The sequence below is a fragment of the Stenotrophomonas sp. YJH_SMC_27 genome (assembly GCF_059369815.1).
Genome location: NZ_JCAFTA010000007.1, coordinates 56,295 through 251,847 on the forward strand (window position 1 = coordinate 56,295; position 195,553 = coordinate 251,847).

Annotated in this window: 189 protein-coding genes, 1 tRNA gene and 1 pseudogene (1 of these 191 running past the window's edge); 124 read left to right on the forward strand and 67 right to left on the reverse strand. The window is 65.0% G+C overall.

The genetic code is table 11. From position 1 onward, the window contains the following. Positions 1 to 2,381, forward strand: partial view of an efflux RND transporter permease subunit gene (locus tag AC5P7R_RS11845; RefSeq protein ID WP_134730487.1) — the 3' portion only. Its footprint begins 706 nt before the window's first position; 2,381 of the gene's 3,087 nt are visible here — the last part of the coding sequence; its start codon lies beyond the left edge, outside the window; it ends in the stop codon at positions 2,379 to 2,381. Between the two features lie 72 nt (positions 2,382 to 2,453). Here AC5P7R_RS11845 and AC5P7R_RS11850 read toward each other — a convergent pair whose 3' ends face one another. The 7 genes from AC5P7R_RS11850 to ykgO form a co-directional block, all read right to left on the reverse strand. Next, positions 2,454 to 3,299, reverse strand: coding sequence for a phytanoyl-CoA dioxygenase family protein (locus AC5P7R_RS11850; RefSeq protein ID WP_021204154.1), 846 nt, complete (start codon positions 3,297 to 3,299; stop codon positions 2,454 to 2,456). Between the two features lie 49 nt (positions 3,300 to 3,348). Continuing rightward, complete coding sequence (locus tag AC5P7R_RS11855) at positions 3,349 to 4,569, reverse strand: TraB/GumN family protein (RefSeq protein ID WP_111104631.1); 1,221 nt, start codon at positions 4,567 to 4,569, stop codon at positions 3,349 to 3,351. Between the two features lie 4 nt (positions 4,570 to 4,573). Continuing rightward, on the reverse strand, positions 4,574 to 5,104 hold the full coding sequence (locus AC5P7R_RS11860; protein WP_021204152.1) for a GNAT family N-acetyltransferase: 531 nt from the start codon (positions 5,102 to 5,104) through the stop codon (positions 4,574 to 4,576). Positions 5,105 to 5,117: 13 nt separating this feature from the next. Continuing rightward, on the reverse strand, positions 5,118 to 6,005 hold the full coding sequence (locus AC5P7R_RS11865) for a carbon-nitrogen hydrolase (protein WP_005409280.1): 888 nt from the start codon (positions 6,003 to 6,005) through the stop codon (positions 5,118 to 5,120). A 164-nt stretch (positions 6,006 to 6,169) separates the two neighbouring features. Then, positions 6,170 to 7,207, reverse strand: a complete 1,038-nt coding sequence (locus tag AC5P7R_RS11870; protein WP_019661297.1) for an agmatine deiminase family protein — start codon at positions 7,205 to 7,207, stop codon at positions 6,170 to 6,172. Between the two features lie 39 nt (positions 7,208 to 7,246). Further along, positions 7,247 to 7,546, reverse strand: a complete 300-nt coding sequence (locus AC5P7R_RS11875) for a hypothetical protein (protein WP_227837998.1) — start codon at positions 7,544 to 7,546, stop codon at positions 7,247 to 7,249. Positions 7,547 to 7,721: 175 nt separating this feature from the next. Then, positions 7,722 to 7,847 (reverse strand): type B 50S ribosomal protein L36, encoded by a 126-nt coding sequence (gene ykgO / locus AC5P7R_RS11880; protein ID WP_005409283.1) that lies wholly within the window; start codon positions 7,845 to 7,847, stop codon positions 7,722 to 7,724. Positions 7,848 to 8,044: 197 nt separating this feature from the next. Between ykgO and cmk the strand changes: the two genes are divergently transcribed. The 8 genes from cmk (at position 8,045) to galU (ending at position 16,331) form a co-directional block, all read left to right on the forward strand. Next, positions 8,045 to 8,722, forward strand: coding sequence for a (d)CMP kinase (gene cmk, locus AC5P7R_RS11885; RefSeq protein WP_019661298.1), 678 nt, complete (start codon positions 8,045 to 8,047; stop codon positions 8,720 to 8,722). Between the two features lie 198 nt (positions 8,723 to 8,920). Continuing rightward, positions 8,921 to 10,606, forward strand: coding sequence for a 30S ribosomal protein S1 (gene rpsA, locus AC5P7R_RS11890; protein ID WP_005416230.1), 1,686 nt, complete (start codon positions 8,921 to 8,923; stop codon positions 10,604 to 10,606). Between the two features lie 87 nt (positions 10,607 to 10,693). After that, positions 10,694 to 10,999 (forward strand): integration host factor subunit beta, encoded by a 306-nt coding sequence (locus AC5P7R_RS11895; RefSeq protein ID WP_005409286.1) that lies wholly within the window; start codon positions 10,694 to 10,696, stop codon positions 10,997 to 10,999. A 77-nt stretch (positions 11,000 to 11,076) separates the two neighbouring features. Beyond that, complete coding sequence (locus tag AC5P7R_RS11900; protein ID WP_019661299.1) at positions 11,077 to 11,361, forward strand: LapA family protein; 285 nt, start codon at positions 11,077 to 11,079, stop codon at positions 11,359 to 11,361. Between the two features lie 6 nt (positions 11,362 to 11,367). Then, positions 11,368 to 12,546, forward strand: a complete 1,179-nt coding sequence (gene lapB, locus AC5P7R_RS11905; protein WP_019661300.1) for a lipopolysaccharide assembly protein LapB — start codon at positions 11,368 to 11,370, stop codon at positions 12,544 to 12,546. Positions 12,547 to 12,549: 3 nt separating this feature from the next. Continuing rightward, positions 12,550 to 13,539, forward strand: coding sequence for an MraY family glycosyltransferase (locus AC5P7R_RS11910; protein ID WP_021204149.1), 990 nt, complete (start codon positions 12,550 to 12,552; stop codon positions 13,537 to 13,539). Positions 13,540 to 13,542: 3 nt separating this feature from the next. Next, positions 13,543 to 15,456 carry a polysaccharide biosynthesis protein gene (locus tag AC5P7R_RS11915; RefSeq protein ID WP_019661302.1) on the forward strand — a complete coding sequence of 638 codons (1,914 nt, stop codon included), beginning with the start codon at positions 13,543 to 13,545 and terminating at the stop codon, positions 15,454 to 15,456. Next, complete coding sequence (gene galU, locus AC5P7R_RS11920; protein ID WP_021204148.1) at positions 15,453 to 16,331, forward strand: UTP--glucose-1-phosphate uridylyltransferase GalU; 879 nt, start codon at positions 15,453 to 15,455, stop codon at positions 16,329 to 16,331. Before AC5P7R_RS11915 ends, galU begins: the two co-directional genes overlap by 4 nt. A gap of 495 nt (positions 16,332 to 16,826) precedes the next feature. On the opposite strand, the gene AC5P7R_RS11925 is transcribed toward galU, so the two are convergent. The 3 genes from AC5P7R_RS11925 to AC5P7R_RS11935 form a co-directional block, all read right to left on the reverse strand. Continuing rightward, complete coding sequence (locus AC5P7R_RS11925) at positions 16,827 to 18,035, reverse strand: acetyl-CoA C-acyltransferase (protein ID WP_005409292.1); 1,209 nt, start codon at positions 18,033 to 18,035, stop codon at positions 16,827 to 16,829. A gap of 74 nt (positions 18,036 to 18,109) precedes the next feature. Next, complete coding sequence (locus tag AC5P7R_RS11930) at positions 18,110 to 20,482, reverse strand: 3-hydroxyacyl-CoA dehydrogenase/enoyl-CoA hydratase family protein (RefSeq protein ID WP_478428172.1); 2,373 nt, start codon at positions 20,480 to 20,482, stop codon at positions 18,110 to 18,112. 39 nt (positions 20,483 to 20,521) lie between these two features. Further along, a complete protein-coding gene (locus tag AC5P7R_RS11935; protein ID WP_134732327.1) occupies positions 20,522 to 21,175 on the reverse strand; it encodes a TetR/AcrR family transcriptional regulator in 654 nt (217 codons plus the stop codon). A 347-nt stretch (positions 21,176 to 21,522) separates the two neighbouring features. Between AC5P7R_RS11935 and ndk the strand changes: the two genes are divergently transcribed. The 13 genes from ndk (at position 21,523) to AC5P7R_RS12000 (ending at position 37,296) form a co-directional block, all read left to right on the forward strand. Beyond that, on the forward strand, positions 21,523 to 21,948 hold the full coding sequence (gene ndk, locus AC5P7R_RS11940; RefSeq protein WP_005409295.1) for a nucleoside-diphosphate kinase: 426 nt from the start codon (positions 21,523 to 21,525) through the stop codon (positions 21,946 to 21,948). A 10-nt stretch (positions 21,949 to 21,958) separates the two neighbouring features. After that, positions 21,959 to 23,164 (forward strand): dual-specificity RNA methyltransferase RlmN, encoded by a 1,206-nt coding sequence (rlmN, locus tag AC5P7R_RS11945; protein ID WP_111103165.1) that lies wholly within the window; start codon positions 21,959 to 21,961, stop codon positions 23,162 to 23,164. Beyond that, entirely contained in the window at positions 23,151 to 23,936 is a 786-nt protein-coding gene (gene pilW / locus AC5P7R_RS11950; protein WP_227854302.1) for a type IV pilus biogenesis/stability protein PilW, read from the forward strand. The genes rlmN and pilW overlap by 14 nt, the downstream gene beginning before the upstream one ends. A gap of 18 nt (positions 23,937 to 23,954) precedes the next feature. Further along, entirely contained in the window at positions 23,955 to 24,827 is an 873-nt protein-coding gene (locus AC5P7R_RS11955) for a RodZ domain-containing protein (RefSeq protein WP_021202918.1), read from the forward strand. A 65-nt stretch (positions 24,828 to 24,892) separates the two neighbouring features. After that, a complete protein-coding gene (locus AC5P7R_RS11960) occupies positions 24,893 to 25,531 on the forward strand; it encodes a YfgM family protein (protein WP_019661310.1) in 639 nt (212 codons plus the stop codon). Continuing rightward, positions 25,531 to 26,739, forward strand: a complete 1,209-nt coding sequence (gene bamB / locus AC5P7R_RS11965; RefSeq protein WP_019661311.1) for an outer membrane protein assembly factor BamB — start codon at positions 25,531 to 25,533, stop codon at positions 26,737 to 26,739. Before AC5P7R_RS11960 ends, bamB begins: the two co-directional genes overlap by 1 nt. Positions 26,740 to 26,754: 15 nt before the next feature. Further along, a complete protein-coding gene (der, locus tag AC5P7R_RS11970; RefSeq protein WP_019661312.1) occupies positions 26,755 to 28,152 on the forward strand; it encodes a ribosome biogenesis GTPase Der in 1,398 nt (465 codons plus the stop codon). A 232-nt stretch (positions 28,153 to 28,384) separates the two neighbouring features. Next, positions 28,385 to 29,521, forward strand: a complete 1,137-nt coding sequence (gene moeB, locus AC5P7R_RS11975; protein WP_495213865.1) for a molybdopterin-synthase adenylyltransferase MoeB — start codon at positions 28,385 to 28,387, stop codon at positions 29,519 to 29,521. Positions 29,522 to 29,827: 306 nt separating this feature from the next. Then, positions 29,828 to 31,660 carry a monovalent cation:proton antiporter-2 (CPA2) family protein gene (locus AC5P7R_RS11980; protein WP_495213867.1) on the forward strand — a complete coding sequence of 611 codons (1,833 nt, stop codon included), beginning with the start codon at positions 29,828 to 29,830 and terminating at the stop codon, positions 31,658 to 31,660. Between the two features lie 168 nt (positions 31,661 to 31,828). After that, positions 31,829 to 32,707, forward strand: coding sequence for a bifunctional methylenetetrahydrofolate dehydrogenase/methenyltetrahydrofolate cyclohydrolase FolD (gene folD / locus AC5P7R_RS11985; RefSeq protein ID WP_069117134.1), 879 nt, complete (start codon positions 31,829 to 31,831; stop codon positions 32,705 to 32,707). A 425-nt stretch (positions 32,708 to 33,132) separates the two neighbouring features. Then, positions 33,133 to 34,590, forward strand: a complete 1,458-nt coding sequence (gene guaB, locus AC5P7R_RS11990) for an IMP dehydrogenase (protein ID WP_005416248.1) — start codon at positions 33,133 to 33,135, stop codon at positions 34,588 to 34,590. Positions 34,591 to 34,693: 103 nt separating this feature from the next. Continuing rightward, positions 34,694 to 36,259, forward strand: coding sequence for a glutamine-hydrolyzing GMP synthase (gene guaA / locus AC5P7R_RS11995; protein WP_019661318.1), 1,566 nt, complete (start codon positions 34,694 to 34,696; stop codon positions 36,257 to 36,259). Positions 36,260 to 36,354: 95 nt separating this feature from the next. Beyond that, the gene (locus tag AC5P7R_RS12000) at positions 36,355 to 37,296 is read left to right on the forward strand and encodes a DUF5655 domain-containing protein (RefSeq protein WP_495213868.1); all 942 of its coding nucleotides are present in this window, start codon (positions 36,355 to 36,357) and stop codon (positions 37,294 to 37,296) included. 166 nt (positions 37,297 to 37,462) lie between these two features. Here AC5P7R_RS12000 and AC5P7R_RS12005 read toward each other — a convergent pair whose 3' ends face one another. Beyond that, positions 37,463 to 40,768, reverse strand: a complete 3,306-nt coding sequence (locus tag AC5P7R_RS12005) for a sacsin N-terminal ATP-binding-like domain-containing protein (protein ID WP_495213869.1) — start codon at positions 40,766 to 40,768, stop codon at positions 37,463 to 37,465. Between the two features lie 122 nt (positions 40,769 to 40,890). Between AC5P7R_RS12005 and mads1 the strand changes: the two genes are divergently transcribed. From mads1 to AC5P7R_RS12045, 8 genes are all read left to right on the forward strand, one after another. Beyond that, positions 40,891 to 41,103, forward strand: a complete 213-nt coding sequence (mads1, locus tag AC5P7R_RS12010) for a methylation-associated defense system helix-turn-helix domain-containing protein MAD1 (RefSeq protein WP_495213870.1) — start codon at positions 40,891 to 40,893, stop codon at positions 41,101 to 41,103. Then, a complete protein-coding gene (locus AC5P7R_RS12015; RefSeq protein WP_495213871.1) occupies positions 41,100 to 44,021 on the forward strand; it encodes an ATP-dependent helicase in 2,922 nt (973 codons plus the stop codon). The genes mads1 and AC5P7R_RS12015 overlap by 4 nt, the downstream gene beginning before the upstream one ends. After that, entirely contained in the window at positions 44,021 to 45,949 is a 1,929-nt protein-coding gene (locus AC5P7R_RS12020; protein WP_495213872.1) for a site-specific DNA-methyltransferase, read from the forward strand. The genes AC5P7R_RS12015 and AC5P7R_RS12020 overlap by 1 nt, the downstream gene beginning before the upstream one ends. Continuing rightward, positions 45,939 to 48,623, forward strand: coding sequence for a TnsA endonuclease N-terminal domain-containing protein (locus tag AC5P7R_RS12025; RefSeq protein ID WP_495213873.1), 2,685 nt, complete (start codon positions 45,939 to 45,941; stop codon positions 48,621 to 48,623). Before AC5P7R_RS12020 ends, AC5P7R_RS12025 begins: the two co-directional genes overlap by 11 nt. Positions 48,624 to 48,763: 140 nt before the next feature. Continuing rightward, positions 48,764 to 51,850 carry a TrlF family AAA-like ATPase gene (locus tag AC5P7R_RS12030; protein WP_495213874.1) on the forward strand — a complete coding sequence of 1,029 codons (3,087 nt, stop codon included), beginning with the start codon at positions 48,764 to 48,766 and terminating at the stop codon, positions 51,848 to 51,850. A 67-nt stretch (positions 51,851 to 51,917) separates the two neighbouring features. After that, entirely contained in the window at positions 51,918 to 53,888 is a 1,971-nt protein-coding gene (locus AC5P7R_RS12035; RefSeq protein WP_495213875.1) for an ATP-binding protein, read from the forward strand. Positions 53,889 to 54,647: 759 nt separating this feature from the next. Continuing rightward, positions 54,648 to 55,562 (forward strand): hypothetical protein, encoded by a 915-nt coding sequence (locus AC5P7R_RS12040; RefSeq protein ID WP_495213876.1) that lies wholly within the window; start codon positions 54,648 to 54,650, stop codon positions 55,560 to 55,562. A gap of 82 nt (positions 55,563 to 55,644) precedes the next feature. Beyond that, positions 55,645 to 56,643 (forward strand): hypothetical protein, encoded by a 999-nt coding sequence (locus AC5P7R_RS12045; protein WP_495213878.1) that lies wholly within the window; start codon positions 55,645 to 55,647, stop codon positions 56,641 to 56,643. A 139-nt stretch (positions 56,644 to 56,782) separates the two neighbouring features. Here AC5P7R_RS12045 and AC5P7R_RS12050 read toward each other — a convergent pair whose 3' ends face one another. Together AC5P7R_RS12050 and AC5P7R_RS12055 are read right to left on the reverse strand one after the other, a co-directional pair. Continuing rightward, positions 56,783 to 57,139 (reverse strand): hypothetical protein, encoded by a 357-nt coding sequence (locus AC5P7R_RS12050; protein ID WP_495213879.1) that lies wholly within the window; start codon positions 57,137 to 57,139, stop codon positions 56,783 to 56,785. Between the two features lie 552 nt (positions 57,140 to 57,691). Beyond that, positions 57,692 to 58,615 (reverse strand): LysR family transcriptional regulator, encoded by a 924-nt coding sequence (locus tag AC5P7R_RS12055; RefSeq protein ID WP_495213880.1) that lies wholly within the window; start codon positions 58,613 to 58,615, stop codon positions 57,692 to 57,694. A gap of 96 nt (positions 58,616 to 58,711) precedes the next feature. On the opposite strand from AC5P7R_RS12055, the gene AC5P7R_RS12060 reads away from it, so the two are divergent. The 4 genes from AC5P7R_RS12060 (at position 58,712) to AC5P7R_RS12075 (ending at position 61,822) form a co-directional block, all read left to right on the forward strand. Beyond that, positions 58,712 to 59,551, forward strand: coding sequence for a type 1 glutamine amidotransferase domain-containing protein (locus tag AC5P7R_RS12060; protein WP_495213881.1), 840 nt, complete (start codon positions 58,712 to 58,714; stop codon positions 59,549 to 59,551). Between the two features lie 80 nt (positions 59,552 to 59,631). Beyond that, positions 59,632 to 60,426, forward strand: a complete 795-nt coding sequence (locus AC5P7R_RS12065; RefSeq protein WP_495213883.1) for an SDR family NAD(P)-dependent oxidoreductase — start codon at positions 59,632 to 59,634, stop codon at positions 60,424 to 60,426. 106 nt (positions 60,427 to 60,532) lie between these two features. Then, a complete protein-coding gene (locus AC5P7R_RS12070; protein ID WP_495213884.1) occupies positions 60,533 to 61,264 on the forward strand; it encodes a hypothetical protein in 732 nt (243 codons plus the stop codon). A gap of 78 nt (positions 61,265 to 61,342) precedes the next feature. Beyond that, positions 61,343 to 61,822, forward strand: coding sequence for a hypothetical protein (locus tag AC5P7R_RS12075; protein ID WP_495213885.1), 480 nt, complete (start codon positions 61,343 to 61,345; stop codon positions 61,820 to 61,822). A gap of 89 nt (positions 61,823 to 61,911) precedes the next feature. Here the strand turns inward: AC5P7R_RS12075 and AC5P7R_RS12080 are convergent, their stop codons facing one another. The 3 genes from AC5P7R_RS12080 to AC5P7R_RS12090 all read right to left on the reverse strand — a co-directional run bounded on the left by AC5P7R_RS12080 (position 61,912) and on the right by AC5P7R_RS12090 (position 63,637). Further along, entirely contained in the window at positions 61,912 to 62,400 is a 489-nt protein-coding gene (locus tag AC5P7R_RS12080) for an XVIPCD domain-containing protein (RefSeq protein ID WP_227852189.1), read from the reverse strand. Between the two features lie 79 nt (positions 62,401 to 62,479). After that, positions 62,480 to 62,821, reverse strand: coding sequence for a hypothetical protein (locus AC5P7R_RS12085; RefSeq protein WP_021202901.1), 342 nt, complete (start codon positions 62,819 to 62,821; stop codon positions 62,480 to 62,482). Between the two features lie 468 nt (positions 62,822 to 63,289). Then, positions 63,290 to 63,637 carry a hypothetical protein gene (locus AC5P7R_RS12090; protein ID WP_227852190.1) on the reverse strand — a complete coding sequence of 116 codons (348 nt, stop codon included), beginning with the start codon at positions 63,635 to 63,637 and terminating at the stop codon, positions 63,290 to 63,292. 245 nt (positions 63,638 to 63,882) lie between these two features. Between AC5P7R_RS12090 and AC5P7R_RS12095 the strand changes: the two genes are divergently transcribed. Next, positions 63,883 to 64,665: a 3-hydroxybutyrate dehydrogenase gene (locus AC5P7R_RS12095; RefSeq protein WP_478434629.1), complete on the forward strand. Its 783-nt coding sequence runs from the start codon at positions 63,883 to 63,885 to the stop codon at positions 64,663 to 64,665. On the opposite strand, the gene AC5P7R_RS12100 is transcribed toward AC5P7R_RS12095, so the two are convergent. The 6 genes from AC5P7R_RS12100 to AC5P7R_RS12125 all read right to left on the reverse strand — a co-directional run bounded on the left by AC5P7R_RS12100 (position 64,662) and on the right by AC5P7R_RS12125 (position 67,685). Next, positions 64,662 to 65,033 carry a DUF4180 domain-containing protein gene (locus tag AC5P7R_RS12100; RefSeq protein ID WP_495213886.1) on the reverse strand — a complete coding sequence of 124 codons (372 nt, stop codon included), beginning with the start codon at positions 65,031 to 65,033 and terminating at the stop codon, positions 64,662 to 64,664. The two genes, AC5P7R_RS12095 and AC5P7R_RS12100, sit on opposite strands and share 4 nt — an antisense overlap. Then, positions 65,026 to 65,892, reverse strand: coding sequence for an alpha/beta fold hydrolase (locus AC5P7R_RS12105; RefSeq protein WP_495213887.1), 867 nt, complete (start codon positions 65,890 to 65,892; stop codon positions 65,026 to 65,028). Before AC5P7R_RS12105 ends, AC5P7R_RS12100 begins: the two co-directional genes overlap by 8 nt. Continuing rightward, positions 65,889 to 66,308 carry a helix-turn-helix domain-containing protein gene (locus AC5P7R_RS12110; RefSeq protein ID WP_134732355.1) on the reverse strand — a complete coding sequence of 140 codons (420 nt, stop codon included), beginning with the start codon at positions 66,306 to 66,308 and terminating at the stop codon, positions 65,889 to 65,891. Before AC5P7R_RS12110 ends, AC5P7R_RS12105 begins: the two co-directional genes overlap by 4 nt. A gap of 134 nt (positions 66,309 to 66,442) precedes the next feature. Further along, positions 66,443 to 66,901, reverse strand: a complete 459-nt coding sequence (locus tag AC5P7R_RS12115) for an SRPBCC family protein (RefSeq protein ID WP_191862863.1) — start codon at positions 66,899 to 66,901, stop codon at positions 66,443 to 66,445. A 2-nt stretch (positions 66,902 to 66,903) separates the two neighbouring features. Beyond that, positions 66,904 to 67,218 (reverse strand): ArsR/SmtB family transcription factor, encoded by a 315-nt coding sequence (locus AC5P7R_RS12120; protein ID WP_049410880.1) that lies wholly within the window; start codon positions 67,216 to 67,218, stop codon positions 66,904 to 66,906. Between the two features lie 11 nt (positions 67,219 to 67,229). After that, the gene (locus AC5P7R_RS12125; protein WP_111103105.1) at positions 67,230 to 67,685 is read right to left on the reverse strand and encodes an SRPBCC family protein; all 456 of its coding nucleotides are present in this window, start codon (positions 67,683 to 67,685) and stop codon (positions 67,230 to 67,232) included. 233 nt (positions 67,686 to 67,918) lie between these two features. On the opposite strand from AC5P7R_RS12125, the gene AC5P7R_RS12130 reads away from it, so the two are divergent. Continuing rightward, positions 67,919 to 68,506 carry a TetR/AcrR family transcriptional regulator gene (locus tag AC5P7R_RS12130; RefSeq protein ID WP_164133597.1) on the forward strand — a complete coding sequence of 196 codons (588 nt, stop codon included), beginning with the start codon at positions 67,919 to 67,921 and terminating at the stop codon, positions 68,504 to 68,506. Between the two features lie 92 nt (positions 68,507 to 68,598). After that, positions 68,599 to 69,099, forward strand: coding sequence for a hypothetical protein (locus tag AC5P7R_RS12135; RefSeq protein WP_111103098.1), 501 nt, complete (start codon positions 68,599 to 68,601; stop codon positions 69,097 to 69,099). A gap of 11 nt (positions 69,100 to 69,110) precedes the next feature. Here the strand turns inward: AC5P7R_RS12135 and AC5P7R_RS12140 are convergent, their stop codons facing one another. The 3 genes from AC5P7R_RS12140 to ftrA all read right to left on the reverse strand — a co-directional run bounded on the left by AC5P7R_RS12140 (position 69,111) and on the right by ftrA (position 71,216). Then, on the reverse strand, positions 69,111 to 69,578 hold the full coding sequence (locus tag AC5P7R_RS12140) for a chemotaxis protein CheW (RefSeq protein WP_180832281.1): 468 nt from the start codon (positions 69,576 to 69,578) through the stop codon (positions 69,111 to 69,113). A 97-nt stretch (positions 69,579 to 69,675) separates the two neighbouring features. Continuing rightward, a complete protein-coding gene (locus AC5P7R_RS12145; protein WP_495213888.1) occupies positions 69,676 to 70,119 on the reverse strand; it encodes a BLUF domain-containing protein in 444 nt (147 codons plus the stop codon). 95 nt (positions 70,120 to 70,214) lie between these two features. After that, complete coding sequence (ftrA, locus tag AC5P7R_RS12150) at positions 70,215 to 71,216, reverse strand: transcriptional regulator FtrA (RefSeq protein WP_495213889.1); 1,002 nt, start codon at positions 71,214 to 71,216, stop codon at positions 70,215 to 70,217. A gap of 337 nt (positions 71,217 to 71,553) precedes the next feature. Between ftrA and AC5P7R_RS12155 the strand changes: the two genes are divergently transcribed. The 9 genes from AC5P7R_RS12155 (at position 71,554) to AC5P7R_RS12195 (ending at position 82,211) form a co-directional block, all read left to right on the forward strand. Beyond that, positions 71,554 to 74,130 (forward strand): TonB-dependent receptor plug domain-containing protein, encoded by a 2,577-nt coding sequence (locus AC5P7R_RS12155; RefSeq protein ID WP_494540116.1) that lies wholly within the window; start codon positions 71,554 to 71,556, stop codon positions 74,128 to 74,130. A 116-nt stretch (positions 74,131 to 74,246) separates the two neighbouring features. Then, positions 74,247 to 74,828, forward strand: a complete 582-nt coding sequence (gene msuE / locus AC5P7R_RS12160; protein WP_024956916.1) for an FMN reductase — start codon at positions 74,247 to 74,249, stop codon at positions 74,826 to 74,828. A gap of 157 nt (positions 74,829 to 74,985) precedes the next feature. Further along, positions 74,986 to 75,348 carry a DUF3088 family protein gene (locus AC5P7R_RS12165; protein ID WP_495213891.1) on the forward strand — a complete coding sequence of 121 codons (363 nt, stop codon included), beginning with the start codon at positions 74,986 to 74,988 and terminating at the stop codon, positions 75,346 to 75,348. 14 nt (positions 75,349 to 75,362) lie between these two features. After that, entirely contained in the window at positions 75,363 to 76,340 is a 978-nt protein-coding gene (locus AC5P7R_RS12170; RefSeq protein ID WP_495213892.1) for an MsnO8 family LLM class oxidoreductase, read from the forward strand. Between the two features lie 18 nt (positions 76,341 to 76,358). Then, complete coding sequence (locus AC5P7R_RS12175; RefSeq protein WP_227854321.1) at positions 76,359 to 77,702, forward strand: LLM class flavin-dependent oxidoreductase; 1,344 nt, start codon at positions 76,359 to 76,361, stop codon at positions 77,700 to 77,702. A gap of 4 nt (positions 77,703 to 77,706) precedes the next feature. Then, positions 77,707 to 78,927: a M20 aminoacylase family protein gene (locus AC5P7R_RS12180; RefSeq protein WP_180832271.1), complete on the forward strand. Its 1,221-nt coding sequence runs from the start codon at positions 77,707 to 77,709 to the stop codon at positions 78,925 to 78,927. Next, a complete protein-coding gene (locus AC5P7R_RS12185) occupies positions 78,924 to 79,475 on the forward strand; it encodes a GNAT family N-acetyltransferase (RefSeq protein WP_021202883.1) in 552 nt (183 codons plus the stop codon). The genes AC5P7R_RS12180 and AC5P7R_RS12185 overlap by 4 nt, the downstream gene beginning before the upstream one ends. Then, complete coding sequence (locus tag AC5P7R_RS12190) at positions 79,472 to 81,217, forward strand: amino acid ABC transporter permease/ATP-binding protein (protein ID WP_495213894.1); 1,746 nt, start codon at positions 79,472 to 79,474, stop codon at positions 81,215 to 81,217. Before AC5P7R_RS12185 ends, AC5P7R_RS12190 begins: the two co-directional genes overlap by 4 nt. Positions 81,218 to 81,233: 16 nt before the next feature. Next, positions 81,234 to 82,211, forward strand: coding sequence for an ABC transporter substrate-binding protein (locus tag AC5P7R_RS12195; RefSeq protein ID WP_495213895.1), 978 nt, complete (start codon positions 81,234 to 81,236; stop codon positions 82,209 to 82,211). A 59-nt stretch (positions 82,212 to 82,270) separates the two neighbouring features. On the opposite strand, the gene AC5P7R_RS12200 is transcribed toward AC5P7R_RS12195, so the two are convergent. Next, entirely contained in the window at positions 82,271 to 85,390 is a 3,120-nt protein-coding gene (locus tag AC5P7R_RS12200; protein WP_495213897.1) for a discoidin domain-containing protein, read from the reverse strand. 222 nt (positions 85,391 to 85,612) lie between these two features. Here AC5P7R_RS12200 and AC5P7R_RS12205 point away from each other — a divergent pair, with 222 nt between their 5' ends. Then, on the forward strand, positions 85,613 to 85,912 hold the full coding sequence (locus tag AC5P7R_RS12205; RefSeq protein WP_197576056.1) for a hypothetical protein: 300 nt from the start codon (positions 85,613 to 85,615) through the stop codon (positions 85,910 to 85,912). Between the two features lie 83 nt (positions 85,913 to 85,995). On the opposite strand, the gene AC5P7R_RS12210 is transcribed toward AC5P7R_RS12205, so the two are convergent. Then, positions 85,996 to 87,072, reverse strand: coding sequence for an MBL fold metallo-hydrolase (locus AC5P7R_RS12210; RefSeq protein ID WP_227853998.1), 1,077 nt, complete (start codon positions 87,070 to 87,072; stop codon positions 85,996 to 85,998). A gap of 104 nt (positions 87,073 to 87,176) precedes the next feature. On the opposite strand from AC5P7R_RS12210, the gene AC5P7R_RS12215 reads away from it, so the two are divergent. Next, complete coding sequence (locus tag AC5P7R_RS12215) at positions 87,177 to 87,788, forward strand: TetR/AcrR family transcriptional regulator (RefSeq protein WP_021202877.1); 612 nt, start codon at positions 87,177 to 87,179, stop codon at positions 87,786 to 87,788. Here AC5P7R_RS12215 and AC5P7R_RS12220 read toward each other — a convergent pair. Continuing rightward, complete coding sequence (locus tag AC5P7R_RS12220) at positions 87,785 to 89,731, reverse strand: EAL domain-containing protein (RefSeq protein ID WP_495213899.1); 1,947 nt, start codon at positions 89,729 to 89,731, stop codon at positions 87,785 to 87,787. The two genes, AC5P7R_RS12215 and AC5P7R_RS12220, sit on opposite strands and share 4 nt — an antisense overlap. 96 nt (positions 89,732 to 89,827) lie before the next feature. Further along, positions 89,828 to 90,544, reverse strand: a complete 717-nt coding sequence (locus AC5P7R_RS12225) for an SDR family NAD(P)-dependent oxidoreductase (protein WP_005413133.1) — start codon at positions 90,542 to 90,544, stop codon at positions 89,828 to 89,830. A gap of 90 nt (positions 90,545 to 90,634) precedes the next feature. Here AC5P7R_RS12225 and AC5P7R_RS12230 point away from each other — a divergent pair, with 90 nt between their 5' ends. Beyond that, positions 90,635 to 91,438, forward strand: a complete 804-nt coding sequence (locus AC5P7R_RS12230; protein WP_111103743.1) for an APH(3')-II family aminoglycoside O-phosphotransferase — start codon at positions 90,635 to 90,637, stop codon at positions 91,436 to 91,438. Here AC5P7R_RS12230 and AC5P7R_RS12235 read toward each other — a convergent pair. After that, a complete protein-coding gene (locus tag AC5P7R_RS12235; RefSeq protein ID WP_188249773.1) occupies positions 91,411 to 91,836 on the reverse strand; it encodes a DoxX family protein in 426 nt (141 codons plus the stop codon). The genes AC5P7R_RS12230 and AC5P7R_RS12235 overlap by 28 nt on opposite strands. Before the next feature lie 142 nt (positions 91,837 to 91,978). Here AC5P7R_RS12235 and AC5P7R_RS12240 point away from each other — a divergent pair, with 142 nt between their 5' ends. The 3 genes from AC5P7R_RS12240 (at position 91,979) to AC5P7R_RS12250 (ending at position 94,740) form a co-directional block, all read left to right on the forward strand. After that, positions 91,979 to 92,569, forward strand: a complete 591-nt coding sequence (locus AC5P7R_RS12240; protein ID WP_111103734.1) for a TetR/AcrR family transcriptional regulator — start codon at positions 91,979 to 91,981, stop codon at positions 92,567 to 92,569. Beyond that, positions 92,566 to 93,600 (forward strand): DUF418 domain-containing protein, encoded by a 1,035-nt coding sequence (locus AC5P7R_RS12245; protein ID WP_111103731.1) that lies wholly within the window; start codon positions 92,566 to 92,568, stop codon positions 93,598 to 93,600. The genes AC5P7R_RS12240 and AC5P7R_RS12245 overlap by 4 nt, the downstream gene beginning before the upstream one ends. Positions 93,601 to 93,699: 99 nt before the next feature. Beyond that, a complete protein-coding gene (locus AC5P7R_RS12250) occupies positions 93,700 to 94,740 on the forward strand; it encodes an aminoglycoside phosphotransferase family protein (protein ID WP_180832251.1) in 1,041 nt (346 codons plus the stop codon). Positions 94,741 to 94,872: 132 nt separating this feature from the next. On the opposite strand, the gene AC5P7R_RS12255 is transcribed toward AC5P7R_RS12250, so the two are convergent. The 7 genes from AC5P7R_RS12255 to amaB form a co-directional block, all read right to left on the reverse strand. Further along, positions 94,873 to 95,760 carry a DMT family transporter gene (locus AC5P7R_RS12255; RefSeq protein WP_019661359.1) on the reverse strand — a complete coding sequence of 296 codons (888 nt, stop codon included), beginning with the start codon at positions 95,758 to 95,760 and terminating at the stop codon, positions 94,873 to 94,875. Positions 95,761 to 95,792: 32 nt separating this feature from the next. Further along, the gene (gene murB, locus AC5P7R_RS12260) at positions 95,793 to 96,854 is read right to left on the reverse strand and encodes a UDP-N-acetylmuramate dehydrogenase (RefSeq protein WP_026347177.1); all 1,062 of its coding nucleotides are present in this window, start codon (positions 96,852 to 96,854) and stop codon (positions 95,793 to 95,795) included. Between the two features lie 8 nt (positions 96,855 to 96,862). After that, complete coding sequence (locus AC5P7R_RS12265; RefSeq protein ID WP_478436448.1) at positions 96,863 to 97,918, reverse strand: quinone-dependent dihydroorotate dehydrogenase; 1,056 nt, start codon at positions 97,916 to 97,918, stop codon at positions 96,863 to 96,865. Between the two features lie 8 nt (positions 97,919 to 97,926). Continuing rightward, positions 97,927 to 98,697 carry a class I SAM-dependent methyltransferase gene (locus tag AC5P7R_RS12270; RefSeq protein WP_197575606.1) on the reverse strand — a complete coding sequence of 257 codons (771 nt, stop codon included), beginning with the start codon at positions 98,695 to 98,697 and terminating at the stop codon, positions 97,927 to 97,929. Between the two features lie 5 nt (positions 98,698 to 98,702). Beyond that, a complete protein-coding gene (locus tag AC5P7R_RS12275; protein WP_010484694.1) occupies positions 98,703 to 98,987 on the reverse strand; it encodes a DUF4190 domain-containing protein in 285 nt (94 codons plus the stop codon). A 161-nt stretch (positions 98,988 to 99,148) separates the two neighbouring features. Next, on the reverse strand, positions 99,149 to 99,958 hold the full coding sequence (locus AC5P7R_RS12280) for an SDR family NAD(P)-dependent oxidoreductase (protein WP_111099073.1): 810 nt from the start codon (positions 99,956 to 99,958) through the stop codon (positions 99,149 to 99,151). A 40-nt stretch (positions 99,959 to 99,998) separates the two neighbouring features. After that, entirely contained in the window at positions 99,999 to 101,531 is a 1,533-nt protein-coding gene (amaB, locus tag AC5P7R_RS12285) for an L-piperidine-6-carboxylate dehydrogenase (RefSeq protein WP_478436449.1), read from the reverse strand. Positions 101,532 to 102,057: 526 nt separating this feature from the next. Here amaB and AC5P7R_RS12290 point away from each other — a divergent pair. After that, a complete protein-coding gene (locus AC5P7R_RS12290; protein ID WP_227844668.1) occupies positions 102,058 to 103,410 on the forward strand; it encodes an undecaprenyl-phosphate glucose phosphotransferase in 1,353 nt (450 codons plus the stop codon). A 107-nt stretch (positions 103,411 to 103,517) separates the two neighbouring features. Continuing rightward, complete coding sequence (locus AC5P7R_RS12295; RefSeq protein WP_058982710.1) at positions 103,518 to 103,952, forward strand: low molecular weight protein-tyrosine-phosphatase; 435 nt, start codon at positions 103,518 to 103,520, stop codon at positions 103,950 to 103,952. Between the two features lie 66 nt (positions 103,953 to 104,018). Here AC5P7R_RS12295 and AC5P7R_RS12300 read toward each other — a convergent pair whose 3' ends face one another. The 6 genes from AC5P7R_RS12300 to AC5P7R_RS12325 form a co-directional block, all read right to left on the reverse strand. Further along, the gene (locus AC5P7R_RS12300; protein ID WP_134731492.1) at positions 104,019 to 106,208 is read right to left on the reverse strand and encodes a YjbH domain-containing protein; all 2,190 of its coding nucleotides are present in this window, start codon (positions 106,206 to 106,208) and stop codon (positions 104,019 to 104,021) included. Then, a complete protein-coding gene (locus AC5P7R_RS12305) occupies positions 106,208 to 106,960 on the reverse strand; it encodes a capsule biosynthesis GfcC family protein (RefSeq protein ID WP_134731435.1) in 753 nt (250 codons plus the stop codon). Before AC5P7R_RS12305 ends, AC5P7R_RS12300 begins: the two co-directional genes overlap by 1 nt. Positions 106,961 to 106,963: 3 nt before the next feature. Continuing rightward, positions 106,964 to 107,638, reverse strand: a complete 675-nt coding sequence (locus tag AC5P7R_RS12310) for a YjbF family lipoprotein (RefSeq protein WP_227844622.1) — start codon at positions 107,636 to 107,638, stop codon at positions 106,964 to 106,966. A gap of 1 nt (position 107,639) precedes the next feature. Then, positions 107,640 to 108,749: a polysaccharide biosynthesis/export family protein gene (locus AC5P7R_RS12315; RefSeq protein WP_058982655.1), complete on the reverse strand. Its 1,110-nt coding sequence runs from the start codon at positions 108,747 to 108,749 to the stop codon at positions 107,640 to 107,642. A gap of 80 nt (positions 108,750 to 108,829) precedes the next feature. Next, positions 108,830 to 109,180, reverse strand: coding sequence for a hypothetical protein (locus AC5P7R_RS12320; RefSeq protein WP_167649925.1), 351 nt, complete (start codon positions 109,178 to 109,180; stop codon positions 108,830 to 108,832). A 60-nt stretch (positions 109,181 to 109,240) separates the two neighbouring features. Next, on the reverse strand, positions 109,241 to 109,900 hold the full coding sequence (locus AC5P7R_RS12325) for a phosphatase PAP2 family protein (RefSeq protein WP_111103719.1): 660 nt from the start codon (positions 109,898 to 109,900) through the stop codon (positions 109,241 to 109,243). Between the two features lie 116 nt (positions 109,901 to 110,016). On the opposite strand from AC5P7R_RS12325, the gene AC5P7R_RS12330 reads away from it, so the two are divergent. Both AC5P7R_RS12330 and AC5P7R_RS12335 read left to right on the forward strand, forming a co-directional pair. Next, positions 110,017 to 110,093 (forward strand) — tRNA-Arg (locus AC5P7R_RS12330). 114 nt (positions 110,094 to 110,207) lie between these two features. After that, positions 110,208 to 111,131 carry a DUF2971 domain-containing protein gene (locus tag AC5P7R_RS12335; RefSeq protein WP_495213902.1) on the forward strand — a complete coding sequence of 308 codons (924 nt, stop codon included), beginning with the start codon at positions 110,208 to 110,210 and terminating at the stop codon, positions 111,129 to 111,131. Positions 111,132 to 111,133: 2 nt separating this feature from the next. Here AC5P7R_RS12335 and AC5P7R_RS12340 read toward each other — a convergent pair whose 3' ends face one another. The 13 genes from AC5P7R_RS12340 to AC5P7R_RS12400 all read right to left on the reverse strand — a co-directional run bounded on the left by AC5P7R_RS12340 (position 111,134) and on the right by AC5P7R_RS12400 (position 118,056). Further along, positions 111,134 to 112,123: a tyrosine-type recombinase/integrase gene (locus tag AC5P7R_RS12340; protein WP_495213903.1), complete on the reverse strand. Its 990-nt coding sequence runs from the start codon at positions 112,121 to 112,123 to the stop codon at positions 111,134 to 111,136. 180 nt (positions 112,124 to 112,303) lie between these two features. Next, on the reverse strand, positions 112,304 to 112,621 hold the full coding sequence (locus tag AC5P7R_RS12345; RefSeq protein ID WP_495213904.1) for a hypothetical protein: 318 nt from the start codon (positions 112,619 to 112,621) through the stop codon (positions 112,304 to 112,306). Continuing rightward, positions 112,618 to 113,205, reverse strand: a complete 588-nt coding sequence (locus tag AC5P7R_RS12350) for a hypothetical protein (RefSeq protein ID WP_495213905.1) — start codon at positions 113,203 to 113,205, stop codon at positions 112,618 to 112,620. The genes AC5P7R_RS12345 and AC5P7R_RS12350 overlap by 4 nt, the downstream gene beginning before the upstream one ends. Next, a complete protein-coding gene (locus AC5P7R_RS12355; RefSeq protein ID WP_495213906.1) occupies positions 113,202 to 114,593 on the reverse strand; it encodes a DNA cytosine methyltransferase in 1,392 nt (463 codons plus the stop codon). The genes AC5P7R_RS12350 and AC5P7R_RS12355 overlap by 4 nt, the downstream gene beginning before the upstream one ends. Then, a complete protein-coding gene (locus tag AC5P7R_RS12360) occupies positions 114,590 to 115,318 on the reverse strand; it encodes a hypothetical protein (protein WP_495213907.1) in 729 nt (242 codons plus the stop codon). Before AC5P7R_RS12360 ends, AC5P7R_RS12355 begins: the two co-directional genes overlap by 4 nt. Next, positions 115,315 to 115,524 (reverse strand): hypothetical protein, encoded by a 210-nt coding sequence (locus AC5P7R_RS12365; RefSeq protein ID WP_495213908.1) that lies wholly within the window; start codon positions 115,522 to 115,524, stop codon positions 115,315 to 115,317. The genes AC5P7R_RS12360 and AC5P7R_RS12365 overlap by 4 nt, the downstream gene beginning before the upstream one ends. A 77-nt stretch (positions 115,525 to 115,601) precedes the next feature. Beyond that, on the reverse strand, positions 115,602 to 115,844 hold the full coding sequence (locus tag AC5P7R_RS12370) for a hypothetical protein (RefSeq protein WP_495213909.1): 243 nt from the start codon (positions 115,842 to 115,844) through the stop codon (positions 115,602 to 115,604). Beyond that, positions 115,844 to 116,173, reverse strand: a complete 330-nt coding sequence (locus AC5P7R_RS12375; RefSeq protein ID WP_236509493.1) for a hypothetical protein — start codon at positions 116,171 to 116,173, stop codon at positions 115,844 to 115,846. Before AC5P7R_RS12375 ends, AC5P7R_RS12370 begins: the two co-directional genes overlap by 1 nt. Further along, positions 116,170 to 116,583 carry a hypothetical protein gene (locus AC5P7R_RS12380; RefSeq protein WP_495213910.1) on the reverse strand — a complete coding sequence of 138 codons (414 nt, stop codon included), beginning with the start codon at positions 116,581 to 116,583 and terminating at the stop codon, positions 116,170 to 116,172. Before AC5P7R_RS12380 ends, AC5P7R_RS12375 begins: the two co-directional genes overlap by 4 nt. Further along, positions 116,580 to 116,795 (reverse strand): hypothetical protein, encoded by a 216-nt coding sequence (locus tag AC5P7R_RS12385; RefSeq protein WP_495213911.1) that lies wholly within the window; start codon positions 116,793 to 116,795, stop codon positions 116,580 to 116,582. Before AC5P7R_RS12385 ends, AC5P7R_RS12380 begins: the two co-directional genes overlap by 4 nt. Further along, positions 116,792 to 116,983: a hypothetical protein gene (locus tag AC5P7R_RS12390; RefSeq protein WP_495213912.1), complete on the reverse strand. Its 192-nt coding sequence runs from the start codon at positions 116,981 to 116,983 to the stop codon at positions 116,792 to 116,794. The genes AC5P7R_RS12385 and AC5P7R_RS12390 overlap by 4 nt, the downstream gene beginning before the upstream one ends. A 151-nt stretch (positions 116,984 to 117,134) precedes the next feature. Then, on the reverse strand, positions 117,135 to 117,476 hold the full coding sequence (locus AC5P7R_RS12395; protein ID WP_235649313.1) for a hypothetical protein: 342 nt from the start codon (positions 117,474 to 117,476) through the stop codon (positions 117,135 to 117,137). After that, positions 117,418 to 118,056, reverse strand: a complete 639-nt coding sequence (locus AC5P7R_RS12400; protein WP_495213913.1) for a helix-turn-helix domain-containing protein — start codon at positions 118,054 to 118,056, stop codon at positions 117,418 to 117,420. The genes AC5P7R_RS12395 and AC5P7R_RS12400 overlap by 59 nt, the downstream gene beginning before the upstream one ends. Between AC5P7R_RS12400 and AC5P7R_RS12405 the strand changes: the two genes are divergently transcribed. The 33 genes from AC5P7R_RS12405 (at position 117,997) to AC5P7R_RS12565 (ending at position 146,308) form a co-directional block, all read left to right on the forward strand. Beyond that, positions 117,997 to 118,428 carry a YdaS family helix-turn-helix protein gene (locus AC5P7R_RS12405; RefSeq protein ID WP_188239725.1) on the forward strand — a complete coding sequence of 144 codons (432 nt, stop codon included), beginning with the start codon at positions 117,997 to 117,999 and terminating at the stop codon, positions 118,426 to 118,428. The genes AC5P7R_RS12400 and AC5P7R_RS12405 overlap by 60 nt on opposite strands. 109 nt (positions 118,429 to 118,537) lie before the next feature. After that, positions 118,538 to 119,068, forward strand: a complete 531-nt coding sequence (locus tag AC5P7R_RS12410; RefSeq protein ID WP_495213915.1) for a phage regulatory CII family protein — start codon at positions 118,538 to 118,540, stop codon at positions 119,066 to 119,068. Then, the gene (locus AC5P7R_RS12415; RefSeq protein WP_495213916.1) at positions 119,065 to 119,376 is read left to right on the forward strand and encodes a winged helix-turn-helix domain-containing protein; all 312 of its coding nucleotides are present in this window, start codon (positions 119,065 to 119,067) and stop codon (positions 119,374 to 119,376) included. Before AC5P7R_RS12410 ends, AC5P7R_RS12415 begins: the two co-directional genes overlap by 4 nt. 1 nt (position 119,377) lies before the next feature. Continuing rightward, positions 119,378 to 120,271 (forward strand): helix-turn-helix domain-containing protein, encoded by an 894-nt coding sequence (locus AC5P7R_RS12420; RefSeq protein ID WP_495213917.1) that lies wholly within the window; start codon positions 119,378 to 119,380, stop codon positions 120,269 to 120,271. Beyond that, a complete protein-coding gene (locus tag AC5P7R_RS12425) occupies positions 120,261 to 120,932 on the forward strand; it encodes a hypothetical protein (protein ID WP_188239728.1) in 672 nt (223 codons plus the stop codon). The genes AC5P7R_RS12420 and AC5P7R_RS12425 overlap by 11 nt, the downstream gene beginning before the upstream one ends. Continuing rightward, complete coding sequence (locus AC5P7R_RS12430) at positions 120,929 to 121,123, forward strand: hypothetical protein (RefSeq protein ID WP_188239729.1); 195 nt, start codon at positions 120,929 to 120,931, stop codon at positions 121,121 to 121,123. The genes AC5P7R_RS12425 and AC5P7R_RS12430 overlap by 4 nt, the downstream gene beginning before the upstream one ends. Further along, positions 121,123 to 121,500: a Ref family recombination enhancement nuclease gene (locus AC5P7R_RS12435; RefSeq protein WP_058982027.1), complete on the forward strand. Its 378-nt coding sequence runs from the start codon at positions 121,123 to 121,125 to the stop codon at positions 121,498 to 121,500. The genes AC5P7R_RS12430 and AC5P7R_RS12435 overlap by 1 nt, the downstream gene beginning before the upstream one ends. After that, on the forward strand, positions 121,497 to 121,700 hold the full coding sequence (locus AC5P7R_RS12440; RefSeq protein ID WP_188239730.1) for a hypothetical protein: 204 nt from the start codon (positions 121,497 to 121,499) through the stop codon (positions 121,698 to 121,700). The genes AC5P7R_RS12435 and AC5P7R_RS12440 overlap by 4 nt, the downstream gene beginning before the upstream one ends. Further along, positions 121,697 to 121,918, forward strand: coding sequence for a hypothetical protein (locus AC5P7R_RS12445; protein WP_099494848.1), 222 nt, complete (start codon positions 121,697 to 121,699; stop codon positions 121,916 to 121,918). The genes AC5P7R_RS12440 and AC5P7R_RS12445 overlap by 4 nt, the downstream gene beginning before the upstream one ends. A 103-nt stretch (positions 121,919 to 122,021) precedes the next feature. Next, positions 122,022 to 122,738, forward strand: a complete 717-nt coding sequence (locus AC5P7R_RS12450) for a hypothetical protein (protein ID WP_188239731.1) — start codon at positions 122,022 to 122,024, stop codon at positions 122,736 to 122,738. 190 nt (positions 122,739 to 122,928) lie between these two features. Beyond that, on the forward strand, positions 122,929 to 123,126 hold the full coding sequence (locus AC5P7R_RS12455; RefSeq protein WP_188239732.1) for a hypothetical protein: 198 nt from the start codon (positions 122,929 to 122,931) through the stop codon (positions 123,124 to 123,126). Further along, entirely contained in the window at positions 123,123 to 123,587 is a 465-nt protein-coding gene (locus tag AC5P7R_RS12460; protein WP_099605625.1) for a lysozyme, read from the forward strand. Before AC5P7R_RS12455 ends, AC5P7R_RS12460 begins: the two co-directional genes overlap by 4 nt. Further along, positions 123,584 to 124,060, forward strand: a complete 477-nt coding sequence (locus AC5P7R_RS12465; protein ID WP_188239733.1) for a lysis system i-spanin subunit Rz — start codon at positions 123,584 to 123,586, stop codon at positions 124,058 to 124,060. Before AC5P7R_RS12460 ends, AC5P7R_RS12465 begins: the two co-directional genes overlap by 4 nt. Beyond that, positions 124,057 to 124,401, forward strand: a complete 345-nt coding sequence (locus tag AC5P7R_RS12470; RefSeq protein ID WP_188239734.1) for a DUF1064 domain-containing protein — start codon at positions 124,057 to 124,059, stop codon at positions 124,399 to 124,401. The genes AC5P7R_RS12465 and AC5P7R_RS12470 overlap by 4 nt, the downstream gene beginning before the upstream one ends. Before the next feature lie 162 nt (positions 124,402 to 124,563). Next, complete coding sequence (locus AC5P7R_RS12475) at positions 124,564 to 124,854, forward strand: hypothetical protein (RefSeq protein ID WP_188239735.1); 291 nt, start codon at positions 124,564 to 124,566, stop codon at positions 124,852 to 124,854. Next, positions 124,854 to 125,252, forward strand: coding sequence for an HNH endonuclease (locus AC5P7R_RS12480; protein ID WP_188239736.1), 399 nt, complete (start codon positions 124,854 to 124,856; stop codon positions 125,250 to 125,252). The genes AC5P7R_RS12475 and AC5P7R_RS12480 overlap by 1 nt, the downstream gene beginning before the upstream one ends. 78 nt (positions 125,253 to 125,330) lie before the next feature. Beyond that, a complete protein-coding gene (locus AC5P7R_RS12485; protein ID WP_065179332.1) occupies positions 125,331 to 125,711 on the forward strand; it encodes a hypothetical protein in 381 nt (126 codons plus the stop codon). 3 nt (positions 125,712 to 125,714) lie between these two features. Further along, a complete protein-coding gene (locus tag AC5P7R_RS12490; protein WP_134729615.1) occupies positions 125,715 to 127,385 on the forward strand; it encodes a terminase large subunit in 1,671 nt (556 codons plus the stop codon). After that, a complete protein-coding gene (locus AC5P7R_RS12495; RefSeq protein WP_188239737.1) occupies positions 127,385 to 128,689 on the forward strand; it encodes a phage portal protein in 1,305 nt (434 codons plus the stop codon). The genes AC5P7R_RS12490 and AC5P7R_RS12495 overlap by 1 nt, the downstream gene beginning before the upstream one ends. After that, positions 128,676 to 129,413, forward strand: coding sequence for a head maturation protease, ClpP-related (locus AC5P7R_RS12500; RefSeq protein WP_495213918.1), 738 nt, complete (start codon positions 128,676 to 128,678; stop codon positions 129,411 to 129,413). Before AC5P7R_RS12495 ends, AC5P7R_RS12500 begins: the two co-directional genes overlap by 14 nt. Positions 129,414 to 129,481: 68 nt before the next feature. Then, a complete protein-coding gene (locus AC5P7R_RS12505) occupies positions 129,482 to 130,726 on the forward strand; it encodes a phage major capsid protein (RefSeq protein ID WP_188239739.1) in 1,245 nt (414 codons plus the stop codon). A 57-nt stretch (positions 130,727 to 130,783) separates the two neighbouring features. Then, positions 130,784 to 131,188 carry a hypothetical protein gene (locus AC5P7R_RS12510; protein ID WP_495213920.1) on the forward strand — a complete coding sequence of 135 codons (405 nt, stop codon included), beginning with the start codon at positions 130,784 to 130,786 and terminating at the stop codon, positions 131,186 to 131,188. Positions 131,189 to 131,191: 3 nt separating this feature from the next. Beyond that, positions 131,192 to 131,614, forward strand: coding sequence for a head-tail connector protein (locus AC5P7R_RS12515; RefSeq protein WP_099473319.1), 423 nt, complete (start codon positions 131,192 to 131,194; stop codon positions 131,612 to 131,614). Beyond that, entirely contained in the window at positions 131,611 to 131,943 is a 333-nt protein-coding gene (locus tag AC5P7R_RS12520) for a phage head closure protein (protein ID WP_188239741.1), read from the forward strand. The genes AC5P7R_RS12515 and AC5P7R_RS12520 overlap by 4 nt, the downstream gene beginning before the upstream one ends. Continuing rightward, positions 131,936 to 132,439, forward strand: a complete 504-nt coding sequence (locus AC5P7R_RS12525; RefSeq protein ID WP_188239742.1) for an HK97-gp10 family putative phage morphogenesis protein — start codon at positions 131,936 to 131,938, stop codon at positions 132,437 to 132,439. The genes AC5P7R_RS12520 and AC5P7R_RS12525 overlap by 8 nt, the downstream gene beginning before the upstream one ends. Continuing rightward, complete coding sequence (gp17, locus tag AC5P7R_RS12530) at positions 132,436 to 132,798, forward strand: tail completion protein gp17 (RefSeq protein WP_188239743.1); 363 nt, start codon at positions 132,436 to 132,438, stop codon at positions 132,796 to 132,798. The genes AC5P7R_RS12525 and gp17 overlap by 4 nt, the downstream gene beginning before the upstream one ends. A 78-nt stretch (positions 132,799 to 132,876) precedes the next feature. Continuing rightward, the gene (locus tag AC5P7R_RS12535; protein ID WP_053497212.1) at positions 132,877 to 133,350 is read left to right on the forward strand and encodes a phage tail tube protein; all 474 of its coding nucleotides are present in this window, start codon (positions 132,877 to 132,879) and stop codon (positions 133,348 to 133,350) included. A 125-nt stretch (positions 133,351 to 133,475) separates the two neighbouring features. Then, on the forward strand, positions 133,476 to 133,850 hold the full coding sequence (locus AC5P7R_RS12540) for a hypothetical protein (protein WP_005408966.1): 375 nt from the start codon (positions 133,476 to 133,478) through the stop codon (positions 133,848 to 133,850). Positions 133,851 to 134,145: 295 nt separating this feature from the next. Continuing rightward, entirely contained in the window at positions 134,146 to 136,113 is a 1,968-nt protein-coding gene (locus AC5P7R_RS12545) for a hypothetical protein (RefSeq protein WP_495213921.1), read from the forward strand. Between the two features lie 4 nt (positions 136,114 to 136,117). After that, the gene (locus tag AC5P7R_RS12550) at positions 136,118 to 136,879 is read left to right on the forward strand and encodes a hypothetical protein (protein ID WP_495213922.1); all 762 of its coding nucleotides are present in this window, start codon (positions 136,118 to 136,120) and stop codon (positions 136,877 to 136,879) included. A gap of 289 nt (positions 136,880 to 137,168) precedes the next feature. Beyond that, complete coding sequence (locus tag AC5P7R_RS12555) at positions 137,169 to 140,909, forward strand: phage tail protein (protein WP_495213923.1); 3,741 nt, start codon at positions 137,169 to 137,171, stop codon at positions 140,907 to 140,909. 6 nt (positions 140,910 to 140,915) lie between these two features. Further along, positions 140,916 to 145,271 carry a hypothetical protein gene (locus AC5P7R_RS12560; RefSeq protein WP_188239746.1) on the forward strand — a complete coding sequence of 1,452 codons (4,356 nt, stop codon included), beginning with the start codon at positions 140,916 to 140,918 and terminating at the stop codon, positions 145,269 to 145,271. 353 nt (positions 145,272 to 145,624) lie between these two features. Beyond that, on the forward strand, positions 145,625 to 146,308 hold the full coding sequence (locus AC5P7R_RS12565) for a hypothetical protein (RefSeq protein ID WP_188239747.1): 684 nt from the start codon (positions 145,625 to 145,627) through the stop codon (positions 146,306 to 146,308). 51 nt (positions 146,309 to 146,359) lie between these two features. On the opposite strand, the pseudogene AC5P7R_RS12570 reads toward AC5P7R_RS12565, so the two are convergent. Continuing rightward, positions 146,360 to 147,024, reverse strand: a pseudogene (locus tag AC5P7R_RS12570) (SOS response-associated peptidase). A 442-nt stretch (positions 147,025 to 147,466) separates the two neighbouring features. Between AC5P7R_RS12570 and AC5P7R_RS12575 the strand changes: the two are divergent. After that, positions 147,467 to 147,916: a BLUF domain-containing protein gene (locus tag AC5P7R_RS12575; RefSeq protein ID WP_188239748.1), complete on the forward strand. Its 450-nt coding sequence runs from the start codon at positions 147,467 to 147,469 to the stop codon at positions 147,914 to 147,916. Here AC5P7R_RS12575 and AC5P7R_RS12580 read toward each other — a convergent pair. Beyond that, a complete protein-coding gene (locus tag AC5P7R_RS12580) occupies positions 147,913 to 148,188 on the reverse strand; it encodes a hypothetical protein (protein WP_188239749.1) in 276 nt (91 codons plus the stop codon). The genes AC5P7R_RS12575 and AC5P7R_RS12580 overlap by 4 nt on opposite strands. A 471-nt stretch (positions 148,189 to 148,659) precedes the next feature. On the opposite strand from AC5P7R_RS12580, the gene AC5P7R_RS12585 reads away from it, so the two are divergent. Next, positions 148,660 to 149,163 (forward strand): hypothetical protein, encoded by a 504-nt coding sequence (locus AC5P7R_RS12585; protein WP_495213924.1) that lies wholly within the window; start codon positions 148,660 to 148,662, stop codon positions 149,161 to 149,163. A gap of 70 nt (positions 149,164 to 149,233) precedes the next feature. Further along, the gene (locus AC5P7R_RS12590; protein ID WP_242015450.1) at positions 149,234 to 149,677 is read left to right on the forward strand and encodes a RidA family protein; all 444 of its coding nucleotides are present in this window, start codon (positions 149,234 to 149,236) and stop codon (positions 149,675 to 149,677) included. Between the two features lie 277 nt (positions 149,678 to 149,954). On the opposite strand, the gene AC5P7R_RS12595 is transcribed toward AC5P7R_RS12590, so the two are convergent. Next, positions 149,955 to 150,818 (reverse strand): hypothetical protein, encoded by an 864-nt coding sequence (locus AC5P7R_RS12595; protein ID WP_058982676.1) that lies wholly within the window; start codon positions 150,816 to 150,818, stop codon positions 149,955 to 149,957. 628 nt (positions 150,819 to 151,446) lie between these two features. Between AC5P7R_RS12595 and AC5P7R_RS12600 the strand changes: the two genes are divergently transcribed. After that, positions 151,447 to 151,911: a GNAT family N-acetyltransferase gene (locus AC5P7R_RS12600; RefSeq protein ID WP_111099126.1), complete on the forward strand. Its 465-nt coding sequence runs from the start codon at positions 151,447 to 151,449 to the stop codon at positions 151,909 to 151,911. Between the two features lie 107 nt (positions 151,912 to 152,018). Here the strand turns inward: AC5P7R_RS12600 and AC5P7R_RS12605 are convergent, their stop codons facing one another. After that, entirely contained in the window at positions 152,019 to 152,378 is a 360-nt protein-coding gene (locus AC5P7R_RS12605) for a response regulator (protein WP_021202849.1), read from the reverse strand. After that, entirely contained in the window at positions 152,368 to 153,531 is a 1,164-nt protein-coding gene (locus tag AC5P7R_RS12610) for a two-component system sensor histidine kinase NtrB (protein WP_478436452.1), read from the reverse strand. The genes AC5P7R_RS12605 and AC5P7R_RS12610 overlap by 11 nt, the downstream gene beginning before the upstream one ends. 151 nt (positions 153,532 to 153,682) lie before the next feature. On the opposite strand from AC5P7R_RS12610, the gene AC5P7R_RS12615 reads away from it, so the two are divergent. From AC5P7R_RS12615 to AC5P7R_RS12635, 5 genes are all read left to right on the forward strand, one after another. Further along, positions 153,683 to 156,790 carry a response regulator gene (locus tag AC5P7R_RS12615; RefSeq protein ID WP_478436454.1) on the forward strand — a complete coding sequence of 1,036 codons (3,108 nt, stop codon included), beginning with the start codon at positions 153,683 to 153,685 and terminating at the stop codon, positions 156,788 to 156,790. Next, positions 156,787 to 157,611: a CheR family methyltransferase gene (locus tag AC5P7R_RS12620; protein WP_019661396.1), complete on the forward strand. Its 825-nt coding sequence runs from the start codon at positions 156,787 to 156,789 to the stop codon at positions 157,609 to 157,611. The genes AC5P7R_RS12615 and AC5P7R_RS12620 overlap by 4 nt, the downstream gene beginning before the upstream one ends. Continuing rightward, positions 157,611 to 158,186, forward strand: coding sequence for a chemotaxis protein CheB (locus AC5P7R_RS12625; RefSeq protein ID WP_019661397.1), 576 nt, complete (start codon positions 157,611 to 157,613; stop codon positions 158,184 to 158,186). The genes AC5P7R_RS12620 and AC5P7R_RS12625 overlap by 1 nt, the downstream gene beginning before the upstream one ends. Beyond that, on the forward strand, positions 158,183 to 159,316 hold the full coding sequence (locus AC5P7R_RS12630) for a response regulator (protein ID WP_134735659.1): 1,134 nt from the start codon (positions 158,183 to 158,185) through the stop codon (positions 159,314 to 159,316). Before AC5P7R_RS12625 ends, AC5P7R_RS12630 begins: the two co-directional genes overlap by 4 nt. Before the next feature lie 83 nt (positions 159,317 to 159,399). Further along, positions 159,400 to 159,828 carry a BLUF domain-containing protein gene (locus AC5P7R_RS12635; RefSeq protein ID WP_346483761.1) on the forward strand — a complete coding sequence of 143 codons (429 nt, stop codon included), beginning with the start codon at positions 159,400 to 159,402 and terminating at the stop codon, positions 159,826 to 159,828. 9 nt (positions 159,829 to 159,837) lie between these two features. On the opposite strand, the gene AC5P7R_RS12640 is transcribed toward AC5P7R_RS12635, so the two are convergent. Then, on the reverse strand, positions 159,838 to 160,152 hold the full coding sequence (locus AC5P7R_RS12640) for an ArsR/SmtB family transcription factor (RefSeq protein ID WP_495213928.1): 315 nt from the start codon (positions 160,150 to 160,152) through the stop codon (positions 159,838 to 159,840). 85 nt (positions 160,153 to 160,237) lie between these two features. On the opposite strand from AC5P7R_RS12640, the gene AC5P7R_RS12645 reads away from it, so the two are divergent. The 3 genes from AC5P7R_RS12645 (at position 160,238) to AC5P7R_RS12655 (ending at position 162,204) form a co-directional block, all read left to right on the forward strand. Next, the gene (locus AC5P7R_RS12645; RefSeq protein WP_019661401.1) at positions 160,238 to 160,675 is read left to right on the forward strand and encodes a YeeE/YedE family protein; all 438 of its coding nucleotides are present in this window, start codon (positions 160,238 to 160,240) and stop codon (positions 160,673 to 160,675) included. Beyond that, complete coding sequence (locus AC5P7R_RS12650) at positions 160,672 to 161,085, forward strand: DUF6691 family protein (RefSeq protein WP_019661402.1); 414 nt, start codon at positions 160,672 to 160,674, stop codon at positions 161,083 to 161,085. Before AC5P7R_RS12645 ends, AC5P7R_RS12650 begins: the two co-directional genes overlap by 4 nt. A 66-nt stretch (positions 161,086 to 161,151) precedes the next feature. Further along, entirely contained in the window at positions 161,152 to 162,204 is a 1,053-nt protein-coding gene (locus AC5P7R_RS12655) for a linear amide C-N hydrolase (protein WP_021202845.1), read from the forward strand. Here the strand turns inward: AC5P7R_RS12655 and AC5P7R_RS12660 are convergent. After that, entirely contained in the window at positions 162,201 to 162,980 is a 780-nt protein-coding gene (locus AC5P7R_RS12660; RefSeq protein ID WP_021202844.1) for a DUF6491 family protein, read from the reverse strand. The two genes, AC5P7R_RS12655 and AC5P7R_RS12660, sit on opposite strands and share 4 nt — an antisense overlap. Before the next feature lie 81 nt (positions 162,981 to 163,061). Here AC5P7R_RS12660 and AC5P7R_RS12665 point away from each other — a divergent pair, with 81 nt between their 5' ends. Both AC5P7R_RS12665 and AC5P7R_RS12670 read left to right on the forward strand, forming a co-directional pair. Then, positions 163,062 to 163,757, forward strand: coding sequence for a helix-turn-helix transcriptional regulator (locus tag AC5P7R_RS12665; RefSeq protein ID WP_021202843.1), 696 nt, complete (start codon positions 163,062 to 163,064; stop codon positions 163,755 to 163,757). A 168-nt stretch (positions 163,758 to 163,925) separates the two neighbouring features. Further along, a complete protein-coding gene (locus AC5P7R_RS12670; RefSeq protein WP_423178493.1) occupies positions 163,926 to 164,876 on the forward strand; it encodes a DMT family transporter in 951 nt (316 codons plus the stop codon). Between the two features lie 60 nt (positions 164,877 to 164,936). Here AC5P7R_RS12670 and AC5P7R_RS12675 read toward each other — a convergent pair whose 3' ends face one another. Continuing rightward, positions 164,937 to 165,206: a hypothetical protein gene (locus AC5P7R_RS12675; RefSeq protein ID WP_197575604.1), complete on the reverse strand. Its 270-nt coding sequence runs from the start codon at positions 165,204 to 165,206 to the stop codon at positions 164,937 to 164,939. Positions 165,207 to 165,233: 27 nt separating this feature from the next. Here AC5P7R_RS12675 and thrA point away from each other — a divergent pair, with 27 nt between their 5' ends. Genes thrA through thrC form a run of 3 tightly spaced genes read left to right on the forward strand, consistent with a single transcriptional unit; the run spans position 165,234 to position 169,968 of the window. Beyond that, complete coding sequence (gene thrA, locus AC5P7R_RS12680) at positions 165,234 to 167,738, forward strand: bifunctional aspartate kinase/homoserine dehydrogenase I (protein ID WP_478436458.1); 2,505 nt, start codon at positions 165,234 to 165,236, stop codon at positions 167,736 to 167,738. Beyond that, the gene (locus AC5P7R_RS12685; RefSeq protein WP_478436460.1) at positions 167,735 to 168,649 is read left to right on the forward strand and encodes a homoserine kinase; all 915 of its coding nucleotides are present in this window, start codon (positions 167,735 to 167,737) and stop codon (positions 168,647 to 168,649) included. The genes thrA and AC5P7R_RS12685 overlap by 4 nt, the downstream gene beginning before the upstream one ends. Positions 168,650 to 168,678: 29 nt before the next feature. Beyond that, complete coding sequence (gene thrC / locus AC5P7R_RS12690; RefSeq protein WP_495213931.1) at positions 168,679 to 169,968, forward strand: threonine synthase; 1,290 nt, start codon at positions 168,679 to 168,681, stop codon at positions 169,966 to 169,968. Positions 169,969 to 170,097: 129 nt separating this feature from the next. On the opposite strand, the gene AC5P7R_RS12695 is transcribed toward thrC, so the two are convergent. Next, positions 170,098 to 170,850, reverse strand: coding sequence for a Crp/Fnr family transcriptional regulator (locus tag AC5P7R_RS12695; RefSeq protein ID WP_021202837.1), 753 nt, complete (start codon positions 170,848 to 170,850; stop codon positions 170,098 to 170,100). 126 nt (positions 170,851 to 170,976) lie between these two features. Between AC5P7R_RS12695 and hisS the strand changes: the two genes are divergently transcribed. The 18 genes from hisS (at position 170,977) to cueR (ending at position 191,422) form a co-directional block, all read left to right on the forward strand. Further along, a complete protein-coding gene (hisS, locus tag AC5P7R_RS12700; RefSeq protein ID WP_021202836.1) occupies positions 170,977 to 172,371 on the forward strand; it encodes a histidine--tRNA ligase in 1,395 nt (464 codons plus the stop codon). 259 nt (positions 172,372 to 172,630) lie between these two features. Further along, positions 172,631 to 172,939, forward strand: a complete 309-nt coding sequence (locus tag AC5P7R_RS12705; protein WP_180832226.1) for a YerC/YecD family TrpR-related protein — start codon at positions 172,631 to 172,633, stop codon at positions 172,937 to 172,939. 34 nt (positions 172,940 to 172,973) lie between these two features. Beyond that, positions 172,974 to 173,885 (forward strand): ATP phosphoribosyltransferase, encoded by a 912-nt coding sequence (gene hisG, locus AC5P7R_RS12710; protein ID WP_478436462.1) that lies wholly within the window; start codon positions 172,974 to 172,976, stop codon positions 173,883 to 173,885. Continuing rightward, entirely contained in the window at positions 173,882 to 175,177 is a 1,296-nt protein-coding gene (hisD, locus tag AC5P7R_RS12715) for a histidinol dehydrogenase (RefSeq protein WP_111099133.1), read from the forward strand. Before hisG ends, hisD begins: the two co-directional genes overlap by 4 nt. Then, a complete protein-coding gene (hisC, locus tag AC5P7R_RS12720; RefSeq protein WP_111099134.1) occupies positions 175,174 to 176,268 on the forward strand; it encodes a histidinol-phosphate transaminase in 1,095 nt (364 codons plus the stop codon). Before hisD ends, hisC begins: the two co-directional genes overlap by 4 nt. After that, a complete protein-coding gene (hisB, locus tag AC5P7R_RS12725) occupies positions 176,265 to 177,338 on the forward strand; it encodes a bifunctional histidinol-phosphatase/imidazoleglycerol-phosphate dehydratase HisB (RefSeq protein WP_478436464.1) in 1,074 nt (357 codons plus the stop codon). Before hisC ends, hisB begins: the two co-directional genes overlap by 4 nt. Continuing rightward, complete coding sequence (gene hisH / locus AC5P7R_RS12730) at positions 177,335 to 177,937, forward strand: imidazole glycerol phosphate synthase subunit HisH (protein WP_006436751.1); 603 nt, start codon at positions 177,335 to 177,337, stop codon at positions 177,935 to 177,937. Before hisB ends, hisH begins: the two co-directional genes overlap by 4 nt. Continuing rightward, on the forward strand, positions 177,934 to 178,668 hold the full coding sequence (gene hisA / locus AC5P7R_RS12735; RefSeq protein WP_197575599.1) for a 1-(5-phosphoribosyl)-5-[(5-phosphoribosylamino)methylideneamino]imidazole-4-carboxamide isomerase: 735 nt from the start codon (positions 177,934 to 177,936) through the stop codon (positions 178,666 to 178,668). Before hisH ends, hisA begins: the two co-directional genes overlap by 4 nt. Next, the gene (hisF, locus tag AC5P7R_RS12740; RefSeq protein WP_180832224.1) at positions 178,662 to 179,438 is read left to right on the forward strand and encodes an imidazole glycerol phosphate synthase subunit HisF; all 777 of its coding nucleotides are present in this window, start codon (positions 178,662 to 178,664) and stop codon (positions 179,436 to 179,438) included. The genes hisA and hisF overlap by 7 nt, the downstream gene beginning before the upstream one ends. Next, positions 179,428 to 180,048, forward strand: a complete 621-nt coding sequence (hisIE, locus tag AC5P7R_RS12745) for a bifunctional phosphoribosyl-AMP cyclohydrolase/phosphoribosyl-ATP diphosphatase HisIE (RefSeq protein ID WP_021202827.1) — start codon at positions 179,428 to 179,430, stop codon at positions 180,046 to 180,048. The genes hisF and hisIE overlap by 11 nt, the downstream gene beginning before the upstream one ends. A gap of 82 nt (positions 180,049 to 180,130) precedes the next feature. After that, a complete protein-coding gene (locus AC5P7R_RS12750) occupies positions 180,131 to 181,720 on the forward strand; it encodes a calcineurin-like phosphoesterase C-terminal domain-containing protein (protein WP_478436466.1) in 1,590 nt (529 codons plus the stop codon). 35 nt (positions 181,721 to 181,755) lie between these two features. Further along, complete coding sequence (locus AC5P7R_RS12755) at positions 181,756 to 182,040, forward strand: hypothetical protein (RefSeq protein ID WP_005409434.1); 285 nt, start codon at positions 181,756 to 181,758, stop codon at positions 182,038 to 182,040. A gap of 84 nt (positions 182,041 to 182,124) precedes the next feature. Further along, on the forward strand, positions 182,125 to 183,147 hold the full coding sequence (locus AC5P7R_RS12760) for a glucokinase (protein WP_021202824.1): 1,023 nt from the start codon (positions 182,125 to 182,127) through the stop codon (positions 183,145 to 183,147). A 51-nt stretch (positions 183,148 to 183,198) separates the two neighbouring features. Next, complete coding sequence (locus AC5P7R_RS12765; protein WP_495213933.1) at positions 183,199 to 184,197, forward strand: glycosylasparaginase; 999 nt, start codon at positions 183,199 to 183,201, stop codon at positions 184,195 to 184,197. After that, positions 184,194 to 184,931, forward strand: a complete 738-nt coding sequence (locus AC5P7R_RS12770; protein WP_134731471.1) for a copper homeostasis protein CutC — start codon at positions 184,194 to 184,196, stop codon at positions 184,929 to 184,931. Before AC5P7R_RS12765 ends, AC5P7R_RS12770 begins: the two co-directional genes overlap by 4 nt. Before the next feature lie 404 nt (positions 184,932 to 185,335). Beyond that, positions 185,336 to 188,293 (forward strand): TonB-dependent receptor domain-containing protein, encoded by a 2,958-nt coding sequence (locus AC5P7R_RS12775; RefSeq protein WP_134731473.1) that lies wholly within the window; start codon positions 185,336 to 185,338, stop codon positions 188,291 to 188,293. Between the two features lie 160 nt (positions 188,294 to 188,453). Next, positions 188,454 to 190,955 (forward strand): heavy metal translocating P-type ATPase, encoded by a 2,502-nt coding sequence (locus AC5P7R_RS12780; protein WP_111103025.1) that lies wholly within the window; start codon positions 188,454 to 188,456, stop codon positions 190,953 to 190,955. A gap of 11 nt (positions 190,956 to 190,966) precedes the next feature. After that, a complete protein-coding gene (gene cueR, locus AC5P7R_RS12785) occupies positions 190,967 to 191,422 on the forward strand; it encodes a Cu(I)-responsive transcriptional regulator (RefSeq protein WP_227852208.1) in 456 nt (151 codons plus the stop codon). A 79-nt stretch (positions 191,423 to 191,501) separates the two neighbouring features. On the opposite strand, the gene AC5P7R_RS12790 is transcribed toward cueR, so the two are convergent. Both AC5P7R_RS12790 and AC5P7R_RS12795 read right to left on the reverse strand, forming a co-directional pair. After that, positions 191,502 to 191,696 carry a heavy-metal-associated domain-containing protein gene (locus AC5P7R_RS12790; RefSeq protein ID WP_021204511.1) on the reverse strand — a complete coding sequence of 65 codons (195 nt, stop codon included), beginning with the start codon at positions 191,694 to 191,696 and terminating at the stop codon, positions 191,502 to 191,504. A 200-nt stretch (positions 191,697 to 191,896) separates the two neighbouring features. Next, complete coding sequence (locus AC5P7R_RS12795) at positions 191,897 to 194,974, reverse strand: TonB-dependent receptor (RefSeq protein ID WP_021204510.1); 3,078 nt, start codon at positions 194,972 to 194,974, stop codon at positions 191,897 to 191,899. Positions 194,975 to 195,553: the final 579 nt, after the last annotated feature.

A 195,553-nucleotide genomic window follows, 5' to 3' on the forward strand; every position in this document is an offset into this window, starting at 1 on the left:
ACCTGCAGGAAATGCGCGACCTGGTGATCAACGCCAAGGGCCTGCGCCTGGGCGACATCGCCGACGTGCGCCTGAAGCCGGCGCGGATGAACTACGGGCGCCGCCTGGACGGCAACCCGGCCGTCGGCCTGGACATCTTCAAGGAGCGCAGCGCCAACCTGGTGGAGGTGTCGCGCGCGGCGCTGGCTGAAGTCGAGTCGATCCGTGCCGAAGCATCGATGCGCGACGTGCAGATCAAGGTGATCGACAACCAGGGCAGGGCGGTGACCTCCTCGCTGCTGGAACTGGCCGAGGCCGGTGCGGTCGGCCTGATCCTGTCGATCACGGTGCTGTTCTTCTTCCTGCGCCATTGGCCGTCCACGCTGATGGTGACCCTGGCCATTCCGATCTGCTTCACCATCACCCTGGGTTTCATGTACTTCGTCGGGGTGACGCTGAACATCCTGACCATGATGGGCCTGCTGTTGGCGGTGGGCATGCTGGTCGACAACGCCGTGGTGGTGGTGGAGAGCATCTACCAGGAGCGCGAGCGCATGCCGGGACAGCCGCGCCTGGCCTCGATCATCGGCACCCGCAACGTGGCCATCGCGCTCAGCGCTGGCACCTTGTGCCACTGCATCGTGTTCGTGCCGAACCTGTTCGGCGAGACCAACAACATCAGCATCTTCATGGCGCAGATCGCGATCACCATCTCGGTCTCGCTGCTGGCCTCGTGGCTGGTCGCGGTCAGCCTGATCCCGATGCTGTCCGCGCGCATGGCCACGCCCAAGCTGGTGCACTCGCAGACCGGCCTGATCGCGCGGCTGCAGCGCCGCTACGCCAGGCTGCTGGACTGGTCGCTGCACCATCGCGGCTGGAGCCTGCTCGGCATCGTGCTGGTGGTGCTGGTCAGCCTGGTGCCGATGAAGCTGACCAAGGTCGACATGTTCGGCGGTGATGGCGGCAAGGACATCTTCATCGGCTACATGTGGAAGGGCGCCTATACCTATCGGCAGATGTCCGAGGAGGTGGCGCGCGTGGAGAACTGGATCGACGCCAACCGCGAGCGCCTGCACGTCAAGCAGGTGTACTCCTGGTACAGCGAGCAGGAAGGCAGCTCGACGGTGGTCACCCTGGACGAGAAGTACGCCAAGGACATCAAGGCGCTGCAGGAAGAGCTGCGCAAGGGCCTGCCGAAGTCGGCCCGCACCGACTACTTCGTCGGCAACCAGGGCGGTGATGGCGGCGGTGGCGGCAACCAGGGCGTGCAGGTGCAGCTGGTGGGCGACTCCAGTTCGATGCTGCAGGAGATCGGCCAGGAAGTGGTGCCGCTGCTGGCCCAGCGTGCCGAGCTGCGCGACGTGCGCATCGACAACGGCGAGAAGGGCGGCGAGCTGAAGGTGCGCGTCGACCGCGAGCGTGCCGCCGCATTCGGCTTCAATGCCGAGCAGGTCGCCAGCTTCGTCGGCCTGGCCCTGCGCGGTGCGCCGATGCGCGAGTTCCGCCGCGGCGACAATGAAGTACCGGTATGGGTGCGTTTCGCTGGCGCCGAGCAGAGCAGCCCGGAAGACCTGGCCGGTTTCAGCGTGCGCACCGGCGACGGTCGCAGCGTGCCGCTGCTGAGCCTGGTCACCGTTGACGTCGGCTCTTCGGCCACCCAGATCGGTCGCACCAACCGCCAGACCACGCTGACCATCAAGGCCAACCTGGCCGAGAAGGTCACCGCACCGGATGGCCGCAAGGCGATGGAATCGGTGCTCAAGCCGATGAACTTCCCGGCCGGCTATGGCTTCACCTTCGATGGCGGCGACTACGGCAACGACGACGAAGCGATGCAGCAGATGGTGTTCAACCTGCTGATCGCGCTGGTGATGATCTACGTGGTGATGGCGGCGGTGTTCGAGTCGCTGCTTTTCCCGGCGGCGATCATGAGTGGCGTGCTGTTCTCGATCTTCGGTGTGTTCTGGCTGTTCTGGATCACCGGTACCTCGTTCGGGATCATGTCCTTCATCGGCATCCTGGTGCTGATGGGCGTGGTGGTGAACAACGGCATCGTGATGATCGAGCACATCAACAACCTGCGGCGCGGCGGCATGGGACGCACGCAGGCGCTGGTTGAGGGCTCACGCGAGCGATTGCGCCCGATCATGATGACGATGGGCACGGCGATCCTGGCGATGGTGCCGATCTCGCTGACCAACACGCAGATGTTCGGCAATGGTCCGGAGTACGCGCCGATGGCGCGCGCGATTGCCGGCGGCCTGGCGTTCTCGACCGTAGTCAGCCTCCTGTTCCTGCCGACCATCTATGCAGTGCTGGATGACCTGCGCAGTGCGGTGACGCGGCTGATCCGCCGCGCGCGAGGTGTGGAGAGGGTAGAGCCGGGCGCTGCCCGGCTGTAATGCGCGACAACGTGTTGTGGTGTGGGGGAGGCCGGTCGTAGTGGGGCGGCCTCCCCCTTTTTTTGGCTTGAGTCAGGCTTTGCGCAGGAACCAGGTCCGGCGCGTGTACTCGTGACCGAAATCCACCTGCCCGAATCGCGCGATCTCACGCTGACCACGCCTGTAATAGCGCCAAGGCGCTTTGGCCAGCGGAGGGGTTTGCCCGTAGAAAACATCCATGTGACCCACGGGCATCGACTTCGGGGTCACGTGCATGACCACGCTGCGGCGGGTTCCGGCAGAGGGATGCGGGGCGCCGCCATGGAACAGCTGCGGGTGCCAGACGATCACATCGCCTGGCTGCACGTGCACCGACTGCGGCTTCAGGCCAGCGTCTTCGCACTGGCGCGCCACCGCATCCTGATAGGCGGCCCAGCCCTCCGGCGACATGGCGCTGATCGGGCCGTCGCCGAAGACTTCGCGTCGCAGTGCCTGCACATCGATGGGCGGCAACAGGTGGCTACCCGGAACCACGCGCAGGGGGCCATTGCTTTCGTCAACCGCATCCAGCGCGGTCCATACCCCCATGTAGCGCTCGCCCGGGGACGTGCAGAACACTGGCGTATCGCGATGCAATGACTGCTCCGATCCGCGCTCGTAGTAGAGGCTGGTGTAGAGCGTGGTCGGTTCGCCGAGAAAGCGATCGCAGACGTCGATGGCCGGGTTGTCAGTGAGCAGGCGGGTCATCGCATCCACCGCCAGGTGCAGGTTGACGACCCGATACATGCGCTGGTGGTCGTCCAGGTTGCGCGAGACCGCCTTTGGATTGCGCTGTTTGAAGCGCGAGATGCGCTCGTTGATGTCCCTGACCAGTGCGGGTGCGATGGCCTGTCGCACCACCACGAAGCCATCGCGCATCAGCGCATCGTATGCATCCATTGGACTGTTCCTTCCTTAAATGCGGAGTATAGCTACGTGTGGCGGGACGTTACCCCGCCACCTTGCCCCACACCTTGAACGTGGTCAGCCACAGGCCGAGCATGCTGCCGATGTTGGTCAGCATGAACGTCAGCACCACGCGCGTGACCCGATTGCGGTACCAGCCCTTCAGGCTCTGCGCGTCGTCGCGCAGCTTGAGGAAGTCTTCGTACGCCGGCTTGCGCAGGCGCGCTTCCACCAAGGCCGAGAATGCGCCGGTCGGGATGCTCAGGCGGAACGGCTTGAACGGGGCCACCGCGATCGCGGTGAGGATGCTCAGCGGGTGACCGCCTGCCAGCAGGCAGCCCAGGCCCGCCAAGCCGCCGGTAAACATCGCCCAAGTCGCCAGCAGTTCGGTACCCACGCCCAGCCCGCCGCGGTAGAAGCCCACGCCGATGCCGGTCGCCACGATGGCCAGGATGCCCAGCGTGAACCACGGAATGTTGCGCTTCTTCGGTACCGCCTCCAGCTCGGCGCGCAGCGGTGCCGGTGCCTCGGTGTCGGTTTCCAGGTAACGCGCCAGGCCTGCCAGATGACCCGCACCGACAACCGCCAGCACTTCACGCTGCTGCGGGTCGTGTTCCTCGCGCAGGCGCGTGGCCATGTAGCGGTCGCGCTCGCCGATGATGGTCTCGTACAGTGCCGGGCTCTCGCTGGCGAACTCGCCAAAGCTCGACTCCAGCATGTCGCCCTGCTTGAGCTTCTCGATCTCGTTCTCGCCCACTTCTTCCGACGAGAACAGGCCCGCGCCCAGCCCGGCAACCAGCTTCAGCTTGCCGAAGAAGCCCAGCCGTTGCGACGCACGACGGAAGGTCAGGCCGACCTCGCGGTCGATCAGGTGCACCGGCAGGTTGCGCTCGCGCGCCAGGTCCACCGCGCGCTTCAGCTCGGCACCGGGCTCGATGTCGAGCTGTTCGGCCAAGCGGCGCTGGTAGGCGGACAGGGCCAGGTTGGCGGCGAACAGGGCGACGCGGCCCTTGCGGATCACCTCGACCAGGTCGAGCTTGGCCAGCGTATCCGGGTCGCTCAGCGCCTGCAGGCGCTGCGGGTCCAGTTCAACGGCAACGGCATCGAAGCGGCCGCTGTCGATGGCTTTCTCCACTGCTTCGACGCTGGCGCGCGAAACGTGGGCGGTGCCCAGCAGGGTGTAGCGCACGCCGTCGCGTTCGACGACGCGCACCGGCTGGCCGGCGAACAGATCGTCGCCGGTCTCGGGAAGGGTTTCGGTCATGGGTTCATTCATTGAAAGGTGCGGTTTCGGCGCCATCGCCGAGCGCGCGCTGCATCTGCACGGTGTCCAGCCAGCGGCCATGCTTGCGGCCGAGGCCACGGAACACGCCCACCAGCTCGAAGCCGAAGCGTTCGTGCAGCTTGATCGAGGCGGTGTTGGTCGGTTCGCCGATCACGGCCACCATCTGCCGGTAGCCACGCGCCACGCAGGCATCGATCAGGGCCTGCAGCAGGCTGGTGCCGACGCCCTTGCCCTGGAACGCGGCATCGACGTAGACCGAGTTCTCCACGGTCCACTGGTAGGCAATGCGGGTGCGGTAGGTGTTGGCGTAGGCGTAGCCGGCCACCTGGCCGTCGATTTCGGCGACCAAGTAGGGAAAGCCGCGATCGACAATGTCGCGCATGCGGCGCAGCATCTCGGTCGCGTCCGGAATGTCGTACTCGTAGGTGTTGACGAAGTCGGTCACTTCCACCGCATAGATCGCGGTGATCGCGTCGATGTCGGCCGGGCCGGCATCACGGATGAGGACGGCCATGCGCGGCTCCGGCTCAGTCGATGTAGCGCTTGAGCAGGTCACCGTACGCGTCGATGCGACGGTCGCGCAGGAACGGCCAGATGCGGCGCACGTGCTCGCTGCGCTGCAGGTCGACATCGCACAGCAGCACGGTGGCGTCCGTGCCGGCCTCGGCCAGGAACTCGCCCTGCGGGCCGAGCACGTGGCTGTTGCCCCAGAACTGGATGCCCGAGGCACCCAGCGGCGAGGCTTCGTGGCCGACGCGGTTGCAGCTCAGCACCGGCAGGCCGTTGGCCACGGCATGGCCGCGGTGGCTCAGCACCCAGGCGTCGCGCTGGCGGGTCTTCTCGTCCTGCACGTCGTCCGGGTCCCAGCCGATCGCGGTCGGGTACAGCAGCAGCTCGGCGCCGGCCAGCGCCATCAGGCGTGCCGCTTCCGGGTACCACTGGTCCCAGCACACCAGCACGCCCAGGCGGCCCACCGACGTATCGATCGGCTTGAAGCCGATGTCGCCCGGGGTGAAGTAGAACTTCTCGTAGAAGCCCGGGTCGTCCGGGATGTGCATCTTGCGGTACTTGCCGAGCAGGGTGCCGTCCTTTTCGAACACCACTGCAGTGTTGTGGTACAGGCCGGCGGCGCGGCGCTCGAACAGCGAGCCGACCAGCACCACGCCATGCTTCTTGGCCAGCGCGCCCAGGCGCTCGGTGCTCGGTCCGGGAATCGGCTCGGCCAGGTCGAACTCGTCCACCGACTCGTGCTGGCAGAAGTACGGACCGTTGTGCAGTTCCTGCAGCAGCACCAGCTTGGCACCCTGCGCAGCCGCCTCGGCCACGCGTGCTTCGATCACCGCCAGGTTGGCGGCGGCGTCACCGTGGTTGCGCTCCTGGATCAGGGCGACGGTAAGGGGGCTGCGCGAGTTCATGCGGGGCGTTCCTGCGGGAGAAAACCTGCATGTTAGCGCGGATGGGCGGCCGCAGCGTGTTGCGCGCTGAATGGCGTCCGCACACGGTAGCGCCGGGCCATGCCCGGCGGATTTTCAGGTCGTCGCTGCGCTCGCCGGGCTTGGCCCGGCGCTACCGGTCCGGCTTATGCCTTCAACAGCCCTTCCGGCAGCTGCATGGTGATGCAGTGCAGGCTGCCGTTCTGCCAGATCAGCGAGCGGCAGGGCACCTGCACGATCTCGCGGCCCGGATGGGCCTGGGCCAGCACGTCGCGGGCCAGGTCATCAGCCGGATCGCCGTAGGCCGGCATCAGCACCGCGCCGTTGATGATCAGGTAATTGGCGTACGACGCCGCCAGGCGGCGGCCTTCGTCGATCACCGGCTGTGCCCACGGCAGCGGGAACAGGCGGTACGGCTTCCCATCCTTGGTACGCAGCGCGGCCAGTTCGTTGCCCATCGCCTGCAGTTCGGCGTAGTGCGAGTCGCTCGCGTCGTCGCAGGCCTGGTAGACGATGCTGTCAGGCGAGGCGAAACGGGCCAGGGTGTCGATGTGGGCGTCGGTGTCGTCGCCTTCCAGGTAGCCGTGGTCCAGCCACAGCACGCGGTCCTGCTGCAGCCAGTTGGCCAGGTCGGCGCTCAGGCTTGCACGGTCGCGGTCCGGGTGGCGCTCGTGCAGGCACTTCCAGGTGGTCAACAGGGTGCCTTCGCCATCGGTCTCGATGCCGCCGCCTTCCAGCGCGAACGGGATGCTGCGCACCGGCGCGTCGTTGAACACGCCGGCCTGGTCCAGCACGCCCACCAGCTGGTCATCCAGGGTGGCGTCGAACTTGCCGCCCCAGCCGGTGAAGCGGAAATCCAGCAGCTGGAAACCGCCGTCGGCACGGCGCAGGGTGATCGGGCCGGAGTCACGCAGCCAGGTATCGTCGTAGGCCGCCGTGGTGAAGTGGACCTTGTCCATGTCGATGCGGTTGGAGCGCAGCCGCATCTCGGCGTAGGTCTCCACATCGTCGTCGGCCACGCAGATCAACACCGGCTGGAAGCGGGTGATGGCCGCGACCAGGGCGATGTAGGTCTCTTCCACCTGGCCCAGGCGGTCAGCCCAGTCGGTATCGGCGGTGGGCCAGGCAATCAGGACGCCGCTCTGGGCTTCCCACTCGGCAGGAAAACGAAGGGTCTGGTTCATGGTCTCGCTACACAGGCCCGCCCACGGCGGGTAAGGGGATCAGCGGATCGGCGGTTTCGGGCCGATTTCGTTCGGGTCCGCCTGGTTGGCCACCACGTCGATCACCTTCTGCTTCTCGAAGTAGACGGTGAACTGCGGGTACACCCAGCGGTTGATGGTCGGCCATTGCCGCTTCTGCCCGCCACGCGGCTGCAGCTGCTCGCTCGGCGCGCCGAACTGCGCCTGCACCTGCTGCATGCTCTGGCCGCGCACGGGCAGGGCACCGGCCGGCTTCTCGCGGGCGCGGTCGACAAGCAGGGTATCGGCCAGCGCCGGCGTGGCGGCGGCCAGGGTGGCCATCACGGCCAGGGCGGACAGGTAACGCTTCATCTCGATCTACTCCCCAGTGGTCAAGAAAGGCGATTACAGCAAAAACGGCAGGAAAAAGCCGCATAAACAAAAAACCGCCCGAAGGCGGTTTCTTGCATCGGGTCGGCCCCGCGTAGGGCCAGCCGCAGCCGGAAGGCTGTGAGGCTTAGCGCTGACGCGCCTTGAAACGCGGGTTCGACTTGCAGATGACGAAGATCTTGCCGCGACGACGGACGACCTTGCAGTCGCGGTGACGGGCCTTCGCCGACTTCAGGGAGGACAGGACTTTCATGGCATACCTCGGCGTAAACAGTAGTTGTTCGGGTGGAGCGTGGCCGCGATATGCGAAAGACAATCGGCAGTTGACGCTCGTTCAAGCCCGCCATTCTACCGGGCTTTTCCTCGTGGTTTCAAGTGGTTGCACAAAAGACCCCGCTGGGGGCGTCTGGCAGGGGCTAGAATGACCCCTTCACACGCTCTGGGACCCCCATGAATCCACTCGCTCCCGTCCTGACCATCGACGGCCCATCCGGGGCCGGCAAGGGTACCATCAGCCGCATCATCGCGCGCCGCATGGGCTGGCATTACCTGGATTCGGGTGCGCTGTACCGGGCGGTGGGCGTGGCCGCAAGCTGGGCCGACATCGACACCTCCGACGCCTCGGCGCTGGTGCGCTGCACCTTCGATACCCATGTTCAGTTTGTCGAGCAGGGCGATGCCATGCGGGTCATGGTCAACGGCACCGATGCCACCGACGAGCTGCGCCTGGAGACCACCGGCGCCCTGGCCTCTGCCATCGCCGCCATCCCCGAGGTCCGGGCCGCCCTGAAGGAGCGGCAGCGCGCATTCAGGGAGCTGCCGGGCCTGGTCGCCGACGGCCGCGACATGGGCACGGTGATCTTCCCGGATGCCCCCCACAAGGTCTTCCTGACCGCCAGCGCCGAGGAGCGCGCCGAGCGCCGGCATAAGCAGTTGAAAGACAAGGGGGTTTCTGTTAACTTTGATGACCTCCTGCGCGAGATCATGGCCCGCGACGCCCGTGATGCCCAGCGTACCGTGGCGCCCCTGAAGCCGGCAGACGATGCTGTCCTCATCGACACCACAGGCATCGGCATCGATGATGTCGTTGCCCGAGTGATGGATCTGCTTCCGGTTCCGGCTGCCTGATCCGTTCGCGCGGGAGCACTGCCAGCCGCATCGGCAGTGGTCGCGCAAAGCAGTGCTGTACCCGCTCCGTCGCGCACTGATGCGTGGCGGTTTTCCTACTACACACGACCTGCGTTTCCGGGGTCGACCAACAGGCGGGCGGTCGCCATTCCCCTGAAGGGGACGCCACCGACCCATGTGTCCAACAGAGTAAATCTAATGACCGAATCATTTGCCGAACTGTTTGAAGCCAGCCAGGCCAACCTGGCCAAGCTGAAGCCGGGCGCCATCGTCAGCGGTACCGTTGTTGAAGTCCGCGGCGACGTCGTGGTGATCAACGCTGGCCTGAAGTCCGAAGGCATCGTGCCGATCGAACAGTTCCGTAACGACGCTGGCGAAATCGACGTCGCCGAAGGCGACATCGTCAAGGTCGCCCTCGACTCGATCGAGAACGGCTTCGGCGAAACCGTCCTGTCGCGCGAGAAGGCCAAGCGCGCGATGGTGTGGGACGAGCTGGAAGAAGCGTTGGAAAAGAACGAAACCATCACCGGCCGCATCAGCGGCAAGGTCAAGGGTGGTTTCACCGTGGACATCAAGGATGTCCGCGCCTTCCTGCCGGGTTCCCTGGTCGATGTGCGCCCGGTGCGCGATCCGGCCTACCTGGAAGGCAAGGAGCTCGAGTTCAAGCTCATCAAGCTGGACCGCAAGCGTAACAACGTCGTGGTCTCGCGCCGCGCTGTCGTCGAAAGCGAGCACTCGGAAGAGCGCGAGCAGCTGATGGACAAGCTGCAGGAAGGCGCGATCCTGAAGGGTGTCGTCAAGAACCTGACCGATTACGGCGCGTTCGTGGACCTGGGCGGTATCGACGGCCTGCTGCACATCACCGACATGGCGTGGAAGCGCGTGCGTCACCCGTCGGAAGTCGTGAACGTTGGCGACGAGCTGGACGTTCGCGTGCTGAAGTTCGACCGCGAGCGCAACCGCGTTTCGCTGGGCCTGAAGCAGCTGGGCGAGGATCCGTGGGACAACATCGGCCGTCGTTACCCGGCCAACAGCCGCGTCTTCGGCAAGGTCTCCAACGTCACCGATTACGGTGCGTTCGTTGAGATCGAGCCGGGCGTCGAAGGCCTGGTGCACGTCTCGGAGATGGATTGGACCAACAAGAACGTCAACCCGTCGAAGGTTGTGCAGGTTGGTGATGAAGTCGAAGTGATGGTGCTGGACGTCGATGAAGAGCGTCGCCGCATCTCGCTGGGCATGAAGCAGGTTGCCGCCAACCCGTGGGAAACCTTCGCTGCCACCCACAAGAAGGGTGACAAGGTGTCGGGCCAGATCAAGTCGATCACCGACTTCGGCATCTTCATCGGCCTGGACGGCGGCATCGACGGCCTGGTCCACCTGTCCGACATCAGCTGGAACACCACCGGCGAAGACGTCGTTCGCAACTTCAAGAAGGGCGATACCCTGGACGCCGTCGTCCTGGCTGTCGATCCGGAGCGCGAGCGCATCTCCCTGGGCGTGAAGCAGCTGGAGCAGGATCCGTTCGGCCAGTACATGGCTGCCAATCCGAAGGGCTCCAAGGTCGAAGGCGTGGTGAAGGAAGTCGACGCCAAGGGCGCGATCATCGAGCTGGCTGACGGCATCGAAGGTTACGTCTCGGCCCGCGACATCGCCAACGAGCGCGTTGACGACGCCACCCAGCACCTGAAGGTCGGCGACAAGGTCGAAGCCAAGTTCGTGGGCATGGACCGCAAGGGCCGTACCCTGCAGCTGTCGATCAAGGCCAAGGACGACGCGGAAATGCGCGAAGTGCTGGAGGAATACCAGTCCTCTTCGGCTTCCAGTGGCACCACCCAGCTGGGCGCACTGCTGCGTGCACAGCTGAACGGCAACAAGTCCGAGTAATCGGCCTTAGGCTGTTCGTTGTTTCCTGGACGGCCCGGGCCTTGCCCGGGCCGTTTCAGGCTGAGATACCCCTGATGTGAGCCGGTAATGACCAAATCCGAACTGATCGAAATCCTTGCGCGCCGCCAGGCGCACCTGAAGGCCGATGATGTCGATCTGGCGGTGAAGTCGTTGCTGGAAATGATGGGCGGATCGCTGTCCGCCGGGGATCGCATCGAAATTCGTGGTTTTGGCAGCTTCTCGCTGCACTATCGGCCGCCGCGCCTGGGTCGCAACCCGAAGACCGGCGAGTCGGTTGCCCTGCCGGGCAAGCACGTCCCACATTTCAAGCCGGGCAAGGAACTGCGCGAGCGTGTCAGCAGTGTGCTGCCGCTGGACGCCGATCCGGCCTGAGCCTCCCGTCGCGCCACCGCGTGCGAATCCAGCCGCGAGTCGGATAAGCTACGGACTCCTGCCACTGGAGCTGTCGCATGAAGGTTTTTCGTCTGCTGGTCCTGCTGGCGGTACTCATTGTTGGGTTGATCATCGGTGCCATGAACATGGACGAGATGACCATCAACCTGCTGTTCACCCAGCTCAAGACCTCGGTCGGCGTGGCCATCATTGCCGCGTTGCTGATCGGCGTCATCGTTGGTGCTGGCCTGGTGCTGGTGAGCGTGGTCATTCCGCTCTACAGCCAGCTGCGCCGCGCCAACAAGTCCGCTGCCGCCACGCCGGCACCGGTTGCCTCCCCTCAATCTTTTGATGGACGCTGATCGAAGATGGATTTCGTCACCGAGTGGTTCTGGTTCTTCCTGTTCGTTCCGCTGGCCGCACTGGCCGGGTGGGTGATCGGACGGCGTGGTGGTCAACGCCACGGTGACAACCAGGTCAGCCGCCTGTCCAGCACCTACTTCCGTGGCCTGAACTACCTGCTCAACGAGCAGCCGGACAAGGCCATCGAGCTGTTCCTGCACATCGCCGAGCTGGACAAGGAAACCTTCGAGACCCAGGTCGCGCTGGGCCACCTGTTCCGCCGCCGCGGCGAAGTCGATCGCGCCATCCGCCTGCACCAGGGCCTGGTCAACCGGCACGACCTCAGCGATGCGCAACGCGTGCAGGCGCTGCTGGCGCTGGGCGAGGACTACATGAAGTCCGGCCTGCTGGACCGCGCCGAGACCGTGTTCACCGAACTGGCGCAGCTGGACCAGCGTGCCCCGCAGGCACTCAAGCACCTGATCGGCATCTACCAGGCCGAGCGTGACTGGGAAAAGGCGATCGACAACGCGACCCGTTTCGAGGACGTTACCGGCGAGCCGATGGGCAAGCTGATCGGGCAGTTCGAGTGCGAACTGGCCGAACGCTTCCGCGGTGCCGGCAAGCTGGAAGAGGCGAGGGCGGCGATCGCCCGGGCCTACCAGGCCGATGCGATGTCGGTGCGTGCCGGCATCATCGAAGGGCGCCTGGAAACCGACGCGGGCAATCCGGAAGCGGCCGTACGCGCGTTCGAGCGTGCTGCGCGCAATGATCCGGAGTACCTGCCGGAGCTGCTGCCGGCGCTGATGCAGAACTACCGCAAGGTGGGTGATCTGGCAGGCGCGCGCGCTTTCCTGTCGGAGATGACCGAGCATTACCGTGGCATTGCCCCGGTGCTGGCGCTGACCCGCCTGATGGAAGAGCAGGAGGGCGTGGCCCCGGCCCGTGCCTATCTGGGCCGCCAGCTCAAGGACCGCCCGTCGGTGCGTGGCGAGTCCGCGCTGATCGACCTGACCCTTGCTGAAGGCGCTGATTCCACGGCGACCCTGCACGACCTCAAGCACATCACCGACCAGTTGCTGGTACGCAACCCGGCCTATCGCTGCACCCGCTGTGGTTTCGGGGCGCGCACCCATCACTGGCAGTGCCCGAGCTGCAAGGAGTGGGGTACGGTCAAGCCGCTGTTGAATTACGCGGTGCTCTGATCCATGCCGTGGCTCGTGATGGGCGCGCTGCTGGGCCTGGCCCTGCTGAGTGCGGCACTGACCTGGGCGGCGCGGGGCTATGCGCTGCGCCGGCAACTGTTTGACCAGCCGGGCGAGCGCCGCAGTCACAGCGTAGCGACCCCTCGAGGTGGCGGCATCGCCATCGTCATCAGCCTGCTGGTGACCGCCGGTGTTGCCATGTGGGCCTGGCCCGCAGCGCTTCCGAGCCTGCTCGTGGCCGCCCTTGGCCTGGCGCTGGTGGCGGGTATCGGCTGGTGGGATGACCATCGGCCGCTTCCGGCCATGCGCCGCCTGATGGTGCATTTCATCGCCGCCGCGCTGCTGGCCGCGCTGGTCAGGGTGCATGGTGGCAGCTGGCTGCTGGCCGTGTTGGTCCTGCTGTTCACTGCCTCTCTGATCAACATCTGGAATTTCATGGATGGGATCAACGGCATCGCGGCCAGCCAGGCCGTTGTGGTGGCCCTGGGGCTGGCGCCGTTGCTGCCCTGGCCGTACTCGCTGGCGGCCATCGCGTTGGGCCTGGCGTGCCTGGGCTTCCTGCCGTTCAACTTCCCACGGGCCCGGATCTTCATGGGCGATGTCGGAAGTGGCGCGCTGGGTTATGCGGTTGCGGCGGTGCTGGCACTGGCCAGTGTCAAGACCGACATCAACTGGATACTGCTGCTTGTGTCGGCATCGCCGTTCCTTGTGGACGCGGGCTTCACACTGCTGGCGCGCATCATTTCAGGACAACGCTGGATGGAACCCCATACCCAGCATGTCTACCAGCGCGCGGTGCAGGCAGGAGCCAGTCACGCCCGGGTAACAGGGATGTACTTTGCTTTGGGCCTGTTCAGTATTACAGTGCTTAATGTCTGCTCCAACTTGCAGCCGAGGTGGGAGGCTGCCGTGGCGATCGCGTGGTTCATTGCGCTGAGCGTCCTCTGGCTCCTCCTGCGCAATGGATTGCGCCACCGAAAAGGAAATACCTGACTTATGGCTTCACCCTGGCGGGACAGAATCCTCGGCCTGATGCCGCGTTCGGCCATCGTCTGCCACGACCTGTTCATGGTCTGGGCATGCTGGCAGCTGCTGCACGCAGGGCGGTACTCGATCCTGGCCAACGCCCCCGAGCTCCCTCTCTGGAACGTCGACACCACGCTGGTGCTGCTGCTGCAGGGCCTGGTGTTCTGGCGCGTGGGCCTCTATCGGGGGCTGTGGCGGTTCGCCAGCGTCAGCGACCTGCTGAACATCTTCAAGGCCAGCTTCATCGGCATGGTGGCCATCGTGCTGGTGCTGATGTGGAAGCGCTTCGATGGCGTGCCGATGTCGGTGCTGGTGATCTATCCGTTCGCGCTGTCGGCGCTGCTGGGCGCGCCGCGCCTGCTGTACCGGGCCTGGAAGGACTACCAAGCGCTGCAGTCGGACTCATCCGCGCGTCGCGTGCTGATCCTGGGTGCCGGCCAGGCCGCCGAGACCCTGGTCCGTGACCTGCGCCGTTCAGGCAATTTCGAGCCGGTCGGCCTGCTGGACGATGCGCCGCACCTGCGCGGTGCCAAGCTGCAGGGCCTGCCGATCCTCGGCACCCTGGACGATGCGCCGACCGTGGTCCGTGAGACGGCGGCCAAGCTGCTGGTGATCGCCATCCCCTCGCTGGACGCCGCAGGCATGCAGCGGATCGTGGCCATCTGCGAAAGCACCGGCGTGCCGTTCCGCACCGTGCCCAAGCTCAGCGACATCCTGCAGGGCCAGTCGCTGCCGGGGCAGTTGAAGGAAGTGGCGATCGAGGATCTGCTCGGCCGCAAGCCGATCATGCCGGACTGGAACCTGATCCGTGGCTGGTTGGGCGGGCGTACGGTGATGGTCACCGGCGCTGGCGGTTCGATCGGCTCCGAGCTGTGCCGCCAGTGCGCGCGTCACGGTGCCGGTCGCATCATCCTGCTGGAGATCAGCGAGCTGCTGTTGCTGACCATCGAGGGTGAGCTGCGACGCAGCTTCCCGGACGTCGAGGTTGAAGCAGTGCTGGGCGATTGCGGCGACCCGGCGGTGATCCGCCATGCGCTGTCGCTGCATCCCGTCGACACCGCCTTCCATGCCGCCGCCTACAAGCATGTACCGGTGCTGGAGCGACAGCTGCGCGAGGCGGTGCGCAACAACATCCTGGCCACAGAGAACGTGGCCCGCGCCTGCCTGGAAGCGCGCGTCGAGCACTTCGTGTTCATTTCCACCGACAAGGCCGTCGACCCGGTCAATGCGCTGGGCGCCAGCAAGCGCTATGCGGAAATGATCTGCCAGAGCCTGGACCAGAAGTCCACGCATACCCGTTTCGTCACGGTGCGCTTCGGCAACGTGCTGGCCTCGGCCGGCAGCGTGGTGCCACTGTTCCGCGAACAGATCCTGCGGGGTGGGCCGGTGACCGTCACCGACCCGGAAGTCAGCCGCTACTTCATGACCATCCCGGAGGCCTGCCAGCTGATCCTGCAGGCCGCCGCCTCGGCGTCGCACGGTGCGATCTATACCCTCGACATGGGCGAGCCGGTGCCGATCCGCGTACTGGCCGAGCAGATGATCCGCCTGGCCGGCAAGCAGCCGTACAAGGACATTCCGATCATCTACACCGGGCTGCGTCCGGGCGAGAAGCTGCACGAGACGCTGTTCTATTCGGACGAGGACTATCGTTCCACCGCGCACCCGAAGATTCTCGAGGCCGGTGTGCGCGCGTTCTCACGTGACCTGGTGCTGGGCAATGTTCCGCGCCTGCGCGATGCCGTGGCTGGTTACGACACCACCAGCATCCAGGAGATCCTGTTCGCGACAATGCCGGAGTTCTCGCCAATCGAACAGGATGCTTACATTTCATCCGCTAAAGTCGTGCCCTTTCCGGCACGTGAGGCCAACAGGCACCAATGAGCAAGCGAATTCGCAAGGCAGTTTTTCCAGTGGCAGGGCTCGGGACGCGCTTCTTGCCGGCAACCAAGACGGTTCCGAAGGAAATGTTGCCGATCATTGATCGTCCGCTGATCCAGTACGCGGTCGATGAGGCAATCGAAGCTGGTTGCGACACGCTGGTGTTCATCACCAACCGCTACAAGCATGCCGTGGCCGACTACTTCGACAAGGCTTACGAGCTGGAGCAGAAGCTCGAGCGCGCCGGCAAGCAGGAACAGCTGGAGATGATCCGCCACGTGCTTCCCAACGGCGTGCGTGCGATCTTTGTGACCCAGGCCGAGGCTCTGGGCCTGGGCCATGCGGTGCTGTGTGCAAAGGCCGTGATCGGTGACGAGCCGTTTGCAGTGCTGCTGCCGGACGACCTGATCTGGAACCGCGGCGACGGCGCGCTGAAGCAGATGGCCGATCTGAACGAAGCCAGTGGCGCCAGCGTCATCGCCGTTGAAGATGTGCCGCACGACAAGACCGCCAGCTATGGCATCGTCGCAACCGAGGCCTTCGATGGCCGCAAGGGGCGCATTTCGCAGATCGTGGAGAAGCCGAAGCCGGAGGACGCGCCGAGCGACCTGGCCGTGGTCGGCCGCTACGTGCTGAGCCCGAAGATCTTCGAGCTGCTGGAAAATACCGGCAGCGGCGCCGGCGGTGAGATCCAGCTGACCGACGCGATCGCGCAGCTGCTGAAGACCGAAGAGGTCGATGCCTATCGTTTCGAGGGCACGCGCTTCGACTGCGGCACGCACCTGGGGCTGGTCGAAGCGACGATCCGTTTCGCGCTGGACAACCCGAAGCTGGCCGGCCCGGCGCGGGAGAAGCTGGCGGCGATGCTGGCGGAATAAGGGTTCTATCAAGCGCTCCGTGCAGCGCCTTGATCGATACGTGATGGGCGGGACGGGTGGGCCTTTGCAGGACACGCCGTAAACCCGTCCATGGGGGCTCGGTCGCCGCATTCATGCGGCGAACGGTCGTGCCAAAGGCCCACCCGCCCCGCCTGTCAGGTTTCCTGCGGGCGCGGACGGGAAGGGCGGAATCAAGGGCAAGAGCAAAAGCAAAAAGGCAGCCGATGGCTGCCTTTTTTGTTTCCGCGAGCGTCGAGTCGGGGTCGGATCCCTTTGCGTAGCAAAGGGCTCTGACCCCAGCTCTTGCCCTGCCTTTGCTCACCCCTCCGCCGCGCGGAATGATGGATGGCGCGGGTGGGTGAGGCTGACCGGGACCGTTGGCGCCATGGATGGCGCCATCGAGCCCCCAGGGACGGGTTTACGGCGTGTCCCGGGCAGCCTCACCCACCCGGGCCCCCCAGCAAACCGAAACGTCCGCCGGCAACGCTTTGAACCTTACAGCGCCTCGAAAATACCCGCCGCGCCCATGCCGGTGCCGATGCACATGGTCACCATGCCGTACTTCTGCTGGCGACGACGCAGGCCGTGCAGCAGGGTTGCGGTACGGATCGCGCCGGTTGCACCCAGCGGGTGGCCCAAGGCAATCGCGCCGCCCAGCGGGTTGACCTTGCTCGGGTCCAGGCCGCAATCGCGGATCACCGCCAGCGACTGCGCGGCGAACGCTTCGTTCAGTTCAATCCAGTCCAGCTGGTCCTGGGTCAGGCCCGCCTGCTTCAGTGCCTTCGGGATCGCGGCGATCGGGCCGATGCCCATCACTTCCGGGCGCACCCCGGCCACCGAGAAGCTGACGAAACGGGCCAGCGGGGTCAGGCCGTAGTCCTTGATCGCCTGTTCCGAGGCCAGCAGCACGGCACCGGCGCCATCGCTCATCTGCGACGAGTTACCGGCGGTGACGGTGCCGCCGAACTGGCCGTTGCGGAACACCGGGCGCAGCTTGGCCAGGCCTTCGGCCGAGGAGTCCGGGCGGGGGCCTTCGTCGGTGTCGGCGATCTTGTTGCGGGTGATGATGCGCTGGCCGTCGGCCAGGTCCGGCAGGTGCGAGACGATCTCGTACGGGCTGATCTCGTCCTTGAACTCGCCGTTCTGGATCGCGGCCATGGCCTTCTGGTGCGAGGCGAGGGCGAAGGCGTCCTGGTCTTCACGCGAGACCTTCCACTCTTCGGCGACCTTCTCGGCAGTGATGCCCATGCCGTAGGCGATGGCCACGTGGTCGTTGTCGAACACGCTCGGCGCCATGGCGATCTTGTTGCCCATCATCGGCACCATCGACATCGACTCGGTGCCACCGGCCAGCATCAGGTCGGCGTTGCCCAGGCGGATCGCGTCGGCGGCCTGCGCCACGGCCTGCAGGCCGGAGGAGCAGAAGCGGTTCACGGTCTGCGCGGCGATGGTGTTTGGCAGGCCAGCCAGCAGGACGCCGATGCGCGCCACGTTCATGCCCTGCTCGGCTTCGGGCATGGCGCAGCCGATGATCGCGTCATCGATGCGGTTGACGTCCACGCCCGGGGCCTGCGCGACGACGCTGCGCAGCACGTGCGCAAGCATGTCGTCGGGGCGGGTGTTGCGGAACATGCCCTTGGGCGCCTTGCCAACCGGGGTGCGGGTGGCGGCGACGATGTAGGCGTCCTGGATTTGCTTGGTCATTGCAGTGATCTCTTGAATTTTTTAGCCGGAGTGCCGACCAACGGCCGGCACCCACCGGAAGCAGGGATGGGCGATCAGTTACGCAGCGGCTTGCCGGTCTTCAGCATGTGCGCGATGCGGGCCTGGGTCTTTTCCTGCTGGGCCAGTTCGACGAAGTGCTTGCGCTCCAGGGTCAGCAGCCACTCTTCGTCGACCAGGGTGCCGCGGTCGACCTTGCCGCCGCACAGCACGGTGGCGATGCGCTCGGCGATCTCGTAGTCGTACGGGCTGATGAAGCGGCCTTCCAGCATGTTGACCAGCATCATCTTGAAGGTGGCGATACCCACGTCACCGGCGACCTGGATGCGGCGTGCCGGCAGCGGCGGGCGGTAGCCCGCTTCTGCCAGGGCGCGTGCTTCGGCCTTGGCGATGTGCAGGGCCTCGTAGCTGTTGAACACCACCTTGTCGGTGCTGCGCAGCAGGCCCAGTTCCTTGGCGTTGACCGCCGAGTTGGACACCTTGGCCATCGCCACGGTCTCGAAGGTCTTCTTCAGTTCGGCGAACACGTCGCCGCCCGGGCCCGCGGCCTGCGAGGCACGCACGGCCAGTTCCTTCAGGCCACCACCGGCCGGCAGCAGGCCGACACCGGCTTCGACCAGGCCGATGTAGCTTTCCAGGAAGGCCACGGTCTTGGCGCTGTGCATCTGGAACTCGCAGCCGCCGCCCAGGGCCAGGCCACGCACGGCGGCCACCACCGGCACCAGGGAGTACTTGATGCGCTGGCTGGTGCGCTGGAAGTTGGCGACCATTTCCTCGAACTGGTCGACCTTGCCGGCCTGCAGCAGGCCGAGCGCACCGGCCAGGTCGGCACCGGCGGAGAAGGGTTCCTTCTGCTGCCAGATCACCAGGCCCTGGAAGTCCTTCTCGGCGCGGCTCACGCATTCCTGCAGGCCGTCCAGCACCTGGTCGGAGACGGTGTTCATCTTGGTCTTGAAACTGACCACCGCGATGCCATCGCCGTCGTGCCACATGCGCAGGCCGTCGTTCTCGAACACGGTTTCGCCCGGAGCGAACTGCTCGCCCAGCAGCGGATCCGGGAAGCGCTGGCGCTGGTACACCGGCAGCGACGAACGCGGCAGCTTGGCGTTGCGCGACGGGCTGTAGCTGCCCTCGGCGGCGTGCACGCCGTCGCGGCCATCGAACACCCAATCCGGCAGCGGGGCGCTGCTCATGCTCTTGCCGGCCACGATGTCATCGGCGATCCACTGTGCCACCTGCTTCCAGCCGGCAGCCTGCCAGGTCTCGAACGGGCCCAGCGACCAGCCGTAACCCCAGCGGATGGCCAGATCGACGTCGCGCGCGGTCTCGGCGATGTCGGCCAGGTGGTAGGCGCTGTAGTGGAACAGGTCGCGGAAGGTCGCCCACAGGAACTGCGCCTGCGGGTGCTGGCTCTCGCGCAGCTTGGCGAACTTCTCGGCCGGGTTCTTGATCTTCAGGATCTCGACCACTTCCGGCGCGGCAGCGCGATCGGCCGGGCGGTAGTCCTGCTTCTCCAGATCCAGTACCACGATGTCCTTGCCGACCTTGCGGAAGATGCCGGCGCCGGTCTTCTGGCCCAGCGCGCCCTTGGAAATCAGCGCGTCCAGCCACTTCGGCGACTTGAAGAATTCATGCCACGGGTCATTCGGCAGGGTGTCGCCCATGGTCTTGATGACGTGGGCCATGGTGTCCAGGCCGACCACGTCGGAGGTGCGGTAGGTGGCAGACTTCGGGCGGCCGACCAGCGGACCGGTCAGGCCGTCCACTTCATCGAAGCCCAGGCCGAACTGCTGGGTGTGGTGGATGGTGGACAGGATCGAGAACACGCCGATGCGGTTGCCGATGAAGTTCGGGGTGTCCTTGGCGTACACCACGCCCTTGCCCAGGGTGGTGACCAGGAAGGCTTCCAGGCCTTCCAGCACGGCGGCGTCGGTGGTGGTGGCCGGGATCAGCTCGGCCAGGTGCATGTAGCGCGGCGGGTTGAAGAAGTGCACGCCGCAGAAGCGGTGGCGCAGCTGTTCGGGCAGCACGTCGGCCAGCTTGTTGATGCCCAGGCCCGAGGTGTTGGAGGCCAGCACCGCGTGGTCGGCCACGAACGGCGCAATCTTCTTGTACAGGTCCTGCTTCCAGTCCATGCGCTCGGCGATGGCCTCGATGATCAGGTCGCAGTCCTTCAGCTGCTCCAGGCCGGAGTCGTAATTGGCCGGGGTGATGGCTTCGGCCAGCGACTTGCTGGCCAGCGGCGCCGGGCTCAGCTTGCCCAGGTTGGCGATCGCCTTCAGCACGATGCCATCGGCCGGACCTTCCTTCGCAGGCAGGTCGAACAGCACGGTGTCGACGCCGGCGTTGGTGAGGTGGGCGGCGATCTGGGCACCCATGACGCCGGCACCCAGCACGGCGGCGCGGCGGACTAGCAGGGAATTGGACATGGTGTAGGGCCTTTGTTGGTCAGCAGTTACTGGGTGGAATCAACGGGAAGCGGGCAGGGCGCTGGCACGTGCGGCGGCGCGGAACCCGGCTTCGGCGAAATGGATCAGTTCGTGGGCGGCATGGGCACGATGCGCCGCTTCGGTGACACCGGCGGGACGCTTGATCAGCCCGAAGTCGGCCATGGCATAGGTGAGCGAGCCAGCCAGGAAGTCGAGGCGCCAGTACAGCTCCTCCTTGCTCAGGTCCGGTACGCATTCGCCGATGGCCTTGCCGAACGCACGCAGCACGTGGCCGTAGTGGTCGGACAGGAACTTGCGCAGGTTGTCGTTCTTCTCGGCGTAGGCGCGGGCAATCACGCGCACGAAGGCGCCGCCGTTCTGGCGGTCCTGGGCCAGCGCCAGGGCCGGCTCGACGAAGGCGGCCAGCACCGGGCGCAGTTCGCCGGGGTGTTCGCTGCGGGCCCGCTCCAGCTGCGCCAGGCGCGCGCCGGTCATCTCGTCCATGCGGCGGCGGAAGACCTCATTGACCAGATTTTCCTTGGAACCGAAGTGGTAGTTGACCGCGGCGATGTTGACGTCGGCCTGGCTGGTCACCTGGCGCAGCGAGGTGCCGGCGAAGCCGTGCTGGGCGAACAGCTCCTCGGCCGCGCCGAGGATCCGGTCCTTGGTCGAGAAGTGGGCGGGTTTGGCCATCGGCGGGCAGACCTTAAATCAAACGATTGTTTGATACTAGGACCAGACGGTACCGTATGGCATTTTGCAGTGCAGCAAAATCGGCCGCTCCGGTCAGATTTCACTCAGGTGGGTGAATGGGTGGACCTGAACCTGTAGAGCCGAGCCCGCGCTCGGCTGCTCTTCGGCCCAAAGGCCAGCCGAGCATGGGCTCGGCGCTACAACAGGGCCACATGGCCCTCTACCACCCGGCCACGTTATCTTTTACAATTCGCCTACGTTTATCAGGCTAAGCCCGCGTCCCGACGCGGGTTTTTTTCATGTTACCCTTCGGGCCATCAGCGGCCCGATTCCATTGGAGACATCCCATGGCGCTGGAGCGCACCCTTTCGATCATCAAGCCGGACGCCGTTGCCAAGAACGTCATCGGCGAAATCTACGCCCGCTTCGAGAAGGCCGGCCTGAAGGTCGTGGCCGCCAAGTACAAGCAGCTGTCGCGCCGTGAAGCCGAAGGCTTCTATGCCGTGCACCGCGAGCGTCCGTTCTTCAACGCGCTGGTCGAGTTCATGATCTCCGGCCCGGTGATGATCCAGGCCCTGGAAGGCGAGAACGCCGTCCTGGCCCACCGCGACCTGCTGGGCGCCACCAACCCGAAGGAAGCCGCGCCGGGCACCATCCGCGCCGACTTCGCCGAATCCATCGATGCCAACGCCGCACACGGCTCGGACTCGGTCGAGAATGCCGCGATTGAGATCGCCTACTTCTTCGCCGCCACCGAAGTCGTCTCGCGCTGAGAGTAATGCCGTGAACGAGGTCGTACAGTCCCCCGCCATCCAGCCGCTGCCGAAGTCGGCACCCACGGCTGGCAAGCAGAACCTGCTCGACCTCGATCGCGCGGGCCTGGAGAAGTTTTTCGTCGAGGTTCTCGGCGAGAAGAAGTTCCGTGCCCATCAGGTGATGAAGTGGATCCACCATCGCTACGTCACCGATTTCGATGAAATGACCGACCTCGGCAAGGTCCTGCGCGCCAAGCTGCAGGCCCATGCCGAGGTGCTGGTTCCGAACATCGTGTTCGACAAGCCCTCCGCCGACGGCACCCACAAGTGGCTGCTGGCGATGGGCGTGGATGGCAAGAACGCCATCGAGACCGTGTACATCCCGGACAAGACCCGCGGCACGTTGTGCGTGTCCTCGCAGGTCGGTTGCGGCCTGAACTGCACGTTCTGCTCCACCGCCACCCAGGGCTTCAACCGTAACCTGACCACCGCCGAGATCATCGGCCAGGTGTGGGTTGCCGCACGCCACCTGGGCAACGTGCCGCACCAGATGCGCCGCCTCACCAACGTGGTGATGATGGGCATGGGCGAGCCGCTGATGAATTTCGACAACGTCGTGCGCGCCATGAGCGTGATGCGCGACGACCTGGGCTACGGCCTGGCCAACAAGCGAGTGACCCTGTCGACCTCCGGCCTGGTGCCGCAGATCGACCGCCTGTCTGCCGAAAGCGACGTGTCGCTGGCGGTGTCGCTGCATGCGCCGAACGACGCACTGCGCGAGACGCTGGTGCCGCTCAACAAGAAGTACCCGATCGCCGAGCTGATGGCCTCGTGCGCACGCTACCTGCGCGCCAACAAGCGCCGCGAATCGGTCACCTTTGAATACACCCTGATGAAGGGCGTCAACGACAAGCCCGAGCATGCCCGCGAGCTGGCCCGTCTGATGCGCCAGTTCGACAACGCGGTGCAGGCCAAGGATTCGGGCAAGGTCAACCTGATCCCGTTCAATCCGTTCCCGGGCACCCGCTACGAGCGTTCCGAGGAGGCCAACATCCGCGCCTTCCAGAAGATCCTGCTCGACAGCAACGTGCTGACGATGGTCCGCCGCACCCGTGGCGACGACATCGACGCCGCCTGTGGCCAGCTCAAGGGCCAGGTGATGGACCGCACCCGCCGCCAGGCGGAGTTCAACAAGACGCTGCAGGCGGGGAAGGGGAGCGATGCCGCGGCCTGACCGCCTCTGGCTGGCGCTTCTCACAGGCGTGCTGGCCGTTGCGGTCGGCGGCTGCAAGTCCCAACCCAAGGCCAAGCTGGGCCCCAGCGAAGCGCCGGTCTATTCGGTGCGAGATCCGGACAGCGTGCGGCGCCAGGTGCGCCTGCAGGATCTGCTGGCGCTGGCTGCCCGTGACATGCAGGTCGGCAACCTGGATGCGGCCGAACGCAAGGCGCGCGAGGCGCTGAAGCTGGCGCCCGACTCGCCGGATGCGCTGGTGCTGCTGGCCGGCATCGATGAGCGCCGTGGCCGGAGCCAGCAAGCGGGCGAGAGCTTCCGCAGGGCGGCCGAACAGGCGCCGCAGCGCGGTGACATCCTCAACAATTACGGGGCGTGGCTGTGCCAGCAGGGGCGGCCGGCCGAGTCGCTGGCGTGGTTCGATCGAGCGCTGCAGGCGCCGGGCTACGCCACACCGGCCGAATCCCAGGCCAATGCGGGCAGCTGTGCACTGGACGCTGGTCAACTTGAACGTGCCGAGCGCGACCTGCGCGCGGCGCTGTCGGTGCTGCCGGGAAACCCGGTCGCGCTGGAGGCGATGGCCCAGCTCAGCTTCCGCCAGGGCCGCTTCATGGAGGCGCGGGCCTTCGCCGAACGTAGGATTGCGGCTGCACCCGCAACGCGTTCCGTGTTACAACTTGCGTCTCAAATCGAAGCGCGGCTGGGTGATCGGGCGGCATCTGATCGCTATCTTCAGCGGATTCGACAGGAATTTCCGCAGGAAGCGGGCTCCTAACTCCAGGGTTGATGCATTGTGATTGATGACCAGACTGTGAGCGCTCTCGAGACTGCGGCCGGCTGCGGCACCCGCCTGCGCCAGGCCCGCGAGGCGGCCGGACTGACCCTCGAAGATGTCGGCTCGCGCCTGCGCATGCCGGTCCAGGTGGTCAGGTCGCTGGAAGAAGAACAATGGCAGAAGCTTGGCGCGCCGGTGTTCGTGCGCGGCCAGCTGCGCAGCTACGCGCGGCTTCTGGACGTGGACGTGGGAGAGCTGCTGGAGCAGGCCCAGGTCGGCCCGGTGGTGCCGCCTACCCTGGTCAGCCATACCCATACCCCGCGTGCGCGCCGCATTGCAGAGAATCTCGGCCGTCGCGTGCTGTACGTCGGCATCACCGCGGTGCTGGCAGTGCCGGTGTGGTTCGCCACCCGTGGTCATTTCGATGGCAGTGCGACGCCGTCGCCGAACACCGCCTCGCTGGACGCGATTCCGGCCGCCGTGCCGGTGACCCCCTCTGCCGCCGGCGTCGAGCCGGCCGCGGTGGCGGACGTGGCGAGCGCTCCGGCCAGCAAGCCGGCCGCCACTCCGTACGTGGCCTCGCTGGCCCCAGTGCCGCGTCCAGCCCCGGCACCGGCCGCTGCCGCCAATACGCTGGACATGCAGTTCAGTGGCGACAGCTGGGTCGATATCGGCGGCCCGGACGGCAGCACTGTCGAGAAGGCGCTGATCAAATCCGGCGAGAGCCGCAGCTTCACGCCGGGCCAGGTGACCCGGGTGACCCTGGGCAACGCCTCGGCGGTCCAGGTTCAGCAGAACGGCGCTATCGTCGATCTGACCCCCTACCAGCGAGCCAACGTGGCACGCTTTCAGGTATCCTCTGAAGGCTCCGTAGTCCCGGTTTCGCACTGAGGCGCGGTTTCACCACCTTCGATTAATTCCAATGGTCCCTCCCGATGGGCGGGGCGAGAGTACGCATGGCGATCGACGATCTGCTCGACGAGCACGAACAAAGTGAACGCGTCCGCAGCTGGCTGCGGAAGAATGGCGCCAGCATCCTCGGTGGCGTGGTCATCGCCATCGGTGCCATTGCCGGCTGGCAGTGGTACCAGAAGGATCAGGGCGGCAAGCTGGCCTCGGCCAATGTCGAGTACCAGAAGGCGCTCGTTGGCCTGCAGCAGAACAAGCTCGACGACGCCGCCAAGGCGGTCAAGGCGCTCGAAGCCGGCCCGTCCAGCATCTACGGCGACCTGGCGGCGCTGCAGCTGGCCAAGGCCCAGGTCGATGCCGGCAAGAACGAAGAAGCCCTGGCTACCCTGCGCGGCGTGAAGGTTGAAGGTGACCTGCAGCGCGTGGTCGACCAGCGCGTGGCCCGCCTGCTGGTGGCCACCGGCAAGAGCGACGAGGCGATCAAGCTGCTGGGCAGCGCCACCGACAGCAGCAGCCTGGAAATCCATGGCGATGCGCTGATGGCGCAGGGCAAGCGCGATGAGGCCCGCGCACAGTACGAGAAGGCGCTGAAGACGCTGGACGTGGCAGCGCCGCAGCGGCGCCTGCTGGAAACCAAGGTTATGGACGCCGGCGGCACCGTCGCCGCCCCTGCGGAGTCGGTTTGATGAGTCAGAAGGTCATGATCACCCGCGTCGCCACCGTGCTCCTGATGGGCATGGCCCTGACCGGCTGCAGCACCATGAAGGGCTGGTTCGCCGGCAAGGACGCGGCCGCGAAGAAGGCACAGGAACCGGCTGAGCTGGTCAAGTTCGAGCCGACCCTGAAGGTCAACAAGGCCTGGTCGGTCAACCTCGGCAAGGGCGAGCGCCGCATCGGCGTGCGCCAGGGCCCGGCCGTGGCCAACGGCCACGTGTTCGCTGCGGCGATCACCGGTGGCGTGCACGCCATCGACCTGCAGACCGGCAAGAAGGTCTGGACCTGGGAGCCGCAGAAGGAAAAGAAGAAGGCCAAGCTGCGCCTGTCCGGTGGCCCGGGTGTCGGTGAGAACCTGGTCGTGATCGGCACGCTCGATGGCCAGGTCATCGCGCTGGACATCAACGACGGCAGCGAAAAGTGGCGCGCCCGTGTTCCGGGTGAAGTCATCGCCGCGCCGGCCATCGCCCAGGGCGCGGTCTACGTGCGCAGCAACGACGGCCGTATCACTGCGTTCGATGCCGGCAACGGCACCCAGAAGTGGTTCAACCCGAGCGAGCTGCCGGCGCTGACCGTGCGTGGCAACGCACCGGTGGTGACCGGCCCGGGCGTGCTGTTCATCGGCAAGGACGAGGGCGCGGTTGCCGCCCTGGCCCAGCAGGATGGCCGCACCCTGTGGGAACAGAACGTGGGCAACGGTGAAGGCCGTACCGAGCTGGAGCGCATGGCCGATGTGGACGGCGCGCCGGTGCTGGATGGCAACACCCTGTTCGTGAGCAGCTTCAAGAACCAGACGATGGCCATTGAAGGCCCGACCGGTCGCCCGCTGTGGGCGCGCGACCACGGCGGTGCGGGTGGCGTGGCGGTGTCGTCGGGCAATGTGTTCGTGACCGACAACAAGGGCGGCGTGTTCGGCCTGGACAAGGCCAGCGGCGCAGCCATGTGGTCGCAGACGGCACTGGCCCGTCGCTCGCTGACCGGCCCGGCGCTGCATGGCGACTACGTCGTGGTCGGCGACTACAAGGGATACGTGCACTGGCTGCAGGCCTCCGATGGTGCGATGGCGGCACGGGCAAAGAGTGGCGGTGACGCCCTGCTGGCCCAGCCGGTCGTCGCAGACGGGGTGCTGCTGGTGCAGAACGTGGATGGCAAGCTGACCGCCTTCCGGTTGGCAAATTAATACGGAGTACTCGCGATGCTGCCTTTGGTCGCCCTGGTTGGACGGCCGAATGTCGGCAAGTCGACCATTTTCAATGCGTTGACCCGCACCCGTGACGCCCTGGTCCATGACCAGCCCGGCGTCACCCGTGATCGCAACTACGGCGTCTGCCGCCTCGACGAGGACAATCATTTCCTCGTCGTGGATACCGGCGGTATTGCCGGTGAGGACGAAGGCCTGGCCGGTGCCACCACCCGCCAGGCGCGTGCGGCGGCTGCCGAAGCGGACCTGATCCTGTTCGTCGTCGATGCCCGCGAGGGCACCTCGGCGCTGGACGACGAGATCCTGGCGTGGCTGCGCAAGCTGTCGCGCCCGACGTTGCTGCTGATCAACAAGATCGACGGTACCGACGAGGACAGCGTCCGCTCCGAGTTCGCCCGCTACGGTTTCGGCGAAATGCTGACCGTCTCGGCCGCGCATCGCCAGGGCCTGGACGACCTGCTGGACGAAGTGATCCAGCGCCTGCCGGAAGAAGGTAGCGGCGAAGAGCTGGACAACGATCCGAACCGCATCCGCATCGCCTTCGTCGGCCGCCCGAACGTGGGCAAGTCGACCCTGGTCAACCGCATCCTCGGCGAGGAGCGCATGATCGCCTCCGACGTGCCGGGCACCACCCGCGACTCGATCGCAGTGGACCTGGAGCGCGACGGTCGCGAATACCGCCTGATCGATACCGCCGGCCTGCGCCGTCGCTCGCGCGTGGACGAGGTCGTTGAGAAGTTCTCGGTGGTCAAGACCATGCAGTCGATCGAGCAGTGCCAGGTGGCCGTGCTGATGCTCGACGCCACCGAAGGCGTGACCGACCAGGACGCCACCGTGCTCGGTGCCGTGCTCGACGCCGGCCGCGCGCTGGTGATCGCCATCAACAAGTGGGATGGCCTGACCGAGTACCAGCGCGAACAGGCTGAAACCATGCTGTCGCTGAAGCTGGGCTTCGTGCCCTGGGCCGAATCGGTGCGCATTTCGGCCAAGCACGGCTCGGGCCTGCGCGAGCTGTTCCGTGCGGTGCACCGTGCGCACGAGTCGGCCAACAAGACTTTTACCACCAGCGAAGTGAACAAGGCCTTGGAAGTGGCCTACGAGACCAACCCGCCGCCGACCATCCGCGGCCATGTCTCCAAGCTGCGCTACGTGCATCCGGCCGGTTCCAACCCGCCGACCTTCATTGTGCACGGCACCCGCCTGAAGGAACTGCAGGAGTCGTACAAGCGCTACCTGGAGAACTTCTTCCGCAAGCGCTTCAAGCTGATCGGCACGCCAGTGAGCTTCATCTTCCGCGAGGGTACCAACCCGTACGAGGGCAAGAAGAACGTCCTCACCGAGCGGCAGATCAAGTCCAAGCGGCGCTTGATGAAGCACGTCAAGGGCAAGTGATTCACGGGAAGGCGGCCGCAGGGCCGCCTTTTTCGTTGTTGGGAAATGGGATCTGATCCCGGGCGCGGGGCTGGCGCTACCGTAGGCTTGCGGTGGACCTGTAGAGCCGAGCCTGCGCTCGGCTGCTTTTCGCGCATTGCCGCAGGCGCGCTACGCGCGCCAGTCGAGCATGGGCTCGGCTCTACAGATTCTGGTCAACGCGGCCTGCCGCCACGTGCGTGATAATGCGGCCATGAGCATCCAAGAGCTTTCCCCCGCGCAGGCACGCGAGCGCCTGGCCCACGGCGCCGTGCTGATCGATGTGCGCGAGGCGCATGAACGGGCCGGCGGGATGGCCGAGGGCGCGCGCGGCGTGGCCAAGGGCGAGCTGCAGGCCGACCCGGCCGCACACCTGCCGCGGCACGACCAGGAGATCCTGCTGATCTGCCAGAGCGGCAAGCGCTCGGCCGATGCCGCGCAGTTCCTGCTGCAGGCCGGCTACACCCACGTCGCTTCCGTGACCGGCGGTACCGTGGCCTGGCGCGAGCAGTCGCTGCCCTTGGTGCAGCCGCTGGCCAGCGCCGCCGAACGCGATTTCTTTGATCGCTATTCGCGGCATCTGCTGCTGCCACAGGTGGGCGAGGCCGGCCAGCGCCGGCTGCAGCAGTCGCGCGTGCTGGTGCTGGGCGCGGGTGGGCTGGGCGCACCGGCTGGGTTCTACCTGGCCGCGGCTGGGGTAGGGCACCTGCGTTTCGCCGACCATGACCGGGTGGAACGCAGCAACCTGCACCGGCAGATCGTGCATACCGAAGCCAGCGTGGGCCAGCTCAAGGTCGATTCGGCGCGCGAGCGGTTGCTGGCGCTGAACCCGTCGATCGAGGTCGAAGCGGTGCCCGAGCGGATCACGTCCGAGAACGTGGATGCGCTGCTGGAGGGCGTGGACGTGGTGCTGGATGGGTCGGACAACTTCCCGCTGCGCTACCTGCTCAACGACGCCTGCATCAAGCACGCCAAGCCGCTGGTGTATGCCGCCATCGAGCGCTTCGACGGCCAGGTCAGCGTGTTTGATGCCGGTCGCCAGCGTGGCGTGGCACCGTGCTATCGCTGCCTGTTCCCGGAACCGCCGCCGCCGGAGTTTGCGCCGAACTGTTCCGAGGCCGGTGTGCTGGGCGTGCTGCCTGGCCTGGCCGGCGTGCTGCAGGCCACCGAGGTGCTGAAGCTGCTGCTGGGCATTGGCGAGCCGCTGGTGGGGCGGCTGCTGCGCTTCGATGCGCTGGGCATGCGCTTCCGCGAGACCGGCATCCGGCCGGACCCGCACTGCCCGGTGTGCGCGCCGGGTGTGCCGTTCCCGGGATATATCGATTACGCCGCGTTCTGCCGGGGTGGGTGAGGCTGGCCGGGGATTCATCCACGCATGGCGTGGATCTACCGGGGCGCGGCGGCTGTGCGTCATCCACGCATGGCGTGGATCTACTGTAGAGCCGAGCCCATGCTCGGCTGCTTCTGGCCTCGGCACGAAGAGCAGCCGAGCGTGGGCTCGGCTCTACAGCGACTTGCAACGGTTTCGGGATGATGCCGGGGCGGGCGCCCATCATCGTTCCACCTCCAAGACAATCCGGCGCAACATGCGTGCTATTGCCGTCATCGGCATTGCTCTATTGTTGAACTCGATTCTGGATCTTGGGGAACACACCGCATGGCGGTAGAAGCAGCGACCAGCGAGCTGGTCAAGGTCGTCGCCCTGTTGGGCGCGGCGGTGGTGATGGTGCCTTTGTTCCGCCGGGCCGGCCTGGGTTCGGTGCTGGGCTACTTCGCCGCTGGCCTGGCGATCGGACCGTTCGGGCTGGGCTGGTTCTCCGACCCGCAGGCCATCCTGCATACCGCCGAACTCGGCGTGGTGATGTTCCTGTTCGTGATCGGCCTGGAAATGCGGCCCTCGCACCTGTGGAGCCTGCGCAAGGAGATCTTCGGGCTGGGCACGCTGCAGATCGCCACCTGCGCGCTGGTGCTGACCAGCATCGCCAAGCTGTTCGGCCTGCCGTGGCAGGTGGCCTTCATCGGCGCCACCGGCTTCGTGCTCACCTCCACCGCGGTGGTGATGCAGCTGCTGGCCGAGCGCGGTGACATCGCGCTGCCGTCGGGGCAGAAGATCGTCTCCATCCTGCTGTTCGAAGACCTGCTGATCGTGCCGTTGCTGGCGCTGGTAGCCTGGATGGGCCCCAGTGCGGGCAGTGCCGATGGTGAGGGTTCGCGCTGGCTGTCGGTGGCGATCGGCGTGGGTGCCATCGTCGGCCTGGTGCTGGTCGGCCGCTTCCTGCTCAACCCGTTGTTCCGCGTGCTGGCCGAATCGAAGGCGCGCGAGGTGATGACCGCCGCCGCACTGCTGGTGGTGCTGGGCGCGGCGCTGCTGATGCAGCTGTCCGGCCTGTCGATGGCGATGGGCGCGTTCCTGGCCGGCGTGCTGTTGAGCGAATCGACCTTCCGCCACCAGATTGAAGCGGACATCGAACCGTTCCGCGGCATCCTGCTCGGCCTGTTCTTCCTCAGCGTGGGCATGGCGCTGGACCTGGGCGTGGTGGCTGGCAACTGGCAGCTGATCCTCGGCCTGGTGCTGGCGCTGATGGCAGCCAAGGCGCTGTGCATCTACGTGGTCGCGCGCATCATGGGCAGCGACCACGCGCAGGCGCTGGACCGTGGCGTGCTGATGGCGCAGGGCGGCGAGTTCGCCTTCGTGCTGTTCTCCGCTGCCGCCTCAGCCGGTGTGATCAACCTGGAGATCAATGCCAACTTCACCGCCGTGGTGGTGCTGTCGATGGCGCTGACCCCGCTGGTAGTGCTGGTCTACAAGCGCATCGCACCGAAGCCGACGGTGAACATGGACGGCGTGGACGAGGCCGAGGGCCTGTCCGGCAGCGTGCTGCTGATCGGCTTCGGCCGCTTCGGCCAGGTTGCCAGCCAGTCGCTGCTGGCGCGCGACGTGGACGTGACCATCATCGACAACGATGTGGAGATGATCCAGAGCGCCGCGCGGTTCGGCTTCAAGATCTACTACGGCGACGGCACGCGGTTGGATGTGCTGCATGCTTCGGGCGCGGCCACCGCACGTGCGATTGCGGTGTGCGTGGACAAGGCCGAGGCCGCCGACCGCATTGTTGAACTGGTGGCGCACGAGTTCCCGCAGGCCAAGCTGATGGTGCGCTCGTTCGACCGCGAGCATTCGCTGCGGTTGATCCATGCCGGCGTCGATTTCCAGATCCGCGAGACGTTCGAGTCGGCGGTGTTGTTCGGCCAGGCCGCGCTGGTGGAGCTGGGTGCGGATGAAGACGATGCGGTGGAGATTGCCGAGCAGATCCGTCGCCGCGATGCCGAGCGCTTCGAGCTGGAAATTGCCGGTGGTGGTCTGAATGCCGGCGCGCGGATGATCTACGGCAACAGCCCGCAGGGCGTGCCGACGCCGACGCCGTTCACCGCGCCGAAGCGCGAGAGCAAGACGCTGAACCCGCAGGATGTGCCGGAAGAGGAAGAATGAGGTGCCGCGCACCGCGCTCGCCGGGCGTGGCCCGGCGCTACCGTGGTGCGCACGGGTGGGGTAGCGCCGGGCCATGCCCGGCGAGCGCAGCGGCCGCCCGGATTGGCGGTGGGCGAGGGGGCCTGAATCGGGGACAATAGCGTCCCCGCCGCCCCACGCCTGCCTCCGATGACCGATTCCGCCCCCCAGCATCCTGCCCGCATCCTTGATGGCCGCCGCATCGCCGAGGACCTGCTCGACAGCCTGAAGGTGCGCGTCGACGCCCGCGTGGCCGCCGGCGGCAGCCGCCCGGGCCTGGCCGTGGTGCTGGTGGGTGGCGACCCGGCTTCGACCGTGTACGTGCGCAACAAGCGCCGTGCCGCCGAGAAGGTCGGCATCGAGGCACATGACTACGATCTGCCGGCCGGCACCACCGAAGCCGAGCTGCTCGAGCTGATCGACCAGCTCAACGCCGATCCGAAGATCAACGGCATCCTGATCCAGCTGCCGCTGCCGGGCATCCCCGACGCGCGCCGGCTGATCCAGCGCATCGACCCGCGCAAGGACGTGGACGGCTTCCACCCGGAAAACGTCGGCCACCTGGCCCTGCGCGAGTTCGGCCTGCGCCCGTGCACCCCGCGCGGCATCACCACGCTGCTGGGTCACACCGACCAGCCGGTGCGCGGCCGCAATGCAACCATCGTCGGCGTCAGCAACCACGTCGGCCGCCCGATGGGCCTGGAGCTGCTGATCGCCGGCTGCACCGTGACCAGTTGCCACAAGTTCACCCCCAAGGACGTGCTGGAACAGGCCGTGCGCAACGCCGACATCCTGGTGGTGGCGGTGGGCCGCCCCGGCATCGTGCCGGGTGAGTGGGTGAAGCCGGGCGCGGTGGTGATCGACGTCGGTATCAATCGCCTGGACGACGGCCGCCTGGTGGGCGACGTCGGGTTTGAAGCGGCCGCCCAGCGGGCGAGCTGGATCACCCCGGTGCCGGGCGGCGTGGGACCGATGACCGTGGCCACGTTGATGCAGAACACCCTGGAAGCGGCGGAAGCGCTGAGCTGACCCCAATTGGGGCTGCTCTCAGGTGTCTGAGGGAAAGTCCGCACCCACCTGAAGCGGCTGGATCTGGCCCTTGGGTCTGTTCGCGAGATGTGCTGCTGGTGGGTGCCGACCGTTGGTCGGCACAATGCTGGGGCACAGGTGTCTGAAGGGTAGTGCGGACCAACGGTCCGCACCTATCAAAGATGCCCCAGGGCTGGCCCAGGTGATCCTCTCAAGGTCAAGGTGGGTGCCGACCCTTGGTCGGCACAATGCCGGTGCACAGGTGTATGAAGGTAGTGCGGACCAACGGTCCGCACCCACCGAGGCAGGTTTCACCGCCCCCTGAACCAATCGCCGCCGGCGCGACACTGCGTCGCATCTACCCCCTGCCACGCGGCACGAAAACAGGGTAAAATGTCGCGCTTCCCCACATCTCGGGTATGCCGATGCTGCGCATCCAGGCTGAAGCACTCACTTACGACGACGTCTCGCTCGTCCCCGCCCACTCGACCATCCTGCCCAAGGACGTCAACCTCGAAACGCGGTTGACCCGAGACCTGAAGCTGAAGCTTCCGATCCTGTCCGCCGCGATGGATACCGTCACCGAAGCCCGCCTGGCCATCGCCATGGCCCAGCTCGGCGGCATGGGCATCATCCACAAGAATCTCAGCCTGGAACAGCAGGCCGCGGAAGTGGCCAAGGTCAAGAAGTTCGAGGCCGGTGTCATCCGCGACCCGATCACCGTCGGCCCGGAAACCACCATCCGCGACGTGCTGGCCCTGACCCAGGCGCACAACATCTCCGGCGTGCCGGTGGTGGGCAGCGACGGCCAGCTGGCCGGCATCGTGACCCATCGCGACATGCGCTTCGAGACCGAGCTGGATGATCCGGTCCGCCACATCATGACCAAGAAGGATCGCCTGATCACGGTCAAGGAAGGCGCCGCGTCTGATGAAGTGCTGCAGCTGCTGCACCGCAACCGCATCGAAAAGGTGCTGGTGGTCAATGATTCGTTCGAACTGCGTGGCCTGATCACCGTCAAGGACATCCAGAAGAACACCGACTTCCCGAACGCTGCCAAGGATCTGTCGACCCGCCTGCTGGTCGGCGCTGCCGTCGGCGTGGGTGGCGATACCGATCGCCGCGTGGAAGCGCTGGTCGCCGCCGGCGTGGACGTGATCGTGGTCGATACCGCGCACGGCCACTCGCAGGGCGTGCTGGACCGCGTCAGCTGGGTCAAGAAGAACTTCCCGAACGTGCAGGTCATCGGTGGCAACATCTGCACCGGCGAAGCCGCATTGGCGCTGCTGGACAGCGGCGCGGACGCGGTCAAGGTCGGCATCGGCCCGGGCTCGATCTGCACCACCCGCGTCGTTGCCGGCGTCGGCGTGCCGCAGGTGACCGCCATCGACCTGGTGGCCGAAGCGCTGCAGGACCGCATCCCGCTGATCGCCGACGGTGGCATCCGCTACTCGGGCGACATCGGCAAGGCGCTGGCCGCCGGTGCCTCGACCATCATGGTCGGTGGCCTGCTGGCCGGTACCGAGGAATCGCCGGGCGAGACCGAGCTGTACCAGGGCCGTTCGTACAAGAGCTACCGCGGCATGGGTTCGCTGGCTGCGATGGAGAAGGGGTCGAAGGACCGCTACTTCCAGGACGCCGCCACCGCCGACAAGCTGGTGCCGGAAGGCATCGAAGGCCGCGTGCCGTACCGCGGCCCGGTGGGCGGCATCATCCACCAGCTGATGGGCGGCCTGCGCGCCACCATGGGCTACGTGGGCTGCGCCACCATCGAAGACATGCGCAGCAAGCCCAAGTTCGTGAAGATCAGCGGCGCCGGCCAGCGTGAGAGCCACGTCCACGACGTGACGATCACCAAAGAGCCGCCGAACTACCGCGCCTGACGCGGGCCGAGCAAAGAGGAACGGGGAAGCACTTCCCGTTCCTCTTTCTCCATCTGCCGCCGTAAATCTGATTTCGTTTTCCCTACTGCATTGCCGGGGCGCCATGACCAACATCCATAACGACAAGATCCTCATCCTCGATTTCGGCGCGCAGTACACGCAGCTGATCGCCCGCCGCATCCGCGAGCTGGGCGTCTACTGCGAAATCTGGGCGTGGGACCACAACCCGGCCGAGATCGCCGCGTTTGGCGCCAAGGGCATCATCCTGTCCGGTGGCCCGGAATCGACCACGCTGCCGGGTGCGCCGGCCGCGCCGCAGGAAGTGTTCGACAGCGGTCTGCCGATCTTTGGCATCTGCTACGGCATGCAGACCCTGGCCGCGCAGCTGGGCGGTGCCACCGAAGCCGCCGACCAGCGCGAGTTCGGCCACGCCGAAGTGAACGTGATCAACCCCGATGCACTGTTCAAGGGCCTGAGCGACCACGGCGGCGAGCCGAAGCTGAATGTCTGGATGAGCCACGGCGACCACGTCTCCGTGGCGCCGCCGGGCTTCACCATCACCGCCACCACCGACCGCATTCCGGTGGCCGCCATGGCCAACGAAGAAAAGCGCTGGTACGGCGTGCAGTTCCACCCGGAAGTGACCCACACCCTGCAGGGCCAGGCGCTGCTGCGCCGCTTCGTGGTGGACGTGTGCGGTTGCCAGACCCTGTGGACCGCCGCCAACATCATCGACGACCAGATCGCCCGCGTGCGCGAACAGGTGGGCGATGACGAAGTGATCCTGGGCCTGTCCGGTGGCGTCGATTCGTCCGTGGTGGCCGCGCTGCTGCACAAGGCCATCGGCGAGAAGCTGACCTGCGTGTTCGTGGATACCGGCCTGCTGCGCTGGCAGGAAGGCGACCAGGTGATGGCGATGTTTGCCGAGCACATGGGTGTGAAGGTGGTGCGCGTGAATGCCGCCGACCGTTACTTCGCCGCGCTGGAAGGCGTGAGCGACCCGGAAGCCAAGCGCAAGATCATCGGCAACCTGTTCGTTGAGATCTTCGATGAAGAGTCGAGCAAGCTGAAGAACGCCAAGTGGCTGGCGCAGGGCACCATCTACCCGGACGTGATCGAGTCGGCTGGCAGCAAGACCGGCAAGGCGCATGTGATCAAGAGCCACCACAACGTGGGCGGCCTGCCGGAGCACATGAAGCTGGGCCTGGTGGAGCCGTTGCGCGAGCTGTTCAAGGACGAAGTGCGCCGCCTGGGCGTCGAGCTCGGTCTGCCGCGCACCATGGTCTACCGCCATCCGTTCCCGGGCCCGGGCCTGGGCGTGCGCATTCTGGGCGAAGTGAAGCGCGAATACGCCGAGCTGCTGGCCAAGGCCGATGCCATCTTCATTGATGAGCTGCGCAAGGCCGATCTGTACGACAAGACCAGCCAGGCGTTTGCCGTGTTCCTGCCGGTGAAGTCGGTTGGCGTGGTGGGTGACGCGCGTGCTTATGAGTGGGTGATTGCGCTAAGGGCGGTGGAGACGATTGACTTCATGACCGCGCACTGGGCGCATCTGCCGTATGAGTTCCTGGGGACGGTGAGCAACCGGATCATCAATGAGTTGCGGGGGGTGTCGCGGGTGGTCTATGACATCTCGGGGAAGCCGCCGGCTACTATTGAGTGGGAGTGAGTTAAGAGAACGAGGGCGCCGAGAGGCGCCCTTGTTGTTCGAGGTGAAGCCGTTTACCGGTACGCTAGGCGCAGATTTGAAGGGAATCGGACGGGATGAGTGACATCAAGCTTTTCAGGCTGGTTGATGGCAAAGCGACTGAACTGCAGGGAAGGGCTTCCGATCTGGAAAAGCCGCTTCAGACACTCATTGAAGCCAACTTACTGCCTATGCTGGGTATCCGCTTCGTCGCAACTGAGTACGTGACTGGAAAGACCCATGGTGGTCGCATTGACTCTTTGGGTCTAGACGAAAACAACAGTCCTGTGATTATTGAGTATAAGCGCTCGATTGGTGAGAATGTCATCAATCAAGGGCTCTACTACCTCGATTGGCTTATGGATCATCAGGCCGAATTCAAGCTTCAGGTAATGGACTCGCTCGGTACCGTCGCGGCTTCACAGATTGACTGGAGTTCCCCACGAGTTCTCTGCATAGCGGCCGATTTCACAAAGTTCGATGCGCACGCTGTCCAACAGATCAACAAGAGCGTGGAGCTCATTCGGTACAGGCGCTTTGGAGATGATCTGCTTCTGTTTGAGCAGGTCAATACCGTTAGCTCTGGTCGCGCGAAGGCCAGGGCACGCGAAGTGGTAGCGGACATGCCGCCCACCAGCGCTCCAAGGTCGTCAAGCTCCACAGGCGATAGGACATATTCCGAGTGGATGGCATTGTATGGCCCCGAAATGGCGGGATTGATTGGCTCGTTGGACGATTTCATCGGATCGCTAGGTGATGACGTTCAGCGCAAAGAGCTCAAGTTGTACATGGCATTCAAACGTCTTAAGAACTTCGCAACTGTCGTGCCGCAGAAGAGTCGCTTGCTCCTCTTTTTGCACATCGATCCCGACTCGATTGCCCACTTAGCGCCCAACATGCGCGATGCCCGAACGTTCGGCCATTGGGGCACCGGAGACTTGGAGGTTGCGATCTCGAATCTCGAGGATCTGGAGCGGGCCAAGCCACTTATTGTGGATGCCTATGAGGGGAGGACGTAGTTGTGCAGGATAGGGCTGAACGCCACCGAAGAACGAGGGCGCCTAGAGGTGCCCTCGTTTGCGGTATCGACCGTCGACACCGTTACCTTCAGCCACGCTTACCGTATCAACGGCCGCTGTGAGAGACTGGCAAAACTCGAAGCGTTCGTCATGATTGATTGAGTGTTCAAGCAGAGCTGGGAGGGTGGGGGATCGCCGTCGGTGGCGCAGTCTGAGCGATCTCGCTCCAGCCGTGGTCGAACGTGAACGTTCGGGCGTGGCCGAAGGGATTCTGAATCCTGAGCACGCGGGCTTGTTCTGGATCGGTCGCGTGCTCTACCACATACAGCCAGTACGCCTCACCTTTTTCTCGTGCGTATTCGAATTGCGTGTGTGACAGTCCAACGGGGTGATTTGCCAAGGTGCCCGTCATCGACTTCACTTCGACCCATCGAATCTGCTTGCCACCACTGTCGGCCTCGAAGAGGTCAAAACCCGGGTTTCCTTCCGGAGCGCGGTGCAGTGATGGCTCGAGACCAATGATCAGGTCGATGGCGCGCCCCTCGATCTGCATCCGTGTAGCCTGATCGAGGCCATCGGGATCGGGGCTGTCATCATCGGGGTGCGTTCCGACGTAGGAAATGAATGGCCGCCCGTTTGCGTTGCCGGGTGTTCTCTTGCCCGAGCTGCTGCCTTTGCCACCGCCTTTGTCACCGGAGGTGCCGTGACCGCCCGCACTGCCGTGCGCAACTCCATTACCATGGCCACCACAGCGTGAAGTCCCCGTGCCGGTGCGCCCTTGACCAACAGATCCCGCACCAGTACCCACGCTATCACCACCATCCGGATCAGGGGGGCCGGGCGGAATCTCCGGCATGTCATCGTCGTACAGATCCTTCGCGCCGTCGTACACGTTGCCATCGGATGGCTCGTCGATCTCCGGTTCAGGTGCTGGCGATGGCTCGGGCTCAGGTGTTGGATTCGTGATGCCCAATCGGGAAGTCAGGTCAGCCACGTTGGTGATACCGAGCTTACGCAGCAGATCGAGTGCAGCCGGATCGATACCTGCCTCTTTGGCGAGCTGATCGATGATCGGCGGCTTGAAGGCGATCTTGGTCAGCAGGAATGGGTTGGGCTTCCAGCCAAGCGTGTCGAACACGACGAGCCCCGGCCGCACAAGTTCTCCGTCGGCGTTCGGCACCCACGCGACCTGATTGAGCGTCCGCACGAAGGCGGCGTCGAACCGGGCTGCCTTTGCCTCGTGGAAGTAGCCCCACTTGTAGGAGCCGTAGAAGGCGGCTGTGCCGCGCGTCTCCAGATCAGCCAGCGCCTCCCACAGCACCTTCGCTCTGGCTGCAGCCTCCTCGGAATTCAGCGTCGGCAAGAACTCCAGCAACTGTGTCAGCCCGCGAAGGGTAAAGTCCTCTGTCTGGCTTTCCCAGCTCGCACGCTCAAGGCCTGCTTCTCTGCGAATCTGCGCTTTCTCGGAAGGCCCAAGCCCCGACGGCGTTGCTTGCGGTGTGAGGTAGCGGCTTGCGCCGCATGACACCAATAGGTCACGGATGTCTTCCCCGCGCAGGCAGTCGTATTCGTTGTCCACCATCAAGATGTCGGGCACACCGGCGAAGAGCTGCTGCAGGCGATCGGTGGCGATGTAGACTTCCCCGGGCTTGGCGACATAGCCTTTGCCATCGTTGTCGACCACCGTCACAAAGGTGGTGTCGCGCAGGGCTGATCGGAGCTTATCCTTCTGCGCCGTTGAGTCAGTGTTGAAGGCCGCCCGGATGCGCTCGATATCGGCCGCGTAGGTGTCGTCGTCCACATCCACCTCTTGCTGCCGGTACTTCGGCAGGAGGTTCCAGACGACATCGTCCACAGGATCAGGTTCGGTGATGCCCAGCGAAAGCAGGAACAAACGCACCTCGGGTGTCGCACACACCGCTCGGCGCATCGTCGGGAAGCTGGTGGCGATGGTGCTGGGCAGGAACGCCTTGGCCTTTCCGTTCTCGCGAGCAACGACGTGTGTACCGTCATCGAGGCGGATGAGTGGAACGGTGTCCAGACGACGACGCAGCGCCGTCTCCTGGCCGCTCAGGAATTCGTACAGACGTGACACCCACTCATCGGACTGCGCCTCAAGGAACGACTTGGTCAGGCTCGGCACCAGTTTTGTCGGCGTGATCTCGTCGATGTCGAGTTCGCGCATCAGGTACTGGCGGATCTCGGGAGCCTTGTCCTGAGTGATGTCGCCGGACAGCCAAGCACGCACTTCCGGGCCGAAGAGCGACGCCAGCTGCTCCGGACTAAACAGTTCACGCAAGTCTTGCGTTCGCGCCAGCTTGGCCTGTTGGGCAGTGACATGTCCGTCGTCGAAGGTTGGAAGCAGCTCCTCACCCTGAAACGCCTGACGGACGGCATCGAACATCGGCGCGAACCGCGAATCCTCTGGGAATTTCTCGCGGTCAAGCGGCAGGCAGCGCAGCATCGTGACGTCCAGCATCGCGTTGTCTCGCATCCAGCGCATCGCCTCCACCAGCAGGCCGGACGTTTCCTTGACCAGATGCTGATTCCACGGCTCGCTGGGTGGAATGTTGTCGCGGCTTGGCGTGGTGCGGTACGGCCCCTGCACGAGAAAGCCAAGGTGGCTCTCGACCACCGTCGGGAAGAACACCACCAGCGGTGACTTGGCCAGCGGCTGCACCGCCCAGCGGCCTGGGACGTCCTTCACCGCAAGCAGCGAGAAGGCGACTTCTACTCGCCCGATCATCTGCCCCTCGACAGAAAACACGTCCCGGTGGAACACCAACCAGTTTTGATCGACCTCTGCCTTGCCAGTTTCTTGGCCGATCACAGTGATGCGGTGCACGTTGGGGCCGAGAGACTCAGGCCTGTTGCGCAGGTAGAACCCCGACGCGCCACCTTCGACACTCCAGTTGATCTCTTCGATGTTCCGCAAGAACAGCAGCGCGCCGGGCCCCAAGTGGCGGAACCCCGTCGTGATGTGCTGCGCTGCGCTCGCGTCCTCCGGTTTCAGGGGTAGAACGATCTGCGTCTCGTCCGCCGCGCGCGCCGAACGCGCCATCCGCTTCGGGAAGACGTAGTTCTCGATGGCGAAGTCCTCGTCGCCGGAGTGAATTTCCGGAAGATCGGTGACGGTGTAGACGGACTTGAAGCCGAGGCCGAAGCGTCCGATGGACGACTCGTTCTTGGTGCTCTCGGCGATGTCGCAGACGCTTCGGACATCGGCCTCGTCGAACGGCTTGCCGAAATGCGAAAGCGTCAGGCAGGCCGGGTTCAGGGTGAACTCAACTTTGCGTGATCCGTACCACTCGCCGCGCCGCCCGAGGGCGTCCTCGGCGTTCTGCAGCAGTTCGAAGATGAAGTGCGTGCGGTCGTCGTACAGGCCAGCGGCCAGCTGGCCGGACTTCTGTGCGCCCTTGGTGCCGTAGCTCTCCCGGTTCTCCTCGCAAATTGCCTCGTAGTTCGATCCCACGGCCACCCCCTCTAGGTCAGGCACCGATTTTGGTGCCATGTTTGCTCAAGTCTGCACATTCATGGACTATCATGACAAAATGTATCAGTAAACCAAGCGCCGCAGATGACATGGAAAAACCGATGAGCGACCAGCCGGACGAAATCCTCACGATTGACGAGGTAGCCGCCTATTTGAAGGCAGGCAAGCGCACGGTCTATCGCCTTGCGGCGAGCGGCAGGCTCCCAGCCTTCAAGCTCGGTGGGACGTGGCGCTTCCGTCGCGGCGATCTGGATCAGTGGATCGCCAACCGCATCGGTAAGGCGATGGCGGATGATGACGAGGGAGCGGAATGACCAGCAGCGCCACCGCCCTTCAATCCAAGGCCAACCCGCAGCAGCTCGAAGCCATCCTCGCCACCGATGGCCCGGTACTCATCATCGCGGGCCCCGGCTCCGGCAAGACCTTCACCCTGGTCGAGCGCATCGTCTATCTCATCACGCAGAAAGGCGTCGCGCCGGAGTCGCTGTTCGTCGTCACCTTCACCGACAAGGCCGCGCGTGAGCTGACCACACGCATCTCCAACCGGCTGACCGAATTGGGCATCAAGTTCAACCTGAACGAGATGTACCTCGGCACCTTCCACTCCATCTGCCTGCGGCTGCTGGAGGATTTCCGCGAGTTCACCCGGCTCAAGCGCAGCTTCACGCTGTTCGACCAGTTCGACCAGCAATACTTTCTGTACCAGCGCATTAAGGACTTCCGCGAACTGCCCGACGCCCAACTCGTCATGGGCGACGACCAGTCGGGGCGCTGGGCGCAGTCGGAGAACCTGCTCAAGTGGCTCAACAAGGTCAGCGAGGAAGCCCTCGACGCGGCCACGCTCGCAGCGGCTCCCGAAGTTGAAATCCGCGCGCTGGCCGCGTGCTTTGCCAAGTATCAGGAACTGCTGCACGAGAACAACTCGCTCGACTTCTCCGGCATCCAATACGAGGCACTGCAACTGCTGGAGAAGCGGCCCGAGGTGCTGGCGCAGGTGCGCGAAAAGCTCTCCTACCTGATGGTGGACGAGTACCAGGACACCAACACCATTCAGGAACGCATCCTTCTGCTGCTGGCGGGCGAGAAGAAGAATCTGTGCGTGGTGGGCGACGACGACCAGGGCTTGTACCGCTTTCGCGGCGCGACCATCCGCAACATTCTGGAGTTCCCCGCGCTGTTCGACGAGGGCCAGTGCAAGCAGGTCAAGCTGACCGTCAACTACCGCTCGCATCCGGACATCATCCGCTTCTACAACGAGTGGATGAAGGAACAGGTGTGGGACGACGGCACGCGATCCTTCCGTTTCGACAAGCAAATCCTGCCGCGCGAGGACGACTTCCCCAGCGTGCCCACGGCAGTGCGGCTGGCCGCCAGCGACGACAAGGGCGAAACCACCAACTGGCACGCCGAGGTGCTGGCCTTCCTGCACAGCCTGAAGGCGTCCGGCAAGCTGACGGACTGGAATCAGGTGGCCTTCTTGTTCCGCTCGGTGAAGAACGACAAGGTGGTGGCGCTCGCACGGTTCCTCGAATCCGATGGTGTGCCCGTCTTCTCGCCCCGCTCGAACATGTTCTTCGAGCGCGAGGAAATCCGCCTGATGATCGGCGCACTGATCTTCCTGTTCCCGCAGTTCCCCAAGGTGCGCGCGTGGGCCGAAGGCGTGCATCTGGACATCTGGGACTACTATGACCAGCTCTGCTTCAAGCCCTTCACCGACGAGCTGCGCAAACCGGAAAACAAGCCGCTGCTGGATTGGGCGCGTCCGCTGGCCAAGCGTCACGCCGTGCTCACGCAGAACACCGACTATGCCTTCTCCGGCCTGTTCTACCAACTGCTCCAGTTCCCGCTGTTCTCGCGCTTTCTCACCGAGGAAGCGGCGCTGGGCGTGGACAAGGGGCGCGCGGCGCGCAACCTCGGCACCTTCTCCAAGCTGCTCACCAAGTTCGAGTACCTGCACTACGTCAGCGTGTTGAACCCGGAATGGCTGGAGAAGAACATCCGCGATCTGTTCAACCAGTTCCTGCGCTTCCTCCAGGACGGCGGCATCGGCGAGTACGAGGATGAAGCCGAGTACGCGCCCAAGGGCTGCGTGTCGTTCCTGACCATCCACCAGTCCAAGGGGCTGGAGTTTCCGGTGGTGGTGTGCGGCTCGCTGGAGGCGGTGCCGCGCAAGCAGTACGGTGAACTGGATGTGTTGCTGGAGGACGGCGGCTACCTCTCGAAGGAGCGCTTCGAGCCGCTCGACCACATCAAGAATTTCGACTTCTGGCGGCTGTTCTACACAGCCTTCTCGCGTGCGCAGAACCTGCTGGTGCTGGCGGCGCAAGAGCGCCAAGGCCGAGGCCTCGGCAAGTCGCCGTCCAAGTATTTCGAGCGCCTGTTCTACGATGTGCCGAGCTGGCGCGATGTCGATCTGTCGGCGCTGACCTATGAGGCGGTCAAACAGATCAACCTCAAGCGCGAATACTCGTTCACATCGGACATCACCGTGTTCGAGAACTGCGCCGAGCAGTACCGCTTCTTCAAGGAGCTGGAGTTCGCCGCCATCCGCGAAAGCCCGATGCTGTTCGGTACCTTGGTGCATCAAACCATCGAGGACATCCACAAGACCGTGCTGCGCGGCGAAGAAGGCACCATCACCTTCGACGGCATCAAGAGCTGGTTCGCAGCCAACTACGCCCTGTTGTCGAAGAAGGAGCGCGTGTACCTCGCGCCCAGCTCGCAGCAGGCCGCGCTGCTGCACGTGCTGCGCTACTACGAGCGCGAGAACGGCAACTGGGATCGCATCAAGGAAGCCGAGGTCGAGATTTCGCTGGTCAAGGATCAGTACATCCTCAAAGGCAGCGTTGACCTGATTCGCGGCGAGCACGACACGGTCGAGATCATCGACTTCAAGTCGGAGAAGAAGCCCGACATGGAGAAGGATCGGGAGCGGCTGCGCCAGTACCAGAGCCAGTTGGAGGTGTACGCCCATCTGGTCGAGGAGCGCACCGGCCAGAAGGTCAGCCGGATGCACCTGTACTACACCGGCGAGGACGGCGGGAACCCCTACGTTTCCTTCAGCAAGGACGACCGCGCCATCGGCAAAACCATCGCGCGCTTCGACGACATCGTGGCGCGCATCGAACGGCAGGATTACGGCATTGCGACACGCCCGGCCAAGCTGTGCCTGAGCTGTGACATGCGCGCCTACTGCGACAACAAGAACTGGAAATTCAGGAAGAGCAACTGATGAGCAAGAACACCCCTGCGCAGGACAGCCTGCAACTGGTCACGCCAGATGGCGGCACCACCAACGTCGAGAAGTACGAGTTCGAGCCGATCAAGGGCTACCCGATGCTCAACTGGCGCGGCAAGCGTCCGTTCACCTCGACGCAGTATTACCCGGCGCAGTTGAAGGAAGTCCACGGCGAGGAAGTGAATGGGTGGCGCAACAAGATCTTCTGGGGCGACAACCTTCAGGTGATGAGCCACTTGCTGAAGGAGTTCAGGGGCAAGGTCGATCTCATCTACATCGATCCGCCGTTTGATTCGAAGGCGGATTACAGAAAGCAGGTTTCGCTGAGAGGCAATAAGGCCAAGGGCGACCAAGCGGCTTTCGAAGAGAAGCAATACGGCGACATTTGGACGAACGATGAATATCTCCAGTTCCTGTACGAGAGACTTCTCTTACTCCGAGAGTTGCTGAGCCCATCTGGATCAATATTTCTTCATTGCGATTGGCATAAGAACCATCACATTCGCTGCTTACTTGATGAGGTGTTCGGTCAGAACAATTTCTGCAATGAGATTGCACGAATTAAATCAAATCCAAAGAACTCCGAACTGACTGCGTTCGGGAACATTCACGATACTGTTTTCTTCTACCGCAAGGGAGGAGACGATTATGCGTGGACACCACTCCGCGAGGAAAAGGACTCAGAAGACCTAGCGCGCATCTTCGAGAAGGTAAATGGCGAAGGACGCAGGTACACGACAGTAGCCCTGCATGCCCCCGGAGAACGTACCGGGGAAACGGGGCGACCTTGGCGCAACCTTTCCCCGCCGCGTGGACGGCACTGGGCATATGTTCATTCACAGCTTGATGAGTTTGACACCCAAGGGAAAATCGAATGGTCGTCTTCCGGCAATCCACGACTGATTCGCTACGCGGATGAGGATGAGGGGAATCGGGTGCAGGACGTGTGGACGATGAAAGACCCACAGTACGTTGACTATCCAACCGAAAAAACCGAAACGCTGCTGGAGAGGATTGTATTGGCCTGCTCTAACCCCGGGGACCTTGTTTTCGACTGTTTCATGGGATCAGGGACGACCCAAGCAGTTGCCATGCAGCTTGGCCGTCGCTTTATCGGTGCAGACATTAACCTTGGCTCGATCCAAACGACAACCAAACGACTGATCGGTGTTGCCGATGATTTGCGGCAGAAAAGCATTGATGGAGAAGCAAAACCCTTCACTGGTTTTGAGCTTTACAACGTCAATCACTACGACGTTTTCCGCAATCCCGTTCAAGCCAAGGATCTGCTGATCGAAGCGCTGGAAATCCAGAAGCTGGAATTCAGCACCGTGTTCGACGGCGAGAAGGACGGGCGCATGGTCAAGATCATGCCCGTCAACCGCATTGCCACCCGCGCCGACCTGAACGAGCTGATCGCAGGCTTCGACTACAAGGCGTGGGAGCGCAAGCAGAACGAAAGCCCGAACCGCCCGGTCGAGAAGATCACCCTCGTCTGCATGGGCCACGAGCCGACCTTGCGCGCGGAACTGGAACTGGCCGCCAAGCCCTTCAAGATCGACGTCGAGGTGGTGGACATCCTGCGCGACAAGGCCGATCTGGAGTTCAAGCGCGACTCGCAGGCCAAGGTATCCATCAAGAAGGGCGAGCTGGTCATCGAAAAGTTCTACCCGATGAACCTGCTGCAAAAGCTCTCGCTGCAAAAGGAAGCGGTTGAGGACTGGAAGGAGCTGGCCGAGTCAGTGCTGATTGACTGGAACTACGACGGCGCGGTGCTGCAACCGGCGGTGGTGGACCTCCCCGGCAAGAACGAGATGGTCAAGGGCGCGTACAAAGTACCGGACGATGCGGGCACCATCCGCGTGAAGATCACCGACCTGCTGTCGGAGTCCTGGGAAGGGAGCGTAGCCGATGGCGACTAAGCGCGCAGCCAAGGCGGTCAGCGCGTCGCTCGACTTCGCCTTCTTCCAGTTCCTCTGGCAGTTCCATCAGGCCAACCGGGGCACCATCCGCCAGCACTACAAGGAGCTGACCCGCAAGTTCCTCGACTTCAACAACCCGGATCGCAACCCGAAGGCCTTCTTGCGCCAGCCGCAGTTCGAGGCGCTGGAATCCTACGTCTTCCTCAAGGAGTTCCTCGGCAACGCCAAGGTCGAGGAAATCTTCCAGCAGTGGTTTGAAAAACAAGGCCGCTTTGCCGACCGTGCCGAGGGCGGTGTGGTGTCGGGCAGCGCGGGCCAGGTCGGCCTGTTCGACAAGATCACGCAGGATCAGTACAAGGCAGTGTTCGCGGCCATGCGCAAGAACTCACGCGCCTACCCGAACTACATCTTCGCGCTGACGATGGGCACCGGCAAAACCATCCTGATGGCGACCTGTATCTTCTATGAGTTCCTGCTGGGCAACAAATTCGAGAAGGACGCTCGCTACTGCCACAACGCACTGGTTTTCGCACCCGACAAAACGGTGCTGCAATCGCTCAAAGAGATCGAGGCCTTCGATCTGACGCGCGTGGTGCCGCCGGAGTACGTCAACTTCCTGACCGCGCACCTGCGCTTCCACTACCTCGAAGAAGCGGGCACCTCGCTGGATACGCTGGATCGCTCGCGCTTCAATATCATTGTCTCGAACACGCAGAAGATCATCCTCAAGCGCCAGCACAAGGAAAAAACCTCCGTTGACAAGCTGTTCGGCGCAACCGGCGAAACCCTTTCGGCCACCGGCGTCTATGCCGACGCCGCTGATCTCTACAACTTTGACCAGCCGGAAGAAGAAGGCGAACTGACCACCAACCAGCGCTTCGAGAAGCTGCGCCGCCTGGAGCAGTTGGGCATCTACGTGGACGAGGCCCACCACGCCTTCGGCAAGGCGCTGGCCAAAGACATGGGCGTGGGCGCGAAGGAAACCGACACCAGCCTGCGCACCACCATCGACATCCTCGCCGCCAGCCTGAACGCGGCGGGCACGCGCGTGGTGGCTTGCTACAACTACACCGGCACGCCCTACGTGGGGCGCGAGGTGTTGCCGGAAGTGGTGTACGCCTACGGCCTGAAGGAAGCCATCGACAAGGGCTTCCTCAAAAAGGTGACGCTGCACGGCTACGCCAACACCCGCACCGACGAGTTTGTGGACATCGCCATCGAGAGCTTCCTGAAAGAATCGGGCAACCTGCGCCCGGAAGGAATGCTGCCCAAGCTGGCGTTTTTCGCGGCCACCGTGGAAGAACTGACCGAAGAGTTGAAGCCTGCCGTCGAGCGTGCGCTGCTCAAGCACGGCATCCCCACCTCGCGCATCCTGGTCAACGTGGGCGACAGCAAGATCACCACCAACGACGACATCCGCGAGTTCAACCGCCTCGACACCGAAGGCTCGGAGAAGCAGTTCATCCTGCTGGTCAACAAGGGGCGCGAGGGCTGGAACTGCCGCTCACTGTTCGGCGTGGGCCTGTTCCGCGAGCCGAAGTCCAAGGTGTTTGTGCTGCAAGCCACCATGCGTTGCCTGCGCGCCATCGGCGAGGCCCAACACACCGGCCACGTCTTCCTCTCAGACGACAACCTCAACACCCTGAACGACGAGTTGCAGCAGAACTTCCGCATCAGCGCCGACGAGCTGCAAAAGACCGGCAGCGACAAGGAGCGAGTGGAAGTGCGCGTGGTCGAGCCGCCCGTCAAGATCAAGCTGGTGCGCGTGCGCAAGCAGTACCAGATGCGCGAGAAGCAGCTGGTGCCCGGCCAGTCCTTGGGCCTCGACCGCGCCCACAAGGAAAGCTGGGGGCCGCTGGTCGAGAAGTACCGACTGATCGAAACGCAGCAGGACGGCCTGACCGCCGCTGACGCGGCCCGCGCCTCGAGCAGCCGAACCTTCGACCTGACCGACCGCCGCGAGAAGCGCACCTTCTCGCCGCTGACGCTAGTGGCCGAAGTGTCGCGCTACCTCAATCGCACCCCGCTGGAGATCGAGGAACTGCTCGATGCCACAAAGGAAGGCACCGCCGAGTTGGTCGCCATGACCAACGAGTTCAACGAGCTGCTCTACGACGAGATCATCCCGCGTCTGTTCCGCCAGCTCTACGACCTCGACGAGTCGCAGCAAACCGAGGAGCACGAGGTCGATCTCATCAAGCTACCCCCCAACGGCTACTACGAGGTGTCGGCAGCCAAAGACAAGATCGTCCGAATGGGCAACACGCAAATCAAGGACGACGAGCGCGCCAAGAGTTTTCACCTCGACACCTACTGCTTCGACTCCGGCTCGGAGAACTGGCTGTTCTGGGATCTGCTGCGCGAACAGCGGGTGAAGAAAATCTACTTCACCGGCATGCTGACCCACGGGCAGTCCGACTTCTTCATCCAGTACATCGACCCGGATTCACGCACCGTGCGCAGCTACTACCCCGACTTCATCTTCCAGCGCGAGGAGCCGGACGGCAGCCTGAAGTACGTGATCGTCGAGGTGAAGGCCGACAACCAGATCGAGGACGCCGTGGTGCAGGCCAAGAAGGACTTTGCCCAGCAGATCGCGGTGGCCAGCGGTATGGAGTACCGAATCATGAAGTCCACGGACGCGGACAAGCGGAACTTTCGGATGCTGCTGTAGCTTGCGCGGTCAATGCTCTATGAATAATGGAAGGCAAAGAGCGGGAGGACCTGGGCACAAGCAAGACGAGATGCTGGGAACAGAGACCGACCTATTCTGCTGAACTGGATCTTCGCAAAAAATATCTCGGAGAGAGACATATGCCCCTCGCGCTGACTGGATCGACTTGGAAAAAATGGGACCTGCACGTCCACACGCCCGAGTCCTTCTATCACAACTATCCAGGCACCCGTGAGGAGGCTTGGGAGGCATTTCTGAAGGACATCGAGAACCTGCCAGAAGAGTTCAAGGTCATTGGCATCAATGACTATGTGCTGGTCGATGGCTACGAGAGAGTCTTGAAGGCAAAGCGGGAGCAGGGTAGGTTGCAAAATATCGATTTGATATTGCCGGTGGTGGAACTGCGGTTGGATAAATTCGGTGGAGTGGTCCAGGGAGGCAAGAAAGGGAACGCTCCATCAAGCTGGAGCAGGATCAACATCCACATCATCTTCGATCAGGTTGACGCGGATTTCATCCGCCAGCAGTTCATCTCAGCAGTTGCCCCAAGCTATCGCCTTCTTCCAGGTTCGACCGGCGAAGGCAGATGGAATTCCGTGATCTCAAGGCAAAGCATTGAGGCTTTGGGTGCCGCCATTATCGGGTCAGCCCCCGCCGACAAGCGGGCGGAGTATGGGAGTCCGCTCGTTGAGGGCTTCAATAACCTTAACGTGAGCGCGGATGGCTTGCATAAGGCGCTGGCGAACGATGCCCTCAAGGGTAAGTTCGTTGTGGCGGTTGGCAAGACAGAGTGGGAAAACCTGAAATGGGATGATCACTCAATTGCAGAGAAGAAGACACTCATCAACAGCGCCGATCTTGTTTTCACCGCTGCCGAATCGCCTGAGGACCACGCCAAGGCCAGAGCCAAGCTGCGTGAATCTGGTGTCAACTCCAATTTGCTTGACTGCTCCGATGCCCATTGGTTGAGCGCATCGGCCGATAAAGACCGCATCGGTAACTGTTTCACTTGGATCAAGGCGGATAGCACTTTCAGAGGCTTGTTGCAGTCCATCGAGGAGTTTGAGGATCGCATCTTCGTTGGCGACAACCCACCTAAACGCCAGCATGTCGAACTCAACCGAACGAAGTTCATTCGCTCGGTCAAGGTCGCAAAGAAAGAGGACTCAAAACTCGCAGACACATGGTTCGAAATGGAGCTTCCGCTTAATTCGGACTTGGTCGCCATCATTGGGAATAAGGGGAGCGGCAAGAGTGCGCTCGCTGACATCATTGCGCTGGCTGGCAATACCAAAAACCATCGCAGTTTTTCGTTCTTGAATGAAACACGCTTCCGAGAACCTCGCGCGAAGCTTGCGCAGCATTTCGTGGGTACGTTGGCGTGGCATGACGGTTCAAAAACTCCGCGGGATCTGGATAAGGATCCGGAATCCAGCAGCGTAGAGCGAGTGAAGTATCTTCCGCAGAGCTACCTCGATACGCTGTGCAATGAGCTGGGCGCAGGTGGCTCAGAAACGTTCGACGCAGAGCTTCGCAAGATCATCTACTCCCACGTACCAGTCGAAGATCAGCTCGACCAACCGTCAATGGACGCGCTGCTGAATTTCAAAGTGGCGGAGATCAACAAAGCCATGAAGGCGTTGCGTGATCGAATGTCACTGATCAACGCCGAGATCGTTGGCGCCGACGCCCGGCTCTTTCCCGAGTTCAAGAAGGGCTTGGAGGAACGGCTGGCGGCAAAGAGAGCAGAGCTTGCGTCGCTCGAAGAGTCAAAGCCCAAACAAGTCGAAGACCCGAACGCTTCACCTGAGGCCTTGGAGGAGTCCAAGCAGGCAGCAGCCAAAATTGATGGACTCGAACAGCAACTTCAGGCTGTTGGCAAGGAGGAGTCGGACCTCAGAGAGGCGAAGTCCACCGCGGCAAAGAAGCAAGCAGTCGCGCGGCGCATCGCACAGGCCTTGGCCAACCAGAAGAAGCAATGCAACGCATTCGAAGGCGAGTTGAAGCAGCTATTGGGCGAGCTTGGGGTTGAGATTCCCATTACCGCACTGTTTGAGGTCCGGATCGACGCCAAGCCCGTTGATGAGGTTACCAAGGCGATGCAGGCTGAGATCGAAGCAATCGACGGGAAGCTTCAGAGCACGGAGCCTGGCAGCCTTTTGAAGAAGCGCGAGGAGATATCTGCCTCCATCGCAGATGCCAAAAGCAAGCTTGGTGAGCGTGAACGCCTCTTCGTCCTGTACAAGGAGGCGCTGGTCCAGTGGGAAAAATCGAAGGTCGAGATCATAGGATCGAGCGATAAGCAGGGAACTGTTGCCTGGTTGGAAGCTGAGATTGGATTGCTCGCCTCGCTACCTGATCGGCTGCAAGAGCTTAAGGCGCAACGGGCTCGGCTCTTCAAGGAAATCCATGCATTGATTCGAAGCATGGTTGACGAGTTTCAGCGGCTCTATCAGCCTGTTCAGGCATTTGTAAGGTCGGCCGGCCAGATGGACATGAACCTTCCTCTGGAGTTCCATGTCCGCATTGAGGAGGCTGGCTTCTTGGACCTGTTCCTTGCAAAGCTCAATCGCCAGGTCCGAGGAACGTTCTCCGGCATCGACGAGAGCAACCAGTTGCTTCGGCGCATGCTGCAGGAGGCGAGTTTCGTCGAGCCGGACGACGCTTTCGTCTTTGCCGAAAAGATTGATCAAGCCACGCGGTTCGATCAGCGTGAAGGGCAGGAAGGTCGTGAGACACGTTTGGCCGACCAGCTTCGTAAAGGGGTGGAAGCAACAGAGGTCCTCGACTACATCTTTGGCCTCGAATACCTTTCTCCTCGTTACTCATTGACCTACGATGGCCAGGACATCGGCCAGCTTTCACCCGGCGAGCGGGGGCTCTTGTTGCTGGTCTTCTACCTCTTGGTTGACAAAGATGACATTCCAATCGTGATCGACCAACCGGAAGAAAACCTCGACAACCAAACCATCTACAAGATCTTGGTCAAGTGCATCAAGAAGGCAAAGGAGAGGCGCCAAGTCATCATGGTCACGCACAACCCGAACTTGGCGGTGGTTTGCGACGCTGAGCAAATCATCTACGCCTTCCGCAACACCGAGGGTGTTCGATTTGAGTATGAGGCTGGTGCGATCGAGCAGCCAGAGATCAAGAACAGAGTTGTCGAAATTCTGGAAGGTACCGAGCCTGCATTCAAGAACAGGCAATCGAAGTATCGGCTGCAGTGATCACATTTCATGTAGGCGAAAAGTCGAGGCACGTTGCGCTGGTGAAGGATGAAGATAGGAAGAACTGATGGCAAAGCCAAGAAGAAAGACGGATACCGCGACCGCATCGTTCTTTGAAGAGGACTATTTGGTTCGCACGCTTGGGCGTATCGCGCATGATCCGGAAGTCGCGCTCACGGAACTCGTGGCCAATGCTTGGGATGCCGGTGCCTCTCTGGTGGACCTGACTATCCCACCGTCCCGCGAGTTAGCTTTGACTGTGGAGGACGATGGGCACGGCATGAGTGCCGCGCAGTTCAAGGGCCGCTGGATGAGGCTGGGCTACGACCGCATCAAGCACCAAGGGCCTAACGTGGAATTTCCAGCCGGGCGCAAGGATTGGCGCCGTAGGGCCTATGGCCGCAATGGTGTTGGCCGCCATGGGCTGCTGTGCTTCGCGAGTCAGTATTCGGTGGAGACTTGGCGCGATGGAAAAGGCGCGGGCTTCGAGATCGGAACCCAGAGCCAGGAGACCCCGTTCCGCATCGAGAAGGAGACCGCTTTCTTGCGCCAAGGGCACGGCACTAAGCTATCGGTTGTGGTTGAGCGTCACTTACCTGATCCAGACAAGATTCGCGAAATACTGTCCGCTCGGTTCTTACACGATCCACAGTTTGTGGTGCGCGTCAACGGCCAGTCAGTGTCGTTGGCCAATCAGACCGGACTGATCGAGAGGGCAGTTTTGGCAATTGAGGGTTGCCCTCCCGCTGAGGCCTACGTTGTGGACTCAACGCGCTCGGCCAAGTCAACGCTCTACCAAGGCATTGCCTTCTGGGTAAACGGCCGTCTGGTAGGGGCCCCGGGGTGGATCGTGGGAGCCGATGCAGTGATTGATGGCCGCGCGCGCTTTGCCAAGCGTTACTCAATCGTGGTCAAGACTGACGATGGCTGGATGGCCGAGGTCGAGCCGGACTGGTCCCGTTTCAAGGCAGGCCCCAAAACAAACGCCCTGTTTGAAGCGGTGCGTCAGTACGCACAGCGAGTCTTTTCCTCCCTCTCATCGACATTGGTGGAAGAGAGTTCGGAAGAGGCATTGGTTCGTAACAAGGAGCAGTTCAAGGAACTCTCCCAACTTGGAAGAGCCGAGGTCGCTACCTTTGCCCGCGAGTTGGCGAAATCTATGCCTACGGCATCTCAAGACGTCCTTTCCTCTGCGGTGCAAGCGGTGATCAATCTGGAAAAGGCCAGGGGTGGGGCGGCCTTGCTTGAAAAGCTTACAAAGCTGGATGAGTCGGACATCGAAGGCTTGGATCGCCTGTTGGGCCAATGGACAGTGCGTGATGCTCTTTCTGTTCTTGACGAGATCGACCACCGACTTGCGATAGTTGCTGCAATAGAGAAGCTCTGTGGAGACGAGGCGGCCGACGAGCTTCATACCCTTCATCCATTGGTAACGCAGGCGAGGTGGCTCTTCGGCCCCGAGTTCGACAGCAGCGAATACGCCTCGAACGTGAGTTTGCGGACGGCGGCAGAGAAGGTTTTCAAGAGGCGGGTGTCAAACGATGCCTTTGTCAACTACAAACAACGACCGGACATCATGGGTTTGGCCGACGCGACTTGTTCGATCGTGGGAACCGAAGGCTTCGATTCTGCAGACACTACTCTCACCCGCATTCAGAACGTCCTGATCATCGAACTTAAGAAGGGTAAGTCGGCGATAGGGCGCGACGAGATGAACCAGGCCGACGGCTACGTTCAAGACTTCTTGTCGAGTGGAGCACTGGATGGAACGCCAATGTTCCGCGCATTCGTTGTGGGGCATGAGATCGCACCGAAGACCACAAAGGAGAAGGAACTCCGTGAAGATGGCGTGCTTCGAGGCCGGGTGGTTGCAGCCACCTATGGTCAGCTCACACGGACTGCCCATCAGAGGCTCTTTCGGCTCAAGGAACGGATTCCGGCGCGGTACGAAGACGTGTCTGGCGCGGACTTGTCGGCGAAGGTCATGCAGATTGCAACCCAGGCCCCTCTCGTGCTGCGAGAGCCAAAGCCGGAATGAGCCATGTCATGGGGGCAAGAGATTTATCTTCCCGTCCGGGTCTCCGAATCGGTATCCTTTATCCTGATTGATGATGGTGCCGTTGGCGTCGTTGTCCCACAAATCGTCCCATCTCCCGCGTCAGCAAAAGATGTGCGCTTCTGACGGTAAAAGCGACGGTAAGGCCCCATGTCAATCACAGTCAATCCCTTTAACCACGCGGGTTTGTGAGCCTCGTTGATGATGGAGTGGGAATGAGTTGAAAGAACGAGGGCGCCGAGAGGCGCCCTTGTTGTTTGAGAGGTATTTTGCGATCGTTCAAAACTATGCAGATCGTGTAGCTGGATTCGCCTCGCGTTGCGGTCGACGTTTGCATATGACCGGGCGGGCCTAGCACTCAAGGCCAACCTTCGCCCCGGGTGGACCTCCGAGGTATGCGTCCTCGAATATCAGTGTGCGGTCAGTTGACCTGGCAGCTAACGATCCTGTCTGCCCGAATCGGGAGCTTAGGTGTCGAGGGCGACAGGCGATCTAAAGACGGGCCATGAGCAGTGGGAAGGCGACGCATTCATGTCCAATCCGACTGGGCAAACCGTCGATGCGTTTCCCTTCTCCTGCCATCTGTAGGTCCTGCTACAGCTTGGCTTGTGAGCCCGACCCTGTTGAGCTTAAGATCGAAGAGTATGAGGGGAGTGGCCCACCTACGGTGCGCTACCAAGTTTGTAGACGGGACCAAGGTTCCGGCTATTTGGTGTTAGTTGAACCTTACAGTGGGCGTCAATGGCAGCCAAGATTACCCATCGACTTATTGAACTTACCTACGAAGTTGCACTCAAGTCGTATTGGCGCAAAGAGGCTTTGCGCAAATTTTTGCGGTCATGCTACGTGGCTGAAGGCCACATTGCCACTTGGGCTGAGAGTGAAAGCAAGCGGGATTTCTTGGATAGAACTTTTCAGAAGCTGCAGGCCTCTGATCGTGGCAAGGCGCTCATCTATCAGATGGCTAGAAGCTTGTCAGAGCAGACTACATTCCCGGACCTAAGGAGCTGGGAAGATTCCGCGCGGAAGATCGCAGATGCAAATCAAGCTGTGGCAGAGCTCAGGGCGTACCTGAGGTCACAGGACGAAATGATCCGCGGCGAAAGAGAGCGAGAGCAGGCAAAAGAGAAGGCAAGGGAAGAGAGGGCCCGAATTCAACGCAGCCTAACAGATAGGAGGATCCTTCAAGAGCGACTGGAAGATCTTCATTCTTCGGTTGGCACACAGAAGGGCGGGTATGATTTCCAAGACTGGTTCTACGATCTTCTTGATTATTGTGATATTCATAGCCGCCGACCTTACGTGACTAATGGCCGTCAGATTGATGGCTCTCTGACGATAGACGGCACCACTTATCTGGTGGAGCTGAAGTTCACTTCAGCTCAGGCAGCAGCAACAGATATCGACTCTTTGCGCGCCAAGGTAGATGATAAGGCTGATAACACCATGGGTATCATGGTCTCTATATCAGGTTACTCGAGTGTCGCGATCATGGGGGCGTCCGGTAGGCAGACTAGGCTGATGCTTATGGATGCAATGCACCTCTACATGTTCCTTTCCGGGACAATCGGGTTCTCTGAGATCGTTTCAAGGATAAGACGCCACGCTTCTCAGACCGGAGAGGCCTATCTTCCGTGCGCTGAATTTAATGAGTAAAGGTTTACTGGTGTAAATGGGGGGGTGCCTTCTTGCAGGTGATCTGTAATCTGGGTGTTTGGAGTCACTGGTGGCATCAATCATGGCCAAAAAAAAGCACTACCTTTCGGAGTTCTCTGTCAATCTTTGCACGAGCAATTGGATGCTCATCTCTGCCGACCAATTGACGTCTGGCGGAACTATGGCTCCGGAAGAGATGGCTATCGCAGATCGCTCTCACATTTACGTGGTTTGCCGTCGGCCAAGTCTTCGATTTGATCCTTCCACCTTTGTCTACTCAAAGGGGCAGGCAGTAGGCGATCTTCTCTATTCAGTGGGTGGGGTTGTGCGTCGGCTGCCATTTTCCATAGAGTTTCCACTCTTGGATGGAGCGGTTAGTGTTTCGATTTCACCTTATCCGCATCGTGAGATGAGGACATATGATTCTCAAGGAAGTATAGTCCGTTATCTTCCAGCGAACGCCCTTAGTATTCGCGAGGGTCAGCACGTGGATAGGCCCGAATTGGCAAATCTTGAGGTTCTTTACGTCGGGCAATCCTTTGCAAGTGGGAATCGCTCGGCCTTCACGCGACTCCAGAGCCATTCAACGCTGCAGAAGATTCTTGCAGAGGCCTCATATGAAGATCCAGATGGCGAGATATTTGTTGCCACATTCGTGTATGAGCCTTACAGGATTTTGACGCTTTTTGATGGAAAAGCAAAGTCGGTGATTAGCGATGAGCGAGACAGTAATAGATTTTTTAGTATCCTGGAGCGGCCGTTAAAGAAGTCTCAGCAGATATCATTAGCGGAGGCTGCGCTAATTCGATACTTTCAGCCTAGGTATAATAAGATCTACAAGACAAACTTTCCGTCAACCAAGGTGAAGGTTCTGGCGTCGTGTTATGAATTGGATTTTTCCGGCCTGTCAGTTGAAATTAATACGGATGAATTGAACTTTCAGCTCTTCTCGGATAATGTAAAGCCAGCGATGCACCATATCAGCAACATTGAGTTATTTGCGAACTCTGACCGGGCTGGTTTCTTTTTCTTCACCGATCGAGATGGTGGCGTAAAAAGGGCCGTGCAGACCATTGGCTGAGTGGAGGTAGTCCATCTAATTGAGCCTGATGTCGCGCTCGGCTCGTCTCAATTCTGAGCCTTGTCCATCCTGCTTCCTGCCGGACGTGGACACTGACTTCACCATTTGACATTTATGTGGCCAGGTCGGCTGATAAGCGTCATTCAGGCCTGACCTCGTGGCAGGCCCACTCAACCAGCCCCCTACAAGCCAGAAACAACCCATCCACAACCCCCTCATCCAAATGCCGCTCCGGGTCAGCAGCCACCCGGCAGCGGTCTGCCGCGTGTAGCAGCTCGAGCACCGTCAGCGCGCCCACCATCGCGCGCTCGCTCCTGGCCAGGCTCACGCGGCGGCCAGGCGACACATCGGTTTCTGGCCAAGGATGCCCATCTGCACCCTCGCAGCCGCGCATGCGCTTGAGGATGCCGAGCAGGGAGTTCAGATCGGGCAGGGGAGTGTCGTCGTTGATGGGTTCAACAACGGTGTACGAGGAGAAGGTGTCGGATTCGCTCATGGCGTCGGCTTCCGTGGCTGTGCTTAACAGCGCCACCGTGAAGGGGTGGCGGACGATGCATGGCTGCAAACCGGGATGATGTAGCGTCATAGAACCGGTGGATCCGAAGACCCCCACGCACCGCCCGCCAGAAAGGCCGACGGATTGCCCGCCGGCACCGGTTAAGGACGGTGCCGACGTGCAAGCGCAAACTACAGACGCGTACATCAATGCGGGTTTGCAGACCCGGCCACCCGTTGTCGGTGGCACGTCATGGTGTTTACGCCGCCGCTTCGAATACCAATAGAAATTCGCGAAGGAATCGCGGAATTCGAGAGCGAAGAACTATTGTCGCACGCAGCATTCGTGCAGCACGCGACGCCAGCAGACGCATTCGCGCGGCTGTTCTGCTGATGGCGAATCAAACTGGCGCAATCGCCCACGCCACATGCGAATAGCGCGACGGTCTTCTTTGCAACAGTTCTTAGTCTGCTTCGGCAGGCAGTGGCACCCGACAGACCGCACACCCCGAAAATCGGTTCAAACCCGACACCGCCAGCGAGCATCACAGCCTCAACCAACGCCGTCTTCAACCACCGCCGCATTCCCCACCAGCAACTCAATCATCGCCCGCGCCGCCGCGGACTGCCGCCGATGCGGCGCATAGATCACCGAGAATGGCCGCGATCTCCCCCGCAGTTGAGGCAGCACCTCTACCAACTCCCCACGCAGTAGCCGCTCGCGCACGATGAATTCATAGCTTTGGCAAATGCCGATGCCCTGTTCGGCCAGCGACACCACGCCCAGCACATCGTCGGAGGTCTCGATGGACGAACGCGGCAGCCAGTCCACGTCGCGCCCACCGTCGCGAAACGCCCACGGCGCCAACCGCCCGGTGCGCGGCATCACGAACGGCAGGCACAGGTGCTGCTGCAGATCGTCCAGCGTCTGCGGCGTGCCACGGCGCTGCAGGTAGTCCGGCGCAGCCACCAGCAGCAGTTGCGCGTCTTCCAGCTTCCGCGCCACCAGCCCGCTGTCCGGCAGCTGGCCCAGGCGGATGGCCAGGTCGAAGCCTTCGGCCACCAGGTCCACGTTGCGGTTGGTGATGTTCAGTTCCACCTGCACCTGCGGGTACTGCTGCGCAAAGCGCGCCAGCACGGGCGGCAGCCGGTAGTGGCCATAGGTGGTGGGCACGCTCAGGCGCACGCGGCCGGCCAGCGCACCATCCTGGGCCAGTACGTCGCGCTCGGCGTCGTCCAGCAGGCCGAAGGCGGTGCGTACCTGCTCGAGGTAGAGCCGCCCGGCGTCGGTCAGGCCCACGCGGCGGGTGGTCCGCTGCAGCAGCTGCCGGCCCAGCCTCGCTTCCAGGCGGGTAACCGCCCGGCTCAGCACCGAGGGCGTGGTGGACAGCGCCACCGCGCCGGCGGTGAACGAGCCGTGCTCGACCACTGCCAGGAACACCTCTACATCGCCCAGGTAGTCGAACTTGCGGCTCATTTGGCTCTCCGGGGAACAGATGTTTTGCGATGGGGCCAATTTATCGCCGCTGGGGCGATGAATAAAGTGGCGGCCATTCCCCGATAGGAGCTCCCCATGAACCTGATGACCCGGCTGGCCGCAGCGCTGGCCCTGACCCTGACCGCTACTGGCGCGCATGCCGCCAACGTGCTGGTGGTGCTGTCCGACGAGAACCACCTGGACCTGAAGGACGGCAAGGTGCTGTCCACCGGCTTCTATCTCAACGAGTTGATGCAGCCGGTCAAGCTGCTGCTGGACGCCGGTCACGAGGTGACCTTCGCCACGCCGCAGGGACGGGCGCCGACGGTGGATGCGTCTTCGGTGACGCCGGCGTACTTCGGCAACGACGCCGCGCAGCTGAAACTGCACAAGGACCTGCTGGAGAAACTGGCGCTGACCTCGCCGACGGCCTCGCCGGTGGTCAGCCTGGCGCGCATTGAGCAGCAGGGCTACGCGCGTTTCGATGCGGTCTACATTCCCGGCGGCCACGCGCCGATGCAGGACCTGCTGAAGAGCCCGGCGCTGGGCCGTCTGCTGGCCGACTTCCACCAGCGCAACAAGACCACCGCGCTGGTTTGCCACGGGCCGATCGCGCTGCTGTCCACGCTGCCGGATGCCGTTGGTTTCGTGGCAAAGCTGGAGGCGGGTGCAACGCCGGCTACGCCGAAGTGGATCTACAGCGGCTACCGGATGACGGTGATCAGCAACCAGGAAGAAGAGCAGGCCAAACCGCTTCTGGGTGGCGGTGAGATGAAGTTCTACCCGCAGACCGCGCTGCAGCAGGCGGGTGCGCGGTTCAGCAGCAACACCACGCCGTGGACCGGGCATGTGGTGGTGGACCGCGAGCTGATTACCGGGCAGAACCCGGCGTCGGCGCTGGAGGTGGGGCAGCGGTTGGTGGAGCGGTTGAAGTAAGCCCGACAGCACATCTGTTTTTCGGTGAGTCCTGCGCTCGGCGCGCGGGACGCCCAATTCCTACTCAAAGGATAAACCTCGTGGATCTTCAACTGGCGGGCAAGACCGCACTCGTCACCGGCGCGACCGCTGGTATTGGCCTGGCTATCGCGCGCACGTTTGCACGCGAAGGCGTAAGCGTGACCCTCACCGGGCGTGACCCGGGAAAGCTGCAGGCAGCCATGGCCGAGATCAGCGCTGTGGCGCCGGGCGCGCAACTGACTACGGTGGTGGCTGATTTGGCCAGCGCCGAGGGCGCGGCCGCCGTGATCGCGGCACAGCCCGATACCGATATCCTGATCAACAACCTGGGCTACTACGAAGCGGCGGCTTTTGCCGACATTAGCGACGATGACTGGATGCGCATGCTGGAGGTCAACGTACTGTCCGGCGTGCGCCTGTCGCGGCACTACTTCCCGCGCATGCTGGAGCGCAGCTGGGGCAGGGTGATCTTCATGTCCAGCGAGGTAGGTGCGTTCACGCCGCCGGACATGGTGCATTACGGGGTGAGCAAGTCGGCGCAGCTGGCGGTGTCGCGTGGCCTGGCTGAGCTGACCCGGGGCACCGGGGTGACGGTCAACAGCGTGCTGCCATCGGCCACACGCTCGGACGGCATTGTGGAATACCTGCGCCAGACCGCGCCGCGACCGGGCATGACCGATGCAGAGATTGAAGCGCACTTCTTCCAGACCTACCGGCCCAGTTCGCTGATCGCGCGGATGATCGAGGCCGACGAGATCGCGGCGATGGTGGCGCTGCTGGCAAGCCCGCTGGGCGCGGCCTCCAATGGCGCGGCGGTGCGCGTAGAGGGCGGCACCTACCGGTCCATTCTGTGATGCGGCGGTTGGGCCGGTTTGGCGCGTGATGTGGCGCGTGGCACCATGGCGGACCGGCGCCGCTCTTCGGGCGGGGCCGTTTTCCCAGGGAAGCCTTCAACACGACATGCGAACGTCCTTCTTCATTCTCTCCGCCCTGTGCCTTGGCCTGCTGGGTGGTTGCGCCAGCGGGCCGGAGGAACACGTCTGGAACCGTGAGGTCACCAGCGCCTTTGTGGCCGAAGACGGACAGCTGTACCTGCTGCCGCGCTATGACGAGCCGATGCGCTTCAATGCCGCACCGTTCCGCGAGTACCGGGCGCTGATGGACAGCCCGCTGCGCGAGGCGGTGGCCTGCGCGCAGATGTACTTCCATGAAGACTGGCGCGACCCGGCCAACAAGGCCAAGGTGCACGGCAGCTATGCGCTGCTGCTGCGGCCGGAGCAGGTGACGGCGGAACAGGCCGCGCAGTTCAAGCTGGAGCGGATTGAGGTCCCCCCGCGCGAGGCCAAGGCCGTGGAGGAGCGGGCGCGCTACTACCTGCCGATGGACCGGACCCGCTACGCGCTGGCGTTTGATCGCGCCTGCAATCTTTCACGGAAGGGCGGCAGCTATTACAGCGCGCTGTTCGAGGGCGACGGCGAGCAGGTGCAGTTGCCGGAGGCTGCGGCACTGGCGGAGAAGGGGAAGCTGGCACAGCCGATCAATGCGCGGGCGCAGCGGATCCTGCCGGAGAGGGAGGACAAGCCGGGTGTGGGGTCGGCGGCGGGCAAGGTGCTGGGCGCGGCGTTGATCCCTGTGGCGGTTCCGGTGTTTGTGTTGAGCCTGCCGTTCCTGGGGCCGGACCATTGGAAGTGATGGGGCGCTGAGGGAGAGCATCCACGCATGGCGTGGATCTACTTGGGCATCGCCTGAACGTTCATCCTGGAGATCTGTGTGCCCAGCACGCTGGAAACTGTTTTGAAGACCGTAGGTTTCATTATCCTCGCGGCCCTTCCGTTGGTGATCCTCTGGCTCAGCCTTCGGCGAATGTCAGCAACTGCTCGCTCGTCCGTGAAATCGGGGCTGCGTTTGCATGCTCCGCGCCGGATTTCCGGCAGGTCCATGACCTTGGTGATGGTGGATGGCAAAGAAGATCGGGAGCACTACTTCTTTGATGCGGCGTCCTTTTACCTGCGGCGTGGGCCAGTGCCCACGGCGGTTCCGCTCTCGCAGATCGCCTCAGTCACACGAACGTCCGACAGGATCTACGGGCGCTATGTCTGGCGGGTGTGCTTCAGCAAAGCGTCGGGCAGAAAGTGCGTGACGTTCACCAACAACCTGACGCTGTTCAACCGCGATTTCCTGCTGTTCCTGGAGGCGGTGCGGAAGGCCAATCCGCTGGCGACCGTTGATCGGGCCGGTCTGTTCTTTTGATTGTGCGGCGATAGCAGTGGCACCGATTGGCAAACAGAGGGGCCAGGAGGGCGGGTTGTTGTGAATTATTTCGAACGTGTTTCACCCACTCAGCCCATGCTGGCGGCGCGGATCTGGATATCCTGCTGCACGCGCTGATCTTCCAGCTGCTGCTCAAGCTGGTTGGCGATGGCGCGCTGCTGCGCTTCGCGGCTGACGGCGTCGAACTGCTGCATGGATTCTTCAACCGTGGTCTGCGCAGCCAGTTCGGTCGGCATCGCTGCGCGCTGGTGGCCGGGATCGCTGGGCTCGCCTTGGACCACGAACAGGGTGTGACCGGCCGGTTTGTCTGCGGTGGCGTTGCTCAGCAGTACGTGGTCGACGCGGTCCAGGTCGTTGTCCTTGGCCAGTACCAGCAGGCTGGCGGTCATGCGCTCGCTGGCTTCGTCGAAGGTGCGACCGTGTTTGGCGTCCAGCGCCGCTACGCCTTCGCGCACCTGCTGGTAGAGGGCGTGATCGGGATGTTCGGGCTGGGTAGGCAGCAGGGGTGCGGGCGGCGCTTCGGGTTGCTGGACTGTTGCGCTTGAGGGCGATGCCACCGGGGCCCCCACGTGTGTTCCCGAAGAACCCGCTGATGCACGTCTGCCGGCAACTGACCATCCTTGGAGGCCATTAGCTTTACTCCATACTGGCGTCAAAGTGGGCACGCAGCTCGCTGAGATTCGCTAGGCCAATGTTGCTGGACCTGGCAAATGACATCACTCGTTCCTTTTCTTTGGCTCGTTCGATCGCTTGCGGATCGCCTGATGCCACAGCGGCGTCAATTTCAGCGCGCGCTTCAATCTTGAAGGCGCTAAGACAGTCCTCCAACTCCCAGACTGCGGCCTCGAAGGGTGGGGTGGACTTGATTCTTCTATTCTTTATCGAATTGAGAGCCTTCTGCAGTTGCTGGATATGATCCGGATAGTCCTTGAGCAATTCAAGGAGCTTTGCCGGTACCGGGGGAAGGGGCTGAGGCATGGCTTTCACCTATCTGGCGATTTGATGCGTTCTCACGAGTATCTGCACTTGCAGTGGCAAGTTCAATGCTGCCCACGGCAGGTCGGCTATCGTCTCCCGGCTGGCCAGCTGGAACCTCCGTCTTGGGGTGATCCTGGCGCTGGCCCCATTCATGCCGCTCTTGGGACTACTTTCTCTCCTGGCAGTCGGCGTTTCAGCGCTGGCCGGCCACCACAAGACTATTCACGTGCCTCGGTCTTTGGCCAAGAAGTAGCCCGCCAGATCGCTGACGTTCAGCATGCTGGCTCGGGAATCTCAAATTCGACGGTACGGATCAATTCTCCTTCACCTTGGTCATGTCTACTCCGCAAGAATGAAGGCATGAGGCATCAGCTGGCTTGTAATTTGGTCCAAACGGCTTTCCGGAAGGATGACATCAGAGATGCGGGCGAAATGACTTGCGGGGCTCAATTGCAGATGCGGCTCCAACTAGCGCCGCTTCTCCGATTCCTTGAAATAATCGCGAAGTTCATGGAGACCTTTCATTCCGCCATTGCCGGATCGCGCTCGGAACATCAGCTTGAATTTGCCGTCGGTCGCTGAAATCAATTCAGCATCACCTGATGCCTTGGCTGCCGTCAGCTCAGCCTGGGCGTCATTGATAAAGCTGTCGAGACAATCCTCGAGCTTCCACACTGCATCCTCAAACGGCGGTAAAGACCCCGTGCTTCTGGTGTTGACGGAAATAAGCGCTTCCCGCAGCCTCTCGATAAGCTCCGGATAGTCCTTGAGCATTTCTCGGAGGTTCGCCGGGACAGGAGGGGAAGCAAAAGCCATGACTATCACCCTTTCGGCAGACCCATGCGGATTCAAGAGTATCCGCATATTCCCTGGCGGGTCCAATATCATTTGCGACATCAGGCGGAGTGCCCGAGCGGCCTCCGTCCTTGGGATCATCGAGTTGAGGCTACGTTGAGGGAGAGCATCCACGCGTGGCGTGGATCTACTGGAGTCGCGGCAGTCACGTGTGGCGTGGATCTGCGGGGCTAAACTGGTTGCCTGTACTTGATGGAAGCTCGCCCATGTTCAGTGGAAAGGTTGCGGTGGTCACCGGCTCCACCAGTGGTATCGGTCTTGGCATCGCCATAGCCCTGGCGCGGCAAGGTGCCGATATCGTGCTGAATGGCTTCGGCGATGCGGCGGAGATCGAACGCATCCGTTCCAAGCTGAAAACCGAGTTCGGCGTGCGCGTGGCGCATGACGGCGCTGACCTGTCGCGGGGCGAGGCAGTGCGAGGCATGATCGACCACGCCGTGGCGAAGATGGGCCGCATCGACATCCTGGTGAACAACGCGGGCATCCAGCACACCGCGTCGATCGAGGAGTTCCCGGTCGAGAAGTGGGATGCAATCCTGGCGCTGAACCTGTCGGCCGTATTCCATGCCACGGCGGCGGCGTTGCCGCACATGAAGCAGCAGGGCGCCGGCCGCATCATCAACATTGCGTCGGTGCACGGCCTGGTGGGCTCGGTGAACAAGTCGGCCTACGTGGCGGCCAAGCATGGCGTGGTGGGGTTCACCAAGGTGACCGCGCTTGAGAATGCGGGCACCGGCATCACCGCAAACGCGATCTGCCCAGGCTGGGTGCGGACGGCGCTGGTCGAGCAGCAGATCACCGCGTTGGCCGAGCGCGAAGGCACGGATCAGGAGTCCGCCGCCCGCGCGCTGCTGGCCGAGAAGCAGCCGTCGTTGCAGTTCGTGACGCCCGAGCAGCTGGGCGAGATGGTGGTGTTCCTGGCCTCGGACGCCGCAGCGCAGATCACCGGCACGGCACTGCCCATGGATGGGGGCTGGACGGCGCGCTAGCTGGCCGACACGGGAAGACGTGCCAGCAGGGCATCCCAATCGGCCACGAAGCAGCCATCGCGACCACGGTTGCATTCGGTGATCCACGCGTCCAGCGATTCGCTCTGTGCGCGGTAGTCGCTGACATCGCCCAGCACGGCGAAACGCACGCGGTAGTTCACCAGCATCTGCAGCCATTGCCCGGCCATGCCGGAGCGCAGCTCGAAGAAGTCTGCCGAAAGGCGCTGCACCGGCACGGCAATCCACTCGGCCTGATGCCCGAGGGCATCGCCGACCAGATCGCGCAGGCCGTTGGCATCGAGTGCGGGGCCCTGCGGCGCGATGCGCAGGAGGCGGGTGGTGCCGATGTGTTCAATGGAATCATTCATGCTGGAGGTTCTGCAGTTGACGCAGCCGGGCGAGGATGTCTTCGCGCAGGCCGGGGATGTAGTGATAGGCGTCTGCGAGCAGGGTGACGTCCGCCGTCGGGACGAGCCGTTTCATGCGTTCGGCGGCGGCAGGGGCGTCGATGAGGGCATCACGCGCGCCCATGACAAGGGCTGCCGGCGGATGCAACGTAGCCAGGCGCTCGTCGCTGATGCGGGGAATGCGCAGCGGACGTGGCCGAACCTCGGCACGGATCAATGCCAGCAGGGCGAGCAGCGGCTGCGCACGTGCAGGTGCATGCAGTGGCGCGGGACCCATGACCGCGCGGCGCAGGCGCTCGCGTCCCCATCGGCCAAGCAGCAACAGTGGCAGCGCCTTGAGCAGGAATGCACGCTGGCGCCCGATACCCGAGGGGCTGACCAGGACCAGTGCGTTGACCCGGGCAGGCCTTCGCAGCGCGTAGTCCAGTGCCAGGAAGCCGCCGAACGACAGGCCCACGAATGCTGCGCTTTCCACGCCAAGTGCGTCGAGGACATCATCCAGCCATTGCGCATGCGCGTCGCTGTCCAGCGCAGGTTGCGTGCCTTCGCTGAGGCCCGGTTCGCCAATGATGTCGACGGCGTGCACGCGGTAGTACTCGCTCCAACGTTCGGCGTCGAACATCCAGTTGGCGGCATTGCTGAGGGTGCCATGCAGCAGCACCAGGGCAGGGCCGTGTTCCGGGCCGCAGCTGACCACAAATGTCGAACCGGCGCGGGTGGCGAGATGATGCGATTCGTGTGGTACCGGCCAGTCCGAAAGCACCTGGCGATAGGCGGCAAGTACGTGCTGCGTGGGAATGCCGGGGCGCTGCCGCTTCATGCGCTGCGGTCCTGCAGCAGACGCTGCAGGCTGACCAGCAGCGCCGTGGAACCTGCCAGGCCACCGATCACGATCAGCTTGAGCACATCGTGCTCAGGCGAATAGATCGTCTCCATGCGCAGCGGCTCATCGTCGGCCTCGCGGCCGGTGACGCGCGCATGCAGGGCACGCACCAGGTCGGCGGCACGTGCCGCACCGCATCCGGGAATATCCACCACCGTGGTCAGCTGTGGGCGCGCAGTGGAGGGCTGACGCACGGTGCCGGTGAACACGTCGAGGTCTTCGGCGGTGATGCGATAGGACTTGCCGATGCGGGTCGCGCGCAGTTGGCCGCTACGGATATGCCGCAGGACGGTTTTGGGGTGCAGGCTGAGCTGCTGGGCAGCCTGATCGACGGTTAGCAACGCGGGGGACATATCGGAACTCGAGAACCATGCGCTCCCTATTGTTCCATGAAATGCAATTTGCGGGAGCGATTGGGAATTGCGCGGCGGCGGCGACAGGGGGCCATCTGCCCGGTGCCGCTCGCGCGGGCCAACCCTCCCGACGGCTACGCTGGCTTGGCAAACACATCCAGCCCCTTGCCCGTCTCCAGCAGCGACTTCAGGCTCGACAGCACGATCGGCCAGCCCTGGCGGATGCCGGTATCCATGCCGCTGCCCGGTTCCAGCTCCTCATGGGTAACCGTCAGCCGCACCATGTCCTGGTAGGGCACGATGTCGAAGGTAACCCGGCTGTAGGCGTCCGGGTCGTCGGCCTGCGAGGCGGCGGCCCAGGTGATGACCAGCCGCGAGGGCGGGGTGCTTTCCACCACTTCGCCGACCAGTTCGACCGAGCGCGTTTCGTTGGCGCGCACATGCTGCCAGCGCGAGCCGGGCTTCCAGTCCGAGACGTTTTCATGGCCCCAGTAGCGGCTGGCGATCTCGGGGCGGGTGATGGCCTCGAACACCTTCTGTGGCGTGGAGGCGATATAGATCACGTGGATGAAGCGGGTGGTCTCTGCGGACATCGTCATTCTCCTTCCAGTTCGCGTTTCAGGTCATGCAGCAGGCTCAGGCGCTGCTGCTCGAACTTGCGTACCCAGCGCTCATAGACCTCATGCAGCGGCACCGGGTTGATGAAGTGCAGCTTCTCGCGGCCACGGCGCACGGTGCTGATCAGGTTGGCGTCTTCCAGCAGGCCCAGGTGCTGGGTGACCGATTGCCGGGCCATGTCCAGGTGCTCGCAGAGCTGGCCCAGGGTCTGGCCGTTGTTTTCGCAGAGCAGGTCCAGCAGCGTTCTGCGCGTGGGGTCGGCCAGGGCCTTGAACACCTTGTCTGCATTCATGCGGGGCGTCTTCAGTTCCAGTTGTCGATCCTGACGTCGTGCGGGTTGGGCTGGCCCTTGCCGGTTTCCAGCAGGGCTTTGAGGCTCATCAGGAACACCGCCCACTTGGTGCTGCAGTGGGAGGTGAACTCGACGCGTTCCTTCCAGCCTTCGTGGGTGAACAGCACGATGCAGTAGTCGCCTTCCTGTTTCAGTGCGAAGCGCGCATGCGTGCCGATCCATTCGGCGGGGCCGGCCAGGAACTGCCAGAGCACCAGTTCGCCAGGAACGAGCTGTTCCAGCTGCATTTCCATGGCGCCGATTTCCTGGCCGTTATTGGTGAAACGGACCTTTATCGTGCCGCCGACGTTGTAGTCGCCATGGGCGTCTTCGGCCCACCAGGCGGCGACACCTTCAGGGGTGGCCAGTGCTTGATACACCTGGCTTGCGGGGGCCTTGATGCCGACCCGGTGTGCGATATCCACCATTGCAGGTTCCTCGCATGGGCCGGCAGGTGCCGCCCTTGAGTGGACTATATGCAGGTAAATACCTGCATGTCAAAACCGGTCACGAACGCCCGGATGCGGTAGTGCCGGCCGCTGGCCGGCATCCCGGTGGAGTTGGGTGCGTGCAGTTGCCGGCCAGCGGCCGGCACTACCAGATGCTGCCCACCCGGCCGCGGATAGTTGACAGGCCGTCAACCTACTAGTAGGTTGACAGCATGAAAGAGCCGCTCTCGCCCAAGGCCCAGGAGATCCTGGCCCACGCCCGTTCGCTGCTGGAGGCTGGTGGCTACAACGGTTTCAGCTACGCCGACGTGTCGGCGCGGGTGAACATCAGCAAGGCCAGCATCCATCACCATTTCCCCAGCAAGGCGGACCTGGTGCGCACGGTGGTTGAACTGTACCGGGCCGAGGCGCGCGAAGGCTTGGCGCTGCTGGACCGGCAGCTGGACGACCCGCTGCGGGAGCTCAACGCCTATGTGGACTACTGGTCGAGCTGTATTGCCGGTGGCACGTCTTCGTTCTGCATCTGCGCGATGCTGGCGGCAGAGGCGCCGATGATCCCTGCGGAGATTGCCGAAGAAGTACGCGGGCATTTCGATGATTTGAGTGGCTGGTTGGCGCTCACGTTGGAAAAGGGCGCGGCGCTGGGTCAACTGCGCCTGCAGGGTTCGGTGGCCGATGAGGCCAAGGCGTTCATGTCATCGGTGCATGGCGCGATGCTGGCCGCGCGCGGTTTCGGCGATGCGGCGACGTTTGCTGCGCTGGCACGGCTGGCCATCGCGCGGGTGAGCGCGGCTGCCTGATTGATGTGTGCTGGGCCTGCGGCAACGTAGGCCTTTTCTTTGATTCAGAAGTCTACCTACTAGTAGGTTCAATCAACCCTTGGAGATGTTCCATGTCGCACTCTCTGTCCACGCTGGGCGTGATCCACACGGCCGTCAGCCTTGTACCGGTGTTCGCCGGCCTGTATGCCTTCATTCGCCATCGCGCGATCGACCCCGCGACACGCTCCGGCAAGCTGTACCTGCTTGGGCTGGTGCTGTCGGTGGCAACGTCGTTCACCGTCTCCAGTACGGGCGGGATCAACCCGGGCCACGCATTCGGAGTGATCGTGCTGCTGGTGGCGTTCGGCGGCGTGCTGGCGGCCCGGCTGCGCTGGCTGGGTGGCGCCGCACCTTACGTGTCGACATTTGCGCTGTCTTTCAGCTTCCTGCTGTCGCTGGTGCCGGGCGTGAATGAAACGCTGACACGGTTGCCGGCAGCGCATCCAATTGCTGCGGCGCCGATGGCGCCGGTGGTGCTGCACACGCTGCTGGGATTGGCTGCGGTGTTTGTGCTGGGCTTTGCCGCGCAGTGCTGGCGCATGCGGTCTCAACCGGTTCGCAGGCGCCCTTGAGCAGAGGCACCTCAGTCCCGCATGGCCATTTCAGCCAGCAACGACTGCGGTTCGATCAGCGCAGCCGAACGTGTGGCATCCACCCGAACATGCCGGCTGCAGAAGTTGAACACCCGACCCTCGGCAGGCGCGGATACGTCTGGCGTTGCGTCCGGCGTCTCGATCTCCAGCACTTCATCCACCGCCAGCGCCAGGGTTGCGCTACCGGCGTTGATCAAGAGCACGGCAGGGCTGCCGCCACCGAATGCCGGTTGACCGCTGAGCCTGCGCAGGTCGGCCACCGGCAATGGCTGCCCTCGTACCTCCAGGTTCCGCCTGCCATGCTGATCTGCAGGGCCGAAGGTCTCGGGGCCGCGTATTTCCACGGCAGCCTGGACGTCGATCGCGAACAGGGCCGTGCCTGCACGAAGGACGACGACCTCGAACAACTCGGCGGGCGAGGCACGTGTTTGCGTTGAAGGTTGAGCGGGTACAGGCATGCTGTGGATCTGGCAGGAACGATGGGTAACGCGGCTTGAATGATGACGTCTGCAGGGAGCACGCGGCCGCGTGGGACTACGCGCGCAAGGCGGCGGTTCAGCTGGATCCGACGGGCGCATGGTGCGCACTGAGCGGGCCGATGCGCGGAAAGTGCGGACGCAGCAGGCCGACGAGCTGATCCATGCCCGGAACGGAATGGCCGAATTCGTCCCATCGTGCATTGACCAGGCCGGACACCATGATCTGCCCGGTGTCGATGCGGGTCATGGCCCAGTACGGAACCGCGCGCGCGCCGATGGCCATGTCCAGTACCGGAACGACGGCAGCATGCGAGCGACTGTCATGGATGCGGCGCTTGACCGCCTCCAGGCCGTCGGGAGGACCTTCGACGTACTGGAAAAACCGCTGACCGTCGACGAGCAGCGCTCCGGTGACGTCCACGCGACGGTTGAACGTGGCAGAGCAGGAGACGATCTGCCGGAGGATTTCATCGGAAAGCCCAGCCGACATGTGGCTGGAGTAGGCAAATGCGTGGAGCATGGAAGGGGCTTCTTGTGACGCCCGTCACTATACGTGGGGCGCCGTAGCCTGCCGTGAGCCTTTCCTCACACATCACCTGGGAGTGACGCGTTGGATCAGCAGCCCACCAGCCGATCCGCGCCAATTCCGCCGCGATGCTGGCTGCGGTATTCGGTAGGACTGGCGTCCACCTGGCCGCGGAAGTGCCGGCGGAACGACTCCTGCGAACCAAAGCCGGCCTGCTCGGCAATCCACTGCAGCGGCCGGTCAGTGGTTTCCAGCAGCTCGCGGGCGAATGCCACGCGCTCGCGGATCAGCCAGTCGATGGGTGACAGGCCGGTGGCTTCCAGGAACTGCCGCTGCAGGGTGCGCTGGCTGAGCGCGGCCTGCTCGGCGAGGCTGCCCAGTGAGTGGGGCTCGCGCAGGTTGCGGCGCATCCATTCCATCAGCTTTGCCAAGCGCGTGGGCTCGCCATGGGGAATGGCGCGGCTGACGCGCTGGCTGCGCCCGGCATCACGCCATGGCGCCAGTACCAGCCGCTCGGCCACCAGGTTGGCCACGCGCGCGCCGTAGTCCTTGCGCACCATGTGCAACATCATGTCCATGCCGGTGGCCGAGCCAGCCGAGGTGATGATGCTGCCGGTATCGACGTACAGCACGTCCTCGCGCACATCGATGCGTGGGAAGTCGCGCGCCAGCGCTTCGGTGAGGCGCCAGTGGGTTGTGGCCTGGCGGCCATCGAGCAGCCCGGCCCACGCCAGCACGAAGGCACCGGAGCAGATCGAAGCGATGCGCGCGCCACGGCCGTGGGCACGGATGAGTGCATCAAGCAGCGCCTGTGGCGGGCGCTCGCTGGGCTCGCGCCAACCGGGAATGACGATGATGTCGGCGTCATCAACTGTGCTGAGGTCGTAGGGAAGCTGCACCTGCGTTCCGCCAAGCATGCGCAGCGCACCGGGTTCACCCGCGCACAGCTGGGTGCGATACCAGGCCACGCCGAGCTCGGGTCTTATCGGCGCGAACAGGCCCACCGCACAGCCGAATTCGAACAGCCCCTGGCCGTGGCAGGCGACGATGGCAACGAGCGGCGCAGCGGGGTCGGCGGGTGGGCTGGGCATGGCTTGATGCTACGGGTGCAGATGCATGGCGCTGAGTGGTGCGCGGGCATGAGGTGATGCCGACCAGGCATATGGAGCAGTCGCTCCCCTCTTGTAGAGCCGAGCCCACGCTCGGCTCAATACCGGCAGGGGGATGCATCTGACGCCGTCGCGAGGAGCAGGCGAGCGTGGGCTCGGCTCTACAAGCAGCCGCGCACCGTTGCGGCTGCCTAACCTCATTACCAGCAGTCATGTGGCTGGCCGGATATGACGGTTGGGTGACGCGATCGCGCCTGTCGCGGTGGGTGAACAGGCCCTTGAATGGAAGCGTGTTTCCGGCCCACCCCCACGAGCCCCCATGCCTGCCGCCCACGCCCCTGTCCTGAGCACTCTCGCTGCCCTGATCACAGCCATCCTCGCCGCTTCGCCCAGCCATGCGGCTGAAGCCGATGCGGATCCTGCTGCCGCCGCCGCGACGGCCAACGTGGCCGCGTCCACGCTGGATGCCGTGGTGGTGACCGGCTCGCGCACCAGTACGCGTACGGTGAAGAACAGTTCCACGCCGATCGACGTGATCTCCGCCGAAGACCTCACCGCCACCGGCCAGGCCAACCTGCTGGAAGCACTGCAGCGCGCACTGCCGTCGCTCAGCCAGATTGGTGGCTACCAGAGCGACCAGGAGAGCCTGATCCGTGGCTACCAGCTGCGCAACCTGTCGCCCGGCTACACGCTGGTGCTGGTGAACGGAAAGCGCCGCAATGCCAGTGCCTATGTGAGCGGTGCCAACGGCGGCGGCTTCCCAGGCCACGCCTGGGCCGACCTGGCGCTGATTCCGGTGTCGGCCATCGACCATGTGGAAGTGCTGCGCGATGGTGCGTCGGCCATCTATGGCTCGGACGCGATCACCGGCGTGGTCAACGTGATCCTGAAATCGCAGGCACACGGTGGCGAGTTCGCCGTGGAAAGCGGGCAGAGCATCGACGGTGATGGATCGCGAACCAGCGTGCGCGCCAACGTGGGCCTGCCGTGGGGCGCCGATGGCTTCGTCAACCTGTCCGGTGAGACAACGCGGCAGCACCACGCGATCCGTAGCCGCCGCTACATCGATGACTATCTGAGCTATCCGGCGGTAGATGCCAACGGCAATCTGGTCGCGCTGCGACCGAACAATCGATTGCCGGCCGGCGCATCGCCGAACCCGGCCGAGGCCAACCGCAATGCCGAGGCCAACATCATCCTCAGCTCGCCGTCGTATGCGCTGAAGGCCTTCGCGGTGAACGTGGGCCATGGCCTGGGCGAAAGCGCGCAGTTCTACGCTAACGCTACGGCCAGTGACCGCACCGCGCAGGCGATCCAGAACTTCCGTCTGCCGGCGACCATCTTCACCACCTATAAGGCACCCGGCGTGCTGAGCGTGTTCCCGGATGGCTTCCTGCCGGTACTGGAAACCAAGGAGAAACAGTACACCGGCACCGCAGGCGTGAAAGGCCAGATCGCAGGCTGGGACTACGACGCCAGCCTGACCGGCAACCGCAGCACGGTGCGCACGTATACCCGCAACTCGGTGAACTACTCGCTGCCATACCCCGGTTCGCCTACCGACTTCTACGACGGCAAGCTGGACTACCAGCAGGGTATCGCCAACCTCGACCTGCGCCGTGGCTTCGAGGTGGCTGCGTTCGCCTCGCCGCTGGAAGTGAGCGCAGGTGCCGAGTACCAGCACGAACAGTACGAACGTGGGGCGGGGCAGTGGGAGTCGTATACCGGCTTTGGTGCTGCGGCCTTCGTCGGCTATTCCACTGCGGACGCGGTGAAGGCTACCCGCAACAGCAAGGCGGTCTATGTGGGCGCGGCCACCAACATCACCTCGCGCTGGTATCTGGATGCGGCCGCGCGCTGGGAAGATCACTCCGACTTCGGCAGTGTCTCCACCGGCCGCCTGACCACGCGCTTCGACTTCACCGACGCGCTGGGCGTGCGCGCCACGGTCAGCAACGGTTTCCATGCACCCAGCCTGGGCGCGCAGTACTACCAGGCCACGGGCAGCTGCCCCTGCGGCACCACGCTGGTGGCGCAGGTGTCTTCGCCGGCGGCGGTTGCGCTGGGTGCGACGCCGCTGAAGCCCGAGAAAGCCACCAACTACAGCCTGGGCGTGACCTGGGACCCGAGCCCGGCGTTCCACCTGGCCGTGGATGCGTACCAGATCGACATCCGTGGCCAGCTCGGCCAGTCCAGCCAGATCGGCTACAACGCGCAGGATCCAGCGCGCATCACCGACAACAGCGGCACGGTGCTGAGTACGGCGCAGAAGAACACCATCGATGCGCTGCTGGGCTCGGCCGGCATCAGCATCCTGCCGGGTGATGCGTTCTATGCCAGCTACTTCACCAACGTGGGCAATACCCGCACACGCGGTGTCGAGCTGACCCTGGAGGCCAACCAGGAAACCGTGTGGGGCAAGCTGCGCTGGAGCTATGCGGCCAACGTGGGGCGCACCACCATCCAGAAGGTCAGCGACATTCCGGCGGCGCTGCAGGGGCTGCCGAACATCAACCTGTTGACCAAGAGCAGCGAGTACGCGCTGCGCTTCCGTACGCCCAGCTACACGCAGGTGGCGGGGTTGGGCTGGCAGAACGGGCGCTGGCGCTCGAACGTCGACTTCACCTACTACGGACCGATCAAGCGCCTGAACAACGGCGTGGAGTACAAGCAGCCGCCGGTGCTGGTGACCAATCTCTCCGGTGGCGTGGAACTGGGTGCGGGCTGGAGTGCGGCGCTGGGGATCAACAACGTGTTCGACAAGCGCACCCGCAAGGTGCCGGAGTACGCGCGCAGTGCCACCGATGTGGCGAGCATCGAGACGACCTGGGATTCGGGCGACGTGCTGAGCCGCATCGGGGCGTTCTGGTACGGGCGGATCAATTACCGGTTCTGATCTGGAGCAGTCGAGCATGGCTCGACTCCGCAAAGGCGAAAGCAGCCGAGCATGGCTCGGCTCTACACAAGGCGAAAGGCGGCCGGCGGCAGTTCGGCATCATCGAGGAGCAGTTCATGTCTTCTGCATTGAAGGTGGTGGCAGTGGTGGGGTCACCGACCAGCTCGGCGACGTCGCGCACGTTGCTGCTGGTGCGGCACTTGTTGGCGTCGTTGCAGCAGCGGGTGCATGCCAGCGTGGAGCTGGTGGAGCTGGCGCCGATCGCGCGTTCGCTGGGGCAGTCGCTGTCGCGCGATGAAGCGGAGCCAGCCGTAGAGCAGGCACTGCAGGCAATCGAGGCGGCCGGGCTGCTGGTGGTGGCGGCGCCGGTGTATCGCGGTTCCTATCCCGGGTTGTTCAAGCACCTGGTCGATTTCATCGGGCTGGAAGCGCTGGTGGATACGCCGGTATTGCTGGCAGCGACCGGCGGCAGCGAGCGCCATGCGTTGGTGATCGACCACCAGTTGCGGCCGTTGTTCAGTTTCCTGCAGGCGCACACGCTGCCGATCGGGGTGTATGCCACGCCTGCCGACTTCGATGGCGAGCAGATCAACAGTGCAGCCTTGCAGGCGCGCATCGCACTGGCGGCCGAGCGCGCGGCAGGGCATCTGGCTTCGCAGGCGCTGGCGGTACCGGCGCCGCTGCGAAGGATCGCCTGACGGCATAACCGGCGGCGCTTTGCTTATGGCCAAGGCGCATCTGCATGGCCGGATCTGACCGCCGATTGTCGCCTGGCATCGCCGTGCCGACCGCCGTCATCTCTAGCATCGATATCGAAGCGGCATCGCATTGCCGCCCCCCGATGAGGACGACCCCGTGAGTCTGGACGCAACCGACAAGCCCATCCTGTTCCTGCTCGACCGTGAGTTCGAGGACGGACAGATTCCCGGCCAGCGTTTCTTCTGCCGGCACAGCCTGTTGCTGGAAGGTGCGCTGTCGAGCATCGACGGCCTGGACGCGCAGCTGGACGTGCGCCGCATCGGTTTCGCACGGCCGCGCCGGGAGGTGATCGCCGAGATCGGCGAGCAGGACCAGTCGCTGCCGAAGCTGGTGCTGCTGCAGGGCGTGCGCAGTGACCTCGCGAGTGGCGTGCACCAGGACCGCCAGTACATCTCCGGTGCCGAGCCGATCCTGGCCGCGCTGAACGGGTTGCTCGGCATCCCCGTGGCCCATCCCTGAGCGAGGACGCGACCATGAGCTATCAGATCAGCGTGTTGGACAAGAGCCCGGTGGCCGAAGGCGCCTCGCCGGAGCAGGCGCTGCGCAACAGCCTGCAGCTGGCACAGCGCGCCGAACAGCTGGGCTATCACCGCTACTGGTTTGCCGAGCACCACGCCGCGCCGACGTTGGCGAGTCCCGCACCGGAGGTGCTTGCGGCGTGGGTGCTGGCGCAGACCCGGCGCATCCGTGTCGGCAGCGGCGGGGTGATGCTGCGCCACTACGCGCCGTACAAGGTGGCGGAGAACTTCAACCTGCTGGCAGCGTTGGCGCCAGGGCGCGTGGATCTGGGCGTGGGCAAGGCACCGGGCGGCCTGCCAGCGTCGACTGCCGCGCTGGCGGCCGGGCGCCCGGGGTTCGCCGACTTCGACCAGCAACTGCGCGATCTTGAGGGCTATCTGTCCGGCGCCGAAGCCGATGTGCTGGCGCGGCCGATTCCGCAGCAGGCGCCGGAGCGCTTCCTGCTCGGTGCCAGCCCGCAGAGTGCACGGCAGGCGGCCGAGCTGGGCTGGCGCTTCGTCTACGCCGCGCACTTCGACGGTGACCCGAAGCACATCGAGGCCGCGTTCGACGCCTACCGCAGCGTCGCCTCGCAGCCGCCGCTGCTGGCCACGGTGGCCTTCGCCGCACCGACTGCGGAAGCCGCTTCGCGCCATATCGGTGCGCTGCGCGTCTACAAGCTGCACCTCGGTCCCGGGCAGGCGGTGAACCTGCCCAGCGCCGAGGCAGCTGCCGAGTACGCGCACCAGGTGGGGGTGGCCGACTTCCGCATCGAGGAGACGCGCCCCAGCGTGCTGTCCGGTGATGCGCAGCACGTGCGCGGCGAACTGGATGCGTTGCACCGGCGTTTCGGCGTGGGCGAGTTCATCCTCGATGCGCCGGTGGCCGACCTCGACGCACGCCTGACATCCCTTGAACTGCTGTCGCCCGCGCCGCGCGCGGCGGTGGCCTGACCTGCAGGAGCGATTCCCATGAGCACCACCCCGCGCCACATTCCGTTCGGCATCATGCTGCAGGGCCCCGGCAGCCACATGCATGCCTGGAAGCATCCGTCCAACCCGGCCGATGCCAGCGTCAACCTGCAGTTCTACATCGACATCGCGCGCACTGCCGAGGAAAACGGCATCGCCTTCGGCTTCGTTGCCGACGGCCTGTACATCAACGAAAAGTCCATCCCGCACTTCCTCAACCGCTTCGAGCCGATCTCGCTGCTCTCGGCGCTGGCCACGGCAACGAAGAAGATCGGCCTGGCGGGCACGCTGTCGACCTCGTACAGCGACCCGTTCACTGTCGCCCGCCAGTTCGCTTCGCTGGATCTGCTCAGTGGTGGTCGTGCTGGCTGGAACGTGGTGACCTCGCCGTTGGAAGGTTCGGGTCGCAACTATGGCCGGCCGCACCCGGAGCATGCGCTGCGCTACCAGATCGCCGACGAATATCTGGAGGTGGTACAGGGGCTGTGGGATTCGTGGGATGACGACGCCTTCGTGCGTGAGCGCGACAGCGGCACCTTCTTCGCACCGGAGAAATTCCGCCGCCTCGACCACAAGGGCCGCTTCTTCCAGGTGGAAGGCCCGCTCAACATCCAGCGCTCGCCACAGGGCCAGCCGGTGATTTTCCAGGCGGGTTCTTCCGATGATGGCATCGCGCTGGCCGGGAAGTACGCCGATGCGGTGTTCACCCATTCGCCGTCGCTGGAAGAAACCCGCGCGTTCACCCAGAAGGTGAAGAACTCGGCGATCGCCCACGGCCGCAGCGGCAATGACGTGAAGATCTTCCCGGGCATCGGCCCCATCGTCGGCCGCACTGCCGAGGAGGCCGAGGCCAAGTACCAGGCGATTGCCGCGTTGGCCACGCTGGAGGATGCACTGGCGTACCTGGGGCGCTTCTTCGATCACCACGACTTCAGCCAGTACGACCCGGATGCACCGTTCCCGGAGCTGGGTGACATCGGCAGCAATTCGTTCCGTTCCACCACCGACCGCATCAAGCAGGATGCGCGTGAGAAGGGCCTGAGCCTGCGCCAGGTGGCGTTGGAAGCGGTGAGCCCGCGACCAAACTTCATCGGCACGCCGGAGCACGTGGCCGATGAGCTGATCCGCTGGTTCGACGCCGGTGCCAGCGACGGTTTCATTCTTGGATTCGCCGCGCAGCGCGAAGGCCTGGACGATTTCGTGACCCAGGTGCTGCCGATCCTGCAGGCGCGCGGCTACCACCAGCGCGAGCTGGAAGGACAGACCCTGCGCGAGCATCTGGGCCTGCCGTACAAGGCCAGCCGCTATTCGACCGACGCCGAGCCGGCGCGGAAGGCGGGGTAGGGCGATGAGCGGAGAGAACTCGGTAGCGCCGGGCCATGCCCGGCTGGATTCCGCGTCCATCGGCGTGCTGCCGGAAATTGCAGCACGCGCCGAGGCCGCCATCGCGATCCGCCATGACCTGCACCGCCACCCGGAGCTGGCCTTCGAGGAGCACCGCACCAGCGCCCGTGTGGCCGAGTTGCTGCAGCAATGGGGCTATGAGGTGACCACCGGTCTCGGCGGCACCGGCGTGGTCGGCACGTTGCAGCGTGGGCAGGGCGGCCGTCGGCTGGGGCTGCGTGCGGACATCGATGCCTTGCCGATCCACGAAGACTCGGGGCTGGCCTACGCCAGCCAGACCGACGGCCTGATGCATGCCTGCGGTCATGATGGTCACACCGCCATCCTGCTGTCTGCGGCGCATTACCTGGCCCATCACGGCAATATCGACGGGACCTTGCAGTTGGTGTTCCAGCCAGCCGAGGAAACCGGCTCGGGTGCATCGAAGATGATTGCCGACGGCCTGTTCGAGCGCTTCCCGGTGGATGCGATCTATGGGCTGCACAACTGGCCCGGCGTACCGGTCGGCCACTTCGGCTTCGTCGATGGTCCGGCGATGGCATCGGTGGACTGGGCGCGGCTGAAGGTGATCGGCAAGGGCGGACATGGTGCCGAACCGCAGGGCAGCGTCGACCCGATCCTGGCGGCGGCGCACATCGTCACCGCGCTGCAGAGCGTGGTGTCGCGCAATGTCGATCCGCGGCAGATGGGGGTGGTGACCGTCGGTTCGATCCACGGCGGGCAGGCCGCCAACGTGATTCCGGACGTGGTCGAGCTGAAGCTGACCGTGCGCGCCTATCTACCGGAGGTGCGCGATACCCTGCGGCGCCGGGTCACCGAGATTGCCGAACAGACCGCCGCCGCGTTCGGTGCGCGCGCCGAGATCGAATTCCCGCGCGGCTTCCCCAGTGTGATCAACCATCCGCAGCAGACCGCCTACATCCGCGAGGTGGCCGTGCAGGGCTTCGGCGCCGCACAGGTGGTGCCCGACTTCGCACCGCGCACGGCCAGCGAGGATTTCGCCTTCCTGCTGCAGGCGCGGCCGGGCAGTTTCGTGTTCGTCGGCAACGGTGACAGTGCACCGCTGCACAGCCCGCGCTATGTGTTCAACGACGCGGCCATTGCCCCCGCCGCCAGCCTGTGGGCGCGACTGGCCGAAGATTACCTGGTGAAGGACGCGACATGAGCCACGACGAACGCTTCCTCTATACCTCGGTGGATGATCCGCTGGCGCGGCCCCTGTTCGATGGCCTGGAGCAGGAGTACGACAGTCGCTACGCCGACGTGCGTCGCCGCATCGGCGGCAGCGCCCGCGAGGAGCTGCAGCGCTACCCGGCGCAGGCCTTTGCGGCCCCGGTGGGCGCCTTCGTGCTGCTGCTGCGCGACGGGGTGGCGATTTCCGGCGGTGCGTTCATGCCGCACCGCGATCCGGATACCGCCGAATTCAAGCGCATCTGGACACTGCCCGGGCTGCGTCGCCAGGGCATTGCGCGGCGCGTGCTGCAGGAGCTGGAAGAGCAGGCGGCGCGGCAAGGGTACCGGAGGGTGTTCCTGACGACCGGCTTCCGCCAGCCGGAAGCTGTTGGCCTGTACCTGAGCCACGGCTACACCGCGTTGTTCGATCTGGAGGCCGACCCGGAAACCGTTGCGCATCTGCCGTTCGAAAAGCACCTGCGGGCGACGACGCCTGTCGTTACCGCTGCACAGGCACTGCTGCACGGAGCCCACGCATGAGCACACCGTCGACCGCGCTGGAGGGCATCGCCGCTCGTCCGGCGCCCGGACCGGCACTGAAGATCGTGCCGGCCCGGCATCCGCTGCAGGTCTTCGGCACGGTGCTGGCACTGGCGCTGATCCTGATCGGGCTGCAGTCCGTGCTGGGCAATCCGCGCTGGGGTTGGGGCACCTTCGCCGAGTGGTTCTTCGCACGCCCGGTGTTGGAAGGCCTGGGTCGCACGCTGCTGCTGACCGCGCTTGGCACCGGCCTCGGTTTCGCGCTGGGTACGCTGCTCGCGCTGGCACGCGTCTCTGGTTCGCCGCTGCTGTCGGCGGTGTCGTGGGGCTATGTGTGGTTGTTCCGTTCGATCCCGTTGCTGGTGCTGTTGTTGTTGCTGAACAACCTGGGCTACCTGTACAGCACCATCGAACTGGGCGTGCCGTTCACCGGCATCAGCCTGTTCTCGTACCCGACCACGCAGCTGATCGGTGTGTTCACCGCCGCGGTGCTGGGCCTGACCCTGAACCAGGCGGCGTTCTCGGCCGAGGTGATCCGCGGTGGCATTCTTTCGGTCGACCACGGCCAGTACGAGGCCTCGGCCGCGCTTGGCCTGCCGCGGGGCCGCCAGGTGCGCCGCATCATCCTGCCGCAGGCAATGCGCTCGATCCTGCCGGCCGCGTTCAACGATGTGATCGGCCTGGCCAAGAGCACCTCGGTGGTCTACGTGCTGGCGCTGCCGGAGCTGTTCTACACCGTGCAGGTGATCTATCGGCGCAACCTGGAAGTGGTGCCGCTGCTGATGGTGGCCACGGTCTGGTACCTGGTGATCCTGACCGTGTTGTCGCTGCTGCAGCGGCGCGTGGAACAGCGCTTCGCGCGCGGCCAGCTGCAGCGCGAGCGCTCGGTGTCGCGGGTGTCGTCACCGGTGCGGACATCCAGTGATGCTGCGCCGCGCGTGGCCAACCGCCCGCGCATCGCCACCCAGGTCGAAGCGGGCCAGGGCGCGGCGGTGTCGCTGCACGGCGTAGGCAAGGTGTTCGGCGATCAGCCGGTGCTGGAAGACGTGAACCTGGACCTGCGCGCCGGCAGCGTGACGGTGCTGATCGGCCCGTCCGGTGCCGGGAAATCCACGCTGCTGCGGTTGATCAACCACCTGGAACGCGCGGACAGTGGTTACGTGACCGTCGGCGGCCAGCTGATCGGTTACCGCCGCGAGGGTGACACGTTGTACGAACTTCCCGAGCGCGAGATCCGCCGTCGGCGTGCCGAGGTGGGCATGGTGTTCCAGGGCTTCAACCTGTTCCCGCACCTGACCGCATTGGAGAACATCATCGAGGCGCCAATCGCGGTGCGCGGCGTGCCGCGTGCGCAGGCCGAGCGGCAGGCGCGCACGCTGCTGGAGCGGGTCGGCCTGGCCGACAAGGCCGGTGCGTTCCCGCGCCAGCTGTCCGGTGGCCAGCAGCAGCGCATCGCGATTGCCCGCGCGCTGGCGCTGCAGCCGAAGGTGCTGCTGTTTGACGAACCCACGTCGGCGCTGGACCCGGAACTGGTGGCGGAGGTGCTGAGCGTGATCGAGGAACTGGCCCGTTCGGGTACCACGCTGGTGATCGTCACCCATGAGCTGAGCTTCGCCCGCCGCGTGGCCGACCACGTGGTGATGATGGACCAGGGGCGGGTGATCGAGCAGGGCACGCCCGAGGCCCTGTTCGAGCGCCCGCGCCAGCAACGCACCGCCGATTTCCTGGCCAAGACCCTGTAACCCCGGAAGGAACATCATGAGCCCTGCAGTACCGCGTCGCCCCTCGCGCAGCACCCTGTTGATCGTGGGCGTGCTGGTCATCGGCATCGCCGGCATCGTCTACTCGCGCGCGCGCCAGGCCCCGGAGGCTGCCGCTGTGGCCGCGGCCAGCCTGGCCGGCACCAACACCGCCGTGCTGAAGGGCACGCTCGACCCGAAGGCGCAGGCCTTGATTCCTGCGGGCTACCGCTTCGTCACGCCGGGCGCATTCACCGTGGCGACCCACCCGGGGCAGCTACCGCTGGCCGACTACGGCGCCGACAGCAAGGACGTGGTCGGCATCGAACCGGACATCGCGCGGCTGATCGCGGATGCTTTGGGCCTGAAGCTGGTGATCGTGCCGGTGGCCTGGGCCGACTGGCCGCTGGGGCTGGAGTCAGGCAAGTACGATGCGGTGCTGTCGAACGTGACGGTCACCGAGGAACGCAAGAAGAAGTTCGATTTCTCCAGCTACCGTTACGACCTGCTGGGCATCTACACGCGCAGCGACGGGCCCATCCAGAAAATCGAAAAGCCCGCCGATGTGGCCGGGCTGAAGGTGGTGGTCGGTGCCAGCACCAACCAGGACCAGATCCTGCGCCAGTGGGACCAGCAGAACATCGCGGCGGGATTGAAGCCCGTGGAATACCAGTACTTCGATGACGCGGTGGTCGGCCGATTGGCGGTGATCACCGGCCGCGCCGATGTCTCGTTCGAGCCCAATGCTACCGGCGCCTATTCGGCGCGCGACGGCAAGGTGCGGCGTGTGGGCCTGTTCCCAGGGGGATGGCCGAATGCCGCAGCGATCTCGGTGACCACGCGCAAGGGCAGCGGCCTGGCCGACGCGGTGACGCAGGCGCTGAACACCCAGATCGGCAGCGGCACCTATGCGCAGGCGCTGAAGCGATGGAATGTGGCCGAGGAAGCGGTGCCGCAGTCGCAGACCAATCCGCCGGGGTTGCCGACGCTGCAATGACGCCGGGCGTGGCCCGGCGCTACTTCCGTCTTTGTAGAGCCGAGCGATGCTCGGCTGCTCTACCAACGCGCCTCCAGTGTCCGGAACGGTTTCGCCAAGCGCACGCCCTCGGCGTCGAAGTCGGAAACGCTACTCCCATCCACACGCACCGTCTTCGGCATGGTGCGCGCCGGCCACCAGACCTTCACTGCCGTCCCGCTGCGCAACCCCTTGCCCAGCGTGACCGTCAGCATGCCGTCGCGCTGCCGCGCCTGCATCTGCAACGTGCCGTACGCGGTCGGCAGGCGTTCCACCGCCAATCCACCCCCCGCCACCCACGAAGGTGGCGTACCTGGCAGCAGCGACAACGCATCATCGTCTTCGCGCATCAGCATGCCGAACAGCGTGCGGCCGTATTCGGCGCCGATCCAGGTGTGCGGCATGTCGCCCAGGTAGCGCGGGAAGCGCAGCCGTGAATGCACTACTTCGGCCAGCACCTGCCACTCAAGCGGGCGCCGATCATGCAGAAGCCCCTGCAGCAGCTCATCGGCCACCTGTGGCTGGCCGAGGTGCACATAGCTCAGCACGTTGCGGATCTCGTACGGGGTGTACGCGTACAACGCACCAGGCTGGCTGCGCTTGCGCACATCGTCCAGATAGCGCGCGAAGGTGGTCCGCAGCGCCTCGGCGGGCAGCACGCTCTGTGCGCCGGTCGGGTCCAGTGCGATCGATACGCCGGTGGGATCGCCATCGCCCAGGTCGGCCGAGGAGGGAATGAAGTCGATGCCCTTCCACGCCATCGTCGCCCGGATCGAGGCATGCAGCGCGTCGTAAAGCAGTTTGTACTGTTCGCGTGCCCACGCTGCGGTCTCGTGGTCGCCGAGCGATTCGGCCAGCCACGCGCCGTCGTGCCAGCCCTTCAGGCCCCAATAGTCGTCCCAGTAGCTGTGGGTGGGAGACGGATAACCCTCATGGCTGATCGACGGCGCAAGAATGCCCGCGAAGCGCTCCGGCGCTGGTTGGTCGGCCTTGTAGCCGGGCGCCAGCGTGCGTTCGCGCAGTTCCTGCAGGAAGCGCAGCGCTGCCTTCACTTTCGGCAGATAGGCACGTACCGATTCGGGTCCGCCATCGAGGCGCGCGACATCGGCCACCAGCGTCACGTACTGGCCCTGGCTGTCGTACTCGATGTCCGAGCCGAAGCCGGTATTGACGCTGCCATCGTCGTTGAGGATCGGCGAGACCAGGCCGTTGGCATGCACCCCGTGTTCGCTGTACCAGGCCAGGTAGTCGCGCGCGACGCGTGCTTCGCCCATGCGCAGCAGCACCGCCGAGGTGGCCATGCCGTCGCGGATGAAAGAGCGGTTGTAGTTGCGCGGGCCGGGCTGCATCGCCGGGCCGGTCTGGTTGATCAGCATGTAGGCGGCCTGCGCACGCAGCATGTCGACCAGTGAGGGATCGGGCAGGCGCAGGCCGACCTGGCCCAGCCGTGCCTGCCAGTCCGCGGAGGCCTGCGCGGCCAGGGAATCGAACGCCGCATTGGATTCGCGGGGCAGCGTGGCTAGATCGAGCGCGGGCGCTTCGGGCAGTGCGCCCTTGGTATCGGCGGCGGTAGTACCCAGCGGGAACGCGACCACGATGGCATCGCTGGCCCCCGGTGCCAGTGATACGCGGTAGTTCAACGCAGCCGAGGCAAGACCCTCGTCGTCGCGCGCCTGTTGCGTGGAGGGCAGCTGGCCGGCAGCGAGGGTCGCGGTGATTTCCGTTGCGCCATCCTTGCCGAACGGCGCCGCGCCGGACGCAGCCACCGGCGTGAGCGACTGCAGCAGCGTGCGTCCATTGACGCGCACGGCCTGTCCATCGATCGCCACATCGCGGATCGGTGACAGCCCGCCGTTCTGCCACGGCGGATTCATCTGCATCGGGCGCACGACCAGGCTGAGCGTGCCTTCGATCCTGGCGCTGCCCGTGTTGTGCAGGCGATGCCGCAAGAACGTTACCGGCTGGCCGTCGCGCTCGATGGCGAATACCTCGCTGCGCACCTCCAGGCCGGGCTGCGGTGACCACGTAGCGGAGGGCATCGGTTTCCAGCCATCCCGCAACGCGTGCTGTATCGGCTGTCCTGCCGCGCCAGCGGCACGCCCGTCAGCGCCACGCCAGATCGGCTGCACCAGCGGCGCGCCCTTGAAGGCTTCCAGATTGCCGTATTCGTCGAAGATCGATTTCTGTCGTCCTGCGTGCACACCGACGGCGGTCCAGTAGGTCTGCTGCATCTGCAGCGATGCCGGGAACAACGCGCGCTGAGCGCCGCTGGCGGTGATCTGGTATCGCTTCATCGGCGTCATTACCGCCTTTGGCCCGAGCAGGCGCAGTCGCGCGACCTGCGGTGCGGGGCCGTCCACGCTCAGCCGGAACGCACGCAGGGGTTGTGCCGTGTCAGCAGCCAGCCAGCTTTGCCGATGATTGGCCGCCTGTGCATCGTGTGCGACGTCCTGCCAGCGGCCCTGTGCATCCTGCGCCTGCAGTCGCGCAGCGCCGCGCGCGCCATCGGCCCAGTCGACCACCAGGCCAGCCGTGGATTGAGCCTGCGGCAGCGTGATCTCGAGCGCATGGGATCCACCTTTTCCGGCCGGAACCGCAACGGTGCCGCCGCCTTGCCAGAGCGCGGCTGCCTGTGTTGCATCGACATCGGCGATGCGTGCGCTGAGCGTGCTGTCCAGCGGCTCCAGCTCGAAGATCGACACGCCCCAGTCGGAGGTGCGCTGCGGACTGGCCAGTCGTAGATAGCGCGCCTGCCGCGGCGCGAAGTACAGCGTTTCCACATCGCCCAGTGAATCGGCCATCGTGTACGCGGTCTGCCACTGCATGCCATCCATTGAGGTCTGCAGTGAATAGCCTTCCGGGTTGGAGACATCCCAGGTGAGGCGGGCGCCCGCCAACTGGGTGGGCGCGCCCAGGTCGATCTGGAACCAGTGGCCGGGGCTGAAGGCGCCGCCGGTGACGGTCTTGGGATCGCCGTCGATCAGGTGGCCGATCGCCATCGCCGGCACCTGCTGCGAGGAACTGCTGGCCTGCCATTGGCTGCGCGGGGGGAGGGTCTGTGCCTGCGCGCTGTAGGCCAGCGCGGCCAACAGCAGGGCAGCGACAGGGCACAACGGGAAAAGCGGGGTGGAGACCTTGGAGCGTTCGGCGCGCAACGTCATTACGGACAGCCTCGCAGGTTCGACCGGAATCGGGCGAGCGCTACGCTAGCAAGGTATGTAATCGGTTACATGACGCGCTGCAATAGGTTGCGGATGATCCCCGGTCGCCTCCTTCGTGGGCTTGAGTCACGATTCATCGATGGGACTGACGCATGTGGCTCTGGACGCCTGCAGGCTAGGTCATACGCTGATTGATAGCGACCTCAGGTCTGAAATGGATTGATGGTGGAATTCAGCTTCACGCTGATGTATCGGGTGCCCGATACCGGAGAAGATCTCAGTGCATTTGAGCGATGTCTTGCAGAGTCGGGATGTGACGATGCATTGCTGGGCAGCGGTTTGCCGGGCATCTTGGCGTTGCGATTCTGGCGAGAGGGAACGGCCGCAAACGATGTCGCGCGTGACACATGCGCGCAGGTCCAGAAGGCGCTCCCGGAAGCCGAGTTGATAGCGGTGCATTCTGATGTCAGCGATGCTGCCAGCGTCTCTACCTGCAGTTTCGCCAGAGCTGAGCCTGCTTGACTTCCACTGAACACGTTTCAGAAGCAGCCGAGCATGGCTCGGCTCTACAGGGCCTTGGGATACATGACGCCCCGTCACGCCGGTTACAACTCCACCGTCTCCCACCAGCGCGTACCCGCCTGCGGCGCCTGCATGTCCAGCGCTTCGCCCATCATCGGCGTGGCCACCGGCACGTTCTTCGCGGCCGCCAATGCGGTGATGCGCTCGAACGGCTGCTGCCATGCGTGCAGGGCCAGATCAAAGGTGCCGTTGTGGATCGGCAGCAGCCACTTGCCGCGCAGGTCCAAGTGCGCCTGCAGCGTCTGTTCCGGCTGCATGTGCACGAACGCCCAGCGCGGATCATAGGCGCCGGTCTCGATCATGGTCAGGTCGAACGGACCGTACTTCTCGCCGATGGCCTTGAAGCCGTCGAAGTAGCCGGTGTCGCCGCTGAAGAAAATGCGGAAGTCACCGTCCTGGATCACCCATGACGCCCACAGGCTGCGGTCGCTGTCACCCAGCCCGCGGCCGGAGAAGTGCTGGCCCGGGGCCGCGGTCAGGCGCAGGCCGTTGGCTTCGGTGGATTGCCACCAGTCCAGCTGCTCGACCTTGCGCGCATCCACCCCCCACGCGATCAGCTGGTCGCCGACGCCGAGCGGTGCAATGAAGCGCGCGGTCTTGCCGGCCAGCTGCATCACGGCGGCATGGTCCAGGTGGTCGTAGTGGTTGTGCGAGAGGATCACGCCAGCGATCGGCGGCAGCTCTTCGATGCTGATCGGCGGTGCGTGGAAGCGGGCCGGGCCCATCCACTGCACCGGCGAGGCGCGCTCGGAGAAGACCGGGTCGGTCAGCCAGTACTGGCCGCGCAGCTTCAGCAGGATCGTGGAGTGCCCAAGCCGGAACAGGCTGCGGTCCGGCGCGGCGTCCAGCGTGGCGCGGTCCAGCGGCTGCACCGGAATGGGGTGGGCCGGGACGGTGCCCTTGGGCTTGTTGAACAGGAACGTCCACCAGATCTCCGCACCGTCGCGCAGGCCCATCGCCGGACGGGGCAGGGCATTGCGGAACTTGCCATCACGGTACTGCGGCGAATCGGGGAAGTCGGGGAGGGACCAGGACTTGCAGAAGGTGTAGGCGGTCACAGCGAGGATTCCAAGCAGGAGGACAAGGAGCAGGCGCTTCATGGGTGACGTCCGCTGGGTACACTGAACAGTGTAGTTTCGTGTTTTTCAAAAGTACACTGTCCGGTGTAAAATGTGCGCATCCGTTCAGTTATCCGGTTTCTGCCATGCCCCGTGCCCCGCAACGCCTGACCGACCGCAAACGCGAGGCTATCGTGCGCGCGGCGGTGGAGGAGTTCCGTGCATCGGGCTACGAGGCGACCAGCATGGACCGCATCGCCGAGGTGGCCGGGGTCTCCAAGCGCACCGTCTACAACCACTTCCCGAGCAAGGAAGCGCTGTTCTCGATGATCCTGGAGGAGCTGTGGGAACGCAGCGTGGCCAGCGACGCACTGCCGTATCGCGCGGACCAGCCGTTGCAGGCGCAGCTGCTGCAGTTGCTGGGCCAGAAGCTGGAACTTCTCAGCGATGCCAACTTCATCGACCTGGCACGGGTGGCGATGGCCGAGGTCATCCACTCACCGGAGCGGGCGCAGGCCATCGTCTGCCGCATGGGCGAGAAGGAAAGTGGCGAGAGTGCCTGGATCCGCGCAGCAATTGCCGATGGCCGCCTGCGCGAGGTGGATCCGGACTTTGCCGGCCACCAGTTGCACGGCCTGGTGAAGAGCTTTGCGTTCTGGCCGCAGGTCACGATGGGGCAGCCACCGCTGACCGCGCAGGAACGTGCGCGCGTGGCCGAATCGGCGGTTGCGATGTTCCTGGGCTTCTACGCGGTCTAGCTGGCGGCGAAGCGACGGAACTCGTCGGCCGGCAGCGCCGCCGAGTACAGATAGCCCTGGCCGACATCCACGCCCAGGGCTCGCAGCTTCTGCTCCTGCGCCAGGGTTTCGGTACCTTCGGCCACCACGATCGCGCCGCAGCGGTGCGCGACCTCGACGATGAAGCGCACGATCGACTGTGACTTGGCGTCGGACAGCGTGGCGATCAGTGCCTGCTCGATCTTGACCTCGGCGATGGCCAGCTGCGAAAGCAGGATCAGGGTTGAATAGCCGGCGCCGAAATCATCCAGCGACAGGGTGACCCCGGCTGCCAGCAGCTGCGTGATGTTGGCATCGACCACGTCGCGCTCGACGATTTCGGTCCATTCGACGATCTCCAGGCGCAGCATCGCACCGGGGATGTCACGCAGTTGTAGCAGCTCCTGCAGGCGCAGGCCGAAGTCGGGCAGGCGCAGGGATTCGGCTGACACATTGACTGCGATGGTCAGCGCCGCGCCGTCCTGCCGGCAGTGCTGCAGGAAGTGCACCGCCGACTGCAGTGTGGCCCATTCCAGGTCTGCCAGCCGGCCCTGCCGGCGCAGCAGCGAGATCACCCGCATCGGTGCAATCGGCCGGCCTTCGCCATCGCGCATGCGCAGCAGCGCTTCGGCGCCGACCAACTGGCGGTCCTGCAGGCGATGCTTGGGCTGGTAGCACAGCGGTGCATCGCCCTGCTGCAGCCAGCGTTCGAGAGCGACTTCGATCAGGGCGTCGATCTCGCTGTCGCGCTGGATCGGGTCGTCGAAGAACACGACGCCCGATTCGATCGCACTCATCGTCAGGGTGATCGCCCGGAACGGCAGGTGACCGTCGTGTGTATCGGTGGGGGGCTTGAGTTCGACTACCGCGCAACGGAACAACGGGCGGAAACCCGGCCAATCGCGGCCCACCCGTTCGGCCAGGTTGCTGGCCAGCTCGGTGATCTGCGGTTGCGTACGTAGTTCGGACAAGGACAGGTCGCGCACCAGGATCGCCAGCGCGGCATCGCCGAACTGGTAGATCTCCAGTTGCCCGGTCGGCAGCGATGGCAGCAGCCGATGTACTTCTTCGGTGCTGTCGCGCTGCCACAGGCCGCTTTCCTGCAGCGGACCGTAGCGCAGGCGCAGATCGCGCAGGTTGCCCATCTCGGCCACGATCAGGCAGGCCTTGCCGAGGCCGTCGTTGTCTCGCCAGTACTGCTGCAGACGTTCGCCCAGCGCACGCATGTTGGGCAGGCCGCTGATCGGATCGATGCGCAGCCAGGCGTGTTCGCGCTGACGCTGTGCATCGATCTGCGCATCGTTGTAGACCAGTGCGAACACCGCGCCCAGCATCAGCAGTGACAGCGGCAGTGCCAGCAGGCGCTGGATTGCCAACTCCTCCACGGGTAGCTGATTGGCGCCGATGATTGCGACGCCCAGTGCCAGGCCCAACGCAGTGACGACGATACGCACGCCCCAGGCCTGCAGGATCATGCGCAGCGAGAGTTCATTGAGCATGCGCGGGTGCAGGCGCCTGCGCAGCCAGACGCCTGCCAGCATCTGCAGCGTGGCCTCGAGGCCGGCCGGCAGAAAATACTGGGTGCCGGCGAACTGGTAGCGGGCCAGCAGGCTGGCACCCAGGCAGGCCAGGCCGCCGCGCCAGCCGCCGAGCAGTCCGCTGACCAGCAGGATGTCGAAGCCGAGGTGCAGCTTGACCACGCCCTGGGTGTAGCGGGCTACGAACCAGGCGTTGAACAGGTAGATCAGGCCCAGCGCCACGCCCACGTACAGGCGGCGGCCTTCAATGGCATGGCCAGCGCGACGGGTGGCGATCAGCAGCACGCCGATCATGCCGATCACCGCCGTGGCCTGCAGCAGGTACAGCGGCAGGCTGGGCAGGCCGCTGTCCAGGACCTGGGCCGAGACCCGTGAAAGCGCATCCATAGCAGGTTCCCGCCTGTGACCGACGGCCAGTGAGGAGCAGGGTAAACCACAGGCGCCCGAGCGGCCACCAAGGGCCCCGGGCCGAGGCCTCTGCAGTCAGTAGCGCGGGTCGGCGATGGCCGGCAGCACCAGTTCGCGCACGAAGCCGGACGGTGACAACTGCAGCAACGCGCGCACCATCGCAACGACGTCATGCACGGGCACTAATTCGCCGTCGCCGCGCGCTGCGGCCTCTGCAACCGGCACCGACAGTGCATCGTCGGTGTTGAGGTAGCCCAGCTGCAGGCTGGTCACCGCCAGACGGCGATCGCGGAAGCCCTCGCGCAGTGCATCGGCGATGCCGTTGAGTGCGAACTTGGACGCGCCGAACGCCACTTCCGGGCGGCCACTGCGCGGCAGTGCCGAGGTTGATCCGGTCAGCACCAGCTGTGGGCGTGGTGCGCCGAGCACTCGCGGCAGCAGGCGCTGCAGCAGCACCAAGGTGGCGGTGATGTTGACGTCGACCAGTTGGGTGAGCGCGGCATCGCTCTCGTCGAGGAAGGCGTACTCGTCGCTGAAGGCGGTCTCTTCCCAGATGCCCAGGTTGTGGATCAGCACATCCAGATCGGCCGGTGCCTGCGCTGCGATGTGATTGGCAGCCAGGGTGGGTTGGGACAGATCGGCTTCGATCCACTGCAGGGTGACGCCCTCGGGGCATTCAAGATCGCGCGGACGGCTGCGCGAAACGCCGATGACGGTGTCGCCCGCACTGCACAGGCCTTCCACGAACGCCCGACCGAGGCCCCTGCTGGCGCCGATGACCATCAATTTCATGTAGCTTCCTTCCATTGCGCGCTCTGCTGGGCGGTGTGCTTCGGGATCGGCGAGAATCCGTAGGGTCCCCAGCAACAGGAGCATCCCGACATGGGAGCACCCGATCCCTTCACTGATGGCCTGCCGCTGCCGCGGGCGTGGCAGGAAGCGTTGGCCGATGCGCACATCGAGCGGCAGTCGATCGGCGTGTCTCGTGCGGATGTCGCGCGGGTGCATCGTCCCGGGCAGGCTGACGCCTTCCTGAAGTCGGAAGTGATCGACGCCTTCAGTGAGCTGGGCGATGAGATCGCGCGCCTGCGCTGGCTGCAGGAACAGGGACAACCGGCGCCAACGGTAATTGCCACCGCCGAAGAAGCGGGCCGGCGCTGGTTGCTGATGAGCGCGCTGCCCGGCCGCGACCTGGCTTCGTCGCCGGAACTCGCGCCGCAGCAGTTGGTGGAACTGCTGGCCGACGCGCTGCGCGGGCTGCATGCGTTGCCGGTGGCAGCCTGCCCGTTCGACCAGCGGCTGGCCTCGCGCCTGGAGGCCGCGCAGGCCCGCGTCGAAGCGAGCCTGGTGGATGCCGATGATTTCGATGATGAGCGCCTGGGCCAGAGTCCACAGCAGGTCTTCGCTGAACTGTGCAGCACCCGTCCCGATCATGAAGATCTGGTGATCTGCCATGGCGATGCCTGCCTTCCGAATCTGATGGTGGCCGAGGGGCGTTTCAGCGGGTTCATCGACTGTGGGCGGCTGGGCGTGGCGGACCGCTACCAGGACCTGGCGCTGGCCGCGCGCAGCCTGGTCCACAACTTCGGCGACACGCGTTGGGTGGCGCCGTTGTTCCAGCGCTACGGCGCGTTGGCCGACGAGCGTCGGCTGGCGTTCTACCGGTTGCTCGACGAGTTCTTTTGAGCCCGCGCATGGCTGGCGATGGCCGCGCAGATCAGGCCACCGACCACGCTCAAGTGTTCCAGCGCGAAGAACAGGGCCAGCTGCTGTTCCGCGCCATGCTTGGTCCAGAAGGTATGCACGACGGCGATGGTCAGCAGCATGAACACTGCCAGCGCGCCGCTGCCCAGCCAGAGCAGGCGATCTAGCAGCAGGCACAGTACGCCGCCCAGCAGCACCACCGCGCTGGCGAGGTTGAACAGCACAGGCGGCTGCAGCCCGGCGGCCTGCATTTCGGCCACGCTGTTGTCCCACGCCAGCAGCTTGGCCAGGCCCGAGGACAGGAACACCACGGCCAGCAGCAGCCGGGCGAGGAACCACAGCACGCGGCTGTCGAGCAGGGTGGTGATCATCCGTGGCATGCAGGAACTCCGGGTTGGGCATGGAACAGGTCGCGCAGCATCGGGCCTCAACCGCAGTTGAGGTCAAGGCCGGCTGAACGGAGTCCGATGGTGGCCAGGTCGACATCTACAAAATGGACGAACGTTCGTTCATGATTGTGGCATGAGCCGAATCGACCGCAACGAGCAGCGCGTGACCCTGATCCTGCAGGCGGCCCTGCGGTGCTTCCTCGCCAAGGGATTCCACCAGACCAGCATGCGTGACATCGCGCAGGCGGCTGGCGTCAGCCTGGGCAACCTCTACAACCACTTCCCGGGCAAGGAAGCGATCATCCTTGCAGTGGCAGTGGCCGAGAGCGAAGAACTGGCACCGTTGCTGCGTCGACTGGCCGCGTCCGAAGGCGAGCGCGCACAGGTACTGGGTTTCCTTCAGGACTTCCACGCACTGTGCCGCCAGCCGGAATGGGCGACGCTTGCCGTCGAAGTGCTGGCCGAGAGCGCACGCAATCCGGCCGTGGCCGAGGCATTTGCGGCCAATCGCAGGCAATTGCAGGCGACCCTGGCCGAAGCCCTGCAGCAGGTGGCACGGCGCGAACGTCGGCGTCCCGTGCTGGCCCCGGCATTGCAGGCGCAGGTGCTGCTGGATGCCATTGAAAGCGATGCGCTGCGTCGGGGGCTGGGCGAAGCCGATGGCATCGATGAGGCCTCGCTGGATCTTGGCCTGCTCGCGCTGCTGCTCGGGGCACGCGCATGAGTGCCGTTGACCGGCGATTGCACGGCCTTGATCTGGCGCGCTACCTGGCCCTGGCCGGCATGGTGCTGGTCAACTTCCGCCTGGCGATGGCCGTGCCGGCAGAGGGTGAGAGTTGGTTGGCAGGGTTCTTCCATCTGCTGGAAGGCAAAGCCTCGGCGACGTTCGTCACTCTGGCCGGTCTTGGCCTGGTGCTGGCCACGCAGCGGCAGGGGTGGTGGCCGGCCAGCGTGCAGACCTGGAGGCGCGCGCTGTTCCTGATGGTGCTGGGCCTGCTCAACCTGACTCTGTTCCCGGCCGATATCCTGCACTACTACGCGGTGTATTTCGCGTTGGCGGTGGTGTGGCTGCGTGCGTCGCCGCGGGTGTTGCTGGCCAGCATCGTGGGCCTGGCGGCGTGTTCGTTCTGGGCGTTGCTGCGCTGGGACTACAGCCAGGGATGGAACTGGCAGACGCTGGAATACGCCGACCTGTGGCAATGGCCGGGCGCGGCCCGCAACCTGTTGTTCAACGGCTTCCATCCGCTGCTGCCGTGGCTGTGCTTCTTCCTGCTGGGGATGCTGCTGGCACGCCTTCAGCTGTCGCAACCGCGGGTGCAGCGAGCATTGCTGGTGCTGGGGCTGCTGCTGATCGCGGCCGGCCATGGCGTGCAGCAGCTTGCGCAGGGAACGCCTTGGCAGGTGTGGCTGGGAACGCAGCCGATGCCGCCGGGACCGGCTTATGTGCTCACGGGTGCGGGTGCGGCCTGCAGTGTCATTGCCGCCTGCCTGTGGCTGACGCGTGTGCAACCCGGGGACTGGCTGGAGCCGTTCATCGCGGCCGGACGCATGACCCTGACCCTGTACGTGGGCCACATCCTGCTGGGCATGGGCACGCTGGAAAGCCTGGGCCTGCTCGATGGCAGCGCGTCGCTCGCATCGGTGCTGCTGTGGGCGATGCTGTTCCTGATGCTGGCGACCGGCGCGGCCTGGCTGTGGTCGTGGCAGTTCGCACGCGGCCCCCTGGAGATGGTAATGCGACGCATCGCAGGCTAGTTCTCTGGTCGCGGCGAGCTGATGTTGTGACGGACATGTCTGTGTCGCGGCGAATGCATCTGCGATAGTGGCAGCAGGCAATACTTTCCGCTTGCATCCATGTCATTCGCTTCGGCGCAGCATCTCGGCGAAGTCCTGCAACAATCCTATGGCATCACTGCCACCGCCGTGGTGCCACGCCCGGTGGGTGCCGACGCCAATGCCAGCGTGTATCGCGTCGATGCGCGGCACGGGCAGTGGTGGTTGAAATGCCGCACCTACCAGGTCGCCCCAGCGGTGTGGGACAGCCTGCATTGGCTGCGCGGCACGCTGGGTATCGATGAGATCGTTGCGCCGTGGCCAGCATTGACCGGCGGCGCATCGGTACAGCGGTGGGGGCTGCAGTTCACCCTGTTCCCTTATGTGGAAGGGCAGTCCGGATTCGAGGCGGCGTTGAGCCGCACGCAGTGGAAGCGGTTGGGCGAGGTACTGCGGCGCCTGCACGGCGCGCAACTGCCAGCGCAACTGCAGCAGGCGCTGCCGATCGTACGGCTGGAAACCGCGGCGCTGGAGACGGTCGGTCAATGGCTGGCCGGCGAAGGCCTGGCGGCCGCGAAGGACGGGCTGGGCCGCGCATTTGTTTCGGTATGGGACCAGCAGCATGCGCGCATCGCGGCGCTGCATGCGCAGGCACGGGAGCTGCTCGTGGCATTGCAGGACGTACCGGTAGATCTGCATCTGTGTCACACCGACCTGCATGCCGGCAACCTGCTGATGGGCAATGACGGGGGCCTGCACCTGATCGATTGGGACGGCCTTTCGCTGGCCCCGCGCGAGCGCGACCTGATGTTCATTGGTGCGGCGGTTGGTGGGCGCTGGGGGCGCGAGAATCCGCTGGGCTTCGAGGAGGGCTACGGCAGCGACCGCGGCGATCCGCGCTGGATCGCCTGGTACCGGCATTGGCGCATCCTGCAGGACCTGATCGAGTTCCAGCAGGTGCTGTTGGGCAGCGATGGCGAGGAGCGTTCGCCGCAGTTGCGCCGGCAGTCGTTGCACTATCTGGGCGAGCAGTTCGCGCCGGGCAATGTGTTCGATGCGGCGGAGCGGGTGTATCGCGCACTGGATCAGGTTCTGGGCCGCTGCCAGGATCGCCCCGGGTAGAGTCGACTGTTGGTCGACTGCTCTTCGATTGGAACAGGCGAAGCCCGCGCTGCGCGCGAGAGTCGACTAACAGTCGACTCTACCCAGGGCCTTTCCATGCACGGTCCATTGGCTTGTCCATGCAGGTGGTTCTTATTCGGCGGGCTTGGCCGCTGCAGAGGCCGCCGCGCTTGCAGCGCGGCGTGACAGCACGGCTTCGCGGTGGGCGATGTAGGCGTTCGCGGCAAGGATGATGCCGGCACCGATGATCGTCCAGCGGTCCACCGTTTCGTTGAACAGCAGCCAGCCGAACAGCGTTACCAGTGGCAGCTGCAGGAAGCTGATCGGGGTCAGGGCGGAGACTTCGCCCAGCCGTAGCGCGCGGGTCCACAACAGCTGGCCGACGGTGCCGAGCACGCCGGTGGCCAGCAGCCACAGCCACGCCATGCCGGAGGGCCAGACCCAGACGAACAGTGCCGGGACCAGCGACAGCGGCACCCAGAACACGTAGGTGTAGAGCACCACGGTGTCAGCGCTGTCGACACGGGTCAGCTGCTTGATCTGGATCGCCACCAATGAGCTGAGCACGGCGGCTGCCACCGCTACCAGGCTGCCCGCGGTGAAGCCGGCGGTACCGGGGCGCACGATCACCAGCACACCGATGAATCCAACCACCACCGCAGCCCAGCGGCGTACACGCACGGTCTCGCCCAGCCACAGCACGGCGGCGATGGTGACGAACAACGGCGTGGAGTACGAGAGGGAAACCGCCTGCGCCAGTGGCAGATGGCCCAGTGCCCAGAATGCGCACAGCATCGAACCCAGGCCAATCGCACTGCGCACGAAATAACGCGGCAGCTGCTGCGTTTTCAGTGGCGCGTGGCCGGGGCGCAGCAGCATCGGCAGCAACGCGAGCAGGCCGAAGGCATTGCGGAAGAACGCCACTTCCTGGGTCGGCACGTAGCGCGTGGCATAGCGGATGGCCACCGCCATCAGGCCAAATGCCATGGTGCTGCCGAGCATCAGCAGCGCCGCCCGCATCGGGGTGGCGCTGGGGGAGAGGGCGGGGCTGTTCACCACTGTGCGCCGAGCAGGCGGGGCTCCGGTTCGATCGGTACGCCGAACTTCTCCAGCACCGATGCGGAAATACGTCGCGCCAGCGCCAGCAGCTCAGCACCGGTGGCGTTGCCGTAATTGACCAGCACCAGCGCGTGGCTCGGCGCAACGCCGGCATCGCCTTCGCGGAAGCCCTTCCAGCCGCAGGACTCGATCATCCAGGCCGCAGAGACCTTGCGCTTGTCGTCCTGTTCGGCCGGGAACACCGGCAGCTCGGGGAAGTGCTGCAGCAGTACGTCCACCTGTTCCAGTGGCAGCACCGGGTTCTTGAAGAAGCTGCCGGCGTTGCCCAGCACATCCGGATCGGGCAGCTTGCGGCGGCGGATCGCGATCACCGCATTGGCCACGTCCACGGCACTGGGTAGCTCCACGCCCTGTGCCTGCAGTTCCTCACGGATGCCGGCGTAGTCCATGCGCAGGTCGTGCAGCAGCGGCAGCCTGAGCTCGATGGCGGTGATCAGGTAGCGATCGGGTTGCTGCTTGAACACGCTGTCGCGGTAGGCGAAGCCACACTGTTCGTTGTCCAGCCGCACCCAGGCCTGCTCCTGGCAGTCCCAGGCTTCAACGGCCTGGATGAACTCGCCGACCTGCGCGCCATAGGCACCGATGTTCTGGATCGGCGCGGCACCGGCCGTGCCGGGAATCAACGCCAGGTTCTCCAGGCCGGACAGGCCTTCCTGCAGCGACCACATCACCAGGCCATGCCAGGACACGCCAGCGCCGGCGCGGATCACCGCATGGTCGGCGCGGTGCTCCAGGAAGCTGATGTCCCGGTTGCCGAACACCAGCACGGTGCCAGGCAGGTCTTCGGCGATCAGTACGTTGCTGCCGCTGCCCAGCACCAGCAGCGGGCCGCTGGCCACCTCGGGCAGCGCCAGCACGTCCGGCAGCAGTGCGGCATCGTGCAGTTCCAGCAGCTGCGCGGCGCTGGCCTGCACGTGGAAGGTGTTCAGCGCCTGCAGCGGCGCATTGCGGGTGAGCGTCCAGCGCAGCGGGGCGTTGCCGTCGACGGTATCCATGGGCGCGCTCACAGTGGGGCCACCGCGCCGCGGCTCGGCGCTTCGCGGCGGCGACGGATCGCCTCCACGCATTCAGAGACCAACGCCGGGCCACGGAAGATCAAGCCGCTGTAGCACTGCACCAGCGCCGCGCCTGCGGCCATCTTGGCCACCGCATCGGCACCGGACAGGATGCCGCCGACGCCGACCAGCGGGACCGATTCGGGCAGGCGCGAACGCAGGCGGCGCAGTACCAGCGTGGACTGCTCCAGCACCGGCGCGCCGGACAGGCCGCCGGCTTCGTTGGCCAGCGGATCGCCGGCCACCTTGCTGTGGTCGATGGTGGTATTGGTGGCGATCACGCCGTCCACCTGCAGTTCGCCCAGTACGCGGGCGGCGGCATCGATGTCGCGCTCGCTCAGGTCCGGTGCCACCTTCACCAGCATCGGGACGCGGCGGCCATGCTGCGCGGCCAGTGCTTCCTGGCGGTCGCGCAACTGGCTGACCAGCTGGCGCAGCGCGGTCTCTTCCTGCAATTCACGCAGGCCGGCGGTGTTGGGCGAGGAGATGTTGACGGTGACGTAGTCCGCCAGCGGATAGACCTTGTCCAGGCAGGCGATGTAATCGTCCACGGCCTGTTCGTTGGGCGTGTCCTTGTTCTTGCCGATGTTGATGCCGAGCAGGCCGCGGCGGTTGCGCGCGCGCTCGACATTGCGCACCAGCGCGTCCACGCCCGCATTGTTGAAGCCCATGCGGTTGATGATCGCGTTGTGCGCCGGCAGCCGGAACAGGCGCGGCAGCGGATTGCCGGCCTGCGGGCGCGGGGTGATGGTGCCGATCTCGACGAAGCCGAAACCCAGCGCGAACAATGCATCGATGTGCTCGCCATTCTTGTCCAGGCCAGCGGCCAGGCCGACCGGATTGGGGAAGGTCAGCCCGAACACGGTGCTCGGCATCGGCGCGATGCGTCCGGCCAGCAGCGGCGTGGTGCCGGTGCGATAGGCCAGGTCCAGTGCGGACAGGCCGAAGCCGTGGGCGCGCTCGGCGTCGAGCGAGAACAGGAAGGGGCGGGCAAGCGAATACATGCGTCGGTTCAGTCCAGCGTGCCGAGGAAGGCTCGGGTTCGATATTCAAAAGCAACCTGGCCGTCGACCGCGTGGGCGGCGAACAGGTCCTGCAGGGCGGCGATCATCGGCGCATGGCGCGGATGACCGGCTTGGGGTGCGTAGGAGGAGGACAGCAGGCGCCCGCGCAGGGCGTCGAAATCCAGATGTTGCACGTTCGGCAGCTCCACCATGCCGCGCAGGCCGGGGCCGAACCAGGCCTGCATGGTGGCGTCGTCCTGGTAGCGCTCGGCAACGGCGGTGTAGTCGGTGCCGTAGTCCAGCAGCAGCTGCTCGTAGCCGATCAGGAACGGGCTGGCATCGAGCAGGCGCGAGTTCCAGTAGATCAGTGCCAGGCCACCCGGACGCAGGATGCGCTGCCACTCGGCGCGCACCGCCACGGTGTCGAACCAGTGGAAGGCCTGCGCGACGCTGACCAGATCGATGCTGGCTTCGTCCAGTGTGGTGGCCTCGGCGCGGCCATCCACCGCACGGAACTGCGGGTACTGCGGTGCCAGCCATTCCTCGGCCGCGCCCCGCATGGCGGCGTTGGGTTCAACCGCGACTACTGGATGGCCGCTGGCCAGGAACAGGCGACTGGAAATACCGGTGCCGGCGCCGATGTCGGCGACCACGGCCTCGTGGCTGACGCCCATCGGGCCATGCAGCCACTCCAACAGTGCGGGCGGGTAACCGGGCCGGTAGCGGACGTAGTCGGCAACGCGGCTGCTGAAGCGTTCAGTGCTGTCGGAAGTGGTCATGATGATCAGTTCGACATCGCGGCGAGCCAGGCCAGGCCGCCGAAGAACAGGATGAAGACCAGGATGGCGGCGATCACGGCGCCGACCATCACCCAGCCCAGCACCAGGCCGGTGACGGCGAGGCCATCGCCTTCCAGTTCATGCGGGCGGCGGCGGATCTCGGCGCGGGCCATGTGGCCGGTGATGATGGCCACGATGCTGGCCACGAAGGGCAGGACGGTCCAGCTGGCGATGCCCATGACCAGGCTGACCACGGCCAGGGCGCTTGTCTGTCGGGGTGCCACGCTCATCGGGGTCCTCCTTGGCAGTGTGCACATGATAGTGCCTCTGCCCGGGCAATCCCATGGGCAGTGCCCTGTAGAGCCAAGCCCATGCTCGGTTGCCCCCTTGGGCTGATGCGGGATCGACCGCGTCTTGCGTGCAAGCCGAGCATGGGCTCGTCTCTACAGATTCAGCCCATCAACACCTGGCCGCCATCCACGTTGAGCACATGGCCGGTGACCCAGCGCGCCAGCGGCGAGCACAGGAACAGGGCGGCGTCGGCGATCTCACGCGGGTGGCCGAAGCGGCCGAACGGGATCTTCGCCAAGGTGCCGTGGTACAGGGCGGGGTCTTCGGTGCGGCGGCGGTCCCACAGGCCGTCATCGAACTCGATCGAGCCCGGTGCGATGGCATTGACCCGGATCCGGTCCTTGGCCAGCGCCAGCGCCTGTGACGTGGTGTAGTGCGAAAGCGCGGCTTTGGCCGCGGCGTACGGCGCGCCACCGGGGCGCGGCTGCTGCGCGGCAATCGACGACAGATTGAGGATGCAGGCGTCGCTGGAGGCACGCAGCCATGGCAGTGCCAAGCGCGAGGCACGCACGGCCGCCATCAGGTCGATCTGCAGACTGGCGGCCCAGCCGTCCTCGTCGTCGACCATGCCGTAGCCCGTGGCATTGTTGACCAGCACATCGATACCGCCGAGGGCATCGGCGGCGGCCTGCAGCCAGGCCTGGATCTGGCCGGGATCGGCCAGATCGATAGAGAACGCGTGCAGTTCGAAGCCCTGCGCCCGTGCATCGGCACGCAGGGCATCCAGGCCGGCCTGGCCGCGGGCGCAGGCCGAGACCTGCGCACCGGCACCGGCAAAGGCCAGTGCCATTTCACGGCCAATACCCTTGCTGCCGCCGGCGATCAGCACGCGGCGGCCGGTGAAATCAATCACCGGCTTGCCACCCTGTAGAGCCGAGCCATGCTCGGCTGCATTTCCTGCGGTGTTCATGGCGCATCCTGCCGGGCATGGCCCCGCACTACAGATTGCGTTACAGGTCGAACTTGATGCCCTGGGCCAGCGGCAGCGAATCCGAATAGTTGATGGTGTTGGTCTGGCGGCGCATGTAGACCTTCCACGCATCCGAACCGGACTCGCGGCCACCGCCGGTGTCCTTCTCGCCACCGAAGGCACCGCCGATCTCCGCACCGGACGTGCCGATGTTGATGTTGGCGATGCCGCAGTCGCTGCCGGCCGCCGACAGGAACTTCTCGGCGGTCTTCAGGTTCTGGGTGAAGATCGAGGACGACAGGCCCTGCGGCACGCCGTTCTGCATGTCGATGGCTTCGTCGAGGGTGTCGTACGGCATCACGTACAGGATCGGCGCGAAGGTCTCGTGCTGGACCACGGCGTCGCTGTTCTTCAGACCGGAGACGATGGCGGGCAGTACGAAGTTACCCGGTCGATCGATGCGGGTGCCGCCGGTTTCGATGGTGCCGCCGGCGGCCTTGGCCTGGGCGATGGCATCGAGGAACTGCTGTACGGCGCCTTCGCTGTTCAGCGGGCCCATCAGGTTGGCGGCATCGGTCGGGTCGCCGATCTTGCCTTCCACCTGCTTGTAGGCCTTGACCAGGGTGGCCAGCACGTCGGGGTAGATCGAGCGGTGCACGATCAGGCGGCGGGTGGTGGTGCAGCGCTGGCCGGCGGTGCCGACGGCGCCGAACACGATGCCCGGCACGGCCAGCTTCAGGTCGGCGGTTTCGTCCAGGATGATGGCGTTGTTGCCGCCCAGCTCCAGCAGGCAGCGGCCCAGGCGGCGCGCGACCTTTTCGTTGACGGTGCGGCCAACCTGGGTCGAGCCGGTGAAGCTGATCAGCGGCACGCGACGGTCATCGACCATCTTCTCCGACAGCGCGGTGCCGGCATCGTTGATCAGGAAGAAGATGTCCGGGAACCCGGCTTCGCGCAGGGCGTCGTTGCAGATCTTCAGCGAGGCGATAGCGGTCAGCGGCGTCTTGTTGGACGGCTTCCAGATGCACACGTCGCCACAGATGGCGGCCAGGAACGAGTTCCAGCTCCACACCGCCACCGGGAAGTTGAAGGCCGAGATGATGCCGACCAGGCCCAGCGGGTGGTACTGCTCATACATGCGGTGGCCGGGGCGCTCGGAATGCATGGTGTAGCCGTACAGCATGCGGCTCTGGCCCACGGCGAAATCGGCGATGTCGATCATCTCCTGCACTTCGCCGTCGCCTTCCGGCTTGCTCTTGCCCATTTCCAGGGCGACCAGCGAACCCAGCGCATCCTTGTGCCTGCGCAGCGCTTCGCCGCACAGGCGCACGGCCTCACCGCGGCGCGGGGCAGGCGTGGTGCGCCAGACCTTGAAGGCTTCCTGCGCGCGGGCGACGACGGTCTCGTACTCGGCCTCGGTGGTCGCGCGGACCTGTGCGATCGGCTCGCCGGTGGTCGGGTTGACCGGGGTGATCAGCTCACCACTGGTCGCGCTCGACCACTCCCCGTTGCCCAGGTACGTGCCAGCGTTGATCGCGTCCAGGCCAAGGGACTTGAGCAGCTCGGAAGACATGCAGACTCCTGTGTTTCGTTACGTTGTTTGGCGCCATCGCGGGCAGGTGGGGGACGCGATGAACAGAACCGCCGATGGTAGCAGAGGGTGGTGGTTGGGCTTTGGTGCGGTGCGGGGTGGCCCCCCGGCGCCAGCGGACCGACATGAGGCGCGCAATCGCGTTCCTTTATTGACGCGAAATGACGCATGTTGATTCAAATTGACACAGTTGGGATTTTCATTTTTTTCAATGGCTTAGGTTCAACTGATGACGCCTTTCCAGGTCTGTGTCTTAACGGAATTCCTATCTTTTGGTCAAAATTTCATCCACAATTCCTCCACATTTGATTGAAACAACCTCGATGATTCCGTGCTGGCTGGGGAGTCCATGCACGTGGGCACTGGTTCCGCGCCCCCTCGAGCCGAGATATGGAGAAGTGCATTGCTACATGGATCAGTAGAAGACCTTCCCGCAGAGCGGGCCCGGGCGGGCCGCCGCCGTGTTGAAGCGCGCGCTGCCCTGGAGTTGGGGTTGCGCTTGGGCGACATGTTGTTGCTGCCGGGAATGGCAGTGCTTTCTCACTTTCTTTTGTACGGAACAGGTGCGCCGGATTCTTCCCAGCGAATCGTATTTGGTGCGGTGGTTCTCAGCGCTGTCGTTTGCTTCTCGGTCGCGCCGTTGTATCGGAACTGGCGGATGCGAGGGCTTCTCGCTGATCTCTGGCTGCTGCTGTTGGCGTGGTCTGCCACTTTTGCGCTGTTCTCGCTCTACGTCGTCCTGGTCGGGCTTGCCGATGTGGTGCCGTCGACGTGGCTGATTGGCTGGTATGCCTTTGGCCTGGGATCGATGGCGGCGCTGCGTGTGCTGCTGAGGGTGCAGTTGCATCGGCTGCGCTCGCGTGGGATGGACCGCGAACGGGTCCTGCTGGTCGGACTTCGCGCCCCGGCCCTGAAACTGCACCGCCTGCTGCGTGGCAAGCCGGAGCTGGGCAAGGAAGTCATTGGCTACTTCGCCGGTGCAGGCGATATCGCCACCCGCCGTGGCGGTGATGCGCCGCGCCGACTGGGCTTGCTGGCTGAGGTCCCGCAGTACATGGATCAGCACCGCGGAGAATTCGATCAGGTCTGGGTGTCGATGCCGATGGGGGATGCCGCCGCGGTCAGGGACATGCTCAAGCAGATCGAGCGATTTCCGGTGCCTGTGCGTCTGATCCCTGATACCACGGGCCTGGGGGCGCTCAACCCCGGTCTGCACCAAGTGGGTGATGTGCCGATGATCGGTGTGCGGCAGGGCTTGGCAGACCACCGGTTTCGCCTGTTCAAGCGGATCGAGGACATCCTCGTGGCTGGTGTCGCGGTGGTCCTGCTGGCGCCGTTGTTTGTCGTGCTCGCCATTGGCGTGAAGCTGAGTTCGCCCGGGCCAGTGCTGTTCCGCCAGAAGCGTCACGGGCTGGGTGGCAAGGAGTTCTGGATGCTCAAGTTCCGCTCCATGCGCGTGCATGCAGAGGGAGAGGGGCAGATTACCCAGGCTAGGCGCGGTGATCCGCGAGTCACCCGGTTCGGCGCCTTCCTGCGCCGCAGCAGCCTGGACGAACTGCCGCAGTTCTTCAACGTGCTGGGTGGAAACATGTCGGTGGTCGGGCCGCGCCCGCACGCGATCCAGCACAACAACCACTACGAGCGCGTGATCGAGCGCTACATGCATCGTCACTACGTCAAGCCTGGGATTACCGGCTGGGCGCAGGTGCACGGCCTGCGTGGCGAGACGCCGGAGCTGCGCTCGATGAAGAAACGCGTGCAGTACGACATCGATTACATCCGGCGCTGGAGCCCGACGCTTGACGTGCGGATCATTGTGCTGACCGCGCTGAAGGTGCTGGGGCAGAAATCGGCGTATTAGTGCAAGGTTTGCGCCGGGATGCGTCGGTAGGCTCGTGTGGATGCATCTGGGTGGCAGCAGCGCGCTGCATTTCTCGTGTATTGAAGAACTGATGGAAACCGTTGTCCGTGTTCAAGAATATTCTGGTTGTGTGTGTCGGCAACATCTGCCGTAGCCCGTCGGCGGAAGTGATGCTGCGTGAGGCTGTGAGCGGCAAGGGCATCACAGTGTCCTCGGCCGGCCTGGGGGCCCTGGTTAACCACGGTGTGGATGCTACCGCGCAAGCACTGTTGACCGAGCATGGCCTGGATGGCAGCAGCCATCGTGCGCGGCAGATCGACCGGAGCATCCTTGCAGCTTCGGATCTGGTACTGGTGATGGAGCGCAAGCATGTCCATCGCATCATCGAAATCGCGCCGGAGGCGTCGGGCAAGACCTTCCTGCTGGGCAAGTGGCAGTCCGATCGCGAGATTCCCGATCCTTATCGCCAGCAACGTGCTGCATTCGAGCACGTTTACACTCTGATGGATGAGGGGGTGAAGAGCTGGGTGCGTTACCTCTGATTGCACAAGCCCTTGGAAATTGCGCTGCGGATGAAAGGCCGGGGGCTGTCAGGCGCCCGGCCTTTCTCATTCCCCGACGTTACGCAGATTGTCATAGAAGAAGCGTTCATCGCGGTCACCCGTCATGCCGTACAGGCCATACTTGCGGCCGAGCATGGCGCCGCCATCGCGGATCAGCGGGTTCCAATTGAAGGCCGCACGGCCGCGCGTGGAGCGTGGCAGGAATCCATCGAGCGGAATACTGAAGTAGATGCCCTTGTCGAAGCTGCCTTCGCCGAAATCGCGTGCCGATACGTTGGTCTTGGTTGCATAAGCGCCCATGGTTACGCCGTTGTCGAACACGCGGGCCAGGTCCAGAGTGGCACCCTTGTCGCCGGCTAGGTACTGGCCCACCGACAGCGAGCCGATGATGCGTTCACGGGCGTCGAAGGCATAGTAGAGCGTGGCGTGGCCGGTGGTGACCCTATAGTCGCGGAGGCCCCAGTGCTGATCGTAGTCGCGCTGCTGCACCCGGTTGAGATTCGCGCCAACCGCCCAGCGCTCGCCGCTTGGGCGATACAGCAGTTCGCCGCCGACGCCGGCATACATCCACTCCAGGTAGCCTGCGTAGGCGATGCCATACAGGTCCGGTGCCAGCCGTCCGGCGATGTTGGCCTGCAGATTGGGCAGCATGATGTCGGAGGTGGTCAGGTACTGGCGGATGTCCGTCCGCACGCGTGGCAGGCGGCTTGGGGCGTTGTACTTGAACTTGTGGTAGTTGTTGGTGACATCAGCACTGACGGTGCCGGTCAGCCAGATGTTGTCGCGCAGGAACAGGCTGCCCGAGTAATTGGCTGCGATCTGGTACAGGATGAAGCCATCAGGGCCGCCAAGATTCTGCCGGTAGCCGATGTTGAAGCCGCCGCCGAATGGGTTGCGCTTGGGCGTGTACAGCGTTTCGCGCGCGAGCGCGTCGGGCGCCTGCAGTTCCGTGCTCCGCCGCAGTACGTCTTCGCTGACGGTGCCATCTAGGTATCCCGCGAACGCTTCGCGGTTGATTGACAGATCGGCGATCGGCATGCCCACGCGGGTGGTGCGCAGGGTGAACCAGTCGTAGTCATCGCCGGTCGCGTTGGCAAGAATGCGCGTCGCGCGTCCAAGGCCCTTGGCAGGATGCAGGTAGCGGGTCTGGTAACCGTCGACATAGAGTTCGTCGCCGCGGCGCGAAATGCGTTCGACACGGAACCCGGCATTGCGCTGCAGTTCGGTGCTGATTGCTGCCCAGTCGGTACTGGTGCCAGGAGCGGCGCCAGAAGCGTCGCTGCTGGCGACTGATGCGCGCTGATCGGCGGCGGTTGTCGCAGGCAACAGCCGCTGCGGTGGCGGGTCGAACGGCTTCGGCGCAGCTGGCGCGTTGCCGGGATTGCCACGCAGGGTGAGCGAGAACATCGCCGCGTCGCCGCGCTCCCAGGCTGCAGTCAGTTCGACATTGCGGTTCGGCACATAGACCAGCCCCACGTTGAATGGCGTGCGCTGGCGGAGGTTGTTGTTTCGCGGTTCACGCCGGTAGTCGTTGCCGTCGTATTCCACTTTGAGCAGCAGCTCATCCATCGGCGTCTGGTAGGTGATGCCGCCGAAGATACCGACCGGCCCCTTGAACATGTTGCTCAGGCCGAACTTTCCGGACTGCGTGATGTCGCTGTTGGCAATGGAGCGCCGGTCTTTGAAACGATCATCGATGGCGCCCAGTGGGTTCGAGAAATCGCCGCGATTGCCGATGTACCCGGTGGCAAGTCCGATCGAGGCATCGATCGGGCCGAAATTCTTGTTAGCAACCAGGTATTCGCTGGAGAAGAATCCGGTGCCGCCCAGATCGCGCACACCAAAGGCAAGCTGTGGGAGCAGGCGTGATTCCTGCCACAGGCGCAGTTTGAAGTCGATCGACTTGTCCTTGTAATGCTGATCGCCGGCAATGCTAGGCCCGTACAGCAAATTGTTGACGTTGATGTAGCGGAATGAGGCCTCCAGCCACGGGAATGGCTGAAGTGTCAGGTTGTAGCGAGCGTAGGGGGCGTTGTACGACGCAGTGAAGCTCAGGTCTCCGTCGCTTGCCATGCGCGCGGTAGGTGTCTGCAGAAGACCGATCCCACCCCATTCGTTGGCAGTGGGAGGCGGTGCCTCCTGGGCATGCAGTGCGCAGGACAGCGACAACGCAAGCGCGCTCAGTGCAAAACGGGCGGGGCGCACTGGGTGCGCGCGCAGGCAGGACTGGATCATCACGGGTTGACGGGCTGGGTGGCGATGAACGCGGCGAAATCGCTGTTGAACAGCGGGTCGATGCGCTTGATCAGGGAGGCGCGCACGGGCACGAAAACCGTACCCCCGGGCGCGACAGCCTGGGAATCTGCGCGGTTCCACAGGCCGATGCCCAACTGCTGGATTCGCCCGTCGGGCTGGATCACGTAGATGTCGTTGCGGTCGGCAAGGGGGCTGGGATGACAGTCACGCAGATAGTCACGTGCATCGCGATGCGGACCGTGTGGCAGCTCGCACTCCTGCTCCACTGCGCCCATGACAGTGACGGTGCGTGGCCGTAGCGGAAACCGCAGCCTGTCACCTGTGGCTAGCACCGGGTTGTTCGCAGGCTGGACCTGGATCAGTCGCGCGGGCCCGGATATGGGCGTCCGGCCGGTGGCCGGATGTGTCTCCAGCCAGGTCTGCAATGCCTGTGCGAGCGTCACGACCTGTGCGTCGGCAGACTCTGCCAGCTGCCCGGCGCCATACTGCAGCCCCGCGCGCAGCCGCACCTGGGCCGGCAGGGCCTGCGGGCGTTCGAGACTTGCCCCCAGCAGGTAGGCGTCGGCCTTGGGACGGGCCAGCAGCAGGCCGTCGGCCAGACGGGCGCCGGTACGCAGCTCGTACTGCCCTGCTGCTTCAACGGCACCTTCGATATGTACCTGCGCGGCTTGGACGCCAGTGGCAGCGAACAGCGCGGCAAGCACTACCAGGTTGATAAATCTGAACGTCATGGCTCAGTCCTTGGCCGGGCGATAGGGTTTGAGCTGGGTCAGCTCAGCAACACGACCGGGCGCCAGATGCTGGCGGCTCTTCCAGATGAAGCCTGTGGCCGGATCGGCCCAGTAGACATTGCGGCCACTCATGCCACCGCCTTGCAGCTGCTCGTCGAACCGCCGCAGGGTCCGGCGCGAACCCAGTATCTCCACCTGCTCCAGTTCGCCCCTGCTCAGGATCCCGGTCACGGCTACGTCGACCTGGTAGGCGGGAACCCAGTCATACCGGCGCTGCACCGCAACGGGCGTGGTCACTGTACGCAGGTCATCGAACGGCGAGGGTCCATCGATACGCGCGTGCCATTGCTGCCCGAGGCCGCTGCCACCCAGCAGCAGGCCGTGGGCGTCCATTTCGAACACCGCATGTGAACCCGCGAACCACTGCTGGCGGCCTCCATCGACGTAGCCCAGAACAGCCACTGCGGTGAGGTCGGGAGTTTCCACCTGCATCTGCGGGAAGCGGTTGCTGGCCACGCCTTCTGCGGTCGCTTGTGCCGGGCGATGGGTGATCAGCCGGAAGGTATCCAGTGTGGAGCGGCTGCCGGTGGTGCACCCGGAGAACAGCAGGGCGGCGACGGCGACCAGCAACAGCGCGCCATGGGCGCGATGGTGGCAGGCCGCATCCATGCGAGCCATGTCAGTTGTCCTTGATTTCGGTTCCGGTACGCGCCGCGTTGTACAGGATATTGGTGAAGGGCAGCAGCTGATTCACGAAGCGGTTCCAACGGCTGACGCCGGCTGCGCCGACAAATACGACGTCGCCCGGCTGCAGATGGAACTGACTGCCGGCGGCAAAAGCGGTCGGAGAGCGCGCCTCCAGCTGATAGACCATCGAGGGCTCCTGTTGCAGGTCCGTGCTGCCGCGGATGACATACACGGCATTGCCGTTTGCGGTCTGTTGAAGCAGGCCGCGAGCACGGCCGAGTGCCTGGTTCAGCGAGACATCACCGGTTCGGAAGCTGTAGGCGCCGGGCTGATTCACTTCGCCCACCACGAAGATCTCTTTGCGATCAAGGTAGGGCACGAAGATGGAGTCGCCATCCTTGAGGAGTAATTGGCGGCCGCCAAACTCGCGAGCCAGGGTTTCCAGGTTGATCGTGTAAGTGATGCCTTCCCGGCTGAGCTGGATGCCCGACAAGTCGGCCTGCTGGTTGTCCAGTCCGGATTGGCTGATAGCATCTGCCAGCGTCAGCGGCGAGGTGCCCAGAGCAATCGGCGAGGATCGCTGGGCAGCGCCTGTTACCCAGACCCGCTGGCTGCCATAGGTGAGGACGGATACGTCCACCTGGGGCGATTCCACGTACTTGGCCAAGCGGGTGCTGATTTCCTCACGGAGCTGCATCGGCGTCTTTCCCGAGGCTGTGACCTTGCCGATGTATGGGTAGAACATCGTGCCGTCACTCTGCACAAGGCGCCCTGCCAGAGCACCCTGCTGCTGGGGACCGGCTGGCACGGTCAATTCGGGGTGATCCCATACGGTGACATAGAGAATGTCGCCGGCCCCGACCGTGTACGGTGCCGGCTGGTAATCGAACAACGCAGCTGGCAGTGAATTCTGCGTCCGCGCGGCGTTTTCCTGGGCGATCAGCTTCGGCGTGATGCTGACGATTTCCAGCTGACCATCGCCGCTCTTGCGGTCGACGGCAACGTCGCTGCGGCGCAGGTGCTGTCCCGGCGCAAGCGCACAGCTGGACAGTGCCAGTGCGGTCAACGCAGCGGCAAGGAGGCGAGGGGTGATGTTATTCATGGGGATGAGAGTCTGGCAGGCATAAAAAACCCCCGCCGGGCCGCGCCCGGCGAGGGCCTGAGTGGTACGCAGTGCGCTGATCAGCCGCCGGTGCCGCCTGTACCACCGGTGCCGCCCGTACCGCCCGTACCGCCGGTGCCACCCGTACCAGGGCCGCCCGGACCCGGGCCGCCCGGATCAGTGCCGCCGCCGCCGTCATTGCTGCCGCTGGTGCTGTCGCCGCCGATGCTGTACGCAACGGCCGCGGCGGCCACGCCGATTACGGTGGTGCCCACGACAGCAGCGGTCGAGACGCCTGCAGCCTCCGCTCCGGCAACTTCCGCCGCAGTGGCCTCCGTACCGGCCGTAGCCTGCGCTTCCTGCGCGAAACTCATCATCGGGGAGGCGGACAGGGCCGCCAGTGCCACAACTGCGATCGTCTTCTTGAACATGGGAGGCCTGCTCCGTCAGGGAAAATTCCTTTCACATGTTCTTCGGATGAATCCTTGCTGTCAAGGTTTGTGATTGCTATCGCCATGATGGCCGCTGACTGGGACCGAATGGCCGCGTAGGCCGTGGCGCTCGAACGCTTGCGCGCGGCCGGACAGTGTCTTCGCCGCGGCCTTCACGAGGTCATGGGTGTGCAAGTCTGCAAGCAGTATCGGGGAGGTCACGGCGGCGGCAATGGCCAGCAGCGCGGCGCGGCCACGCACGACCAGCGTGTTGCCCAGAGTATGTCCGCCACGCAGCACCCATGCTGACGCGGCCAGGCCGAGGCTGAGTCCCATGACGATTTCGGATGGGGAGTGGGCTCGCAATGGCAGTCGAGAGTAGCCGATCGCGAGCGCTAGGCCTGCGCCCACGACGGCCCAGGCCCGCAGCTGTAGGCTGCGTCCGCTGGCCAGCAGCCAGAAGGTCACGGGATAGAGGGTGCTGGACATGGCGGCGTGCCCGGAGACGCCGGTGAAATCCAGATGCTTCAAGCCGAAACCCCAACCCATGAAGGCAATCTTGCTCGCTAGCGTGGTTGCGGCAACTACAATCATTGCCGCTGCCCAGCGCCATAGCAGGTGTCGGTGAGAAGGCGGCAGAAACAAGGCGAGTACAGCGGCAAACGGAAACAAGGCGCGGCTGTCGCCGAGTGCAGACAGGCTCTGCCAGAAGGTCATCATGCGGCGACGGCAAGTGCAGCGGGGAGATGCGCACAGATTACTGACGGTGGGCGTACTGCAGAACGCCCGGCGCTTGGTCCATTCAGCCAGACGAGGTATCCTTCTCCGCTGCCAATGGCCCCGTAGCTCAGCTGGATAGAGCGTCCCCCTCCTAAGGGGAAGGTCGCCCGTTCGAATCGGGCCGGGGTCACCATAAATCAATAGCTTACGGCGCCGATGTGGTGAAGTGTCTGGCATAATTCGCCGCACTTTGGCGTTGTTTTGGCACAGTTGGCACACCCCTCAACGGACTAAGGGATCCTTCAAAGTGCGCAACATTGCGGCCTATGTCCCCACCGAAGAAGGATTGCTTTATCACTACTGTTCGGCCGAGACGCTCCTTGCGGTACTCAAGTCGAGTTCACTTCGGCTGGGTGACGTAAGTGAGATGAACGACTCCATGGAGCGCCACTGGGGGCACGAAGCGCTGGCACAGGAGTTGGAGTGGCAGAGGAAGGAGGCGCCGGAGGAGTTCATGGACTTCATGGACGCCGCTGTATTGCGTTCCATGAACAGTTCGATCTGCTTAGCATCCTGCTTTTCGACGCAAAGCGATGTACTGAGCCAGTGGCGCGCGTATGCTGAGAACGGTGCTGGTTTCGCAATTGGCCTTGACCCGTTCGTTTTGCAGGCAATGCCAGTGACCTTGCTTGAGGTTTGCTATGACCGACAGGCCCAGGCCGAACGAATAGCGGATGGCGTGGCCTATCTCCGCGAACTGCATCAGCTGATTGGGCGGCCTGAGCCGGCTCTGGAAGAGTCGTTGACCGAAGAGCAGCTTCAAGATGACGGGAGCGGCTGGGAGCCCCTTCTGCGTGCGCAGATCGATCGCTTTTCGTTAGCTGTTCGCTTCCTCACCTATGATTTGGTGGCTTTCAAGAATCCGGCTTTTTCAGAAGAGTCAGAAGTCCGGCTGGTTCACTATGCGCTGCTGAATGAGCAGCAGGGCGTTGAGCTGGTCCCTGTAAAGAGTCCAAGCAGGTGGCCAGGCGGGCGTGAGCCCAAGCTGGATTTCAGGATGCGAGGATCGGTTCCGATCTGCTATTTGGATGTTCCGATCTCTCAGAACGCGATTAAGCAGGTCGTCATTGGTCCTAGAGCAATTGTCGAGGAGGACGCGTTGACACGTCTTCTCGCTACTCTTGGATACAAGGGTGTGGAACTTAGTCGATCTGTAGCGTCGTATCGGTAGCTTCAGAATTTTAGTTTTGACACGGCGCCTTCATCTCCTTCCGGTGTGAGGTGTGCATAGTATTTTTCGGTGGTTGCATAGTCTGCGTGGCCAGCGAGAATCTGGATCCTCCTCAATGGAACGCCCGCAATCACCATATGTGCGCAGAATGTGTGGCGAAGCCGGTGCAAATGCCCGCCAACGCCGGCCAGGTCCGAGTCTTTCTTGAACCAGTCCGAGACGGTGTCCTTGTGCACCGTGACTAGGGGATCTGGAAGGTGGCGCAACGCCCACTTCGCATAGCGGTTAAGGGGAACCTCGCGCCACTTTCCTGACTTCGTCCTTCCTTCGCCGTTCTCGTCCGGCTCGCTCTCCACCAGAAGGCGACCAGCTACAACAGAACTCTTTTCCAGGCCGATGATCTCGCCCCGTCGCAATCCGGTGTGGGCCATAAAGAGCCACAGCGGCGCCCGCCCAGGGTTTGCCCGATACAGCCGGCGCATCGCTGCCCGGTCATAGAACTTGACGGCCACGCTCCGCACGCCGCGAGGCGCCTTCACTGAGGCGAGCGGGTTCACGTCTAGCTCTTTCCATTCGACGCCGCGGTTGAACGCCGCCTTCAGCCGTCGAATCTCCTTCCCCACAGTTTCCTTTGCCGCCTTGTCGTCCAGCAACCTGGCGCGCTTGTACTGCTCCACCTCGACCGCTCGGATGCTGTCGATCGGCCGGTGGCCGAAGCGCTCGATGAAGCGCTTCACCTCGCTCCTGGCCTTCGAAATTGTGGTCGGGTGCTCTGCTTCGTACCAGTCTAGATACCACTCCAGGTAGTCACGGACCTTGGGCAGACGCGCCAGGATCCGGACACCATGAGTCAGTTCTGCTTCTTTCGCGGCACGTATTCTCTCCGCCTCACGGGCGTCAGGTTGCCCAATGGACCGGCGAAAGCGCTCGCCGCCTTCCGCCCAGTCGAGGTAGGCCTTGCTGCCGCGCCAGTAGAGTCGAACCTTTGCCATTCCTCTGCACCTTCGATCGCGGCATAGAGCGCCGCCTTTTCGTACAACTGCTTTCCCATGAAGCGGCGGGGCGTAAGCCCGTAGCACATGGCGTTCTTCCTGAACTGGCTATTGGAGACGCCGCAGTAGTGGGCGGCTTCGTCAACGGTCAGCCAATCCTTCCCTGACAGGTCGAGCCTTTCAGCGGCGCCCATTGGCGCCTCCCGCAGCCTTCCTCCTAGCCGGCGCCTGCTCGGCGAGGCTGAGGTTGAACTGCACGACGTTGTCAGGGGCGGCCGTCGGAGACATTGCCCGCGCGCTGCGCGCCGGGCGGTTGAGCCGGCGCCATGCAGCAATGGCCGCATCGGGGGCGGCATGCTTGCTGGTCGACCTGCAGGCGCACTCGACCAGGTGGCCGCCGCCGGCGGAGGCGCAGCGCTTGTCGTGGATGTGTCGCGCGCGGTGCCCGGCTGCGCAGTTCGGCAACCCTTCCGGGTGGCTGATATGTTCCTGGGTCATGGCTTGTTGCACTCCTCGATGTGGGATTCGAGCTTTTCGATCAAGAAGGTGGCTTCGGTGGCCCTGCGGCGGCGTTCGTGCGTGCTGATCGGCATGGGCCCGGCGTCGCGGATCCACTTCAGCGGCTCAAGGAGCCAGCTCGCCTCTACCGGGAGCCGGGTGCGCGGGTCGACTTTCTGGATCAGCGGCTCACAATCCGGCCCGGCCCAATCCTCGCTGTCGCCGCAGCGGACGCACACGCGCCCCCGGAATTCATGCAGCTTCTCCGGTTGGATCACGCGCGGGGTTTCGAATAGGGCGCGGACCACGAGCCCACGCTGGTGGGCGGCGTAGACGTGCCCAGCGTCGGCTTGGACCCAACAACCCGGTCCCACGTCCTTCTTGTTGCGATACTCCCAGCGCACGGGCTGCGCGGAGTAGAGCGCGGTCATCAGGGTGTCGGCCCACGCGCGGACCTGGTTTGCGGCGACGGCGCCGCCGGTGGGATCGACACGCCGCATGGCAGCGACGACCGCAGCGACAGGCGACGACGCTTTGGTGGCCTCGACAACGGTGGCCGGGGAAACGGGAAGAGCTGCGATCATGCCGTTGCCTCGTGTGCTGTGTGGATCTGCTTTCCGATCCACTGGATTACGGGAATGGCGAAGCTGTTGCCGAGCATCCGGTAGCGCGGCCCATCCGCCATCGGCTTGCCCTGAGCGTTCGGGACCAGAGTCCAGTCGTCCGGTGCCCCCTGCAGCCGTTCGCACTCACGAGGGGTAAGGCGGCGCACCTGGTTGGGAGTCAGCAACGCAGGTGCCGGGCTGTTGGCATCGAGACAAGTTGTCCGTTCCTTGAACAACTTCCCTGCGTTGTTGCTGGCCGTGTTGTGGAGTTTTGTCGTGTATGCGACTGCGGCGTGACCACCGCCATGCTGGGCACGCAATGTGCCGGGTACGTCGCCGATCGAGAATGAGGTGTCGCCCGCCGCTTTGCAGTCGAATGCGATGGCGGGCGCATGTGCACCAGCGAGCAGCGGATGGCACGGATCCCCAGGCTTGGGATTGGACACGTTGGCTTTGCTGGTCACCTGAGTGGTGTCGAAGGCCACTGGAACCAATGGTGTGCCGCGCCCAGTCCCATCCTCGCTGGCGTCGAATCCCTCAGCGCGGAGGGTGTGCGCCACAGCCGGAATGAGAAGGCCGGCGTGGGCATCTTGTTGGGTTGCGCTGCCTGCAGCCTTGGGGCTGGCACTTAGAGTCCCGGCGACTAGGCCGCCTTGGCACTCAAAGTCCGTCCCGAGTCCGCCGCCGCCTTGAGTGCGCGCGCTAAGGGTGCCGGTAACGCTTTCCCTCGTGTCGCGGCTCGGCGCAGAATCCCCGCGCAGGCCGTCGCGCTCAAGAAGTACCGGGGGTCTATCGGACCAGTTTCCAGTATCGAGGACAGCGAACACGCGACGGCGCCGCTGCGCCACTCCGAACCACTGCGCGTCAAGCACGGACCATTCGACCAGGCCGTTGTCACCCAGCGCAGCGCCTTCGGATCCCCAGCCACCTGTGGGGACAGGCAGTTCGGTTCCTGCCATTGAACCAACCACGACAGTAAAGTCTCGGCCCTGGTTGCTGCTGAATGCGCTTGGGACGTTCTCCCAGACGAGCCAGCGAGTGCCGCAAAAATGTCGAGCTGCATTGAAGATCCTGAGCTGGTGATGGAACAGGCTGGAGCGTGCGCCAGCGAGGCCCGCGCGGCGCCCCGCGACGGACAAGTCCTGGCAAGGGCTGCCACCGATCAGCACGTCAAACGTGCCCAGGGCCGCGATCTGCTCCTCAGTGATCTCGGTGACGCTTCCGAGGTTGGGTACATGGGGCAAGCGGTAGCGCAGTAGTGCGCAGGCAGCTGGCTCGATCTCGGACACACCCACGCACGTCCAACCCAGCGGCGCCCACGCGAGGTGGGCCGCTTCCATGCCGGAGAAGAGAGACAAGTACCTCACGCGGCATCTCCTACGACTTGACTATTGCTTAAGCGCCTGTCCACAGCGAACATCCCGCAACAAACTAGCTCGGAAGCATCGAAATGGATTTTTCTTTCTGCCCGCTGTCTGCTGATTGGGGGTCTGTAGCCGATTACGTGAACGGTGCTGTTGCACTTGGTGTCGGCATCGCCGTCTATCGCTTGGGAACAAAGACAAAAGAGACGAGCGACCAGGTTGCCGCGTTTGAGGGTGCTGCGCGGAATCGCGAGGAGGCGGGACATAGAAGGGAAGGCCAAGGTCTGCTTCTCTTCATCTATCCGGACGTGGTGTTGGCGGAACGGGCCCTCACTGACATAAGGAATAGACTTTCTGGTCCAATCTTCCAGGCGGTTTACAAAGGAGACCAGGCCTTCCGGACACGAATCGCTGCATCTGCCAACGAGATACAAGTGGATCTTCTCGCGGAGGTAATTCATCGCGTTCATGTCCTTGAAGACGAGCCTGCTGGGAACGCTCTGATTCTGCTTGGCGGCCTCCGTGGGCTGAGGTTCACTACCCATGCTGCGGCTCTCGCGCAAACGGGGGATCTCCGACTCGCTAGCTATTTGCATACGATCGAGGAAACTCTGGATAAGCTCATAGCTGCTGCCAAGTTGCTGCAAGCTCGGGGACACGGTGTAATGGATGACCTTGGTGTTGCCTGACCTCACGAGCTGACATGCGGTCGCGGTGCCTGTCTTCATGTTTTTGGCTCCTCGCATAGATCGAAGCGCATGCAGTGCATTGCCAGTTGTTGCCAGCGCTCTGCCTCGCGGGTGTAGTAGGCGGCGCGATCCTGGCGCTCCCTTTCGGTGAACTGCCTGTCGTGCAGCGCGTGGTCGGCGGCCTCGCGGTTGGCCTTGGCCATGCGGACCGGGTCGTCCTTGAAGATGTCGAGCTGGTTACGCACGCTGGACTCCTGGAATGGGTTGCCGGCGAGTGGAAGTCCGGCCGGCGCGGAGCCCGGTTACCCGGGCGGGCGGTTGCTCAGTGGGTGTCGTCGGCAGGCATGGCCGCGCGCTGCCGCGCATCGCGGCGCCGCTGCAGTTCGGCCTTGAGGGCTGGCCAGCTGGTCTGGAGGTCCTCCCAGCCGCGCCAGGCGAAGAACACGGTGCCGATGGCAAACGCCAGGGCGGCGGAATCGACGGCGTTTCGCAGTGCCCACACGAGCAGGGCGAGCAGCAGGCCGACGGCGACGGCGCAGAAGAAGGGCAGGGCCAGGTGGCGCATCACTCGGCCTCGCACAGGAAGCCCGGACTGGCTTCTTCCAGCCACGTCCGCATGGTTGTCATCTCGCCGGTCGGCTGCTCGTCTTCCCCGAACTCAGGGATCGAGCGATCGAGCTCTGCGGCGGACACCTCGCGGGGGTAGCCTTCACCACAGACATCGCCCACGTCTTCCTCATACAGACGGGCGGCCTCTTCCGGCGTCGCGGCGGCGTAGATCGTCGGCATATCGTCGACGTAGAAGGCTTTCAGCTGGGTCACGGGGATTGCTCCTGGCGGGGTGATGGGCGGGATGCCCACGGCCATGGCGGCGAAGAAGTCGTGGTCGGTCACGCGGCTGCTCCTTCGGCGATGTGGCTGTATACCCATGCACGCATGCGCGTCCATCGCTGCTCTGGCGTTTCGTTGTCCCAGCGCCACTCGCCGTCGTTCTCGTGAACGATCTCCGCTGCCATTGCTTCGGCGATGCCGAAGGCTTTGCTCACTGCCTCGCGGTCGTCGGGGTCCAAGCCGGTCATATCCAAGCCTCGCTTGGCACCGATCACCCCCAGCGCGCAGTGGCAGCCGGAGCTGTCCTGAAGCTGTTCGGCGATGAGGCGCTTCTCTGGCATCGCGTCGAGCGCATCTCGAAGCTCGACCAGGAATTTCTGGCCGCGCTTGCCGCGCAAGGCGGAAGAAACCGCGCCGCGCCAGCAGATCAGTGGCCAGGTGTCGCAGTCGTCGCTGTATCCGCTACGGCTCATGCAGCACCTACCTGCGCGCGCGCTGCGCGGCGAACGGCTGCAACGGCACCTGCAGCGCTCTGGCCGTGCCGCAGGACGGCATTGGCGGCGATGCTGGAGGCGATGACGACTTGGTAGGGGAGGAGGCCCCAGCGGCGCCCGGCGCGGGCGACGATGCCAGCGGCGGCTGCGGCGCGCTGGGCGTTGGAGTGGTGGGCGAGGGCGGCGCTCATGCGGCGGCGTCCTGGCATTCGCCGCGCAGCTGATGCGCGGCGTGTTGGATCTCTACCGAGAGGTGGTCGGCCTCTTCCAGTTCAATGTAAAGGCTGGCAGCGCCGACCTTGATGGCGACCATGCCTACTGCGGGCATAGCGACTACGGTAGGTGGCGCCTTGCTGACGCCGAGGGACAGGGTTGCCATTGCGTGATCTCCTGCGCCCGCCCCGGGATGGGGCGCTGTTGAGTGGCGGAGATAAGATCACACAATGTGATTGTCGACGCAACACGTAACGTGATGCTTGATCGTGCAAATTCTGAACGCGTCTGATCTTGTTCAGAATTTGGCGGTCGGACTAGTCAAACGTGTGCCGGATCAAGCCAGCATCTTCAAAAGAAACATCGTCCCTTATGCATTCCCGAGCGCGGTCGAGCGCGCGGTGCAGTTCGATCAGATCCTCGTCGCCGAGGTCATCAATAGAGGCGTGCCCAAGGGTTGCCTGGTCGATGATCAGTTGGACCCCAAAGGGGCGATATGTCTTGGCAAGGCTGCGGATCATCCGGAGATGACTCTCTCGCGCGACCGCATCGAAGTGCGTCGACCTCTTGCCCACAACCGCGCGGAGCGCGGGCTTCCTATCAGGCGCGGCGCTTATCCGTTCGACCAGCTTGTGCAGCAGCGCGTCCGTTTTGCTCATTTCTTACAGCTCCCCTTTGTGAATCGCGCTTTTCGCGCCATGCAGCAAAATCCACCAGGTTGCGCTGATCTGCGGGGCGCTCATCCGACAGGATCCACTCGTACACGTCGGCAAAGAGATCTGCCTCGGACTCGATGTCGAAAGCTTTTCCAAGCGTACCGAACGCCTTGTCCAGGAACCGGTGGGTTTCGGCAAGGATTGCAGGATCCGGTCGCGGGGACTGAGACGCCGGGGTTTCCCCAAAAAGGGACGCGATGCTGACCCCAAGCGCGGCAGCTAACAGGGGCACTTCCGAAACCTTGGGCTCGCGCGCGCTGGCGGCCGACGACTCGTAGTTGGCAATACGACTCTGCCCCGACCAGCCGCACGCGAGTGCCAAGGCTTCTTGGGTCATGCCAGCCTTGAGCCGGGCGGCGCGGAGGTTGTCGGAGAAGGCCATACCGGGATTCTTCACGGTATGTGATAAGTCGCTAACACGAAATGTGTTGCGCGAAGGATCACGATATGTGATTCTCCACAAATGGACGCACTCGACAGAGCCGTGAAAGCCGCCGGCGGGGTCACATCCCTTGCCTCCCATCTTGGTGTTCGCCAGAGCGCTGTCAGCAATTGGCGCTCGCGGGGGCGCGTGCCCCCAGCCATGGCGATCCCCATCGAATCGGTCACGGGCGTTTCGCGCCATGACCTCTGTCCGGAAATCTTCGGCCCCATCGCCGGACTCGCCCCCGTTACCAAACGGGATCTTCTGGCCAAGCTCGGTCTGTCCAACGACGCACATCTCGCTGTCGTTTTGGCGCTTCCCGTGGAACGTGTCGCCGCTTGGGAACTCGATGCCGCTGTGCCTGCCTTCCCAAGCGTTCTCGCTGTCCTCGGCACGGAAATTGTCGCGCCTTCGTCCTGCGTCGAAGCGGACCCCGACGTGGGGCGCATTGCCCCGGTCGACACCGCCTGAAAGGCCTTCCCTGGCCGTCGTCCCTGACTTGTTGATCTCCATGGCGCCAATCGTGCGCCACCCGGGCCCAACCCGAAACCTTGAAACACAGCCTTCCCCAAGGTGACCCATGACCTGCCGCACATCCGCTCTCAACTGGCTCGACGTTCTCTACAACTCCGTGCGCAAGACGTCGGGTGGTGTCGTGGACGCGGCCGCTTTCCTGGCCGACCGCCGTGGCAAGTCCATGCACCCGGAGACGCTGCGCGCGAAGCTGCGCGGGCTGGAGGGTGAGTCTGTGACGATGGAAATTGCCGAACTGCTGACCGAGTGGATGCAGGAGAAGGCCGGCGGCAGCGATTACGCCCTGGACTGGATGCAGGCGCTGGCGGGGCAGTTCGGCATGGCGGTGGCCACCGTTCCGCCACCGCCGGAGGGCGGCTGGTCGGACGAGATCGGCGCCATCCAGACGAAGCTGCTGGAGATCACCACGCGGGTGGGCCGGCTGTCGGGTACGGCAGTGGAAGCCATCGCCGACCGCCACATCGACAGCGACGAAGCGAAGCTGATGGTGGAAGAGGCCAACTCGCTGATCACGATGGCGCACCGGCTGATCCGTAACGTGTCGCGCGCTGCAGCGAAGGGGAGGGCGCGTCGATGAACCATCCAGCCCGCTCCACTGATCCGCAGTCCAGCCACATCGCCGCCGTCGACCTCGCTGCCAGCGGCGCGCTGCGCGTCCAGCACGCCAAGGCTGAGGCTGCGGTAATCCGCCATCCAGGCCACAGCAGTCTGCACCTGTCGACGCTGACTGGCCTTGACCGCCACATGCTGGGCCGTCGACTGCCCGAGTTGGCCCGAGAGGGGCGCATTTGGCGCGGCCCATGCGCGCCGTGCGCAACCACCGGCAAGCCCGCATGCACCTGGTGGCCGGTGGCGCCGGGCGAAAACATGACGCTGGGGCTCTGACATGTCGACCATCATCATGTCGCAGTGCTGGCCGCTGCAGGGCCTGAGCGTCACGCAGAAGGCTGTGCTTATCTCGTTGGCTGATCAGGCGAACGACGACGGCGTGTGCTGGCCGGCGGTGGGCACCATCGCCGCGCGCTGCTGCATGTCGGCGCGCGCTGTGCGCACGGCAATGGATCATCTGGAGGCCGTGGGCCTGCTGACCCGTGACCGCCGTTTCAACAGCAGCACGGTCTACAAGGTCACCCCGGCCAACTTCGACAAGGCCGCTGCGCCGTCGAAGGCTGGCCGCAAGTCTGGAAAAGCAGGTACTGCACCGGGCGCAGGGGCTGCGCCCCATGCAGGGGGTGCGCCCGCTGCAGGAGGGTATGCGCCCCATGCAGGGGGGGATGCACCGGGCGCAGGTCTAGGGGTGCGCCCCGTGCCGCCTAACCGTCATATAACCCTCAATGAACCGTCAGGAGAACCGTCATTTCCGGCGGGCCTGCCGGCCGCGCCGCTGGCGGTGGTTTCCGAGACCGATCTGCAGGCTGCGTGCCGTGCCACCTGGGCGGCGTACGCCACCGCTTACCGCACCCGCCACGGTGTGGCGCCTGTCCGCAACGCAAAGGTGAACAGCAACGTCCGGCAGATCGTGCAGCGGCTCGGCCACGGCGAGGCCCCGCTGGTGGCCGCGTGGTTCCTGACCGTCAATGAGCGCTATGTGGTGCAGAACATGCACGACCTGGGCGCCCTGCTGACGAAGTGCGAGGCATACCGCACGCAGTGGGCCACCGGCCGCCAGATGACGCAGGCCAGCGCCCAGCAGCAGGACCAGACGCAGGCCAACGCCTCGGCCGCTGACGACGCCAAGGCGCTGCTGCGCCGCATGAAGGAAAACGCCAATGCTCAGTGATGCCGATCAAGACAGGCTCGTCGAAATGCTGGTGGCCACGGCTGAGGTGATGGGCGAGCAGATCCGCCCCGCCGCTGCGGCCTACATGGTCGCCGACCTGGCGACCTATCCGCTGCCGGTGCTGGCCAACGCGCTGACCGCCTGCCGCCGTGAGGTAAAAGGCAAGCTCAGCCTGGCTGCGATCATGGAGCGCATCGACGACGGACACCCGGCCCCGAACGAAGCATGGGCCGTGGCGATCCGCGCCGCCGACGAGACGGTGACGCTGGTGTGGAGCGAGCAGACCCGCGATGCATGGACTGCGGCGCTGCCGCTGGTGGAGGCTGGCGACAAGATCGCAGGCCGGGCTGCCTTCCTGGAGGTCTACACCCGATTGGTGAAGGAGGCGCGCGCTGTAGGTGGCTGTGCCGTCTACCAGCCGTCGCTGGGCCACGATGCTGGTGCTCGCGACGCCGCGCTTCGGCAGGCCGTCAACGCCGGACGCTTGGCCCATGAACAGGTCGCTGAGTACCTGTCGCTGCCGCCGGCCACGCCTGCGTTCAACCCGCTGGCACTGCTGGCGGGCCGAGTGGAGGCGAGCCCGGAGGCGAACGCGCGCACTCGGCAGCGGCTGGCCGAGATCGCCCAGCTGTTCGGTTCCACCCAGGACGCCGTGGCATGAGGCAGGACCACGTCGAACTGGAAGTGCGCCCGGCATCCGAGCCGGTGGCCGAGGCGGGCTGGTATCTGGCCTATGGGTACGGGATCAAGCCGCTGGTGCTGTACGCCACCCGTGGCACGCGCGTGTGGCGCGATGGCATGCGCCAGATCCCGATTACCCGCTATGCCGGCCCGATCCCGGAGCTGCGCTGATGTGGTGGTCGCTTTCGCTTGGCCCACCTCCTACTCAGGAGGAAAGGGCCCGGATGGAGCTGGCAAAGACGGGCCCTTGCATGGCCTGCCTGGCGTTGCAGATGCAGGAGCTGCTGGAGCCGGAGCTGGTGGTCTACGGCTGCGACTACAACCACGCCAAGAGCGGAAACCTGCGGCGCGGTCACATGTTTGGCTACGCGCTCTGCAAGTGGCACCACATGCGGCATCCGATGGAGGGGAACACCTTCGCGACGATGCGCCAGATCTACGGCCCGAGCCTGATGGATGGCTCGCGGACCTTCCACGAGACGTACGGCTCCGACGACGAGCTGATTGCAAACCAGACCTACATCAACGAACTGAGGGCGGCAGCATGAAGAAAGCGAAGGCCATGGCGCCGAGGATTAATCCCCAGCGTGTGCCACGCGAGCGGCGGATGGACCACAACACGGTGTCGCGGCCCAAGCGGGCCAGGGGGCGTGTGGTTGCCGATGGCCCGGCCGAGACGGTGGAGCAATTCGAGGCACGCGGCGGGCAGGTGCAGCGCCTGACGGCCAGCTGGGAGCGGGCAGCATGATCGGCAGTGCAGCGAAGGAGTTTCTGTCGGCCTTGGGACACCCCCTTGCGGCCCGGATCGTTGATTGGAGGCCCATCGCGGAGGCGCCGCAGGACGGCACGCGGCTGATGCTGTGGGACTCGGAGAGCAAGCGGCCGGTTTTCGGTAGCTGGCGGGGTGACAACCCCAAGATCACGCACTTTGCGGCCGAGCCGGCTGGCCCGGAGGTGCCTTCTTGACGGGCCACAACCGGACAGAGAAAGAGGCCCTCAAAAGGCCCGCACTGAATGACCACGATGCGCGATCGCGCGCTGCACGAGCAAACCACCAAGGGGAAGGCGCATGGGAGTGAACGAGGCACGCGAGCTGCTGGCAAGCCGCATGGGGCCGAAAACGCAGAGGTTTGACGCGTGCGGCGGCGGTGGACGCCCCGAGCTGACGACGCAGGACATTGCCGCCGCCATGGCGTACGTACAGGACGGGCTTGGCCGGGAGCTGATGGAGGCGCTGTGGTGGCCAGAGAGCGCTTCTCGCCGCCGCGAGCATCTGCGCAAAGCGGTAATCGGGCTGGTGGCCCCGGAGTTCATCCGGCAGATGCACGGTCTCGCTACCGCACGAACTGAGTTCGGCATCGCCAAGGCATGCATGGGGTGGGGTGGCGGCCAGGTGACGGATGCGCAGCGGCGCGAACTACTGAGGGCCGAGAGCGCGCTGGATGAGGCGCGCGCTGCGGCCTGGCCGAACAACACCATGGAGCAGCTTGGGGTGCTCGCCGGCGCAGTGATTGCGGAAATGGCCAGCTGCGGCTGCTGCAAGTCTTGCGAGGGCACGCGGGTTCAGGCCGCGCCGACGGGGAGTGGTGTCATTGAATGCGAGGCATGCGGCGGCATGGGGTTGGAGCAGCTCAGCGGGCGCAAGCGCGGGGGGGCGATCGGCGCTGACGATGCGGCGTATCGACGGTTCTGGCGCCCGGTATACGAGTGGATGCTTGAGCGCATGCGCAGTGCGGAGCATGTTGCTGCCGAGCAGTTCTCCCGCGCGCTGAATCGCGCTGCGTAGTGAGGACTTGCAGGGTCCGCAGATTGGCGGGCAAATTGACCACCATCCAAAACGCAAGCCCCGGCCCAGCCGGGGCTTTTTCTTTGCCCGCGTCCCAGCCGGACAAACTCTCGTGCCGAGCCGGCGCTAGGGGCGGGCACCAATCAACCGGGAGGGGTACATGCCGAACCGGACGACCTACGGGGCCACCATGAAGGACGAAATCATTGGCACTGCCGCTGGTGCTGTAGCGAAGGCTGCTCCACCGGTGACGGTAGCCGGCGCGGTCGCCGCAGGGGCGAACCTCGACCGCGTGGTGTTGGTTCTGACGATCATCTACCTGGTGGGCCAGATCAGCTACCTGGGCTGGCGCTGGGTTCGCGAGTGGCGGCAGAGGGCGCGAGCATGAAGGCGAAGATCATTGGTAGCAGCGCCGCCGCCGTCATCGCTCTGGCTGCGGCCGCGCTGGTAAAGCCATGGGAGGGCTACTCGGCGACTCCCTATGTCGACATGGTGGGCGTTGCCACTTACTGCTACGGCGATACCAGCCGCCCGGAAAAGGCGGTCTACACCGAGCAGGAGTGTGCCGAGAGGTTGAACAGCCGGCTTGGGCAGTACCTGACCGGTATTCAGGCATGTATCCGCGTCCCACTACAGCCCCACGAGGCTGCGGCTCTGCTCAGCTGGACCTACAACGTGGGCGTAGGCGCTGCTTGCCGCTCAACACTGGTGGGGCGTATCAACGCTGGCCAGCCCGCCGCGAGCTGGTGCCCGGAGCTGGACCGCTGGGTGTACGCCGGTGGCAAGCGCGTGCAGGGCTTGGTGAACCGCCGGGCCGCTGAGCGCCGGATGTGCGAGGGCCGGCCGTGAAGCGCGTTGCCATCACAGTCGCCGCGTTCGTCCTGTGGTCCGGCGCCATGGTCGGCGTTGGCTGGGCCTGGCGCAGTGACCGGGCAGAGGGCAGAGAGGCCACCCATCGCGCCGCCGGTGCCGAGGCAGCAGCAGCCCAGGTCAACCAGACCCGTGCCACCGAGCACGCTCAGGCCGAGACACTGGCCGCCATTGGAGCGAAGCATGAAGAAGACCGCGCTGCGGCCGAGACCGTCCCTGCTGCTGTTGTGGCTGACCTGCGCGCTGGTCGTCTCCAGTTGCGCGACGACCTCGCCACCTGCAATACCGCTCGCCTGTCCGAAGCCGTCGCCGGCGCCGTCGAACGTGACCAGGCAGCCCAACTACGAGCAGAGGTCGCGGGCGCTCTTGTTCAAATCGGACGAGACGCCGACGACCATGTCCGGGCCTGCCAGGCCGTGATCGCAGCTGACCGTCAACCGGTGGCGCCATGAACCGGCGGCTGCTGGCACTGGGCCGGTTGAAGACCGGCGAGATGAACAAGACCGAGGCCGCGTATGCCGAGCGGCTGCGCGCGCTGCAGTCTGCTGGTGAGATCCAGTGGCACCGGTTCGAGGGGCTGAAGCTGCGCCTGGCCGACAACACGTTCTACACCCCGGACTTTGCGGTGCTGGAGGCCGACGGTGTCATGGCCTGCCACGAAGTGAAGGGGCACTGGCAGGACGATGCACGGGCCAAGATCAAGATCGCCGCGACCATGTACCCGTTCCGCTTCATAGCGGTGAAGGCCAAGCCCAAGCGGGATGGCGGTGGCTGGGCAGTGGAGGAGTTCTGATGGGGGAGGTCAGGTACAGAGTTGCGGTCCGCTGGCGCTGGTGGTTCCACGTCTGCTTGGCTTGCTGGCGGATCCTTCGACTGTTCGGCATTCAGCCAAGTGCGGAAGGCTTGGACTGGTACATACGCCGCGGCTTGGTGCTGAAGACAATGAGGGTTAATGATGGACGTTGCACAGATTCAAGCTCTCGCAGCTGAGCTGGCCACCGAGCGTGCTGCGCGCGCGGCTGCTGATGCTGCCTTGGCTACTCGCATTGACGGCGCCACCGACGCTCGTATCGATCGCTTGATTGGGGCCATCGAGACACAGGGCAATCAGATCGGCGAGCTGGCCATGCACGTGGGGCTGCTCGTGCAGGCGGTGGCGCAGCTGCTGGGCGAGGAGGCCGGTGCACCGGTGCAGGACGAAGGTGCCGAGCCTGCGCGCGTCGATTTGGACGGGAAGCCCTACTGATGCCCACCAGGCCACCGCAGCACCGTGCCGCCGGCTGGCGCCCCTACAAGGAGACCAGCGCCCAGGTCCGCAAGAGACAGGCACGCCGCGCGCTGCCCACCAACTGCTCGCTGTGGCGCCGGATCCGTGCGGTGGTGCTGGCTCGTGAGCCCCTGTGCAGATGCTGTGCTGAGCAGGGAAGGGTGCGGGCGGCCACTGAGGTCGACCACATCGACGGGGACGACGGCAACAACGCTGACAGCAACCTGCAGCCGCTGTGCCGGCCGTGCCATAGCGCCAAGACGGCACGGGAGAACGGCGGGTTCGGCAGGGACGCTCGGCAGCACAGTGGGGCCGACCGAACCGCGAGTTATCCACCGAAAGCTGAACGAAAAGGGAGGGGGGAGGGTCAAAGTTGAGGGCCTTCCTCGCCCGATACGTGCGCCCCCCTTTCTTCTCGCGTCCGCAGAATTTGAATTTCAGAAATGGGAGGTCCGATGGCTCGCCATCGACAGCCGAGGGAACTGGCCGAGCTGAAGGGCGCGACCAAGAAGGATCCGCAGCGCTACAAGAAGGAAGCGCCCAAGGCGAATGCTCCACTGGGCAAGGCACCGGCACACCTTCCGACCGAGGTCGCAGTGGTCTGGAAGGAGCTGGAGAAGTGTGCCCTGCCTGGCGTCCTGACCAGCGCCGATCGTTTCATCATGGAGGTGGCGTCGTCGCTGCTTTCCGAGTTCCGTGCCAACCGTGGCGAGTTCGTTGCGGCCAAGTACTCCCACCTGATCGGCTGCCTGGCGCGCCTGGGCCTGACCCCGGCTGACCGTCAGAAGCTGGGGACCGAAAAGACCCCGGAGGGCAACCCATTCGACGAGTTCTGATCCATGACGCCGAGCGAATCAGCCAAGGCATACGCCAAGGGCGTCACGTCAGGAAAGATCCCGGCCGGCGAGTTCATCCGTCTGGCGTGCCAGCGGTTCTTGGATGACCTGAAGCGCAAGGGGGCCGACTGGCCCTACAAGTACGACGCCGAGAAGGCGGACCGCGCGGTGCGGTTCATGGAGAAGATGCCGCACACGAAAGGAAAGTGGGCGGCGCAGAAGCGACTGCTGGTGCTGGAGCCCTGGCAGCACTTCATCGAGTGCAACCTGTTCGGCTGGGTCCACAAGAAGACCGGGCACCGGCGCTTCCGCCGCGCATACGAGGAGATCCCGCGCAAGAACGGCAAGTCGTTGCGACTGGCTGCCCGTGGCCTGTACCTGTTCTGCGCTGACGGCGAGGCGGGCGCGGAGGTCTATTCGGGCGCTACCAGCGAGAAACAGGCGTACGAGGTGTTCCGCCCGGCCTGGCAAATGGTCCAGAAACTGCCGGCCCTGCGCGCCCGCTTCGGTATCGAACAGGCGGGCAACCCGAAGAACCCGGGGCCGCTGTTCGTCATGGAGGACATGTCCAAGTTCGAGACGATGATCGGCAAGCCCGGCGATGGCTCGAGCCCGCACGCGGCGCTGGTGGACGAGTACCACGAACACGACGATGACCACATGGTCGACGCCATGGAAACTGGCATGGGCGCGCGCGAGCAGCCCCTGCTGTCGATCATCACCACGGCAGGCACCAACCTCTCCGGCCCATGCTTCGAGATGCGAGGCGATGCCATCCGCATCCTGCGCGGCGAGGTGACCGATGAGACGGTGTTCGCGGCGATTTACTGCATAGATGAGGGCGACCGCTGGGACGATCCGGCGAGCCTGCGCAAGGCCAACCCGAACTACGGCGTTTCCGTGTTCGAGCAGTTCCTGCTCGACCAGCTCGCCAAGGCAAAGCGGTCGGCCAGCAAGCAAAGCGCGTTCCGTACCAAGCACCTGAACGACTGGGTCGGCGCCAAGCTGGCATGGATGAACATGCTGGCCTGGCAGCGGCAGAAGCGACGGTTTGAGGTGTCCGACTTTGCGGGCTGTCCGTGCTGGATCGGCGTCGATCTGGCATCCAAGCTGGACGTGGCTGCCGTGGTGCTGCTGTTCGAGAAGGGCGATAGCTACTACGTCATTCCCCGGTTCTACGTGCCGGAGTCGGCCGTGGAGGAAAACGAGAAGTACCAGCAGTTCCTGCTGGACGAACTGATCGTGTCCACGCCGGGGAACATGACGGACTACGCGTTCATCGAAGAGGAGCTGAAAGAGCTTGCGGCACAGGGCGTCGACGTGCGGGACATTGCCTTTGACCCGGCCCAAGCGGCGTACCTGATGACGCGCCTTGAACAGGAAGGGCTGCCGACCGTGGAGATGGCGCAGTCGGTGCGCAACCTCTCCGAGCCCATGAAAGAAGTGGAGGCGCTCATCCTGTCGCGGCGCCTGTGGCACGACGGCAACGCGGCCATGACCTGGATGATGGGCAACGTAGTGGCGCGCGTGGATGCCAAGGAACACGTCTATCCCCGCAAGGAAAAGATGGAAAGCAAGATCGACGGCGCGGTGGCGCTAATCATGGCCATGGGCCGCGCCATGCAGGCGCGCGACACCGGCACAACCCAACAAGGCTTCGTGGTGATCGACTGATGTTCGGACTATTCGAGAAGAACCGGCGGGCCGATGCCCGCGACCGTATCGAGCCGACGATCAGCAACCTGGTCGACGGCGAGGTGATCCAGTCCTCCGGCATGGGCATGTTCGAGGTATTCGGGAACCCGACGACGGCCTCCGGAGCCGTGGTCAGCCCGGAATCGGCGATGCGGGTTTCGGCGGTGTTCGCTGCCGTTTCGCTGCTGGCCGGCGCGATCGCCCAGCTGCCGCTGCCTGTGTTCGAGCGGGTGGACGGCCATCGCAAGCGGGCGGAGCATGACTACTGGTGGCTGCTGAACGAGCAGTTCTCCTCCGTCTGGTCGAGCGCCACCGGCTGGGAGTTCATCGTCGGCCAGATGCTGCTGCGCGGTGATGGCGTGGTGTACCTGACGCGCAACCGTGCCGGGGTGGCGACCGGGTTGATCCCCTGGCCACGCGATAGGGTGATGATCCTCAAGCAGGAGAAAACCAGCCCACGACAGCCGACACGCCTGCAGTACACGTTCCACGATGCGGACGGGTATTTCACCGTCGACCAGGACGACGTGCTCCATTTCCCCGGCTTCGGTTTCAACGGCGTGCACGGCATGTCGGTGATCCAGTGGGGCGCGCGGAACGGCATCGGCATCGCTATCCAAGGTGACGAGCACGCGGGCAAGTTCTTCAGTGAGGGCGGCAAACCCGAAGTGGCCATCCGTACGCCGAACAAGATGACCACCGCCCAGCAGGATGATTTCCGCGACGCCTGGGTCAAGAAGTACGGCGGGGTGCAGGGCAACCGTCGGATCCCCTTGGTCCTGACCGAGGGGCTGGAGGTTCACGAGCTGACTATGTCGGCGGTCGACCAGCAGCTGCTGGAGTCCCGACAGTGGCAGGTGATCGATGTGGCCCGCGCCTTCGGTGTGCCGCCCCACATGATTGGTGAAACCACCAAGGCGACCAGCTGGGGCAGTGGCATCGAGAGCATGGGCATCGGCTTCGTGAAGTACACGCTGGGCCCGCACCTGAAGCGGATCAAGGACGAGTTGAACCGCAAGCTGTTCCGCACGCCGCGCTACTTCGTTGAGCACAACGTGGACATGTTCATGGCCGGCGACTCGAAGACGCAGGCCGAGTACTTCAGCAAGGCATTGGGTGGCCCCGGCACGCAAGGCTGGATGGTCGTGAACGAGGTCCGCCGCCTCAAGAACCTGCCTCCCATTGAGGGCGGCGACAAGCTCTACCAACCGACAGACCCCGCGCCACCGGCCAAGCCGGGCGGCGACGACCCTGAAAGGAACCCCGAAGATGCCGATTCCTAAGCTGCTGCAGCTGGCCAAGAACAACGCCGGCCAGTCCAAGCCCATCCGGGCGGAGACCGAAGGCAAGGAGGCCACGATCTACCTGCACGGCGTCATCGGCGGGTGGTGGGGCGATATTGACGAGACGATGTTTGCCCAGGCCATGGCCGGCATCGAGGCGGACGTGATCCACCTGCGCATCGACTCGCCCGGCGGTGACGTGTTTGCGGCCCGATCGATGATGACGGCCATCGCTCAGCACAAGGCAACTGTCATCGCCCACATCGATGGCTTGGCTGCCTCGGCTATGACCGGCGTCTGCATGGCGTGCGACAAGGTCGAGATCAGTGAAGGCGGTGCGTTCATGATCCACAACGCATGGACCATCACCGTTGGCAACAAGGCAGACATGACCAAGACCGGTGAGCTGCTTGCCAAGATCGATGCTGGCCTGGCCGGCGACTACACCCGGCGCACCGGGAAGGATGAGGCGCAGATCGTTCAGTGGATGGGCGAAGAGACCTGGTTCACGGCCGACGAAGCCAAGGAACACGGCTTCGCAGACGAGGTGGTGGAGATCGTGGGCAAGAAGAAGGCATCCAACACCTGGGATCTCTCCGCTTATGACAACGCGCCGGCTGCGCTGGCTGCTCCGGGCAGCAGTGCCGAGGACGATAGCGCCATCGTTGCTCACTTGGCCAACCTGGACCGCAAGACTGCGCTTCTGGAAAAGACCCCTGCGTAAGCGACTCCCGCCCGCAGTTCAACCCGACCGCCGAAAGGCGGTTTTTTTTCGACACGAGGAAATCACCAATGCCCTTCAACATTCAGGCCGAGCGGGAGCGCCGCACCGCGCTGGCAAAGGAAACCCGCAATCTGCTGGATAGCAGCACCGGCGACGGCAACAAGTGGACGCCGGAGAACCAGGCCAAGTACGACAACAACATCGCCGAGATCGAGCGCATCGACGCGGCGATCGAGCGTCATCAGAAGGTCATGGACCTGACGGCCGACGAGGCACTGCGCGAGCAGGGCGTGCGTGAACACGACACCGCCAACCGCGGCGGCCGGGAGCTGTCCAACGAGGAGCGCCTGTTCGACCGCTGGGCGCGTGGCGGTGACAGCGCCCTGAGCGCCGAGGACTGGAAGCAGGTCAACGCGGCCATGTCGGGCAATCCGGCCGTCAATCCGGAGCAGGGCGGCTACACCGTTCCGACCACGCTGGCCGAGCAGATCCTGGATGCCCTGAAGGCGTTCGGCGGCATGCGCCAGGTCGCCGACGTGTTCCGCACCGCCGGCGGCGAGCCGATGCAGTATCCGACCAGCGATGGCACGTCCGAAGAGGGCGAGCTGGTCGCCGAGAATCAGGCGGCAGCCGACCAGGACGTGGCCTTCGGCACCAAGGGCCTGCAGGTGTACAAGTACAGCTCCAAGGTGGTCACGGTGCCGTGGGAGCTACTGCAGGACAGCACCGCTGATATCGCAGGCTTCATCGAGAAGCGCCTGCAGACCCGCCTGGGCCGCGTCACCAACCGCCACTACTCCGTCGGCACCGGCGTCGGCCAGCCGATGGGCGCCTTTACTGCCGCGACGGTGGGCAAGATCGGCGCTGTCTCGGCGCTGCCGATCATCACCTACGACGACCTGGTCGACCTGGAGCACAGCATCGATCCGGCGTATCGCCAGCTGGCCAAGTGGATGTTCCACGACGACATGCTGAAGCTGATCCGCAAGGTGAAGGACGACCAGGGCCGACCGATCTTCGTGCCGGGTTACGAGCAGGGCAATCCGGGCGGTGCGCCGGATCGTCTGCTGAATCGCGATATCCAGATCAACCAGCACGCCCCGGTCCCGGCCGCAGGCGCCACGTCGATCGCGTTCGGCGACTTCAGCTACTACAAGATCCGCGACGTGATGGCCGTGACCCTGTTCCGCTTCAACGACTCGGCCTACGTGAAGAAGGGCCAGGTGGGCTTCATGGCCTGGATGCGCTCTGGCGGCAACCTGGTCGACGTGGGCGGCGCGGTGAAGACCTTCAAGCACGGCGCTGCGGCTTAATCGCCTCGGCCCACGAACGGAGGGACGCCCCAGTGCGGGCGTCCCTTGGAGACGATCATGGCAAAGCAGAAGAACACCCCACCGCCTGCGCCCGGCGTTCCGCTCGGTGCGCAGGAAGCGCCCACTGCAGTAGTGGACGCAGCGGCTGGCCAGCGCGAGCAAGCGAACGCCGAAAGTCCCGACGCTGCCGCGGCAGCCGCCGTCGGTGAGCCGGCGGCGGATGAGGACGGAGACAGCCAGACGCCCGAAACCGTGGCGACGGACAATGACGTGCCGCCACCGGATGAAGAACTGGCTCCGCCGGATAGTGAAACCGTGCCGGCGCTGGTGCTCAGTGACAACCACCTGGGGAAGGTTGGCCAGGTGATCCAGGTCAACGCGGCACACGTTGAGGCGCTTCGCCTTGGCGGGCTGATCGACCCCCATCCCAACGCCATCAAGTCGGCCACGCCGGAGGAATGACCCATGCTGCGCACGTTGACCCCGGCGGCAGAGGAACCCGTGTCGCTGAGCGAAGCGAAGGCGCACCTGGTAGTCATCCACGATGCCGACGACGCGCTGATCGGCGCCTTCATCACCGCCGCGCGTGAGTCGGTAGAGCGCACCACGGGGTATGCGTTGGCAGCAGCGACCTATGAGTGGACCCCGGTCGGCGAGGGCCGCTCTCCGCTGCCTATTGAGCCAGCCACGCTCGACAGCGAGCCAGGCGCCTATCCGGTGAAGTTCACGACGACACCTGGCCCGCTTCCGGGGCCGCTGCGCGCGGCCGTGTTGCTGTTACTGGGCGACCTGTACGCCAACCGCGAGGCGGTGGTGGCTGGCTCGCAGTTGGCCGAGAACCCGACCCTGGACAGGCTGATGTTCCCCTACCGGCGGGTGCTGCCATGAGGCGGGCGGGCAAGTACCGGCATCGCATCGAGCTGCAGGATTACGGCCCGGTGCGTGATCCGCTCGGCGGGGACGTGAAGCAATGGCGTAGATGGCGGGCTGACGTGCCGGCAGAGGTGGTTCCGCTCTCGGGTCGGGAGTTCACTGCGGCCTCGGCCGAGCATGGAGAGGTGACTGCACGCATCGAGATCCCTTACCTGCCCGGGGTAGTGCGGACCATGCGCGTGGTGTTCGACGGGCAGGTGTATGCGATTCGTGCGGTGCTGCCGGATGCGACGGCGCGCGGGCATATCACGCTGATGGTCGATGCTGGGGTGTCCGATGGCTGAGCAGGTGAAGATCGACGGCCTGGACGGCCTCCTGCGTTCGCTGCGGCAGGCACCCAAGGCGATTCAGGGGCGAGCCGTGCAAGCCGGTATGCGCAAGGGCGGTAACGTCATCCGCGACGACGCCCGGCGGCGGGCTCCGAGAGCATCGGGGTTCATGGCCTCGCAGATCGTCACCCGCCGGGCCAACACCAAAAGCCGGCAGCGTGCAGGCGTAGGCCAAGGCGGCGAGTACTTCACGGTTGGCGTTAAGACCGGTCGCCGCCGAAAGTATGCCAACACCAAGCGCAACCGGCGTCGCGGCCGCGTCGGGAAGGTCTATGAGGAGGCGGGCTGGGCCTATTACTGGCGCTTCAAGGAATTCGGCACCAGGAAGATGAGAGCCGAGCCGTTCCTCACGCCGGCAGGCGAGGCCAAGGGGCCGGAGGCGGCGCAGGTGATCATCAATGAAACCTGGGCGGCGCTGGACAAGCAGCTGAAGAAGGATGGCTGGCGATGATGGTTCCCCTGATCCAGTCCCTGCTGCAGGGTGATGCAGCGGTTCGGCACATGCTGGGCGACCCGATCCGATTGTGGCCGGGAACCGCGCCACAGGATGCGGCACTGCCCTACGCGACGTGGGAGGTGGTCGTCGGCTCGCCCACTGCGATGCTGTCCGAGGCGCCGCCGGCCGACGGCTGGCGAGTCCGATTGACCGTGTGGGGCGAAGCCCTGACACAGGCCAACGGCGCGGCCGTCGCCATCCGCGACGCGATCGAGCGCGTGGGCAGCATCGAGTCTTACAACCCGACGCCTGACAGCGACGGCACGGACGCCTTTGGCATCTCCTTCGACGCCAGGCTCCTGCAACTGCGCTGATCCACACAACGGCAACCCACTGGCCCCGCAAGGGGCCTTTTTCATGCCCGGCGACGGGCGCAACACAAGGAAACCCCTATGGGACAGGTAATCAAGTCGAAGCATTCGCAGCTGTTCGTCGCCATCGCCGCGGCCGAGGTCATCAAGGTGACCCGCCTGCGTTCGGTCGGCTTCCCCGATGGCCAGGCGTCGGAGATCGATATCTCCGATTACGATGACGACTGGGACCAGTTCGTCGCCGGCCGCAAGCAGACCGGCAGCACCAGCATCGAGATCATCTACGACAGCGTCGACCACGAGAAGCTGGAAGAGCTACACGAGACCGGTGCCGTCGTGAATTGGCTGGTGACCGCGCCGCTGTCGGAAACCGAAGGCGTGGCCAAGCCGACCGCCGTTGCCGGCAAGATCACCCCGCCGGACACCGTGCTGTCAAAGCAGTTCGACGGCTTCGTGCAGAACTTCGCGGTGACCAGCCAGGACAACGACGTCTGGAAGGCGACGATCACCATCCGCGGCTCCGGCGCCGTCACCACGCACCGCCCGACGCCGTAAGGCCGCGCCAACGGCGCCCACCCAGGCCCGCTCCGGCGGGCCATCTCTCTGACAGGGCGCGCGGATCCTCCGCGTGTTAGCCGTGCGCGGCCCGCGCGCCCTGTCGCCATTCGAGGAAACGGCCAATGAGCAAGACCAACGACACCCCCCAAACCCAGCCGCAGCAGCCCCTGAGCGTCCTGCAGTCGTTCACCAACCTGGGCATGTTCGCGTCCAAGGACGTGCACGCCGACACGATCACCCTGCCCAACGGAGCCAAGGCGCAGTTCCATGTCCGCGAGCTGCCGGATGCGGAGTTCCGCAAGCTGTGGGGTGAAGGCGACCGCGCCAAGCTGATCGCAGCGACCATCTGCGACGAGGACGGCAAGCCGGTAATGAACGTGGAGCAGGCCGCCCAGCTCAAACCGCTGGTTGCCGCTGAGCTGCAGCGCGTGGCCATGAAGCATTCCGGCTTCGGCGAGGATGCTGCGCAAGCCCAGGCTGACGCGGGAAACGGCTAAGGCAGCGCGGCGAGGACTGGTTCTGGAAGGTCCTCGCCGGCCACCTACATCGCACGGTGGCGGAGCTGCAAGCGAGCATGTCGCGCCGGGAGTTCCGGGAATGGTGGGAGTTCCACAAGCGGAACCCCATCGACCCTGTAAGCCTGCACATCAAGCCCGCTGCCTTCGCCGCATACATCACTGCCTCACACAGCCAAGGCGGCACCAAGCGCTCCTTTCAGGAGTACCTGGACACACTTGTTCCACGTTCCGAGGAGGACGAGGCACAGGACTGGTTCGATCGACTGGGATAGCCATGACCGACACTTTCGGGCGGTTCGCCGCCACGCCCATTGGCCCGTTACTCGCTGCGCGAGATGGCGGGCTTACCCTGGCCACCACCGGCGCCACCACGCTGGCCAGCCACGCGCGCTCCGACTTCGGCCTTGATGCCGGGACGGTGGGCGTGGAGTTTGCGGTGTGGGGCGATGACGCCCTTGCAGCCCTCGTAGGCTTCGCCACGGGCCCGGCAGCGCTGAACAAGGCGCTGGGTGCGGATCTCGCCAGCATTGGCTGGGACCTCGCCGCCGGGCGCCTGCTGCAGGCTGGAGGAGCGATCGCCACTGGCCTGCCGGCGGTGACCCACGGAGATATTGTCGGGCTGCAGGTCGTGTTCTCGAACCCTCGCCAGCTGCGGCTCTACCTCAACGGCGCGCAGATCCTGGTGCGCGAGCTGCAGCTGTCTGGGCCGCTGTTCTTCGCCGCGTCACTGGCCGCAACCAAGGCGGGCGGGCTGTGCCTCGCGGTCAACGCAGGGCAGTGGGGGCCGCGAAGCGAGGCGGCGGCCGCTGGCTGGCGGTTGCCCGCTGCATCCGTGAGCCCGACCCGGCTGGCCGACGTGGACTGGCTGTCTGCGCCCGGCGATAGCCCGGCGAACGTTCGCTACGAGGGGTTGGTGGCCGAGGGCGTCAACCTGATCCAGGAGCTGGCGTTCTGGCCGTGGGGCGGTGACCCGGTGTCCCAGGCCGCGGCCGCCGAGTGCGTCGTGCTCGATGCGGAAGGTTTGCTGGACGGGATGGCGGGCACTGGTGCCTCTGGCAGCTCGGTGCAGATCCTGCTGGCGCCCGAAAACGGGATGCGGGCCGACGCGGTCCCGGCCTTCCGTTGCGCGATCGAGCAGATCGAGATCAACGACGACGGCACCAAGACGCTTCACCTGCGTGACGCGCACGACTACTTGGATGAAACCATCAACCGGGGCGTGTTCCTGCCGAACGTCCCTTCGCTGGCCTGGAAGCCGCAGCCGGTACTGATCGGGGCAGTGGCCAGCGTCCCGGCAATGGGCGCCAACTCGGATGCGACTTCAATGTTCGTGGCCGACAGCCGGGTCTACATCGATGCGGTGATGGATCGCGGTGACCTGATGGAGGACGGCACCTACAGCGAGGCTCCGGACGGGCAGCAGCTGCTGTTGAAGTCACCCCCCGTGACGCCGGTTGTCGTGGACGCATCGAGCATCGGACCGAGCATGATGCCGGCGCGATTGGAACAGGCGGTGGGTGATGTGATGGCCCGGTTGGGCCGAGCGGCGTGGTCGGCCAGCGACTGTGCGGAAATCGACCACGCCACGGGTTACATGGGCCTCGGCTACTACTCAGGAACAGCCATCACTGGTCGCGCTGCGCTGAATGCGCTCCTACCCAGCTACGGCGCCGGCTGCTACCAGGATCCATCCGGGGTCCTGCGCTTCGCCCGCGTGACCGCGCCCGAGGCCTATGCCGGCGCGTTCGCCTTCGACCTGTCGGAGGATGATCTGGCGGCTGATCTGATCATGGTGCCCGATGATGCTCCGAACCTGACTCGACGCATGACCTACCGACCCAACGGCCAAGCGCTGGGCGCGTCAGACCTGGTCACCGACGTTGTCGACGTGCCGCAGTCCCGACGCGACGAACTGACCGGCCTTTACCGGGGGCAGGTGTATGGCGCTGGTCCGCTGCACGCCCACTACCAGCGGGCAGAGGCGGCTGACCCGGTGATCTCGTTGTTCTGGCATGCGGCCGACGCGCAACAGGAGATTGATCGCGTCCTGGGCCTGTACCGGGTGCAGCGCCACTTCTACCAGCTGGCGGTGCGTGGTGATCAGGACTTGGCGCCCCTGCCGGGACAGATCGGCCGGATCACCTACGGGCGTTACGGCCTCGACGACGGCAAGCCGGTGCTGGTGCGCCGTGTGGAGCGCAACCCTGCCACGGGGGACGTGGTGCTGACGGTGTGGGGATGATGACGTGTTGATTGGATATGGCGTGCCGGCAGTCGCGACGGTGGCCCTCACCGGTGGCACGTGGTTGAGTGCGGACCAGGGCTCGGCGCTCTTCGACGGAAAGCCTGGCAGGCGGTCGCGGATCCGCCGCACCAGTTCGCTGGCGATCACGATCACCCTGGCCGAAGCTGTTGTGCCGGGGATCATCGCGATTCTCGGCCTCAACATTCCGCCCGGCGTCCAGGTCAGCGCCGCCGGAGCCACCGGGACCACCATGCGTCTGCCTGACGGCAGCGTCTGCGCCTGGCTGTTCCCGCAGGGCAGCGCCCTGGTCTCGGTGGTGTCCGTGGAGATCGCCACCACGGCCACCAACGTGGACGTGGGCGAGATTGCGATCTTCCGGGCAGTCGAGGTGGGTATCAGCGACGGCTGGGTGGTAGCCACAATCGACACCAGCCAGCACACCCGCACCAAGGGTGGCCAGGTCAACACGGTTCCCGGGCCTCTGTACCGCCGTCTCACCTGCACGTTGTCAGGCCGGGCGACAGCTGCCGTGCGCGGCGGTGGGCTGGGCGGGACCGATTGGGAGACGGTGGCGGCAGCAATGGCGGGGCGTAACCGCTCCTGCGCTGTGCCGCAGTACCGGGACATGGTCAGCAAGGCGTTCGACCCGCTGCTGGCGGCGCGGTCGGCGCTCTACGGCTACCCGACACAGCTGCCGTCGGCGGAGAACATCAGCAGGCAGTACTTCACCGGATACATGGAGTTTGAAGAGGTGCCTGTCTGATCTACCAATGGAACGGTGGCATTATTCCCCTCAACAACAATTGTTGAGGGGAAGCGATGTACATCGTGTTAGCCGTTCTTGGCATCCTGGCTGCCATCGCGGGCCTGCTAATGCTCACCCAAGGGACTATGGGAGTAGGCGCGATTGCGTTCGGCGTTTTCCTGGTCGCGTTGGCTAGATTAGTTCAGGCAGAGCGCCATCACTCAAAGACTATGGGCGAATAGCCGATCAATCGGCGCCCAACCAAAAGCCCCGCCTCTTGCGGGGCTTTCTCGTTTCTGGAGCCGACATGTCCCTGTATACCCTCACCGTCGATCTGCTCATGAAGACGGGCTCCTTCGTAAAGGACGCCGGGAAAGCCGAGCGACAATTCTCGCAATCCATGGATCGGATGCAGGCTGTTGCAAGAAGGGCCGGAACCGCCATCGGCTTGGCAATATCGTCGGGCCTGACCAGTACGACTGCAGCAGCCGTCGCGTGGTCCCGCCAGGTTGCTGAACTGAGCGTGCAATATGATCGCCTTGCTGCTCTTTCAGGCACCAGTTCCGAGGCGTTCCAGCGAATGGCGGCTGGAGCGACCGTGGTGGGGATCAGCCATGAGAAGTTGGCGGATATCCTGAAGGACGTGCAGGACAAGATTGGTGACTACGTCCAGACGGGCGGTGGCGCCATGAAGGACTTCTTTGACAACATCGGCAAACGCACTGGCGTAACCGCCGAGCAGATGCGGAAGTTGTCCGGGCCTGACGCTCTGGGTCTGTACTTTAAAAGCCTAGAGCGGGCGAATCTGTCGCAAGCCGAGCTGACCTTCTACATGGAGGCCATTGCCAGTGACTCGTCGATGCTGATTCCGCTCCTGCGAAACAATAGCGCTGGATTTCGACAGTGGGCAGACGCTGCGGAAGCGGCGGGTGCGATCATCGACGGTAAAACCACGAAGGCTACGGATCGTCTGCGCGAGATGACCCAGCAGGCAGATCTCGCGATGATGGGATTGAAGGTCAGCGTGGCGGAAGAGCTGTTGCCGACGTTGAACAATCTGACTGAGTTCATGGCTTCACAGCAGACCCGGAACGCCTTCGCAACCGTTACAAAGTGGGCCGCAGAGTTAACGGGGCAGATGGCTGATGGCGCGGTCCAGATCGTGAATCTGATATCGCGGTATGCAGATCTTCAAGCGCTTGAAGGCGCGACGCCTAGCGCGCTGACCGGCGCTACCGAGGACGCTCTGAACGAACAAATGGCCGACTTGTTCGCACGGCGGCGCTTGCTCCTTGCGGTTGAAGCGCCATCACCGGAACGAGATAAGGAAGCCGATCGGTTGCTGGCAGAGCGACTGCGAATCCAGCGGGAGCTTACGCGCAGGTATGGACCGCAGGTCACGGTTCTTGAGAACGGGCAGAGGATGCCTGACTCTGCTCTAAAGCCAGACGCCGTCGGCTACCGACCCACCGGAAACATCGACAAAGGGGCACGAGATAAGACTGACGCGGATGCCAAGCGCCGTGCAGCGGAGGTCGCCAGATACCATCGTCAGGCGCAAGAAGCGGCTGGGGCGATGGAGGGCCCTTTGGCCGAGGCCATGGGTAAGCACCTTGGCAACATGTCCGAGTACAACAGCCTGCTCGCGGAGGGGAATATCGCGCAAGCCGATGCCAATGTGCTGATGGCTCAGAGCGCCCTGGAATACTCCAAGGTTGCGGCCGAAGTGAACAAGGCCCTGGCCGGCCCCGAGGCACTCCTTGCGACGATGGATGCCGAGGTCGCCATGCTCGGCAAGGTCGGTCGTGCGCGCGAGCTGTCGCGGCGCGAAATGATGAACGAGCGGGACATGCGGCAGGAGCTGCAGAAGGCGGTGGAGGCCGCTGGCGGCAAGGAGGCGCTGGCGCTATCCAAGGGGGCGGCGAGCTACGAGCAGTACGAGCAGTCCATGCTGGCCGCGGCGCGGGCATCGGCAGACCTGTCCATGCGCGCTGAGGAGGCAGCGGCCAACGTCGAGGCATGGGCCGCGATCGTGGTGGGCGGGGTGAGCGATGCGGCCGATGCCATGGCCGACTTTGTTGCCGGGGGCATGCGCGACTTCGACAACCTGTGGGACGACCTGAAGGATGCCGCCAAGCGCGGGCTGCGTGACCTGGCGCGTGAGTTCCTGCAGCAGAAGATCGTGATCCCGATTCAGACGCAGATCCTCAACGGGATGAACGGGCAGGGTGGTGGCTTGAACCTGCAGAGTCTGATGGGGTTGTTCGGCGGCAATGGCTCTGCGGCCGGCGGCCAGAACGTGAGCACGGTGGCCGGGCTGCTTTCCAAGGGCCAGGGCCTGTTCGGGTTCGGCCGTTCCGCCGGGGCCGCAGCGGGAACCCTGACAGGCTTCGGCGACGTGACCAGCATGGCCGGGATGACCGGTTCCAGCTTTTCCGGGTTGATCGGTGGTGGCAGTGCAGGAGCCGGCGGGGGGGCGGCGGGTGCAGGCGCTGCTGGCTCGGCAGCGGCGGCGGTTCCCATCATCGGCTGGATTGTCGCCGGCATGATGAAGAACGCCCAGTTGTTCGACCAGGGCTGGAACATCGCCAATGGGGAGAGCTGGGCCGGCAAGATCGCCACCGCCGGGGCTGTCGGCTTGGCCGACAAGGGGTTCCGTGCCCTGGGCTTCAACGACAAGGTCGCGTCGATCCTGTCTGGCTCCAGCATCCACGCCAAGCTGTTCGGTCGACAGGCGCCCAAGGTCACAGGCCAAGGCATCACCGGCAGCTATGGTTTCGGTGGGTTCGACGGCCAGAGCTATGCGGATATCAAGGCCAAGGGCGGCCTGTTCCGCAGCGACAAGAAGTGGACGCAGTTCGGCGCGCTGGATCCTGGCATCGATCGCACGTTCGATATGGCGGCGCGGCAGGTGCGTGGTGCTGCGACCGATCTGGCCAAGCAGTTGGGTGTGGACCTGACCCAGAAGCTCGGCAGCGTGCGGGTAGACCTGGGCAAGCTCCAGTTGTCGGCGGACTCGACCGAGGCCAAGGCGCAGCTGGAGGCTTACCTCAGCGACATGACCAATCGGTTGTATACCGAGGCGGTCAAGGCGGCGGGGTTCGGTGGCCAGCTCGACGGCTACTTCGAGTCGGCGGACGTGTTCACCGCACTCAGTGCGTCGATCGCGCTGGCCGTGGGCAATGCCGATGAGCTGGGCCGAGCACTCAACGGGCTGGAAGTCGACAAGGTCAACAAGGCGGTCGACTACTTCCAGGACCTGGCCGGCGTCGCCGGCACGGACTTGGCCACCCAGGTGCAGAAGGTGACCGGGCTGCTCGGCAACTACGCCAGCCTCATGGCCGACGTGAGCACCCAGCTGATGACGGCCAACCTGACGCAGTACCAGTCGCAGGCGCTGTCGATCGAACGCACTTACCGCCAGCAGGTGAAGTCGGCCAACGACTACGCCAAGGCGCTCGGCTTGTCCGGCGCCCGCGCGGAGGACCTGGCCAAGATCGAGGCGCTGCGTGCCACCAACATGGGCAAGCTGCAGGCGCAGATCGACAAGGACAAGAAGGCCACGCAGTACGGCCTGTCGATCAGTGACCTGTCGCCGCTGGCGGACCAGGAGAAGCTGGGCGAAGCGATGAAGGAGCTGGAGCGGGCGGTGTCCGGTGGCGACACCAGCGCCGCGCAGGCGGCCGCTCAGGCCGCACTGGGCTTTGGTCGGAACCTGTACGCCAGCGGGCAGGACTACAACAGCCTGTACGGCCGCGTGACCGGCCTGATTGATGGCATGAAGGTCGGGGACCTGAACCAGCAGGACGGCACCAGCATGGGGGCGCTGGCCGACGCCATCGAGGCGCTGCCGGACAACTTCAGCCGGGCCGTGTTCGACCTGGTCGTGAACAACGACGCTCAGACGCAAACCACCGCCGCCGTACAGCAGAGCAACGCTCTGCTCGCCGAGCAGAACCAGCTGCTCCGCCAGCTCGTGTCTACCACTACCCAAGGCGTACGCAACGCCAGCAGTTCAGCGCTGCGCGAAGCACTCAACGCGAGGTAATCAGCAATGCAAGCAAGGAAACTCACGCTGGTGGAAATCGGCGTGGGCGGGCTGCCGTCCGCGTCTCCGGTGGCACCGCGCTATTCCACGTGGTTCCCGGTGCCCTTCAAGGCGCCGGACGTGCCGCCGGCGAACGGGGTCAGCCCCACGCCGGTGGCCGATGGCGTCGTGCTCGAATGGGACGCGGTGGATCTGGAGGGCGTGATCTACGTCATCTCGCGCAGCGAGAGCCAGGACGGCCCTTGGACGGAGATCCACCGCACCACCGAGACGCGGTACGTCTACAGCGACGGCAGCGGCAAGACCTGGTGGTTCCAGATCACCCCGACCGTACGCGGCAAGACCGGCACCGGAACCGTGGTGGGCGTTGTTCCGCCCACCACCTCCAAGGACCTGGCCGAGCAGCAGGCCAAGCTGGCGGCGGAGATCAGTGCCCGCATCCAAGCGATCGCAGACGAAGCGGCTGCTCGCGCCGCCGGCCTGGCGCAGGCCGCACAGGACTTGGTCGCCGAGGCGCTGCTGCGGCAGCAGGGCGTGACCGAAGCCATGCAGGCGATCAGCGCCGAGGCCCAGGCACGGATCGATGCGCTGTTGAACGAGAAGATGGCGCGCGAGGCAGCGATCAGCCGCGAGGAGCGGCTGCGGCAGAGCGCCGATGAATCGCTGGCGCGCGCGGTGTCGGAGGTTGCGGCCGGCAGCGGGACGCAGTTCGACAGCATCAAGCTCTGGCCGTTCAATCAGACCATTGAAGGGTGGACGGGCAACGGTGCGCCAACCCTCGTGGATGGCTGGCTGCGGCCCGCCAACCACGCCACCGCGCCCTGGGTGCAGTCGCCGGTGGCCTTGGCCGTAGACGGCAGCGCATACCGCTTCGTGAAGTTGCGCGTAAAGCGCGTGGGCTCGCCGACGTGGAACGGATTCCTCCAGTGGATCACCACCACGGACCAAGCATGGAACACGCAGAAGCGTGTCGCTATCCCGGACCCGGCGTGGGACGTGAACGGCGTGGCCACCGTCGACGTGCAGGACATTGCGTGGTGGCCGGCCACGGTGGACGCGATCCGCCTGCAGATGGGGGCGGCGCAGACCGTCGCCAACTACTACCTGATCGACTACATCGCCGTCGGTCGTCCGCAGCCCGGCGCGTCGGTGGCGTTGGTACAGGAAGAAACCCAGGCGCGTATCACCGCAGATGCCGCTGAAGCTCTCCAGCGCAACACGCTGGCCGTTCAGATGCGTGGCAACTACACCGGAACGGATCCGCTGCAGCTGACTGCAGGGCTGGCCTACGAGGAGCTGAAGGCCCGTGTGGCTGCGGACTCGGCGCAGGTGCAGCGCATTAGCACGATGGAGGCCCGCATGCCGGCCGGTGCCGGTTCGCTGGCAACTGCTGCATCGGTTACGGCGCTGCAGGAGGCGACCGCCACCACCACGAGCGCGCTGGCTCAGTCGATCACGACGATCAACGCCGCATTGCCGGCGATGATTACGCAGGGCAGCAACATGGTCCTGAATGGCTCGTGGCAGTCAGGCAAGGACGTTGGTTGGACCTACGACCCGGGCGCAACCGGCACCAGCTGGCCGGCCACGGAGGGGCGTGCCGGTGGCATGTGTGTGCGCTTTGATCCGGGGGCCATCCGGCAGAAGGTTGCGTATGCCAATGGTCGCACCGCGATGCCGACGAGCCCCGGCAAGAAGTATCGCTATAGCTGCTGGTATCGCAGTACCCCGGACTTCAATGGCACACCGGGCAACAGCAAGATGCGACTGTCGAATCAGGGCGGTGAGCTGCTCGCGGGGGGAACGTTCTTCGTCGCGGACAAAGCTGCCTGGACCTACCTCAGTGCGGTGTACGCGATCCCGGACAACACGTCGATCACCGGGCTGCAGCTGGGCATCTATGCCGACAACACTGCCGGCACGTTGTGGGTTGACGATGTTGTGTTGGAGGAGGTGACCGAGCTGCTGGCGAATGCTCAGGCAATCTCGGACCTCAGCACGAAGGTGACGCAGCAGGGCGACACGATCACCTCCCAGGCAGGGCAGCTGACTTCGCTTCGCAGCGACCTGACCAACGTCTCCGGCAAGACGGACGCCAACGCATCGGCGTTGCAGACCCTGACCACCCGCGTGACTACCGCTGAGGGCAAGATCGATTCGACCTCGACAAGTGTCACCAAGCTGCAGAGTGACCTGTCTACGTCGATCCTCAGCGGCGCTAACCTGATTCAGGACGGGAGCTTTGAGACGCGTAAGGCGGGTGACGCCTATGGGATAGGGCGCATCACGGACACGTTCGCGCGTTCCGGGACGAAGGCTCTAAGCCTGACCGCCACGGGGGCGATCCGCGACGTGTCCCTGATCGAGTTCCGTACGAACGGCAGCCGCGTGTTCTACGCGGAAGTCTGGGTCCGCAACGATCCCGCGAACCCACTGACCACCGGATCGGGTGACGGCACTGTCGGGCTGCAGGCCACCGTGCGCCGCAACAATGGCACGGTGGCCTATCCGAACGTCCAGGTGATTCCTGCAAAAAACGTGGGGTCGGAATGGACCAAACTATCCGGGTACGTGCCCGTGGGGGACGACGTTTGGAGCTTCATCGTCCGTGCCACAATCCGCGGCGGGGTGACCAGCGGCGACGTGATCTACGACGACGCGTTCGTCACCGATGTAACCGACGCGTACACCGCCCAGCAGGGGGTCAACGCCACTGCAGATGCCGTGACCGGCCTGGCCACCCGTGTTACGGGCGCAGAGAACAAGGCTGCGGCGCAGGCCGAGCAGCTGACCGTCCTGTCCAGCACGCTCAATGCATCCTTCAACCGAGGCGAGAACCTCAACGTCAACGCGATGTTCGACGGTGACATGGCGCCGTTCGTCAAGGGGAACAGCAATCAGCAGAACGGTGATGTTACCTGGGTCCCTGGTGGCGGCCAGCAGGGCAGCGCAATTCAGATGGTGCACAAGGCAGGTGCAGCCGGTTCGCCGTTCGTTTACGCCAACGGCGGTCGCTGGGTTCCACTGAAGACGGGGCGCACCGGTCGCAAGCTGCGCACGGTGATCGTCGCCAAGGTCGTGTCCGGTGGTGCAACGCTGACCGCGCGCTGCCGGGCTCGGGATACCACAGGCGAGGGCAACAACGACCAGACCACACCGAACCTCACGAGTTCCTGGCAGCGTTTTGTGCTGGAGCACCCAGTGGGCGACGCCCGCACTGAGGTAATGAGTCAGGTGTGGATCACCAATCGCGGATCCGGCGATGCGACGGTGCTTATCGATCGCATCGAGTTCTACGACGTGACCGACGAGCTGCTGATCAGCGCCAACGCATCAGCAACGGCAGGGCTGATCACGGCGGTGAACCAGCAGGGCAGCAAGCTGGACGCAACTGCGCAGGACTTGGTGAGCCTGAAAACGCAGGTAGGCAACGTCAACGCTACCGCGTTCAATCAGATGCAGAGCACGGTGCAACAGCACGAAGGCAAGATTAACGCTAACGCTTCGGCTATCCAGAGCGTGCAGGCGGGTCTCAGCGGGAAGGCTGATGCCACGGTTGTGCAGGACATGCAGGCGACCGTGCGCAATTTGGGTGGTCAGAGTAACCTGATTCCTAACAGCACCTTCCCGGGGTGGAGTCCTTCCGGCTGGACATGGCTGTCCAACGGCTACCACTGGCATGCTCTTGGTAATCCGACCGGTGGCAGCGATTGGAATCCACCGGGTGTCTTCGGGCTGGGATCCGTCAGTGGCGAGACTATTCCCAATAACGCAGGCGATTACTTCGCCACCAACACAGACATAGCAGTGGAGGCAGGAAAGACCTACTGCGTATCGGCATACGTAGCTTGCCATCGCTCGAAAGTTTACCTATACGCGGAGTTCTTCAATCAGGCTGGGGATATCATCGCCCAAATTGGTTGCCCGGAAGTAGTAAGCCACCAACCGAGCCCGGTTACCTTGGATAGCCTGCGTCGAGTGTTCGGTATCGCCAAGGCCCCTCCCGGGGCTGTCAAAGTTCGCGTAGTCGGCCTCGTGCGAGGCACTGGGGAAGCAAACCCGTATTGGTGGATTTTCCGACCGATGCTTTCTCAGGTTGAAGAGGGTGCCACGCAGCCGCCCCCGTGGTCTTCCGGTGGAATGGAATCGAGTACCGAGTGGTCGGTGAACATGCGGGCGGACGGGTATATCGCGGGCGTTAAGTTGGGTATCCGCAATCAGACTAGCGAGTTCAATATCCTCGCCGACACGTTCCGCGTGTCCTCGCCCTCGGGCGGCCAGCGGACGGAGTTCAGCGACGGTCATTGGCGTTGCTTCTACCCGAACGGGCAGCTCGCCACACGTGTGGGTTATTGGCCGTAGCAGGCCGGCGGGAGGCATATGCCCTCCCGCCAATCAACAGAGGAGCAGACGCATGCCCGCAGGCATCCAGACCTTCAACCCTGACGGGTCGTTGGAGATTGATTACACGACCCGCTTGGGGTTGTTCATTGGCACGGTTCAGACCGACGCTGTGCACGGTAATTCGACTTGGGTGGGACCACTGCCCCCTGGGGATTTCCTCTTCTATGTGGTGCCTCCGCCGGCACAGCCTGGTCGCACGCCAACCGTCTGGTACTCGGATGGCCGGGTCTACTGGGGAACGGATGTGGATGCCAACGGGCAACCAGTCTTCTCCCTGGTCCCGGCAACTGTGCTGTACGGAGTGCACTGATATGCCAGCAGGCTTTGAGGCGTACACCCCATCTGGAACAGTGCAGGTCCGCAGCGACCTGCTCAACTTCCACCTGCGCCACAAGTTCGATATCAACGAGGCGGGCGCCGTTGCCTACCAGGTGTCGGGAATCGTAGTAACCCGGTACGTCACGCGTGACTTTCAGGCCAAGAGCCCGGTGGTTGCCGTCACGGGTCCGAACAACAACTTCGGGCTCAGCGTGATTCTGACCAATCTCGGCGGCAACAACTGGCGCGTGTCAGCCTACACAGGTTCATCGTTTGTGTTCGGCACGGTGTGGGTATACGACTCGGTTGTGACTGGAACGCCGGGCAAGACCGGCATCGAGGTGTACCGAGAGCACACCGGCGAGCTGGCTTTTGCTTCTTGGGCAAAGCCCCTTCGGATCGTAGGCGTGACAACTGCCCCGTTCGGGGCGGCAGAGGGCGCCTACATGCAGGTCCCGGCTGGTCGGCGCTACGCTGTGATCTCGTCTCGTTCGTGTCAGCGGATTGAGCGTGGCGTGGGCTTCCGCTTGACCGGGCCGCAGGGCGATGGAACGGGCGCAGCGGGGTCGGGACGCTTTTACTATGCCGGGGCGACTGCCCTGATCCCGCAGTCCGACAACGCCACACAGTTCAGTGCATCCGGCCACTTCGTGCTGATCGACGTGACCGGCCATTGAACTTCGTACAGGCAGCGAACAGCCGGAGGTTCTGTCGTGCTTCGGTCAAGGCTATGCCACGGGTTGTAGTAGATCCTCGCGGTTGTTCCGCGGCGTGTTCACCGCCCGGGTCACCCGATAGGCTTCCATCGCCGGCGGCTCGCTGGCCAGCAGCATCGCCATCGCATCGTCCGGACTAGCGGCCATCCACTCATCGATCTGGCCGGCATGCAGCCACACCGGCATGCGGTCGTGAATGTCGGCCGAGACGCCACTGCTGTCGCCGGTGATGACGGTGAAGGTGCCCAGGTTGCCCTCGGGCAGCAGGGGGCTGGCGTCCTCCCACAGGCCAGCGGCCAGCAGCGGCCCGGTAGCATGGATGAACCAGGGATCCTTCTTCTCGTCGATCGGGCTCACCGACCACTCGTAGTAGCCGGCCATGGGGATAACGCAGCGGCGCTTCTTGAAGGCCGACCGGAACGCCGGCTTGGTGGCCACCGTCTCGATTCGGGCGTTGATGGTCGAGCCCTGCAGGCCCTTGGCCTTGGCCCAAAACGGTAGCAGCCCCCATGCCAAGCGGGTGACCTGCCGGCCTTCGCCCCGGTCCAGGATTACCGAGGCGCGCTGTGTCGGCGCGAGGTTGTAGCTGGGCTGGATCTCGGCCAGGCCGGGGCAAGGTCAGCCAGCCCCGGCTGGCCGAAGTCGACAACGGGCAGCTGGACGAATCGGCCGCACATGGCAAGTCAGGCCGGCATCGCTTGGGGTAGCGTGTGCCCCAGCACGTGGTCGCACTCAACCAGGCGAGCATTGCTGACGGCTTGACGCTCGCCGCATCCGGCGCACGCGAGTAGCGTGCCGCCTGGCATGGTCTCCAGCTGCGGCGCCTTGGCATGAGTGATGTGCTTGCAGTGGTTGCAACGGACGCTGATTGCGCTGACGCAGTGGAGGTTGCCATCGCGGTCGCGTACTGCATCAAGATCGAGAACGTAGAAAAGGCCTGTATCTGGCATTGCTAGCTACCGGAAATTTTGCGCATGCTGCCCTTTGTGACGCATGCATCTTGTGACGGAGGTCCGAATTCAGCAACACCCGAACCTGACGCGTTCAGGACAATTCGAGCACCTCACGCTCACATGAGCCCGCTGCTGCTACCGTGGTCCTTCATCAAGGAGGTGCGCAATGCCCATCAGGGCGGTTGTATACGTGAGCAGTGCCGGCGAGGAGATCGCCGGCGACAAGCTGGGCCTGTCCAACGGAAAGCTGGATCAGATTGTGGACGACGCGGCTCGGTTCAACCGTAATGCTGGGGTTACGGGGGTGCTCCTCTTCGATGGCGAACGCTTCCTCCAGTACCTGGAGGGGCCGGAAGACGGATTAGCGGTGGCGTACTCCCGCGTGCTGGGTGCGAGCAGCCACAACGGCATCGTGGAGCTGCAGCGGGGCCGGGTGGGACAACGCCGGCTGCCGTTCTGGCCAATGAAGTGGCTTCCAGTCGAGCCAGAGGAGCTTAAGCGCGTGGCCCATGCGGACTGGACCAGGTTCAATCAGCGCGGCGACGCCCTGGCATCCTACGCGACGGCGATGGATCTCTTGGTTGCGTTAGTCGAGCCCTACGCGATCGCAGCCTAGCGCGTGCTGTTTGGCTCGCCGATTTGCTCGGTTAGCACTGTAAGGGCCTGTTGGAAGGCGGCGGCGAATAGCTCGCCGCCATCGTCTCGGTGCTTCGCCGCGATATTGGGCAGCAGCTGAAGCCAGGCATCGGAGAGCTGCTCACGCGCTGGATGGCTGAATACCGCCATGCGCAGGCCGTACTCCAACGCTTTGATGTAGGCACGGTGCACTTCTATTGCGGCTTCGCAGCAATGGAGTCGGTCGAGCAACTCCGGTGTTCGATCATTCATTTTGGATCCTCAGTATCAAGTGGTTCGTCGGGCTCTGGATCAAAGAGTGCCAGCAGGCGTTCACGACGTCGCTGCTCAAGCCAGTGATGCCAGATCTCCATTTCGTCCATCAATCCTGTAGCTCCGCAAGCAGGGCACGTAAGCGTGGTTCCCGTTGGGTCCATTTGAAAGCCTGCACCCTCAGTCATCGACGACCTGAGTCCACAGTTTTTGCAGGTTGATCGCACCTGTTCCAATCGGATGATTGCCCCATTGGGCGCAAGCAGAGGCAGGATCGAGTGGACCCTGAAGGCATTGGGAGGGTGCATGGCCGTGCCGCTTGAGGGCTGGACACGGGAGCAAAGGATTCTGCGCCGGAGAAGAGCCGTGAGACCTTACTGTGCACGCCCTGAAGTGAACGCTTCATCACAGCGGGCTGAGCGGTGGTGTGCCTTCGCAGGATCTGCGACGGCCGGTCGTATCCTTCCGGCCATGTATTCCTCCCACGGCTTCCGCACCGCCCCGATTCCCTCTGGCTGGGTCCAGACCGGTGAGCGCTGGGCGCTCTGGTACAACGGCCGCGAGACGGCCAGCGTCACGCCCGACGGCGGCCCTGGGGTCCGGCTATGGATGGAAGGCCAGAAGATGTGGCAGGTGAAGGAAGTGCGCGCCGCCAACGTCCGGCAGGCGAAGCGCTACGCCGAGCGCTGGTGTGCGGCCAGGCTGTATCCCGAGCTGCCGCTGCGTGAGGCCGTCGCACGGCTGACCGACAGCACCCCGATCCAACCCGAGCCGCAATTGCCCGGCCTGCCGCCGACTCGTGAGCAGCAGCAACAGGCCCGGCGCCTAGCCGAGGCCGGGCGGTTGGAACTGGCGCGGATCAAGGAAGCGCTGGAACCGCGCCGACCGCCGAAGGAGACCAAGCCCAGGGCGAGGGATCCGATGAAGGCGTGGGTCAAGGCAGGTAGAGAGCAGCTGTCCCGCGCTCGAATCTGATCCCCCGTTCAGGGGAGGCGGTCGACTCAAACTGCTTGCCACACTTGCCCTTTCACCAGAGAGAGCAATGATGAACGCTACCAATCGAAAGACCGCCAGCTTCGGAGTGCCGTGGGAATCGGCCTACGGGTACGTACAGGCCGTCCGCGTCAACAACACGATCTTCGTGTCCGGCCAGCTCTCGCACACGCCGCAGGGAGAGCTGGTTGCACCGGCGGAGCTGGGGGCTGACGGCAAGCCCGCGAACTTCGACACCATGGAAGCCCAGATGAGGCGGACTTACGAGAACGCCCAGGTGCTGCTGGCAGAGCTGGGAGGGTCGCTCGCAGATGTGGTCGAGGAAACGCTGTTCGTCATCGACGTTCCGGCGGCCTTCGCGGCAAGTGGCAAGGTTCGGCCGGCCGTGTATGGCCAGCCGGTGCCGCAGGTGGCCAGCAACCTGATTGGAGTCTCGGCGCTGGCTTTCGCCGAGCAGCTGATCGAGATTGCCTTCCGGGCAGAAGTGCAGAGCTGAGGGCACGGGCAGGCTCAGCCCTGCCATGCGGTTACGCTCGGAAGAATTCCTTTAAGGCCTGGAGGGCAGAGCAGCGGCGCTGCGGCGCTTGAGCGCTCCAGAAAACTCCGGCATGGCTCCTTGCGACACAAGGGCTACGGCATGTCTGCTCCAGAAATCAGTTCAATGCAAGTCTTTGATTCGGTTCCAGAGTCAGGCAGACTTCTAAGCCTGCGCCCTCTTGCAGATAAAAAAATGCCCCCGCAGTTGCGGAGGCATTTTTGTTTAGGCTTCCAGCTCAATTGGTCGTTGAGCACTGCGTTTCTTCGCGGGACTCCTGGCCTTCGGTGCTCTTGATGATCGAAGTACAGACCACACCTGTCTGACCGCCCACGTTTCCAACTGAGCCTACGAACACAACCCCCAAATTTCCTACGTGCTGAACGAAGCTAGTAAAGTCGTTTGGGTTGTTGAACGTGTATTCCCTGTAGCTGTTAGACCCACCTGTCACTTCAGTTTTCGTGGACGGAATGACGTTGCCGCTAGAGTCGCGAGTCTCGTTCTTCAGGCGTTCCCACTTCTTCGCAACGGGATCAAACACTAGTGTCGCGTAAGAGTTATCGCTCGCCACTAGCCTGATTGATATGTCGATCTTCGAAAAATCGAGAAGGCTGAACTTCAATGCCGACAGAAAATCCAACAGCGTCTGACCGTGAGCTTGTGGAGTGGTTCGCGCGTATTCCGAAAGTGCGAAGTCGGCCGATGGGTTGTTCACTACGTCGTACATCGAGCCTGGCAGCCCACTGGCCATTGCGATGATTTGCCCATTGACCACAAGCGCTACAGAAAAGTACTGCAGCTCAGTGGCCGGTACTGGGACCTCGGTAGCCGTCCCGTAGCTCGTGCCGTCAGGTATCTGATCCGGGATATCGCCCCCGCCAGCATCCACGGTCACGATGAACTTCTTCATGAAGTTGTCGGTCTGGTTGATGACGTACACCTCGTCGTAGGTGTACCCGTTTTGAGCGGCCTGCATGATGGCCCACTCCTGCATTTCCGGCCCGGAGCATCCGTCGCATCGCAGGGTGGTGGCTTGCGCTTCCGTTCCAAAGGCGCCGGCGGCGAGTAAACCCATAGCCGCTATGATCTTCGCAATCTTCATTCACTGCTCTCCCTAGTCTGTCTCCGCCAACTCCTAGCAGCCGGATGGCTGGGCGGATGGTGAATGTTTCATGAACTGTACATGTTGTCAAAGGCGCATGTCCGCGGAGGAAGAGTTGCTGGATCTCGCGCATCGGCTATGTACTTCCGCTCCTCGAATCAGCGCTGCGTGGGTGCTGGTCCTGGCCAATTCGGCACAGTGTTGGCACAGGCCATTCTGGAAGCATTGGTACATTTGGACTCGTCGCCCCCCTCCTAAGGGGAAGGTCGCCCGTTCGAATCGGGCCGGGGTCACCATCTGCTACAGCCGCATGGCAACCGCTCGCCGGACGGCAGCGGCAGGCAGTCCTCCCCAGACAGCCCAGCGCCGCCGCCGCGCAGGCCATGACGCGAATCCACGTGGGCGTGGCTGCCGGTCACGCGCCCGATCAGTCGCGAAAACACCCGCTTCAGAGGGCGGGGCAACGGGAAACGCGCCGAGGCCTTTGAACACGCGAAACCGGGCTGGGCTGGGTGCGGCGGCACACGGGGCGTGATGGAGGCGCGTCTGGAATCTATTGCCCTATGGCAGATCCCAAATGCGGCCGCGCAGCGTGTAGGCCTGGCGCAGATGACGCACCATGAACGCCATGAGCCCCCAGCTTCGCCCCGTCCAGCCGTCGCACTACGCCATCGTGGCCAACTGGCCTGAATCAGCCGAGGCGACCCGGCGCTGGGCAGGCCCCGGTGTGCCGTTTCCCCTGCTGCCTGAACGGTTCGCGCAGGTGCTCGAACTCGGGTCGCGCCCAGGCTGGGCGCTGCTGGACGAGCAGGGTACCTGCGTTGGATTCGGCCAATACTGGATGACTGACGCCCGCACCGCACATCTGGGCCGCATCATCGTTTCCCCGCTGGCACGCGGGCGCGGCCTTGGCCGGCTGCTCATGCAGGCATTGAGTGCACAGGCCCTGGGCCAAGCGGATGTGCAGCAGCTCACCCTGCGCGTCTATCGTGACAACACGGCTGCCGTGGCGCTGTACCGGGACCTCGGTTTCCAGCAGGTTGAAGCGTTCTCGACCCCCGACCTTCTGTTCATGCAGCGCACCTCGGGCTGAACGCTGCTCCGGCGTGGCGGCCTTCAGGGCACACCATTGCCCGCAGGAAAATTGCAAGCCGTTGGGGCGTCAGGGATGAGGGCCGTCGAGCGCTTGACCGGCCTTCCTCAATCCTGCTTCAGCAGCTCCACCAGCTGGCGCAAACGATACGGCTTGGGCAGGAATTCCACCTGATCGGGCAGTGGCGGCAGCTGCGAGCGCGCGTATCCGGATGAGAGGATCATCCGCGCCTGCGGCTGTTCGCGCGCCACATGCTCGCTCAGCTCGATACCGGACATGCCGTTGGGCATGCTGACATCGCTGAACACCACGTCGAAACGTGCGTCGCCTTTCAGCAACGCGGCAGCTTCATGGCCGTCGGCGGTGGTGGATACCTCGATGCCGAAATCGCGCAGGGCCATGCCGATCATCTCGCGCAGATCGTTCTGGTCCTCCACCATCAGTACGCGGATCGGTTCATCGGTCATCGGTTGCATCCTCTGTTGCGGGGAGTAGCAGGCTGACCGTGGTGCCGACACCGGGGGTGGTGGACACATCGACGAAGCCGCCGCTCTGGGTAGTGAATCCGAACACCTGGCTCAGGCCCAGGCCGCTGCCCTTGCCGATGTCCTTGGTGGTGAAGAAGGGCTCGCTGGCCCGCTCGGCGATGTCGGCGGCCATGCCGTGGCCTTCGTCGCAGACGCTGAGGGTGACATAGCCGCGTTGCAGCGTGGTGTCCGCATCCGGGTCGAGGCGATGTTCCAGTGCGGTGCCGATCAGGATGCGGCCGCCATCGGCGGTGGCCTCCACGGCATTGGCCACCAGGTTTGCCAGGGCGGTCTGCAATTGCATCGCATCGGTGCTCACCTGCGGCAGGCCGGGGGTGAGATGGGCATCCAGCGTCACCGTAGGCGGGCAGGCGCGTTGCAGGTCCGGCAGCCACTGCCGCACCAGCGTATTGACGTCCACCGGTTCGCGGATCAGGGTCTGACCGGTGCTGAAGGCCAGCAGCTGGCGGGTCAGCAGCGCGCCACGGTCAGTGGCCGCCTGCGCGGCATCCAGCAGCTCGGCGGCGCGTGCATCGTCACCGCTGACGCGCAGCGACAGCAGGTCCAGCGCGTTGCCGATGGTGGTCAGCAGGTTGTTGAACTCGTGCGACAGGCCGCGGCTGAGCCGGCCGACCGTTTCGAACTGCTGGGTATTGCGCAGCGCACGCTGGGCATCACGCAGCAGCCGTTGCGCCTGCCACTGCTCGGTGATGTCACGGGTGATCTTGACGAAGCCGAGCAGTTCGCCCGCTTCGACGACCGGCTCGATGACCACGCTGGCGCGGAACGACGAGCCGTCACGGCGTACCCGCCAGCCCTCGCTGGCGACATGCCCTTGTTGCGCTGCGACGCGGAGCAGGCGCTGTGGTTCGCCAGCCTCGCGGTCGCTGGCCAGGTAGAAGCGGCTGAAGTGGGTTCCCACCACTTCGTCGGCTGAATAGCCTTTGATGCGTTCGGCGCCGGGGTTCCAGCTGCAGACGATGCCTTCAGGATCAAGCAGGTACAGCGCATGGTCGCGCACGCTGTCGATCAGCAGTCGCAGTTGTCGGGAAGGGTCCGTCAGCACGGACGTCGTAGAGGCAGCTGCGTCCACGTGTAAATAAGTGTTACCCCTGTGAGGGACGTGAAGCTAGGCAGTCAAGTGTGAAGGATGCGTGCACACCTGACACGTGCCATTTGTCCTGTGCGGCTGAATGCGACACGGAGTACCATCTTCCACCCTTTGCCTTCTGGAACCGACCTGCATGCGTCCTGGTGCGACTACGCGTGACCGCTGGATCTGGATGACGTCCGCTGTGCTGCTGGCCGCGACCATCGCGTTGGAACTGGTCATCCCGCTCGGCTATGCCGTATGGCTGGCCTACTTCCTGGCTGTTGGCGTCACGGTGTTCCAGCGCAGCGCGCGGGCGCCGTTCGTGGTGGCCCTGCTGTCCTGCCTCCTGCTGGTCATCGGCTTCAACGTCGCGCCCGCCAGTTCCAACTCGGCGTTCTCCTTCGTCAACCGGACCATTGGCGGCTGTGCCTTCCTGATGATCGCACTGATCGTCTCGCGCGCGATCCAGGCCCGGCGCCAGGCAATGCGCGCGCTCTGGCTGCAGGAAGCCGAGAACGCGGTGGCGATGAGCCTTCGCGGTGACCTGGGGCCGGAACAGATCGCCGAGGCTGCAGCGACAAGCCTGGCCGCGCAGCTCGGCGCGGAGGTAGGTGCGGTCTACCGACTGGAAGGCGGGCGGTTGCAGCTGACCGGTGGCATCGCCTTGCCTGCGGGAACGCCAGCGTCGCTGGCCCTTCACGAAGGGCTGGCCGGGCAGGTCGCCCGTGATGAACGCATCCGCCACCTGCACGGCGATGATGCCGCCGTGCTTGAACTGCAGACCAGCCTCGGCCGGTTGCCGGTGCGCGAGCGCATCCTGGCGCCGATCAGCAGCGATGGCGCGGTGGTCGGGGTCATCGAGCTGGGTCGCGCCAAGGTGGGCGGACTGCGTGACCTGGATCGCGAACTTCTGGAGCGCTGTGCGGAGACCGTCGGCATGGCGCTGCGCGCATCGCTGCTGCGTGCGCAACTGGTGGTGCTGCTGGAAGAGTCGCAGCGCCAGGGTGAAGAGCTGCAGGCCCAGCAGGAAGAGCTGCGCGTGGCCAACGAAGAACTGGAAGAGCAGAGCCGCAGCCTGCTCCAGTCGCAGAGCCACCTGGAAGAACAGCAGGCCGAGCTGGAACAGAGCAACGTGCAGCTGGAAGAGCGCACCCACGAGCTGGAGGCGCAGAAGCAGGCGCTGCTGGTGGCGCAGAGCCAGCTGGTGCGCAACAGCAACGAGCTGGCCGCGACCTCGCGCTACAAGTCCGAGTTCCTGGCCAACATGTCGCATGAGCTGCGCACGCCGCTGAACAGCTCGCTGATCCTGGCCAAGCTGCTGGCCGACAACAAGGATGGCACGCTCACCGAGGAGCAGGTGAAGTACGCGCGTGCGATCCTCTCGTCCAACAACGACCTGCTGGCGCTGATCAACGACATCCTGGACCTGTCGCGCATCGAGGCCGGCCACGTCGAACTGTCCGATGAAGTGGTGGTGGTCGAGAGCGCGCTGCAGCGCCTGCGCGAGACCTTCGAACCGATGGCGCGGCAGAAGGGCCTGGCGTTGCAGATCGAAGCCGACGCGCTGGCACCGACCCAGCTGGTGGTCGACAGCCAGCGGCTGCAGCAGATCCTGAAGAACCTGCTGGCCAACGCAGTGAAGTTCACCGAGCATGGAAAGGTCAGCCTGCACGTGCGTGCCGGCGGCAACGGCCGCATCCGGTTCGAGGTCTGCGACACCGGCATCGGCATTGCCCGCGAGCAGCTGGACGTCATCTTTGAAGCCTTCCGCCAGGCCGACGGCAGCACCCGCCGTCGCTACGGCGGTACCGGGCTGGGCCTGTCGATCTCGCGCGATCTGGCCGAGCGCATGGGCGGTGGCATCCAGGTCGACAGTGAGCCCGGACGCGGCAGCTGCTTCATCCTGGAGCTGCCGTTGCAGGGTGCGCCCGCCGCGAGCGCGGCTGACGCTGCCGAGGGTCCCTTGGCAGCGCCGCCGGCGGCACCGGCCGTGCTGCCAGCCGCGCCTGTGCGCGTTGCGAGCGCGGCAGCGCCGGTCACTGCGACGGCCGGCGTGGCCGACGACCGTGGTCGCCGGCAGCGCGCCGGTCGCCTGATCCTGGCGGTGGAGGACGATGCCACGTTCGCCGAAGCGCTGGTGGCGCTGGCCCATGAACTGGACTTCGACTGTGTGGTGGCGGGCACGGCGGAAGAGGCGCTGGCCTTGGCCAGCGAACTGCGCCCGAACGGCATCCTGCTCGATATCGGCCTGCCCGATGTGTCCGGGCTGAGCGTGCTGGAGCGCCTGAAGCGCAACCCGGATACCCGCCATATCCCGGTGCATGTGGTCTCGGCCACGGATCGCAGCCAGGTGGCGCGCGAGCTGGGCGCGATCGGGTTTGCGATCAAGCCGACCACGCGCGAGCGGCTGGTGACGGCCATCGAGCAGCTGGAACAGACCAGCCAACGCGACGTGCGGCGGCTGCTGATCGTCGAGGACGACAGCGAGCTGCGCCGCAACCTGGAACTGTTGCTGGGCCGCGACCAGCTGCAGATCGTCGCGGTGGGCACCTTGGCCGGCGCACTGGAACAGCTCAGCACGGTCACGTTCGACTGCATGGTGATGGACCTGTCGCTGCCCGACGGCAGTGGCTACGACCTGCTCGAGCACATGGCCGGCAACGACGATGTCGGTTTCCCGCCGGTGATCGTCTACACCGGTCGCGCGCTCAGCCGCGAGGAAGAGCAGCGCCTGCGTCGCTATTCCAAGAGCATCATCATCAAGGGCGCACGTTCGCCCGAGCGCCTGCTGGACGAGGTCACCCTGTTCCTGCACAGCGTGGAGGCCAGCCTGCCGACCGACCAGCAGCGCCTGCTGCGCGAGGCGCGCCGTCGCGATACTGTGCTCGACGGTCGGACGGTGCTGCTGGCCGAGGACGACGTGCGCAACATCTTCGCACTGTCCAGTGTGCTTGAACCGCTGGGCGTGACCCTGGAGATCGCGCGCAATGGCCAGGAAGCGGTGGATCGCCTGGCCGAGCGCGAGGTCGACCTGGTGCTGATGGACATCATGATGCCGGAGAAGGATGGGCTGGCCGCAATGCGCGAGATCCGCGCGCAACGCCACCTGCAGGACCTGCCGATCATCGCGCTGACCGCCAAGGCCATGCCGGACGATCGTGAGCGCTGCCTGCAGGCCGGTGCCAACGACTACATCGCCAAGCCCATCGACGTCGACAAGCTGGTATCGCTGTGCCGGGTCTGGTGCTCGCGGCAATGAACGAGCAGGCCCTGTTCGACCTGGAGCTGAAGGTGCTGCTGGAAGCGTTGTACCAGCGCTACCACTACGATTTCCGCAGTTACGCGGTGTCGTCGCTGCGCCGACGGATCCGCCAGGCCATGCAGCGTTATGAGTGCGGGCGGCTGGCCGATCTGCAGCACCGCCTGCTGCACGAGCCGGACCTGTTCGCGCAGGCGATGCAGTTCTTCACCGTGCAGGTCTCGGAGATGTTCCGTGACCCGGCCTATTTCCGTGAGCTGCGCGAGCAGGTAGTGCCGGTACTGCGCACCTATCCGTCGGTGAAGCTGTGGGTGGCCGGTTGCAGCACGGGCGAAGAAGTCTGGTCGCTGGCGATCCTGTTGCACGAGGAAGGCCTGCTTGAGCGCAGCATCGTCTACGCCACCGACATCAATCCAGCGGCGCTGGCCACCGCGGAAGCCGGGGCTTATGGCATCGACCGGATGGCGCAGTTCAGCCGCAACTATCTGGCGGCCGGTGGCGCCGCGTCGCTGTCCGATTACTACGCCACGGCTTACGATGGCGCGGTGTTCGATCGGCAGCTGCGCCGCAACGTGGTGTTTGCCGACCACAGCCTGGCCACCGATACGGTGTTCTCCGAAGTACACCTGGTGTCGTGCCGCAACGTGCTGATCTATTTCAACCGCGACCTGCAGGACCGCGCGGTGGGCCTGTTCCGTGAAGCGCTGGTGCACCGCGGCTTCCTGGGCCTGGGCAGCAAGGAGTCGCTGCAGTTCGGGTGCCACCACGATGCGTTCGAGGTCTGTTCGCGCGAGCATCGCCTGTACCGGAAGGTGGCCTGATGGCCACGCCGACACCCCCGGCCGTACTGGTGATCGGGGCTTCGGCCGGTGGCGTCGCGGCCCTGCAGGCGGTGCTCGGCGCGCTGCCCGCGACGCTGCCGGTGCCGGTGCTGGCGGTGCTGCACCTGCCACGTGATCGCAGCAGCCGCATCGCCGAAGTGCTGGCACCTTACTGCGCGCTGCCGGTGCGCGAGGCCGAAGACAAGCAGCCGTTGCTGCGTGGCACGGTGACCTTCGCGCCGCCGGATTACCACCTGCTGGTGGAAGACGCCGGCTCGCTGGCGCTGTCGGTGGACGCGCCAGTGCTGTTCTCGCGCCCGGCCATCGATCCGCTGTTCGAATCGGCAGCGGCCGTATTCGGCGACCAGGTGCTGGCCCTGCTGCTGACCGGCGCCAGCAGCGATGGCAGTGAAGGGGTGGCCGCAGTGCGCGGCGCCGGTGGTCGAGCCTGGCTGCAATGTCCCGAGGAGGCCGAGGCATCGATGATGCCGGCCTCCGCCCTGCAGCACGCTGGTGCCGATGCCGTGCTGCCCCTTGAACTGATGTGTCGTCGCCTGAAGGAGCTGTTTGCATGAACCTGTTGCCGCCGGACCCTGCGCAGTCGCAGTCCCCGGTCAACCTGCTGATCGTCGACGACGTGCCGCAGAATCTGGTGGCCATGCAGGCGCTGTTGCAGCGCGAGGGCGTGAACCTGCTGCTGGCCGGTTCGGGCGCGGAGGCGCTGGAGCTGCTGCTGGAGCACGAGGTGGCGCTGGCGTTGCTCGATGTGCACATGCCCGAGATCGATGGCTTCACCCTGGCCGAACTGATGCGCGGCTCGCATCGCAGCCGCACGGTGCCGATCATCTTCCTGACCGCCTCGCCGGACGATCCGCTGCGTGCGTTCAAGGGCTACGAAACCGGTGCGGTGGATTTCCTGCACAAGCCGGTGGCACCACAGGTCATCCTGAGCAAGGTCAACGTCTTCATCGAGCTGTACCAGCAGCGCCAGCTGCTGAAGGCCCGCAACGAGGCGCTCGAGCGGGCGCTGAAGCTCAACGAGACGATGGCCGCCGTGTTGACCCACGACCTGCGCACGCCGTTGTCGGCGATCCTGTTGTGTGCCGACAAGCTGGCGCTGGAGCTTCCGGCGAACAACAGCAGCGCGCAGCAGACACTGGCGCATCTGGAGGCCAGTACCCTGCGCATGGCGCGGATGGTCGAGCAGTTGCTGGACTTTTCGCGGATCCGCAGTGGTGGCCTGCGGCTGCAGGCTACCGCCTGCGACCTGCGTGAGGTCACCCGTGCGGTGATCGCCGAAGCGGGCAGTGCCCACGGTCAGGAGCGCATTCGTTTCGACGCCGTCGGCGACACGCGCCTGCAAGGCGACATGGACCGCCTGGGCCAGATCGCAGCAAACCTGGTGGGCAATGCGTTGACGCATGGCAGCGAGGCACACGTGCAGCTGGATGGCAACGATGCCCGCGCGGTGGTGCTGCGGGTGAGCAATGCCGGCCATATCGATGACGCGCTGTTGCCGCGCTTGTTCGAGCCGTTCAAGGCCAGTTTCCACCAGAGCAAGGGACTGGGGCTGGGCCTGTACATCGTGGATCAGTTCGTGCGCGCGCACGGCGGCCGGATCGGGGCGCGCAACGAGGCAGGCCAGGTCGTGTTCGAGGCCGTGCTGCCGCGGCGGTGGGACGGGGCGGGCGCCATCGCAACCTGAATTCTTCAGGGAACGGGCGGGCGTATTGAGACGGGCTCGTCCGCAACTGCTACCGTGCGTTCACACCCAGCCAAGGAAGCACCATGCCATTGCGCGCCATCGCCTACATCAGCCGGGCGCTGCCGGAGCTCTCCAGCCAACGCCTGCAGGCGCTGGTCGAAGACGCTGCGCGTTTCAACAAGATGGCGGGGGTGACCGGAGTGCTGCTGCACGATGGCAATCGTTTCCTGCAGTACATCGAGGGGCCGCCGGATGGCATCGACTCGGTGTATGAGCGCATTCTCCAGGCCGGCAGTCACATCGACATCATCGAGCTGGCGCGAGGCCGCCTCGGCCAGCGCCAGTTTCCCTACTGGTCGATGCGGGCGTTGCCGGTGGAGGCAGCGCTGCTGCGCCAGTTGTCATCCAGTGACTGGGCCGGTTTCAGCCGGGCGCTGGAGGGGGGGCGCGCGGCGCCGACACCGGTCGACCTGCTGGACACGGTGGTGCAGCCGGCGCTGCATGCCGGCTGACATTCAACCTCACGCCCGGCCGCAGTAGGCAGCGTGCAGGGCCTGCAGCACACCCAGCGCAGGCCCTTCGACCACCCGATAGTGGATCGCCTGTGCCTCGCGCCGGGTTGCCACGATCTTCATCGCGCGCAGTACCGCCAGGTTCTGGGACAGCGCCGACGCGCTCAGCCCGGTAAGCGCCTGCAGCTCCGCTACTGCCGCCTCGCCTTCGACCAGGCGGCACAACACCCGCAGCCGGGCGGGGTGGGCCAGGCCTTTGAGCAGCGTGGCTGCCTCTGAAGCGTGTTCGGCCATGGCTGCGCCGTCGGGCAGGGACCGGACCATGTTGACTCCTTTGTTTAGGATGATCTAATTTAGAGTAGTCTAAATTAAGGAGCAATTCCATGTGCGGTGACGAAGAGGGTGGGGCATGAACCTGCCCTGGGGTGCGGTCACCGGCGGCGCCTTGATCGGTGCCGCTGCGGTGCTGTTGCTGGCCAGCATCGGGCGCGTGGCGGGCATCAGCGGCATCGCCGCGGGCAGCCTGCGGGCAGCCGAAGGCGAGCGTGGCTGGCGCTGGGCATTCCTGGCCGGCCTGCTGGCATCGGCGGGGCTGGTGCTGTGGTGGCAGTCGGTGCCCGCGGCATCGCCACGCGCACTGCTGCGTGATGCATTGCCGGCCTGGCAGTTGGTCGGCGCCGGCCTGCTGGTCGGCTTCGGCACCCGCTTGGGCAGCGGCTGTACCAGTGGCCACGGCGTGTGTGGCCTGGCGCGCGGTTCGAAGCGATCGTCGCTGGCGGTGCTGTTATTCATGGCGTTCGCGATGCTGACGACCTTCCTGGCCCGGCACGGTGGAGCCCTGGCATGAGTCGTCCGAGGGCTGCTGCCGCTGTAGCGGGTGCGCTGTTCGGTGCAGGCTTGGCCCTTTCCGGCATGACCGATGCGCGTCGCGTGCTCGGCTTCCTTGATGTCACCGGGGATTTCGATCCCACCCTGCTATGGGTGCTGGGGTCGGCGCTGCTGGTCAGTGCGGCCGGCCAGCGCTGGGCGCTGCGGCGCGCGCGGCCGTGGTTCGCGATGCGCTTCCAGTTGCCCACCGCGCGCGATGTCGATACGCGTCTACTGCTGGGCGCCGCACTGTTTGGTATCGGCTGGGGATGGGCCGGCTACTGCCCGGGCCCGGCCATCGCGGGGCTGGCGGCGGCATCGCGCGAGGCGCTGTGGTTCGTGCCTGCCATGGTCCTGGGCTTCTGGGCGCACGATCGGTTCGTGCGCTGAGGCTTCACTCCGGTGTCACCCTGGATCGGATCAGATCATGCATCACGGGGAAAAGGAGCGTAGTGCATGGCACGGATGAACTGGAAAGGAAAGATGATGCTGGCCGTGGCGTTGGCGTCCGCGACCACGCCGGCACTGGCCTGCACGCGTGCGGTGTACCTGGGTGACAACGGCGATGTGATCACCGCGCGCTCGATGGACTGGAAGGTCGATGTGGCGACCAACCTCTACATACTGCCGCGCGGCATTGAGCGCACCGGCCAGGCCGGCCCGAAGTCGCTGGCGTGGACCGCGCGCTACGGCAGCGTGGTGGCCACCGGCTACGACGTGTCGACCACCGACGGCATGAACGAAAAGGGTCTGGTGGCCAACCTGCTGTGGCTGGTCGAATCGGAGTATCCGCAGAAGCGTGGCAGCAAGCCGGGCCTGGCGATTTCGCTGTGGGCGCAGTATGTGCTGGACAACTTCGCTACCGTCGAAGAGGCGGTCACCGCGTTGAAGCGCGAGCCGTACTCGATCGTCACCGACAAGGTGCCCGGCGAAGACCGCCAGGCGACGCTGCACCTGTCGCTGTCCGATGCCAGCGGCGACAGCGCGATCGTCGAATACATCGGCGGTCGCCAGGTGATCCATCATGACCGGCGCTACCAGGTGATGACCAACTCGCCGATCTTCGAGCACCAGCTGGCGCTGAACAGCTATTGGCAGCAGATCGGTGGCACGGTGATGCTGCCCGGCACCAACCGTTCCGCCGACCGCTTCGCCCGCGCCTCGTTCTACATCAATGCCATTCCCAAGTCCGAAGACCCGGTGATGGCGCTGGCCAGCGTGTTCAGCGTGATCCGCAATGCATCGGTGCCGTATGGCATCACCACGCCAGGCGAGCCGAACATTTCTTCCACGCGCTGGCGCACCGTAGCCGACCACAAGCGGCGGTTGTACTTCTTCGAGTCGGCGTTGACCCCGAACACCTTCTGGGTTGATCTGAACAAGGTCGACTTCGGCGGCCAGGTCCTCAAGCTGGACCTCGGCAAGGACCAGCGCAACACCTTTGCCGGCGATGCGCTGGGCCAGTTCGTACCCAGCGCACCGTTCACCTTCCTCGGCGTCGACGGTTAGTTCGACGCCTGGCTGGAAGCCGGATAGACCGCCTGGATCGTGCAGCCGCCGTGGGTGTACTGCGGCAGCGGCGCCAGTGCATCGTTGCGCAGGTCACCCTTCTCGAATCCGGCGGTAAGGATGCGATCGCCCGGATTGCCACAGATCAGGCCGTTCTGCATGCCGGAGTGGAAGCTCAGCTGTGGCGCACGGTCGAGCTGGCGGCAGTGGCTGCCAAGCTCCACGCGATAGTAGCGGTGACCACCATTGCGATGCGGATTGGTCTCCACCAGCATGCCCTGCGGGTCGGACGACCACGCGCGCACGTTGCGCGTGGCAAAGCAGTACGACGGCGAACCACCGAAACTGCGGCGGATGTCCCTGCGCTCGCGGATGGTCAGGGCGGGCAGGGTGGCCATGCGCAGGCGGTCGCTGTCGCGGGCCACGTTGGCGTAGTCGCGATCCTGCACGGGGGTCACCGCGCTGATCGCGCAGGTGCGGCCATCGACCACCACACGCTCGCTGGGGCGACCGCAGGCCCAGCCAGCGGGCGCCTCAAGTTTCAGCGTGGTGGCACCGCGGACGCCGGGGCACTCCTCGCTGAAGTCGATCCGATAAGCCTGGCCCGAGGCGGCTCGCAGGGCGATTGAACGCGGTGACGCCTGCTCCACTTCCTGGACGCCGACCGCGTCCATGCAGTGCGGCGCCGGTGGGGTACGTTCCTGCGCGGAGGCCGGGGCGGTGAGCGCCAGGCCGAGGCTGGTGGCAAGCACCAGGGACAGCTGCTGATGGGTCATGACCTGCACTCCCTGCGTTGGATGACGGACCGACTATAGCAGCGGTTTGCACGGCCGTTGTTACACGCGCACACTGCCCGGATGGGCGCCATCTTCCATCTGCGGCACTACGGGCAGGCCACCGGCCTGGACCGCCATGACTACGCGCAGTGGGTTCTGCCGCTGCAGGGCGAGCTGCAGTTCGAGATGGAAGGGCGCGGCGGTCGGCTGGACCTGCTGCAGGGGGCATTTGTTGCTGCCGGCGAAGCGCATGACCAGATGGCGGACGGCCCCAATGGTTTCGTGATCGTTGATTGTCCTCCAGGCGTGCTTGATGACGGCACGCAGGAGCATCTGTGCCGGCAGCGCTGGCTGCATCTGCCGCTGGCGTTGCGCCGGTGCCTGGCCGACGTGCAGACAGGGCAGCCGATGCCGGCGCTGCTGCCGCAGCTGCTGCAGGTGTTTGCACCGGCGGGCAGTGGCGCGCGCATGCAGGGCCTGTGTGCGGCGGTGCAGGCCGATCCCGGCCGGGCCTGGCCGGTTGCCCGGATGGCCGGATTTGTCGGTGTCAGCGAGAGCCGGTTGCACGCATTGTTCCAGCGCGAGTTCGGGCTGAGCCCGCAGGCCTGGCTCAGCGCGTGCCGGCTGCGCTGGGCCAAGCACCAGCTTCGCACCAGTACGGCGCCGATCAGCGATATCGCGCTGGCCGCAGGCTATTCCGAGCAGAGCGCACTGACTCGTGCGCTGCGCCGCGAGTGTGGCCAGACCCCGGCTGCGTGGCGCAGGAGCGCCGGCTGATCTATAGAGCCGAGCCCACGCTCGGCTGCCCTTATCTGCACAGCGGCCAATCGCAGCCGAGCAGTGGCTCGGCTCTACAGAGTTGACAAGGCAATAGCCTGGGTCAAGAGCCCCTACCGGCCAGCGCTTACACTGCGCGGCCTGGTCTCTCTCCCCCGAAGAACCCGAATGCGCAACAACCCGATGGCCCTGGGCATCGCCAATGGCGTTGCCGCTGGCGCACTGTGGGGCGTGGTCTTTCTCGCACCTGCCGTGCTTCAGTCCTTCAATGCGCTGCAACTGTCCGCTGGTCGCTACCTGGTCTATGGCCTGATGGCAGTCGCCCTGCTGCTGCCGCGATGGAAGCGGCTGGCACCGCGGCTGGGCCGTGCCGAATGGATCGGCCTGCTGTGGCTGAGCCTGGCAGGCAACCTGGTCTATTTCCTGCTGCTGGCCGTGGCGGTGCAGTGGGCTGGTGGCGCTGCAGCCTCCTTGATTGTCGGCCTGATCCCGGTGGTGGTCACCCTCGTTGGCGTGCGCGAGCAGGGGGCGGTGCCGCTGAGGCAGCTGCTGCCGGCGCTGGGCCTGTGCGTGCTCGGCGTGGGACTGGTTGGCTGGGAAGCGCTGATGTCCGAGCATCTGGCCACCCCGTGGCGGCAGCGCCTGATCGGCCTGCTGTGCGCGTTCGGCGCGCTGTTCTCGTGGGCGCTGTACTCGATCGGCAACAGCCGCTGGCTGGCGCGCAGGCCGGACCTGTCCAGCCATGACTGGTCGCTGCTGACCGGCGTCACTACCGGCGGCCTGGCCCTGCTGCTGGTGCCGATGGCCTTCATCGGTCACACCGGCAGCCATTCGGCGGCGCAGTGGAGTGGGTTCTGGGCGATCAGCGCCGGTGTGGCAGTGGTGGCCTCGATCCTCGGCAACGCATTCTGGAACCGCGCCAGCCGCCTGCTGCCGCTGACCCTGACTGGCCAGATGATCGTGTTCGAAACACTGTTCGCACTGCTGTATGCCTTCGCCTGGCAACAGCGTTGGCCGTCGCTGCTGGAAGCACTGGCGATCGTGATGCTGATGGCCGGCGTGATGCTGTGCGCGCATGCCCATCGCACGCCGCGGGCGATCGCCGAACATGCCGGCTGAATCCGGTCGACAAGCGTGCTGATGCGCGCTTGGTCTCAGTTGCAACCAAATGTACGCACGTTAGCCGATGATCGCGGCAGTGGTCTTTTGCGGTGCAACACTTGACAGCAGGCCCATGCGCAGTGTTTTCTGTGCGCCATGGTCCTTAATGCCGCCCACGCCAGCCTGATCGCCCCCGCCACTGCGGGCCGTTCGACTGCGCCGGTCGCCACCACCACCATTACCACCACCACCGTCACCACTGCCCTGGTGCGGCCCGTCGTCTTCGTGTAACTCCCGAAAACCACGGCCCCGCACCATCCAGGTGGCGGGGAAACTCGACACCTGCATGCGACGGGGCCTCCTGCCGAGGTCTGCATGTCTTCCCACACCCCCGCCCATCCCGTTCCCCCGGCCGATCTGGCTGCGCCGTCCACTGTCGTGCACAAGTTCGGCGGCACCTCGGTGGCCGATGCCGAACGCTATCGCCATGTTGCCGGCCTGCTGCTGGCCCGCCCCGAACCGCTGCAGGTCACTGTCGTCTCGGCGATGAAGGGCGTCACTGACGCGCTGATTGATCTGGCGCAGCTGGCGGCCAAGGGCGACGAAGGTTGGCGCGAGGCGTGGCATGCCCTGCGCGCGCGCCATCGCGGCGCCGCCGTGGCGCTGCTGGGCGAGCAGGTCGGCGAGACGGTCGAATGGATCGACGCCCGCTTCGATCAGCTGGCCGAAGTGCTGGCGGCGCTGGCGGTGATCGGCGAGCTGCCGCGCGAAGTGCTCGACCGTGTGCAGGGCCTGGGCGAAGTGTTTTCCGCACAGCTGCTCGGCAGCCACCTGCGTGCCCTGGGCGAAGACTGTGCGGTACTCGATGCACGCGACGTGCTGGTGGTCGGGCATGGCGAACTGGGTGTGGATGTCGACTGGGAGTCCAGCGCGGACCGCCTGGCCAAGTGGCGCCTGCGGCATCCGCAGATGCGCCTGGTCGCCACCGGTTTCGTTGCCCGTGACCGCCATGACCGCATCACCACGCTGGGCCGCAACGGCAGCGACTATTCCGGCGCGATCTTCGCCGCGTTGTTCAATGCCGATGAACTGCACATCTGGACCGACGTCGACGGCGTGCTGTCGGCCGACCCGCGGCTGGTGCCCGAGGCGGTGCAGCTGGAGTCACTGAGCTACGACGAGGCCTGCGAGCTGGCTTATTTCGGCGCCAAGGTGGTGCACCCGCAGACGATGTCGCCGGCCATCCGCCTCGGCCTGCCGATCTTCATCCGCAATACCTTCCAGCCGGCGCATCCGGGGACGCGCATCAGCGCCGAGCGCTCGCCGCGCGGGCCGGTGAAGGGCCTGACCCTGAGCCCCGGCTTGGCCCTGTTGAACCTGGAGGGCACCGGCCTGATCGGCGTGCCCGGTACCGCCGAGCGCGTGTTCGCGGCGCTGCGCCAGGCGCAGGTGTCGGTGGTGATGATCTCGCAGGGTTCGTCAGAGCATTCGATCTGCTGCGTGGTTCGCGCCGCCGAAGCGGCGCGTGGCCGTGAGGCACTGCTGCATGCGTTCGCGCATGAACTGTCGGTAGGGCAGGTGCAGCGCGTGCAGGTCAGCGAGGGCGTCAGCGTGCTGGCGGCAGTGGGCGACGGCATGGCCGGCCAGCCCGGTGTGGCGGCGCGCCTGTTCGAGGCGCTGGGACGCGCGCAGGTGAACATCCTGGCGATCGCGCAGGGCTCGTCGGAGCGCAATATTTCTGTGGCGGTGGACAGTGCCGATGCCACCCGCGCATTGCGGGCCGCACATGCGGGCTTCTGGCTGTCGCCGCAGACGTTCGCGGTCGGTGTGATCGGGCCGGGCAACGTCGGCGCGGCACTGCTGGACCAGCTGCTGGCGGCCCGCCCGCAGCTGCTGGCCAAGGCCAATGTGGAACTTCGCCTGCGCGCGCTGGCCTCGCGTTCGCGCATGCGGCTGGAAGTGGATGGCCTGCACGCCGATTGGCGGGAGGCATTGCAGGACGCGGGCGAGCCCAGCGACCTGGATCGCTTCACCGAACACCTGCTGGCCGCGCACCTGCCGCATGCGGTGGTGATCGACTGCAGTGGCAGCGCCGAGGTGGCCGAGCGCTACGAGGGCTGGCTGGCAGCCGGCATCCACGTGGTGACCCCGAACAAGCAAGCCGGTGCTGGCCCACTGCCGCGCTACCAGCGCATCCGCGCTGCTGCGGCGGCCAGTGGTGCGCGCTTCCGCTACGAAGCCACGGTGGGCGCGGGCCTGCCGGTGATCACCACGCTGCGTGATCTGGTCGATACGGGCGACGAGGTGCTGGCGATCGAAGGCATCTTCTCCGGCACGCTGGCCTGGCTGTTCAACCGCTTCGATGGCAGCCAGCCGTTCTCGCAGTTGGTCGCGCAGGCGCGGTCGATGGGCTACACCGAGCCGGACCCGCGTGACGATCTTTCGGGTGTGGACGTGGCGCGTAAGCTGGTGATCCTCGCCCGCGAGGCCGGCCACGCGCTCAGCCTGGAACAGGTACAGGTGGAAAGCCTGGTGCCGGCGCTGCTGCGCGACGGCAGCGTGGATGACTTCATGGCGCGGCTGGGCGAGTCCGATGCCAGCCTGCTGCAGCGGTTGCAGGACGCGCGGGCGCGTGGCGCGGTGCTGCGCTACGTGGCACAGCTGGGCGCTGACGGTGCCTCGGTGGGCCTGCAGGAACTGCCCGCCGACCACGCCTTCGCCAACCTTCGGTTGACCGACAACGTGGTGCAGTTCCGTACCCGTCGCTACTGCGACAACCCGTTGGTGGTGCAGGGTCCGGGTGCGGGTCCGGAGGTGACGGCAGCGGGTGTGTTCGCGGACCTGCTGCGGGTCGCCGCCGGTGAAGGAGCGCGGCTGTGATCGCACGTGCGTTCGCGCCTGCCTCGGTGGCCAACGTGGCAGTGGGCTTCGACATTCTCGGCCATGCCATTGCCGGTATCGGCGATACCGTGAGCGTGCGCCGCATCAACGAGCCTGCGGTGCGCATCGATGCGATCCGTGGCAGTGCTGTCGCGCTGCCACTGGACGCAGCCGGCAACACCGCCGGGGCTGCGCTGATGTCGCTGCGCGAAGGCCTGGGCCTGGATTTCGGTTTCGCAGTCGAGATCGACAAGGGCATCCCGTTCGGTTCCGGCATGGGCGGTTCGGCAGCGTCGAGTGTCGCGGCCCTGGTCGCCGCCAATGCGCTGCTGGATGCGCCGCTGACGCGCGAGGCGCTGTATCCATTTGCGCTGGATGGCGAGGCGGTGGCCAGTGGTGGCCGTCACGGTGACAACGTGGGGCCATTGCTGCTGGGCGGGCTTGCACTGTGCACGGCCGACCGCCTGCTGCCGATTCCGGTACCGGCTATCTGGCACAGCCTGCTGGTGCATCCGCACGCGGTCCTGGAAACACGCCGCGCACGCCAGGCGCTGCAGGGCAGCTATGCGCTGGGTGAATTCGTGGCACAGAGTGCGAACCTTGCGCTGGTACTCAGTGGCTGCCATCGCAGCGACGCCGCGCTGGTCCGCGCAGGCCTGCGTGATGTGCTGGTGGAGCCTCGCCGCGCCGGCCTGATTGCGGGCTTCGAGGCCGCACGCGATGCGGCGCTGTCTGCGCATGCGATGGGCGCGGGCATTTCGGGCGCTGGCCCCAGCGTGTTCGCCTGGTTCGAGGACGCCGACCAGGCCCGCGCCGCTGCCGCACCGGTGCAGGCGGCATTCGCCGCCGCCGGTTTCGACAGCGATGCCTGGGTGTCGCCGCTGGATGCACCGGGAGCCCGCTTGTGCTGAATCCTTCCCCTTTACTGGATACCCAACCTATGCAATTTGTTTCGACCCGCGGCCAGTCCCCGGCCGTCGGCCTCAGTGCGGCGATCGCTGCAGGATTGGCGCCCGATGGTGGGCTGTATGTTCCGCAGGTGCTGCCGGCGCCACGTGAGCTGCAGGCCGGCGCAACGCTGGCCGATACCGCCGCCGATCTGCTGGCACCGTTCTTCGCAGGTGATGCTCTGGAGGCAGCGCTGCCTTCGATCTGCCGCGAGGCGTTCGACTTCCCGGTGCCACTGCGTGCACTCGGCGACGGTGACCATGTGCTGGAGCTGTTCCATGGGCCGACGGCGGCGTTCAAGGATATCGGTGCGCGCTTCCTGGCCGGTACGCTGTCGCGGCTGCAGGACGGCAAGGACCGTGATCTGACCATCGTCGTCGCCACCTCCGGCGATACCGGCGCCGCCGTTGCCGCGGCCTTCCATCGCCAGCCCGGCGTACGCGTGGTGGTGCTGTATCCGGATGGCCGCGTGTCACCGCGGCAGGCGCATCAGCTCGGTTATTTCGGCGACAACATCCAGGCGCTGCGCGTGGCCGGCGCCTTCGACGATTGCCAGGCGATGGTCAAGCAGGCACTGGCTGACCGCGAACTGCAGGCGCAGGTGCCGCTGAGTTCGGCCAACAGCATCAGCCTCGGCCGCCTGCTGCCGCAGATGAGTTATTACGCGCATGCGGCGTTGTCCCATTACGCGACGCATCGTCGCCGGCTCAACCTGGTGGTGCCGACCGGCAACCTTGGCAATGCGATGGCGGCCGTGCTGGCGCGCGCGCTGGGCGTTCCGATCGGGCAGATCGTGCTGGCCACCAATGCCAATGCGGTACTGCCGGCGTACTTCAACGGTGGCGACTACCAGCCGCAGGCCAGTGTGGCCACGGTTGCCAACGCAATGGATGTGGGGGCGCCAAGCAACTTCGAACGCCTGCGCTGGCTCTATCACGGTGATGATGCCGAGCTGCGCGCTGCCTTCCGCGCGTTCTCGGTAGATGACGTGACCATCCGCGCGACGATTGCGGCGGCGCACGCCAGCAACGGCGAACTGTTCTGCCCGCATACGGCCACAGCGGTGAAGGTGCTGCAGGACCTGCGCGCGCGTGGTGCCAAGGGTGACTGGGCGGTGGTGGCTACCGCCCATCCGGCCAAGTTCGAGGCTGTGGTCGAACCGTTGATCGGCGAACCTGTGGCCGTGCCGCCTGCATTGGATGCGTTGTTGCAGCGGCCGGCGCACGCCGAACCGTTGGCCGCCGATTACGCGGCGTTGCGTGAGGTGTTGGCTCCCATGTAGACCCGAGCCATGCTCGGCTGCTGTTCGCGCACGGCGCGATGAGTCGAGCATGGCTCGACTCTACAATGCCCTTCGCGCAACACGGGTAGTGCCGGCCGCTGGCCGGCAACCCAGCCAACCGCGATGCGGTCAGATCAACCCTTCACCGGCCAGCGTGCGCAGCCCGTCCTCGTCGAGGATCTCCACCACGTTCAGGTGGGGCAGGGCAATCAGCCCCTGCTGGCGCAGCTTGGTGAAGGTGCGGCTGACCGTTTCCATGGTCAGGCCCAGGTGGTCGGCGATATCGCCACGCCCCATCGGCAGCGATACGCGCAGGCCGTCACCACCGAGCCTGGCCTCGCGCGCGGCCAGGCGCAGCAGGAAATCAGCCAGCTTCTCTGCCGGCTGCAGGCGTGCCAGCGCCAGTGCAGCGTCCTGCGCGGCATCCAGTTCCTGGCAGGCACGCTGCAGCAGCTTGCGCTCCAGGTGCGGGAAGCGGCTGCGCAGCGCCTTCATCTGCGGCAACGCGACGCGGCATACGCGGCTGTCGGCGATGGCTTCGATGTCGTAGCGGTGATGGTCGCTGCCACTCAGTCCGAGGTAGTCGCCGGGAAGCACGAAACCGTTGATCTGGCGGCGGCCGTCGGCCAGGGTGCGTACCAGTCGCAGTGCGCCAGCGGTCAATGTATAGACATGGTCGCGCTCTTCACCCGTGCGTGCCAGCGTGCTGCCCATGCTGACCTGCTGTGACACGGTGACCTGTTCCAGTGCCTGCACTTCATCGGGCGACAGCGCCGAGCACACCGCAAGGTGGCGAACCGAGCAGTGCAGGCAGTCCAGCGTGGTGCAGGACGGCGCGGCGGGATCGTTGGTGGCGGGCGGAGCGCCGGAAGGCCGTGACATGGTGCGGGGGCGTATCGCGGGCGGGGAGGGCCTTATGATACTTCAAGCGGCCGTTCGACCCTGCCCGAGGCGGGGGCGCTAGAATGTCGCCCCCTCCCACGTCCCGTTCCAGCAGGAGTTCCGCCCGTGATCAAGCCCCGTACCCCGCCCGGCACCCTTGAACTGCTGCCGCGCGAGCAGATTGCATTCCAGCGCATGCTGGACGTGATCCGCCGCAACTACGAGCGCTTCGGTTTCCTGCCGGTGGAGACGCCGGTGTTCGAACTGTCCGACGTGCTGCTGACCAAGTCCGGCGGCGAGACCGAGCGCCAGGTGTACTTCGTGCAGTCCACCGGTGCGCTGGCCAATGCGGCCGAATCGGGCGACCGTTCGCTGCCGGAAATGGCGCTGCGCTTCGACCTGACCGTGCCGCTGGCACGCTACGTGGCCGAGCACGAACACGAACTCACCTTCCCGTTCCGTCGCTACCAGATGCAGCGTGTGTACCGCGGCGAGCGTGCCCAGCGCGGCCGTTTCCGTGAGTTCTACCAGTGCGACATCGACGTGATCGGCAAGGACAGCCTGAGCGTTCGCTATGATGCCGAAGTGCTGGCGGTCATCCACGCCGTGTTCTCGGAACTGCGCATCGGTGACTTCAGCATCCAGCTGAACAACCGCAAGCTGATGCGCGGCTTCTTCGAAAGCCTGGGCGTGGCCGAAGGCGAGCGCCAGCTGGCGGTGCTGCGCGAAGTGGACAAGCTCGACAAGCGCGGCGCCGATTACGTGCGCGAGACGCTGGTCGGCGAAGGCTTCGGGATCCCGGCCGAACAGGTCGAGAAGATACTGGCCTTCGTGGCTGTGCGTTCGCAGGGCCATGCCGATGCGCTGGCGCACCTGGCCACGCTTGAAGCCGACGCCGGTTCTTCGGAGATCCTGCGTGCCGGTGTTGCTGAACTACGCGAAGTGCTGCAGCTGGTGCAGGCGCTTGGCGTGCCGGAAAGCGCCTATTGCCTGAATTTCTCGATTGCGCGTGGCCTGGATTACTACACCGGTACCGTGTACGAGACCACGCTGACCGACCACCCGCAGATCGGCTCCATCTGCTCGGGCGGCCGTTATGAAGACCTGGCCAGCCACTACAGCAAGTCGAAGCTGCCGGGCGTAGGCATCTCCATCGGCCTGTCGCGCCTGTTCTGGCAGCTGCGCGAGGCCGGCCTGATCGACGGCATCGAAGCCAGCAGCGTGCAGGCGCTGGTGGCGCTGATGGACGAGCAGGGCATGCCGCAGTCGCTGGACATCGCGCGTCGCCTGCGCGCCGGTGGGATCAACACCGAAGTGCAGATGGAGCCGAAGAAGATCGGCAAGCAGTTCCAGTACGCCGCCAAGGCGGGCATCCGCTTCGTGGTGTTGGCCGGTGAGGACGAGCTGGCGCGCGGGGTGGTGGCGGTGAAGGACCTGGTGCGCGAGCAGCAGTTCGAAGTCTCCCGCGACGAGCTGGCCAGCACTTTGCAGGTGGAGCTGGAGCAGTCGAAGGTGATGTAACGGCCATTGGCAGCATGCAGCGCTTCAACGAAACGCCCACCCACCGGTGGGCGTTGTCGTTTCCGGGCCCCGGCCGTGCCGACAGCTCGCGGCCATCTGTCGAAGGCGGGGGCGGTCCGAACCCCGCTTTGCCGCTGCTCCGGCCTGCGCGGGCGCAGGGCAGCAGCCCTGCCGCCCCCTCACCCCCCTATTTGACGCGTCGCGGAATGATGCGCTAATGTACTAACGCGCTATTACATTGATGCATGGAAACGACCCCGTGAAAGCCCGTCCCGACATTGCCGCCAAAGACCCCAGGGCCGACCTGGAAGCCCTGGCCCGGGCCTTTGCCGCCCTGCGCGAGCCGGAACAGGTCGAGGCCTTCCTGCGCGATCTGTGCACCCCCGCTGAGCTGGAAGCCATGGCCGACCGCTGGAAAGTGGTGCCGCTGCTGCAGCAGGGCGTGCCGTACCGCGAGATCCACGAGCGCACTGGCGTCAGCGTGACCACCACCGGACGGGTGGCGCGAACGCTCGAGCATGGCCATCGAGGCTATGCCGCCGCCATCGACCGCCTTGCTTCGCGCTGATCCGCGCCCCGTTCCGAACTTCGAGACCTCCCCCATGAGTGCAACCCAGGCAGCGCCGGCACGAGACCGGCTGCGTATCGCCATCCAGAAGAGTGGCCGGCTGGCCGAGCCCGCCCGCAACCTGCTCAGTGCCTGCGGCCTGAGCTGGCGCGAGAGCCGCGACAAGCTGTTCTGCTACGGCGAATCGCTGCCGGTGGACCTGCTGCTGGTGCGCGACGACGACATCCCCGGCCTGATCGCCGACGGCGTCTGCGACCTCGGCATCGTCGGCCGCAACGAGCTGGACGAACAGGCCGCGGCACGCCGCCAGGTCGGCCTGCCGGATGCCTACGAGGCACTGCGCGGGCTGGGCTTCGGCCAGTGCCGGCTGATGCTTGCGGTACCCGAGGAGTGGCAGTGGCAGGGACCGGCGCAGCTGGCCGGCACCCGCATCGCCACCAGCTACCCGGCCATCCTCAAGCAGTGGCTGGCCGAGCAGGGGGTGGACGCACAGGTGGTCGAGCTGTCCGGTTCGGTGGAAATCGCACCGCGCCTGGGCACGGCCGACCTGATCTGCGATCTGGTGTCCAGCGGCGCGACACTGCGCGCCAATCAGCTGACCCCGGTACACAACCTGCTCGACAGCGAAGCAGTGCTGGCCGGTGCAGTGCGCGTACCGGATGATGCGCGCGCATCGCTGCGCGCGATGCTGCTGCGCCGCCTCGACGGCGTGGTGCAGCGCCAGGACCGCAAGCTGCTGATGTTCCGCGCCAGCGAGGATCGCGTCGACGCGCTGGCGCAGCTGCTGGCCGATGCCGAGCCGCTGGTGCGGCTGCCGGCCGATGGCGGCGCGCTGCGCCTGCAGACCATGTGCCCGGGCCCGCTGAGCTGGCAGCGCATGGAAGAACTCGAGCGCGCCGGCGCGCAGGGCCTGATGGTGTTGAGCGTGGAGCGGTCGCTGGCATGAACCGTCTGACCTGGTCCCGACTTGATGAAACCGCGCGCCGCGCCGCGCTGACCCGCCCGGTGCAGACCGTGGCGCAGCAGACCCGCGACGCGGTGGCTGCGTTGATCGCGCAGGTGCGTGCGCAGGGCGACGACGCGCTGCGTGCGATCACCGCGCGTTTCGATGGTGTCGAGCTCTCGTCCTTTGAGGTGAGCGAAGCCGAATTTGCCGCTGCCGAAGCCGCCGTGCCCGCCGAACTTCGCCAGGCCATGGTGGACGCCGCCGAGCGCATCGCCCGCTTCCACGCCGCCGGCATGGGCAAGGGATACGCGGTGGAGACCGCGCCGGGGGTGGTCTGCGAACGCATGCTGCGTCCGATCGGACGGGTAGGGCTCTACGTGCCGGCCGGCAGCGCACCGCTGCCGTCCACTGCGTTGATGCTGGGCGTGCCCGCGCAGCTGGCTGGCTGCCCGCAGGTGGTGCTGTGCACGCCGCCACGCGCCGACGGAAGTGCCGATCCGGCAGTGCTGGTAGCCGCCCGCCTGACCGGCGTGCGGCGCGTGTTCAAGCTGGGCGGCGCGCAGGCGATCGCCGCGATGGCCTATGGCACCGCCAGCGTTCCGGCCTGCGACAAGCTGTTCGGGCCCGGCAACAGCTTCGTGACCGAAGCCAAGCAGCAGGTCGCGCAGGATGGCGCCGCCGCCATCGATATGCCGGCCGGTCCCTCCGAAGTGCTGGTGATTGCCGATGCTGGTGCCAATCCGGCGTTCGTCGCCGCCGACCTGCTGTCGCAGGCCGAGCACGGCCCGGATTCACAGGTGCTGCTGCTGACCGACGATGCCGCGATGCTGGCCGCGGTCGAAGTCGAGGTGGAGCGCCAGGTGGTCTTGTTGCCGCGCCAGCAGATCGCGCGCCAGGCCTTGTCGGCCTCGCGGTTGATCCAGGTCGATTCGCTGGAGGAAGCCTTCGCGATCAGCAACCGCTATGCGCCGGAGCACCTGATCCTGGCACTGCGTGATCCGCGCGCGTGGCTGGACAAGGTGCAGGCGGCCGGCTCGGTGTTCCTGGGGGATTACACGCCCGAAGCACTGGGCGACTACTGCAGTGGCACCAATCACGTGCTGCCGACCGCCGGTGCGGCGCGTGCCTACAGTGGCGTCAGCGTCGCCAGCTTCCAGAACCTGATCAGCGTGCAGAGCGCCAGCGCCGCCGGCCTGGCCGCGATCGGCCGCTGCGCGCGCATCATCGCCAGCGCCGAAGGCCTGGATGCACATGAACGTGCGGTCGCAGTGCGCATGGAGGTGGCAGCATGAGCACGGCGATCGATGACGTGCTGGGGCTGGTGCGCCCCGATCTGCAGGCCTTCGCTGGCTACAGTTCGGCGCGCAGCGCGGCGGTGCAGGGCGAGGTCTGGTTGAACGCCAACGAGTCGGCCTGGGCCAATCCGGCCGACGCGGCTGGCAGCAGCCGGCGCTATCCCGAACCGCAGCCGTTGGCATTGCGTGAGGGACTGGCGGCGCTGTACGGCGTGACGCCACAGCAGCTGCTGATCGGTCGCGGCAGCGACGAAGCCATTGATCTGCTGGTGCGCGCGCTGTGCGTGCCGGGCCGCGATGGCGTGCTGGTCACGCCGCCGGTGTTCGGCATGTACGCTGTCTGCGCACGCCTGCAGGGTGCCGCATTGATTGAAGTGCCGCTGGTGGACAGCGAGGATGGCCTGCGCGCCGACCTGGATGCGGTGATCGACGCGGCCAAGGCGCAAGGCGCCAAGCTGGTGTTCCTGTGCGCCCCGTCGAACCCGGCCGGCAGTGATATCGCCCTGGATGAAGTAGAGCGCGTGGTGGTTGCGCTGCGCGGGCAGGCGCTGGTGGTGGTGGACGAGGCCTATGTCGAGTACGCAGGGCGCGCATCGGCCATCACGCTTCTGGCCGCGCACGCCAATCTTGCAGTACTGCGCACCTTGTCCAAGGCGCACGCGCTGGCTGCTGCCCGCGTCGGCACCCTCATCGCCGCCCCGGAGCTGATTGCCGTGCTGCGCCGCTGCCAGGCGCCGTACCCGGTGCCGACGCCGTGCGCGGAACTGGCGGTACAGGCGCTGCAACCCGGCGCGCTGGCCAGGACCGCCGAACGCGTAGCCACGGTGATTGCCGAGCGCGAACGCCTGCGCGTGGCGCTGCCGGGCCTGCCCGGCGTGCGTCGCGTCTACCGCTCATCCGGCAACTACCTGTTGGTGCGCTTCGCCGATGCCCAGGCCGCGTTCGATACGCTGCTGGCTGCGGGCGTGGTGGTGCGGGACCAGCGCGCCGCGCCGCAGTTGGGTGATGCGCTGCGCATCAGCATCGGCAGCCCCGAAGAGAATGACCGCGTGCTTGCGGCCCTGTCGGCGCGGAGGGCCGCAGCATGACCCCGATCCTGTTCATTGACCGCGACGGCACCCTCATCGAGGAGCCGTCCGACTTCCAGATCGACGCCTACGAGAAGCTGCGCTTCGTGCCGCAGGTGATCCCGGCGCTGCTGAAGCTGCGTGACGCCGGCTACCAGTTCGTGATCGTCACCAACCAGGACGGCCTCGGCAGCGACAGCTACCCGCGCGCCAGCTTCGATGGCCCCAACGACCTGATGCTGCAGATCTTCGAGAGCCAGGGCATCACCTTCCGTGATGTGCTGATCGACTGCAGCTGGCCGCACGACAATGCGCCGACCCGCAAGCCTGGCATCGGACTGATGACGGCTTATCTGCAGGACCGCAGCATCGACTGGGCGCGCTCGGGCATGGTCGGCGATCGCATCACCGACCTGCAGTTCGCCGAGAACCTCAACATCCGCGGTTTCCAGTTGCGCACCGCGCAGTTCGGTGGTCAGTGGGACTGGCCGGGCATTGCCCACGCGCTGGCCGACGCACCGCGCACCGCCGTGGTCCAGCGCAATACGAAAGAAACGAAGATCCGCGTGGAACTGGACCTGGACCGTGCCGCTGATGCACGCATCTCCACAGGCCTGCCGTTCTTCGACCACATGCTGGAACAGATCGGCAAGCATGGCGGCTTCGCGCTGGACATCCAGGCCGAGGGTGACCTGCACATCGACGAGCACCACACCATCGAGGACACCGGGCTGGCCCTGGGCCAGGCCCTGCGCGAAGCACTAGGCGACAAGCGCGGCATCGGCCGCTACGGTTTCACCCTGCCGATGGACGAGACGCTGGCCAGCGCCGCACTGGATTTCAGCGGCCGCCCGTACTTTGTGTTCGAAGGTAAGTTCAAGCGTGAGCGCGTGGGCGATATGCCGACCGAGCTGGTGCCGCACTTCTTCCGTTCGCTGTGCGATGCCAGCGGTTTGAACCTTAACCTGCAGGTACGGGGCGACAACGATCACCACAAGGTCGAGGCCTGCTTCAAGGCGCTGGCACGCGCGCTGCGCCCTGCATTGGCCCGGCAGGGCACGGCACTGCCGAGTACCAAGGGGGCGTTGTGAGTGACGTCGCGCTGATCGATGCCGGTGGTGCCAACCTGGGCTCGGTGCGCTATGCGCTCGAACGTCTTGGCGCCAGCGTTCGGCTGGTGCGCGATGCCGATGGACTGGTCGGCGCGCAGCGGGTGATCCTGCCCGGCGTCGGTGCCGCCGGTCCCGGCATGCAGCGCCTGCATGCGCAGGGCCTGGTCGAGCCGTTGCAGCGGCTGGAAGTGCCGTTGATGGGCATCTGCCTGGGCATGCAGCTGTTGTTCGAGCGCTCCGAGGAAGCCGGCGTGGAAACGCTGGGGCTGATTCCCGGGGTGGTGCGCAAGCTGGTACCAGCCTGCGGCATCCGGGTGCCGCACATGGGTTGGAACCGCCTGCTGCCGCTACGTGAGTCGCTGCTGTTGCAGGGTGTACCCGAGCGGGCCAGCGCCTATTTCGTGCACAGCTATGCGGCGCCACTGAATACCCACACCGTTGCTGCCTGTGATCACGGCGGCCTGTTCACGGCCGTGGTGGAGCAGGGCCGCTACTACGGCGCACAGTTCCATCCCGAGCGCTCCGGCGAGACCGGCTCGCTGATGCTGCGCAACTTCCTTGAGGGCACTGCTGCATGAGTTTCATCGTCTACCCCGCGCTGGATATCCGCGACGGCCGCGTGGTGCGGCTGCGCCAGGGTGACTACGCGCAGGAAACCTCGTATGGCGACGATCCGCTGCCGCGTGCACAGGCCTTCGCTGCGCAGGGCGCGCAGTGGATGCATCTGGTCGACCTGGACGCTGCGCGTGCCGGTGGCTACACCCTTGCGCCGCTGCTGGCGTCGATCCGTGCGCAGACGCCGCTGCAGGTGCAGACCGGCGGTGGCGTGCGCGGCCGCGACGACGTGGCGCGCATCCTCGATGCCGGCGCCGGTCGCGTAGTGGTCGGCTCGCTGGCGGTGCGTCGCCCCGATGAAGTGGTCGGCTGGCTGGAGGAATTCGGCGCCGAGCGCATCACCATCGCGCTGGATGCGCGTCAGGATGCCCAAGGCCAATGGCAGCTGCCGGTGCACGGCTGGACCGAGAACGCCGGGGTGACCCTGGATGACCTGGCCCAGCGCTACGCACGCGCCGGCATGCGCCACCTGCTGTGCACCGACATTGCCCGCGACGGCATGCTGGCTGGGCCCAACATCAGCCTCTACCAGCACCTGGCGGCGTTGCTGCCGGGCGTGGCCGTGCAGGCTTCCGGTGGCATCCGCGACGTGGACGATGTGGCCGAGGCCCGTGCTGCCGGCTGCGGCGGTGCCATCCTCGGCAAGGCCCTGCTGGAGCAGCGCATGGACCTGGCGGAGGCACTGGCATGTTGAGCCGCCGCATCATTCCGTGCCTGGACGTGCGTGAGGGCCGCGTGGTCAAGGGCGTGCGCTTCCGCGATCACGTCGACATGGGCGATATCGCCGAGCTGGCGCAGCGCTACCGTGACCAGGGCGCCGACGAGCTGGTGTTTTATGACATCGGCGCCAGCCCCGAGGCGCGTTCGGTCGACGTTGCCTGGATCGAGCGTATCGCGCGACTGATCGACATCCCGTTCTGCGTGGCCGGTGGCATCGACAGCGTCGAAACGGCACGCCGCGTGCTGTTCTCCGGTGCCGACAAGGTGTCGATCAACTCGCCGGCGCTGGGGCGCCCGGAACTGATCACCGAGCTGGCCGACGAGTTCGGCGTGCAGTGCGTGGTGGTCGGCGTCGATTCGGTGCGCGAGGCCGATGGGCAATGGCGGGTGCGCCGTTTCAGCGGCGACCCGGACAAGACCCAGGCGGTGCGGCTGCGCACGCTGGACTGGATCGTCGAAGCACAACGGCGTGGCGCCGGTGAGATCGTGTTGAACTGCATGGACAGCGATGGCGTGCGCCGTGGCTACGATGTCGTGCAGCTGCAGCAGGCACGGGCACTCTGCCAGGTGCCGCTGATCGCCTCCGGTGGCGCCGGTGCGATGGAACACTTCGCCGAGGCTTTCGACCAGGCCGATGTGGATGGCGCGCTGGCCGCCAGCGTGTTCCACAGCGGTGCCATCGCCATTCCAGAATTGAAGCGCTACCTGCGCGGACAGCAGATCGAGGTGCGGGATGTCTATTGAAGTCAGGCCGTCGTCGGACGCATTGCAGGCGCTGGACTGGAGCAAGGGCGACGGCCTGCTGCCGGCCGTGGTTCAGGATGCCGACACCCTGCAGGTGCTGATGCTGGGCTATGTGAGTGCCGAATCGCTGGCGGCCACGCTGGCCATCAGCCACATGACGTTCTTCAGCCGCAGCAAGCAGCGGTTGTGGACCAAGGGCGAGCAGTCCGGCAACGTGCTGGTGGTGCAGTCGATCAGCGTCGACTGCGATGCCGATACTTTGCTGGTGATGGCACGGCCGGCGGGGCCAACCTGCCACACCGGTGCAGAGAGCTGCTTTGACCAGGCGCCGAAGGATTTCCTGGGCGGGCTGGGCCAGCTGGTGGCGATGCGTGAGGCGCAACGCCCGCCGGGCAGCTACACCACCAGCCTGTTCGAGGGCGGCATCCGCCGTATCGCGCAGAAGGTGGGCGAGGAGGGCGTGGAGACCGCATTGGCCGCCGTGGCGCAGGATGACGAGGCATTGCTGGGCGAGGCGTCGGACCTGCTGTACCACCTGCTGGTGCTGCTGCGCGCGCGCGGGCTGTCGCTGGATGATGCGCGCGCGGTACTGGAAAAGCGCCATCGTTGAGCGGCCGGCACGACCCGCCGGCAATGCAGCCGAGCATGGCTCGGCTCTACAATACCGCGTCTCTTTCTGCCGGATCTCCCTCATGAAACTGCCTGCCGCGTGGCTGTGCTGCCTGTTGCTGACCTCGCCGGCCTGGGCCGCGGACACCGTGGTCAGCGGCAAGGTGTATCTGGAGCGTGACGGCAAGCCTGGCCGCGGTGCGACCGATCCGGGCCTGGCCGGGGTGCAGGTTTCCAACGGCGAGATCATCGTCAAGACTGCCGCTGACGGCAGCTACAGCCTGCCGGTGCGCGACGGCCAGACCGTATTCGTGATCAAGCCTGATGCGTATTCCTTCCCGAAAGCGGCCGACGGCCTGCCTTCGTTCTGGCGGCACTATCGCCCGAACGGTTCGCCGGCGTTGAAGTACGGCGGCATCGCCGCGACCAGCGACGTCACCCGCAACTGGGATTTCGCCCTGCAGTCGGATCGCCATGACAGTCGGCGCGGCTTCCAGATGCTGGTGTTCACCGACTCCCAGACCGCGAGCCTGAAGGACATCGGCTACTACCAGCAGTCGATCGTGGCGCCGCTGGTCGGCCAGACCAAGGCGCGCATGGGCACCACCCTGGGTGACATCGTCAACGATGACTTGACGCTCTACCCGGCGATCAACAAGGTCACCACCGGACTTGGCGTGCCGTGGTTCCATGTGCCGGGCAACCACGACCTCGATTTCGATGCGGCCAGCGACGAACACTCGCTGGACAGCTGGCGCAACATCTACGGTCCGGACACCTACGCGGTGGAAGAGGGCGGCGCCAGTTTCGTGTTCCTGGACGACGTGGTGTACGACCCCAAGGCCAGGCCGAAGTACATCGGCGGCCTGCGCGAAGACCAGTTCGCCTTCCTCGCCAGCTACCTGAAGGGCCTGCACAAGGATCGCCTGCTGGTGCTGGGCATGCACATCCCGCTGTTCGACGCGGCGCCGGGGCGCGAGACCTTCAGCCATGCCGACCGCCAGCGCCTGTTCGACCTGCTCAAGGACTTCCGCAACGTGCTCGTGCTCAGCGGCCACAGCCACACCCAGCAGCACGTCTACCACGGCAAGGCCGACGGCTGGAACGGCGACAAACCGCTGCACGAATACAACGTGGGTGCCAACTGCGGCGCGTTCTGGTCGGGGGTGAAGGATGCCGCCGGCGTGCCGGACAGCACCATGAGTGATGGCACGCCGAAGGGCTACGCATTGCTCGACGTGGCCGGCAACGGCAGCTATCGCCTGCAGTACCGCGTGGCCGGCAAGCCGGCCAGCGAGCAGATCGGCCTGCATGCGCCGAAAGTGCTGCGCCAGGGGGCTTACCCGGCGTGGGGCATCTATGCCAACGTCTACATGGGTGAGGATGCCAGCGTGGTTGAGTACCGCGTTGATGGCGGCGCTTGGCAGCCGATGAAGCAGGTCAGCCAGCCCGACCCGCGCCTGATGGTGGAGAACGTGGCCGACGATCTGGCTGACAGCCTGCGTGGCTACGACCGCTCGCCGGAGGCCACCGCGTCGCCGCACCTGTGGCGTGGCGCGCTGCCGACCGACCTAGCCGTGGGCAGCCGCAAGGTCGAGGTACGCTCCACCCAGCCCGATGGCGCGGTGTTCACCGCCACCACCCGCTACAGCCTGCAGACGGCCCAGCCCTGACACGCCGCAAGGCCTCTCCAGCGAAAGGACCCCGCATGGATATCCGCTTCATGGCCGGCACCACGCCGGTGACCCTGAGCCGCCACTGGTTCACCGGCGCGATGCTGCTGCAGAGCGCCACCGAGAAGGTCTGGGTGCAGCATCCGCTGCATCCGGGCACGCACTTCTCCTTCTCGCTGGTACAGTCGTGGCTGCGCCACATCGCCGGCCACGAAGTGCTGGTCGAGCGCACCAGGCCGCTGCTGTTTGCCGGCTTCCGCCCGCAGCGGCTGCGCGTGCTGGTGGATGGCGTGCAGGTGGCCGAACAGGAAGGCATGTAGGCCAACCTGAACCGCCGGCGCGCTAGGCAAAGCCGCCCCGATGCCTGAGAATCGGGGCGATTCAATCGATCCAAGCAGGCCAGCGTGACCATCGCAGCAGCGTCCCCGGTTTCCTCCGACTCCGCCCGCGGCGGTCCTCCGCGCAGTCTGGTGGTCGCCGATGTCGGTGGCACCTTCGCCCGCCTTGCGCTGGCTGAAACCCAACCCGGCCAGGCGCCGCTGCTGGGCAGCCATCGCACCTACGCCTGCGCCGAGCACCCCAGCCTGGCGGCGATCCTTGCTGATTTCACCGCTGGCCTCGGCCAGCCGGTGCAGACCGCGGTGGTCGCCATCGCCGGCCTGCTCGATGGCGATGTGCTGATCAATTCCAATCTGCCGTGGACGGTCTCGCTGTCGGCCACCCGCGCGCAGTCCGGGCTGCATGAGCTGCAGTTGATCAATGATTTCGAAGCGGTGGCGCTGGCCATCCCGTACCTGCAGCCTGCCACTCTGGTGCCACTGAACGGCGATGCTGACCCGGCGCAGGCGTTCCCGGCGCTGGTGCTGGGCGCCGGTACCGGCCTGGGCGCGGCACTGCGTTTCGCCGATGGCGAGCGCCCGGTGCTGGCCAGCGAGATCGGCCATGCCGCGCTCGGCGCCGGCAACGCGCTGGAACTGCAGGTGCTGGGCAAACTGCTGCAGCGCTGGGCGCACGTGGACAACGAGCGCGTGCTGTCCGGCAGTGGCCTGATGAACCTGTACCCGTGCCTGTGCGAGCTGCGCGGCGTCACCCCGGTGTGGACCAGTACCGAAGCACTGATCGGTGCCGCCCGCAGCGGTGAAGACGCGCTGGCGGTGGAGACGCTGCAGGTGTTCTGCGCCTGGCTGGGCAGCCTGGCCGGCGACGCAGCGATCGCCGTCGGTGCGCGCTCGGTGTACCTCGCCGGAGGTATTTCCGCGCATGTGCAGGATTTCCTGGCCGATGGCCGCTTCCGTGAGCGCTTCCTCAACAAGGGCGTGCTGACCGAGGTGCTGCGCCAGGTGCCGGTATGGCGCGTGGAGCACGGCCAGTTGGGCGTGCTCGGCGCAGCGGTCTGGCACGCCGCACGGCAGCCCACGCACGACTGATCGGCATGACCGGCATCGTGCCGGCCGTGCATTGCAGACTGGGAGGGGAAGATGGTGGATCGCAGGCAGTTCCTGCAGGCCGGTGCACTGGCTGCAGGCATGGCGGCTTTGCCGGGCGTGCAGGCGCGCACGCAGGGTGGGGCCAGGGTGGTTTCGACCTGGGACTTCGGCGTACCGGCCAACCAGGCCGCGTGGAAGGTGCTGGCGCAGGGCGGCAGCGCGCTGGATGCGGTGGAAGCAGGCGCACGCTGGGCCGAGAGCGAGCTGTGCAACCCCACCGTCGGCCATTGTGGCAACCCCGATCGCGACGGCGTGCTGAGCCTGGACGCGAGCATCATGGATGGCGATGGCCGTTGTGGCGCAGTGGCCGCGCTGGTCGACATCCTGCATCCGGTGTCGGTGGCCCGCAAAGTGATGGAGAACAGCCCGCACGTGCTGCTGGTGGGCGAGGGCGCGCAGCAGTTCGCGATGCAGCAGGGTTTCGAGCGCAAGCACCTGCTGACGCCGCAGGCCGAAGCGGCCTGGCGCGAGTGGCTGAAGACGGAGAAGTATCAGCCGCAGATCAACGCCGAGCGCCGTGGTATTCCCGGCAACAGCGACAACCACTACACCATCGGCATGCTGGCGCTGGATGCCAAGGGCCACCTTGCCGGTGCCTGCACCACCAGCGGCATGGCCTGGAAGCTGCACGGCCGGGTCGGCGACAGCCCGATTATCGGTGCCGGCCTGTATGTCGACAACGACGTGGGCGCGGCCACTGCTTCGGGCGTGGGTGAAGAGATGATCCGCAACGCCGCTTCGTTCCTGGTGGTCGAACTGATGCGCCAGGGGCGCTCGCCGGCACAGGCCTGCCGCGAAGCGATCGACCGTGTGGTGCGCAAGCGGCCGGAGGCGAGCAAGACCCTGCAGGTGTGCTTCCTGGCCATGAACAAGCAGGGCGAGGTGGGCGCCTGCGCGTTGCATCGCGGCTTCGTCTACGCGGTGTGCGATGCGCAGCGCCAGGATGACCTGCGCGACTCGCCGTCGATCTACACGAGCAGCCAGGCGTGAGCACGCGGCTGACCCTGGAGGTCGCCAGCAATTCGCTGGCTTCGGCACTGGCCGCGCAGGCCGGCGGCGCCGACCGCATCGAGCTGTTCGACAACCTGGCCGAGGGTGGCACCACGCCGTCGTTTGCCAGCATCGCGATTGCCCGCGAACGCCTGTCGATTCCGCTGTTCGTACTGGTGCGCCCACGCCCGGGTGATTTCCACTACGACGCGCTGGAAACCGAACTGATGCTGCGTGACATCGCGCAGTGCCGCGCGCTGGGCTGCGATGGCGTGGTGATCGGTGCGCTGGACGTGCAGGGCGGCATCGACCTGGCGCTGTGCCGGGAACTGGTGCAGGCCGCCGGGCCGTTGCAGGTGACCTTCCATCGCGCCTTCGATGCGGCCCGCGACCTGCCGGCAGCGCTGGAACAGGTGATCGGGCTGGGCTGCCAGCGCGTGCTGACCTCGGGCGGGCAGGTCAGCGCCGAGGCCGGTGCCGAAGTGCTGGCGGGCTTGGTGACCCAAGCGAAGGGACGCATCAGTGTGATGGCCGGCGCGGGGCTGGGCCCGGCCAATATCGCCGCCATTGCGCGACGGACCGGCTGCACCGAACTGCACGCCTCAGCCAAGGGCCTGCGCCGGTCGGTGATGCAGTTCCAGAACCCGGCGCTGCGCGGGCTGGACCCGGACTGGAGCCAGACCGCCACCGCCACTGTTGCCGCGCTGCGGCAGGCGCTGGACGGCGCAAGGTAGCCCGCTTCTTCTGTAGAGCCGAGCCCATGCTCGGCTGCTTTTCGCGGCGAACAACAGCAGCCGAGCGCGGGCTCGGCTCTACAACGACCCGCTGCCGGCCGCACGCTTGCCGCGGACAAAACCGTTCCGCGCGCGATTGTCGCGATCGTGTCATTGACGTGTGTGCCGTTCTCTCAGCGATGTTTCGCAACCCTTTGATTGTTCGGGATGTCGGCGGCCGCTAGCGGCATTCCGCCGGCTGTTGCTGCGCCGCCGCATGCCGGGCGTGGTTCAGCTGTGCTTTAGTTTGGATCGATCCACAGGGGAGGTGCCATATCGGTCGTGAACCGATCCAAGCGCCTGGATCCGTCGTAGTGCCGCGCCACCGTCCGCCCGTGCGTCCACATCTTCGAAGAGCAACCACCATGGCTCAGATCGTCCACAAGCGTCGCCACCTGCTGTCCCAGGCCCTGATCCTGGCCCTGCTTCCCCTGGCTGCCAATGCGCAGCAAGCCTCAAGCTCGTCTACCAAGGATCTCGACGCGGTCACCGTCACCGGCTCGCGCATCAAGCGCGCCAGTGTCGAAGGCCCGGCCCCGGTCAACGTGATCACCGCGCAGCAGATCCAGAAAGAGGGCTTCGTCAGCGTGTATGACGCGCTGAAGACGCTCACCGAAGCGACCGGCACCGTTGAAGCCGCCTCGCAATGGGGCTCGCACACGCCCAACGCCAGTGGCCTGAACCTGCGCGGGATGGGCCCGAACCGTTCTCTGCTGCTGGTCAACGGCCGCCGTGTGGCCGACTACCCGCTGCCCTACGGCGGCGAAACCAATTTCTCCAACTACGGCAACATTCCGGCCGCAGCAGTGGAGCGCATTGAAGTGCTGACCGGCGGCGCCTCGGCCATCTACGGTTCGGATGCGATCGCCGGCGTGGTCAACGTCATCCTCAAGACCAACTACGACGGCGACGAAGTGCGCGTGCGTGGCGGTACCTCCACAGAAGGTGGACGAGATACCTGGGACCTGTCCTGGGCCGGCGGCAAGACCGGCGACAACTGGAGCGTGACCTACGCGCTGCAGTACACCAAGCGCGATCCGCTGTTCGGACGCGACCGACCGCAGATGGACGACGCCGACGACGCACCGTATCCCTCCTGGAACATGGAGCAGCGCAAGGTCGGCTTCCGCCCCACCTCGGGCCTGGCATTGATCGACCCGACCAACGGCCAGCGCCTGGCACCGCCTGCAGGCACCTGCGAGAAGTTCGACGGCGAGTACTACACTGCCGATCGGCTGGTCTACAACTACGCTACCAACACCATCACCAACACCGGCCGCCTGTGCGGCATGAGCGCCGACTACGCCAACTGGCTGCTCACCGGCGGCGCCGAGAATGTTTCCGGCAACCTCTACGCCACCTTCGATTTCAGCAGCGACCTGCAGGCCTGGACCAACCTGGCGGTGTACCACTCCGAAGCGATCTGGGGCACCAATCCGCCCAGCGTCTCGCTGATCGACGACGACAACGGCTATTACTGGGATGCCAACCGCAACCGCCCGATCCTGGGCGTGCGCCAATTCACTCCGAACGAAGTCGGTGGCCTGGATACCCTGCGCAACACCAACCGCGAGCTGTCCTGGGACTGGAGCGCAGGCCTGCGTGGCCGCCTTGCCGATCGCTTCGACTGGAGCGCCTCGGTGGGCCGTTCCTACTACCGCGTGGAAGAACGGCAGAACGTGGTGGACGAGCAGAAGTCGTACGACTACTTCCTCGGCCCGCGCTTGGGCACCACCCCCGATGGCGAGGCGATCTACGCGTTGAACGAATCGCGCTGGTGGAATCCGCTCACGCCGGACCAATACTGGCAGATGGGCACGGTGGCCAGGAACCGCGCGTCATCGTGGGTCAACCAGGCCTCGGCGGATATCACCGGCGAGCTGTTCCAGGGCTGGGCAGGCCCGATCTCGTTCGCAGCGGTAGCTGAAGTCGCGCAGCAGGGCTACCACCTCAGCCCGGACCCACGCGCCGGCATCGATTTCGACCTGCAGAACGTCGACCGCGGTGGTGGCGAGCGCACCCGGTATTCGGCGGGCGTCGAGTTCAAGATCCCGCTGCTGGAGAGCGTGACGGCCACCGCGGCCGCGCGCTACGACCGCTATGGCAACTACAAGGCCGATGACAGCAGTGAAGCGTTGGATATCGGCAGCCAGAAGGAAACCACCTGGAACGTCGGCCTGGAATGGCGCCCGGTCGAATCGCTGCTGGTGCGTGGCTCGTATGCCACCAGCTTCCACGCGCCGGACATGCACTACCTGCTGGGCCAGCCGAGCAGTTCCGAAGTGCAGACCTATGATCGCCTGCGCTGCATCCAGAGCGGTGCCTACCTGGTCAACAACTGTGGCGTGGGCAACACCGATGTCTGGTACACCTTCGACGTGAACCGCCGTGGCACGCCGCTGCTGCGCTCGGAAACCGGTGATTCGTGGACGGTCGGCTTCGTCTGGGACGTGATGCCCAACCTGTCGGTCAGCGCCGACTACTGGGCGATCAAGCTGGAAGACATGATCGTCGACGTCGGCGCCGATGAGGTGCTGGCCAGCGAGGCGGGCTGCCTGACCGGCAAGAACATCGATGGCACGCCATGGGCCAATCCGGCCGGTGGCGACTACTGCGCCGGCATCCTGGCGCGCGTGAACCGTGACAGCAACGGGCGCCTGGTGTCGATCGAGCGCGGCCCGTTCAACCTGGCCAGCCGCGAAGTGCGTGGCGTCGACCTGACCGCGCGCTACCGTCTGGAGACCGCGCAGTGGGGCAGCTTCCAGCTGGGTGTGAATTACACCAACCAGATCTCCACCAAGGAACAGCGCTACGCCAACGACCCGAACCCGGAACGCCGCGACCGCGACCTGCGCAGCAAGCTGCGCGCGAGCCTGGCCTGGCAGCGCGGCAACTGGAATGCCAATGTCTATGCCGACCGCGTGGGCTCGGTGCCGGGCGTGCGCTACCACTGGGGCACCGACCGCCTGGACAACCCCGGCGGCTGCCTGCCGTTCGCCGATGGCTACGTGCCCAGCGACAGCCCGTCGCTGAACTGCTTGGAGCCGGCAACGCGTCCGGATGGCTCGCCGAACCCGAACCCCAATGCCGGGCAGCAGACGGCGCGCTACTACGGTCGAGTGGGGCCGTTCATCACCTGGAACTTCAACGTGGGCTACCAGGTGACCGAACACGCGAAGGTAAACGTGTACGTCAACAACGCCTTCAACTCCGCCAGCTGGAACCACAAGGATCCGTACAAGCTGGACTATGACTTCGCCCCGACCCGGTTGCTGAGCGCGGTCGGCCGTGAGCTCGCATTGGAGTATGTGTTCACGTTCTGAAGAGACCGACCTCGCCGGTAGATCCACGCCATGCGTGGATGCGGAAACGGAACGCCGGGGGCGGCGCCCCCTTCAGGCATGCGGACAGGCTGGATTTGACCTTCCCACGATGGCAAGGTTTAGCCTGTCCGCATCCAGAAGGAACCCCGGGAATCCGATCATGAGCACGCCCCGCGCCGCTGCCGCCTCCGCAAGTCCTGCCACCATCAGCCTGCCCATCGAGGGCATGACCTGCGCCAGCTGTGTCGGCCGGGTCGAGGCGGCGCTGTCCAGGGTCGAAGGTGTGGGCAGTGTTTCGGTCAATCTGGCCACCGAGCGCGCGGATATCCGCCCGTCCGGCCCGGTCGATCGGGCCGCGCTGATCCAGGCGGTGGAGCGGGTGGGCTACGACGTACCTGCCGCCACCGTTGAACTGGCCGTGGAAGGCATGACGTGCGCCTCCTGCGTGGGCCGCGTGGAGCGCGCGCTGCTGGCGGCGCCAGGCGTGAGCCAGGCCAGCGTCAACCTGGCCACCGAGCGCGCCACGGTGCGTGGCGTGGCGGATGCTGCGACGCTGGTCGCCGCCATCGACAAGGCCGGCTATGACGCACGCGTAATCGAGGCGGGTGTGCAGTCCGATGACGAGGCCGTAGAAAAGAAGGATGCCGAGCGTGCCGAACTGAAGCGCGACCTGATCGTGGCCACTGCGCTGGCATTGCCGGTGTTCGTGCTGGAGATGGGCTCGCACCTGATTCCCGGCATCCACGAATGGGTGATGGCCACGATTGGCATGCAGGCCAGCTGGTACCTGCAGTTCGCACTGACGCTCCTGGTGCTGGCCATCCCCGGTCGCCGTTTCTACCAGAAGGGCTTCCCGGCGCTGCTGCGCCTTGCACCGGACATGAATTCGCTTGTGGCGGTGGGCACCGCTGCGGCGTTCGGCTATTCGGTGGTCGCGACCTTTGCACCGCGGCTGCTGCCGCCGGGCACGGTGAACGTCTACTACGAAGCGGCGGCGGTAATTGTCGCACTGATCCTGCTCGGCCGCTTCCTCGAAGCGCGCGCCAAGGGCCGCACCTCGGAGGCGATCAAGCGTCTGGTCAACCTGCAGGCCAAGGTCGCCCACGTGATCCGTGACGGCCGCACCGTCGATATCCCGGTCAATGAAGTGCAGAGCGGCGACGTGGTGGAAGTGCGGCCAGGCGAGCGTGTGCCGGTCGATGGCGAGGTGGTTGAAGGCCGCAGCTACATCGACGAATCGATGATCAGCGGCGAGCCGATTCCGGTTGAGAAGCAGCCGGGCAGCAGCGTGGTGGGCGGTACGGTCAACCAGAAGGGCGCACTGACGGTACGTGCGACGGCGGTGGGCGCGCAGACCCTGCTGGCGCAGATCATCCGCATGGTCGAACAGGCGCAGGGCTCGAAGCTGCCGATCCAGGCGGTGGTTGACAAGGTCACGTTGTGGTTCGTGCCGGCGGTGATGCTGGCCGCGCTGGCGACCTTCGCAGTCTGGCTGATCTTCGGCCCGTCGCCGGCGCTGAGCTTCGCGCTGGTCAATGCGGTGGCGGTGCTGATCATTGCCTGCCCATGCGCGATGGGCCTGGCCACGCCGACCTCGATCATGGTGGGGACCGGTCGTGGCGCCGAAATGGGCGTGCTGTTCCGCAAGGGCGAAGCGCTGCAGCTGCTGAAGGATGCGCAGGTGGTGGCGGTGGACAAGACCGGCACGCTGACCGAGGGTCGCCCGCGCCTGACCGACTTCGAGATCACGGACGGCTTCGATCGCAGCACAGTGTTGGCGGCAGTGGCTGCAGTGGAATCGCGCTCTGAACATCCGATCGCCCGCGCCATCGTCGATGCAGCCACTGAACAGGGCATTGCACTGCCGTCGATGGTCGATTTCGAATCGGTCACCGGCATGGGCGTGCGTGCCAGCGTTGATGGTGCGCGGGTGGAGGTCGGTGCCGATCGCTTCATGCGCGATCTGGGCGTGGACATCACTTTGTTTGCGGCGCTGGCGGCAGAGCTGGGCACCCAGGGCAAGTCGCCGCTGTATGCCGCCATTGACGGTCGCCTGGCCGCAATCATCGCGGTATCCGATCCGATCAAGCCGAGCACGCCGGCCGCAATCGCGGCACTGCATCAGCTTGGCCTGAAGGTGGCGATGATCACCGGTGACAACGCTGGTACCGCGCACGCGATCGCGCGCCAGCTCGGCATCGACGAAGTGGTGGCCGAGGTGCTGCCGGAAGGCAAGGTCGAGGCGGTGCGCCGCTTGAAGACCACACATGGCCATGTCGCCTTCGTCGGCGACGGCATCAACGATGCGCCGGCACTGGCCGAGGCCGATGTCGGCCTGGCGATCGGAACCGGTACCGATATCGCGGTGGAATCGGCCGACGTGGTGCTGATGTCGGGTAACCTGCAGGGTGTGCCGAATGCCATTGCGTTGTCGAAGGCGACGCTGGGCAACATCCGGCAGAACCTGTTCTGGGCCTTCGCCTACAACACCGCGTTGATTCCGGTGGCCGCCGGCGTGCTGTATCCGGTCTGGGGCGTGCTGCTGTCACCGGTGTTCGCGGCCGGTGCGATGGCCCTGTCCAGCGTGTTCGTGCTGGGCAATGCGCTGCGCCTGCGCCGCTTCCAGCCACCGATGGCGGATGCCGCCGCCGTCACTCATTGAAGGGAATACCCATGAACATCGGTGAAGCCGCCAAAGCCTCCAGCGTGTCGGCGAAAATGATCCGCTACTACGAACAGATCGGCCTGATTCCCGCCGCTGATAGAACCGAGTCGGGCTACCGGGCGTATTCGCAGGCGGACATCCACCGCCTGCGTTTCATCCGCCGCGCACGCGATCTGGGCTTCCAGGTGGCCGAGATCACCGATCTGCTCGGCCTCTGGAACGATACCTTGCGGCACAGCGCCGACGTCAAGCACCTGGCCGAGCAGCACATCGCCGATCTGGAGCAACGCATCGAGCACATGCGGCAGATGGCCGACACGCTGAAGTCGCTGATCAGCTGCTGCGCGGGCGATGAGCGCCCGGAGTGCCCGATCCTGGAGCGGTTGGGTGAGGACGATGGGACGCTGGTACCGGTCGATACCGCGAAGACTGGTGCGGTGCGGCGGCGTACGCACAAGCATTGACTCGATATCGCATGCATGAAAAAGCCCGCCGGGTGCTGTAGTACCCGGCGGGCTTTTCAGTATGGGACAGGACAGGGGATCAGGCAGTACGCGGCGGGAAGCCGGCATCGGTCAGTGCCGCCACGATCTGCGCTTCGCTGGCCGAGGTCTGCACCTGCACTCGGCGGCTGGCCGGATCTGCCTGCACGCTGGCCTGCGGATCGACCAGTTCGATCGCCTTGGTCACGCTGCGCGCGCAACCGCCGCAGGTCATGCCTTCAACATGGAATTCCATCCGTAGCTCCTTGGGTGCTCTTGGGGTCGAGTCAGTGTGCACCTTCCAACGATGGCAGGGTCAAGTGCCGGGCTGAACGACAGGCAAGGCGGCAAAAAAAACGGCAGCCGCCTGTACCAGCGCGGCTGCCGTGGAGGAACGTCCCCGCCAGGGCGGGGCGTGGGTTGCACCGGGGCGCGCCCGGGCAACCCGGTGTTGCCTTAGAACTTCCAGGTAGCGCCGAAGTACAGCTGGCGGCCTGCATAGGTATTGGAGATCAGGCGTGCCTTGGTGTCGCTTCCCAGGTGCACGCGCTGCTCGGACTTGGTGGCGTTGATCACCGAGGCGGTCAGGGTCCAGTCCGGGGTCAGGTTGTAGGCAACATTCAGATCCAGCTGGTCATACGGTTCGGTGTAGACGGTGAGGCCATTGTTGAGCCCGCCGACCACTTGGCCGCGACGGTTGAACGAAGCGCGCGCGAGGAACTTCTCGTTCTCGTAGAAGACCGTCACGTTGGCTTGGTTCTTGGCGCTGCCGACCAGCGGCGAGGAGCCGATTTCCTGCCCGTCCAGAACAATGGAAGCCAGGTTGGTGTCGTTGTAGGTGTAGTTGGCCTGCACGCCGAAGCCGAAATCGAAGGTGTACTGGCCATACAGCTCGACGCCCTGCGACACACCATCGCGGCCATTGGCCTGGGTCTCGTAGCGCTGCACGTTCACCGCTTCACCGTTGATGACCATGGGCGTGTCGCGCACCACCGGCAGGGTGAAGTTGTCCACGTTCTTGCGGAACAGGCTGACGCCGGCGACCGCGCCCGGCTGGAAGTACCACTCCAGGCCCAAGTCGAACTGGGTGGCCTTGAACGGCTCCAGCTGCTTGTTGCTGCCCTGGCCGACCCAGCCTGCGGTCGATGCGCCACCGGCAACGCGGCGATCATTGACGTACTCCTCGCTGTAGTAGCTCAGTGCGCCCGGTGCTGCGATGTCGGTGTAGCCAGGGCGGGCGATCACCTTCGATGCGGCACCACGCAGCACCAGCGTGTCGGTGATGTCCCATGCGATGTTGAAACTCGGCAGCACGTCGGTGTAGGTGCGGTCCACGCCGATCAGGCTGTAGGTCTTGCTCTGCGCCAGGTCATGCGGCAGGCGCACGAAGCCGCTCTCGCAGCTGTAGGTCGGGTACGCCGCAGCGGCGGGGTCGGTGCACGCCATCGGCGCGCCGGACGCGTTGTCCAGGAAGTAGTCGTTGAACTTCTCGATCGAGTCGGAAGACTGCGCGAACTGCTTGGTGCGCACCACGCGCACGCCGACATTGCCGCGCACGCGCTCGGTGCGGAAGTTGGCCTGGAAGTAGCCGGAGTAGATCTTCTCGTTGACGTTGTAGACGAAGTCTTCCTCGGTACGGTTGTGCGAACCACCGTAGGTCTTGTTCAGATAGTCGATGTACGCCGGGTAGTTGATGCCCGGGAACACGTTGGCATTGAAGCCACCGGCAATGTTGCTGATCGGATTGGACAGGAAGAAGCCGGGCTGCGCATCGCCGGCAGTCGGATCGCAGCCACTCTGGTAGCGGCTGTTGTCATAGTCGGCCGGGTCACGGCCGGGGCACACCCAGTAGGTGTTGCCGGTGTTGCGGTGCACCTTGCCGTCGCGGTATTTGGCACCGAACTGGATTGAATCCAGCCAACCGGACTCGAACAGCTTGGTCACGTCGGCCTGGAAGTAGTTCTGCTTGACCTCGGTGCGCTTCCACGACGAATCGGTCGAGCCGGTGTCGACTTCGGCGATGCCGTTCATCAACTGCTGCTGCAGGTCGGGCGAGAAGGTGGCGGACGGCGTGCCGGTCAGGTCCCATGCGCTGTACTGGTTACCGGACAGGTAGTCGTTGCCGACCTTGCGGCGCGGCTTGGCCGACATGCGGAAGTTCATCGACGGACCACCTTCGGACCAGGTGCGGCCACCGGTGAACGAGGCCTTCCACAGCGGGCTGATGTCCCAGTCGATGGTCAGGTCGGCGGTCTGCGACAGCGCCTTTTCCTTGCTGTAGCCACCGGTCAGCTGCGGTGTCGGAATCGTGCAGTCGTCCGGGCCCCAGCCGCCGGGCTTGAGGCCGGCGGCCTTGGCCTGGTCTTCGCTGCAGTAGTAGGTCTTTCCAGCCAGCTTTTCGAATTGGGCACCCGTGACGGTGTTGCCGCTGGCATCGAAGTCCAGGCCATTGAGAAGGCGGCCTCCGGCCCAGTTGCCGTCCTGGTTGTAGCGCGCCATGCTCCATTCCGGAATCTTCAGCATGTTCTGGGTGTAGTCACCCTGCAGCTCGAAGCGGAAGTAGTTGGCGGTCATCGTGACGTTGTCGACCGGCTTGAACTGGAAGGTCAGCTGACCGCCCTTGCGCTCGCGCTTTTCTTCCTTCACCGCGAAGTTGACCGAGGTCGGCATGAAGAAGTCGCTGTAGTTGCCGCCGGTCTGGTTGTTGAAGCCGGACTTGCCCCACCAGTAGTGGATGCCATCCTGCTGCTGCACGTTGCCATAGGCGTCGCGTGCCCTGCCGGCGCCGTACCACTGGTAGTCCTCGGTGCTGGCTTCCATGGTACGGGTCGTGCGCTTCTGCTGCGTCACGCCGACCAGCACGCCGAAACGCTCATCCTTGCTGTGCCACGAATACAGGGCCGAGGCCTGCGGGTCGATATCGTGGTGGGTATCGGAGGAGGTGCCCTCGAGCGTGACGAAGCCCGAGTTGGACTCCATGTCCAGCGGACGGCGGGTGTGCAGGATGACCGTGCCGCCGATGCCGCCTTCGTCGATGCGTGCTTCCGGCGACTTGAACAGCTCGGCGCTGGACAGCATGTTAGACGGCAGCAGGGTGTAGTTGAACGAACGGGTGGCTTCGTCGTTGGTTTCCGACGTGGCCACGTAGTTGCCATTCAACTGGGTCAGGGTCAGGTCCGGCGCAAGGCCGCGCACGCTGACACTCTTGCCTTCACCACCGCTGCGGGTGATGACCACGCCGGGCACGCGCTGCAGTGCGTCGGCCACGTTCTTGTCGGGGAACTTGCCGACGTCCTCGGCGGTGATCACTTCGACCACGGCGTTGGCATCGCGCTTCTGCTCAAGGCTCTTTTCAATGGCATAGCGGTAGCCGGTGACCTGGACGCTGTCCAGAGTCGTGGCGTCCTGCGAGCTGGTGGTCGTGGCCTGCTGCGCGGCGGCGCCTGCCGGAATGACGGCGGCGGCCAATGCCAGCGCGATGGCCAGCGACAATGCGTCCTGGCCGTGCGTACGTGTTGAATGCTTCATTCCCATCTCTCCCTCTCTCCTGGATTGATCCGGTGACGTGGCACGGACAACTTGAATCGATCTAATTTGAAGTGACTTTGCGGCTGTCGCCATGTGGGTGGCAGAGCACCGCGCGTGTGGCTTGGTACGTCCTGTTGCTGCTCCCCCAACTCCCGGCCATCGCAATGTCGTTCTTGGATCGATCTAAGCGATGGGCGGGCGATTTTTAGCACGGGTCGCCCGTGGGCGCATGCTGCTGCGCAATATGGTACTGGCGTGGCGAAGGGATGACGGTTTGCTGAAATCAGTGAAATCGTTTTCGTGCGCAGGGGAAGGGTGAGTCGGCAGGGCTGCGCCCTGCACCTGCGGTAGTGCCGGCCGCTGGCCGGCAACAGCCAAAGCCAACGCCAAAGCCAACGCCAAAGCCAACGCCAAAGCCAAAGCGGGTCTGGGTTGTCTGTGGCTTGGCGGGGCGGTGTGGGCTGGCAGGACACGCCGTAAACCCCGCTCCGCGGTCCGGCCCAGCCGCTGGCGGCTGGGCGTTCGGGCGCTTGCGAAGCAGTGCTTCGCAAGCAAAGCGCCCTCACCCCTGGGGGCTCGATGGCG

Bases quoted from the DNA above. Each gene is read 5' to 3' on its own strand.
- AC5P7R_RS12425 (WP_188239728.1), top strand. From the start codon at position 120,261: ATGCTCAGTGATGCCGATCAAGACAGGCTCGTCGAAATGCTGGTGGCC.
- AC5P7R_RS12220 (WP_495213899.1), bottom strand. From the start codon at position 89,731: ATGGATGCGCTTTCACGGGTCTCGGCCCAGGTCCTGGACAGCGGCCTG.
- hisB (WP_478436464.1), top strand. From the start codon at position 176,265: ATGACCCCGATCCTGTTCATTGACCGCGACGGCACCCTCATCGAGGAG.
- AC5P7R_RS12675 (WP_197575604.1), bottom strand. From the start codon at position 165,206: ATGCAGGTGTCGAGTTTCCCCGCCACCTGGATGGTGCGGGGCCGTGGT.
- AC5P7R_RS12565 (WP_188239747.1), top strand. From the start codon at position 145,625: ATGCCAGCAGGCTTTGAGGCGTACACCCCATCTGGAACAGTGCAGGTC.
- AC5P7R_RS12180 (WP_180832271.1), top strand. From the start codon at position 77,707: ATGAGCGGAGAGAACTCGGTAGCGCCGGGCCATGCCCGGCTGGATTCC.
- AC5P7R_RS12670 (WP_423178493.1), top strand. From the start codon at position 163,926: ATGCGCAACAACCCGATGGCCCTGGGCATCGCCAATGGCGTTGCCGCT.
- AC5P7R_RS12185 (WP_021202883.1), top strand. From the start codon at position 78,924: ATGAGCCACGACGAACGCTTCCTCTATACCTCGGTGGATGATCCGCTG.
- AC5P7R_RS12060 (WP_495213881.1), top strand. From the start codon at position 58,712: ATGAACCTGATGACCCGGCTGGCCGCAGCGCTGGCCCTGACCCTGACC.
- AC5P7R_RS11930 (WP_478428172.1), bottom strand. From the start codon at position 20,482: ATGTCCAATTCCCTGCTAGTCCGCCGCGCCGCCGTGCTGGGTGCCGGC.
- AC5P7R_RS12665 (WP_021202843.1), top strand. From the start codon at position 163,062: ATGGGCGCCATCTTCCATCTGCGGCACTACGGGCAGGCCACCGGCCTG.
- AC5P7R_RS12620 (WP_019661396.1), top strand. From the start codon at position 156,787: ATGAACGAGCAGGCCCTGTTCGACCTGGAGCTGAAGGTGCTGCTGGAA.
- AC5P7R_RS12525 (WP_188239742.1), top strand. From the start codon at position 131,936: ATGGCTGAGCAGGTGAAGATCGACGGCCTGGACGGCCTCCTGCGTTCG.
- hisG (WP_478436462.1), top strand. From the start codon at position 172,974: ATGAGTGCAACCCAGGCAGCGCCGGCACGAGACCGGCTGCGTATCGCC.
- AC5P7R_RS11960 (WP_019661310.1), top strand. From the start codon at position 24,893: ATGGCGATCGACGATCTGCTCGACGAGCACGAACAAAGTGAACGCGTC.
- AC5P7R_RS12305 (WP_134731435.1), bottom strand. From the start codon at position 106,960: ATGACGTTCAGATTTATCAACCTGGTAGTGCTTGCCGCGCTGTTCGCT.
- AC5P7R_RS12000 (WP_495213868.1), top strand. From the start codon at position 36,355: ATGAGTGACATCAAGCTTTTCAGGCTGGTTGATGGCAAAGCGACTGAA.
- AC5P7R_RS12580 (WP_188239749.1), bottom strand. From the start codon at position 148,188: ATGAATGATCGAACACCGGAGTTGCTCGACCGACTCCATTGCTGCGAA.
- AC5P7R_RS12100 (WP_495213886.1), bottom strand. From the start codon at position 65,033: ATGAATGATTCCATTGAACACATCGGCACCACCCGCCTCCTGCGCATC.
- AC5P7R_RS12020 (WP_495213872.1), top strand. From the start codon at position 44,021: ATGAGCAAGAACACCCCTGCGCAGGACAGCCTGCAACTGGTCACGCCA.
- AC5P7R_RS12070 (WP_495213884.1), top strand. From the start codon at position 60,533: ATGCGAACGTCCTTCTTCATTCTCTCCGCCCTGTGCCTTGGCCTGCTG.
- AC5P7R_RS12430 (WP_188239729.1), top strand. From the start codon at position 120,929: ATGAGGCAGGACCACGTCGAACTGGAAGTGCGCCCGGCATCCGAGCCG.
- amaB (WP_478436449.1), bottom strand. From the start codon at position 101,531: ATGTCTTCCGAGCTGCTCAAGTCCCTTGGCCTGGACGCGATCAACGCT.
- AC5P7R_RS12250 (WP_180832251.1), top strand. From the start codon at position 93,700: ATGTCATTCGCTTCGGCGCAGCATCTCGGCGAAGTCCTGCAACAATCC.
- AC5P7R_RS12110 (WP_134732355.1), bottom strand. From the start codon at position 66,308: ATGTCCCCCGCGTTGCTAACCGTCGATCAGGCTGCCCAGCAGCTCAGC.
- AC5P7R_RS12395 (WP_235649313.1), bottom strand. From the start codon at position 117,476: ATGAGCAAAACGGACGCGCTGCTGCACAAGCTGGTCGAACGGATAAGC.
- AC5P7R_RS12105 (WP_495213887.1), bottom strand. From the start codon at position 65,892: ATGAAGCGGCAGCGCCCCGGCATTCCCACGCAGCACGTACTTGCCGCC.
- AC5P7R_RS12225 (WP_005413133.1), bottom strand. From the start codon at position 90,544: ATGAAATTGATGGTCATCGGCGCCAGCAGGGGCCTCGGTCGGGCGTTC.
- cueR (WP_227852208.1), top strand. From the start codon at position 190,967: ATGAACATCGGTGAAGCCGCCAAAGCCTCCAGCGTGTCGGCGAAAATG.
- AC5P7R_RS12585 (WP_495213924.1), top strand. From the start codon at position 148,660: ATGTATTCCTCCCACGGCTTCCGCACCGCCCCGATTCCCTCTGGCTGG.
- AC5P7R_RS11900 (WP_019661299.1), top strand. From the start codon at position 11,077: ATGAAGGTTTTTCGTCTGCTGGTCCTGCTGGCGGTACTCATTGTTGGG.
- AC5P7R_RS12055 (WP_495213880.1), bottom strand. From the start codon at position 58,615: ATGAGCCGCAAGTTCGACTACCTGGGCGATGTAGAGGTGTTCCTGGCA.
- AC5P7R_RS12245 (WP_111103731.1), top strand. From the start codon at position 92,566: ATGAGTGCCGTTGACCGGCGATTGCACGGCCTTGATCTGGCGCGCTAC.
- AC5P7R_RS12600 (WP_111099126.1), top strand. From the start codon at position 151,447: ATGAGCCCCCAGCTTCGCCCCGTCCAGCCGTCGCACTACGCCATCGTG.
- AC5P7R_RS11875 (WP_227837998.1), bottom strand. From the start codon at position 7,546: ATGGCCACCCTGGCCGCCGCCACGCCGGCGCTGGCCGATACCCTGCTT.
- AC5P7R_RS12490 (WP_134729615.1), top strand. From the start codon at position 125,715: ATGACGCCGAGCGAATCAGCCAAGGCATACGCCAAGGGCGTCACGTCA.
- AC5P7R_RS12595 (WP_058982676.1), bottom strand. From the start codon at position 150,818: ATGAAGATTGCGAAGATCATAGCGGCTATGGGTTTACTCGCCGCCGGC.
- AC5P7R_RS12695 (WP_021202837.1), bottom strand. From the start codon at position 170,850: ATGTCACGGCCTTCCGGCGCTCCGCCCGCCACCAACGATCCCGCCGCG.
- murB (WP_026347177.1), bottom strand. From the start codon at position 96,854: ATGGATACCGTCGACGGCAACGCCCCGCTGCGCTGGACGCTCACCCGC.
- AC5P7R_RS12505 (WP_188239739.1), top strand. From the start codon at position 129,482: ATGCCCTTCAACATTCAGGCCGAGCGGGAGCGCCGCACCGCGCTGGCA.
- moeB (WP_495213865.1), top strand. From the start codon at position 28,385: ATGAGCATCCAAGAGCTTTCCCCCGCGCAGGCACGCGAGCGCCTGGCC.
- AC5P7R_RS12765 (WP_495213933.1), top strand. From the start codon at position 183,199: ATGGTGGATCGCAGGCAGTTCCTGCAGGCCGGTGCACTGGCTGCAGGC.
- ftrA (WP_495213889.1), bottom strand. From the start codon at position 71,216: ATGCCCAGCCCACCCGCCGACCCCGCTGCGCCGCTCGTTGCCATCGTC.
- AC5P7R_RS12640 (WP_495213928.1), bottom strand. From the start codon at position 160,152: ATGGTCCGGTCCCTGCCCGACGGCGCAGCCATGGCCGAACACGCTTCA.
- AC5P7R_RS12190 (WP_495213894.1), top strand. From the start codon at position 79,472: ATGAGCACACCGTCGACCGCGCTGGAGGGCATCGCCGCTCGTCCGGCG.
- hisA (WP_197575599.1), top strand. From the start codon at position 177,934: ATGAGTTTCATCGTCTACCCCGCGCTGGATATCCGCGACGGCCGCGTG.
- AC5P7R_RS12175 (WP_227854321.1), top strand. From the start codon at position 76,359: ATGAGCACCACCCCGCGCCACATTCCGTTCGGCATCATGCTGCAGGGC.
- AC5P7R_RS12635 (WP_346483761.1), top strand. From the start codon at position 159,400: ATGCCATTGCGCGCCATCGCCTACATCAGCCGGGCGCTGCCGGAGCTC.
- AC5P7R_RS12775 (WP_134731473.1), top strand. From the start codon at position 185,336: ATGGCTCAGATCGTCCACAAGCGTCGCCACCTGCTGTCCCAGGCCCTG.
- lapB (WP_019661300.1), top strand. From the start codon at position 11,368: ATGGATTTCGTCACCGAGTGGTTCTGGTTCTTCCTGTTCGTTCCGCTG.
- thrA (WP_478436458.1), top strand. From the start codon at position 165,234: ATGTCTTCCCACACCCCCGCCCATCCCGTTCCCCCGGCCGATCTGGCT.
- AC5P7R_RS12050 (WP_495213879.1), bottom strand. From the start codon at position 57,139: ATGAGCGAATCCGACACCTTCTCCTCGTACACCGTTGTTGAACCCATC.
- AC5P7R_RS12535 (WP_053497212.1), top strand. From the start codon at position 132,877: ATGGGACAGGTAATCAAGTCGAAGCATTCGCAGCTGTTCGTCGCCATC.
- AC5P7R_RS12235 (WP_188249773.1), bottom strand. From the start codon at position 91,836: ATGCCACGGATGATCACCACCCTGCTCGACAGCCGCGTGCTGTGGTTC.
- AC5P7R_RS12410 (WP_495213915.1), top strand. From the start codon at position 118,538: ATGACCTGCCGCACATCCGCTCTCAACTGGCTCGACGTTCTCTACAAC.
- AC5P7R_RS11855 (WP_111104631.1), bottom strand. From the start codon at position 4,569: ATGACCGAAACCCTTCCCGAGACCGGCGACGATCTGTTCGCCGGCCAG.
- galU (WP_021204148.1), top strand. From the start codon at position 15,453: ATGAGCAAGCGAATTCGCAAGGCAGTTTTTCCAGTGGCAGGGCTCGGG.
- AC5P7R_RS12590 (WP_242015450.1), top strand. From the start codon at position 149,234: ATGAACGCTACCAATCGAAAGACCGCCAGCTTCGGAGTGCCGTGGGAA.
- pilW (WP_227854302.1), top strand. From the start codon at position 23,151: ATGCCGCGGCCTGACCGCCTCTGGCTGGCGCTTCTCACAGGCGTGCTG.
- AC5P7R_RS12085 (WP_021202901.1), bottom strand. From the start codon at position 62,821: ATGCCTCAGCCCCTTCCCCCGGTACCGGCAAAGCTCCTTGAATTGCTC.
- AC5P7R_RS12660 (WP_021202844.1), bottom strand. From the start codon at position 162,980: ATGACCCATCAGCAGCTGTCCCTGGTGCTTGCCACCAGCCTCGGCCTG.
- AC5P7R_RS12420 (WP_495213917.1), top strand. From the start codon at position 119,378: ATGTCGACCATCATCATGTCGCAGTGCTGGCCGCTGCAGGGCCTGAGC.
- AC5P7R_RS12300 (WP_134731492.1), bottom strand. From the start codon at position 106,208: ATGATCCAGTCCTGCCTGCGCGCGCACCCAGTGCGCCCCGCCCGTTTT.
- AC5P7R_RS12310 (WP_227844622.1), bottom strand. From the start codon at position 107,638: ATGGCTCGCATGGATGCGGCCTGCCACCATCGCGCCCATGGCGCGCTG.
- AC5P7R_RS11915 (WP_019661302.1), top strand. From the start codon at position 13,543: ATGGCTTCACCCTGGCGGGACAGAATCCTCGGCCTGATGCCGCGTTCG.
- AC5P7R_RS12400 (WP_495213913.1), bottom strand. From the start codon at position 118,056: ATGGGAGGCAAGGGATGTGACCCCGCCGGCGGCTTTCACGGCTCTGTC.
- AC5P7R_RS12450 (WP_188239731.1), top strand. From the start codon at position 122,022: ATGGGAGTGAACGAGGCACGCGAGCTGCTGGCAAGCCGCATGGGGCCG.
- hisIE (WP_021202827.1), top strand. From the start codon at position 179,428: ATGTCTATTGAAGTCAGGCCGTCGTCGGACGCATTGCAGGCGCTGGAC.
- AC5P7R_RS12520 (WP_188239741.1), top strand. From the start codon at position 131,611: ATGAGGCGGGCGGGCAAGTACCGGCATCGCATCGAGCTGCAGGATTAC.
- AC5P7R_RS12035 (WP_495213875.1), top strand. From the start codon at position 51,918: ATGGCAAAGCCAAGAAGAAAGACGGATACCGCGACCGCATCGTTCTTT.
- AC5P7R_RS12095 (WP_478434629.1), top strand. From the start codon at position 63,883: ATGTTCAGTGGAAAGGTTGCGGTGGTCACCGGCTCCACCAGTGGTATC.
- AC5P7R_RS12275 (WP_010484694.1), bottom strand. From the start codon at position 98,987: ATGAGCGTGGCACCCCGACAGACAAGCGCCCTGGCCGTGGTCAGCCTG.
- AC5P7R_RS11860 (WP_021204152.1), bottom strand. From the start codon at position 5,104: ATGGCCGTCCTCATCCGTGATGCCGGCCCGGCCGACATCGACGCGATC.
- AC5P7R_RS12405 (WP_188239725.1), top strand. From the start codon at position 117,997: ATGGACGCACTCGACAGAGCCGTGAAAGCCGCCGGCGGGGTCACATCC.
- AC5P7R_RS12540 (WP_005408966.1), top strand. From the start codon at position 133,476: ATGAGCAAGACCAACGACACCCCCCAAACCCAGCCGCAGCAGCCCCTG.
- ykgO (WP_005409283.1), bottom strand. From the start codon at position 7,847: ATGAAAGTCCTGTCCTCCCTGAAGTCGGCGAAGGCCCGTCACCGCGAC.
- AC5P7R_RS12370 (WP_495213909.1), bottom strand. From the start codon at position 115,844: ATGCGCCACCTGGCCCTGCCCTTCTTCTGCGCCGTCGCCGTCGGCCTG.
- AC5P7R_RS12795 (WP_021204510.1), bottom strand. From the start codon at position 194,974: ATGGGAATGAAGCATTCAACACGTACGCACGGCCAGGACGCATTGTCG.
- AC5P7R_RS12360 (WP_495213907.1), bottom strand. From the start codon at position 115,318: ATGAAGACAGGCACCGCGACCGCATGTCAGCTCGTGAGGTCAGGCAAC.
- AC5P7R_RS12325 (WP_111103719.1), bottom strand. From the start codon at position 109,900: ATGATGACCTTCTGGCAGAGCCTGTCTGCACTCGGCGACAGCCGCGCC.
- AC5P7R_RS12780 (WP_111103025.1), top strand. From the start codon at position 188,454: ATGAGCACGCCCCGCGCCGCTGCCGCCTCCGCAAGTCCTGCCACCATC.
- AC5P7R_RS12645 (WP_019661401.1), top strand. From the start codon at position 160,238: ATGAACCTGCCCTGGGGTGCGGTCACCGGCGGCGCCTTGATCGGTGCC.
- AC5P7R_RS12435 (WP_058982027.1), top strand. From the start codon at position 121,123: ATGTGGTGGTCGCTTTCGCTTGGCCCACCTCCTACTCAGGAGGAAAGG.
- msuE (WP_024956916.1), top strand. From the start codon at position 74,247: ATGTCTTCTGCATTGAAGGTGGTGGCAGTGGTGGGGTCACCGACCAGC.
- AC5P7R_RS12500 (WP_495213918.1), top strand. From the start codon at position 128,676: ATGCCGATTCCTAAGCTGCTGCAGCTGGCCAAGAACAACGCCGGCCAG.
- AC5P7R_RS12040 (WP_495213876.1), top strand. From the start codon at position 54,648: ATGGCAGCCAAGATTACCCATCGACTTATTGAACTTACCTACGAAGTT.
- hisC (WP_111099134.1), top strand. From the start codon at position 175,174: ATGAGCACGGCGATCGATGACGTGCTGGGGCTGGTGCGCCCCGATCTG.
- AC5P7R_RS12290 (WP_227844668.1), top strand. From the start codon at position 102,058: ATGTTGTTGCTGCCGGGAATGGCAGTGCTTTCTCACTTTCTTTTGTAC.
- AC5P7R_RS12240 (WP_111103734.1), top strand. From the start codon at position 91,979: ATGAGCCGAATCGACCGCAACGAGCAGCGCGTGACCCTGATCCTGCAG.
- AC5P7R_RS12755 (WP_005409434.1), top strand. From the start codon at position 181,756: ATGGATATCCGCTTCATGGCCGGCACCACGCCGGTGACCCTGAGCCGC.
- folD (WP_069117134.1), top strand. From the start codon at position 31,829: ATGACCGATTCCGCCCCCCAGCATCCTGCCCGCATCCTTGATGGCCGC.
- AC5P7R_RS12555 (WP_495213923.1), top strand. From the start codon at position 137,169: ATGTCCCTGTATACCCTCACCGTCGATCTGCTCATGAAGACGGGCTCC.
- AC5P7R_RS12790 (WP_021204511.1), bottom strand. From the start codon at position 191,696: ATGGAATTCCATGTTGAAGGCATGACCTGCGGCGGTTGCGCGCGCAGC.
- AC5P7R_RS11980 (WP_495213867.1), top strand. From the start codon at position 29,828: ATGGCGGTAGAAGCAGCGACCAGCGAGCTGGTCAAGGTCGTCGCCCTG.
- AC5P7R_RS12510 (WP_495213920.1), top strand. From the start codon at position 130,784: ATGGCAAAGCAGAAGAACACCCCACCGCCTGCGCCCGGCGTTCCGCTC.
- AC5P7R_RS12440 (WP_188239730.1), top strand. From the start codon at position 121,497: ATGAAGAAAGCGAAGGCCATGGCGCCGAGGATTAATCCCCAGCGTGTG.
- thrC (WP_495213931.1), top strand. From the start codon at position 168,679: ATGCAATTTGTTTCGACCCGCGGCCAGTCCCCGGCCGTCGGCCTCAGT.
- AC5P7R_RS12460 (WP_099605625.1), top strand. From the start codon at position 123,123: ATGAAGGCGAAGATCATTGGTAGCAGCGCCGCCGCCGTCATCGCTCTG.
- guaA (WP_019661318.1), top strand. From the start codon at position 34,694: ATGACCAACATCCATAACGACAAGATCCTCATCCTCGATTTCGGCGCG.
- AC5P7R_RS12280 (WP_111099073.1), bottom strand. From the start codon at position 99,958: ATGAACACCGCAGGAAATGCAGCCGAGCATGGCTCGGCTCTACAGGGT.
- AC5P7R_RS12125 (WP_111103105.1), bottom strand. From the start codon at position 67,685: ATGGTGGATATCGCACACCGGGTCGGCATCAAGGCCCCCGCAAGCCAG.
- AC5P7R_RS12655 (WP_021202845.1), top strand. From the start codon at position 161,152: ATGGCACGGATGAACTGGAAAGGAAAGATGATGCTGGCCGTGGCGTTG.
- AC5P7R_RS12350 (WP_495213905.1), bottom strand. From the start codon at position 113,205: ATGATCGCAGCTCTTCCCGTTTCCCCGGCCACCGTTGTCGAGGCCACC.
- AC5P7R_RS12135 (WP_111103098.1), top strand. From the start codon at position 68,599: ATGTCGCACTCTCTGTCCACGCTGGGCGTGATCCACACGGCCGTCAGC.
- AC5P7R_RS11935 (WP_134732327.1), bottom strand. From the start codon at position 21,175: ATGGCCAAACCCGCCCACTTCTCGACCAAGGACCGGATCCTCGGCGCG.
- AC5P7R_RS12545 (WP_495213921.1), top strand. From the start codon at position 134,146: ATGACCGACACTTTCGGGCGGTTCGCCGCCACGCCCATTGGCCCGTTA.
- AC5P7R_RS12015 (WP_495213871.1), top strand. From the start codon at position 41,100: ATGACCAGCAGCGCCACCGCCCTTCAATCCAAGGCCAACCCGCAGCAG.
- der (WP_019661312.1), top strand. From the start codon at position 26,755: ATGCTGCCTTTGGTCGCCCTGGTTGGACGGCCGAATGTCGGCAAGTCG.
- AC5P7R_RS12630 (WP_134735659.1), top strand. From the start codon at position 158,183: ATGAACCTGTTGCCGCCGGACCCTGCGCAGTCGCAGTCCCCGGTCAAC.
- AC5P7R_RS12230 (WP_111103743.1), top strand. From the start codon at position 90,635: ATGGGAGCACCCGATCCCTTCACTGATGGCCTGCCGCTGCCGCGGGCG.
- AC5P7R_RS12215 (WP_021202877.1), top strand. From the start codon at position 87,177: ATGCCCCGTGCCCCGCAACGCCTGACCGACCGCAAACGCGAGGCTATC.
- AC5P7R_RS12130 (WP_164133597.1), top strand. From the start codon at position 67,919: ATGAAAGAGCCGCTCTCGCCCAAGGCCCAGGAGATCCTGGCCCACGCC.
- AC5P7R_RS12200 (WP_495213897.1), bottom strand. From the start codon at position 85,390: ATGACGTTGCGCGCCGAACGCTCCAAGGTCTCCACCCCGCTTTTCCCG.
- AC5P7R_RS12090 (WP_227852190.1), bottom strand. From the start codon at position 63,637: ATGGCTTTTGCTTCCCCTCCTGTCCCGGCGAACCTCCGAGAAATGCTC.
- guaB (WP_005416248.1), top strand. From the start codon at position 33,133: ATGCTGCGCATCCAGGCTGAAGCACTCACTTACGACGACGTCTCGCTC.
- AC5P7R_RS12195 (WP_495213895.1), top strand. From the start codon at position 81,234: ATGAGCCCTGCAGTACCGCGTCGCCCCTCGCGCAGCACCCTGTTGATC.
- AC5P7R_RS12415 (WP_495213916.1), top strand. From the start codon at position 119,065: ATGAACCATCCAGCCCGCTCCACTGATCCGCAGTCCAGCCACATCGCC.
- AC5P7R_RS12485 (WP_065179332.1), top strand. From the start codon at position 125,331: ATGGCTCGCCATCGACAGCCGAGGGAACTGGCCGAGCTGAAGGGCGCG.
- bamB (WP_019661311.1), top strand. From the start codon at position 25,531: ATGAGTCAGAAGGTCATGATCACCCGCGTCGCCACCGTGCTCCTGATG.
- AC5P7R_RS12120 (WP_049410880.1), bottom strand. From the start codon at position 67,218: ATGAATGCAGACAAGGTGTTCAAGGCCCTGGCCGACCCCACGCGCAGA.
- AC5P7R_RS12605 (WP_021202849.1), bottom strand. From the start codon at position 152,378: ATGACCGATGAACCGATCCGCGTACTGATGGTGGAGGACCAGAACGAT.
- AC5P7R_RS12345 (WP_495213904.1), bottom strand. From the start codon at position 112,621: ATGACCCAGGAACATATCAGCCACCCGGAAGGGTTGCCGAACTGCGCA.
- AC5P7R_RS12030 (WP_495213874.1), top strand. From the start codon at position 48,764: ATGCCCCTCGCGCTGACTGGATCGACTTGGAAAAAATGGGACCTGCAC.
- AC5P7R_RS12340 (WP_495213903.1), bottom strand. From the start codon at position 112,123: ATGGCAAAGGTTCGACTCTACTGGCGCGGCAGCAAGGCCTACCTCGAC.
- AC5P7R_RS12270 (WP_197575606.1), bottom strand. From the start codon at position 98,697: ATGACCACTTCCGACAGCACTGAACGCTTCAGCAGCCGCGTTGCCGAC.
- hisD (WP_111099133.1), top strand. From the start codon at position 173,882: ATGAACCGTCTGACCTGGTCCCGACTTGATGAAACCGCGCGCCGCGCC.
- AC5P7R_RS12575 (WP_188239748.1), top strand. From the start codon at position 147,467: ATGCCCATCAGGGCGGTTGTATACGTGAGCAGTGCCGGCGAGGAGATC.
- hisF (WP_180832224.1), top strand. From the start codon at position 178,662: ATGTTGAGCCGCCGCATCATTCCGTGCCTGGACGTGCGTGAGGGCCGC.
- AC5P7R_RS11910 (WP_021204149.1), top strand. From the start codon at position 12,550: ATGCCGTGGCTCGTGATGGGCGCGCTGCTGGGCCTGGCCCTGCTGAGT.
- gp17 (WP_188239743.1), top strand. From the start codon at position 132,436: ATGATGGTTCCCCTGATCCAGTCCCTGCTGCAGGGTGATGCAGCGGTT.
- AC5P7R_RS12615 (WP_478436454.1), top strand. From the start codon at position 153,683: ATGCGTCCTGGTGCGACTACGCGTGACCGCTGGATCTGGATGACGTCC.
- AC5P7R_RS12025 (WP_495213873.1), top strand. From the start codon at position 45,939: ATGGCGACTAAGCGCGCAGCCAAGGCGGTCAGCGCGTCGCTCGACTTC.
- AC5P7R_RS12210 (WP_227853998.1), bottom strand. From the start codon at position 87,072: ATGAAGCGCCTGCTCCTTGTCCTCCTGCTTGGAATCCTCGCTGTGACC.
- AC5P7R_RS12475 (WP_188239735.1), top strand. From the start codon at position 124,564: ATGGACGTTGCACAGATTCAAGCTCTCGCAGCTGAGCTGGCCACCGAG.
- AC5P7R_RS11925 (WP_005409292.1), bottom strand. From the start codon at position 18,035: ATGACCAAGCAAATCCAGGACGCCTACATCGTCGCCGCCACCCGCACC.
- AC5P7R_RS12560 (WP_188239746.1), top strand. From the start codon at position 140,916: ATGCAAGCAAGGAAACTCACGCTGGTGGAAATCGGCGTGGGCGGGCTG.
- AC5P7R_RS12750 (WP_478436466.1), top strand. From the start codon at position 180,131: ATGAAACTGCCTGCCGCGTGGCTGTGCTGCCTGTTGCTGACCTCGCCG.
- AC5P7R_RS12650 (WP_019661402.1), top strand. From the start codon at position 160,672: ATGAGTCGTCCGAGGGCTGCTGCCGCTGTAGCGGGTGCGCTGTTCGGT.
- AC5P7R_RS12265 (WP_478436448.1), bottom strand. From the start codon at position 97,918: ATGTATTCGCTTGCCCGCCCCTTCCTGTTCTCGCTCGACGCCGAGCGC.
- AC5P7R_RS12515 (WP_099473319.1), top strand. From the start codon at position 131,192: ATGCTGCGCACGTTGACCCCGGCGGCAGAGGAACCCGTGTCGCTGAGC.
- AC5P7R_RS11895 (WP_005409286.1), top strand. From the start codon at position 10,694: ATGACCAAATCCGAACTGATCGAAATCCTTGCGCGCCGCCAGGCGCAC.
- AC5P7R_RS12480 (WP_188239736.1), top strand. From the start codon at position 124,854: ATGCCCACCAGGCCACCGCAGCACCGTGCCGCCGGCTGGCGCCCCTAC.
- cmk (WP_019661298.1), top strand. From the start codon at position 8,045: ATGAATCCACTCGCTCCCGTCCTGACCATCGACGGCCCATCCGGGGCC.
- AC5P7R_RS12170 (WP_495213892.1), top strand. From the start codon at position 75,363: ATGAGCTATCAGATCAGCGTGTTGGACAAGAGCCCGGTGGCCGAAGGC.
- AC5P7R_RS12255 (WP_019661359.1), bottom strand. From the start codon at position 95,760: ATGCGGGCGGCGCTGCTGATGCTCGGCAGCACCATGGCATTTGGCCTG.
- AC5P7R_RS11870 (WP_019661297.1), bottom strand. From the start codon at position 7,207: ATGAACCAGACCCTTCGTTTTCCTGCCGAGTGGGAAGCCCAGAGCGGC.
- AC5P7R_RS12140 (WP_180832281.1), bottom strand. From the start codon at position 69,578: ATGCCTGTACCCGCTCAACCTTCAACGCAAACACGTGCCTCGCCCGCC.
- AC5P7R_RS12445 (WP_099494848.1), top strand. From the start codon at position 121,697: ATGATCGGCAGTGCAGCGAAGGAGTTTCTGTCGGCCTTGGGACACCCC.
- rpsA (WP_005416230.1), top strand. From the start codon at position 8,921: ATGACCGAATCATTTGCCGAACTGTTTGAAGCCAGCCAGGCCAACCTG.
- AC5P7R_RS12390 (WP_495213912.1), bottom strand. From the start codon at position 116,983: ATGGCAACCCTGTCCCTCGGCGTCAGCAAGGCGCCACCTACCGTAGTC.
- AC5P7R_RS12320 (WP_167649925.1), bottom strand. From the start codon at position 109,180: ATGTTCAAGAAGACGATCGCAGTTGTGGCACTGGCGGCCCTGTCCGCC.
- AC5P7R_RS12045 (WP_495213878.1), top strand. From the start codon at position 55,645: ATGGCCAAAAAAAAGCACTACCTTTCGGAGTTCTCTGTCAATCTTTGC.
- mads1 (WP_495213870.1), top strand. From the start codon at position 40,891: ATGAGCGACCAGCCGGACGAAATCCTCACGATTGACGAGGTAGCCGCC.
- AC5P7R_RS12380 (WP_495213910.1), bottom strand. From the start codon at position 116,583: ATGAGCCGTAGCGGATACAGCGACGACTGCGACACCTGGCCACTGATC.
- AC5P7R_RS12625 (WP_019661397.1), top strand. From the start codon at position 157,611: ATGGCCACGCCGACACCCCCGGCCGTACTGGTGATCGGGGCTTCGGCC.
- ndk (WP_005409295.1), top strand. From the start codon at position 21,523: ATGGCGCTGGAGCGCACCCTTTCGATCATCAAGCCGGACGCCGTTGCC.
- AC5P7R_RS11850 (WP_021204154.1), bottom strand. From the start codon at position 3,299: ATGGATGCATACGATGCGCTGATGCGCGATGGCTTCGTGGTGGTGCGA.
- AC5P7R_RS12155 (WP_494540116.1), top strand. From the start codon at position 71,554: ATGCCTGCCGCCCACGCCCCTGTCCTGAGCACTCTCGCTGCCCTGATC.
- AC5P7R_RS12145 (WP_495213888.1), bottom strand. From the start codon at position 70,119: ATGCTCCACGCATTTGCCTACTCCAGCCACATGTCGGCTGGGCTTTCC.
- AC5P7R_RS11865 (WP_005409280.1), bottom strand. From the start codon at position 6,005: ATGAACTCGCGCAGCCCCCTTACCGTCGCCCTGATCCAGGAGCGCAAC.
- AC5P7R_RS12115 (WP_191862863.1), bottom strand. From the start codon at position 66,901: ATGTCCGCAGAGACCACCCGCTTCATCCACGTGATCTATATCGCCTCC.
- AC5P7R_RS12385 (WP_495213911.1), bottom strand. From the start codon at position 116,795: ATGAGCGCCGCCCTCGCCCACCACTCCAACGCCCAGCGCGCCGCAGCC.
- AC5P7R_RS12315 (WP_058982655.1), bottom strand. From the start codon at position 108,749: ATGAATAACATCACCCCTCGCCTCCTTGCCGCTGCGTTGACCGCACTG.
- AC5P7R_RS12495 (WP_188239737.1), top strand. From the start codon at position 127,385: ATGTTCGGACTATTCGAGAAGAACCGGCGGGCCGATGCCCGCGACCGT.
- AC5P7R_RS12205 (WP_197576056.1), top strand. From the start codon at position 85,613: ATGGTGGAATTCAGCTTCACGCTGATGTATCGGGTGCCCGATACCGGA.
- AC5P7R_RS12470 (WP_188239734.1), top strand. From the start codon at position 124,057: ATGAACCGGCGGCTGCTGGCACTGGGCCGGTTGAAGACCGGCGAGATG.
- AC5P7R_RS12455 (WP_188239732.1), top strand. From the start codon at position 122,929: ATGAAGGACGAAATCATTGGCACTGCCGCTGGTGCTGTAGCGAAGGCT.